This window comes from Chryseobacterium phocaeense (assembly GCF_900169075.1).
Taxonomy (GTDB): Bacteria; Bacteroidota; Bacteroidia; order Flavobacteriales; family Weeksellaceae; genus Chryseobacterium; species Chryseobacterium phocaeense.
This window is the reverse complement of sequence record NZ_LT827015.1, coordinates 2,824,797-3,055,482: the sequence shown is the minus strand read 5'-3', so window position 1 is coordinate 3,055,482 and position 230,686 is coordinate 2,824,797. Positions and strand designations below refer to the sequence as shown.

Below are 230,686 nucleotides of genomic sequence, written 5' to 3'. Positions count from 1 at the left end.
TTTAAAAAAGCTTTTGTAGAAGGGCTTCACGATCCCATCCGCCGTCCCACGGCCAATGAATGGGAAACCGCATTACTGAAAACCGCCGATCTTGTACAACCCTGTCACAATCCGGAATGTACGGAAAAATGGTATGTATTTGATAACACCAGCCACCCCAAATGCCCGTTCTGCGGCACTTCACATAAAGGAACACTTCCCGTGCTGGATTTGTATTATAAATTTGATGATGACGTATGGAAACCTGAAAACCACAGGCTGATGGTGTATAACAATCAGTATTTATTCAAATGGCATGTTTCCCGAAAGGTGATCAGAAACGAAAACCTGACCATGCAGGATAAAATGCCAGTAGGATATTTTACTTTTCACCAGGAAAAATGGGTGTTTGTGAATCAGAGCCTGACCAGCATGAAGGATGTCACCGAACAGAAAGAAATTCCGCCCGGATCAATGGTTGAGCTTACAGATGGAAAAAAGATCCTGCTTTCTGCTGAAGAAGGCGGAAGATTCATATTTGTTACGCTGGCGAATCAGTAATCCCGAAGTCTCTTGTTTTTTTATTTCCTACGGATTTCTCAGATTTTCTCAGATGATTATGTATATTTTGAAACATGTAAAATCAATGAAGAATCTAAGCTGTTCCTCAACCATAAATAAGAATAATAAAGGAAAATCTAAAAATTTTTAAGCTATACTTCTTAAAGCGAAGCTTAAACTTAATATTCTTAAAAGCTTAAACTAATCTTAATGTTTCGATTTTTTTATCTCTCGCAGATCAAACAGATCGTGCAGATTTTTAGGATGATGGATAAAAATCTTTGATTTTTTAGCTTAAGTGTAAAAAACTTTTGGGACTCTTCTGGTTAAAAAAAATAGGTGACGGGGGCTCTCGAAGCTCCTCAATATTCCATAAAAAAAGAATACTCATCCTCATCCACAGTTTTAAAACCTAAACTGGTATACAGATGTTGAGCTTTATTGGTTTTTAAGACGCTTAAGCTTACTGTTTTCTCTTCAGCAGAGGCTTCCTTCAGGATATCGGTTAAAATCATTTTTCCGAGCCCTTTTTCCTGCTGGTCGGGATCTATCTGAAGCTGAAGAACCTCTGTTTTATCATCAGTTTTGCTGATCTTTAATAATCCAGCAGGCTCATTGTTTAAAAGGATGATATGGGCTTTATCAAACTGATAGAGAACTCTTTGGAGAGTGGTTTCCCGGTCCGTCGGAAGATTGGAATCGGCATAATGCGGATTCATGGTTTTTATCCTTAAATCGAGAAGGTAATCAAGGTCGTTTTCTGTGGCTTTTCTGAATGTTACGGTGGTATTCATAGGTTGTTTGTAAGATTCAATGGAATGATCAGTAATTAATTTAACAGGAGTTCGGTGTAAGACTGTTGTTGTACTACAAATTTAAAGATATTGGTTACTATCATTGACTACTAGCAACTTCCGGCTTCTCCCTTCCAGCTTCCCGCTATTTAAATTATTTCAATCCAATTTTCAGACCCATTTCCTTTTTCATATGTAAAAGAACTTCAGCATTTCCTCTGGCATCGTCTACGGGATGATGGGTATGTTCCGTGTTCCGGAGGTGTTTCCATTGCGCGAAAGTATCTTTTTCCAGGCCGCAGTACAGGTCCGAAAGCCTTCTGGATGAATACCCGAAAGGATTTCTTTCTATAAAATGATGAAAATACCAGCAGATAAACATCCAGTCGAAACCATTATTGTCACTGATGAAAATAGGCCTTCCCGAAGAGTTCTCCTTAATCCATGTTTCAAAAGCCAGCATCACTTCTTCCGGATCATCAAAACCCATGGTTTCTTCCCTGCTGAAGCCAGATACGGCCAACGCATCAGGATTAAATTTTTCTGAGATGGGTTTCAGCTTTCCGTAAAACGTGGTATTCAGTTCTTCATTCACAAGGACTGCCCCGAAGCAGATCATCGAAAAATCTCCGGGAATAGGACCATCGGATTCAATGTCAACCATAAAATAGCTCATTGTTTAATCAAATTTTATATTTCTCGTAGTCAATACGTTTGTTAGCAAAACAAATATATTAAAAACACCTCTACTTAGAGCAGTTCAAAAAAATCCCTTCTTCCGATTCTGATCTTTGTCTGTGCCAGCAGTTCTATTTCCTGATCAGGATCCGTTATTTTCAGATGATTAATCTGAATACCTCCGCCATGGATCAGTCTGCGGACCGCCGATTTGCTGAGGTCACTTTTAAGCCGGCTGCACAGTTCCACCGCTTTCATTCTGTTTTCCTGTAATTGAAATGAGGCTAAAGAAACAGCCTCATAGACTTTCTCTTCAGAATTTTTATTCTGAAACTGGTTGCTGAAAAATTCCTCTGCCAGATCTGCGGCTTCCTGATCATGGTATTGGGCAATAATGTTTTTAGCGATCAGTTTTTTGATGTTCATCGGATTTTCACCACCTTCCAGTTTTAGTTGTAAATTTTTCTTTTCTCCGGCAGAAAAATCAGCGGCAAGCTCAATAAACTCATCAATAAGGCTATCCGGAATCGACATGGTTTTTCCAAACATCTCATTCGGTTCATCCGTAAGGCCGATAGTATTATTCAGGGATTTGCTCATTTTCTCTTTACCGTCAAGACCTTTCAGGAGCGGCATGCAGATGACAGTCTGAGCAGGCATCTGATGAACTTCCTGCAGCTGTCTTCCCATGGTACAGTTGAAAAGCTGGTCTGTTCCACCCATTTCGATATCACATTCAATCTGTACGGAATCAAAACCCTGTAGGATTGGGTATACAAGCTCGTGCATCGCAATCGGGGTATTTTCTGTAAACCTTTTATTAAAATCATTCCGGTGCATCAGCTGGGCTACCGTTACTTTGGACATCAATTGGATAATCTCCGGAAAGCTCATGGCATCCAGCCATTCCGAGTTGAAAACGATTCTTGTTTTTTCCATGTCAAGTATTTTTGAAAGCTGGTTAATATACGTCCTTGCATTAAGCTCCACGTCTTTTGCACTTAGAGGTTTCCGGGCTTTGTTTTTCCCTGTAGGATCCCCGATTCTTGCCGTAAAACTTCCTACAACAATCACAACCTGGTGTCCCAGTTCCTGAAACTGTTTTAGCTTTTTAAGCACTACAGCATGTCCCAGATGAAGATCCGGAGCGGTAGGGTCAAAACCCAGCTTGACAATTAATTTTCTGTTCTCTTTTTCAGCCTGTTTAAGTTTTTGTTCCAGACCGTTTTCCGGCAGGATAATGGCTGTGTTTTCTTGTAATGTACTGATCATATTGGTTTGATTTTAAAACGAAAAAAGCCCGGACAATACTGTCCGGGCTCTATATAAATGTTGATTATTCTTTTTAAATTACAGATATAGAAGGTCTTCCCGAACGATTCGCTGGGGAGTAATACGCATTGAAAAACGGAAGACGCAATATGCTGTTTAAATGTTTCATTAATGCAAATATAAAAGCTTTTTCATGTAGATCCAATATTTAAACCATTAAGACTTGCTGTAAAGTTCCATACCAGTTGAGTTTATAAAAAACTTACTGTTCTCAACAGATTATCTGTCTTAATGGCTTAAAATAAAGGTTTCAAAACAATTTTACTTATCGCTTCTGAAGCTAATTCCATGCCATAAATCCTTTGTATGCGAAATAAAGAATCGTTATAAATAAACTGTATTTAATGATTTTTTTTAACACCTGATAACCTATGAATAAAGCAGGACTAGAAGTTTGTTTTGCGGTAATTTTTTCCATTACTTATCAGTTTTAGAGGTTAAAAACAGGCTGTGAATATGTATTTCTGATCTGCTCTTTCCAGATCTCCAGATCTTCGGGAGTGGCTTTGTCTGCCCGGTCGAAAAAGAAGTGCTGAATAATCTCAAAACCGCTGTACAGAAAAATACCGTTATCTGAGGTGAGAGTAAGGGCTTTGTCCATTCCCATCCGTTCATATTCCTCATGTGATTTTCCGTGGGTATTGATAATCACTGCTTTTTTCCCCTTTAACAGACCTTTTTGAATGCCCTGGTCGTAACGGTAGGCGAACCCGTAGCTGAAAACCCGGTCGATATAACCTTTCATTATCGCAGGCATTCCGGTCCACCAGATAGGATAGATAAACGTGATCTGTTCTGCCCGGGAAATATAATCCTGCTCTGTTTTCACATCATCCGAAATCTTTCCGGCAAACTGCCCCTGCATATCTTCCAGGGAAAAGACCGGGTCAAATCCCATTTTATTGAGATCCCTTATCTGTATCTCATGATTTTCTTTTTCTAGACTTTCAATTACCGTTTGAAAAAGGCTGTGGTTCAGGCTGTTTTCATTAGGATGTGCATAAATGATTAGATGTCTCATTGTTTTTGTATTTAAAATTATAAGACAAATGTAGAGAAGCGCGAATCTCAAAAATTGTAAGAAAACGAAATGCAGTTAATCTGATCCGGAACGGCAGATATCGCTTTGGAATTTCAGATATTGTGACGGGGAAAGGTTAATGAAATGCTTAAAATCATGGATGAGCTGGCTCTGGTCATAATAGCCACACTCGTCAATAATATTGAACCATTCGATTTTTTTCTGATGTTCCAGCTCTTTCTCAATCAGCTTGATGGCTTTAAGAAAACGGGTATAGCGGATCATTTCCTTAGCTGAATAGCCGAGCTGTTCTTTCTGTTTCTGCTGGATGGTTCTTTCGCTCCGGCGGGTTTGTTCCGCAATGGTTTTAACGGGATTCAGAGTATCGTCATTAAAATTACTTAAAAGCCGGATTATTTCATCCTGATCCTGAAGATAGGGTCTGCAGAATTCAAGAATATGAGCCGTTTTTTCTTCCGGTGATGGAAGCGCTGATATCTGCTGCCAGAGTTCTGTAAAACAGTTGTCGTGGAGAATTTCATTGGGATGGGTTCCATGAGCAGCGATTACAGTTTTTCCGAAAAACCGGTAAAAAGCATCATCTTTAAAATTGGCCACCAGAATAGAAGTTCCTGCGGGGAGCGTATATTCAAAGGTCTGACGGACAGGTCCCAAAATAATACATTGGTGTACTTCCACAGTGTTTTTTTCGTGAGTGGTCATAAAAGCATGGTCTCCAAAACAAAACAGCATAATGGTCTGGTAGGAGGGCAGGAGTGTTTTCGTAACAGGATCTGAAGAGCCGTTTTCAGCATAATAAAAGTAGGTGAATACATCTTCGAATTCCTGGGGAACCGGGATTTTAAGCTGGCGGTATTCCGGATGTGATTCCTGCATGGGATGAGTTTTAATTCAGTTCTTTCACCATTTGATGATTGATGAGATCAGTTCCTTTTATATTCACAGTTTGCTCTTTGATTACTTTGAAACCCATTTTTTCAAAGAAAGATCTTGCTGTTTTGCTGACATGGGCCGTAAGCCTCTTCTCATTCTAATTTCTGGCTTCCTGTTCCGTAAAGGTATACAATTTTCCTGCAATTCCACGGTGCTGAAAATCTTTGTGAACGAAAAGCAAATCGATATAATTCCCCTGGTCAAGGGTACAGAATCCAACTATTTTATGATTAATTTCTGCAATATACACTTTTTGATTTTCCATCACCATAAGCCATCTTGCTTCATTTTCTGCTCCGGATTTCCAGGCATTGATCTGATCATTGTCATAGTCATTTTTACAGACAGTAGTGATCGTATCTGTAAAAAGCGTGAGCATTTCTGCTAAATCATTAAGGGTACCTTTTCTGATGATCATGATCCTGATTTTCTACCGGTAAGATGGAGCAATGGGTGTCTCTACATTTTCTAAAAGATTTCCTTTGCCGTCATACACTTTATAGTTTACTGCATTTTCTGAAACCTTTAATCTCGCCAGTTTTCCCTGATTATAAGTATATTCCTTTTTCAGCATTGAATTTTTGCAGAGTTTTGAAATCAGGATATTACTGCTGTTGTATTCTTCCTGACAATTATACTGATCTTTGGGATCTGAAGAATTATTTTCTGCAAAATGGTAGCGGATAATGGTTTTGGAGCCATCTTCTTTATAAGTGGTGTGAACATCCTTTTTTTCATCATGTTCTTTCCAAAGCTTTCCGTTGCGGTAATATTCCTGAAGGACTTTGGTTATCGTATTGTTTACCGTTGAAACCTGATCAGGAACAGATGAAGAATATGTGGTAGTAATGGTTTTACTGTTTTTATCTTTAATGGAATTGTTTGCCTTTATTATTTCGTATACGTTCCCATTTTTATGATACTGGGTGCGGGTGTAGATATTCTTTTCCCAAACTTCTTTAAATTGAGTTTTGGTTTGGTCCTTGGAAAGGCTTTTGGCACTGACCAGCATACCGTTTTTAAAAATATAGGCTGCATGGTTCTGCATATCTTTGTGCATCAGATTTTCAAAATTTCCGTTGGAATCTATTTTGAAAACAATCCGTTCCATGGGGATATCATATTGCTTTCTGGTGATATTATAAGTTCCTGAGGGTAATTGTACCGTTTCGGAAAGATATTTTTCTTTGATTTCCAGGTATTTTTTTTCAGCATCTTTTACTTTCCCTTTTATTTCAGCTGCCATCGATTCTTCCATGCATTTTTCATCACAGTAGATGACATTCCAGAGATTTTTTTCACCGTTTTCATTGGCGTCTTTCGTCCATTTTTTCAAAACCAGTTTTCCTTCTACCAGACCTGTGGCATCTATGAAATGATCCTGGCTCAAAGCGATGGTATCTTGTGAAAAGATGAGTTGAAATACTGTAATAAAACAAAGTAGAAGAAGTTTTTTCATGGTTACTGAATATAGTTTAATTCATAAATTTTCTGTTGTTCCGAAGTAAGCAAAGGATAAAACAGGTTCATCTGGATCAGTGCATAATGCTTCACCGCCTCATCTTTATTCATTTTAAAAGCAAGGCTGTTGTGGATGATCCAGTTGTCTGCAATAATGAAAATCTGGGTAGTGAGGCTTTTCAGGATGAAATCCGGAACATCGTCTCTGAAGATATTATTTTTTTGAAAACCTTTGAAAATCGCCTGAAACTCACCTTTTCTGCTGATATTGATGGATTCGTACTGAGATTCTATGGCAGGAATTTTTTTCAGGATATCAAAAAAGTTCATGAAAATAAACCGGAAGGAGTAGAAGACCTCATAGGTTGAAAACGTAAAATGATATAAGTCTTCCAGTGTTTTATTGTCTATTTTTTGCAGATCATTCAGCAGGACATCCATTTTAAGGATCAGCTCAGAGAAAAGAATCTTGATAATATCTTCAGAATGTTTGAAGTGATAGTGCAGGTTTCCTGCGCTTATGTCCAGGTCAGCTGCAATATGTCTTGTGGTGATATTGTTGTAGCCTTTTTCATTGAAGAGCTCCAGCGCTTTGGATAAAATTCTTTCCTTCGTTTTCATGGGTCAAATATAAGAGAGTTTAAATTAAACTTCAAAATTAGAACATTTGTTCTAATTTTTAATTATATTTGCACAAGTAAATCTTGAAGGATGGAAGGAAAGCAAATATTCAATTACGAAACTCCCGGAAACAAAGAATCCGGCGAAGGAAAAGATATACAGGAAACCCTGGTGAAAATCCTGCAGGTGATCATCGGGTTGGTAATGGCCATACTCCATATGTGATGAAGGTCAAAGCTTCATTTGGTTTTCTGCTGGGGCTGGTAGTCTGGTTGCTCATTACCGGTCTGAGAAAAAAAGGAATCATTATTCCGCTCATCAGCAATCACCTGACGGACTTTATTACCCTTCCAATGTATGCTTATCTTGTGGAATACATCATGAATGATCTGCTTGGTTATCACTGGCAGCCGGATCTTAAATTTATTAGCACATCCACCGTTTATCTTTCGCTCCTTTTTGAAGTGGTTTGTCCGATGCTTTCAGAAAAATTTACAGGAGATTTCTGGGATGTGCTGGCGTATTCTGCCGGTGGAATGATTTATTATCTGGCTAAAGTCTGGCTATTTAATAATCAAACAAAAACATCTGTCTGATATTAATTATTTGGCATCAAAAAAAATAATAAAAACATTCATGAAAAAATGCTTTTTTCTTTAAGTAGAAATGAAAAATTAATTAAAATTTGATACAAATATTTTCACTTATTATTATGGTTTTATTCAATGTTAGAGAGGGTTTAACATAATAAAATTTTTCTCTTTTGTATGACTTATACACTTATATTTATTGCTTAATTTAAATATTGAACACAATGAAGAATTTTAAAAAATTATCTCGAAATGATCTTAAAACATTAACAGGAGGAGAAAAACAGACTTGGATAGCAATAACTAAGTGTGGTTTTACAGCTACAACAACTCAGGATTGGACTCCACAGCAAGCAAATGCCTGGGTAGATGAAATTGAAAAAAATTACTGTAAGACGCCTACGCACATTGGTCCTAGTGATGATTTAGCATAATTAAGTAAATTTAAGCACTTATTGAAGTGGGAATTATTACACTATTAGTGCAATTTTTATAATGAAAACATACTTTATGCATTACTGTAAAAATCTGATTCAAATATTCATCTTATTTTATGGTGTCTTGTTTTGTGCTCAATCATACAAACAGGATACTTTACGGGGCGAATTTACTTACCTGCTAAAAGCTAAATTTGATACAAGAACTGATCATAGATATGAAGAACAGTTTTTATTACAGATAGGGGATAAACGTGCATTTTTTGCAAGCAGTATATCATTGAAAGGTGATTCGGTAATGGAGAATTCAAGAATAACGACAAAAAATTCTGATAGAAGCATCACTCTTAGTTATAAAGAAGGAGTTGTCATTCCAAAAACAAATCTGTCCTTCACCATAATTCAATCCAATGAAAATACGCAGTATTTTAGATCAGCCGGACTGTCTTTACTTACTTATAAAGATCCAGTAATAAGGAATTGGAAGCTTGTGAATGAAACAAAAGTAATCAATACAATTAAGTGTAAAAAAGCAGAAGTTACTTTTAAAGGACGAAACTGGATAGCATGGTATTCTCCTGAAATTCCTTTACCTTATGGTCCGTATAAATTCAGTGGACTGCCTGGGTTAATAATTAAAATAACAGATGATAAAGGAGAATTTGATTTTGAACTGATAAAATCTATATCTGAATCTAAATTAAAAGGCAAATTAATCAACATTAAGAAAAGCAGATACACTGAGGCTATAGAAACAACACAACCAAAATTGAAACAGGCAGTCAGAAATGCCAGTGCCAATGCCGCTGCCGTACTTGCAAGCTATGGCACCAGTATCATAAAAGGACAGGAAATGTTACGGCAAAGAGAAAAAGAAAGAGAAGAAAATAAAAAATATGAAAACCCGATAGAATTAGAAAAAGATTAGCATTTTTGCTAATCTTTTTCATCTACAGTTCCGTCAGTTGGTTTCTTGAAGTTGGATAAGAAAACTGCCGGCCGTATTATAGTTTTTATCCTCTTTAAAATTCGCTGCAGAAAGCTTAGTTGCCTCCGTTTGCCCTGCTGGATTCTTCAAATTTTACCTGCTTGGTTGCTCCCTTTACATTATTATTTCCAAATTTGTATGTGAAAGAAAGATAAACGTTTCGGGTAATTCCTTTGTATTGATAGTCAATATTGTAGGAAGGATAATATTCTATTCCTTTTTCACGGTTGGTGTTCAGAATATCATTCAGATACAGATTCACAAGTATTTTTTTATCCATAAGCGCGAGTTTCAATCCGGAGTAGAGTGAAGCGCTGGTATAGTAATAGGTATTTCCGTTCCGGTTGGGAAGGCTGGTCCAGAGGCCGAGCATGAAGGTGACTGTTTTCTCTTTATTCAGGAAAAAGTTGTTGTCAAAATTAAAATTGGCACTGTAGCCGGCCGGAACCGGAAGGATCAAAGGATCATAAGATTTCGATTTGGTATAATATCCGTTAACGAAAAGCGTGGATTCCAGCCATTTTAGTTTGTTGTAATTGTAGCTGATGTTGATACCTGCCTGGTCTTCGTTATAAAAATTTTTGGCTACGCTGTACCGGTAGTCACCGTCTACCATCTGAATCCGGTCCCAGTTGTCCTTGTTGTAATTATAGTATAAAGTGATATTAAGATTGCTGTTTAACACATATCCGAATTCAAAATTATCTGAAAATGACGGCAGCAGGTAAGGATTCCCGGTGGTGTATTCGTACTCGGAAGTAAAATATTTGAACGGATTCAGGTTCCCGAAGTACGGGCGTGAAATTCTGCGGGAATAATTAAGGGAGAATGAATGATTTTCATTAGGCTTATAGCTTATATAGGCAGTTGGAAATAATTTGCCATACTTTATCTTTGCGGAAGTATTATCATTCATTGAAATACCTTCCAAGGTGGTATATTCATAACGGAGACCGGCTTTTGCATCCCACTTTTCACTGATTTTAAAATTGGTGGAAAAATAGGCAGCATAGTTTTCCTCATTGTAAAAGAACGTATTGGTTCTGGATGTATTCAGAAGATATTGGCCGTTTTGAATATCAAAGAAATTAAATTCGGAATCATTTTTAATCTTGGTATACTTTAGTCCTGATTCGGTCTTGATTTTGGCGAAAGTTTTTTCAAGATCTGCCTGCCCGGAATAAATCCTGTATTTGCTGATCGGGTTTGCCATTGTGGAAATAGTCTCTGAAGTGATGGTATTGGAGAAATTTCTGGCATTGGAATTATTAAGCATCATATTTGCGGTAAGGGTCATCTTGCCACCTGCACTGTCCAGTTTGGTTTCATAAAATGCCGTGGCATTGTGAACATCCCTGCTGTTTCTGTTCCGGAAATCCGCAATAATGTTCAGTAAGCCTTTATCATTGAATCTGGCCGACTGGCTTTCTCCCTGTTCCAGAGGATTACTGTATGAGTAGTTATAATTGATCCCTAAAAGATTTTTATCATTCAGTTTATATTCCGCCTTTACATTTCCCCCTTTGTATTTGTAATTGTTGAGGTTCTGGCTCTCCCTGTTCCAGTAGTCATTGTTTGTGGTTCCATACAGATAGTTCTTGATTGTATAATACCAGTAGTTATCACCTACGGATAAATTGGTGCTTAAGGACAGCTTTTCGCCCTGATAATTAAAGGTGGCACCACTTCTTGACGCTACAGTAGGTCTTCCCCAATAATAATTTCCCGAAGTCTGGATAGAACCGTTCCAGCCCAGATTGGCATTCTTTTTCAGGATAATATTGATGAGCCCGCTTTTTCCTTCCGCATCATATTTTGCTGGCGGTGTAGTGATCACTTCAATCTTAAGAATATCATCGGAACGTATGGTTTTCAGGTAGTTGATCAGTTCCTGCCCGTTCAGGTTCAGGAGCCGGTCATTAATCATAATGCCTACGTTGCTTTTTCCTGCAATGCTTATGGCTTCGTCACTGGTTTTCACCAGCGGGGTTTTCGCTAATGCTTCTACCGCGTCAATTCCCTGGGAGGCTACGGAATTCTCAACGTTAAAGATCAGGCGGTCTACTTTTCTGTCGAATAATTTTTTCTTTGCTGTAACCGTTACGCCTTCTATTTTTTGTTCCGCAGGTGGCTCTGTGAGAAGCACATCCTTCCTGTAGGCTCCTTTAACCGTAATTTTTTCACTATTGGTCTTTACCCCGTCTTTTATGATTTCAAATAAGTAATCTCCATCTTCCTTTAAAGGGATTTTAAACATGCCTTTATCATCTGTAATCGCAGAAAATTTTAAATCATTTCTGATAATAAGTACTTCAGTTTCCGATGCCGGTTGATGATCCTTGTTGGTAATAGTTCCTTCAACACTCTGCGCCAAAATAAAAGAAGAGGAAATAAGACTCAGGAGAAAAGCAATCTTTAGCTTCATGGTTTGTTTTTTATACAAGACAATTATCGGATCCCTGATATTACAAAGGCCGTGAAGAATCTTTTTACATGCTGATTGTTAGTAAATTTGTGTTGGTATTTGATTTTATGGATGTATTTGTGCGATAAGAATGCCTTTACTTTTTGGATAATGAATTATCGCACTTTTTCGAAAGTGACAGAATTTAAAATATTTCTGAAAGTCCGATATTCAATGATCAGCCTTTCATTTTGAAAATAGTATTTTAATGAAAAAATGACATCTCCGGAAATAAAATTTATTTTATCTGGCTCAGCATTATATTCAAAGGATCTAATATGGTTGTTGGTATGAAATGAAAGTTGATTATAGCCAACATTAACGGCAGTTATCTCATCGGTTGAAATTACTGCTATTTTCCTATGCTCAGGAAGATGAATGGTGAATGTATCTTTTGGATCCTGTAGTGAAACGATGCTGAAATTAATTGCCTTCCATTGACCTAATAATTTTTTACGCTGGCTTTCTGTTTTTTCCGCAATGGCTACAGCTGTTCTCATCTCATCGGGCTGATAATTACTCCTTCTAAAGCTTCCGTAATAATCCTTTCCTTCTACAGTAATTTTGTTGGAATCAATGACTTTAATACGGAATAATGCCTTGTCCCGCTCATACAGTTGTAAATCCTTTACTTTGAGATTTTTATTGAGTAGATATTGTCTGCCCCACACAGTTGTACGTGCGGCATATCCGTTATCAAAATACAGGAACTCTCTCCAATGATCATTTTCTTTGCTCACCAGCGAATCGGAAAGCCACTCACCTTTGAAAAAGGAAGCGTCATAGGTTTTTGAACAGCAAACCATAATCAATGCTGACAATATCAGAAGAGCACCGGATTGTATTTTCTGTAGCAACATGATTAAATTTCTTAGTGATCAAGCTTTATAATAGGACCTTTGTAAAATTTCGTAAGGTCATACAGATCCCCGAAATAATGCTGAAGCTCGGAATCATTATCCTGTTCTGAGCCCTTTTCCCGGAACTGTTCTTCCGCAAAGGCATATAGAGAAGGATTATCGGTTTTTAAATAATGCGAAAGAATAGTGCAGTTCCCTTTTTCTTTCAGGGCGATATCCGTAAAAAATAAGCCGTAAATCAGGAATTGATTAAAGTTTTGGGAATTCAGCTTAAAGTCCAGATGCTGTTTGGAAAAATTTTCATAATCCGAAAGAAGTTCCTGGAAAGATTTTACATTGCTTGTTTCAGGAATTTCATAAAAAACATCAATTCCATGAATGAAAAGCTGGGTTTTGTTTTCTTCACCACCCGAAGGATAGGTATGACTGAACCAGTTGAAAATACTGGAAAGCTCTTCTTTGGAAAGCTCTTCTACGGAATCTTTGACCTTATTTTTAATGATTTCCAGGCTTACCCTCGCGTCATCCTGAAGAAATTTCATAATACTTTCCTCTTCACGGGAGAGTTTATTGTACAAATTGATTTTCGCAATATTAGGATTGGTTTTAATGAAATAAAGTTCTTCTGCCATTGCTCTTGTACCGTATAATCTTTTGTAATTACGTACCTAAAGATACGAAATATGTACTGATTAAAGCTAATAATGTTATGCAGTGAATTAATTATCTGAATAAGAGCAGGTAAAATAGAATTTTATGTAAGAGTCTTGAAATTAACAGGTTTTAAAATTTAACTAACTGTTATTTAGTGTGTTATTTTGTTTGAGATAATATTTTTGTTTGTCATAAGTAATATTAGTTAACATTTTGTAACGTTTTTTTTTATTGTTTTAGACTGTGTTTTATTTGCTTTACAACAAAATTGAATGATAAGAGTATATGTTTTAAGATCCATTTTTTGGAATTGATTTACTTAATATAAACAATCTAATTGTATACATCATGAAAAAAAGATATAGTTTTTTTATTTTTTCCTGTATTATATGCAATATTTTCCTGCATATAAGCAGTTCTGGAGTTCGTAGGGAAAACTGCGGACAGCCGGAGAACGGGCCTCAGATTCTGTATCTTTTCTTTAAAGTAGAGAAAGATCCTTTGGGAATGGAAGCATTCACTCTTGAAGAAAAAAAAATTGCAAATGGTAAGCTGAAAAATATTGAGGACTGTGATGAAAACAGTCTTAAAGAAGGAGATTATATTATCTCTTTACTAGGACCGGATGGCAAAGAAGTTGTAAAGCAGCATTTGGAAGATCCGCTGAATCCCGAAATGGAAGTGTACGAAGATAAGATCAGCAGAAAGAAATTATCCTTGCAAAAGGCAGAATTCAATGTAAGGTTTTCCTATACAAAAGAAATTGCTGGGGTAAAAATTGAGAAAATAACCCTGATGGGGAAAAGACTGTTATTTAATCAAAACCTTTAATGATGAAAAAAATTGTATTGCTGATGTTGTCTGGTGTCTTGTGCTATTCACAAACCTTTGAAACACTGCCTTTATTACAAAACGGTGCGAATGATAAGCGTATTAATATGGTTATTTTAGGAGATGGGTTTACAGATGTGCAACAAACAGAATTCATCACCTCTGCGCAGGCTTCAATGAATTATCTTTTTAATAAGAGTCCTTATCTGGAGTATAAAAATTATTTTAATGTATATGCAGTAAAGGTGATTTCTGCGGAGAGTGGAGTGAAACATCCGGGAACGGCAGCAAACAGTGCAGAGCCTATATTTCCCGTATCTAACCCGAATAACTTTCTGGGCTCTTCTTTTGACATAGGTGGAACTCATAGATGTATGTATGGTAACAACACAAAAGTAGGACAGGTTTTGTCTGCCAATGTTCCGGACTACGATGTTGCTTATATTCTGAGTAATTCTACCCAGTATGGAGGATGTGGAGGAGCTTATGCATTTGCCTCGCTTAATAATTCATCAAATGAGATTCTCGTCCACGAATTGGGACACTCATTTGGAAGGCTTGCCGATGAATACTGGATAACTACAGGTGAAAGTCATAATAAAACACAAAATTCTAATCCTGCAACTGTAAAATGGAAGAATTGGGTAGGTACCGATGGAGTTGGGATCTATCCGTTTCCGGAAGATAACACATGGTACAGGCCTCATCAAAATTGTGAAATGAGATTCCTTAACAGACAATTTTGCGCTGTGTGCAGAGAAACAATTATTGAGAAGATACATTCACTGGTTTCACCCATTGAATCTTATACACCAACCAATAGCACAGCGGTAGACGGAAATTCCAATGTTACTTTTACAGTGAACGAAATCCTGCCAATCCCCAATACGCTTGTAAATTCATGGAAGCTAAACGGAACTATGCTGGCAGCCACCGGAAATTCAATAACTATTTCACCAGGACAGTTGAACACCGGTACCAATACTCTGCTTTTCTCTGTAACCGATAACACTACTTTGGTCAAAGTAGATAATCATCACACAGTCCATTTTACCAATATAACATGGACGTTGAACAAGACAGTGTTAGGAGTAGCCGAAATTAAGGCACAGGAGAGGCATTTTGGGATTTACCCTAACCCATTTCAAAGCGAATTTGTCATTAAGGGTAAGCAGAATTTTTCCGGGAAAATTGATGTCAATATTTATGATATGTCTGGAAAATTGATTGCTGCCGGATTCGAAAGGCTGAAACCTGATGCACTTCTTGTTCATACCAACAACCTTCCGTCCGGAACTTACATGTTAAACATAACAGAAGATAAGACACTGATTATTTCACAGAAAATTATAAAAGAATAGTTAAGCCGTATAAGTGATGTTGTAGAAATCCGGAAAACATGCTTCTCCGGATTTCTTTTTTAGAGCAATATACTTTATGGGTTGTCGAGCGTCTCATGAAGGGCAATCCTGTTTCCCTCGGAATCCTCAAATTCTGCTACTGCAAAGCCGTATTTTTCATTAATTTTTTTAGGGTACAGCGTCTTGCCGCCACGATTCAGCACTTTTGATAAACTTTCATCAATATCTGTGGTTTTAAGATAAATAATGACCCCATCCTTTGTGGGTTTATAGACATCTCCTTTTGCCAAAGCTCCCGTGATCCCGCTGTTTTTTTCTTCAAACGGGAACAGGGCCATTTCATATCCGTCAATCATTTCTTTTTCAAACGAAAAGCCAAATACATGGCTATAAAACTTTTCGGCCCGTTTCATGTCGTTAACAGGAATCTCAAAATATACGGCAGGGTTGGAGGGTAACATAATTTCTTTTTTAGATGGTTGGCAGGATAAGTTGATCACTAACAAAAATAAACAAAAGAACAGGAAGAAAGTTCTAAACATAATCTTTAGATTTAAAAGATAAAGTTAAATGATTTCAGGTTGAAATAAAATAGATAGACTTATCTATTTTTTGTCTACATTTGTAAAAAATTAAGAATGAAAAAGGAAAAAGTACAGGAAAGAATCATCAGGGTTGCCTCGGACCTTTTTTACAGACAGGGCTTTAATTCCACAGGGATTAACCAGATCATTGCTGAGGCAGATATTGCCATAGGGTCTCTGTATAATCATTTTTCATCCAAGAACGACCTTCTTCTGGCTTACCTTGCCAAAGAAGAAATAGAATGGTTCAAAGGGTTTGATGAATTTTCCGCCAACATTTCAGATAGCAGGAAAAAGATTTTGTCCCTGATAGACTATCGTAAAACGCTGCAGCAGTCTTCAGAGTTTGCAGGATGCCATTTCATTAAAATTATTTCGGAAACAGGGGAAAGTAGCCCTGTCATTTCTGATTTTGTAAAACAGCATAAAGACAGACAGAAGAAAATGATCCGGGAAATGGTGGAACAATTTGCAGAAAATCATACTCATATTGATGTGAATTTAACAACGGAAAATATTTTTCTGCTGATTGAAGGTGCAGTTGTGACGTCTACCATTCAAAAGAATACCACTTCTTTTGATCAGATCCGAAAAATGATTGAGGCGCAATTGCCTTAATTTTTTTAATCAGTTAAAAATAGATATATCTATATAAAAATGAATTCCAAATATCTTAAACTGCTGGTGATATTATCGGGCCAGTTCCTTACCATCATGGATATTTTCATCATCAATGTATCCATACCATCCATTCAAAGGGATCTTCATGCTTCAAACGGAGAGATGCAGCTGATGATTGCGTCCTATCTTATAGGCTTTGCTTCATTTCTGATTACAGGCGGAAGGCTGGGGGATCTGTATGGAAGAAAAAAAATCTTTATGACAGGGCTGGTTTTCTTTATGCTGAGTTCTGCTGCATGCGGTATTTCATGCGGAGCCGTATTGCTCGTCGTTGCCCGTTTTATCCAGGGAATCTGTGCTGCGCTGATGTCTCCGCAGGTGCTTTCGATGATACAGATCCTTTTTAGCGGGCATGAGGAGAGGACAAAAGCTATGGGCTGGTATGGAATTACCATTGGAGCGGGAACTATTTCAGGACAGTTTCTGGGAGGATATTTTTCATCGGTGACCATCATGGAAGAATCCTGGAGGCTTATTTTCCTGATAAATATCCCAATTTGCCTGCTGGCGGTATTTTTCTGTAAAAGATTTGTAAGTGAATCAAAAATTCCGGACAAAAAAAAGGGATTTGATTTTTTTGGGGTTTTTGTTCTGGCAGCCGGACTTTTTCTCTTTACGTATGCGCTCACCCTTTCGGAGCATCACGGGGTCCATATGGAAAATATTTTTTGGCTGCTTGCTTCAGGTGCCGTTTTAATGTACTTTGTTAAAGACCAAAAGATAAGGTTAAAGGACGGAAAACCTTACCTGATTGATTTTACCCTGTTTGAATATAAAAATTTCAATCTTGGGATTCTGGCCGTTTCTTTTTTCTTCATCATGCTGGATTCTTACTTTTATATTCTCTCTGTATTTTTTCAGGATGGGCTGAATATCGGGCCGCTGGATTCCGGTGAGGTCATTGTTTTTCAGGGAGTAGGTTTTATTCTGGCTTCCCTGTTTTCGGCAAAATTTATTTTAAAATATGGTAAAAAATTTTTAATGGTAGGTTTAACCCTCATCATACTGGTACTTATCACACAGATTTTTTTGTTCAATACTGAAACTCCTTTTTTTGTTTTGTGCTTATTGCTGTTCTTTCATGGCGCGGGAGTTGGTTCCATTATTCCTTCGCTTGCCAATATTGCTTTGTCCGGGCTTCCGGACAGGCTTGCCGGAAATGCTTCAGGCGTTTACAATACTTTTCAACAGGTGGCAGCCATAGCCGGAATTATTGTGGTAGGAAGTATTTACTATTACTTTCTGGGCACAAAACCGTCATGGCCGCAGTATTACAATGCCTTTTCTGTAGCTTTGGGAGTTAATATGATCTGCCTTTTTGCCGTCCTGTATTGTATTGCGAAAGTTCCGGACCATGCACTTCCTGTGAAGAAATAAGTTCTTAAATATAATTATTTTAAATTTTCTTTCAACAGTTTTTCTTTATCTTCCTGCTTATTATTTTTTTCCTGACTGTAAAACAATTTTTGCAATATTTCTTGTAATCTCGGTAGGTGAGTGGCAGTCACAGTTGCTGAATCCAATCACATAAATATCTTCAGATGGAATGTACACGCCCATACTTTTGAACCCGAAAACACTTCCGCCATGCTCTCTGTCAGGCGTTCCGTTGATATCTTTCAGATGCCATCCGTAGCCGTATGTAAATTTCTCACCGTTATTTAATTTGTATTTCTGAAAAGCTTTTTTGGTTTCAGCGGCATTAAGCAGTATATTCTGATTCAGAGCCTGCTGCCATTTCAGCATATCGTCTACGGTAGACATCAGGGAACCGGATGAAAAAGGAACACTGAAACTGATCACCGTTTTATTGACAAATCCATATTCTTTCTGGTGGTAGCCGTACGCTCTTTTAGGAATCACAAGGCGGTCGGTAGCATAATAGGAATGGCTCATCCCGGCTTTTTCAAAAATATTCTTTTTAATGAAATCTTCGTAAGTCTGTCCCGAAACCAGCTCAATAATATAGCCTAAGACCACATACCCGGAATTATTATACTCGAATTTCTCTCCCGGCGCAAAATCAACCGGTTCATTTTTGAAAAAATCAACCATCATTTCAGGTTTCATCTCTTTTTGGGCAATGGTAGACAAAGCCTTCATTTTTGTAAAATCCTTGATCCCGGAAGTATGCGTCAGCAGATGATGAATGGTGATTTTATCTCCTGACGGATAATCTTTGATGTATTTTGAAACCGGGTCGTCTACATTCAGTTTTCCCTGCTGCTCCAGCATGAGAATGGCAACGGCTGTAAATTGCTTGGTCATGGAACCGATTTGAAACACATTGTCCGGGGTCATATTGACATCCAGTTCCAGATTGGCTTTTCCAAATGCTTTACGGTAAATAACTTTTCCCTTTTTTGTTGCGAGGAAGGCACCGCCCGGTTCATTGGTATTTCCAAATCCGGTTAGTATAAGGCTGTCGATCTTTTTTTCATAAGCCTGTGCTGCAGTAGTCTGAAAAGATAACAGCAAAAAAAGAAGCGATAAAAAAATAGGTTTTAATTGCATAATGGTGTTATTTGTTATGCAAAGATATAATTTAATTTCATTACTATGTTATGCAATGTAATAAATTTTACAAAATAACCTTTACTCAGGATAGAAATTCAGAATCAGGTGGATGGAAGCTGGGAGAGGGAAGAGGGAAGAGGGAAGCTGGAGGCAGGAAGTTACTGGCAGACGCTAATATTAAACATCTGCATGAAATTGATCAGGCAATTAAAAAATGAATAAAGAGCTAAAGTTCTATTATAAACTTCAATAACTTCCCGCTTCGGACTTCCAGCTTCCTGACTATATTCATACTTATTCCAGCCGGGTTGTTTTCAGGGTAATGCCTGTAGAGATAATGATCAGGCCATATTTTCCGTCAGCTTGTTTGGTAAACTGGTAGCCGTCTGCGGATTCAGGATTATCGAAGAAAGAGGTCTCAGATTCCGGATAAATTTTTGTTTTCTCACCGCTTTTATCGGCGATATACAGAACGTTATTTTCCAGGGAGATTGTAAATTCCTGGGATTTATCCACATCCAAAGCAAATTTTCCCGTGTACTGTTTTAAAATGTCATCAGAAACAGCTACCTGTTTTTTATTGATTTTTTGAGGAATGGTATACGGCTTATCTTTCAAAAGATTAATAATATCTTCTGTAACCTTCTGGATTGGAATATCATCAAAATTAGCAGTAAAAATAAATGTGGTCTTCGTTTTTAAATTCTGGTAATAATAAGCTCTGTACCCAGGTCTTCCGCCGGCCTGAACCAGCAGGCTGTCTTTCCCAAACATTTTAAGCGCCTGTTCTTTCTTTATATTTTTTCCGGAAAAGAGGTTTTTACTGAAAGAATAGAGGTCATCAATTGTAGAATAGTAATTTCCCGTTTCAAACCTGTTGATGCTGGTTTTTGAAACAGGAACCGTTTTAGCGCTATCATCCTGGGTAAATCCATACGCGAAATTAGAGACTGTTCCGGTGTTATTGAATTCTCCCGTATTTTTAAACTGATACTTTTTGATGATTTCATTTTTTATAAATTCCTGATATCCTTTATCAGAAGAACGGTCGATAATATAATGAAGAATGAAATAACCCACATTGGAGTAGAGGTTTTGTGTGCCCGGCTCAAACTGGAGGGATTCTTTTTTCGCGAGTTCTACCGTTTTTTCAAGGCTGAGATTTTCATATTTCTCATAATCCCTGATTTCCCGTGGAAGTCCGGATTGGTGATACAGCAGGTTTTCAATTGAAATTTTGTTTCCGTCGGGAAAATCAGGAATAATGGTACTGAGCTTATCCGAAAGTTTAAGCTTTCCCTGTTCCTCGAGTTTCAGAATGGCATATTTAATAAAGACCTTGGAGACGGATGCAATGATGAATGCACTGTTTTTATTGACGCGTAAAGCCGCGGGTCCGCTGGAAATCGTATAGGTCTGATCCAGAAGAATCTTTCCATTTTGGGTAACCAGTACATTCCCGTTGAATTTTTTCAGATCTGTCAATGCGGTGAAATACCGGTTCAGTTCCTTTTTATGCTTTTCAGAATTTTTCTGGGCCTGAAGATGAATCGTGAAAATAAAAATGAAAAAAAAACTTAAATATCTCATGATTAATAATTTGTAAACATAGCCGCTGTTATTCTGAGCATTGTTTTGGTTCAAATTATTAGTTCTGTTTTGTAGGGAAACGTTACGTTTCTCTAGTAAAAAAATTTCATGATGATGTTGCGGGAAGATAAACAGAAGCTTTCTTTTTAATTATCGCCGGTTTTCTTTCATGGCACGGATCAGTTTGTCATTCCCGCGGTCAGCTCTGGCATTGAAGCAGCCCAGATTGCCTCGGGTATTCAGCCTTTCCATACAATGAGTGACAGTTATATAAGCTTTGAACCACGAATCACCTCAAAATAAAAAAAGCCTTTGGATGTTTCCAATTCCAGAAACTCTGCCTGATCTAGCCTGGCTTTCATAGCACGCTTAAATTCCATTCTTTTCGTCTGGTTTTTTCCGGTTTCAATAATTGCAGCAGGCTTTTTTCTTTTCCGGTCATATTTGGGGCCAATAATTTCAGTTTTTCTGACAATTTTATAAATTCTGTTCTCAGTTTTCTTTTCCGCAAAACAATAATTTATTCCCAACATGAATGTGGTTAAATAACTTCCGCTTACGAAAAGACAAAAAATAGCAGCATTGAAGTTATTCCATGAGCTTAATTCTTTCAGTTTCTTTTTGAATAAGAAGAAAGAACAAGCCCCTAAAAAATACAAAACAGCAATAATTTCTAAGCGGATGATTGTTTTCTCAAACAGTTTCATATTGACTAAATTCAGTAAAAGCGCGGTGAAAAAAATAACATTGGAAATTGCTGTACTTCGGGTAGGCCTTAATTCTAGACGATGGCTGAAGGAAATATTGTTTAAAAGTTTTTGTTTTTTTATTCAATGGCGGAGCTTTTATATTTTTCAATCCATTCTTCCGGCTTCAGGAGCTCAAAATGATCTTCAGAATCCAATTCAGTCAAATATTGGTATATTTTTTCAGTAGTAACCAGCAGAATGGTAGGAAACCTTTCGATCATATACACGTTTTCCGGGGAGTTTATTTTTTTCAGTTCCTGATTGACAACTTCTACAAATCTGTATAACAGCAGCTCATCTTCCAGATACGGATATTCTATTGTATGCACCAGGTCGTTAATAGTGACTGTTAAGATTTTCAACTCATTTTTCCCGTCGTATTCTATTGTTTCTCCAAAAAGAATAATGAGTCCTAAGGTCCGGAGAAATTCAATAAAATCAGCTTTGTTCACGGATTCTGCACTCAGAGCAAACTCTGTCCACTTATCATCTCTTCCGTTTCCGTCAATCATTAAAGTGTCATAATCAATACTTTCTTCAATCAGAAAACTTCGCCTGTCATGACGGAAAGTAAATTTATTAATGATCTTATTTAATCCCTTCCGGTTGGAAGAGTAGAGTTGTATGGCGTTTTCAAACTCCTTTTTCTCATCCGGAGTATGATACTTAAAGTAATTGATATGGTCTAGTGGGTCTATCAACATTCAATTTGAATTTAGACTTATGGGTTAGAAATTTAGGAAAAAAATCAATACTTTCTGATCTTCACGCAAGAAACTCCATAAATCCTGGTCTTTCTTCCTACTTTTTTTAATAAACCTGTTTCAGGGTTACGCTTAAATACCACAACATCGCCACTGGATGCACTGGTTACAATAAGGAACTTACCGCTTTCATCCAAAGCAAACACTCTTGCCTGCTTGCCGAAAGTGGGCTGATACCCTATGTTTTTTAAAGTTCCGTCTTCAAGGATTGAAAAAATAGCAATATTATTTTCGGCTCCGCGGTTGGATGCATATAAAAAACGCCCGTCCGGGGAGATATGAACATCAGAACTTTCGAAATCTTCTTTATATTGATCCGTGTGGGTATTGATTCTCTGAATACTTTTCAGGCTGGAATTATCATACCGGTAAGCAGTAACAGCGCCCCCCAGCTCTTCAATGCAATAGGCGAATTTTCCGTTGGGGTGGAAGGTGAAATGCCTCGGGCCGCTTCCCGGAGTGGCGGCTACAAAGGATTGTTTTGCCGGCTGCAGAGGTTCGGTTGAATCATTTTCAAAATTGTACATTCTGATTGTATCAGCCCCAAGATCCGGAAAAAATACCTGGGTGAAGTCCGGTGAAAAAACAGCAGCATGAACATGGGATCTGTCCTGTCTGTTTTTGTTGATGCTTCCTTCTGAAAACTGAAAATTCTGTACCGCCGGATGTATCGTTCCGTTTCCGGCGATGGGATATGCAGAGACACTTCCTTCCGTGTAGTTGGCATTCACCAGCCACCGGCCGTTTTTATGAACCGATACGTAAACAGGATTCTCGCCGCCGCTTTTCTGGCTGTTGATGAAGGTGAGCTTTTTATTTTTAGGATCAAATCTAAAGCTGCTTACACTTCCTGCGCCGTGCGTTTTGCTTTCAGTGCAGGCATAAATGTATTGACCGTCCGTCGAAAGCGTGAGGAAAGATGGATTTAAAATTCCCTTTAATGAACTTACCTTAGAAAGTTTCCCCTTAATAGTGTCGAGCTGGTAGACGTAAATTCCTTCAGTGGTTTTATCCCGGTTAAATGATCCGAAAAATACAAAAGTATTCTGTGAATATAAATGGATGTAAATTAAAAAGAGGCTGATCAGGCTTAGTGTTTGCTTCAATGTTCAGGTTGGTTTTTTAACTTATTATGGTGCTATTTGCTCATCAAAGACAGAAACAATTTCTTTAAATTTCTCTAATAATATCTGCTTATTGACTTTCAACGGTGGTAATTGACCGGGATCAAATTTTTCTTTGTCTTTAAACCTGGGCCAAAAGATGGCTTCATAAAAATAGGTCCACAATTCATTGATAGATCCGTTATTTTCATACTCGAGCAGAAAATTGTTCTTTTTACTTTGTCGTGCATAATCTCCGAAAAGATTAATGAAATTTGTGAAATTTTCTATGGTTTCAACAGAATAAACATCAAGTTCAAGTTCTTTTAATAGTATGTTTAAGTCATAAAAATTATCTTCTGCAATTTCTTTTTGATCAGGAGCGAATTCTCTGTTAAGCCATGAAATCATCTTTTCCCGGTTTTCAATTGATATGGATGTATGACCCATTTCGGCAGGTAGATTTTTAAGGGACGTTGACATGAAAATTTTTCCATTGTCCAAGGTCAGAAATTGATCAATATCGTTAATATCCGGATACCAGATCAAATAAATACCTTCGATAAATTTGGGGGATTTATATTTAATAATCCACGCTGTAAATTCTTCTTCCATCATTCTTCTTTCCTTTTTGCTCTAAGAATTTTTGTACTGTTATCATTCTCAAAATAGCGGTCTCTTTTCCCTTCAAAATTAAAACTAAGTAAGAATTTTTGATGAAATGGAAGTTTATTTTTTTATTATTTCGCGATTTTATCTTTTAACTTCTGTTTTACCGTATCAAACCATTCATTTCTGATGATACTCAGCACAATGGCATCCATTCTGTTTCCTTTGGCATCTGTAGCAAAATTTCTTAAAATTCCTTCTTCAACGCATCCAATGCTTTTCATAGCAGCAATACTTCGGTTGTTGAGGCTATTGGCCCGGAATCCCACGCGTTCCATTTGAAGCTGCTCAAAAGCGAATTCTAAAAGTAAATATTTACAGTTTTTATTAATTCCCGTTCCCTGATACTGTTTCCCATACCAGGTATACCCGATTTCCAATGTTTTATTGTTGGGATAAATGGCATAAAATCTTGTACTGCCCACATATTTCTGAGTTGCTTTATCAAATACGATAAACGGATATTCATTTTCATGAGTCCTCTGGTTTATGGCATTGTCAAGATATTTCTGAAGACCCTCTTTTCCGGCCGGCCCACCGGAATTGTATGACCATATTTCTGCTTCATTTTCAGCATATTCCAGTAAAAGGTCAAAATCCGAAGGCTCTAAAGGGCGTAATAAAACAAAATCGTTTTCTAAAGTATATTTTTCTGTAAAATCTAAATTCATGATGCGTAATTTTTTTATTCAGTTTTTTTTCTCAGTTCATCAAACTTTTCCGTCATGGTAGGATTTCCCCGTGTAAGTTTTTTAATCGTCAGATCTTCGGCTTTGTTATTGGCAAGGCGGAGATTATTTTCAGAAGAAAGAAGAGCATCCTTAGTTTTTTGAAGATGGGTGATTGTTTTGTCTATTTCATCAATGGCTGTTTTAAATTTTCTGCTGGCCAGATCATAATTGTAAGCAAAACCTTTTTTAAAAGTCTCGATGTTTTCTTCAAAATTGGTAATATCCACATTCTGACTTCTCACCAAAGCGAGTTCTGCCTTAGCTTTCATGGAATTCATCGCTGCATTGCGAAGAAGGGTGATGATCGGGATGAAAAATTGCGGACGGATCACGTACATTTTTTCGTATTTATGAGAAACATCCAGAATTCCGGCATTATAAAGCTCGTTGTCTGCTTCCAGAAGGGTAACAAGCACTGCATACTCACATTTCTTTTCAGTTCTGTCTTTATCCAGCTCTCTGAAGAAATCCTCGTTCCTTTTCTTCTTTTCTGTTTCATCACCTTCATTTTTCATTTCGAACATAATGGAGATGATTTCATTTCCCAGATCATCCGTTTCTCTGTAAATATAATCTCCCTTACTGCCTGATCTGGAATCATTATCCTTTTCAAAATAGGCTTTCTGAAATGCAGTGGCACGGAGTTTATTGAATTCTATCTCGCAGTGTTGTTCCAGCGTTTCACCAATCATTTTAGTTGAAAGTTTCAGCTTCATATCCTTCCTAAGGGCTATTTCATCATCTTTCATCTTAATGATGTCATCTTTTGTCTTCAGTTCTGCGGAATACTTTTCACTCAGGGATTTTTCCAGCAGCAGCTTTTCCGCTTCTTTGAGTTTTATATTATTGGCCAGATCGTCCCTTTCTTTTTCAATCTTCTGAACAGCTTCAGTTACCGAAAGTTTCTTTTCAATTTCTGTATGTTCAAGCCTGGATCTCAATTCTATAAGCTCACTGTCTTTTTCGTTTAATCTTTCAGATAAATTCCGTTCGCTAACGGCTTTCAGCTGAATTAATTCTCTATCTTTCTCATCTCTTTCCCTTTCAATTTTCTGAACGGCTTCTGCTACGGAAAGCTTCCTGTCGATTTCAGCATTTTCAAGCCTGGCTTTCATCTCAGCGAGTAAACGATCCCATTCAGTCTGCTGCTGTATCAATCTGTTTTCGCTGGAGGCTCTCAGTTCTGTGATCTCCTTATCCTTACTGGTCAGTTCAATATGTAATGAATTTTTAAACCTTTCTTCCGCAAGCTGTACTGCATTTTGCTTTTCTCGTTCTGCAAGATGTAGCCTGTTCTGAAGTTCTTCTTCAAACTGGTGGTCTCTCACTTGTTTAAGAATATCTGCAAAACCTGCTTCGTCTACTTTAAAAATTTTGTGGCAATGAGGACATTTGATCTCGTTCATATCAATAAGGCTAATCGTATTTTAAGTGCTGGAAACTGTTGCCGGTTTTTCCGGCTGGAAAGCGAAGTTAGGAAATCGAAACTGAATTTCATAACGGAAAACCATAATAGTACGAAACCGTGATGAGGGTATTATTTACGATAATTTTCGTGATTTTTCAGTGAAAATCAGGACGTTTTATGACTTAGATTGAAACCCATCCCGTATGGCGGCCTCAAGAACCTCAATGTCAATATCTTTCAATGCTTTAAACTTAATGCAATATCCGCTGACGCTTGCCTTGCCTATTTTGTTTCCATACGTTTCAGCCAGGTAGGTTTTATCCTTAATACCAAGGATGTAAACAGAAATTCCAGTGGTATTGGCACTCAGACCAATTTGATAAAACTCTCTCGTTTTGCCATCTGCATAGTGTATGGTATAGTGCCCATAACCTATATTTGGATTGGAAACCGTTTTATTGTCGGTGTTTTTGCCATCTAAGAACCACAGTTTGCAGTCCGGCATAAGCTCCGGGATGATGTGGTGCAGTTTCAGCATATCGCTGCGTTTGGGTTCAGGCTGGCTGGTGATATAGTCCTGGATTTGTTCCTGTATGGTCATATATACCTTGGGATTAATGAATGTAATTTAAAACGGTTTTTTCCAGAATATTTGGCCCGGGGAATACATATTCAGTTTTTCCATATCAGTGACATAGGATTTTTGATAGATCTCCAGTCTGATTTCAGTAATATTTACCCATTTGGAATTCTTATTTCCCTGAAGATCATAGGAAGAGACTTCCTCCTTCTTTTCTTCATTGGAAAGACTGTAAAAGGAGCTGCTATTTTCCCAGTAAGTAGTATCTGCATCACCATGATCGACTGCTATTGGCTTGCAGTTTTTTTTCAGATATTCCAGAATTCTGCTGTAGTCTTCTTTATTTTTTGAGGTTTTTTCTACATTAAGATAAGCCAGATTTCCATTACGGTTCTCAGTCATATCTATTTTCGGGAATGATACCTTATTGAGAATAGCTAAAGTATCCTTGTCTTCGCTCCAGGCCACGGTCCTGTAGGCATAACCAAACAACTCTGTTGGCTTTTTATTTCTGGTCATCCAGTCATGGTTAGATCCCAGGTACTGTGCGGTTGGAAATCTTCCTTCTGACGGATAATATCCTAGGGTATCCTTTTCAAAAAAAGGCTGATCCAGCAGTTCTGAGGCTGTTTTCTTATCCAGCTTTTTAGGATCAGTTGAAATAGTTTTTGCCGTATTTTTCAACCGTTCCTGATAAAATCCGGAGACATCAAATCCGTCTGATAGTGTTCCCAGATCAACCGATTTATTGTCCTGGGATTGGCACGAAATAAAAATAAATAATCCTAAAATAGAAAATGTTCTAATAGGGAACGGCAGAAAAGAGGCTACAGTTTTCATAGGTGTTTGGTTTTGCTATATAGGGACCAAATGTATACATTCCATCAATCAGATAAGATACTATCTGGAGATTTATGCATGAATTTAAATCGGATGTCTGAGTTTACTTAATTGTATCACCCTTTCCAGTCGTGGCCGGTTATACCTTTGCAGAAAAATAGGATACAGGTTTAATACAATATTAAGCACCAACAGCCATAGCGACTGAAGAATACCGAACTTCCAGGCCACATAGATATTAAATCCCAGAACAATCAACATGATAATAAGATGTCCCAACTCGTCCTGTTTGGTCCGGTGATGCAGAAAGGTTAAAGCTTTTCCATTCTTTTCTACCGGTTTGGATTTTTTGTTCAGCTTTTCCCAACCAATCCCGACCAGTAGTTTCCTGAATAAGTTGATACCCAGAGATTCATAGATTTTTCCTTTCTTTTCCCAGGTTTTCTCCTTAAAGTAAGAGGAATTGAAATCACTTTTTAACGCTTCTGTAAAAACAAGCACACAGGCCATCAGCAGGAAATTTAGGGCCATGGCAAAGGCAAAGCCTTTCATTCCGATAAAGTGAACCAGAGCGTACACCAAAGCAATGGTAACAGCTACAATACAAATTAAAATTAAGCTTTTTTTCATGGTTGATGCAGGGTACGCGTATCTCTCTTACATGTACAGGCTAAATTTACACATTTTCACAAAAGGATAAGCTGAACCGGTCAATTTAAATACAGCTGAAATTAAAACAAAAAAAGAACAGCCAGTGACTGTTCTTTTTATATGATTGATTGCAATACTTTAATGATATTATCCAAATGCGCGCTTCAATAGGCTTTCCACTTTCGGCTCGCTTCCCCTGAAGCTTTTGTACAGCTCCATTGGATCTTTGGTACCGCCGGAAGAAAGAAGAACTTTATATTTGGCAGCTGTTTCCGGATTGAAAATTCCCGTTTCCTTAAAATACTGGAAAGCATCTGCATCCAGAACCTCCGCCCATTTGTAAGAATAATATCCGGCTGAATATCCTCCCTGGAAAATATGGGAGAAGCTTGGGCTCATCGCCGTTTCAGGATTCACAGGATACAGGGAAGTTGCCTTGGTATACTTATCTTCAAATGCCTTCACACTTTCACCCTCTAACTCTCCGACTTTTGTGTGGTAGTTCATATCCAGAAGTCCGAAACCAAGCTGTCTCATCGTCTGGTAACCTTCCATAAAGTTTTTGGACTGCTCTATTTTTTCAATTTTTTCGTCAGGAAGAACTTCTCCTGTTTTATAATGTTTGGCGAAAGTCTTTAAAAATTCCGGCTCATAGCAGAAATTTTCCAGAAACTGCGACGGAAGTTCCACGAAATCCCATTTCACAGAAGTTCCGGAAAGACTCGGATATTGTGTATCAGCCATCATTCCGTGGAGGGCATGCCCAAACTCATGGAACAGGGTAGTCACCTCCTGGAAGGTCAGTAAGCTTGGCGTATCTTTGGTCGGTTTGCTGAAATTGCAGACAATGGAAATGTGCGGACGGGAGTTTTCACCGTCTTTTTTATATTGGTTTTTATAGCTCGTCATCCATGCCCCGGCTCTTTTCCCTTTTCTTGGGAAATAATCCACATACAGAAGTGCTTTGAAGGCATGTTCTGTCTTTCCACCGGTAGATACTGCAATAAGTTCGCTTACTTCATATACCTTAACGTCCTCATGATATTTTGGAATATCATTTCTTTCTTCAAAGCTTAAGTCGAAAAGTTCACCGGCCAATCCGAAAACGGCATCCTGCACCTGATCAAGAGGAAAATAGGGTTTGAGTTCTTCATCATTGAAATCATACTTTTGCTTTCTTAGTTTTTCTGCATAGAAAGTATGGTCGTAGCCCTGTAATTCCTCAATTCCGTCTGCTTTGGCCAGAGATCTCAGTTCATCAATCTCCTGGTCTGCATAAGGTTTGGCTTTCGTTAAAAGTTCATTCAGAAAATCAAAAACCTTTACCGGGGATTTTGCCATTCTTTCTTCCAGAACATAGTCTGCATAATTTTTATAGCCCAATAATTCAGCTTTTTCCTGCTTGAGCTGAAGAAGCTCTTTAATGAGCTCCTGATTGTCAAATTCGCCGCCGTCAAAAGATTTTTTACCGTTGGCCAGGGCAATTTCCTTTCTTAACTCACGGTTTTCAGCATAGGTCATAAACGGAATATAGCTTGGGTACTGCAAAGTGACCACCCAGCCTTCCAATCCTCGTTCTTTAGCTTCTTCCGCATATTGATCAATAACAGCCTCCGGAATCCCTGCCAGATCCTGTTTATTCGTGATATGTTTAAAATAGGCATTCGTGGAAGCCAGAACATTCTGACCGAATTGAAGCGATTTCAAAGACAGATCCATATTGATCTTCTGTAATTTTTCCTTATCCTGTGCATTCAGGAGTGCACCGCTTCTTACAAAGCCTTTGTAGGTCTCATTCAGTAGCATTTCCTGTTCCTCATTCAGTTTATACTGAGCTTTTCCGTCGTATACTGTTTTGATTTTATTGAAAAGCGGTTCATTTTGAGAAATTTTTGAAGAGTACTCCGTCAGAAGAGGAGAAACTTCCTGAGCGATCTTTTGAATTTCATCGCTGGTTTCCGCAGAATTTAAATTGAAAAAAATATTGGATGCCACATCCAGCTGTTCGCCTGAATAGGCCAGTGCTTCAATGACATTTTCAAATGTAGGGGCTTCAGAATTACTGACAATACCATTAATCTCTTCTTCGGATTTTTTGATCAGTTCCCGGAATGCCGGAAGAAAATCCTCATTTTTAATCCCATCAAAGGGTGCTGCATGATATGGTGTCGTAAATTTTTCTGTTAGAATATTCATTTTTTGATTTTTAGGTAGGTAAATTTAATGATTCATCGTGAATCAAAGCTGAAATGCACAAAAATAATGCCCGGATATCAGGATATGACAAAAATGCATTATCTTTAATTGATTTTGTCACGGGAGCATAGTGGCATGAGGAGGAAAAGATAAGTTTGACAAAAACTATGATTAACAGTAATTATACTGATATGAAGAAAATTCTTTTTTACTGTCTTTTCCTGTCTGGCTCTGTGAATGCACAGCAAGCTATCAAGCCCTATGGAGCTGTTCCTTCCGAAAGACAATTAGCCTGGCATGATATAGAAATGTACGGGCTGATCCACTTTACACCAACAACCTTTGAAGATAAAGAATGGGGGTATGGTGATGCTGATCCTCAGATCTTCAATCCTACCGATTTTGATGCCGAACAAATTGTAAAAGCCGCCAGATCAGGAGGACTGAAAGGGATCATTTTAGTAGCAAAACATCATGATGGATTTGCCTTATGGCCCACGAAAACAACTTCCTATAATATTTCGAAAAGCCCCTTTAAAAACGGTAAAGGAGATATGGTGAAAGAGATTCAGCTTGCAGCCCAAAAATACGGACTGGCGTTCGGGGTATATTGTTCTCCCTGGGACAGAAACAATCCCGTATATGGAAAGGCAGAGTACCTCAGTATTTATCAGGATCAGCTAAAAGAACTATACAGCAATTACGGGAATCTTTTTATGAGCTGGCATGACGGGGCAAATGGAGGAGACGGCTATTACGGAGGTGCCAGGGAAACAAGAAGCATTGACAATACGGTGTATTACGATTGGAAGAATACCTGGGCTATCACCCGCAAAATGCAGCCCATGGCCAATATATTCAGTGATGTGGGCTGGGATGTAAGATGGGTAGGCAATGAAGAGGGATATGCTGCGGAAACCAGCTGGGCAACTTTTACGCCCATGCCTGCAGAAGGGAAAAGCGAGGCGGTTCCCGGGCAGGCTAATTATCCGCAAAGTCCTGCGGGCATCAGAAATGGAAAATACTGGATGCCGGCAGAATGTGATGTTCCCCTTAGAAAAGGCTGGTTTTTTCATGCACGGGAAAAGCCCAAAACCCCGGAGGTTTTATTCGAGCTTTATCTCAAAAGCGTAGGGCGCGGAGCAAGCCTGGATTTAGGCCTGGCACCGGACACTACAGGACAGATGCATGCAGATGATGTGGCAGCCCTGAAGTCCTTCGGAACTATGCTAAAGAAGACTTTTGCCCATAATCTGGCAAAGGGGGCCACCATCCAATCTACGAGTACCAGAGATAAAAACCATGAGCCGGCCGCTGTATTGGATGGGGATAAACGAAGTTTTTGGATCACACAGGATACTATTCATGAAGCAAGCCTGGAGGTAAGTCTTCCGTCACCTCAGACATTTGATATTATTAGCCTGCAGGAGTATATTCCTTTAGGCCAGAGGATTGAAGCTTATACTATTGAAGTTTTTAAAGATAATGCCTGGAAAAGGATTTATGATGGAACAAGCATTGGCGCGAAGCGGCTGATTAAGTTGGATGAACCTTTAACTGTTCGTAAACTCAGGCTTAATATTACAAAATCACCGGTTCCTGTTACGTTAAGTGAATTGGGACTTTATAAAAAAGCAAAAGTCTAATATCTTGTCATAGGAGAAGTTGAAATGAGGATGGAATAATTAATTTTGACATCATCTGTAATTCATACAAAAATTAAAACCCAAATATAAAAAACTATGAAAACATTCTTAAAAATTCTTGTAGGCATCATTATTTTAGTGGCACTTTATGCCCTTATTGCCATATTTGCTTTCGATAAAAAGAATCATTTTGAAAGATCTGTGGTCATCAATGCCCCGAAAGAAAAAGTGTGGCAGCATTTAGGTTCTTTGAAAGAATATAATGTATGGGATCCTTTCTCCAAGGCAGATAAAGATATTGTGATCACGTATTCCGGTGCGGGCGACAAAGTAGGCGACTCTTATCACTGGAAAGGAAATAATCAGGTGGGAGAGGGTGAGCATGCCATCAGTGAGCTTGTGCCCAATGAAAAAATGATCACCAAACTTCATTTTATCAAGCCGTTTGAAGGAGATGCTGTGGCTACTTTTACCTTAACTCCGGAAGGAAACGGGACCAAAGTAACCTGGGCAATGGATAATGAGCTGAATACCATGATGAAGATTATGAAACCCATGATGGACAGAAATATGACCACAATGTTTGACCAGGGACTGGCAGACCTTAAAAAGGTCTCTGAACAGTAAAGAATAAAGCCTTGTAGAAATACAGGGCTTTTTTAATGTATTTTTCGGAATGATCCACAAACCTGTAGCTTCCGGATTTTTAAAATTTTTCATCCCGGTATTTAGGCCTCAGCTTCACGAATGAAGAACGAAAATATCAATTATTGTTTTAAAAAATTATTATCTTTATGTAAAGATTAGATTTATGGAGAAGATCGTATTTGAGAAAAGTGACATACGGGATTACGTGAAAACCGTGATCTCTGAAAAAATAGAAAAACTTAAAAACTTTATTGAATTTACGCTGGAAGCAAGCCGTGATATTAAGAAGACTCCTAAATATGACAGTATGAGGGAGGAAATGCAGGAAGAGATCTACCAGATGCAGCGTCAGCTGGGCGCCTTGAATGATCTTAAGAGAAATATGTCAAAAGTTTTGAATACCACTACAGCTCGGGTACAGCTCGGGTCTCTGGTGATAACCAATAAGGCAAGGTTTTATATCTCTGTTTCATTAGGTGAATTTTTTTTCGAAGGCGACCGTTTCTACGCTATTTCTCCGGAAAGTCCCATGGCTAAAAAGATGATGGGGATGAAGCCGGGTGATGCATTCACGCTGAATAATATTCACCAGAAGATTGTGGAGGTGATTTAGATTGGAATCAAGATGCAAGATATCAGATATCAGATGTGAGACGAAAGTATAATTTCAGAGACTTTTGCAGAACGTTTTGAAAATCTAAAGAGGTTTTTTTAACTCTAAAACTCTAAAACTCTAAAACCCTACAACCCAGAACCCCATGGTATTTCAAAAACTAAGGACAAACAGACGGAATCAATGGATCATTATTCACCTGAGGTATCTGGTGGGCTCTGCGTTTTTCCCCTCAGGACTTACCAAATTACTGGGAAACAGATTTACCGTGCTTTCTACTGATACTCCGATAGGGGCTTTTTTTGAAGCGATGTACCGGACAGGGGTGTATTGGAATTTTTTAGGGCTTTGTCAGATAATAGCCGGAATTTTACTGATGACGCAGCGGTATGCCCTTTTGGGCGCCCTTATGTTTCTGGCTATACTCAGTAATATCTGGATCATCACCATCAGCCTTTCCTTTACCGGAACCTGGATCATCACCTCTCTGATGATGATTGCGGTTATCATATTGCTGATCTGGGATCATCATAAGCTGATGCCTCTTTTTAGCGATAACCATTCAATGACTATAGAATCTTATCCGGATCCGGGCCGTATCTGGATCAATGCCGGGATTATCTACACAGTTTGTCTCCTGGGTTTATCAGTGCCGGGGCCGGTGGAAAAAGGTCCGGAGCAATGGATTGTAAGAACGCTGGTAATTCTGATAATCTTTACCTTTTTAATCTCTAATTATAGAATGTATAAAAAACTTAACTTACATGTAAAGAATCAGGTGTAAATTACCACTATGCATTCACTTTCATGTTGTAAATTTGCATCATGAATAAAGCGGAAATTTTAAAAGAAATCATAGAACAAAGGAGAAGTATTTTTCCGAAAGATTATACAGAAACTGCAATACCACAGGAAATCCTGGATGAAATCTTACATTCAGCAAGTTTGGCTCCCAATCATAAGCGTACAAAACCCTGGCGGTTTAAGGTATTCAGGGGAGAAGAAAAATCTCAGCTCGCTGCAGAAATGCAGTCCATCTATAAAGCAACCCAATCTGAACAGACCTTTTTAGAAAAAAAATACCAGGATATTGGCTTTAAAATCAATAAAGCGGATACCGTGGTTTCTATCGTGGTTAATTTCAGTGGTATGGTGCCGGAATGGGAAGAAATTGCTGCCGTCTCTATGGCAGTTCAGAATATGTATCTTACCTGTACAGCCCATAATGTAGGTTGCTACTGGAGCTCCCCGGCAATCGTAAACCATTTGAAAGCGTCTCTGACCATTGAAGAAAATCAGAAGTGTCTTGGGCTTTTCTATATGGGAACTGTTAATTAAAAGTTTTTTCAAAAAAATATTATTATCACATTGTTTTTTTTCAAAATATAAATTGATACAAAATTTAAAATGTATATTTTTAATTACTGGAAATTGATTTAAATGGTTAAAAACCAGTTTATTGTATTGCTTTAGTTGGCTTTTGGATTTTTGATTTTGTGGCCGGAAGTATTTATCTTCGACCTGAATTTAAAACCAAATATTATGAAAAAAAACAATTTTCTTATGATGGCGCTCATCAGTCTGATGAGCATTGGTCCATCTAATCTGAAAGCCCAGTGCCCTGCAACATCTGCTTTTTACTCATTTAGCACGGGTGGGAAAAATTATCAGCTTGTAAAACAGCAAAGTAGTTGGTTTGATGCTTCAGGTTGTGCTTCATCGAGACAGGGATATCTGGCGGAAATTAACAGTGCGGCGGAACAAAATGGAATACTTGCTGCCCTGTTATCTGCACAGGCTGGAATTGTTATGGCTAATACCACTGCTCAGGATGGAGGCAATGCATCCTATGTATGGCTGGGAGGAGTCAATACAACTAGTGACTCCTGGCAATGGAGTAATTCTAATGTAGAATTTTGGCAAGGTGCAACTCCCGGTAGTGGAGGGCACCCAATTAATGGAGCTTATTTTCATTGGGGAGTGGCCGAACCAGATAACTTCAACAATAATCAGGATTATTTAGCGTTGGCTTTAACGTCTTGGCCTGGAGGTAATGCAGGAGAATGGAATGACTTACGTTGGTCGAATGAATTATATTATGTTATTGAATATGACGGGGTTCTTTCAACAGACGAAGCTAAGACAGATAAAAGCTCAGTAAGAATTTATCCCAACGCTGTTACTGATTTCCTGACGATTGAAAGTAAAAAGGGAATTTCCTCAGTTCATATGATCGATGCATCGGGGAAAAAAGTAAAAACCGTTTCCGGTACAGGAAAATCCTCTGAAAAGATAGACTGTACGTCTCTGCCTGATGGTGTTTATCTTGTAAACATAGAGTATCAGGATAAAACTGCTTCTCAGCACAAGGTGATCAAGAGCAGTAAGTAAAGAGTTTTCTTTCTAAAATAATCGGGACTGTTTCACTGATGAGACAGTCTTTTTATCAGGTGGTGGCCAATTGTTCCAGCGATGCTGCTATTTCCTCAACAGCCATCACTTCAGTATTAAATTCAAAATCGGTAAAGGCTGGATATTTTCAAAATTCAGGACAAACAGACGGAATCAATGGATCATTATCAACCTGAGGTATCTGGTGGGCTTTGCGTTTTTCCCCTCAGGACTTACCAAATTATTGGGAAACAGATTTACCGTGCTTTCTACTGATACTCCGATAGGGGCTTTTTTTGAAGTGATGTACCAGACAGGGTGTATTGGAATTTTTTAGGGCTTTGTCAGATAATAGCCGGAATTTTACTTATAATGCAGCGGTATGCCCTATTGGGCCGCCCTTATGTTTCTGACTATACTGAGTAATATCTGGATCATCACCATCAGCCTTTCCTTTACCGGAACCTGGATCATCACCTCTCTGATGATGATTGCGGTTATCATATTGCTGATCTGGGATCATCATAAGCTGATGTCTCTTTTTAGCGATAACTAATCAATTGGAGTTCCCCGGCAATCGTGAACCATTTGAAAGCGTCTCTGACCATTGAAGAAAACCAAAAGTGTCTTGGGCTTTTCTATATGGGAACTGTTAATTAAAAGTTTTTTCAAAAAAATATTATTATCACATTGTTTTTTTTCAAAATATAAATTGATACAAAACTTAAAATGTATATTTTTAATTACTGAAAATTGATTTAAATGGTTAAAAACCAGTTTTTTATATTGCTTTAGTTGGCTTTTGGATTTTTGATTTTGTGGCAGGAAGTATTTATCTTCGCCCTGAATTTAAAACCAAATATTATGAAAAAAAACAATTTTCTTATGATGGCGCTCATCAGTCTGATGAGCATTGGTCAATCTAATCTGAAAGCCCAGTGCCCTGCAACATCTGCTTTTTACTCATTTAGCACGGGGGGGAAAAATTATCACCTTGTAAGGGAGGGAAGGCCTTGGTCTATAGCCGCAAGTTGCGCTGCATCCAGACAGGGATATCTGGCAGAAATCAACAATGCTGCAGAACAAAATGGAATACTTGCCGCACTGCAGTCTCCACAGGCGGGAATTGTTCTGGCTAATACCACAGCTCCGGATGGAGGGGATGCTTCTTATGTGTGGATTGGGGGACGTGAAATTCAAAATCCAAATAGATGGGTGTGGGATGGAAATATGAATGGCAACAACATGGATCCTGGAACTCCTTTTTGGAGCGGTGGGTCGCCTATGAACGGGGGAATGCCGGTAGCCAGTGCTTATGCTAACTGGGGCTTTCCAATGAACCAGCCGCCTGTTGAACCGGACAATTTCAATGGAAACCAGGACTTCGTAGCGATGGCTCTTACTCAATGGCCGTTCGGAAACCTAGGACAGTGGAATGATCTGTCTGGTCAAAACATTCTGTTTTTTGTTATTGAATATGACGGGGTTCTTTCAACAGACGAAGCTAAGACAGATAAAAGCTCAGTAAGAATTTATCCCAACGCTGTTACTGATTTCCTGACCATTGAAAGTAAAAAGGGAATTTCTTCAGTTCATATGACCGATGCATCGGGGAAAAAAGTAAAAACCGTTTCCGGTACAGGAAAATCCTCTGAAAGGATAGACTGTACGTCTCTGCCGGATGGTGTTTATCTTGTAAACATAGAGTATCAGGATAAAACTGCTTCTCAGCACAAGGTGATCAAGAGCAATAAGTAAAGAGTTTTATTTCTAAAATAACCGGGACTGTTTCACTGATGAGACAGTCTTTTTTATCAGGTGGTGGCCAGTTGTTCCAGCGATGCTGCTATTTCATCAACAGCCATCATTTCAGTATTAAATTCAAAATGGGCACCTTCCTGTAATAAAGGCTGGATATTTTCAAAATTCAGGATAATCTCGTTGCGCTCATGCGGAAGTTGTCCATAGGGATTGGAAGTTCTCCTGGAAATCCTTTCAAGAATAGTTTCAAGAGAGGCGGAAAGCAACAGGATGTAATCAAAAAAAGGATAGAGAGCAACCTGGTTAGAACAACACCCGGCAATAAAAACGGGTGATGTAAGCGGTTTTGAAAGTAATTTTTTAATTTTCTCTTCTTTTAACAGCCATTCCTGGGTGTCACCTGATACGGAAAGTTCTTTCCAATCCCCATAATCGGTATCAATTGCCGTAAAACCTTTTTCGCTGAGGCTTTGAATAACGGATGACTTTCCTGTCCCTGACATTCCTGTAATATAAATGCTTCTCATTTCGATCAATTTTGAGTTAAAGATAAAGCATATTTGCCATCCGGAATCATTAAAACACGCAGTCCAAGCAATTTCAGGGCACCTGCTTTTACAGCATTTTACAATAATTGTATTTTTAGCATTGATAGATTGAATTTTTTGTTTATCTTTGCACTCTTAAATATTTAACTGGGACGAGTTCCCATAAAATTCACAACATTATGTCAGTAAAAATCAGATTACAAAGACACGGTAAAAAAGGTAAGCCTTTCTTCCACATCGTGGTTGCAGATTCAAGAGCTAGAAGAGATGGTAGATTCATCGAAAAGCTTGGAACTTACAACCCAATTACTAACCCTGCAACTATCGATTTGAACGTTGATTCTGCTGTAAAGTGGTTAAACAACGGTGCTCAGCCAACTGATACTGCAAGAGCGATCCTTTCTTACAAAGGAGCCCTTTACAAAAAACACTTACAAGGTGGTGTTGCTAAAGGAGCTTTTGATGAGGCTGAAGCTGAAAAAAGATTCAATGCTTGGGTAGAATCTAAAGAACAAAAAGTACAAGGTAAAGTAGAAGGTTTATCTAAAGCTCAGGCTGACGCTAAGAAAGCTGCTTTAGAAGCTGAAGTTAAAGTAAACGAAGCCAGAATTGCTGCTGCTGCACAAGCTGAAGCTGATGCCAAAGCTGCTGAAGAAGCTGCCAACGCACCTGCTGAAGAAGAAGTTGTTGCTGAAGCTACAGAAGGAGAAGCTCCTGCTGCTGAAACTGAAGAAAACACTGAAGCTTAAGAATACCGCTGTATGCGTAAAGAAGATTGCTATTTATTAGGAAAAATCACACGCAGACACGGCCTTGCGGGAAATGTTATCCTTAAACTGGATACCGATCAACCCGAGCTTTACAATAAATTGGAATCAATATTCGTTGAAATCAACGGATTATTGGTTCCTTTTTTTATTGCAAAATCAGCATGGAGTAAAAACGACGCGCTGAATATTGCGTTTAAAAATTCCTCCGAAGCACTGGTAGACCAGTCCTTAGGAAAAAATGTCTACCTGCCGCTTGCCAGCCTTCCGAAACTTTCAGGAAAGCAGTTCTATTATCATGAAATCATCGGTTTCGATATCCTGGATGAAAATGACAGCAATTGCGGAGTTATAAGATCTGTAAACGATCAGACTGCCCAAAACTATTTCGTGACCAACCTGGACGGAAAAGAAGTAGTGATCCCGATCATCAAAGACTGGATCCTTGAAGTAAACAGAGAAGAAAGATTCATCAAAATGCAGCTCCCGGAAGGACTGATCGATGTTTTCTTAGTACCTTCTAAAAAGGACGAATAGTTTTTTTGGCGAAAAGGCAAATGGGCCTTGCTTTACTTATATTTTACATAATTCACCTATTTTTCACAACTTATAATTCACGGCTTTTAAATGTGAAAGGTCAATTTCTGCTTCGCAGGTCAATTGTGAATTCACGGTTGTGAAATTCACGATTCACAATTCAAAATTTAATTCACAATTTACTTCAAAATCTCCCTTTTCAAATCTTATATTTTACATAATTCACCTATTTTTCACAACTTATAATTCACGGCTTTTAAATGTGAAAGGTCAATTTCTGCTTCGCAGGTCAATTGTGAATTCACGGTTGAAATTCACGATTCACAATTCACAATTCAAAATTTAATTCACAATTCACTTCAAAATTTTCCTCTTCAAATCCCCGATCTGAGTATACATTTTATTGAAAAATACCTTTCTGTCCCGGTTTCCGGAAGTGTTCAGGGATTTTGAGTTTTTGATCTGGTGTTCAAAATAATTCCGTGTTTCAGTGCAGGTTTGCGCGTCATTAACAAGTATGTAACCGAACATATTGGTAGGAATTGCAAAAAGCGACTGCTGCGGATGATGGAAAAAGATGTCATTGGAAAGATGCATCAGTTCATTTTCATACAACTGGAATTTTGGATTGTTTTCTGTTTTGAGTTCGATGTGTTCTATAATTTCACGAAGTTCTTCCAGGATAATTTCAGCTTCTTTCTTTTGTAAAAGTCCGGTTTCATAGTAAAAAAGGATCTGCTGCAGGATGCTGGAAATAGTGCGGTCATTCCACAGTTCTACTACCTGCTGCGCTTCGTATTTTTTCTTAAGCTCCTGGGTATTGGATTCTAAATAGGGCGGTGAAAACTGCAGAAAAGGGACGAAAACCTGTTTGGCATTCAGCAAATTCATCCAGACATAGATCTTAAAACGGGAAAGCAACGTATCAGATAACGTATAAAAGAAGGGAATATCCTTTGCGGAATAATAAATGGTCATTTCATCAGAAAGCGGAAGGTTTTCAAAAATGCTGAGATTATTCTGGAAAAAGAACTGCAGATCTTCCGTGGTATTTACTGCTGAGGTTTTCTTAACGACCAATTGCTGGTCTGAAGTGATAAACTGATTCAGGGAGATCTGGTAATATTTCGCCAGTTCCAGAGCTTCTTCAAAACTGAATTTGGCTTTCAGCGACGTTCTTCTGTGGGCTGCATCATAACTTATATTGAGAATATTCGCGATCTCATCATTTAAAGATTTGTCACCTATTTTTTTCCGGATTTCTTTAAGTAAAAGCTCCTGACCCATGTTTTTGTGATTTTCACAAATGTACTCAATTATTTTAATTTTTTTTCGCATTCGGATTTGTGTTTTCCACAGATAATTTTGAATCATAATTTTAAAACAATGAGTTATGAAAACAAAATTTTTATGGATAACCGGACTTTTTATCGCAAATATTATCCAGGCACAGGACAGCATACAGATTGAAAATATAAAAACAGGCATTATTACCTTCAACCCAAAAACTAAAGTAAAAAATACAGCGGGCATCAATCTGGGGGTTATGGATGATTACAATTCCCAAAAGATCAATGGTTTTAATCTGCAGGGAAATCCTTTTTCTTTATTATATCTCCTGCTTCCGCACGCTATAGAAATACCAGGTGATGAGGCGGCAACGGTTTCTGTCAACGGTCTTCATATTTCAACAGGAGGAATGGCAGATGCCAAAAAACTGAATGGTATCGGAATTTCCATGTATCATATCGCCCAGGTAACCAACGGAATCACGGTCAATGGATTTAATAACCATTCCGGTAAACTGAACGGGCTTCATGTTTCGTTTCTTAATAATTCTGCGCGTCAGGGCCACGGGCTTTTAATTTCTTTCAGCAATACGGCAGATACCTTTGGGGGCGCTCAGGTCGGAGTTTATAATAATACCCACGTGATGAAGGGAGTTCAGGCCGGTGCAGTCAATATAAGCAAGCAAAACAAAGGCGTACAGATTGGTCTGGTCAATAAAACCGATAAAAATAAAGGCCTTCAGATTGGATTTTGGAATAAGAACGGGAAAAGAACACTGCCGTTAATTAATTTTTAAAGATATGAAAGCAGTTATTCTTTGTTTGCTGTTAGTCTGTACGCAGATGATGGCACAGGTTGAAGGAACTCATCAGAGTCGTAAAAAATGGTTGATTGAGGCTGGAAGTTATCTCACTTTTTCCCCTGCAAAGACAAAACAGAGTCCCGGATTTTATATAGGCTCCTGGTATCGTTTTCCTGAAGATGAAACCGGAATTCATCTGGAGATGGGAGGGAATTTCGGTTACAGTTCAAGCGTATATAATTTTGATTATGGCAAGAGAGACAGGTTCTATCCTGTACATTCTCAGGAATATATTTTGAATCTGGGTGCCAGGATGATTCAGGGATATACTTCCGGAAAAACCAGGATAGAATGGGTAACGGAACTCAGTTTTCATAATCTGTTCTTTGACGGAAAAGGAATTCCCGATGAGCCTGAAGAGGAAGAAGATGAAAATACAGTATATGTGAATGTAGATGCAGAAAGTGTTGCCACTGTGAAGATTGGGCAGGGGATAAGGTTCTGGAGAAATAATGTAGGCTTGGGCGTACAGGCTTCGTACATGCCCTACCGCCTGTGGTATAAGAATACGGTGCCGGAAGGGTTTAATTCTTTTTCCGTAGAAGCCGGGATATATTTTAAGTTTTAGATGATTAATTGATAAATGATTTTTTTAAAAAGACAGCGTAATCATGAAGTTGCGCTGTTTTTTTGTAACTTTGCAGTCGTTAATTTTTAAACGAAAATTTATAATCAACAAATGAAAAAGCAGACCATTAAGGAAATCCTACAGGATTACAAGAAAGTATTACATCATGACATTACGGTTTACGGTTGGGTAAGAACCTTCCGTGCAAATCGCTTTATAGCGCTTAATGATGGTTCTACGATCAATAATTTGCAGATAGTAGTTGATTTTGAAAATTTCGACGAGGAGATTATCAGCAAAATCAGTACAGCTGCCTCTTTAAAAGTAATAGGTGAAGTGGTGGAAAGCCAGGGAGCCGGGCAGAGTGTGGAAATTGTCGCTAAAAAGATTGTTATTTTAGGAGATAACTTTACAGAAGACCGCGACAAAACGATCCTTCAGCCTAAGAAACACTCACTGGAAGTATTGAGAGACCAGGCGCATTTAAGATTCAGAACGAATTTATTCGGAGCTGTGTTTAGAGTACGTCACGCCGTTAGCTTCGCCGTGCATGCATTCTTTAACAAAAACCAGTTCTTCTACATCAACACGCCTGTGATCACGGGAGCTGATGCGGAAGGAGCAGGAGAAATGTTCGGGGTAACCAACTTTGATCTGAACAATATTCCAAGAACTGAGGACGGAGAAATTGATTTTGCACAGGACTTCTTTGGAAAGAAAACCAACCTAACGGTTTCAGGACAGCTTGAAGGAGAAACTGCAGCTATGGGATTGGGAAGAATTTATACATTCGGACCTACGTTCCGTGCAGAAAACTCAAACACAACAAGACACCTTGCAGAATTCTGGATGATAGAGCCGGAAGTGGCATTCAACAACCTTGAAGATAACATCGACCTCGCGGAAGATTTCTTAAAATATGTGATCCAGTATGTTCTTGACAACTGTAAGGATGATCTTGAATTCCTGGACAAGCGTTTTGAAGAAGAGCAGAAATCAAAACCAGAAAAAGAAAGAGCAAAAGAAGGGCTTATCGAAAAGCTTCAGAATGTGATTGCAAAACGTTTCAAGCGTGTAAGCTACACCGAAGCTATTGAGATCCTGCTGAACTCAAAAGAAAATAAAAAAGGAAAATTCCAGTATCCGGTAGAGAAATGGGGAGCAGATCTTCAGTCTGAACATGAAAGATACCTGGTGGAAAAGCATTTTGAAAGCCCGGTGGTTCTGTTCGACTATCCTAAAGAGATCAAAGCTTTCTATATGAAGCTGAACGAGGATAATAAGACCGTAGCCGCTATGGACGTTCTTTTCCCGGGAATCGGGGAGATCATCGGAGGATCGGAAAGAGAAGCAAGATTAGACGTATTAAAACAGAAAATGGCAGATATGCATGTAGATGAGCACGAATTATGGTGGTACCTGGATACCCGTAAATTTGGTTCTGTACCGCATGCAGGCTTTGGTTTAGGATTGGAAAGACTGGTTCTTTTCGTAACAGGGATGACGAACATCAGAGATGTGATTCCTTTCCCGAGAACACCGAAGAGTGCTGAATTCTAGAACAATAAAAAAGCCTTAATGTAAAAATTAAGGCTTTTTTTATTTTCCAATAGTTTATTATGTTAATAAGTTAATGCAAAAATCATGCTAAATGTGTTTTTTGTCGAATAAATTTATTAAATTCGTGGAATATGTTATGTTAAAACACAAAGACTAATATGCTTAAACAACACTTACAACTCAAGCTGGGACAGAAGCTGGCCCCTCAGCAGATCCAGTTGATGAAGCTGATTCAGCTTCACACATTGGAATTTGAAGAGGAGCTGGAAAGAGAGCTGGAAGAAAATCCTGCTTTGGAAATTGTAAAGGAAGATTCCAAAGAAGATGACTTCTCTTCACTGGAAGATGCTTATCAGGATGAGGGAACGGATAGCATTCAAACAGATTTTGATGTCAACGAGTATATCTACGATGACGAACCCAGCTATAAAACTGCCTCCAGTAACTATTCTCCGGATGATGAAGAATTCGATAACGAAAGTCTTCTGACGGAAGGGCAGTCGCTGTATGACTACCTTTTGGAGCAGATCCATCTGGTGAATATCAGCCAAGAAGATGAGAAGATCGCTGAATATGTCATCGGGAATTTAGATACAGACGGATACCTTAGAAGGGAGATCAAAGCTATTGTGGACGATCTGGCTTTCTCACAGGGAATTTATACCACCAGAGAAAAAGTAGAAGATATTCTGGAAAACTACATCCAGAAGCTTGATCCGCCAGGTGTGGGAGCAAGAGGCCTTCAGGAATGCCTGCTGCTTCAGATCGAAAAGAAAGTAAGCTCGGATAAAGCCGTTTCATTGGCCGCCAATATCCTGAGACATCAGTTTGATGCCCTTACCAATAAGCATTACAACAAGATTATTCAGAAATACGATATCGAGGAAGATGATCTGAAAGATGCGCTGGAAGAAATTTCCAAACTTTCACCAAAAGTAGGCGGAAACTTTGATACGCAGACCATCACCATTAACCAGGAAATTATTCCGGATTTTGTAATCCAGGTGAAGGATGGGGTGGTAATTCCGATGCTTAACAGTAAAAATGCACCTACTTTAAGAGTGTCCGAGGAATATAAAGATATCCTGACCACGTATTCCCATGATAAAAACTCTTCAGAGCATAAGCAGGCGGCTTTGTTTATCAAACAGAAACTGGATGCTGCAAAATGGTATATAGATGCCATTAACCAGCGTCAGAATACCCTGCTTCAAACCATTACCGCTATTGTAAAATTCCAGAAAGATTATTTTATCACCGGTGACGAAAAATCACTGAAACCAATGATCCTTAAAGATGTTGCAGATATCACAGGATTTGATATCTCCACGATTTCAAGGGTGGTAAAAAGCAAGTATGCCGATACCCCGAACGGAATTGTTTATCTGAAAGACCTCTTCTCCGATAGTCTGACGAATGATGATGGTGAAGAAGTTTCTACCAAAGAGATCAAAACCCATCTTCAGGAAGTAATCGGAAAGGAAAATAAAAGAAAACCGCTTACCGACGATGCACTGGTGGTGATCCTGAAAGAACAGGGATACAATATTGCAAGAAGAACCATCGCTAAATACCGTGAACAGCTTAATATTCCGGTTGCGAGACTAAGAAAAGAACTTTAATAAGTTGAAAATAATAATTTAAAAGCCCGGAATTTCCGGGCTTTTGTATTTTTAAAAAGATGAAATCTGTCAAATCTGCTTAATCTGAGTTAAAAAAATAACCACAAAAGTCACAAAAGTTTTGAACACTGAATATTAGATTGTTATTGCGATAAAGTACACTTCAGTTAAAAAAAACAGAGATTTTTATGTGTAACTGTAGATCTGCTTTATCTGCTCAATCTGCGGGATATTTTATTTGTAAAAAGTTACATAAACAGTTTCTCTTATATTTACACAAGATCGATTAAGACCTTTGTTTGATCCCCTCCAGCTGTAATTCTTTAATCGAAATTTCACGCATTTCTACCTTCCTTATTTTCCCGGAAATAGTCATCGGAAATTCATCCACAAACTTCCAGTATTTCGGAACTTTATAATGGGCAATTCTTCCCTGGCAGTATTCCAGAAGCTCAGATTCCGATACTTCAAAACCTTTCCGGACTTTCACCCAGGCCATCACTTCCTCCCCGAATTTCTCACTCGGAATTCCAATGATCTGGACATCCAGGATATTCGGATAGGTGTATAGGAAGTCCTCAATCTCTTTTGGGGAAATATTTTCTCCGCCACGGATAATAAGGTCTTTAATTCTCCCGGAAATGGTAATATAGCCATCCTCATCCATTACAGCCAAATCTCCGGTGTGCATCCAGCGGGCGTCATCCAGGACCTTTTTTGTATTATCGGGATCATTCCAGTATTTCAGCATGACGGAATAGCCCCTGGTGCAAAGTTCCCCGTGTTCCCCGCGTGGCAGTATTTTTCCGTTTTCGTCAATAATTTTAATCTCAAGATGGTCCTGTACAGTTCCTACGGTACTCACCTGCTTTTCCAGAGTGGTTCCTATTAAGGTTTGGGTAGAAACAGGAGAGGTTTCCGTCATTCCGTAGCAAATGCTCATTTCTTTAATATTCATAAGGCTTTCCACCTTTTTCATAATCTCGGGAGGGCACACTGATCCGGCCATGACTCCCGTTCTTAAATTTGAAAAATCATAGGTGTCAAAATTTTTAACGGCCAGTTCCGCGATAAACATGGTAGGAACTCCGTACAAAGAAGTGCATTTCTCCTCAGAAACGGTTTTTAAGGTAATATCGGGATCAAAGCTGTCATGGGGAATCACCATACAGGCACCATGGGCGGTACAGCAGATATTCCCGATTACCATTCCGAAACAGTGATAAAAAGGTACCGGAATACACACCCGGTCTTTTTCCGAATACTTTAAACGTATCCCGATGAAATATCCGTTATTTAAAATATTATGATGCGAAAGCGTAACACCTTTTGGAAAGCCGGTAGTCCCGGAGGTATACTGAATATTCACCGGATCATCAAACTGTACGTGTTCTTCAAAGCTGTGAAGCGTATCATCCGAGATATCCTGTCCTTTGTTTAAAAAATCCTCCCAGTTGTCATCAAAGAAAATTTCATGCTCCAGGCTTGGGCATACTTCCTTTGCATATTCTACCATTTCTTTATAATTGCTGGTTTTAAAGCTTAAGGAAGAAAAAATATTGCGGATTCCGGACTGATTGATAACGTAGGTAAGTTCGTGGGTTCTGTAGGCAGGATTAATATTGACCAGGATGGTCCCTATTCTGGCGGTTGCATATTGAAGCAGGACCCATTCATAGCGGTTTGAAGACCAGATTCCGATCCGGTCGCCGGCTTTGGCTCCTAAAAAAATCAATGCTTTGGCTACTGCCGTTGTTTGATTATAAAATTCCTGATAGGTTGCCCTGTACCCCTGATGAACGCATACTAATGCTTCCTGGTTAGGGTATTTTTCAACAGTCTTTTTTAGATTTCCTCCGATAGTTTGTCCTAATAATGGAACTGAGGAAGCTCCATAGACATAAGATAATGGCATAGTTTAAGATTTGGTTGGATAAAATTAATGAAAAATCTTGAACTGATGCCTGTTTCAGACGAATTTGAAATGAAAATGCTAAAGCGAATGGTGAATTGTCACTAGTGAATTTTATAATCAGAATTCACCAGTGACCAGCGAAGCATAAATCACCATTCACTATCCTAACTCTCCTGAGAATCAATCTCTCTGAGCTGTTGCAGGTTTTTGTCCAGCTTGCTGATGATAATTCCGTACACAAGTCTGTAGTAAAGCCAGATCAGCAGCACACACAATATGGTGCTTACAATAATTCCGATAATAACGATGATGAGATTCGAATTGGTAGGCTGTATATTCTGTGAATTCAATACATAGAAAATGAATGCTGTAAATACAAACATAAAAGCTACCAGCAACGCAATACTGATGAGAATAAAAGCATTGACAGTCTTCTTGAATTTGATAATTCTGGTGATAAGGCCTTTAAGGTTTTCCTCGATCTTTATTTTACGGTAATTCTGATAAAATTTAAGGACGAAATAGGCGGTAATCAGCAGGCTTACTATTTTTATGGCCAGGTAGGCATGGTCAAAATTGGTTTCAATCTCAGGGGTTTTCTGGGCACCCAGTTTTTCCAGTATTTTACGGAAGCTGTCGGATTCATCATCCTGAAAGAAATAAAATAATCCCAAAACGGAAAAAAACAAAAATTCCACCACACTGATCCAGAAAATATACTTCACATAATTACGTGACTTTCTGTTTAGCATCTGGAGAATTTCAGTGCTGTCGTATTTCGGTTGAACAGGCTGTTCCTGCCATGTTTTCTTAAAGCTGTCTAAATCAAAATCAGGCATATTTTTCCATCTGTTCTTTAAGGGTTTTCTTTAGTCTGTTCATTTTCACGCGGGCATTAACTTCGGTGATTCCGAGGTTTTCTGCAATATCCTTATAAGGCAGGTCGTCAAGATACATCATCACTATGGCTCTTTCTACATTGGGCAGAGTTTTGATCACCGTGTACAGAAGCGAGATCTGCTGCTGCTTTTCATCATCATCTTCCACAAAATCCCTGTGGTTGATATCCAGCTCATTCGTAGGAAGGCTTTTGCTTTTTTTTCTGAAAAGAGTAATGGCTGTATTAAGGGCTACACGGTACATCCACGTAGAAATTTTAGAATTTCCTTTAAAGGAATCGTAGCTTCTCCAAAGTTGCAATACAATCTCCTGAAACAGATCTTCTTCATCTTCAAGAGCGTTCGTATAAAGACGCGAAACTTTAATAATCAGACCCTGATTATCTTTAATAAGCTGCGCAAATTCTTTTTCTCTGGAACTCATAGTGATATAATGGCACGAAGATAATAATAATGCGGTAATTGGTGAAGAATTATAATGGAAAATAGTGAAAAAGCGGAGGAAGCAGAAGGCAAAATAGCGAAAGGGCAAAAAGGCAAAACAGCGAAAGATAAACAGCAAATGGACAAATTAGCTTATTTGCCTTCTCATCTTCCTTAGCATTCTTTGCCCTTTCGCTATTTTGCCTCTCTAAAATTTACGTATCTTTGCCACCGCGAGAAAATCGGCTTGTTGATTCCTGTTTCGGCAGGGGTAGGAAAGTCCGGACACCATAGAGCAGCAAAGCGGATAACATCCGTCACCCGTGAGGGTAGGACAAGTGCAACAGAAAGCAGGTACAGTTCGGCTGTAGTGAAACCAGGTAAACTCTTTGCGGTGCAATGATAAGTATATCGGTTCTTTTCAGTAATGAAAATAGGGGCGGCTCGTCCTGAAAGCCGAGGGGTAATCAGCTCAAGTTTTGCAGCAATGTAAGACGCAGATAAATAACAGGCACTTCTTCGGAAGCACAAAATCCGGCTTACAGATTTTCTCGTGATTTTTATGGACACATAAAGCTTTAAAATAAAGAAGCGGAGACTGATCTCCGCTTTTTTCTATGGATAAATACTGAAATACGTAATCTTTCCGGAAGCTGTGGTAATGGTAAACCACTCGGCTTCTATACCGCTGTTAGCCCCTATCTGGTAGGCATTTGCTGTAACACCTGCATTAATGGCAACAGCCGGGTCTCCTACAAGATAAGAATCAATACCATTTCCAGCACTGTCACGAAGCACAAAATGGAATGATGCCCATTCATTGATGGCAGACATGGTAGATGTTATAAAATTATGGTTGTAAGGGTAGGATGCGTTATTTGCTGTATTGGACGGGTCGGTTACATACCACTGCATCACATTCATTGGGAATGGGGCAAGGCCCGTAGTTCCAAAAGATGAATAAGAGGAAGAAATCCCCGCCGGCATGGTATAGGTCCCATAAGTTCCGTTTGGGGAAGCGTACATATACTTAACCATTCCCGGAGTAGGGCTGCAGGTCATAAATCTCCCCACTGCATCGTAAACATTGTAGTTATTAAATACAAAGGAAGACGTCTGTGCAGAAGAAAGTATTCCTGCTAAGCCCAGTAATAAAGCTGCTGTTTTTTTCATGGGTAAATTTGAAGATAAGTTGTTGTTGTTGTACCTGATGAAATGGTAAACCATTCTGCCGAACCGTTCGGGGTAGAAAAATAGTCAATACTCGTTACACATGTATTCGGAGTAGCATCTCCCAGGTTGGTGTTGAAGCCGGTCACCTGGTTACCTGTTCCTGCATAATACATGGAAAACTTAGAGGTCACCCACTTGGTATTGTTGGCAATTACCCCACCCGGCATAAGGCTGGGATTGTTCCACAGTCTTACTGTTGAAGGTGATGGCCCAAGGGTGACACGCCAGCTGGTAATCGGATAGAGGGAATTGGTGAACTGGTCTCTGTAATTATCGATCTTCAAGGCAAGACTGTTTCCCATATGTGAATTGGCTGGAACTATAATGATAGCCGGGTCATTATTGATGACCGCAGGAACACAGCCGCTAAGATTCATGGCCATAAGGTTTCCATAATAATCATGAGGGGAATAATTGTTAAGCATAAACATCCCCTGAGAATAAACGAACGAAGCTGCCGTTATTCCCAATACGGTTAGGATCTTTTTCATGATTTATTTTTCAGATTTGATATTCTTACGGATCTCATCGCTTTTCTGCATATAAATCTGGGTAGCCCAAACAATGATCTGGCTCATATCACCACCGGTTTTTCTGGTCAGTTCGGCTTCAGTCACCCCCGAAGAAAGAATAAGCTCTTTGGAAGCAGGAACCAGAAGCGCTTTCCTTCTGTCACTCAGTTCAGAACTATTTCTCTTTCTTTCCTCTTCAGTAGGCCGGTTTTGCGGATCTCCCAAACTTTTGAAAGCTTTATCAAAATTTTCCATCTGAGGGGTTTTCATACTTTCCACAGTATTGACAGCACTTCCTTCATTGTTACATGAAATCAGGGTCAGAGAGGCAAAAGCTGCCGTTAAAAAAAGATTTTTCATAAGTAATTAGATTTAATTTTCCTGATTAATAAAGCTGAATATAGGTCGTTACAGTACCTCCGCTGGTGATGCTGAACATCTCCCCGCTGTTCAGTCCGCTTGAAGTGGTGTAATAATCAGGATATGTATAACATGGGTTTCCTGCTATCGCTATATTACCGCCAAAACCAACTACGCCGGTACTGGTTCCTGCGTATACCATCCCGAATTTAGTGATCCCCCATTTGGTATTGTTTGCAAATGTGCCTCCCGGCACCAAAGCAGGATGATCCCAAGGTCTTACATTGGTTGAGTTTGGCGATGTTGCAACACTCCATGCAGCCATCGGATACAGAGAAGAAGTAAACTGGTCTCTGAAATTATCATACTGAAGTTGAGTTCCCGTTCCCGTATTGGAATTGGCGGGAACTATAATAGGAACATTGTTTACAACCCTTGGGTAGCAGGGCGCAAACATATTGTGTGCAATCACATCGCCTCTGAAATCATAGGGTGTATAATTGTTGATCACAAGAACTCCCTGTGCATAAGCAGCTATGGAGGCTGCAAAACCTAGTAGTGACAGAATCTTTTTCATACCTTACTTGTCAGATTTTATGTTCTTACGGATTTCGTCACTTTTTTGCATATAGATCTGGGTAGCCCAAACAATGATCTGACTCATATCGCCGCCTGTTTTTCTGGTCAGTTCAGCTTCAGTAACGCCTGTGGAAAGGATCAGTTCTTTGGAAGCAGGAACCAGAAGCGTTTTTCTTCTGTCGCTCAGTTCAGAAGTATTTCTTTTTCTTTCTTCTTCAGTAGGTCTGTTCTGCGGGTCTCCAAGACTTTTGAATGCCTTGTCAAAGTTTTCCATTTGAGGGGTTTTCATACTTTCCACTGTGTTCACAGCAGCACTCTCGTTGTTACAGGATACTAAAGTTAAAGCAGCAAATAATGTCGGTATAATTAGTTTTTTCATGATTAATTTAATTTAGGTTGGATTTGACTAATAAATTTGCAAATAAGAATAATCCACATTCCCTGTGGTGATATTAAACCATTCGGCATCTCCGTAGGATGTGGAAATATAGGAATTGGCACCCGTGCACGGATCAGCAGGTTCGCCAATCAGACCGCTGAAAGACGGTTCCGGTGTGGAGGTTCCCGTATAATACATCTGAAACTGAGAGGATGCCCACTTCACATTGGACGAGATCACACCGCCGGGTGCTATGCTTACATGATTCCAGGCCCGGATCTGAGAAACAGTCGGGCTCAGCTGCACGGTCCAGTTGGTTGTAGGATACAGTGATCCTGTAAACTGATCTCTGAAATTCTTATAAGCGAGCTCGTGCCCGTTCCCTGTATGTGAGTCGGCAGGCACAGTAATAGCTGTGGGTGTGCTGGAGGTTACAAAGGGAGTACAGCCGCCTGCAAAATTATGGGCGCTTATATTTCCCTTAAAATCAAACGTTGTGGAATAATTATTGACAATCATCAGGCTGCTCTGGGAGAATGCTGATGAAAATAATGCGAGTGAAATGATAGTTAGTATTTTTTTCATGTTTTTAGTATTAAAGTGATTGAAGATTAGTAAAGCTGCAGGTATATAATGCCGGAAATAGTAAACATTTCCGCACTGTTGTTTCCTGAAGGAGTAACGAAATAGTCATTGATACCGGTACCACAGGCGTTGGCGATATTCATATTGACCCGGAAATTTTCAGTGTTTGAATTTGTTGTTCCTGCGTCCATCATATCAAACTTCGTGGCATACCATTTTGTGGTGGTTGCAATGGTGCCGCCCGGTGAAAGGTTCACATTATTCCACGCCATGATTGAAGATGATGTAGGGTTTAGTGTGACTACCCAGTTCGCAGTAGGATACAGGGAAGAAGAGAATTGGCCCATATAGTCCTTGTATACAAGTTCAAGCGAGATTCTGCAGGAACCACAATTGCGCCGTCATTTCCTACACGGGGGTAGCAGCCGGAGGTAGAATTGGTTGCTATTAAAAATCCGTAATAATCAAATTTCGAATAATTATTCACAATGATGGTCCCCTGTGAATATACCAAAGACGCCCCTGCTGTTCCCAGTATCGCTAAGATTTTTTTCATAATTAAATCATATTAGTAGAGTTGGATGTACGTGAAAACAGTTCCTCCGCTGCTCAGCGTGAAAATTTCTGCGCTGTTGTTTCCGGTAGAGCTCATCATATTGTCAGAGGCAGTGTAGCAGTTGGAATTCCCTGCAAGTGTGATGGCGCCATTGAAATTATCAGGAGCAAGATTGGTCGTTCCCGGATAATACATCACAAATTTTGTAGTAGCCCATTTGGTATTGTTTGAAAAAACTCCGCCCGGCATCATAGAAGGATGATTCCACAATCTTGTTATGCCGGGAGCAGAGGATGTACTGACGTGCCACTGGGTCATCGGATACAAAGAAGAAGTATATTGATCCCTGTAATTGGTATATTTCAGCTCCAGTCCGTTGCCCTGGTGGGAATTGGCAGGGACCTTTACCATTTCCGGATTGTTGGAGCTTATATACGGATAGCATCCTCCCGCCATATTGTTGGCAATAATAAATCCTGAAAAATCATATTGGGAATAGTTATTCAGAATAAGGGTTCCTCCCTGGGAATATCCGAAGCAAAAGGCTGCAAGGCCCAGTAATGTTAATACTTTTTTCATGTTGATTATATTTTAAGATTTAATGTTTTTACGGATTTCTTCACTTTTCTGCATATAGATCTGCGTGGCCCACACGATGATCTGGCTCATATCACCACCTGTCTTTCTGGTCAGTTCAGCTTCAGTTACGCCTGTGGAAAGGATCAGCTCTTTGGAAGCAGGAACCAGAAGGGCTTTTCTCCTGTCACTCAGTTCAGAAGTATTTCTCTTTTTCTCCTCTTCGGTAGGTCTGTTCTGGGGATCACCAAGACTTTTAAAAGCTTTGTCGAAATTCTCCATCTGTGGAGTCTTCATGCTTTCCACCGTATTCACGGCAGAACCTTCATTGTTGCATGATGCTAATGTTAAAACAGCTATGGCAGCCGATAAAAAATATTTTTTCATAATGAAGCAGGATTAATAAAGTTGAATATAGGTATATACAATTCCTCCACTGGTCAGGGAGAACATTTCGGCGCTGTTACTTCCCGAAGGCGTACTAAAAAAGTCAGGAGCAGTATTACATGGATTTCCAATCACACTTAAATTGGCGTGAAAATTATCGGGAGCATTGGTCGTGGTCCCTGCAATACGCATTTCAAACTTGGTAGATCCCCATTTTGTATTATTGGCGACCACTGAACCGGGCATTATAGCAGGGTGGCTCCACAATCTTGGCTGTCCGTTGGTAGCAGAAAGCATGACCTGCCATTGCGTTACCGGATATAGTGATGAAGTAAACTGATCCCTGTAATTGTCATACCTCAGCTCAGTGCCGGTCCCCATATTGGAATTGGCAGGAACAGTAACCATACTGCCCGGAGTTGTTGGAGTAACAATGGGGTAGCATCCTCCCGCAAAATTATTGGCGATGAGTGCTCCGTAATAATCATAAGGGGTATAATTGTTCACGATAAGCGTTCCTCCCTGGGAAAACCCAAAAGAAAAAGCGGCCAGTCCCAGCAGGGATAGTATTTTTTTCATAGCAGTAATTATTTATCGGATTTAATGTTTTTACGGATCTCATCGCTTTTATGCATGTAGATCTGCGTAGCCCAGACAATGATCTGGCTCATATCTCCGCCGGTTTTTCTGGTCAGTTCAGCTTCGGTAACGCCGGTAGAAAGGATCAATTCTTTAGAAGCAGGAACCAGAAGTGCTTTTCTTCTGTCGCTCAGCTCGGAAGTGTTCCTTTTTCTTTCCTCTTCCGTAGGCCTGTTTTGCGGATCACCAAGACTTTTAAACGCTTTATCGAAATTTTCCATCTGTGGGGTTTTCATACTTTCCACCGTATTGACTGCGGCATTTTCGTTGCTGCATGAAACCAGACTTAGAATGGCAAAAGCGGTTAGTAATACATGTTTTTTCATAATTAAATCGTATAGTGTTAAATTTTAAATGGATTTGAAGATTTAGTAAATCTGGAAATAAGTCACCTGTCCTCCCGGTGTGGTGATGGTGAACCAGTCTGCAGTCACCAGAGTATTGGGACCGGTTTGGGTAGAACTTAAGAAGCCGCCGGAGAGAATCGGATCCCCAACCTCAAAAGTATCATACGTGTATCCTGTAGAATCGGTAAGTCTGAAGGCAAATCCCATCCACTCATCAATAGCGGTCACTGCCGTAATCATAGGATGATTGTAGGGATAATTTCCGTTATTGGCGCTGTTTAAAGGATCAATATAATTCCATCCCGGAATCGGAATAGGATTTGGAATTCCTGTATTGTCAAATTTATCATACTTGGTAAAGCCTCCCGCAGGAATGGTATATACGGAGTAAGGAGGATTAGGAAGAGCATACATATACGGCTGGGATGATCCCAGGCCCATTGACCCCACGGTCATAAATCTGCCCTCTGCATCATAAGCGCTGTAGTTGTTGATAACCAGTGAGGAAGATTGAGCGGAAATAGCGGTTCCGGCTATTATCCCGAGAATAACAGTTAATTTTTTCATAGCATAATGGATTTAATGTTTAGTGTTTATTTATCTGACTTAATATTTTTACGGATCTCGTCGCTTTTCTGCATATAGATCTGGGTGGCCCATACGATGATCTGGCTCATGTCTCCGCCGGTTTTTCTGGTCAGTTCAGCTTCAGTTACACCAGTGGAAAGGATCAGCTCTTTAGAAGCAGGAACCAGCAGTGCTTTTCTTCGGTCACTCAGTTCGGAAGTATTTCTTTTTCTTTCCTCTTCAGTTGGCCTGTTTTGTGGATCGCCAAGACTTTTAAATGCCTTGTCAAAGTTTTCCATCTGAGGCGTTTTCATACTTTCCACCGTATTCACGGCAGAACTTTCATTATTACATGAAATCAGGGTTAAAGCAGCAAAAGCGGCCGATAAAAAAAGTTTTTTCATAATAGGAATTGGATGTTAGTTTTAAATTTTAAAATTGAATTATATATGGTCATTACAGAACCTGCAGATAAGTATAGGAGGTTCCTCCGCTGGTGATGGTAAACCATTCTACAGTAGCTTCCGGAGCGAAATAAGTATTCGGGACAGGATTACATGTGTAAGAGGTATCTCCTACAGCTCCGGAGGACATAGGTGTTCCCGACTGATGAAACTGGAACTCAGAAACCACCCATTTTGTATTCACGGAAATTACGCCGTTCAAAGCAAGACTTGCATGACTTCCGGCTCTGGTAGTTGCATTGGTAGGGGATAACGATACTTTCCAGAAAGTCCCCGGAATATTGTAGCTATTGTAGCTTGCATTGGTATTGCCCGGAATGACGAGCTCAGGATTTTCCAGGGTTACATAAAAATAGCAGCCTGGTGTAGCAAGATTGGCTGCGGTTATTCTGGTATGAAAATCATAAGCCGTAAAATTGTTGATGACAAGAGGTCCTCCCTGCGCGAATGCAGATGAAATAAACAAAAGTCCGATAATAGTTAAAAACTTTTTCATATCTATTGGTCAGATTTAATATTTCTGCGGATTTCATCACTCTTTTGCATATAGATCTGGGTAGCCCAAACGATGATCTGGCTCATATCACCACCAGTTTTTCTGGTCAGCTCAGCTTCGGTTACGCCTGTAGAAAGGATGAGTTCTTTGGAAGCAGGAACAAGGAGCGCCTTTCTTCGGTCACTTAGTTCTGAAGTGTTTCTTTTTCTTTCCTCTTCGGTAGGTCTGTTCTGTGGATCTCCCAGACTTTTGAAAGCCTTGTCAAAATTTTCCATTTGAGGGGTTTTCATACTTTCCACGGTATGGGTGGCAGCATTCTCATTGTTGCACGATACAAGCGTTACCACGGCGATTACAGCCGATAAAATCAGTTTTTTCATGAGTAAATTATGTTGGAATTAGGTTTAAATAAAATTTTACATTCAGGCATCACAAATCCTGGAAAAGCAAAATGGTTGCTTTCCGTATTCATGAAGTACAATAAAACAGGCAGCTGCAGAACAGCTGCCGTTACTTCTTAAAAAATCTGCAGGTAAGTGGTTGGGCCGCTTGGTGTGGTGATGGTGAACCAGTCAGCACTTGAAAAAGTTCCCGTTCCTGTAGTGGTAAACCCAGAATATATCGTAGGGTCTCCCAATTGATATGTATCTGTTACCCCACTGGAAGGATCTGTCAGCCAGAAATGAAATCCACCCCATACATTGGAAGAGTTCATTACCGACGAAATGAAAGGATCATTGTAAGGATAGCCTCCGTTATTGGCTGGGTTCGTAGGGTCTGTCACATACCATATCGTGATGGGAAGCGCCGCTGTACCCGAAGTACTGAACGTATTGTATTGGGTCATAGCGCCCGCAGGAACTGTGTAAGTACCGTAGGGAGCGTTGGGAGCTGCAAACATATAAGGTCCCGGAACACCTCCCGGCGTACCCGTGCGCAGCCTTCCTACGGCATCAAAAGTATTATAGTTTTGTATAATCAAAGGGGATGTCTGGGCAAAAGAGAGTACTCCTGCCAGGACAGATACAAGTAATGAGATCTTTTTCATAGTAATATAAGTTTATTGGATAACAAGATAAGTATAGACGTCTGTACCGGAAGTGATGGTAAACCATTTGGCGCTTCCGTAAGGTGGGGAGTCTACAAAATCAGGGGCTGTATTGCATGGCAGAGCTGTTTCTCCGATATCTCCGTTGAAGTAAGTCTCCGGCACAGAAGTTCCGGCATGATACATCTGATATTTGGACATAGACCATCTGGTGTTATTGGAAATAACGCCGCCTGGGATTAAACTGGGATGGCTCCACGGTCTTGGTGAAGCGGCAGAGCCTGCTGCCAGATAAACGTTCCAGGTAGAAACCGGATAACCGGAGGTAGAGAACTGGTCTCTGTAATTTTCATACTTGGCAGCAGCGCCCGCAGGCACGATGATCTCGTCGGGAACTTTTGAAATAACCATCGGGTAACATCCACCACCTACATTATTGTTGGCATAAAGAGATCCGTGGAAATCATAGTTCGTGGTGAAATTCTGAATAATCAGCGTTCCTCCCTGGGCATACGCCGTAGAAACGGAGCATATGCCGAGAAGCAGTAAAAACTTTTTCATGATTTATTGATCAGACTTTAAGTTTTTACGGATCTCGTCGCTCTTTTGCATGTAAATCTGGGTTGCCCAGACAATGATCTGGCTCATGTCACCACCGGTTTTTCTGGTGAGTTCAGCTTCTGTAACGCCGGAAGAAAGGATCAGTTCTTTAGATGCAGGAACCAGAAGTGCCTTTCTTCGGTCACTCAGTTCAGAGGTATTTCTCTTTTTTTCTTCCTCAGTAGGTCTGTTCTGCGGATCACCCAGACTTTTGAAAGCCTTGTCGAAATTCTCCATTTGCGGAGTTTTCATACTTTGTACGGTATTTACGGCTGTTCCTTCACTGTTGCAGGAAATAGTACTTATTATAGCGAATGCTGATAATAATAAATGTTTTTTCATAGCTAAAGTTTAATGATTGGTAGTTCTCAATTAATTTTTGATAAATGTATAAAAAAAAATGATATGAACAATAAATTATTCACATTTTGGTGTCTTTTAAGTTAAATTTATTTATCTATACTTAGCTATTGTGTAATATTTTACCGTTTAAATTTATTCACTTTCAAGTGTTTTCTTAGCTTCTGCCAGCCCGGATCTCTCTTTTTCACTCAGTTGTGGGTATTTCAGATCCATCTTTTCAAGCGTATCAATAATGATCTGTATAGCGGCTACTCTTGCAAACCATTTATTGTCTGCCGGAAGTACGTACCACGGAGCGTGATCCTTTGAAGTTTCATTGATGGCAGTTTCGTACGCTTCCATATATTGTGGGAATAATGCCCGCTCAGGAAGATCTCCGGTTGAAAATTTCCAGTTTTTCTCCTGCTCGTTGATCCGGTCCAGTAATCTTTTCTTTTGCTCGTCCTTTGAGACATTGAGAAATATTTTCACAATGGTGGTTCCGTTCTGTGCCAGATGTTTTTCAAAATTCCTGATGCTTTCGTATCGATTTTCCCAGAATTCAGCATCAAAATCCTCTACAGAAGACCATGTTTTTTCGCTGAGGTTATATTCAGGGTGGACTTTGCACACCAGAACGCTTTCATAATGGGACCTGTTAAAAATCCCGATCATTCCTTTTTGGGGAAGAGCCAGATAATGCCTCCACAGGAAATCATGGGAATATTCTCTGGAGCTGGGTGTTTTAAAGCTGGTCACATTACAGCCCTGCGGATTTACCCCTCCGAAAACATGCTCTATCAGGCTGTCCTTTCCTGCAGCATCCATAGCCTGGAGAATCACAAGCAGGGATTTGCTGCCGTCTGCGTAAAGCTTTTCCTGTAGTTCACGGAGTTTTTCTTTCTCCATCACCAGCAACTGCCCGCCTTCTTCTTTGGTCAGTTTTCCTTTATATTCGGTTGATACTTTTTTGATTGAAAATTTTCCTTTGATCAGGAAATCATCTGAGAAATTGGTGTCCATGTTTTTTTATATTTAATGATTGAAGAATTTAAAATTAAAAAATTGAGAGATTCAGAAATTAAAAAATTAAGGGAAAGTCTGCATTAACTTCTAAATCTGAATCTAATATCTAACTTCTAACCTCTAATTTCTAATATCTTATTTAAATGTAATAAAAAAACCGCCTCCAAATGAAGACGGTTCTTTTATTTTTAAAGTAGAGATTACTTCGCGGCTGCTTTTTTAGCAAGTTTAGCGGCTTTCTTTTCAGCTTTAGCTGCTGCTTTCTGTTCTTCAGCAGTCAACGGCTTTGGTTCCGGAGCATTAGCATCTACATTACCTTTGATGTAAATTACGCTTCTGCTGTTAGCTGGGTCATTAGAGAAAACCTCGATCATTTTGTTGAAAGGTCCGTTAAGAGTAGTGTTGTATCCTACTTTGATCTTAGCAGATTTTCCTGGCATGATCGGGTCCTGGCTGAACTCAGGAGTTGTACATCCGCAAGAAGGTTTTACATTAGAAAGGATCAAAGGCTTGTCACCAGTATTGGTTACTGTGAAAAATCTTGTACCGTCAGCACTTGGCTTGATCGTACCGTAATCAAAAGTAGTTTTGTCAAAAGTGATGGTCTGTGCAGAAGCCAGTGCAAATGTTCCAAATAATGCAATTCCTGCAATTAATTTTTTCATATTCTTGAATGTTAATATGTTTGTTAGATAAATTTTGAGAAACAAAGTTAAAAATTATTTTAATTCATACTTAAAATTTTTTTTCTTTAGCCTATTTTTGCAAGTTGTAAGCAAAAGAAATAGAATTTATGCAGATTTCAGAAAAGTATAATCCACAGGAAACAGAACAGAAGTGGTACAGCTACTGGATGGAGAACAAATACTTCCATTCAGAACCGAATGATAAGCCTCCATATACTGTGGTAATTCCTCCGCCCAACGTAACGGGGATATTACACATGGGACATATGTTGAACAATACCATTCAGGATGTTCTGGTCCGCCGTGCAAGAATGCAGGGCTTTAATGCCTGCTGGGTTCCGGGAACAGATCACGCTTCAATTGCCACTGAAGCCAAAGTTGTTGCTAAACTGAAGTCTGAAGGAGTCAATAAATCAGATATTACCCGTGAAGAATTCTTAAAACACGCCTGGGACTGGACCCACAAATACGGAGGAACTATTCTTGAACAGCTGAAAAAGCTGGGTTGCTCATGTGACTGGGACAGAACGCGCTTTACCATGGAAGACAAGCTTTCCGAGCAGGTGATCATCAGCTTTGTAGACCTTTATAACAAAGGATTGATCTACAGAGGCTACAGAATGGTGAACTGGGATCCGGAAGCGAAAACCAATATTTCCGATGAGGAAGTAATATTCAAAGAGCAGAACGGAAAACTCTATTTCCTGAAATATAAAATTGAAGGTTCGGAAGAATTCCTTTCGGTAGCTACTACACGTCCCGAAACTATTTTCGGGGATACCGCGGTATGTATTAATCCAAATGACGAAAGATATGCCCATCTGAAAGGTAAAAATGTAATTGTACCAATCGTTAACAGGATAGTTCCTATTATTGAAGATGAATATGTGGACATTGAATTCGGAACCGGAGCCTTGAAAATTACCCCTGCTCACGATACGAATGACTATGAGATCGGGCAGAAGCATCAGTTAAAAATGATCGATGCTTTAGATGATGACGGAAACCTGAATGAGTACGGACTTCACTATGCCGGACAAAACAGATTTGAGGTAAGAAAGCAGATTGCAAAAGAATTACAGGAAAAAGATCTTTTGCTGAAAGCAGAAGATTATGTAAATAAAGTAGGAACATCCGAAAGAACAGGTGCGGTTATCGAACCTAAAGTTTCGGTTCAGTGGTTCTTAAAAATGTCTGAAATTGCAAAGCCAGCTTTGGATGTTGTAATGGATGATGAGATCAAATTCTATCCTGAAAAATTCAAAAATACCTACAAGCACTGGATGGAAAACATCCGTGACTGGAATATTTCCCGCCAGCTATGGTGGGGACAGCAGATCCCTGCCTATTATTACGGTGAGGGAGAGAATGATTTTGTAGTTGCAAAAAATATCGAGGAAGCCTTAAACCTGGCCAAAGAAAAAACAGGAAACCAGAGCCTTACCATATCGGATCTTAAACAGGATGATGATGCTCTTGACACCTGGTTCTCGTCATGGCTGTGGCCAATGTCTGTATTCGATGGACTTCTGGATTCTGAAAATAAGGATATCAATTATTACTACCCAACGGCTGATCTGGTAACAGGGCCGGATATTATTTTCTTCTGGGTAGCCAGAATGATCATGGCAGGATTGGAATATAAAAAGGAAGTTCCGTTCAAAAATGTTTATTTCACAGGGATTGTAAGAGACAGTCAGAGAAGAAAGATGTCAAAATCTTTAGGAAACTCACCGGATCCGCTTGAATTAATTTCCGAGTTTGGTGCGGATGGAGTGCGGGTTGGGATTTTGTTAAGTTCTGCTGCCGGAAACGATTTGCTTTTTGATAAAGACCTGATGTTGCAGGGAAGGAATTTTGCAACAAAAATCTGGAATGCTTTCCGATTGATTAATATGTGGAATCATGAAGACAAACCGGCGAATGCTGCAGATACACAGACTATTGAATGGTTTGAAAACAAGCTTAATAAAACTATCGGCGAGATTAATGATCAGTTTGAAAAGTTCAGAATTTCAGATGCACTGCATTTAATTTATAAATTAATCTGGGACGATTTCTGCGGCTGGTATCTGGAAGCCATCAAACCAAATTATGGAGAAGGAATTTCAAAAGAAGTTTATCAGAAGACGATATATTTCTTTGAAGAATTAATGAAATTGCTTCATCCGTTTATGCCTTTCTTAACTGAAGAATTATGGCAGACTATTTCTGAGAGAAGCATTGAAGAGGCATTAATTGTGGCTCAGCAGAAAAAAGCGGAAGCATTTAATGAAGACATCATTAAGAACTTCGAAACTGCGGAAGAGATTATTTCCGGAATCAGAAACTACCGCCAGACCAAAGGAATTTCTCCAAGAGAAGCGGTGGAAGTGTACACCGGTGCTTCAGCATTTGCCAATGAGGCCGTGATCAGAAAGCTGGCCAATGTTGCTGAAATTCATTTCGGTGAAAAGACTGATAAGCCAAGCTTTACTTTCCTGGTTGGAGCCAATGAAGTTTCTATTCCTTTAAGCGAAAACCTGGATTTAGCGGAAGAGAAAAAGAAAACGGAAGAGGAAGTAGCTTATTTAAAAGGATTCCTGATCTCTGTAGAAAAGAAACTTTCAAATGAAAAGTTTGTTGCCAATGCTAAGCCTGAGGTGGTAGATGCAGAACGCAAAAAACAGAAAGATGCGCAGGATAAAATTGCTATTTTAGAAGAGAAACTGAAAAGTTTGTAATGAACTTTAAAGATAAAGTTGGGACTTTTAGGGTCATTAGTAGTTTTACAATCAGGCGGAAAAAAGAGTTTTATCTTATTGGAGAACTGCTGGATGGAAGTATGAAAGAAAATAATTATATAAATATTGTTTTAAATTCAAGTTTGGCAATATCTGTTAAAATTACTTCCACAGAAAATATTGAAATGGCTAATGACCCTAAAATCTATCAGCTTTTGATTATTGAAAGCCCGGAAGATGAAATGAACGATATTCTATTTTGTCAAAATGTAGGGAATGAAAATGTATACATCACATTGAGTGGTGAGGACTAATTAAAATTAAGATGACACACCTGGAAAATATAAAAAAACTATTCTCAAAAAACTTCGTGGAAAGCCCATTACTGGAAAGCTTCGAAGTTGGGAAACTCTACCTTTCAAGTGGAAAGCTGGTCGCCTGTGATCCTTTGATCACCAATGATATGCTTCCGTTTTCTACAGAATTTCCGAAAGGGAATTTTTCTGTTTTGCTGCATAAGGAAAGAGAAAGCAACTGTGTAGCCTATGCAGAGGTTATTTTCAGTAACCATGCGGTTTCAGAGTGGAAAATGGCCGTTACGGAAGGTCAGGATGTGAAAGATCTTGCCGAAGAAGAAGTATTCGGATATCCGGTGGAAAGCGGAATGGGATGCCTAATGGATGTAGACACCCAAAACAGCCTGAACGAGCTGGAAAAAAGACTGTACCACAGCAAAGGTGCAGATTTCATGGGAATCTATGAAGAATTTTTCCACGACTATTTCTTTGATGAAAAAGGAGCCATAGATCAATATGCTTTTCTAAAGCCGGCTGATAATCATCCGGGCACTATCTTCGCTTTTGAGACCGGTTACGGGGAAGGTTTTTACGCCAGCTACATCGCGTATGACAAAGATCACAAGCCGGTGAAGATAATTACAGAATTTATTGAGATAAGTTAATTAAATTATTTATTTTTGGGATCAGGTTTCCTTAAATGTATTATATTAGACCAACATAAAACACCAATGAATTTCTCATCAGAACAACCCAAAATAATAGTAGTAGGCAGCTCCTCAATAGATCTTGTCTTAGAAACCGAAAAAATTCCCCAATCCAATGAAACGGTTTTGGCCGTCAATTCAGACAGCTATTTCGGAGGCAAAGGAGCCAATCAGGCGGTAGGAACCGCAAGACTGGGGGCCAGTGTTTATTTTATCGGATGTGTGGGGATGGATCCTCTTGGGCAGCAGATCATGAGAAATCTGGTAGGGGAAGGGGTGAATGTAGGCTTCGTCCACGAAACTGATGCAGAGTCTACCGGAACAGCTTATGTAACAACGAGTCATGGAAATGCCGCTATTGTGGTGGTTCCTGCCGCTAATAAAAGGCTGAGCATACAGCATGTGGAAGACGCAGACCGCTATTTTCATAGTGTGGACCTGATCCTTGTTCAGCTTGAAGTAGCGATGGAGGTTGTAGAATACTCCATCAGAAAAGCCAAAAAATATGGTAAAAAAGTGGGGCTTTATGCTTCGCCAGCCATGAGAATACATGAAGGAATTATTGATAATGTAGACTTTATCGTGACGAAAAGCAGTGAGCTTCATACGGTTTTCGGTGAAGAACAAAGGGAGGAGATCCTTAAAAAATACTTTAATAAAGTGTTTGTAAGGGATGATACCAACTCTACGATCTATTTTGACGGAACTGAAATGAAGTATTACAGAAATGATAAGGATGAAACCGTTTACAAAATGGGGATGGGAGATGCCTTTACTTCAGGATTTGCCATAGCGCTCTGCCATGGAAATTCTATCGAGGATTGTGTGAAATTCGGAAATGAAGTTTCTTCAAGGGTTTCCGGAGGAAAAGGATCACAAACAGGGCTTCCTAGAATGTCCGATTTCTTTTCCTAAAGCTATTTGCCACATATCGAAAAGCAGAAACTTAACATAAAAATATAAGTAAAATCTCCACTTTTATAGTGGATTTTTTATTTTCATCTTATGGAAAAACGGGAACTCATTACAAAAGACCATGTACCTCTTGCGGTTCATCTTTTCAGACCGGAGAACAGTAACGGAAAGCTGCTGCTGATCAATTCTGCAACCGGAGTGAAGCAGCATGTGTATTTCTCGTTTGCCCAATTCTTTTCAGAACATGGGTTTACGGTTATTTCGTATGATTATAGGGGAATCGGGCTATCGAAACCTGAAAATATGAAAGGTTTCAGGGCGTCCATGAGGATTTGGGGTTCTGAAGACTATAAAACAGTAACACAATACATCAAAAAAGAATTTCCGGAATATAAAAAGTATTGTCTTGGGCACTCCGTGGGCGCGTTAATCCTTGGAATGAACGAAGATTCTGACATCTTTGATGAATTTATTTTCGTGGGAACACAGAATGCGTTTGTAGGAAACCTCAAGTTCCGGACAAAAATTGAAGCGTATTTGGGTTTTGGAATTGTTCAGCCGCTAACTACCGGATTATTAGGGTATTTCCCGGCTCAGTGGTTCGGTTTGGGAGAAATTCTTCCAAAAAATTGCGCATATGACTGGAGAACCTTAATTTTAAACAGGAAATCTACCAACAGGCTATTGGAAAAAATAGATGACTATTCTAAAAATCTGACACAGAAAGTCTTTGTGATCCGGGCAGAAGATGATGTATGGCTGACTGAAAAAGGAGTATTAAGCCTTTTAAACAATACCTATCCTAATCTTAAACCTTCATACAGACTGGTAAAGACCTCCGAGTCTGATAAAAAAGAGATCGGTCATATCAATTTTTTTAGAAGCTATAACAAAAAACTCTGGAACATTATTTTAAACGAACTGAAAGATACATGAAAAATACGATCGAAAACACCGTAGCATTTGTAAAAGAAAAACTGGAAGGAGCTGAAGCAGGGCATGACTGGTATCATATTGAAAGGGTATGGAAACTTTCAAAAAAAATTGCGGCAACAGAAGACTGTAACCAGGAAGTCGTAGAGCTTTCCGCGCTGCTTCATGACATTGCAGATCCGAAATTCCATAATGGTGACGAAACCATCGCCCCAAAAATAGCCAGAGCATTTCTGGAAGAACAGCAGATTTCCGAAGAAGTTATAGAAAAAGTTTTATTTATTATTAAAAATATTTCGTTTAAAAACAGAGGCGAAGCTCCTGCAGAACTACCGGTTGAGCTTAAAATCGTACAGGATGCCGACCGTATAGATGCCATTGGTGCTATTGGAATAGGAAGGACATTCAATTTCGGAGGCTTTAAAAATAACCCGATGTATGATCCTGAAACCCAGCCCAGCCTGAATATGTCTAAAGATGAATACAAAAAATCCAACGGGAGTACTATTAACCATTTCTACGAAAAACTCCTGCTTTTAAAAGACCTGATGAATACAGCTAAAGGAAAGGAGCTGGCCCAGGAAAGGCATGATTATATGCTGGGATTCCTTGATCAGTTTTACAAAGAATGGAATGTTGATTAGCGAAACCTTAAGGCTGGAGACAGGAAGAGGGAAGTTAGAAGTTCTATCAGACGTTAACATTAAACAACAAGCTTAAAATTTGATGTCACAATTTGGAAAAATTGATAATACTATCGTAAAGTTCCGTCTTTGGACTTCAATAACGTCCGGCTTCCCTCTTCCAACTTCCTAATAATATTATTAAACAGAATGCTTCATCCGGACTCGGGTGAAATCAGTATCTTTGCAGTATGGTATTTATCATTTTTGTCATCTTCTGGGCTTGTGTTCTTTCTCTGGTTTGCTTCAAAGTAAAATCAGGAAGGATGGCAAAATGGGCGAAACTGTTTCGCATTGTCACCATGATCTTTTCTATCTCCTTTTTTACGTACTGGTTCATCAAAAAAAGTGCGGTAGGCTTTGTCGATAATTCAGTGGGACTGCAGGTGGTGAATAAGCTTCCGCAGACCCTTGATTTTTACCTTATCAAAGTGGATACGGGAAAAGACGGCAATCTGGAACCAAAACATATCGGTAAAATCCGTCCGGAATATTACAGGATAGAATACCTTAAAATGGATAAGTCCGAGGAATACTGGATCATAGGATATCTTGGAAAGAATATGGTGTATTTCTCCCAGCATGCAGTTCCCAACAAAAATATTGACCAGATTGTAGAAGTTAACAACTACATCAACCAGAGTGTGAAACTTTCCGGAACTGCCAAAAAGACCGTAGATGCCTATAATTACGAAAATTCAAAACTGGGAATCTGGATCTGCCTTGATTTTCTGCTTATTTTTCTTAATCTTGCCCTGCTGCTTCGAAAAGAAAGACGTAAATCAGCAGCAGGTAATGAGTAACACGAAATTACTTATTACCCATTACTCATTACTTATTTATTTAAGGATAGTCCAGGATATGCATTATCTGCTCCTTGAGTTCTTCAGGACAGCTTTTGATCAGCTTATCTTTATTTTGTTTACTGATCTCATGAGGTTTCAGCCATTCTGTGCGGTTGGCACTCAGGCTGTGATTATCATAGACCCTTTTTATTCTGTGATCTTCGTAAAATGTATATTCATCGCCCAGCCAGTTGCTTGCAATGCTTATTGTGCAAATTTCTTTTTCCATGACATCTTGTATTTTAAGCACTGTCATTCATATGATGAATAGCAGTATTCCCTAAATTACTAATAATTTTCCATAAAAGCTACTTTTTAAGAAGGTTTTTGGAAGATTTATGAGAAAATGCAGCTTTTTTTTACAAGGCTTAGAATAAGGTTCCGTTATTGTCAGTAGCCATTTGCGGGACATGGAGATCCGTTTTCCATTCCTCATTCATTTTTTTTATAAAATAAGCGGAAAGCAGTGGAGACGCTTTTTCAATGTTCTGGTGAACGAAGAAATAAATATTTTGTACTCCTTCTTTTTTCCATTTTGTCAGACGTTCCATCCAGTCGTCCAGTCTTTCATAATCACTTTCAGCATTGGCACCTACGTAGCGGACAAATGCATGGGGAGTGGTAAGCCGCATATGAAGCATATCCCTTCTTCCGGCTGTGTCTACAATAATGTTGGTGATGTTATGCGCTTCAAAAAGTTCACAGGTTGTATTGAATATTTCCTCATCTGTAAACCATTCGGTATTTCTGAGTTCAATGGCCAGGGGAACTTCTTTTGGCCAGTCTTTCACAAATTTTTCCAGCCTGTCATAATCTTTAGGTTTGAAATTATCATGAAGCTGCAAAAACGCCATCCCAAGTTTCTGGTCAAAGTTCATTACAGCAGAAGCAAAGCTCGTTACCGGTTCAGTTACATCTATCAGCCTTCTGAAATGCGAAACCGTATTGGTGATTTTTGGGAAGAATTTAAAATGGTCGGGCGTTTTTTCTTTCCATACTTCCACCTGTTCCGGGGTAGGCATTCCGTAGAAAGTAGCATTCAGCTCAATAGAATTAAATTGTTTGGCGTAATAGGTCAGTTCGTCCTTTGTTCCTTTGGGATAAAATCCTTTAAGGTCGGTTTTATTCCATTTTGCGCAGCCTATTGAAATATTTTCCAGTCCTTTTGTATTCTGATTTAAAATTTCTTTGGTTCTGGAATGATCTTTAGGAAGCGTAAAATCTATTTTTGACGGGTCTTCTACTTGTCCGAATTTCATATCTGAAAGTTTTTGGGATTAAATGAGTAGAACAAATATAAAACAAAAACCATAGATGATTCTATGGTTTTGTGTTCTAAGTTTTTGTAATTAAAGAATAACTGCAGCTATTTTTTTATCAGGATTCAATTATTATTCTTTTATAATTTTTCCCGTAACTTCTGTGGTACCGGTTTTTATGTTCACAATATAGCTTCCGGCCGGATGTGCCGAAAGATTAATTCTAACCACTTCATCATTGAATTCCTGATTGAAAACAATTCTTCCCTGGGTATCGAAAATTTTTACATTTTTTAAAGGGTCCTCAGATTTTACAGTCATAAAATCTTTTACAGGATTGGGAGCAATGGTGATTCCGGTCTTTTTAATATCGTTCTTTTTAGCTGCTAAAAAATTTCCGCAATTGGTAGTAAATGAAATATCGGGATACATCGCCTGAACATCATTCAGCTGGGCATTATCTACACAAACTGAAAGGTTACTGTTGTAATTCATAAAATCAAATCCCTCTTCAATGGAGCCGTTTCTAGCATTAACAGAAGTGAGATTGGGCATATTCCATAAGGTCATATACTGAAAAGCAGAAGCACCTGAAAAATCCAGCTGGGTAATTTGCGGGCAATTATTAAAATAAGCACTTTTTAACTGGGTATTGGCGGTTGTATTCACCTGTGAGATCAGTGGCAGAGACTGAAGACCGATATATTCCAGATTCGTATTATGGGTAACATTCACAGAAGGAAGAAAATCATTTCCATAAAGGTCTAATGAAGTTAAAGCCGTACAGTCGTTTGTGTTTAAAGCATTGATTTTAGTGAATTGAACGGTGATTTCCTTTAATCCGGTACATTGCTGGAGATTAATAGTGTGCAGTTCCGGGAAAATTCCGTCACTCATCGGTGCATAATAGCCAATGGATAATTTCTGTAAGCCCGGGCAGTTCTGAACATCCAATACTTTTAGATCACTGTTATTTCGGAAAACAAGGTTCGTCAGGGCAGTACAGTTTTTAGCAATGATATTCTGGAGGTCATTATTTCCCTGGGCTCCCGGCGATTCAAAACGGTCTGCTTTTAAAGTATGCAGATGGGGAAGGTTACTTACATTGATCGTGCTCATATAGCCGCAAGTACCTGTAATGTCAATATCCTGAAGCGCTGCTGCGGCACCGAAGTTTACCGTATTGGTGACTGGCTGGTTAAATGCTTTTAAGATTTTAAGTTTTGGAAGGCCCGCCAGATTAAGCGAGGTCAGGTTTCCGAAAAACACTCCTCCTGTGGTACTGTAGATATTCCGGTTGTAAAAAGCACAGTCAAGCTCTTCCAGATTGACCAGTCCTGCATTGGTAAAATCAATGGAGGGAACATTCAGGCCTTTTATTTTTTTTAGATTCGGGCAGCTGCTTATATTGGCTGAAGAAAAGAATCCCCCTGCGCTGTAATAATGATCTGTGTCAGCTACTATTTCCTGCAGGTTTGGGCAGTTGGCGATTGTAAGATCCACATTCATATTGTAGGTCTGGTTCCCCACTGGTCCGCTGTTGCCATCCACCAGAATTTTAGTTAATGAAGTCATGTTCTGAAAGTGGAGTTTGCTCAGCAGAAAAGATGAGTTGGTATTGACCGAGGTTATGCCGCTGCAGTTCTCCATATAAAGCTCTTTAATGGTTTTCCCGCTCAGCACAATATTTCCGGTGAGTTGAGGACAGTTGTTAAATCTTAGGGTGATTCCGGTATTAAAGTTATTGCTGATTCCTGACAGAAACTGATTAATATCCTGTATTCCGGAACAATTATTAAAAGAGAAATCAGGGGAAACGTACTGTGTGGTTCCTGTATGGTCAGTAAAAACGCCGGTTCCCGTGTAAATTACCTTTTTGATTGTAGAATTGTTAACAAACTGAATGGTTGCAGACTTGGAATCATAGATGTACAGTTCCTCTACATGAGTGAAAAGCAGTGCATCGGTAACGGTATCGGGAATATTGCTGTAGGTAGCGGTTCCGTTTACTTTTACGGTTAAGAATCTCACCTGCTGCGCTTCCGAAAGCTGTATTTCTCCATCGCCGTTGGTGTCCACTGCAATTGGGTTTCCACCGGTATTTTTAGCAATATTATTGCTGGCGCTGGAACTTAAGATTAAAGCTTTAAAATTGGAATCGCTGAAATTTAGATTCTGAGTGTAGGCCACAGAAAAACAGCCTACCGAGAGGGCAAGAATAAATTTTTTCATTGTTTGTTTTTTAGTGATTAAATTCTATTTCTAAACTTGGTGAATTGAATTTAATTCTACAAATGTAATTTTTTTTTGGATTTTATTCTAATTTTTATGAACTATTTGATATAGAATAATATCGGTGTAGGCGTTTCGGCGCAAAACCTTCTTTATGAATCAGGGAAAAAACAAAAAACCATAGAAATTTCTATGGTTTTATGCTATATTTTGTCGTGTGGAATTATTTTACACCTTGCGTTACCATTCTGTTGGAAATAACGGAATAGATACATCCGGTAGTTTTCAGATTAACCGTAATGGTTCCGGGAACAGATCTGTAAGCAGTATCACCGTACGGTTCAATAATTTTTCCGTTAGAATCCTTTACCGTTCTTCCTTTTATCGAGTAAGTCATGGTAGCAGTTCCCGTAAATCCGCTGGAAGGGGTGAAGGTAACAATCCCGTTAGATTTATTATAGGTCCATGTTCCCTGTGGCGTTACTTTCCTTCGGTACAGGGTAAGGTCTGTATCACTTGTTTTTGTAAAACTGAATGTGGAATAATCAATATTCGTATTACTGCCGGTAGGCGGTGTCGTTATGCTGATAGGGCCTTTGTAGGCAATATCATTACTGAAAACCGGAATATTGACCGGCTGAAATTTACAGGTTGAAGCCACATCATTATTGCTTACAGCCGAATACGGAAGGGTAAGCTTTACATTTCTGATAATATGCTGCTGGAAAGCGCCTCCTGTTGCTGCGGCAAAACCAAGTTTCAAAACAGAAGGTACCGTTGCATTCAGCGTATGGTTTGTTGCTGTTCCTTCCGTATCCGAAGTATTAAAATCACTCGTCTGAGGATTGGCATTTTCAGTATAAGGTATCGAGGTTTTGTAATGATAATAATTAATTACGTTAATGGGGGTGCCGTTTTGGGTTGTCTGGATATCCACTTTGATGTCAAACCCGTCCGTTGTCGTAGGGCTTGTAAAATGCGGAATCAGATCAAGATATACCTTCCTGAATTCTCCGGCATTGTTTCTCAGATCAAATGTGGACGCAAGTGTGTTTGAAGTCGCGGCATAGCTTCTGTCTGTCTGAAGAATTCTTCCCACTGTCCCCGAATTGCTTAAGGTAGTTCTGGTGGCCAGAACCGGATATCCTGTGAATCCTGCCCCTAGCCCTGTGGTATTGATGGCTGCGCCTCTGGCTCCCCTTAAAGTCACATGGCTGGCTGCCTGGCTCCAGGTTACTCCGGATATCCCGTTTATCCTGGATTCTCCCTGAAAACGCTTGGATTTAAAATTCCCGAACTCATCCAGGGCAATACCAAGATAAGCTCCTGACAGACCTTGTCTTCTTTGAGAGGCATAGGTGTCTTTCGTTCTGTTGTAGGAATATCCTATCCCGGCACCCGGGGCACCGATTGTAGGACTGGTAACGGCTCCATCATAAAGAAAGAATGATAAACCGTCTCCATACGTACCTCCCAGTGCGGTTCCGTTTTTCATGTCATATTCAAATTCAACGTGCAGCCCGTTTACCGAAGTAAAGGTTCTTCCGTTGATAAACAAACCTCCGAACTGGCCTGAACTGGCGGGAGTAAGCTGTACCCCTGTAGCGGTATGCGACGCATTTCCCTGTATCGTAAGCTCCGATGCCGATGAAGCATTCATCAGCGAACTTGAATAGGAATAAAAGCCGTAAATACTGGCCACTTCAGTGCTGTCTGTCTGTGCATACGCAAAATGGGTAAGCAGGGTGAAAACCAGGCTCATCAGAGACAGCCCTTTATAATTATTTTTCATGGCTGCTTATTTTACAACAAATACAATGTTGATGAATGACGCTGATGTAGCATTAGATAGCACATCGTAATTCAATACACCGGTGTTGCTGATGCTGTTGATTTTGAAAACAGCAGCATCATAACCCGTTACATAATAATGCAGGTCCGTTGCATTCGGAAAGAATGGAATAGAAGCCGGAGCAGATGCACTTCTTGCATTTGCCGGTACATTCGAGAACTGGTTTTTATACAGGGTGTATAAGTCTTTTGTCTGTCCTGTTGCAGTCGTTGTTGTGTCAAAAACTACACTCGGCATGTAGAAAAACTTAGCTACATACGGAGAAAGACATACCCAGTCCGGTGCTGCAGGTGTTCCCACATTCTGGCTGATACATTTCTTGTTCGTGTCAAAAATAACAAGTCCGGTAGCCGGATTGGTGACTGATGAAAGATTGCTGACTCTTGGTAAAAGAATTCCTTTTGAGGTACTTGTAATGTCTAAAATGGAACTTTGGTCAGGTGTAGTTGTGTTTATACCAACCTGAGCGGTAATGGAACAAAAAGCCATCACCAAAATTAAGGTAATAATTCTGTACATTTCGAAATAATTTTTTTTGTGTGTTTGTTCTATTAACAAAATTCCTGCCAACAGAAAATTAATTGTTAAATATGTGTCTTTTATTTATTTTATAATATAATCAGTGATTTTTAATAGCTTATTATCTTATATAATTTTTTATTGTGTTTAAATTCATCATGCAGTGATTTGTATAGGTGTGTTTTGTGGGTTTTTGGTAGTGAATATCGTGTTTTGTGTTTGTTTAAATGTATTGTGTTTTTATTAATTATTATCCATAAATAAAAATATTATTAATTTATATTTTTAATAAAAAAATAATATATGTAGTAAATTTCAAACAAATGTAATTAAAAATTTGATAAAATTATACTTAAAATGCCTGTCAAAGGCGCTTGATTCACTGTTTAGGGAGTGGATGCTTTGTATTCTACGTGATAACGTACGTTTAAGAGAAAAATAATTATTGATGCCTAAATGTTAAAATTTGTTAAATTTTTTTTACCCTTTATTTTCCTGTGCTTTTTGATCTTTTTGGATGATTAAACCTTGTGAATCAATATTTTTTCTGTAAAAAGTCCGGTAGAATTTGAAAATCAAGGCCACAATAAATAGCTGTGGCCTTGAGAATATGTTGTTTTATTGTCCGAGATATACGAACATATAAGCCGAAAGGTATTTTGGCTGCAGGTTCAATGGGGTATTTGATCCTCCGGTAGATACAGAAAATGTATGGGAGTGGTCTCCTGCAGAGGATGTGGTAGAAGTGTTCGAATCGTTATCCACAACCGTTCTGGTGCTTCCCCCTTCTGCACTGGCTGTTACACCACTTGCCCTGTCATTATAAGTGTGGTTGTGACTTCCGGCACTTACTGTGGTGGCATTATAGGTAACATTCGGAAGATTAGCCTGGGCAAGAGTTACGCTTGTGCTTCCACCGGTTGTTCCCAGGGTTTCAGATCCAGATCTGGATTTTAGATATCGGTCTGTGCTGTCAGGCAACGTTGTAGAAAACCCGAGTGCTGTAGCTCTGGCCTGTACAGCTGCAGGAAGCGTAGAAATGGCTCTTCCGTTAAGCAGATACCAGCCGTCATGATCCGGAGCAGTGCTGCTGTATTTGATGTCACCCGTGTTGGGAAGCTGTACTTCCAGTCTGCTCCAGGAAGTCCCGTCATTATAATAAAATCCCGGCGTTACTCCTGTTAATGCTGTAGTCGTTGTGTTCGTGTTGTATACGGTCATTCCCGCAATGTGGCTGGGAAGCGGGCTTGCATTGTTTGTGGCGGTAAGGGCTACCTTCGGCATCAAAAGTCCTTTGTTTTGATCTTTTGAATACAATTCCAGAACGGCCTGCGTATTGGGTACAGGAGTCGGGGAGGTACCGGCTGTAATAAGAACCTGTGCATTCAAACCATTGAAAGCAGCAAGCAGCAATATGATATAATTGATTTTTTTCATTTTGTTGTTTTTATTTTCCTAAATAGATGAAATACTGCACCACCATATGTTTAGGGTACTGGGCAATAGGCGTACTGCTTCCTCCGCTGGCTACGGAAAAAGTATGGTTGTGGTTTCCGGCGGTACCGGTTGTTCTGGTTTCTGTGTTAATGGTTCTTGTAGCAGAAAGACTTCCCGCATTAAAATTCCAGTAATTAACTCCCCTGTTGGTATAGCTGTGCGTGTGGGCTCCGTTTGTGCTGGTATTGCCGGTGAATGTAAGATTCGGAAGATTGGCCTGGGAAAGGGTGTATGAGTTGGTTCCTCCGGTTGCAGCTACTGCTTCGGATGTATTTTTCCCTTTTAAGATCCTGTCAGCTGTATTGGGCAATGCAGTTGAAAAACCTAGTGTGGATGCGTTCGTTTGTGCCAAAGCTGGCAGAGTGGATGTATTTCTTCCGTTCATCAGATACCATCCTTCGTGATCAGTACTGACCATACTTGATTTGATGTCTCCGATCTTTGGAATATTTGTGTTGATGGACATCAGGACCCATTTGGTTCCGTCATTGTAATAGAGGCCGGGAATGACATTATTAGGTGCTGTTCCGGCTGTAGCGGTGTTGTATACCCATATACCTTCCGTGTGGGCGGTAAGCGGGCTTGCAGACTGCGTGGAGGTCAATGAAATGGTATTCATTAGAAATCCTTTATTACTGCTGTTTAGTTCTAGCACTGCAGAATTGGATGGATTTGGAGTCCCTATACCAACCTGAGACCTTACAATCGAAAAAAATAAAATTCCGATCAATGTGTTTACATAATTTTTCTTCATAATCAGCTTCCTAAATAAATGAATACGTTAGTGATAATGTTGTTCGGAACAAGGTTGACAGGCTGGCTGCTTCCTCCCAGAGAAAAAGACAGGGTATGTGTATGGGCTCCTGAGTTTTCGGTATTCGTGTCGATGCTTGCTGTATTGGAAATAGGGTTATTATTTCCACTAACTACAGATGCCACCGTTGTTGGGTTATCCGTATACGTATGGGAATGGTTTCCTGTCGTATTTGTTGTTCCTGAAAATGTGAAATTCGGAAGATTGGCCTGGCTGAGTGTGAAAGAATTCACTCCTGCAGCAGTACCGGGGCTGTCCGGTCCGTTGGTGTTCTTTAAATACCGGTCTGAAGCATCTGGAAGATTGGTACTGAAGCCTAATGCAGCAGCTCTGGCCCGTGGGTTTGCTGCTAATGTGGTTACAGCTCTTCCGTTCAGAAGATACCAGCCATTATGATCAGCACTTTGGAATCCGTTTTTAATATCTCCGGTCTGCGGAGTTTTGGTGGTCATTTTAATCCATCGGGTTCCGTCGTTGTAATATAGCCCAGGGGTTACATTGTTGGGAGAAGTTCCGGCCGTAGCGATGTTGAACACAATCATTCCCGCAGTGTGGGAAGTCATCGGTGCTGCGTTGTTCGTCGCCTGCAGGGCCACTCTTGTCAGCAGAAAACCTTTATTGTTTGCTGCACTTTCAAGATGCAGAACACTTTCCATATTAACAGCGCCTGATGAATTTGAGATTTTAACCTGTGCATTTGTGCTTAGAGTAGGATATAACAGCAATATAAGCAATATATTACCGCCTAATATTTTTCTCATAAAGTGAAGTTTGAAATAATTTTTTACAAATATATTGAATTTTAATTTATAATATTGCCTGATAATCAATGATATAGGGTTTTATTTTCACTGTTTAGAGAATAAGGAATTCATATTTTCTGTATTGATGGTGTTTGGCTGAATAATGATTTTTGTAAACGGCAGATTAAAATTTTATTAAAATTTTTTTTTAACAAAAAAAACACGCTTAAAAAGCGTGTTTTGTGGTACTATACTGAGTTTATTATTAGCGGATTCTACGCCTCGCAAGCAGAGCATGTCACAAAGTTGACCATCATTTCTTTGGAAACGGAAGAACTTCTTTGGTAGTAAAGGGTTTTTACTCCTTTTTTCCATGCTTCAATATAAAGATAGTTCACATCTTTCACAGGCATCGTAGAAGGAATCTGTAAGTTCAGCGACTGAGCCTGATCAATGTATTGCTGTCTCTGAGCCGCCTGAGAGATAATTTCCATTGGAGAAATCTCTTTAAATGTTTTGAATACTGCTTTCTCCTCGTCTGTAAGCTCTTTCAGGTGCTGTACGGAACCGTGGTTCAGCATAATTGTTCTCCAGGTTTCCTCGTTATCAAGGCCTTTTTCTTCCAGTAATTTAGCCAGGTATTTGTTCTTACGCATAAAGTTTCCTTTAGCAAGACCGGCTTTATAATAGTTGGACGCAAACGGCTCAATTCCCGGAGAAGTCTGTCCTAAGATGGCAGAACTTGAAGTGGTAGGAGCAATCGCCATGGTTGTGGTATTTCTCAGTCCATACCCTTTTAGTAATTCCGGCTCTCCATAGATATTGGCAAGCTCTCTTGAAGCGGTTTCTGCCTGTTCTTTGATGTGTCTGAAAGCTCTTGCATTGAACTGGGTTGCTTCAAAGCTTTCAAATGGAATCATATTTTTCTGTAAATAAGAATGGTATCCTAAAACTCCCAGTCCAAGCGCTCTGTGACGCAAAGCGAAGTTTCTGGCTCCCTGCAGGTAGTAATTTCCTTCAGTTTTTTCTATGAATTCCGTTAAAACGGCATCCAGAAAGTAAACGGCCAGTTTTACAGCGTCAGTATCTTTCCATTCGTCATATAATTCCAGGTTCATGGAAGACAGACAGCAGATAAAAGATTCTTCTCTTGTGGAAGGAAGCATGATCTCGGAGCAAAGGTTACTCGCATTGACAGGCATTCCAAGGTCTTTGTACACCTGAGGCTTGTTTCTGTTTACATTGTCGGTAAAGAAAATATAAGGAAGACCTTTCTGCTGGCGGCTTTCAAGCACTCTGGCCCAGATCTTACGTTTGTCCATATCCCCATCAATCATATCCTGCATCCAGTAATCAGGAACGCAGATTCCGGTAAACAGGTTCTGGATCGGGCTTCCGATATCTTTAATAGATAGGAATTCTTCGATATCACCATGGTCAATATCCAAATAAGCAGCAAAAGCACCTCTTCTTACTCCCCCCTGAGAAACTACATCCATAGCCGTATCGAATAATTTCATGAACGAAACCGCTCCTGAAGATTTTCCGTTATCGGTTACGGCTGTTCCCCTGTTTCTAAGTTCTCCGAAATATCCTGATGTTCCGCCACCGATCTTCGTCTGCATAATCACTTCACCCATTTTGTGGGTAATTCCTTCAATGCTGTCCGGGATGTGTACGTTGAAACAGGAAATAGGAAGACCTCTTTGGGTTCCCATATTAGCCCATACAGGAGATGAGAAACTGATCCATCCTTTGGTGATCATTTCTTTGAAAGCGGGCTGTAATTCCGGCTTGTATAATTTTTTTGCTGCGGCGGTAGTAATCCTGTCGATGGCTCCGTCTACAGTTTCCCCTTTCAGCAGGTAGCCTCTGTTCAGCATCTGCTCAGACTCTTCATTGAGCCACCATATATTTGAATTTTGCTCTTCCATAGATGTTATATTTTCGAATTCCGGAGCTGTGTTTATACTCCGGAATTTTGTTGCTTTTATATTGATTGTAATATTTCCACTTTGTGCGTGCCGTTCAGCCCGCTTTCGTCTCTTAGCCGTTGAAATTCTTTAAAAGACGGTACATTTAAAACCTCATGCTGAACCTCTTCGTTGATGTAATTTGAATAATGTAAAAAGGTAACGCCGTCTTCCTTCAGATACACCTTATATTCAAATGTTTCCTGATCAAGGTTTTTAAAATCATCCAGAAACGTTTGGATATGGGTTTTGTTTTCTGAAACGTATTCGGGTTTTACGGTGTAGGTTACAATTACATTAATCATATTTATATTTTATGTACGATCTTTTAGATAATGAAGTAAACAGTCAAGATTAGTATTCTTGTTTTCAATTAAAAAATTTAAATAATCTTCTTCATCTAAGTCTTCTAAAAAACCATTATATTTTTTCCTATAAAGATCTTCGATGCTTAGCGTATCATGAATTGAGTCAATTTTATGGACTTCCCAGCCTTTTTTTTCAAATTCTTGTATCCTGATTTCCTTCTCTTTTTTATAATTTTTATAGATGATTTCTATTCCAATTCTTGAGAAAGGGTTTCCGAAGTTTATAAAGCTATTTCCAATTGGGTAGAAAGGAAATAACCAGACTCCAACACTTTTTATTTCTGAAAATACATCCCTTTGAGGTTTATCTAAAACGCTAATCCAATCTTCATGCTGAAATGAAAGTTTTTTCGAACCATTCATTGAAGAATTATGAAAATCCTGTTCATAACCCTTTCTGATTTTTTTAAAATTAACTTCCATGTCTGTTTCCATTAAAACAAATCGTTCGCTGTAATACTCTTGTCGTGCTTCGTATAATCTACCGGTCTTTTAGCGAAGAAATCATCCATGGAGTTCGCGAACACTTCTTCTTCGAACCATACCATCGGGCGGTATTGTTCAGGAGAAACATTGTAGCGGGTTTCCATATTGATTTTCTTTAAGCTGTCGTCTACACGGTATTTCATGAAGTTCAGAAGGTCTTCTTTTGAGAAAACGCTTAATTCTCCAAGTTCGAAGATCCAGTCAAGGATTTCACCCTCCAGTTCAATAGACTGATCTACCAAAGTATAGATGTCTTCAATATCAGAATCGCTCAGGAGGCCAGGCTGTTCTTCACGGATTTTGTTGATCAGGTAGATTCCTGCATTGGCGTGGATCTGTTCATCTACGGAAGTCCAGGCGATGATATTGGAAACATTTTTCATAAATCCTTTGAATCTGGTGAAGGAAAGGATGATGGCAAACTGTGAGAAAAGTGATACGTTTTCAATCAGGATGCTGAACAATAAAAGAGAAGAAACGTATTCCTTTGGCGTAGTGGAATTGGCGTGCTTCAGAACATTTGACAGGAAGTCAATTCTCTTTTTCACGGCAGGAATTTCTACAACGTGATTAAATTCTTCATTATATCCTAAAACCTCTAACAGTCGGGAATAAGCTTCCGAGTGGCGGAATTCACATTCTGCAAAAGTAGCTCCAAGCCCGTTAAGTTCAGGTTTTGGCAGGTGGTTGTATAGGTTTCCCCAGAATGTCTTTACGGACACCTCGATCTGTGCAATCGCTAAAAGTGCGTTTTTCACAGCATGTTTTTCGTGTGGTTCCAGCTGCGAATGAAAATCCTGAACATCTGCAGTAAAATCCACTTCCGAGTGTACCCAGAACGATTTGTTGATCGCTTCTACAAACTGAAGAACCTCAGGGTATTCAAATGGCTTGTAACTGACTCTTTTATCGAAAATTCCCATATTAAAATATCTTTAAAATTAAATAATTGGCATCACTGTGGATAACTTTGAAGCAATGCTTAACTTCTTGTATGTTTGGTATTTACATTGGAAACATATTCACATTGGTGAGTGTCGGTTTCTTGTAAAGAACTAATGACAAAGTTCGAAAAAAAGAAACGATTTTGAAAGGGGTAAATACTAATTGGCTGAGTTTTAACCTTAAAAGTTTTCCACATTTACATGAAACCAGCACGAATAATGGCTTACGAGGCGTTATTGGTAAAAAATAAATGAAAAATTACAGTTACAGTTAAACGGTTTAATGTAATGTACTTTAAATAAAGCATTAATGTGTTAAACAATAAAATATTCGAATAAATTCCCGTTCTTGTAACAAATTGAAATTATCATCTACTTATTGGGTATAAAACAAGCATCACTTCATGTTAGTAATTCAGGATTTACATAAATCATACGATACAGGAAAAAGCAAGCTGCATGTTCTGAAAGGGATTAATCTTAATATCTCTGAAGGCGAGTTTGTTTCTATTATGGGAAGTTCCGGTTCCGGAAAATCCACGCTTCTTAATATCATCGGTATTCTGGATGAAAAAGATTCGGGCACTTATGAGCTGGACAATGTTCCTATTGAACATTTGTCTGAAGTGAAAGCAGCGGAATACAGGAGTAAATTTCTGGGTTTTATTTTTCAGTCGTTCAACCTGATCAGCTACAAAACCGCTTTGGAGAATGTAGCGTTGCCGTTGTACTACCAGAATGTTCCCAGAAAAGAAAGAAACCAGAAAGCTCTGGAATACCTGGAAAAAGTGGGTCTTGGACAATGGGCAGGACACCTTCCGAACGAACTTTCCGGGGGACAGAAACAGAGGGTAGCCATCGCAAGAGCTTTGATTACTGATCCTAAAGTAGTACTGGCCGATGAGCCTACCGGAGCGCTGGATTCCAAAACCACGCATGATATTATGAAACTTCTTCAGGAAATCAATAATGAAGGAAGAACCATCATTGTCGTTACCCACGAACCGGATGTGGCTGCACAAACCAAAAGAAATGTTGTCCTGAAAGACGGAATCATTGAAAGTGATGAGTTTATCAAGCAGGTGGTTTTATGATCGAGTGAATGGTGAATGGTCAGTTTTGCTTCGCAAGTGAATTTTTAATTCATTGCGAATGTTGAAAAGCCAATTTTAAAATAAAATTATCGATAACACACACAAATGAAAATGGAAAAAAAGTATTCATGTTTTTAAATCTGAACCATTATAAACTAGATGTTTATCAATCGGCCAGGCAGTTAAGAATTGAATGTTATAAAATTTTATCTGAGATTCCTGATTGTGAGAGATTTAATCTGACTGATCAGATACGGAGAGCTTCAACATCAGTTGTGCTAAATATAACAGAAGGATGTTCCAGAAAATCAGAAACTGAGAGGAATAGATATTTTGAAATAGCAAGAGGCTCAGTGATAGAATTGGATTCTTGTTTTGATATAGTGATAGATTGTAATTACATCAAAAAAGAAGAATTAGTAAAAATTGAAAACTTAATTAAGACAACATTTATCTTGCTAAGTGGAATGTTGAAAAAGAAATAAAATGTAATTGGAATAATGATGAATAGTGAATTGTCGATAGTGAATTTTAAAAATTGAAAAATTTTTAATTAATACAAAATTGACCACGAAGTTAATTGATTTCGAAGAAAATTCACAACGCAGTTAATTGACTTTTTACAAAGTAAAAAAATAAAAACTATGTTTGACCTAGATCGTTGGCAGGAAATATTCAGTTCTATCCGCAGTAATGTATTGCGGACGGTGCTTTCAGGGTTTACGGTAGCTTTGGGACTGTTTATCTTTATTGTTCTTTTCGGAATCGGAACGGGTCTTCAGAATGCCTTTACAGAGGGATTTGCCAGAGATGCGCAGAACCTGATCACGATCTATACCGGTAAAACCACACTGGCTTATAAAGGGCTTCAGTCCGACAGAACCGTCACGATGGATAATGAAGACTATGATTTTCTGATCAATACGGATAAAGATAAAGTAGGCGACGCCAGCCCAAGATATACCACCAATTTAATGGTGAAATACGGAAAAGAAAGTGGGAGTTACCAGATCAACGGGGCAGAACCGGGAGAAAAAGTGATAGAAAACCGTAAAATGCTTGATGGACGCTACCTTTCATCCATGGACCTTGCCCAAAAAAGGAATGTAGCGGTGATTGGAAGAATGGTTCAGCGTGACCTGATCAAAAACGGAAGTCCGGTTGGAAAAGACCTGGATATTAACGGCACCATGTTCAGAGTAATCGGTGTATTTTCTGATGATGGCGGGGACTGGGATGAACGGCATATTTCCGTTCCCATTACCACCCTTCAGCAAATGAAAAAAGGCTCGGATACGGTATCTACGGCATATATTGCCTATAACGAGAAACTAACGCCTCAGGAAGCCATTAAATATGGTGACGAGCTTAAAGACAGATTAAAAGCCAGGAAAAATGTAGCGCCTGATGATGAAAACGGGGTCCGTGTATGGAACAATGCCCAGAATATGAACGAAACCTTCCAGTTTATGGCGGTGCTTACCCTGATTGTGGGTTTCATTGGATTGGGAACCCTGCTGGCCGGGATCATTGGGATCAGCAACATCATGGTGTATATTGTAAAAGAAAGAACCAAGGAGATTGGAGTCCGTAAAGCTATTGGAGCTAAACCAAGAAGTATTGTTGCATTGATTGTACAGGAAAGTGTCGTGATAACGGTGGTTTCAGGTATTATTGGAGTGGCAGTGGGAGTTCTTGCGCTGAGTCTGATCGGTGACAGTCTTGAAGAATATTTTATCAAAAGCCCGGGTGTAGGATGGGGAACCATATTTATGGCCTTCATAGCGCTGGTATGTTCCGGTCTGATTGCAGGATTTGTTCCGGCGTACAGAGCTTCCAGAATTAAACCGATAGAGGCGTTGAGAACGGAATGATGAGGAGTGAAAGAGCGAAAAGGTAAAAGGGCGAATTTGCAAATAAGCAAAAAGGCTAATTTGCTGATACAGGGTCATTAAGCGATTTTGCTGTTTCGCGATTTTGCATTTTAGCCTTTAAAGATTAATACATAATAAATACTCAAAGAAGTGAATATTATATTTAAAAAAGATACTTGGCAGGAAATTTATTATTCACTGAGGAATAATAAGCTTCGGACGTTCCTTACCATGATTGGTGTAGGCTGGGGAATGTTTTTGTATGTAAGTCTTCTTGGAGCGGCCAAAGGAATGGAAAACGGTTTTGATAAATTGTTTTCCGGATTTGCAACCAACTCTATTTTTCTTTGGGCCCAGAAAACCTCTATTCCGTATGACGGATTCCCTAAAGGACGGGAAGTTCACCTGAATTTATCAGATATGGACATGCTGAAAAGAAAAGTTAACGGCATAGATTATATCTCGCCGCAGAATGCCAGGGGAAGCTTCACCGGAACACCGGGAGAATCCATGTCAAGGAATGGTAAAAGCGGGACGTACTCGCTTACCGGAGATTACTCGGTAGGAAATAAAATTTCTGAAAAGAAACTTATTTTCGGGCGTTACATCAATGATGCCGACGTAATGGGAAATAAGAACGTGGCAGTAATAGGGGAAGAGATTTACAAGAACTTTTTCGATGCCAAGAAAAAAGAAAATCCGGTTGGAAAGCAGGTGAATATAAAAGGATTGTTTTTTAATGTGATCGGCGTTTTCAGAGTGAAGAAAGGCGGCGGTTTTGAAAATGACCGTACGGCATTTATTCCACTTTCAACCTACACAAAAATGTATAATGCGGGGGAGCAGATCGATATGTTTGCCATCGTAAGTAAACCTAATGTGAATGTGGGTGGAGTAGAAGAAACTGTAAAGCAGGTGCTTAAAAAGAAAAATAAAGTGTCTCCTGAAGATACCAATGCCTTCGGAAGTTTTAACCTGGGAAAGGAATTTAAAAAGCTCACGGGCTTTCTGACCGGAATGCAGCTTTTAACCATTATTGTAGGTACTCTGACTATTCTTGCAGGTGTTATTGCCATCTCGAATATCCTTCTGATCACCGTAAAAGAAAGAACCAAAGAAATCGGAATCCGGAGAGCTTTAGGAGCAAAACCTGCTGAAGTAAGAAATCAGATCCTTCTTGAAAGTGTTGTGATTACGCTTTCCTCGGGAATTCTCGGATTTATGTGCGGAATTTTTGTTCTGATCATATTAAATATAGTAACGCAGAACCAGGATGAATTTCCGTTCTATAACCCAACGGTGAACTATGGAAATGTATTCGGAGCCATGGCAGTGATGGTAATTCTCGGTTTGATTATCGGAATGATTCCGGCACAGCGGGCCGTGAAGATACGGCCTATTGAAGCACTTAGATCGGAGTGATGATGTACTGATGTGGCAATGCGTTAATTTGAAAATAAAATAACTTGAAAACTGAAAATGATGACAGGATTTGTAATGATTAAATTCTTAAATCTTTAAATCATTGAATTAATAGTAAAAATAAACTAGATATATGAAAAAGAAATTCACTTGGAAAAAAGCCATTTATATTGTACTGGGGCTTTTATTTGCAGTGGCGTTGTTCTCCGGGATCGGGTATCTCGTGAAATCAAATTCTAAACAGAGTGAAGCTTTCCTGACCAGAAAACCAAGCTACCAGAACATGGAAGACAAAGTAATGGCTACCGGAAAGATCATTCCAAAAGAAGAGATCGAGATCAAACCGAATATTGCAGGAATCATTGATAAAATCCTGGTAGATGAAGGAGATAAAGTGACAGCAGGACAGCTGATTGCTACTGTGAGAATTATCCCTAATATTGCTGATGTCAACAATGCTCAGCAGGAAGTAGTGAATTCCCAGCTGCAGATCAGCAATGCTAAAATGAATGTGGATAATATGCAGAAGCAGTTTGCCATGCAGGATAAACTGTACAAGCAGGGCGTAATTTCCAAGCAGGAGTATTTAAACTCGCAGCAACAGTTGTTTTCTCAGCAGCAGAACCTTAAGAATGCCAATCAGCAGCTGATTACCGCTCAAAAAAGATTACAGATTGTAAAAACCGGTGCTACTCCTGAATTACAGGGGTTGGCAACCACTCAGATCCGTTCCAAAGCAGCAGGTACCGTTCTTGAAGTTCCTGTAAAAGTGGGGAGCCAGGTAATTGAGGCTAACTCATTCAATGCAGGAACTACGATCTGTTCTATTGCAGACCTTAATTCACTGATCTTCCAGGGAGAAATTGATGAAGCCCAGGCTGGAAAACTGAAGCAGGGGATGGATATGAAAATCGTAATCGGTGCCCTTCAGAATAAAACATTTCCCGGAAAGCTAACGATGATTGCTCCCAAAGGAAAAGATAATCTGGGAACCATTAAATTCCCTGTGGAAGGGGATGTCAATAACCCGAATAATGAATACATCAGAGCAGGATTCTCTGCCAACGGGGAAATTGTCCTGAAATCTGAAAAAAATGCTTTGCTTTTAGACGAATCTCTGATCCAGTATGAAAAGAAAAACGGAAAAGACACTCCTTTTGTAGAAGTGAAACAGGCTGACGGAAAATTCAAAAAAGTCTATGTGAAACTTGGAGCCAGCGACGGGATCAACGTACAAATCCTTTCCGGATTGACCAAAGACTCTGAAGTGAAAGTTTGGAACCCTTCCGATAAAGACAAGGAAGAGCTTAAAGAAAAGAAAAAATAGTAAACGATCACTATATATTTTAACTGTGAAATCCTGGGGAATTTTTCTCGGGATTTTTTTTGGTTAAATAGCGGGCATTCAATAACCGGAATAGCTGATTTTTCTAAAACTAATTGATAAATTTGCTAATAAAGACAAAACCATGTGCAGGTATAGCGGAAAAATATATAAATCCCATTACGTTTGTTTCAGATGTAGGAAATCATTTAAACAGGCGAGTACTGATGATATCCTTTTAAGGATTAAAAAAGAAAAGATCTATCATGAATCAGATGGACAGGTGGTAGAGGTTGGGAATGTTTTTTCAAAATCTAAAAATGAAGAATTGCTTGTCTTGAGAAAGAAAATAGATTCAAGAGAGATCAAATGTCCTGAATGTGGAAATTTAATGGCAGATTTGGGAAAAGATTTTAAAGCCCCAAAGAAAACAGCTGTTAAAGAATGGGAAATTACAGAAGGTCTTTTTAGAATTGGAAAATGTTTTTATAGTTGTGGTTGTAACGGAATTGGTTACATTCCTCAAAACCCTAATGATTTTGAACACTATCTGAAAAATATCTTGAAAGACTATGAAAACTCTTTAGTAAAATGTCAAAATAAGACAAAGGAAGAGCTTCCCGAAAAGGAAGAATACCTCACTTACTGGGCAGAAAAAATTTCTAATATCAAAGCAGAAATGGTGCTTCAAAAGATTAATCTGGTTTAAAAATTCTAACCATGAAGAAAAACTACCTCATTCTTTTCTTCTTTATAGCCGCAAAATTTATTCTGCAGTATTCCCTGATCAGCCCGGAATATGAGCTACACAGGGACGAATACCTGCATCTGGACCAGGGGAATCATCTGGCGTGGGGATATCTTTCCGTCCCGCCTGTGAATTCATGGTTGGCATGGACCATTAAAATATTAGGAGGATCCGTATTTTGGGTTAAATTTTTTCCGGCGCTGTTTGGGGCTTTAACCATTGTTGCTGTATGGAAAATCGTTGAAGAGCTTGATGGGAATTTATATGCTAAAATTCTGGCTTCAACCGGAATTCTACTTTCTGTGCTTCTCCGGGTGAATATGCTTTTTCAGCCGACATCCCTGGAGATCCTGCTTTGGACACTGATTTATTACGCTCTGATCCGGTATTTTAATTCCGAAAAAATAAAATGGCTCTACATAGCCGCTATCTTCTTCGGACTTGGCTTTCTGAACAAATACAATATTGCTTTTTCCGTGTTGGGGATTATTCCGGCTATTTTGCTGACAAAGCAAAGAAAGATATTTCTTCAGCCTCATCTTTACGGTGCAGGATTCCTGGCGCTGATGATTATACTTCCCAACTTGCTGTGGCAGTACCATAATCATTTTCCGGTTGTTCATCATATGAAAGAACTTACCGAACGGCAGCTGGTACATGTTGACCGTTTTGATTTTTTTAAATCGCAGATCCTTTTTTTCATCGGTTCAGTTCTGGTGGTCATCGCCGGATTGTATGCATTCCTGTTTTATAAGACTTTTGAGAAGTTCAGGTTTTTATTCTGGGCTTATGTAATCACGATCGTTCTGTTTGTATTTTTTAAAGCTAAAGATTATTATGCCATTGGACTTTATCCTGTTTTAATAGCCGGCGGAGCAGTGTTTCTGGAACATGTTTTTGGCAAAGACCGGAGGAAATTGCTTAAACCTGTATTCATCTTAATCCCTGTATTGCTTTTTTTACCCCTGTATCAGGTGGCTTTTCCAAACAAAAGTCCTGAGTATATCACCACCCATCACGCGAAGTATAAAGAAATGGGGCTGCTTCGCTGGGAAGACGGAAAAGATCATTCATTGCCTCAGGATTTTGCCGATATGCAGGGCTGGAAAGAGCTTGCCCGCAAGGTAGATAAGGAATATTCACAATTGTCGGAATCCGGAAATACGCTCGTGCTTTGTGATAATTACGGGCAGGCCGGGGCCATCAATTACTATTCAAGAAAAGGGATACGGGCGGTGTCCTTTAATGCAGATTATATCAACTGGTTCAATCTTGAAAAAAAGTATGATCATCTTATCAGGGTCAAAGAATCGTTTTCAAGCAGGGATGAATTAAAAGAAACATCTGCTTATTTTGAAAGTTCAGAAGCAGCAGATTCTATTGTTAATCAATATGCCCGCGAAAAAGGAACTACCATCTTCAGCTTCCGGAAAGCAAAAATTGATATAAGAAAAAAGCTGCAGGATGAAATTGATGAAGAAAAAAGTAAATATTAAATACTACAGCTCAAAATCTGATCAAAAAATGTAATCTTATGACAGAATTCTTCAGTAAAAGTGGTAGTTTCAATGAGTTATTCCTGTTTATCATTAATCCTGATAGAAAATATTAATGCAACAATGTTTCTTTAATAGTTTTTTGTGTTAACTTTGTAAAGCGAAAAGGCGAAAAGGCGAAAAGGCGAAAAGGCGAATTAGCTGATTTGCTGATTTGCAAATTCGCTAGACAGGAACTATTAACTATTAGAAATGAAAAACTACGACGTTATTATTATAGGAGGGAGCTATGCCGGATTATCCGCAGGAATGGCTTTGGGTAGATCATTAAGAAATATTCTGATCATCGACAGTGGAAAACCATGCAACAGACAGACTCTGCATTCCCATAATTTCATTACACACGACGGAAAAACACCGAAAGAAATTTCAGATCTGGCCCGTGAACAGGTCGCTGCATACCCTACTGTGAACTTTCATGAAGACATCGTTACCCGACTGAAAAAAACAGAAGGTGGTTTTGAAGCTGAAACAGCAACAGGCGAAAAGTTCAGTGCCAAGAAACTTATCCTGGCTTCGGGAGTGAAAGACAAGATGCCGGATATTCCGGGGTTTGCGGACTGCTGGGGAATTTCGGTGCTGCATTGCCCGTATTGCCACGGCTATGAGGTGAGAAATGAAGTGACGGGAATTCTTTCAGATGGTGATATGGCCTACGACTTTACGAAACTGGTCTATAATTTAACGAAGGATCTGTTTTTATTTACCAATGGAAAATCAATTCTTTCAAAAGAGCAGAAAGATAAGCTGGCACAAAATAACATTAGCCTGATTGAAGATGAAGTTGAAAAAATAGAGCATGAAAACGGGAATATAAGGAAAATTATTTTTAAAACCGGAAAAGAGATTTCCTTAAAAGCACTATATGCTAAAATCCCTTTTGAACAGAATATCAATGCTGAAAAAGATCTTGGCTGTGAGCTCACGGAACAGGGTTTCATTAAAGTTGATTTTATGCAGAAGACCAATATTCCGGGAGTTTTTGCGGGTGGAGACAATGTAACGATGATGAGATCGGTTGCTACCGCAATTGCGCAGGGTAATTTCACCGGAGCTGTGGTCAATAAAGAACTGTCAGAAGAAGAATTTTAATTTCATATTTAATTTATATTGCAAATTGGTGGAGTCCCTGCAGAAATTTCTGTGGGGATTTTTATTTTCCAAACCCGTCTGCAAAAAATTACTTTATTTTGAATTACGACAGTTCGGAAATAAGTAAAACACTCTTGGTTATTCTAATATAAAGAAGTTGAACGTAATTCTTTGTATTTCCTTGTACTTTATAGATAGACGGTTTTATGAAATCTAAGCGTTAAAATCATCCTTTGTCATAAAGAAATCTTACGATAAATTCCGTACATTTGGAGTGAAAAATTTCAAAAACTAAAAGTAAAATGGACATTATTTTCGACCTGATTGAAAAAGAAAGACAAAGACAAGCCCATGGATTAGAGCTTATTGCGTCAGAAAACTTCGTTTCTGAAAACGTAATGAAAGCAATGGGAAGTGTGCTGACCAACAAATATGCTGAAGGATATCCCGGAAAGAGGTATTACGGAGGTTGTGAAGTAGTAGATGAGGTTGAAACATTAGCCATAGACAGGGCAAAAGAACTTTTCGGTGTTGATTATGTCAACGTGCAGCCGCATTCAGGTTCCCAGGCTAATGCTGCCGTTTATCTTGCGGTTTTGAAACCTGGTGACAAAATTATGGGAATGGACCTTTCTATGGGAGGGCACCTTACTCACGGATCAGGAGTGAATTTCTCCGGAATCCAGTATCAGGTGGTATCTTATGGGGTGGAAAAAGAAACTGGTCTTATCGATTACAACCAGATGAGAGAAGTGGCTTTAAGAGAAAGACCGAAAATGCTGATTGCAGGTTTTTCTGCCTATTCAAGAGACTTGGATTATGCCAAATACAGAGAGATTGCTGATGAGATCGGGGCAACACTTTGGGCGGATATAGCTCACCCGGCCGGTCTGGTAGCAAAAGGATTGCTAAACTCTCCGTTTGAACACTGCCATGTAGTAACCACTACCACTCATAAAACATTAAGAGGTCCTAGAGGAGGAATGATCATGATGGGGAAAGATTTCGAAAATACATATGGGCATAAAACTCCAAAAGGAGAAACCAAGATGATGAGCCAGGTACTGGATGGAGCTGTTTTCCCGGGAATTCAGGGAGGTCCTCTGGAGCACGTTATTGCCGGTAAAGCGGTAGCGTTTGCTGAAGCACTGGACGGTCAGTTTGAAACCTATGCCAAGCAGGTGAGAGCCAATGCCCAGGCGCTATCAAAAGCGATGATCGACAGAGGTTTCGATATTGTAAGCGGAGGAACAGACAACCATTTAATGCTGGTAGACCTCAGAAATAAAAATGTAAACGGAAAAGAAACAGAAAAGGCTTTGGTGCTGGCGGATATTACCTGCAACAAAAACATGGTTCCTTTTGATGATAAATCGCCGTTTACGACTTCCGGTATCAGATTAGGAACTGCTGCCATTACTACCAGAGGTCTTAAAGAAAATGATATGGATACGATTGCAGGACTGATCTCTGAGGTTGTTGACAATATCAAAAACGAAGAAGTGATCTCTTCTGTGAGAAAGAAAGTTAATGAACTGATGGAAGGCAGAGCGTTATTCAACTATTAATTGTATTTAAAACATCATAATAAAGAATGGGCATCCTGTCCATTCTTTTTTATATCTGATTATGGAGAAAAAATCTTTTACTTTTGATGAAATTAAGCTGAAACTGGTGAATTACTGTGTTTATCAGGACCGCTGCCATGCAGAAGTGGAGCAGAAAATGCGCGAGTTTTTACTGATTGATGAAGCAAAGGATGAAATCATCCTGTACCTGCTTAAGGAGAATTATCTGAACGAGGAAAGATTTACAAGAAGTTATATCAGGGGAAAGTTCTACATCAAGCATTGGGGAAGAAATAAAATCAGAATACATCTGAAGCAGAAACAGATTTCCGACAAACTGATCAGCAGCTGCTTTGATGAAATAGATGAAGAGGATTATGAGAAAATGATCAGAAAGATCTTTGATGATTACTATTCAAGGCAAAATGGTTTGAAAGAATATCAAAAAAAATCCAAAACAATTAAATATTTAATGAGCAGAGGTTTTGAATATGAAAAAATAAATGATACTTTTGGAGAAACATAAGCAGATAATTGAAAAAAGAAAAGATTTGGCTATCGCCCCCTCACATGGGAGGGAACGAGCTGAGATACGTACACCAGGCACTGGATACCAACTGGATTTCACAATATGGTTCTAATATAGATGAGTTTGAGAACAGCCTCGAAAATTATTTTGGAAGCAGCTCTCATGTCACCGCTCTGTCTTCCGGTACTGCAGCTATTCATCTGGCGCTACGGATGCTGAATGTGGAGAAAGGGGATTTTGTCATTTGTCAGTCTTTTACTTTTGTGGCTACAGCCAATCCAGTCCTTTATCTGAATGCCGTGCCAGTATTTGTAGACAGCGAAAGCCAAACCTGGAATATGTGTCCTGAGGCACTGGAAGATGCTGTTAAATATTGTATTCAGCAGGGGAAAAAGCCTAAAGCAATTATTGTAGTATTATCCTACGGAATGCCTTTTATGGTGGAAGAAATATTCCAGATCTCAAAAAAATATGAAATCCCGGTTATTGAAGACAGTGCTGAAGCATTGGGAAGCAGATACAAGGACCGCTTATGCGGAACTTTTGGAGATTTTTCTGTGATAAGTTTTAATGGAAACAAGATTATTACCACCGGAGGAGGAGGAGCTTTGATTTCCAGAAATGCTGAAGATAAGGTCAGGGCTCTTTTTTTGTCTACACAGGCTAAAGATGATATGGAATTTTACGGCCATTCAGAAATAGGCTATAACTACAGGATGGATAATGTAGCTGCCGGAATAGGAAGAGGACAGATGGATACACTGGAGGAAAAAATCATGCAGCGGAGACAAAATCATGATTTTTATCAGGAAGCAGTGAAAAATATTGAAGATATTGAACTGTTTTCCGAACCTGATAGTAATTTCTTTTCTAATTACTGGCTCAATACAATTATCCTGAAAAATGGTTTGTCTAAAGAAAATTTAAAGGCCAGATTTTCACAGGAGAACATAGAAACCAGATACCTATGGAAACCCATGCACCTTCAGCCACTGTTTCAGGGATATAAGTTCTTTGGTAATAATTTATCTGGTACACTTTTTGAAACAGGACTGTGCCTGCCGTCCGGAACCAATTTAACAGATGAACACAGAAGCAGGATTTCGGAGGTGCTACAAAGTAAAATTCACTAAATTTTGTTTTAAATTGAGCGTAGATAAAATTTTATTTTAATTTTGTACCCGGCTTATTATTAATATAAATGAAAATCGGGTTTGTGCCCTTTTAAATATGAACATATATACAGACAATGTACAGCTCTCTTAGAAAAAAAATATTTGGAGGTGATAATGTTGTCAATCTCTCAGACGTAAGATACCTTCCCAGATGGATAATACTTGTAATAGACATTATTATTCTGGCCATGTCTTTGTTTCTTTCTACCTATACTATTGAAAAAATTACCCAGAAAGAGTTTATTTATCACGAAGATAAAAGCATTGTTTTTGCGTTTATTATTTTGGTCAATAGCGTTTTTATGTATTTGTTCAAAACGTATGCGGGGATAATCAGACATTCAACATTTATTGACCTTTTTAAGCTGCTGATATCATGCTTCTGTACCATGGCTGTAGTGGGGATCGTTAACCTGATCTATTTCTGGATTACCGGAGGTAAGTTTATCTTAACGCCATTCCTTATTTTATACTTCATTATTTCTTTCATGGGGCTGTTTCTTTTCAGGCTTTACGTGAAAGAATTCTTCCATATTGTGCGGGAATACAGGAGAAGTACACTGAAAAAAAGGATTCTGGTACTGGGTATTGATGAGCAGTCTATTGCCATAGCACGTGCTATATTGGACAATCCAAGCCTTCCTTATCAGGTAGTAGGTTTTCTTACCCAAAGGACGGATTCCAAAAGAGCCTCTTTACTGGGAAAACCTATCTACGAGAAAAGAAGAATAGAAGAAGCTACAAAAGATGATCTTATCATTGATGGGGTTATTATTGTTAAAGAAATGATGTCTAAGGATGAAATGAATTCATGGGTGAATTTATTTTTAGAAAAAGACCTGAATATCTTCAAAGCACCTTCCGTTCAAAAATTAAGAGACAGTGATTTGGGTGGTGCTATAAGAAACCTTCAGATTGAAGACCTTCTTAACAGAAAGCCTATAAAAATTGAAAATGAAGAGGTAAAAAGCAGACATTACAATAAAAATATACTGGTAACGGGCGGAGCCGGTTCTATCGGTAGCGAAATTGTAAGACAGGTAGCGCAATTTAATCCTGCACTAATTGTTGTTTTAGACCAGGCAGAAACACCGTTGTACGATATCGAGCTTGAAGTCAAGGAGAAATTCCCACATATCAGGTTTAAATTTGTTTTAGCGGATGTCTCCAATATATATAGAATAGAGCCTCTGTTTCAAACCTATAATTTCTCAATGGTATACCATGCGGCGGCATACAAACATGTTCCACTGGTAGAAGAAAACCCGAATGAAGCCATTCGCGTCAATGTGTTAGGGTCAAAAAACATCGCAGTTTTATCAAGCCGTTATAAAGTGAACAGATTTGTCATGATTTCTACAGATAAAGCTGTAAATCCTACAAATGTTATGGGCGCTTCCAAAAGGGCTGCCGAATTATTTGTTCAGTCTTTACAGCATGTTGAAGGAAATACCACCAAATTTATTACCACAAGATTTGGAAATGTATTGGGATCAAACGGTTCCGTAATTCCACACTTTAAAAGGCAAATCGAAGCAGGAGGACCTGTGACGATTACCCATCCGGATATTGTGAGATACTTCATGACTATCCCGGAAGCCTGTGAGCTTGTTTTACAGGCAGGAACCATGGGACATGGAGGGGAGATCTTTGTATTCGATATGGGAGAACCCGTAAAAATCCTGGATCTGGCCAGAAGAATGATCAAATTATCCGGTTTTGAACCTAATATAGATATAAAAATCATCTATACCGGATTAAGACCGGGAGAGAAGCTTTACGAAGAATTATTAAGTGATAATGCCAAAACGCTTCCTACCCATAACGAAAAGATTATGATTTCCAAAGATCCAACCATGGAATTCCTGGAAATAGAAAATCTTATCAACCTAATTACAGATGCTTCTGTAATGGAAGACAAAGTAAATGTAGTGAAGCTTTTGAAAACAATTGTTCCGGAATTTAAGAGTAATAATTCGGTCTATGAACAATTAGATAAATAGATAAATTATAAATGTATATTTGTACAATTTTAAAAGATATGAAGGGTAAAATACTAGCAATATCTCTTGCTTTGATGCTGGTTTCCTGTAAGGTTAACCAAAATAAGCCAAATGATCTGAACTATATGCAGAATATAGAAAAAGTGGCTATTGATGCATCTGCCAGAAACTCTAAACTTACCATACAGGCAGGAGATCAGCTTATCATTCTGATTACAGCTAAGGATCTGGACGTTGTAAAACCGTTCAACCAGAACTATTCGTCTTCCGAATTCGTACAGACCAATGCTGCAGCGGGTGGCAATACACCTAATCAGGGAGCAACAACCCTTACAGGACCTACTTATATAGTAGATGCTGAAGGAAATATTGATTTCCCCGTTATCGGAAGGATGAATACCTCAGATAAAACTTTGGTCGACTTTAAGAATGAACTGAGGGAGAGAATGCAGAAATATATTATAAACCCTACTGTAAATATAAGACTCGCCAACTTTAAAGTAACGGTTTTAGGTGAAGTAAACAGGCAGGGAGATTATACTATTACCAACGGACAGGCTACTATTCTCAATGCATTGGGTCTTGCAGGAGATTTAACTTCTTATGGAAAAAGAGAAGATGTTTTGGTCATCAGAACCGAAAACGGTGTTGTTTCACATGGACGTATAAATCTTAGAGATGCGGATCTGATTAATTCACCTTACTATAATCTAAAGCAGGGAGATGCTATTATTGTTTCTTCCAATAATACAAAAGATATTTTAGCAAAGCAGAATCCTAATACAGGGCTTATCTTAACAGGTATTTCTATAGCAGTAACAGCTGTCGCAGTAGTAATAAGTTTATTTAATAAGAAATAAAAAATTGATGGATAACCAGCAATCTTCACAATTTTCAGAAGCAAATAATACAAGTGTTAATCTCAATGAAGTACTAAAACCATATCTTAAAAAATGGCCTTGGTTTTTTGTTAGTGCTTTTGCAGCTTTTGTAATAGGCTATATTTCATTAAAATTTATGGTACCTGTATATGATGTACAGACAACCGTTCTTATAAAAGATTCTAAAGGTTCTTCTTCTGCATTCAGTAGTGAAATGGGCTCTCTCCCGGATTTTTCCGGATTTGGGGGACTTAAAACCAATAGTGTTGCCAATGAGATAGAGATTTTGAAATCAAAAAAGCTCATGAAGGAAGTGGTTATTAACCAGAATCTTCAGACTAATATTATTGCAAAAGGCCGTTTTTCCAGCGTTGAATTATATAAAGAAACCTCTCCGATAGAAGTTCGAATTATTAATGAGAAGCCTACAAGCACCTTAAGGGGTAAACTGAACCTGAAAATTGAAGGAACAAAACTTACGTTAAGTTCAGATAAATTAAAAAAGGAAATTGTAACTACCTATGGCAAAACAATAGGTCTTCCTTTTGCCAATATTATGATTATTCGAAATAATAATTATAATCCTAACGCATTAAAGGGCCTGAATACTGAAAATCTGGAATTGAATATTGCACCACTGGATGCAAAAGTGAATAGCCTTCAGGGACCTCTTAATGTAGCATTGGTCAATAAAGAAGCAACGGTTCTTAAGCTGGCTTTAAGATATCCGCAGGTAGCAAAGGCGGAGGATATCTTAAATAGTCTAATTGTAGCATATAATACCGATGCTATTTCTGATAAAACTTCTGAATCAAAAAAGACGTTGGACTTTATTGAGGACAGAATTAAAAAGCTTACCGTAGAACTTGGACAGGTTGAAGACCAGAAAGAAAGTTTTAAGTCAAAAAATAATCTGACAGATCTTGAAACTGAAGCAAAAATAAATCTTGAAAGTTCGGCAGCGGCAAGAGCAAAACAGCTTGATCTGGACGCTCAGGTGGAGCTTACTGATGCATTAATCAGTTTTGTTTCTAAACAAGGCAAATATCAGGTACTTCCTGCTAATGTAGGACTAAGTAATCCTGAAGCTACATCGGGAATTTCTACCTATAATCAGCTGATTCTTCAGCGAAACAGATTTTTGGAGTCTGCTACTGAGGACAACCCTGCTGTAGTAGATATTACCAAACAGATCAACTTGCTGCGTACCTCTATTACTCAAAGTCTGCAGAGAAACAGAGAGGGGCTTGAATTAGCAAGAAATGAATATTTAAAAGAGCAGAACACGGTTTCAGGTAAGATTTCCAAACTCCCGTCTATTGAAAAAATGTTCAGAGGAATTGAAAGACAACAACAGATTAAAGAAAATCTATACCTTCTTCTTCTTCAAAAAAGAGAAGAAACCGCTATTGCTCAGTCTATCAATGCCCCTAAAGCTAAGATAGTTGATGCGGCCTACGCTTCTCCATTCCCGGTGGCTCCCAAGAAAAATGTTATTCTTATTATTTCATTGATGTTAGGGCTATTGATACCTTTTGTTATTATTTATCTTTCACGGTTATTTAATAATAAGGTGGTTACCAAGCATGATCTTGAAAAACTGGTACATGCTCCTGTCATAGCAGAACTACCTAGTCTTGAAAAAGGAGACTCTGATATTGTCCGTGTGAATGATATTAATCCTATGGCTGAAGCATTCAGAATTCTTATTACCAATATGAATTTTATGCTTCCAAAAGACAAAAAAAGCAAAGTGGTTTTTGTAACCTCTACTGTTAAGGGAGAAGGTAAAACATTTGCTTCCGTTAATCTGGCCCTTACATTAGCCAATCCAAAGAAAAAAGCAATTATTGTCGGGTCTGATATTAGGAATCCGCAGTTACAAAGATATAACCCAGCCAGAAAAGGATTAACAGGACTTACAGAATACCTGTATTCGGATCAGACAACATTAGATGAGATTATACACGTTTCTTCTTTTAATCCCCATTTAGATGTTATTTATTCAGGAATGATCCCACCGAATCCAACTGAATTACTATCCAACGGACGATATGAAATACTTTTAGATGAACTGAAAGAGAAATATGAATACATCATTTTGGATACGGCACCACTGCTTTTAGTTACAGATACTTTCCTTATTGCTGAACTGGCAGATGTTACTATTTATGTCGCCAGATCCAAATATACAGAAAAAGCGTTGCTGGAATTTGCAAATAGCAATATCGATACAGGAAAGATCAAAAATGTTGGATTTGTCCTGAATGATGTAAGCCACGAAAATTTAGGATATAGCAACAAATATGGTTACGGATATAACAACCATAAAGAACACACATTCTTTGAAAAAATTAAAAATAAATTTAGCTAGTGATGAAAACATATAAAATAGCTGTTATTGGCCAGGGCTATGTAGGTTTACCCTTATCTTTGGAATTTGCAAACCATTATCCTGTATTAGGATTTGATATCAATAAACAGCGTGTTGATCAGCTTAATGAAGGAGTGGATATCACTCTTGAAGCTGAAATTGAAAAGCTTAATGAAGGTTTGGCGAAATATAAAAATTCTAATGGAGAAGCCGGATATACAGCCACAAGCCAGTTATCAGATATTGCCGGAGCGAATATTTTTATCGTAACAGTTCCCACTCCTATTGATAAATATAATGCACCGGACTTAAATCCGCTGCTTTCTGCTTCAAAAATGCTGGGAGAGATCATTAAAAAAGAAGATATCATTATTTATGAATCTACAGTTTTTCCTGGCTGTACCGAAGAGGAATGTGTTCCTGTTTTGGAAAAACACTCAGGGCTTAAGTTCAACAAAGACTTTTTTGTAGGATATTCTCCCGAAAGAATTAATCCAGGAGATAAAGTAAATACCCTTACCAGTGTTAAAAAAGTGACTTCAGGATCTACAGACCAAATTGCAGAAGAAGTAGATCATTTGTATAAAAAAATTATTACTGCCGGAACACACAAAGCCTCAAGTATTAAAGTTGCTGAAGCTTCAAAAGCTATTGAAAATGCACAGCGCGATGTCAACATTTCTTTTGTCAATGAATTGGCGCTTATTTTCGACAGAATCGGAATTGATACCAATGACGTATTGGAAGCTGCCGGCACAAAATATAATTTCTTAAAGTATAAGCCGGGATTAGTAGGGGGGCATTGCATCTCTGTCGATCCTTATTATCTGGCTCACAAAGCAGAACAGCTTGGATATCATCCTGATGTTATCTTATCAGGAAGAAGAGTTAATGACTCTATTGCAAAATTTGTGGCTTCCAAGGTTGTGAAGCTGCTGATTGCCAAAGGTGAGGTGATTAAAAACTCTCAGGCTTTGATCTTAGGGGTTACCTTTAAAGAAAACTGCCCGGATGTGAGAAATACTAAAGTGGTGGATATTTATAATGAACTTACAGATTATGGTATCCATGTAGACATATATGATCCATGGGCGAGCAAAGAAGAAGTGAAACATGAGTACGGAATAGATATTCTTGATGCCCTTCAGGAAGGAAAAAAATATGATTCTATTGTCATTGCAGTCTCTCATAACGAATTCCTTCAACTAGATCTGAACCTGCTTAAAACAGAAAATGCCGTGGTTTTTGATACTAAAGCTTGTCTGGATAGAAATTTAGTAGACGCGAGATTATAGATTACAATGAATTATGACATCATAATCATAGGGGCTGGTTTAGTAGGGCTGGCAACCGCTTATCAGGCTAAACTTAAAAATCCGGATTCTAAGATTCTTATTTTAGAAAAAGAAAATAATGTCTCTTTGCATCAATCCGGTCATAACAGTGGAGTTATTCATAGCGGAATATATTATAAACCCGGAAGTTTAAAAGCAAAAAACTGTATTGAGGGTTATAATTCTGTGATCAATTTTGCGAAAGAGTATGGAATTAAGTATGATCTGTGTGGGAAAATAATTGTTGCCACCTCAAAAGAAGAACTTCCGCTTTTGGATAATATCTACAACAGAGGAGTGCAAAATGGTCTTGGAAATTTAAAATACCTTTCCAAAGAAGAGTTCCGTGAAATAGAACCTCACTGCGAAGGCGTAAAAGCCATCAAAGTACCACAAACCGGTATTATAGATTACCCGGGCGTTGCCAATAAAATAAAAGAATTATTTGAACAGCTGGGAGGTGAAGTTCAATTTGGTCAAGAAGTAAAAGATATTATTGACAGAGGATCGGAGATTATTGTTAAAACAGCCGTTTCAGAATTTAAAACTTCCAAGCTTATTTCCTGTGCGGGGCTTTATTCTGATAAAATAACTAAAATGACCAACAAAAAGAATGATGTGATCATTATTCCTTTTCGTGGTGAATATTATAAATTAAAAGAGGAGAAAAAACATCTGGTTAAACATCTGATCTATCCTGTACCAGATCCTAATTTTCCTTTTTTAGGGGTGCATTTTACAAGAATGATCGATGGGAATATTGAAGCAGGGCCGAATGCTGTTTTAGCGTTCAGGAAAGAAGGCTACAGTTTTTTTGATTTCAGTCTCAGCGAAACCATGCAGACGCTCACATGGCCTGGTTTCAGAAAAATTGTTGCAAAATATGGGAAAACAGGAATGGGGGAAATCCATCGTTCACTTTCCAAATCTGCTTTTACAAAAGCATTGCAAAAACTGATGCCGGAAATACAGGAAGGTGATCTTGTCCCTGGTGGTGCCGGCGTGAGAGCACAGGCCTGCGATAGAAACGGGGCATTGATCGATGATTTTGATATCGTTAAAAACGGGAACATTATCCACGTTAGAAATGCGCCTTCACCTGCGGCCACTTCATGTCTCTCCATAGGAAATAAAATCAGTGAGCTGATCTCAGATTAGTCTGGAAAACAGATGCACTAAAAAAAACACTAAATATGAAAATTCAAATGGTTGACTTAAAAAGTCAATATGAAAAGATAAAAGAAGAAATCAATGCAGGAATTCAGAACTGTCTTGATAATACAGCATTTATTAATGGTCCGGCTGTAAAAGAATTTCAGCAGGATTTTGAGAAATACTTAAATGTAAAGCACGTTATTCCCTGTGCAAACGGCACTGATGCATTACAAATCGCAATGATGGCCCTCGACCTGAAGCCCGGAGACGAAATTATCTGCCCTGCCTTTACTTACGTAGCCACTGCAGAAGTAATCGGACTTTTAGGATTGAAACCTGTGATGGTAGACGTGGATGAAAATACATTCGATATTGAACTTAACGATCTTGAAAAATATCTGACTCCCAATACCAAAGCCATCGTTCCTGTTCACTTGTACGGACAAAGTGCAGATATGGAAAGAATCCTTGAATTTGCAGAAAAACATCATTTATTTGTCATCGAGGATAATGCCCAGGCAATAGGCTCAGACTATACATTTTCCGACGGTACAGTTAAAAAGACAGGTACAATAGGCCACATAGGATGTACTTCTTTCTTCCCTTCAAAAAACTTAGGTTGCTATGGAGACGGAGGAGCTTTAATCACCAATGATGATGAGCTTGCCGTAAAAATAAGGATGATTGCCAATCATGGGCAGGCTAAAAAATATTATCACAAAGTACTAGGCTGTAATTCACGATTGGATACCCTTCAGGCTGCGGTTCTTAAAGTGAAATTAAAATATCTTGATGAATATTCAGCGGCAAGAAACAAAATGGCCGCTTATTATGATGAGAATCTTGCGGGTATTTCCGGGATTCAGGTTCCGGAGAGAGCAAAAAACTCTACCCACGTATTCCATCAATATACTTTGAAGGTAAAGGACGGAAAAAGAGATGAACTGCAAAAATACCTTGGGGAGAAGAATATTCCAAGTATGATTTACTATCCATTGCCGTTATACAAACAGGAAGCTTTTCAACAATATGTGGAAGAAGGCTTTGAGCTGTCCGTTACCGAAAAACTCTGTTCGGAGGTTATTTCACTACCTGTACATACGGAATTTAATCAGGATGCTGCAGATTATATTATTTTTGAAATCAAAAACTTTTTTAATCAATAAAGAATATTATGTCGGATTTTTTTGCACACGAAACAGCGGTTATTGACGAAGGTTGCCAGATTGGAGCCGGAACTAAGATTTGGCATTTTTCACATATTATGCCTAATTGTATTTTGGGTGAAAGATGTAACATTGGCCAGAATGTGGTGGTTTCTCCTCACGTGGTTTTAGGGAAAAATGTTAAGGTTCAGAATAATGTTTCTATCTACGAAGGAGTCACTTGTGAAGATGACGTCTTTTTAGGACCTTCTATGGTTTTTACTAACGTTATTAATCCCAGAAGTGCAGTCAACAGAAAAAATGAATACCTGAAAACGAATGTAGGAAAAGGAGCCTCTATTGGTGCCAATGCAACCATTGTTTGCGGTCATAATATTGGAAATTATGCATTCATCGGAGCAGGGGCAGTAGTAACGAAGGAGGTTCCGGATTATGCCCTTGTTGTAGGAAACCCTGCAAGGCAGCTAGGCTGGATGAGCGAGTACGGACATCGCCTGACATTCAATGATGAAGGAATTGCAGTATGTGAAGAAAGCGGAGAGAAATACAGAATTGAGAATAATAAAGTTTCGAAAATTTAAATAAAAATACAAATGTCTGAAAAAATAAAATTTGCAGTTGTCGGTTGCGGTCATATAGGTAAAAGACACGCCGAAATGGTGTCTAGGAACTCCGAATGCGAACTCGTTGCATTAATCGATGTAAAAGATAAATCAGTCTTAGGAATAGATAGTTATGATGTTCCTTTTTTTGCCTCTTTAGAAGACTTTCTGAAGTCGGGAATTGAAGTGGATGTAGTAAACATTGCCACTCCCAACGGATTCCACTTCGAACAGGCATATAGAGTGATAGACTCTGGAAAACATGTGGTGGTAGAAAAACCAATGGCGCTCAATAAACAGCATGCAGAAAAGCTTATTTTTCAGGCATTGCACAAACATAAGCAGATTTTTGCCGTGATGCAGAACCGTTATTCCCCGCCTTCAGCCTGGATAAAAGAAATGGTGGAAAGCGGAAAACTGGGAGAAATCTACATGGTTCAGCTGAACTGCTACTGGAACCGTGATGACCGATATTATAAACCGGAATCCTGGCATGGAAAATTAGAATTGGATGGAGGAACCCTCTTTACGCAGTTTTCCCATTTTATAGATATCATGTACTGGCTGTTTGGAGATATTACCAATATCCAGGCAAAATTTGCAGACTTTAATCATGCAAAGCTTACCGACTTCGAAGATTCAGGTTTTGTAAGTTTTGATTTTGTGAATGGAGGCATGGGATCATTAAACTATTCAACCTCAGTTTGGAATCAAAATCTTGAAAGCTCCATGACCATCATTGCAGAAAATGGTTCGGTAAAAATAGGAGGGCAGTATATGGACAAAGTAGAGATTTGTAATGTAAAAGATTATATAATGCCGGAACTGGCACCTACCAATCCAGGAAATGACTATGGTGCTTATAAAGGTTCTGCTGCCAATCACCATTACATTATTGAAAACGTAGTAGACGTAATCAAAGGTAGAAATACAATTACCACAAATGCTTTGGAAGGTCTCAAAGTGGTAGACATCATTGAAAGGATTTATGCCAATAAATAATTTTTTTTTCAAGCTTAAAGAAAAACTGAATAGTGATTTCAGAAAGAATCTTGTCTTAATGATTGGAGGTTCTTTTCTGGCACAGCTCATCCCTGTCCTTTTTTCATTTTTGCTGACAAGGATATACACGCCTGAGGATTTTGGTGTATTCTCAAACTTCTCTGCGGTGTTGTCTTTTTTACTCGTATTTATGCTTCTTAAATACGATATGGCCATTATTTTACCTAAAAAAGATTCCGTGGCAGCAAATCTTTTGGTATTATGCCTGATTATTGGAGTTATTTTCTGTACATTGACATTTTTGATCGTAGGTCTCTTTGATAACCTGATCTATCAGCTTTTTAAATTTGACCATCATAATAATTTTTTGCTGTACGTTCCTCTCGGAGCATTATTATTTTCCCTTTTTAATCTTCTCAATGAATGGTTTGTAAGAAGAAAATATTTTCAGACTTTGGTGAAAAATAAGATTGTCAATAATTCTTCTATTGTAGTTATGTCTACGTTATTGCCACAGATCAATATTATGACCTTGGGACTTGTTAAAGGGCAGATTTTAGGGCAGATAGTATCGGTGATTACAGGGTCATATATAATCTTGAAAAAAGACTGGGCTCTTTTTAAAACCATTGATAAGAGAGTAATGAAGAAGCTGCTTCTTAAATATATCAATTTCGCGAAATTTAATATTCCAGGGCAATTGATCAATACCTTGTCCGTACAGGTGGTTGTCTTTTATCTTACTTCCCAGTTTGGATTCAAAGTGGTGGGGTTATATGCACTTACAGATCGGTTTTTAGGAGTTCCGCTTCAGTTTATTGGAAATGCTGTTAAAGATGTTTTTAAGCAAAAGGCATCGGAAGACTACCGGGATAAAGGCGAGTGTCGTGATATTTACAAGAAAACCACACTTTTATTGATCGCGTGTTCATTACCGCCTTTTATTGTCTTGTTTATTTTTGCTCCGGAACTTTTTTCTTTTTTCTTCGGTGCTGAGTGGAAAGACTCAGGAATCTATGCTCAGATTCTCTGTATTATGTATATGCTTAACTTCATAGGAATGCCTACTGGATGGTTATTTGTAATTGCAGAGAAGCAGAAGCTTGATTTTTTGTGGCAGATATTATTTCTTATTTTTACGTTGTTGGCATTGGGAATTAGTTATTTCTTCTTTAAAAATAATGTGATATATACACTTATTTTATTGTCTGCGGGCAGAAGTATTACGTATCTTATCCAGCTTGGAATGACATATAGATTGGCAACCGGAAAAGTGAATTAATATGAAAAGAAAGATTTATGATCTGTTAAGAACGAGGTTAAAAGTAAGATCCTTAACACATTTTAAGAATAAATACAGAAGAAAGTTTGATAAAATTATTTATCAGAAGAAAATAAGTACACAGGACTTTGAAGATAAATTTAAAGCGTTGGGAGTACAGAAGGGAGATGTACTATTTATTCATAGTTCCTGGGATGAGTTCTATAATTATGAAGGAACTCCGGAATCTTTTATTGATCTCATGTTAGAGCTCATTGGTGAAGAAGGTACATTGCTGATGCCTTCTTATCCGCTTATCAGAAAAAAAGGTGGTACCTTCAGCATAAAGACCACCCCTACACTAGCCGGATTATTGCCAGAAGTTTTCCGGAATTACAAAAAGGTAGAAAGAAGTCTGGATTATCATTCCGTGGCAGCATATGGAAAGCTGGCAAAGTATATCACAGAATCACATATTCATTCCGAAAGTCCATGGGACGAGCATTCACCCTATTATAAACTGGCAGAAGTAAAAGCAAAGGTTTTTTCTATGGGATTAGGAAAGCATCATGTGGGGACCATTATGCATTGTGCTGATAGTATTTTAAGAAGAGATTATGAATATTTTGACCTTTTTTTTAAAAAACATGAAAAAATTACTATAAAAAAAGCTGACGGTGAAGTTATTGTAAAAAATTATCTTACAAAAGAAGATGATTTTTATTATGCTTTCACGGAACAGTCGCACTGGGCAGTAGTAAAAAAATATTTTGACAGGAGCAGATATAAGATAGATCAGTTATCCAATCTACAGATTACTATGTTTGAGGCAGAATATGTGGTACCCAGAATTACAGAATTAGGAAAAAAAGGGATTGTAGTCTACACACACCCGGACCCGAAAAAATACATATTTAGTAAATAATACAGCATTATGAAAAAAAATCTGATCGAATATTTTATTGAAACTGTAAAACAGTTTCCTGATAAAACTGCTGTTATAGAAAATGATACGGAAATTAGTTTTCAGAATTTGTATCAGCAAACAATTCTGTTGGGTAATTTGTTGCTTGACAAAGCTGATATTCTTAACAGGCCGGTAGCAGTGTACCTTCCTAAGTCAATATATTGCGTAACGGCTGACCTCGGAGTTATGTTTTCCGGAAATGCATATCTCAACCTGGATGTTAAAAGTCCGTTACAGAGAGTGGCAGCCATACTTAATCTTGTAGAACCGGAGTTCGTGATTACTAGTGGCGCTTTAAAAAAAAATATTGAGGATATTTATCCCGCATCTAAAATCATTCTTATAGATGAAATAGACTTTAGCCAGCCGATGGATTCCGCTCAATATGCCGAAACACTTTTCTCCAGACTTGAGAACAGATCTGTTGATACCGATATGTCCTGTATCATCAATACCTCCGGATCCACCGGAATTCCCAAAAGTGTGGCCCTGAATCACAGAAGCTTTATAGACTTTATAGAAATATCCAAAGATATTTTCAGATTTTCGGATGATGAGATCATTGGATCCCTTTCACCTGTCATCTTTGATATCTACAGCTATGAGCTTTGCATGCTTATGGCACATTCCAGTACAATTGTGGTTCTGCCTGAACATCTTGCAGCTTTCCCTATAAAAATCCTGGAAGTTATGGAAAAAGAAAAAGTGAGTTTCATATTCTGGGTACCAACCATTATGGTGAATATTGCCAATATGGACCTGTTGAAAACCATATATATTTCTTCATTAAAACTGGTATGGTTTGCGGGAGAGGTTTTCCCCACCAAACAATTCAATTATTGGCACAAAGCTTTGCCGAACACAAAATTTGCCAATTTATACGGTCCTATAGAAATTACTTTAGATTGTACATATTATATTATAGACCGGGAATTCAGAGACGATGAGCCACTGCCAATAGGCTTTCCATACAGGAATACAGATATTCTGATCATTACTGAAGATAATAAACAGGCGGCGCAGGGAGAAGAAGGTGAACTCTGTGTAAGAGGTTCATCTCTTGCTTTGGGATATTATAATGCTCCTGAAAAAACGGCTGCTGCATTTGTAAATAATCCGCTTAACCCACATTATCCTGAAACGATCTACCGGACAGGTGATATAGTTTCTGTGAATAATAAAGGTGAAATTCTTTTCAAAGGGCGAAAAGATACTTTGATCAAGCACCAGGGATACAGAATAGAACTTGGAGAAATAGAGCATATTGTGGTGAATACCCTGAAACTGGTAAAAAATGCTTGCTGCGTGTATGACAGGCAGAAAAAAGAAATTGTCCTGATTTATGAAAATGATCAGGAGCTTGGACCTAATGTATTTAGAAAAGAAATCCTGAATGTATTACCCAAATATATGATTCCTACCGTTTATAATTTTCTTGAAGAAATGCCCAGAAACCCCAATGGAAAAATAGACCGAGCTTATCTGAACCAGCAAATCAATTCATGATATGAAAGAAACGGGAATTTTAAGCTTTGAGATGATCAGTAAGGAATTAATTCGGTTGCGAAATAAAGATATGAGGACGAATTTTTTTCTCTCTGAAGAAAAGTGGAATTTTTTGCAGGAAGACCATGAGGCTGTCATTTATACATCAGATCATGGATTTTATTTTCTTGTCAGGTTAGATGGCTTTTACAAATATTTTTTTATTACTAATAAAAAAGATGATCTTGAGAAAAACATAGTGCTCATACAAAAGAAGTTTGAAAATGATATTGTTGTATGTGAAATTGTTGGAAATGAGGATTATCTGGCAGATATTCAAACCCAGTTTACCAAAGCAGGAGAGTTCAATGAATACACCAGGCTCGTAAGGATGAGCAGAATGAGATCGGCAAATAACATTTTTGAATTTTTCCCCCCTGTTCATCTGCTTTCTATGGACAGAATCCGTGAGCTGCAAAGTCTTTTTCTTAAATATTTTAATAAATTTGCTGAGCAGATTCCTACATGGAATGAATTGCAGAAAATGGTGCAGGCGGGAAATGTATATTACTATTCCGATAATGCAGATATTCAAGGGTTTATAATATTTGAAAGAGCGGGAATTACTTCTCATCTAAGATATTGGTTTGTACACCCGGAATACAGAGGAAAAAGAATTGGCTCGCAGCTCATGAATTTGTTTTTTACAAAATTTGAAGAGGTAAGGCGGGAAATTTTTTGGGTAATAGATACCAATGAAAATGCTATAAAGCGATATAAACATTTTGGATATCTTGAAGAAAAAATATATAATATTGTACTTATAAATAAAAAACGTGAATATGAAGAGCAAAATAATTGAAATATTAAACAGTATAAGACCTGAATTTGATTTTTCTCAGGAAAATAATTTTATAAGCAGTGGAATACTGGATTCTTTCGACATGGTTTCATTGGTAACAAGTCTGGATGAGCAGTTTTCTATTTCCATAGATGGTACGGATATATTGCCTGAAAACTTTGAAACATTAGAATCCATAGAAAATGTTTTAAAGAAAAACGGAGCCGTTTAAATATGAAAATTAATACATCAAATAAAAAAATATCAGGAATATTAAGTATTCTGCCCGCCAATACAGTAAAGTTTGAGGACGAGATGCATCATTATTCCTTTTCCGAAGCTAAATCCCTTAAGCTGAAAATGGCAATGGGATTCAATACCAAGCATATTGTGGAATCAGAAGACATTACAGGATATGATCTTATAGTAAAAGGATTGGAGTATCTGATGGATAACGGCCTTTTAAATAAAGAGGAGATAGACGCTGTGCTTTTTGTTTCACAGACTCCGGAATATATAATGCCACCCACAAGTAACCTGATTCACCAATATTTAGATCTGTCTGAACATGTTTTTTGTCTGGATATTAACCAGGGATGTGCGGGCTTTATAGTTGGGCTTCAGCAGGCTTTCATGTTGCTGGATAACCCTGAAATTAACAAAGTGTTGTTATGTAATGCAGATGTATTAAGTCCTAAAGTTTCGAAATTTGACAGGAATAGCAATCCGTTAATAGGTGATGCTGCATCCGTCACTATAGTAGAGAGAGAAGTAGGATCTCACATTTACGGAGAAATACTGATGGATGGTAAAGGGGCGATGGCTCTGAATATTCCTGCGGGGGGAGCCAGAAATCCAATTACTCCGGAGACGGGTGAATTATATGAAGACTCTTTTGGTAACAGAAGAAGTAAGAATCATCTGGTAATGCAGGGCGATAATGTTTTTAATTTCGTGCTGACCAATGTACCTGAACAGATTTCCAGAATTCTCAAAGAAGCGGGTAAAACACCGGATGATATAGATTATTATTTGTTCCATCAGCCTAATAAATTTATGCTTCAAAAGCTGGCTGATAAAATAGGAGTGCCCCGGGATAAGCTACCCAGCAATGTGGTAGAAAATTTCGGAAATTCCAGTGGGGTTACTATACCCGTGGCTACTACTTTTAACTTAGGAGAAAAGCTGGAAAATGAAACCATCCAGGTCTGTTTTTCAGGTTTTGGAGTTGGGCTCACATGGGGAACCCTGGTAATGAACCTGGGAAATATGAATTTTTGTAAACAGATAAACATTTAAAAAAAGATAAATATGGAAAATTTTTTAGAGCAGATGTCAGAAATCTTAGAGGTAGATCAGGTAAATGTTCAGGATAAGTTAACAGGTTTTGAAGCTTGGGATTCATTGGCCACTCTTTCCATTATTGCAATGGCAGATGAAGAATATGGGGTATCACTGGTTAATCAGGAGATTACGGATGCAGAGACAGTAGAAGGGCTTTATAACTTAATTTTATCCAAACAGAATGCTTAAAGAAACAGGTTTTCTGGATTTTTCTGCAAAAAACATACTGATCACGGGAGCCGGTTCCGGTATCGGCAGAACCACGGCAGTTACACTTTCCTCATTAGGGGCAAAACTGATTTTGCTTGACATTAATGAGCAGGGGCTTCAGGAAACACAGAAGCTTTGCAAAAATATTTCTTCAGTTCTGATTCATGACCTTTCTGATGTAAGTGGGCTGAAAAAGGCTGTAGAAGATAAAGTGGCAGAAACAGGAAAACTTAACGGACTGATCAATGTTGCAGGAATTCCCTGTGTACAGCCACTGAAGACCCTGAAAGCTGAAACTGCGGAAAAAGTTTTCAGAATAAATACTTTGGCAGTACTTGAGCTTTCTAAAATATTCTGCAGCATAAAAAACCATCAGGGAGATTATCCTTCCATCGTCAATATTTCGTCGGTCTATGGTTTGGTAGGCTCGGCAGCTAATGTAGCCTATTCAATGTCTAAAACGGCTCTGCATGGTATTACCAGATCATTGGCTATTGAAATGGCTGGAAAGAATATCAGGGTAAACTGTATCGCTCCGGGCTTTATAAAAACAGAAATGCTGGATGATGTAGCCGTCTCCTTCGATGATGAATATAACCAAAGGCTGCAGGCCCTGCATCCTATGGGATTGGGAGAAGCACAGGATATTGCCAATGCAGCGGTATTTTTAGCTTCGGATATGAGCAAATGGATTACCGGAACCATTCTGTCTGTGGACGGAGGATTTACAGCAATATAACAATATGAGACCAATAGTTTTATTAACAGGAGCCAGTGCTGGAATAGGCGAAGAAATTGCAGTAAAATTATCAGAGAAATATGACCTGATACTTACGGGCAGAAATACTGAAAAATTAAATGAGCTTCAGCAGAAGCTTACACCGGAATGTAAGTCATATGTTCTTTCTATGGATCTTAGTAATCTGGAGAAAATGGAAACTACACTTGTACAGTTTCTGAAAGACCAGAATATAAACATTCATAAACTTGTACACTGTGCAGGATTTATGAAAATGATACCATTGAAACTGATTAGTAATGATTTTATGCTGGAATGTTTTACAACGAACGTATTTTCGGCCAGTCTGCTGGTAAAACTGTTAACCAATAAAAAGCATAATAATTCATTGCTGGATGCTGTAGTCTTTATCTCCAGCAATATCAGCAACAGAGGGGCTAAAGCTATGAGTACCTATGGCGCCTCCAAATCTGCATTGGATGGGCTGATGAGAAATTTTGCAGTGGAACTTGCTCCAAAAGTAAGATTTAACTCTGTACTCCCGGGAGCAGTCCTGACAAAGATGACTCAGAATATATTTGATAATGATGAAGTAATGTCCAGAATGCAGGCTCAGTATCCCTTAGGAATTGGCTATGGAGGGGATATTGCAGATGCTGTGAATTTTTTGCTGTCTGATGAGGCCAGATGGATTACAGGACAGCAGATGACCGTGGACGGGGGACGCTCCATTAATATATCATCTTAGAAAATGAAGCTGTATATTAAGAGATTTGAAAATAGACCTATAGATTCAAACTGTTTTTTAATTTTTAATAAAAGTACGGCTATTATTGTTGATCCCGGTACTCAAAACCATATCGAATTATATGAGTTTATTGCAGAAGAAAACCTTAAAGTTGAATACTGCATTATTACACATGGTCATTTTGACCACGTGTATGGTATTGAAGATATAGTTTCCAGGTACAACCCGAAGTGCATTCTAAGCAGTGAATCTCTTAACTATATTGGGGACATTAAGAAAAACCTTTCCGTGTTTTATGGAAAATCGTTTTCTTATCAGCTTGAAAATTATATAATTGTCCGTGAAGACGGGCATATTATTAATTGGGAAGGTCATGAATTAGAATTGTACTATACAAAAGGGCATACAGCCTCATGCATAAGTTGTAAAATAAATAATGATGTTTTTGTGGGTGATTTAATGATAAAAGGAGAGAAGACGGTGACCAAACTACCTTCCGGAAACAGAAAAATGGCAGAAAAATCAATTGATACCATTTTGAATCTCGCCGGAATTGAAATAATCTATGGGGGTCATGGTGAATCTATGACAAAGACGGAGGCACAGAATTTTTTTAAATGAGAACTGAGAATGCTTTAAAATATACAATTGATACAATCCTGACTGTCGCGCTGGGATACAAGATTGATTGTTATGTATATAATTATTCAGAGAAAAATATTGAAATTGTCCTCGAAAATAAAAATATTAATTTCCTGATTTGTGAAAGTGGTGATTTTAAGGAGCTGCTTGAAGGTAAATTAAAACTATCTTCTGTTTCTGCTTTTGATAACTACAGCCAGATTCCTGTTATCAAAATGAACGGAGAAGAAAATCTGTATAACCGATCGGAAGAAAAAATAACCATTAATTTTGATTTGCTTTCACTGCCGTTTATTTTATTTTCAGGTCTCGATGAATATTTATCTGAAGAAAGGGATGAATATGACAGGTTTCCTTATGAAGATAGTATTTGTAAAAAGTATGATCTTGTTAAACTTCCTCTGGCAGATGAATATGCAATGATGCTGAGAAAAATTATACAGAAGGAATGTCCGGATATTGATATAAGGCCACGAAAGTTTACGATTACACCTACACATGATATAGATGATATTTATCGATTTACAGGGCCTTTTAAGGCAGTTAAATCAATTTTAGGTCAGTTGGTAAATACTGGAAATATCAGAGAAGTCTTACTGGCTTTCAGATTTCTGATCCAGTGTCTTTCGGATAAACGCAAAGACCCTTATTTTAAAGGAATTGAAAAGCTTTTAGAGGACTCCAGAGCCAATGGTCTTAAATCGGTCTTCTTTTTTATGGCGGGAAATTCATCTGCTTTTGATTCCGGGTATGATATCTATGATGAAAACCTGAAAGAAGTTTTCAGAAATATTGACGCTTCACGGATGACCTCAGGTATCCATCCGGGTTTTTACACCTTCAGGGATATTGATGTTTTAAATGAGCAGATTAGAAAAGTGGCCGGAGCTACGGAAAAAAGAATCACGCACTCAAGACAGCATTATTTGAGATTTGACAGAAGAAAAACTTTTGAAAACCTGGAGAAAGCCGGTATTCACACAGACTATACCATGGGATTTGCAGAGGAAGAAGGATTTAAGTGCGGAACTTCACATGAATTTCATCCTTATGATTTAAAAAATGACAGGCCATACAAAATCAAAGAAAAACCTTTGATTGCCATGGATGTAACACTGAGCATGTATAAAAAATATTCTGTTTCTGAAGCCAACAAGGTTTTAGAAACTTTATATCAAAGGGTAAAAAGAACCGGAGGAGATTTTATTGTATTGTGGCATAATGCCTATGTATATAGAGAATTAGAGTTTTATAATAAAGTATATTTAGAATTTTTAAAGAAAAATATATAAATGAAGGATTTTTTTAGCACTGTTTTTTCTTTTAATTTTTTTAAAGTATTTGTATATTTTATATTCGTATTTTCAGGTTCTATCAAGTGGATCCCATTTCCTATTGATTTTACCTTATTTTTTGGTGCACTTTGCGCTGCTGTTCTGTTTTTTGAAATCAAAACAATTACTATTTTTCGAAAAGAAGTTTACAACCAGGTTCTTTTGATTCTTTCCCTGATCGTTTTTTTTGCTCTTTCTAATTTTTACACCATATCATATGTGTATTCGGATAAAAAAAATGAAGCCATGCTGCTTAACTTCTTCACGGTTATCTACCCGCTGCTGGCGTTTAAAGATGTAATTTTCAAAGAACTTCAGAAACTAATGTATCTGGTAGGCATTTTTGCAGTCTGCATGTTAGCGTACGTTTATTTTACAACCACATTTATTATATTCTTTGATGAAACGAGATACATTGAGAATGTACCTACATATTTAACCATTGGGATTATGCTTTCAGCATGTTTTATTTTCTCTTTATCCAGTAAACCTACTGTTGCAGTTATTATTTACCGTTTGGTTCTTTTATTCTTTTTGATTCAGCTGGGAGGAAGAGGCCCAATTTTTAACCTTATATTATCCCTCTGTATCTATTATGTATTGAATTTAAAAAATATTAAATTCAACTATAAGGTGGTTCTAATGTTTATGGCGGGGATTTTTGTTATGATTTTCTATCTGGATACTATCATTGGTTTCATAATAGAGAATGTAAATATTGATAGATTTAATATGGTAAAAGCGTCATCAGAAGATGTGAGCGTATTATACCGTGTAATAGTTATGGAAAAAGGGCTCCAGACATTTTATGAGCATCCTTTCATGGGATTAGGAATAGGAAGTTCAGGAATATCGCTTACAGGAGTGGATCAGGTTGAGTTTCCGCATAATCTGATTATCGAAAGTCTGATGGAATTAGGGATATTGGGAGGAATACTATATCTGAGTATTTATATTTATTTTTTTGTGTATCATTTAAAATATATCAGGAAAGATAAGAGATTACTTATCATGTATATTATTGCGCTTTTATTCTTTCTTGAAGATATGAAAAGTGGCTCTTTTGATGGATGGAGAATAAGCTTGTTTTGGATATGTATATATATTGTAGAATATAATTTCAAAATAAATAATAAAGATACGCTTCCTAAGCAATATTTAACCAAAGTTTAACTGGTTTGTACTTTTTGATAATGATATTTAATTATTAAAATTCACACGATGATTCAGAAAAATATAAACAAAATCAATAATTTCGATTTAATCAGACTTCTTGCGGCATTGCAGGTGGTTTTTACCCATTCTGTCCATCACCTCGAGATGAAGGGCAGTATCGGAGAATTCGGAACTTTATTGGTATATTATTTTCCGGGGGTTCCCATATTTTTTACTATCAGTGGATTTTTGATTTATTGGTCGTTTGACAGAAACTCGAATGATCTTATCAAATATTTCAAAAACAGGTTGTTAAGACTATTTCCCGCTTTATGGTTCTGTCTTGTTTTAACTATTATACTTCTCTTATATGATGCTAAAGACCCTTTTCTGATCACTTCGGCAAAGCAATTCTGGTTTTGGATTATCGGACAGATGACGGTTTTTCAGTTTTGGACACCAGACATCCTAAGATTTTGGGGAGTTGGAACTCCCAACGGCAGCTTGTGGACTATCGCCGTGGAAATGCAGTTTTATATATTTGTGCCGGTATTATTTTTTCTGATCAGGAAATTCAGGAAAAACACATTAAGCATCATACTTGTATTTATAGCATTATCTTTGGCGTTTAATTTTTACTTTGGTAAATTTTCAGAAGATTCTATAGCATATAAACTGGCAGGTGTAAGTGTATTTCCTTATCTGTATAATTTTTTGTTTGGGGTACTGGCTTATATTTACTGGGATAGAATTAAAGCTTTCATAGAAGGGAAAATGCTTATCTGGCTAGTGACGTACCTTGTCTACATTAATGTTTTCGGAAACTGGCTGGGAAATGATCTGAATTCTTACTTTATTTACACGCCTTACCAATTCCTTACCAATATTTTCCTGGCTTTTCTTGTTCTTTCCACAGCATTCACTTTTAATGGCATCAGCAACAAGCTGCTTCATCATAATGATATCTCCTATGGAGTATACATTTTCCATATGCTTATTATTAACTTTTTTGTGCAGAGAGGAATGATAGAGAGTACTACTTATTTTATCATGGTATTTGCAGGAACAATTATTCTGGCATCTGTTTCCTGGTTCTTTATTGAAAAATATTTTTTAAAACTAAAAAAAAACAAATAGAAAAAAAATGAAAATATTAATGCTTTGTGAGCTCTATATTGAAAATCTTGAATATCAGGAAAACCTTCTGGTAAAATATTATCAAAAGCATGGGCATGAAGTAACGGTTATTACTTCCACCTATGATAATGTATTTGATTATTATAATGATATACATGATAATTCAAAACCGCAAAGAATTCTTTATGACCACGGAGCTAAAATTATAAAACTTCCATTTAAATTTAATTATTTGGGGAAGATTAAAAAATATATATCCATTACAAAGATTGTAGAAGAAGTTAAACCGGATCTCTTATACATTCACGATATTATGCCGAATATGTTCGAAATGCTGGATTATAAAAAAAGAAACCCTCACGTGAAGATGATTATGGATTATCACTGTGATTACAGCAACTCCGCGAATAGCTGGCTTTCGTTAAACGTTCTTCATAAGCTGCTGAGAAAGTATATATATATGAACCCTATCCGAAAACATATTTCAAAATTTTATCCTATAGTTCCCGGTAGTGTCAAATTTCTTAAAGAAGTGTATGGTATACCGCTTAGCGAAATGGAAGTACTTCCTCTGGGAGCAGATACTGATATGGTTGGAGAATTGAAAAATCAGGAGGTAGGAAAACAGATCAGAGAAAAACTTGGAATTGCTGAAAAAGATATTGTAATTTTTACAGGAGGAAAACTTACACCTGCAAAGAAAACAGATCTGCTTCTTAAAGCGTTTAACGAAATTAATGATGAAAGGCTACATCTGATCATGGTAGGAGATGCAGACCAGTATAACCAGGAATATAAAAAAGAATTATTAAGTTTGTCCGATAATAATCCAAATATTCATTATATTGGATGGCTGAATAATAAAGGAGTATATGAGCATCTGTCTGCATCGGATATTGCTGTATTTCCAGCCAGTCAGTCTATAATCTGGCAGCAGGCTATTGCTTCGGGACTTCCATTGATTGCAGGAGACACAGGAGAGCAGTCTGTACAGTACCTGAATGAGTTTGGGGCTATTATTGAGCTGAGCAGTGAAAATATAACCAAGGAAAATATAAAAAAGAGTATTGAGCAGATTTTGTATGTTGAAAATGAACTTAGCCTAAGGAAAGAGCTGGCTTCAAAAACTGCAGCGAAATATCTGGATTGGAATCACCTGATTAATAAAACACTTTCACATGTCAAAACTACTTCTTCCTAACAGTATTTTATGTTTTGTATTTTTTATAGGGGCTATCCTGAATATCTCCGCACAGACGAGAGCAAAGAAAGTTGTTCCCGAAGTACTGATTGCTTCCGGGAATAAAGGAACTGAGTATAAAAGATTCATATCTGATAATAATATAAAACAGGTAAGGTTTGTTAATGACAGACAGTTTTTGGATGAGAACAAAGAATTTGCTTTTAATCCGGAAAACCTCCGGGAGCAGGTTAGATTGGCTTATCCTGATCCTAAAGCGAAAGGAATAGGTTATATTGATCTTGAACATCCTTATCTCGAGTATCTGATGAATGAAGATGTTTCGAGTGATAATTTTAAAAAAAGCCTAAAGCTTTTTCTGGATGTGCTGAAATTTGTAAAGGCTGAAAGACCGGATGTGAAATGGGGGTATTACTATATTCCTTTTACTACCTATTGGGAAAGGAAAACAGACTTTTTTGAAAAGCATAAAAAAGTTCAGGAAATTATAAGAAACAGTGATGTATTGTTTCCTTCCATTTATATTTTCTATAATAATGCAGATTTTGATTCTGAAAACATTGATTATTTAAAGGATAATACCAGAGAGGTGATCAGAATAGGGAAACTCTACAATAAAAAGGTATATCCGTTTATAATGTCCCGCTACCATCCTTCAACTGCCAAAATTGGGAATGGAAGGATAAGTACTGAAAATTTTAGAACATATGTCTCCGAAATAATGAAAACGAATCATAAAGGGGAAAAAGTAGACGGAGTTGTCTTATGGAATTTTGATGACTATTTCTATAGAATTAACGAACCTAAGATCCGTGAAGAATTTAGTAAAAGTAAAATTGATTTTGATCAGTTTTACGATAGCTATATTATAAGTTTATTAAACATAATGATAAAAGAAAGATAATTTTAAAAAAAATGGGAAAAGAAGGTACTTACCAAATCTGTACAAAAACCATAATGGATACTACAGATCCAAATATCATTTTCAACGAAAAAGGAGAAAGTGACTATTATACCAACTTCAAAGAAAATATTGAACCAAACTGGCATACCGACGAACGAGGATATGATGAACTGATGAAAATTGCCGATAAAATCAAAAAAACGTCAAAAAATAAAGATTTCGATTGTATCATAGGCCTGAGTGGCGGGTTGGATAGCTCTTATGCTGCTTATGTAGCAAAAGAAATCATGGGAATACGTCCCTTGATTTTTCACGTAGATGCAGGTTGGAATACAGATAAAGCGGTAGGAAATATCGAAAAGCTGATTAATGGTCTTAATCTAGATTTGTACACTGAAGTCATCAATTGGGAGGAAATGAAAGATTTGCAGGTTGCATTTCTTAAATCACAAATTTCCGACCAGGACCTACCACAGGATTATGCTTTCTTCTCGGGATTGTATAAATTTGCCAAAAAACATAAAATAAACTATGTACTTACAGGGAGCAATTTTTCTACGGAATGTTGTAGAGAACCCGAAGAATGGGGAGGTTTTCCAGGAATTGATACCACACTTGTAAAAGATATTCATTCTAAATTTGGAAAAAAACCACTTAAAACATTTCCTTTAGTAGACATCCTGTCCTACAAAATATATTATAAATATGTCTATGGAATGGAAGTTTTTAAGCCATTAAACTTGGTGCCTTACATTAAAAAGGACGCAGAATCTCTTTTAATTGAAAAATTCGGATGGGAATCATTTCAACACAAACACCATGAGTCCAGGTTTACCCGTTTTTATGAAGATTACTGGTTACCTAGAAAATTTGGCTATGAAAAGAGAAAAGCGCATTTTTCATCACTCATACTTACAGGGCAGATGACACGTGAGGAGGCGTTAGACAGGGTGTCGAGGCCTGAGCTTTCAGAAGAATTCCTGCAGAAAGAGTTTGAATATGTAGCCAATAAATTAGATCTTACCAAAGAAGAATTGCAGCAGATTTTTGAGGGTGAAAATAAAACCTATAAAGATTATAAAAATAAAATGGGTATTATTAAATTTGGTGCGCAGGCAATGCAAAAGCTGGGCTTAGAAAAGAGATTATTCAGATGATAACAATTATAGATTACGGCGTTGGAAATATCAATGCTTTTGTAAATGTTTACAAGAGAGTGGATGTAGCGGTGAAAATAGCCAAAACCAAGGAAGATTTGGAAGGTGCTGAAAAGCTCATTCTTCCAGGGGTTGGTCATTTCGATCATGCCATGACAGAGCTTAATAATTCAGGAATGAGAGATAAGCTGGACGATCTGGTTCTTAATCATAAAATACCGGTCATAGGAATTTGTGTAGGAATGCAGATGATGGCCAATAACAGTGATGAAGGAAAGATAGAAGGACTGAAGTGGATTGATGCTACGGTAAAAAAGTTTGATGAAACAAAAATTAATCAGGTGACAAGACTTCCACATATGGGCTGGAATGATGTGAAACCGGTTAAAGATATTGAATTATTCAAAGGACTGGAAGATAATGCTATTTTTTATTTTCTTCACACCTACTATTTTCAGTGTAATAATACGGAAGACATTATGGCTGTCACGGATTATGGAGGCGAGTTTTCTTCTGCAGCCCATCACGAAAATAAATATGGAATCCAGTTTCATCCCGAAAAAAGCCACCATTATGGTGAAATATTACTTCACAACTTTGCGAAACTTTAAAAAACAAAACATAAACACAAATGTTAAGACCAAGAGTGATACCCAGTCTGTTAATACAGGATAACGGACTTGTCAAAACCGTCAATTTCAAGAATCCCAAATACGTGGGAGACCCCATCAATGCAGTGAGGATCTTTAATGAGAAAGAGGTTGATGAATTGGCCATATTTGATATTGATGCTACAGCGAAAGGATTGGAGCCTAATTACAGCTTAATAGAAAGAATTGCCAATCAATCCAGAATGCCCCTCTGCTATGGAGGTGGAGTGAAAACGGTTGAACAGGCTCAGAGAATCTTTAGTCTTGGTATTGAAAAAATTGCGCTTTCATCAGCTGTTCTTCAGAATCCGCAATTGATTACTCAAATTGCAGACAGGGTAGGGTCGCAAAGCGTTATTGTGGTTTTGGATGTAAAGAAAAAACTTTTCGGAGGCTATGAAGTATATACTCATAATGGAAAAAAATCTACAGGAATCAATCCTGTTAAATTTGTAGAAGAAGCACAGCATTTGGGAGCCGGTGAAATTATTATCAATTCCATAGATCAGGATGGTGTGATGAAGGGATATGATATGGGATTGATAGAAAAAATCAGAGAAAAGATTTCATTGCCGCTTACCGTTTTGGGAGGAGCAGGCTCTTTGAAAGATATCAAACAGGTAATAGATAAGCACGGAATTATTGGAGTAGCAGCAGGTAGTTTATTTGTATTTAAAGGGGTTTATAAGGCCGTATTAATAAACTATCCTTCTTTTGATGAGAAAGAAGGGCTAAGACAAAAATAATTTATGTGTGGAATTGCAGGAATTATATATAAAGACGGAACTTCTGTAACCCGGGAGGCTCTGAAGAAAATGACAGATAAGCTGTCCCATAGGGGGCCGGATGCTGAAGGTTTTTTTATCAGGGAAAATATCGGATTTGGCCATAGAAGATTGTCCATTATTGACACAAGCAGCGCTGCGAACCAGCCTTTTTTACTGAACTCTAAAGTACTCACATTCAACGGGGCTATCTATAATTATGTAGAATTAAGGAGTGAGTTAGAGCAACTGGGATACGCTTTTTCTACAACTTCAGATACGGAGGTATTAATCGCTTCATATGACTGCTGGGGAGAAAAATGTGTTGAAAGGTTTAATGGAATGTGGGCATTTGCTATTTTTGATCCCGAAAAAAATAAAGTGTTTTGTTCTCGTGACCGCTTTGGCGTAAAGCCTTTTTATTATTATTCCGATGAAAATAAAATTATTTTTGCCTCTGAAATAAAATCCATTCTTGAAATTGAAAAAATAACGGAGGTTAATATTCAGGTTATACTTCAGTTTATCGCAGTTAATCTAACTGAGCAGACTCACGAAACTTTTTTTAAAGGTATTGATAAACTACCGGGTTCACATAATCTAGTCTATTGCCTGAAGGAGCATACCTTCAACATATACAGATATTATGAGATACCTTTTCATAAAGAAATTTCAAAATTAAATCTGGAGAAGTCATCAGAATTATTTAAAAAAGAATTAGAAAGATCTGTAAAACTAAGATTGAGATCTGATGTGAAAATAGGATCTGCATTAAGCGGAGGGCTTGATAGTTCTTATTTGGCAGCAATAGCATCAGACGTCTTTTCAAATCAGATGGAAGATAAATTTAACGTGATTTCTGTTGGTTCAGAAAATCCCGGTAATGATGAAAGCTATTACTCCAAAATGGTTTCAGAACATTTGAATTTAAATCAGGATCTGATATATCCTGATAAAGAAGATTTTGAAAACCAGATATTAAAAGTGATCATTACTCAGGAAGAACCATTTGGGGGGCTTTCAATTTATATGCAGAACTTTCTGATGAGAGAGACCAATAAACTTGGAATAAAAGTATTATTGGATGGTCAGGGAGCCGATGAAATTCTGCTGGGATATAGCCGTTACACGGCAGCATACCTGAGGAACCATTCATTTTTTAAGAATATTAATTTTTTATCGAACATCAGAAGTCATTATGATATATCCATTCTGAGAGGAATACTTACTTACTTGTATTTTAGTGTGTTCTTTGTTAGGAAGTGGAGAATATTATTCAGAGGACGGGGGCTCAAAGGAAAGTATAGAAAATCTATCAATTTTGGTCTGATGAAAAAGCTCACAAAATCGTATTCTAATATATTTGAGATGCAGAAAATTGAGATTTTCTGGGCACAGATTCCTGAATTATTGAGATTTGAAGATAAAAACTCCATGGCATTTTCTGTGGAAACCAGACTTCCTTTTTTAGATTATAAATTCGTAGAGACATGTTTGTCTATGAACAATAATTTTAAAATACACAAAGGCTGGTCTAAATATATTCTTCGTAAAAATATGGCAGGCAAGCTGCCCGATAAAATAACCTGGCGAAAAAGAAAAATAGGTTTTGATGCCCCTACTGAAGAATGGTGGCCGTATTCTGATAAAATTTTGGAAAAAATTAATCAGTCTGAGATTATTCAGGAACTTTATTCTAAAAAAATAAAAATACTAAAGAACAGGGAAATGCAGTGGAAATTATATAATATTGCTATTTGGGAGGAAGTATTTAATATGAAAATTACAACTTAAGACACATAATATGAAAATTAAAGATAAAATACTTCTGATTACCGGAGGAACAGGTTCATTCGGAACCGCAGTCCTTAGGAAATTTATACATACAGATCATTTTAAAGAAATCCGTATTTTTTCCCGCGACGAAAAGAAGCAGGATGATATGAGGAATCAGTTTAAAAATGATAAGCTGAAATTTTATATCGGAGACGTAAGAGATTATAAAAGCATTGAGCCGGCCATGAGAAATGTAGACTACGTTTTTCATGCAGCTGCCCTCAAACAGGTGCCATCCTGTGAATTTTTTCCTATGCAGGCTGTAAAAACAAATGTTGAAGGTACACAAAATGTAATTGATGCAGCTGCGAAGAATAAAGTGAAAAAAGTAATCTGCTTAAGTACAGATAAAGCAGCTTATCCTATCAACGCGATGGGGATTTCCAAGGCGATGATGGAGAAAGTAGCTGTTGCTGCATCAAGGAACCTTGAAGATACAGTAGTCTGCCTTACCAGATATGGAAATGTAATGGCCTCAAGGGGGTCGGTAATTCCTCTATTTATCAAACAGATCAAAAACGGAGATGCCATTACCATCACAGATCCTAATATGACAAGATTTTTAATGTCATTGGAAGAAGCTGTTGATTTAGTTCTTTTTGCATTTGAACATGGAAACCCTGGTGATTTATTTGTCAATAAGGCTCCGGCAGGAACCATTGGAGACCTGGCTCAGGCCCTCAAAGAAATGTTTAAAGCTGATAATCAGGTTAAAATCATAGGAACAAGACATGGGGAAAAGCTTTATGAGACCCTGTGTACCCGTGAAGAAATGATCAAGGCGGAAGATATGGGTGATTTTTACAGAATCCCTGCGGATAACAGGGATCTGAACTATGCCCAGTATTTTTCTGAAGGCGTGGAAGATATCTCTAAAATAGAAGATTATCATTCTCATAATACACAGCAGGAAGACGTAGAAGGAATGAAAAAACTTCTGTTAAAACTTCCGTTAATCAGAAAAGAAGTATTGGGGGAAGATATAATGCAGTATCCAGATTAAATAACTATGGAAAGCCCGGAAATTTTTGCAGGAGGAAACTATTCCGACGAAAGAGGAAACGTTGTTTTTAATAATCAATTCAATGCTTCTGAAGTAAAAAGAATATACTTTATAGAAAATATTAACACCGAATTGATCAGAGGCTGGACCGGTCATAAAATTGAGCAGCGCTGGTTCTCCGTAGTTCAGGGAAGTTTTATCATCAAGCTGATCAGGATTGACAACTGGGAACATCCGTCCAAAGGATCAGATATTTTGAAATTTGAAATAAATGCTGACAATATGGATGTACTTCATGTCCCGGGAGGTTATGCATCAGCTATCCAGGCTGTAGAAAAAGGTTCAAGATTATTGGTAATGGCAAATTACTCTTTGGGAGAAATCAACGATGATTACCGTTTCCCTATAGATTACTTTGAAAATTTATAAAATGAAAAGAATAGGAATTACAGGACAAAATGGGTTTGTAGGCTCACATTTATATAATACTTTGGGATTAAAACCTGATGAATTTGAAAGAATAGGTTTTGAAAGATCATTTTTCGAAGATCCGGAAAAGCTCGATGAATTTGTAAAACAGTGTGATGTCATTGTCCACTTGGCAGCCATGAACCGCCATCCTGATCCTGAAGTGATCTATAATAACAATCTTGATCTGGTGAAGGCTTTAATTGCTTCATTGGAAAGAACAGGCTCTAAAGCACATATCCTGTTCTCCTCTTCATCCCAGGAGGAGAAAGACAACCTATACGGGAAATCTAAAAAAGAAGGAAGACAACTCTTTGCAGAATGGGCAGCAAGAGCAGGCGGAAAATTCACAGGCTTGATTATTCCGAATGTTTTCGGGCCCTTTGGAAAACCCAATTATAATTCTTTCATTGCTACGTTTTGTCATAAACTTACCCATGGTGAAACCCCTGTAATTGACCATGACGGAGATGTAAAACTTATTTACGTAGGGGAGTTGGTTCAGGAAATCATTGAAAAAATTGACACGGAAGAATCTCAGGATTTATACGAAGTTCAGCATACCTCGGAAAATAAAGTTTCAGAAGTTTTGGCGAAGCTGGAAAATTATAAAAACCTATATTTTGAAAGCGGGGAAATTCCTGAATTGACAACAAAATTTGATTTAAATCTGTTCAATACTTTCCGTTGTTATTTTGATATAAAAAATCATTATCCTGTTAAATTTACCCAGCATATAGATCCGCGTGGAGCCTTTGTTGAGGTAATCAGGCTCGGAATCGGGGGACAATGTTCTTTTTCCACAACAGTTCCCGGAATTACCAGGGGAAATCATTTTCACACAAGAAAAATAGAAAGATTCGCAGTAATAAAAGGAAAAGCATTGATACAGCTGAGAAAAATTGATACGGATGAAGTCCTGGATTTTTATCTGGACGGGAATGAACCTGCCTATGTGGATATGCCCATCTGGTATACCCACAATATCAAAAATATTGGCGAAGAAGAATTATATACCATTTTCTGGATCAATGAACCGTTTAATGCCGAGGATGCGGATACTTACTTTTTAACTGTATAATTATGAGGTTAAGTCGGTTTAATATTGAGTCTTATTTTGTTTTTTTCTTAACGTTCGGATATATTTTCGTTTATTCGCTGGCGGTACCGTTTAGTACCTTAAACACCTATTTTTCTGTTCCTTTCCGGATCATGATGTTCCTCGCTAGTTTATATATTATATACACCAACTTTGAGAATATAAAAAAGAGAAAATTAACCATTATTTTTACTGCACTTTTCTGGATCTTATATTTGATCAAAGCTAATTACAGCTATAGAAGCGGCCTGCTTTTGCCTAAGGTGATGAACAATGAATCACAGGTTTATATAAGAATAATTTGCTTGAACATGATACCTTATATTGCTGTTTTGAGTATCAGTCTGTCAAAAGACATCATGGTGAAACTTAATAAATGGGCATTTAATTTTCTGCTTATTATTATCGGAATCAGTAGTCTGTATGCAATTTTTGTAACACATAATATTGAGAGGTCAAACGGAATATTTGCAAGTTATTATATCAGTGTAGGGCATTATGGCTTATCCTTGGTGATATTGTCACTATTTTATTACTTCCAGGTTCCTCAAATAAAGAAGAAATCCATTCTGGGAATTCTCATAGGAATATTTACAATATTTATTTCTTCTGCCAGAAGCCCTATGCTAGCTGCGTTTATTCTTGTACTGATATTTCTGGCTTATTTGAATAAGATAAGATACTGGATAGCATTAGTAGGTTTTATTCTTATTTTTGTAGCAGGAATATATTTTCTAAAACATACCTCTCTTTCAGATTTTGCATTTATCAACAGAATGTATGATGCTATTTTCAAGGGAGACGGATATGGAAGATCATACAATATGCTGAAGGGTATCGATATCTTTAAGAACAATATACTTCTGGGGGGAAATATTTTATTTGAAGATGGAATGTATCCTCACAATATTTTTGTAGAAGTATTAATGAGTATGGGTTTAACCGGATTTATTTTGTTTTGTCTGTACTTTAAAGATCTATTGAAGTTTAAAATATCATATATAAAAGATAAAGTATATAACCTGCCTTATTTATTGTTTTTTGTTCAGTATTTTATATTGGTTTTAACCTCTTATACCATATATGAAAATATGGAGTTTTGGAGTTTTTCAGCAGTAGCTGTATCTATAATATTATTTTGTAATGATGAAAAAATTAAAAGTGATGACGGTCGTAGGCACGCGGCCGGAAATTATTAGATTATCAAGAGTATTATCCGCTTTGGACACTTCCGAAGCCATAGAACATATAATCGTCCATACAGGACAAAATTATGATTACGAACTGAACCAGATCTTTTTTGAAGACCTGGGCTTGCGTAAACCGGATTATTTTCTGGAAGCAGCTGGAAAAACCGCCACTGAAACCGTTGGAAATATCCTGATTAAAATTGATCCCCTTCTTGAAGAACTTCAACCTGATGCTTTTCTGGTTTTAGGAGATACCAACTCTTGCCTTTGTGCAATTCCTGCCAAGAAAAGACAGATTCCGATTTTCCATATGGAAGCCGGGAACAGATGCTTTGACCAGAGAGTTCCGGAAGAAACCAACCGTAAAATCGTAGATCATACCTCAGATATCAATCTTACCTATTCGGATATTGCCCGCGAATATTTATTAAGAGAAGGTCTTCCGGCAGACAGAATCATCAAAACTGGATCTCCGATGTTTGAGGTACTCAACCATTATTTACCGGAAATAGAGAGCTCGGATGTTCTCAATAGATTAAACCTTGAAGAAGGAAAGTATTTCGTAGTATCGTCGCACAGGGAAGAAAATATTAATTCCGAAAAGAACTTTAACGGATTAATGGAGAGTCTGAATGCCATTGCGGAAAAATTTAAATACCCTATCATAGTTTCTACCCACCCAAGAACCAGAAATATGATAGACAAAAAGCAGGTTGCCGTACGACCTGAAATCCAGTTCTTAAAGCCATTAGGTTTCCATGATTATAACGCGCTGCAGATGAGAAGCTATGCCGTGCTTTCTGATTCGGGAACCATTTCTGAAGAGTCATCGATCCTTAATTTCAGAGCACTGAATATCAGGGATGCTCACGAAAGACCGGAGGCCATGGAAGAAGCATCTGTAATGATGGTAGGACTTTCCCCTGAAAGAATTATGCAGGGCCTTACCCAGCTTCAGCAGCAGAAAACCGGTAAAGAAAGAAATTACAGAACGGTTTCCGATTATTCAATGCCGAATGTTTCCGAGAAAATGGTACGTATTATCCTGAGTTATACCGATTACGTTAACAGAGTTGTTTGGAGCAAATAAAACACAATGTCGAAAAAAGTATTAATACACAGTATTGTTTTTGCACCCGATGCAGTTTCTACAGCGTACCTTTATAATGATATTGCGTACAACCTGAAGAAAAACGGGTTTGAAGTGGAAGTGCTTTCCACTATGCCCCATTACAATAAAGTAGAATCCGATCTTGTAAAGACAAAATTTCAAAAAAAATTTCTCGGACTCTATTACACCAGTGATTATAAGGGGATAAAAGTATATCATGTACCCCAGAAAAAATACAACAGTGTTCTTTTACGTGGGTTTATTATGATTTACTGGCACGTATTGTCATTTTTCCTGGGATTGAAGATTAAGAATGTAGATGTTATCATCAGTCCTTCACCGCCTCTTACGATAGCATTGGTATCTATTGCGCTTGCAAAACTGAAAAAAGCCAGATTTATCTACAATGTACAGGAAATCTATCCGGATTTCTTTGTCAATCAGGGGAAGATGAAGTCAAAGTCCGTTTTGAAAATACTTAAGAAACTGGAAAGGTTTGTATATAAACAGTCAGACTCTTTAATTACAATAGATCAGAATTTCAGAGATACGCTTGCCCAAAGAATGGAAGATCCTGAAAAGATTGAAATTATTGCTAATTTTGTAGATACGGAATTGTATCACCCGATACTTCATCCAGTGGTCAACAGGTCTATATTTCCTGAAAATGATACCTTGAAAGTAATGTATGCAGGGAATATTGGATTTGCCCAGGATTGGGAACCATTGATAGAAGTTGCAAAAAGGACCAGAGAACTGCCTGTGACGTATTTTGTAATAGGTGATGGGGCATGCAGATCATGGCTTAAGGATGAGATTGAAAAATATCAGTTAAATAATATCAGTCTGATTGATTATCAGGCAAGAGAAAGTATTCCCCATATTATTAATTATGCGGATTTGCATTTTATTTTCATGAATAGAAAGCTCGAAAAAGATGGGCTGCCTTCTAAAGTGTATACCATTATGGCATGCAAGAAGCCATTGCTGGTCATAAGTAATAAAAATACACCGCTTTATGATCTACTGGAAAATACAGGAGCTGCTTTTTTAATTGAGAATGCATCCAATGACGTAAACAAGGAACTGTCTGCTGTGATAAAAGAATCACTGGATAAGAAAAAATTATTAAGAGAAATGGGTGAAAAGGGCTTTGATCTGGTACAGCAACACTATACTAAAGAAAAAGTTACCGAAAAATACTACAAACACATAAGAAAATTAATTAACAGCTGATTGAAGCGTGATGAAAATAATTATTATAACCCAGGAAGACTCCTTTGTTGTCCCTAAAAATATTGAAAAAATTCTACGAATGGAAAACGTAGAGCTTTTGAAGGTCATAGATATAGACTCAGATTATAGTTTGGTCAATAAAAAATCATATTTTATAAAAGGTTTTGGTTTATTACAGACCATAAAAATGGGACTGCAGGTAGTTCATGCAAAAGTATTAAACACCATAGATACGCTTACATCATATAAACTTGCTATTACGCCTAAAAGTTTAAAAGCTGTTTCCGGTAGGTATAATATTAAATTTCAAAGAATAAAGAATCCCAATGCAGCCGCTTTTTTGGAGGAGATTAAAGCCTTGCAACCAGATGTTATCGTATCTTATTCAGCACCGGTTGTATTCAAAGAGGCATTATTGAAAATACCAAAACATGGCTGTATCAATCTTCACTGTTCATTTCTTCCCAGTTATGCCGGTGTCATGCCAAGTTTCTGGACACTGTACAAAAAAGAAAAAACTACGGGAGCTACGGTGCATTATATGGATACAAAGATTGATAACGGAGCTATTTTAAATCAGAAGGAAATCGAAATTTCTGAAAATGAAACCATGTTTTCCCTGATTGTAAAAAGCAAGGAAATTGGCGGAAATCTCATGTGTGAAACCATTCGGCAAATCCAGAATTCAACAGTAAACGTTAAGGAAAACTTTGCAGAAAAAGGCAGTTATTTCACATGGCCTACAATAGAACAGTTTCAGGATTTTACAAAAAACGGAGGCAAATTGATATGAAAAAATATGCAGTTCTTAGTATGGATGTGGAAGACTGGTACCATCTGGACTATTTTAAAAAGGAAGAGTGTGATCAGAGTCAGTCCACGTTAGATGGATTAGATATTTATCTGGATATTTTAGACCGGTATGATATCAGGACCACCTTTTTTATTGTAGGAGAGCTGGTAGAAGTTTTAAAGGATAAAATTAAACTTATTCAGCAAAAAGGACACGAAATCTGTCTTCACTCTTATGCTCATCAGAGACCGCTTCAGCTGAGTCCCGAAGATTTTAGAAAAGATACCCTTAAGGGGATAAATACATTTAAAGAATATACAGATATTGAAGTAACAGGTTACAGGGCCCCTTGTTTCAGCTTAGACAGAGAACGGCTGGAAGTTTTAAGAGATCTCGGATTTAATTTCGATTCCAGTAAAATAAAGTTCGATGCTCATGACCTGTATGGAAGAATGGACCTTAACGGTTTTGAGGAATTCAACTCTGTTGTGTATAAACAGGGAAATTTCTACGAATTTGAAGCTTCCACGGTAGAAGTATTCGGAAAAAGCCTGCCGGTATCGGGAGGTGGATATTTAAGGATTTTCCCGTGGGCACTAACGAAAATGCTCCTTAAAAAGTATTTTAAAACCAATCAACATTACTTTTTCTATATTCACCCGTTTGAATTTTCAAAAAATTACAATATCCGGATCCCGGAGAATACAGATTTTAAAACAAAAATCAGATTTAATCAGGGAAGAAAAAGTGTGGAAAATAAAATGCATAAACTGATTAAATTGTTAAAAGACAACAATTACGAGTTTGTTACATTCAACCAAATTATGAAAAATGAAGGCTAAACTTCTTTTAACGGGAGCGAGCGGATTTATCGGTTCTCAGATTTACAATGCGCTCAAAAATGATTTTGAAGTCACAGCTATTGCATCATCACCGAAGCATCAGGAATATACGGCTCTTAATCTTCTAAATGAAGAGGCTTGCAGAGTTTTTTTTAAAGACAAAAAGTTTGATCTGATTATCCATGCCGCAGCTATAGCCCACGGTAAAAATAGCTTTAACAGTATGTCCGTAGCAGATGCCAATATTTTGATGACTGACAATGTTTTTAATTTTCTGGATATTAAAGATTCATCTGTAATTTATCTCAGCTCCGTTTCTGTATACAGTTTTAAAAATAACAAGGAGATAATCTCAGTGCATGACCAGCCGATTCCTGTCACAGAATATGGAATCAGCAAACTTGCCTGTGAAAAAAGAATTAAAAACAAAGCCCCGAAATCACTTCATATTCTGCGTCTGGCGCCAGTTTTTTCCCGGAATAACTTAATTGATTTGGGAAAGAGGGTCTTTTTACCGATATTTAAAGTTCCCTTTGTTACCACTCAGGAAAGAGTCTACTCACTATGCAGTATAAATCAGGTGGTGAGCGTGGTAGCAGAAACATTGAAACTGGATGGAGATTCTTTGGTAATTGTGAAAGACAATAAAGATTATACACAAAATGATCTGCTGTCATTTTTTGATTTGGAAAAACCAAAAATTGTAGTTAACAGGAATTTTATCAAACCATTATTATGGATATTGAGTCTGATCCCTGTCTCGAAAGCCCATATCATCAGAGATATGTTTAACAAACTGTTTTACTCTGTAAGATATAGTAATTAAAACCTATTTGATGAATAACTTTATTTTTTTGATTATAGTTGTATTATTGTTTTTGACAGAGCTGATCTATTTCAGAATTGCCGACAAGTACAACATTATCGATAAACCCAATCACAGAAGTGCCCATACACAGGTTACTCTGAGAGGCGGTGGAATTATTTTCCCGGTAGCATTTATTATATTTTGTTTGTTCAACCTGAATGAAGCCATACAGAATTACTGGGCTTTTGGTCTCGGTCTTTTAGCCATAACCAGTATCAGTTTTATAGATGATGTTAAAACATTATCCAATAAAATAAGGCTGTCCGTACATTTGATTTCCGTGGGACTGCTGTTGTATTTTACAGGAGCTTTTAACCTGATGCCTGTATGGGCATGGCCCATCTTATTCATTTTGATCATCGGGACTCTGAATGCCTATAACTTTATGGATGGCATCAATGGAATGACAGGGGCGTACAGCCTGATAACTCTTGGCTCATTGGCTTATATCAATAAAGAGATCATCCGGTTTACAGATGAGAATTTTATATGGTATCCAATAATGGCATGTATGGTTTTTCTATTCTTTAATTTCAGAAAAAAAGCAAAATGTTTTGCCGGTGATGTAGGAAGTATGGGAATCGGTTTTTGGGTCTTAGGGCTCATTACCCTGCTCATCATGAGGACAGGAGAGTACAAATACATCCTGCTGCTTTCAGTTTACGGAATGGAAGTAGTTCTTACCATCGTGGAAAGAATATTGTTGAAAGAAAATATCTTTGAAGCCCACAGAAGACATCTGTATCAGCTTCTGGCTAATGAGAAGAAGATTTCGCACCTGGTGATAAGCTCAGTCTATGCTGTTTGTCAACTATTGATTAATATATTTTTAATTCATTCACAACTCCCTTTTTGGGCCGTTATTTTAATTATATTTATTCCTGCAGGCGGAATGTATTTAGCATTAAAATGGAAACTGAAAAAGGAATACAATTTATAGAAATATAAACCATGAAAATAAAAGAAACTCCACTTAAGGATTGTTACATTATAGAACCTACGATATTCGAAGATGACAGAGGATATTTCTTCGAAAAGTTCAATGAAAAAAAGTTTGAAGAGCTTACGGGGATGAACGGGCATTTTGTTCAGGATAATATTTCTAAGTCTTCGCTTGGCGTGGTTAGGGGAATTCACCTGCAGAAAGGAGAGCATGCCCAGGCTAAATTGGTGTCCTGTCTCGAAGGAAAAGTATGGGATGTGGCTGTGGACCTCCGGGAAGATTCTCCCACCTTTGGGCAATGGTTCGGGATAGAACTCACTGCCGAAAATAAAATACAGATGTATGTTCCCCGTGGATTTGGACATGGATTCTCAGTATTGAGCGAAACCGCAGTTTTTGCGTATAAATGTGATAACTTTTACAATAAGGAATACGAAGGAAGTGTTAAATTCAACGATCCTGAAATTAACATAGACTGGAAGATTGACGAAAAAGACATGATCCTTTCTGAAAAAGATCAGAATGCTCCAGGCCTCAAAGACGGAAATTTCTAAATAAAACCTTGAAAACCATTTCTCTGAAGTGGTTTTTATTTTATGATTCTTTACTCTTTTATTATTTGTATCTTTGCACACTCAAAATCAAAACGATGCGCACAAAATCTGTAGGGAAGAAGAAAATTAATGTAGTTACGCTTGGATGCTCCAAGAATGTATATGATTCCGAAGTATTAATGAGCCAGCTGAAAGCCAATGGAAAAGAAGTGGTTCATGAAGACCGCGGAGATATTGTAGTGATCAATACCTGCGGATTTATTGATAATGCAAAAGAAGAATCCATTAATACCATTCTGGATTATGTGGAGGCCAAAAACAGAGGCGAGGTTGAGAAAGTTTTTGTTACAGGATGTCTTTCCGAAAGATATAAGCCGGATCTTATCAAAGAAATTCCGGATGTAGACCAGTATTTCGGGACAAGAGATCTGCCGGTTCTTTTGAAACATCTGGGAGCAGATTACAAACATGAGCTGGTAGGAGAGCGATTGACAACAACGCCTAAGCATTATGCGTATCTTAAAATTTCAGAAGGCTGCGACAGGCCTTGTTCTTTCTGCGCGATCCCTTTAATGAGAGGCGGGCACGTATCTAGCCCTATAGAAAAGCTGGTTCTGGAAGCCCGGAAACTGGCAAAAAAAGGAACCAAAGAGATTATTCTCATCGCACAGGACCTTACCTATTACGGACTTGACCTGTATAAAAAACGTGCGCTGGGAGAATTGTTAAAAGAACTGGTGAAAGTTGACGGTATTGAATGGATCCGTCTTCATTACGCCTTCCCAAGCGGCTTTCCGGAAGATGTTCTTGACATTATCCGTGAAGAACCGAAAGTCTGTAATTATATAGATATTCCTCTACAGCATATCAATTCTGATTTGTTAAAATCTATGAAACGGGGAACTACCCATGAAAAAACAAATGCTTTACTGGCAAAATTCAGGGAGAAAGTGCCGGATATGGCGGTAAGAACTACTCTGATTGTAGGGTATCCTGGAGAGACGGAAGAAAGATTTCAGGAACTGAAAAACTGGGTAAGAGAGCAGAAGTTTGACAGATTGGGATGTTTCACCTATTCTCATGAGGAAAATACAGGAGCTTATGTGCTGGAAGACGATATCCCGCAGGAAGTGAAAGAAGCAAGGGTAGAAGAGATCATGGAATTGCAGTCACAGATTTCATGGGAGAAAAACCAGGAAAAGATCGGGAAGGTTTTCCGATGTATATTTGACAGGAAGGAAGGTAATTATTTCATAGGAAGAACAGAATATGATTCACCTGATGTAGATAATACCGTTTTGGTGTCAGCGGAAGAAACCTATATTTCAATCGGTGAGTTTGCAGAAGTAAAAATAACATCCGCTGAAGAATTTGACCTATACGGTGAACTAATCTGATAATTCACTCTTTACAAAAATTATTAAGGTTTATTTTTTTAATCAATATTGAAAAATATTAATAAAATTTAACGCAGATTTTACAATGCTTTATTTTTTTATTTAACTGATTTTCAGTTAATTATTATTATACCATATAAAAGTCTTTCATTTTTTTTATATAAAATGAATAAATTCAAAAATTATGTCTTAAATTTGCGCAATAAGCAATGTTTTAAAATCAAATGCTTCAGACAGTTGCCTGTTGAATTAAGCCAAAAAGCATTAAAATATACAATAAGCACAAGTAGGAATGCATCTTCCGTTTTGGAAATATTGATGAAAAATAATGTAATTTAAATTTTAAAAACTTATGAAAAAATTTTTATTAACAGCGACTATGCTCGTTGGCCTTTCGGCAGTTTCCAAGGCTCAGCAGGGACGTGTGGGGATTAACACAACTACACCTTCCGCAACGCTAGATGTGGTAGCCAATACCACTGATAACGCTAGACCTGACGCCTTACTAGTCCCTCGTATGTCAAGAGCTCAGTTAGAAGCCAAAAATGGAGCATATGCTGATGGTTCAGCTGGTACACCTAGTGCACAGAATGGCGCCCTTGTATTTGTTAACGGTTTAGGTGGTTTAGGAACCGGCAAAACAGTAAATGTTACTGCAACCGGGTTCTATTACTATGATGGAACTGATGGTAACAATGTTTGGAAGCCGGTTGGCGGTGGCGGATCAGCTACTACTCAGAGATATGAAAATATCAGAGGTAATGTTACAACTGTTAACGCAGGTTCTTATACTGTTGCTGCAACAGACCACGTGGTAGTTACACAATTTAACGCGGGTGTTGCCATTACACTTCCTACATTGACTAATACACCGGCAGATATAGGCCGTATTATTAAAGTTATTAATAATAATACAGCTCCATCGGGTTTAACTTTTTCCGGACCACTACCTACAGGTGCCAACTTAGCAGCTAACCAGGGAAGAGGTATCGAATTTATATGGACAGGAACTCTTTGGACTATTCCACAAAAATAATTTTAAAATTTAGAACAAGATGAAAAATATATTTAGCTTATTAGCAATTGTAGGTGTATGTTCTCTGAGCAATGCTCAAGTGAGTCTTAACAACGGTATGCAGACCAGTATCAACAACTCGAATGCTGCGATTGATTTAAGTAGTACTTTTAGTACCGAAGCAGGAGCTGGCCCTAACCAGGGTAAAGGGGTTATTATCCCAAGTGTTGACCTTGTTAATTTTGAATTTGATCTAACTTTAGCAGACGGAGCAACGTTCCCTACCTTCTTTGACGGTATGTTGGTTTACAACAATGCTACAGGTACTACGCTTACAGCTGGTAACAGATCTTCAACTGCAACACCGGTTGTTCCTGGATATTATTATTTCTATAACCCAAATGGATCTACCAACTCTAATGTAACTGCAGGGGTATGGAGACCAGTAGGGGGCGGTAATCCAAAATTTGATGTAACGACTGCAGAAACTGCCACCAATACGCTTGTAGCTAGTAAGCAGGTTTATGCTGTAAAAGGTACATTTACTGCCAGCGGAACTTCTACAGCAGTTAACATTCCTGCTCCAACAGGTATGACGGCTTTGTATGGTATCACCATCTATAAAGCAGGTACAAACACTGTTTATGATAGAAGCTTGTATTCTTATACCATTGCTACCAGTGCAGGAAATGCTATTACAGGTTCACCAAGCATGTCAGTTGTATATCCTAACGGAACGTATGACTATGTAATTGAATACTTAAAATAAGAAATTCTTATTGATATAAATTAAAACCAATGACCAGTTCATTGGTTTTTTTGTTTTAATATGAAAGGGTAATAAAATAAGTACTGCAATCAATCATAACAGTTTTCAGACTGAGAATAGAGGCAAGGGCTTATTGATTGATAAAAAAACTAAATTGACAGATACGTTCAGTTTTATAACTGGTTAAAAAATTTAGGATTGTAGTGTTTTATTTTTAATGATGTCAAAGGGATGAAATTGCAATGGCATATATTTTGGATATTTAAATAAATTGTTAAAAGTTTATGATTAAATTACTATTAGATCATCCCCAGGTAGCCTGAGTGATGATTTACAATGCTAATAAACACATCATATCTTAACATTTTTAGTTTTTAAAATTATTTTAAATGAAATCTGAAAATTCTGCAAAATATATAAAATACTGATTATCAATTAATTAATATTTTTAAATTTTCCATTTTTACGACAAAAAGTTAATTATGTTAACTTTTAGTTCTTTTTTTTAACATTTTTTAACAGTACTATCTAAAACCCCTGTTAATAGGAGGTTACAGCGTTTGTTAACATATAATTTTGTTTTCGTTAACGGTTTTTAACATATGGAGTAGGGACTTTACAACATTCCTTATACTTTTGCTCCGTCAAAACCAATAAAATTCAACATGATGAAAAGATTCATTCTCGTAATCATAATGATGATTTCAACCTTGGGTGTTTACTCTTTTACAGCAAATACCTTAGATGCGAAGAAAACAAGTTATGCATCGTACTACCACGATAAATTTAATGGTAGAAAAACAGCAAGCGGAGAGATCTTTAGTAACTCAAAGTTCACCGCTGCAAACAGAACGCTTCCGTTTGGGACTAATATTAAAGTTACCAATCTGAACAATGGAAAGCAGGTGATAGTAAGAATCAATGATAGAGGACCTTTCCATGCATCAAGAGCATTAGATATTTCTAAAGCTGCGTTCGATGAAATCGGAGATATCAGTCATGGTACCATTCCGGTGGAATATGAAATTGTCGATTAAACCTTTATGATTTAAAATGTAAAAGCCAGCTGATTCAGCTGGCTTTTTGTATGGTGTAATAGTATGTTTTTATACATCCAGTTCTACTAAAGCAGGACAGTGGTCGGAATGTACGGCTTCCTTTAAAATAACCGCTCTGGAGAGCTTGTCTTTTAACGGATAGGTGGCAAAATTATAATCCAGTCTCCAGCCTTTATTGTTGGCTCTGGAATTCTGCCTGTAGCTCCACCAGGTATAATGGTCCGGTTCATTATTGAAAAAGCGGAAACTGTCTATTAATTCGCACTCCTCGATAAAGCTGGTCATCCATTCTCTTTCCATCGGTAAAAAGCCGGATACATTCTTTAAACGTACCGGATCATGAATATCAATAGCCTGATGGCAGATATTAAAATCACCGGAAATAATAAGATTGGGAATCGTCTTTCTCAGTTCCCTGATGTAAGCCAGGAAATCATGGCAGAACTGCATCTTAAATTCAAGCCTGTCAATATTGGTGGCGGAAGGAACATAGACAGAAATAACGGAGTAACCATCAAAATCCGCCCGGATGATCCTGCCTTCATTATCATAGCTTTCAATACCGCAGCCGTGCTCTACATGATTCGGTTTGATTTTTGAGGCAATTCCGACCCCGCTGTAGCCTTTTCGTACCGCAGAATGCCAGTAGCTGTGATAACCGGCTTTTTCAAGGCTTTCAATATCGATCTGGTCATTTCCGGCTTTGCTTTCCTGGATGCAGATGATATCCGGATCTGCCGTCTTCAGCCAGCCCAGAAAATCTTTGGTAAAAGCAGCTCTGATTCCGTTGACATTATAAGTAATTAACCTCATGAGTTCTGTATAAATATTTTAGAGTGTTCGTTATAAACATTTGTTTTTGCTAAGATAGGAACTCTTGAAGACTATTAAAAGGACTGCAAAAAAAAAGAAGCGGCAAAAATCGAAAGATTTTTGCCGCCCCGGACCCAAATTTATAAACTATGAAAAGACTATTTGGGTTCTAAAATACTGATCGGAATAATACATTCCTCCAATGAGATTCCACCGTGCTGGTAGGTTTCTTTATAATAATTTACAAAATGATTGTAATTCTTCGGATAGGCCAGGAAAATATTATTCTTTGCAAAAATATATTTCGAGCTTAGATTTCCTTTCGGAAGGAATAACTTCTCCGGGTTGGTGATGGCCCAAACGTCGCTGTCGTCATAGGTTAAACTTTTTCCTGTCTTGTAACGGATATTCGTGGATGTTTCACGGTCTCCAACAACCTTGCTCGGTTTTTTGACATACACCGTTCCATGGTCTGTAGTGATTACAAGTTTATAACCGTTTTCTGCCGCAGATTTAATAATCTTAAGCAGTGAAGAGTTCTCAAACCAGTTAAGGGTAAGGGACCTGAACGTTTTATCATCACGGATCAGCTGGTCTACAATGTGATTGTCTGTTTTAGCGTGCGAAAGGATATCGATGAAGTTATAAACAATCACCAGAAGGTCATTATTCTTATGCTGGTTGAAATCATCGTAGATTTTCCTTTCAAAATCCGCGTTCAGGACTTTCAGGTACTTCATGGATTTGGATCCAAGACCGATTCTTTTCATCTGGTCTTCCAGGAAGTCACGCTCAAACTCATTTTTATTTCCTTCCTCATTATCATTGAACCATTTATCCGGAAAACGTTTCTCAATCTCAGACGGCATCAGGCCTGCAAAAAAAGAATTTCTTGCATATTGGGTAGCGGTAGGAAGGATGCTGTAATAATAATCCTCCGAAATTTTGTTGTAATATTTTGTAAATAATGGCTCTATAACTTTCCACTGGTCATAGCGCAGATTGTCCACCATCAGAAGCAGAACTTTCTCTTTTTCTACCTCCGGTTTTACTTTTTCCTTAAAAAGCGTATGGCTCATCAAAGGTTTATCCGGGTCTGTAAGCCAATCTTCGTAATTTTTTTCAATGAATTTTGCAAACTGAATATTCGCTTCTTCTTTCTGAGACTGCAGAAGATCCGAGAATTCATTGTCCGCTACCTTATCGAATTTAATTTCCCAGCTGAGGATCTTCTTGTAATATTCCGCCCAGTCTTGGTATGTTCTCAGGTAAGAAAGTTCCATGGACAGGTTTCTGAATTCCTGCTGGTACTGAAGAATTGTTTTTTGCTCCACCAGGTTGTCCTGCTGAAGATTTTTCTTTAATGACAATAAAATCTGGTTTGGATTTACAGGCTTAAGGATATAATCTGCGATCTGCGAACCGATTGCTTCTTCCATGATATGCTCTTCCTCACTTTTGGTCACCATCACAATCTTTAATGAATTGTCTTTCTCTTTGATCATGGGAATGGCTTCCAGTCCGGAAATTCCCGGCATATTTTCATCAATAAGCGTTAATGCGAATTTTTCCGAATCCATCAGTTCGAGGGCTTCGTTCACGTTGTTAACAGGAGTTACCTGATAACCTTTTTTTTCTAAGAATACGATATGGGGTTTGAGTAAATCTATTTCATCATCTATCCATAATATCTTTTCCGACATAATTTATTTTTTTACATGGTTATTGCATCAAATTGTTGACCAATTCCTTTTAAATTCTCACAAATTAGAGAAGATAAAAGTTAAATATTAGTTAAATGAAATTCACCTTTTTAATGCTGAAATTCAATTTATTTAAAAACCGGTCTTTATATACTCCAAAGCTCTTTCCAGAACCTCGTCTTTTCCTTGCTGTACCCCTTTTACAGTGGGCTTTATAATAATATCGGGAACAATCCCGATTCTCTGGGTTTCTCTTCCGTCCGGATAATACGCGCCCAATCCCGTAAAACAGGTATCCAGATCGGCGATTTTAAATCTTATAACGTCACCATTGGCTCCTGAAGTATGGCTCCCGATCACTTTGGCTTTCGGATGCTGTTTGAACATCATTGTGGTGGTCTCCGCCTGACTTTGCGTACTGCCGTCTACAAGGACAATTACATTACCTTTATAATAATCAGGATTTTTCCTTCCGATACTGTTTTTTGAGCTATAGAATTTACTCAAATAATCCGTCTCCGGAAAATTAAATTGATAATAAATTGATTTCTCAGGAAGAATCATTCTGCTTAAAGGAATAATGGTCTGTTTCGGGTAATTTCTGAGATCGAAAATAATGGATGCAGCAGATCTTAAATCCCTGTACATGTCATCCAGATCGCTTCTTTCAATAATTCCCATATTCACATAGCCTGTGTTCTTACCGGCATCCAGAAAATGCCACTTTTGCTGTACTGCAGGTTTTTCCAAAATAATATCTTTCAGCAGGTAGGTTTTAACCGTCAGAGGAATATTCTCCCCGTTGCGCTCCACTTTAAGAGCAAGAGAATCCTGATTGCTGAAAAGAAACAGGCTTTTTACTTTATTGACCTTCCCCCAGGAATTGGAGGCCGGGACATATTTTCCAAAACTATTGACCATTTGAGGAATAGTCTTTCCATTAATATCATAAATAATATCTCCCACTTTTAAAGGGATTTCTTCATCAAATCTGGTGGTATTGATTGCCGTCACCACAAGTTTTCCTTCAACATAAGTATAGGCTACAGGAATCTTTCTTCTCCCGTATTGATACGAATTGATCATTGGCGAGTACAGGAAGGCGTGAGAATCATCAACCTTTGTGACCAGTTCCGCAAGTGTCAGATGATAGTTTTCATCATTGTTAATCCTGAGAAATTTAGGAATCATTTCTGTTAAAACATCATTCCAGTTCTGATCTGTGAGGTATTTGTACGGAAAAAAATATTCTACAAAATTCCAATATCTGAAAAATTCCAATAGAGCGGTTTGGTTGGTTGTAAACTTTGAACCGTACGATTTTTCGTTTTTAAAATAAACTTTTCTTCCACCAATTCCGAAATAATGGTTGCTGCCAATATTTCTGTTGTTTTGGATAAAAAGAAGCTGATCACTGACTTTTTCGCTGAAAATATTCTTGTTATTAATCCATCCTAAATCAAAGTTTCTCAAAAAATATACTTTCTCTTTATTTTCCTTTGAACATTTTTTACAGACATCAACCTTCCCGAGACTGCTGATCCATTCAAAATAAAATTTATTCAGTTGTTCTTTATCATGAATATTATTAAGTTCATCCATTTTCCTGAAAAGCTGCTGGTCCCAGTCAAGATCTCCTTTTGCAACCTCAGGATGATAGTATTTTAAAAACCCCCAAACCCTGCATAGTGATTCCAGTTTTTGAGTTTCGGTTAATGCCTGAGCGGAAAAATATAAGCTGAAAAAAAATAAGATGAAAAGAGAAGTTTTCCTCATTAAGCTGTGATGGTTATTTGCGATACCAAAGATATATTTTTAAAATAGAATATAGTGAAAAGCGTATACATAAATCATAGATTCTTCATTTAAAATTTAACTTCCAATAGCCACAATCATATGTGAAAATCTGTGTCATCTGTGTGAAAAATCAACCACAAAAACCACAAAAATTTTTAAACATCTTTGGGAAAAATTAAAGGTGAAATTCTTTAACATCAATTTAATGACCTCTAAAATCAAAAATCCCTAACTTTGTATACCAATATCAATGTTTCAATGCAGAACAAGCTAAAGATCATCAACGATCCCGTTCATGGTTTCATCAGAATTCCACACGAAATTTTATTTGACGTTATCCAGCATCCATACTTTCAGAGATTAAGGAGAATCGGGCAGACAGGACTTCTGAATCTGATTTTTCCGGGTGCCACGCATACAAGATTTCATCATGCGCTGGGAGCCATGCACCTGATGTTTACCGCATTGGAAACCCTTCGCCAGAAAGGAATCAAGATCTCGGAAGAAGAAGAAAAAGGAGCGATGCTGGCGATCCTGCTGCACGACATCGGGCACGGACCGTTTTCCCATGCGCTGGAAAATATGCTGATGGACGACTGGCATCATGAAAAGCTTTCATTACTGCTGATGCACAAATTAAATGAAGAATTTGAAGGGCAGCTTTCCGTAGCTATTGAAATGTTTCAGGGGAAATACCACAGGAAATTTTTCAACCAGCTGATTTCCTCCCAGCTTGATGTAGACAGACTTGATTATTTAAACCGGGACAGTTTTTTCACCGGTGTTTCGGAAGGAAATATTAATACGCAGAGAATTATTTCCATGATGAATGTCTGCAGTGAAGGAGAGCTGGTGATTGATGCAAAAGGGGTGTATTCCATTGAAAATTTCCTTACAGCAAGGATGTTTATGTACTGGCAGGTCTATTATCATAAGACTTCGGCGCTTGCAGAATTTCTTTTGGTTAAAATATTGCAGAGAGCGAAGTACCTCGTGTCGGAAGGAATGGATCTTCCCGCAGGTGAAAACCTCCGGTATTTCCTGAACCGTGGGAAAAGTTCAGCCACTGATGAAGATATTTTCCGTTTTACCCAGCTTGATGATAATGATATAATTCATGCCATGAAATCCTGGCAGGATTCGGATGACTTTATTCTTTCTTACTGGTGCCGGTGCGTTATTCAGAGAAACCTTCCGAAAACGATTATTTCAACCCGTCCTTTCGAGCAGGAATTCATTGAGGAAAAAATAAAAAAGACCAATGAATTTTTTGGAATTGATAATGGAATAGAGCTTGTACATGAAATTAAAAGAAAACTACTGCCTTATGACACCGAAAAACAGCCTATTTACCTGCTTACGAAAAGCGGTGAAAAAATAAGGCTTGAAGAGTCGCAGGACCAGCTGTTGTCCGGGCTTGTGGTACATAAGACAACAAGGTATATTCTTACGTTTCCAAGAGAAATATCTCAGATAATTTCTTAAATAATCTTAAAATTCACGTTCCTAAAATCAAAAAATGTTTGCGAATTACAGAATTTCTTATCTTTGCAGAATATGGAATTTACAGCTTCGCAAATTGCAAGTTTTATTGACGGACAGATAATAGGCGACGAAAGCACGGTTATTACAGGAGTTTCACCAATTGAGAATGGTGAATCAGGACATCTTTCTTTTATAGCACAGGATAGATTTTCGCATTTTTTAGATACCTCAAAATGCTCCGTTATTATTGTTTCGGAAAAACTTATAGATAAAGTTAATTATAATCCTACCTTAATTGTCGTAAAGGATGCCTACCTTTCTTTCCAGATTTTAATGAATCTGTACCAGGAAATGCAGGGCCGGAAAGAAGGAATCGAAAATGGTTCCTCTATTCATGACACCGCTGTGGTGGGAGATAGAGTATACATCGGGGCATTTACGTATGTCTCTGAGAAAGCTAAAATCGGAGAAGGTTCACAGATTTATCCGCATGTATATATCGGTAAAGGAGTAAAGATCGGTAAGAACTGTAAAATAGACAGTGGTGCCAGAATTTATGACTACTGTATTATAGGGGACAATTGTGTAATTCATTCCAATACGGTAGTAGGAGGTGACGGGTTTGGTTTTCAGCCTACAGCAGAAGGATTTAAAAAAATTCCCCAACTTGGAAACGTCATCATTGAAGACGATGTGGAGATCGGCTCAAACTGCAGTATAGACAGGGCTACCATTGGTTCTACCATCATCGGGAAAGGAACGAAGATCGACAACCTGATCCAGATTGCCCACAATGTGAAAATAGGGCAGAACAACGTGATTGCAGCACAGGCCGGAATTGCAGGATCTACCACCATCGGAGACTGGAACCAGATCGGCGGTCAGGTGGGTGTAGTGGGTCATATTAAAATTGGCAACCAGGTGAAGATTCAGGCGCAGAGCGGTGTGAATTCCAGTGTAGGTGACAGGGAGACCTTATACGGATCTCCGGCAATAAGCTACAACGACTATCTTAGAAACTATGTACATTTCAGGAATTTCACTGAAATTGTAAAGAGAATAAATAATCTTGAGAATACCTCAAAAGATAAAACTAATGAGTGATATGCAAAAAACACTCCAGGAAGAAGTAACGCTTTCTGGAATTGGCCTTCATACCGGTAAAGAAGTAAAACTTACCATTAAACCTGCTAAAGAAAATACAGGTTTTGTGTTCGTAAGAACAGACCTTGAGGGGCATCCTCAGGTAGAAGCTGATGTTAATTATGTAGTAGCCACAGAAAGAGGAACAACATTAGAAAAATTAGGCGTAAAAATTACTACCTGCGAGCACCTTCTGGCGGCTTTGGTAGGATGTGATATTGATAATGCCATTCTGGAAATGGACGCTTCCGAACCTCCGATTCTGGACGGATCTTCAAAATTCTTTGTTGAAGCTATTGAAAGCGTAGGTATTACAGAGCAGAATATTGCCAGAGAATATCTGGTGATCAAAGAAGTTCTGAGCTATGCAGATCCGGCGTCGGGATCAGAAATTACCATTATTCCTTCAGATACTTATGAAGTGACTACCATGGTAGATTTCGGAACCAAAGTTTTGGGAACCCAGAATGCTACCCTTAAAAATATTTCAGAATTTAAAGACGAGATCTCTTCTGCCAGAACATTCAGCTTCCTGCATGAACTGGAAATGCTTTTGGATCACGGATTGATCAGAGGGGGAGATATTTCGAACGCCATCGTATATGTAGATAAGGATCTTACTCCCGATACTACTGAAAAACTGAAAAAAGCATTCGGAAAAGACAATGTTTCTATCAGACCGAATGGTATTCTGGATAATCTGACATTAAACTATCCTAATGAAGCTGCAAGACATAAATTACTCGATGTAATAGGAGACCTTGCTTTAGCGGGAGTAAAAATAAAAGGAAAGGTGATTGCAAACAAGCCTGGACATTATGTGAATACACAGTTTGCAAAAAAATTAAACCGTCAGTGGAAATTGCAGAAGAAAAAAAATGTTCCGGATTTTGATTTAACCAAAGAGCCGGTATTTGATATCAACGGAATTATGAAGCTCATGCCTCACAGACCTCCGTTCCTATTGATTGATAAAGTTCTTGAACTTTCAGATTCCCATGTGGTAGGTCTGAAAAATGTGACGATGAATGAACCGTTCTTCGTAGGGCATTTCCCTAAAGAGCCTGTAATGCCGGGTGTATTACAGGTAGAAGCTTTAGCACAGACAGGAGGAATTCTTGTATTGGCAAGTGTTCCGGATCCTGAAAACTATTCCACTTATTTTATTAAAATTGATAAAGTGAAATTCAAGAGAAAAGTAGTTCCTGGCGATACTATGATTTTCAAAATTGAATTGATAGAGCCTATCAGAAGAGGAATTGTACACATGCAGGGGTACGGATATGTGGGAGATACTGTAGCAGTAGAAGCAGAACTAATGGCTCAAGTCGCAAAAAATAAAGTTGATTAAATGATTCATCAATTAGCCGCCGTAGATAAACGTGCAAAAATCAGCAAAAACGTTATTGTAGAACCGTTTACTACAATTGCAGGAGATGTGGAAATTGGAGAAGGCAGCTGGATCGGTCCCAATGTTACCATTATGGATGGAGCCAGAATAGGAAAAAACTGCAGGATTTTTCCCGGAACAGTTATTTCAGCCATTCCTCAGGATCTCAAGTTTGACGGCGAAGATACTCAGGTGATCATCGGCGACGAAACCACCATCAGAGAATGCGTTACTGTAAACAGGGGAACAAAAGCCTTAGGTTTTACAAAAATCGGTAAAAACTGCCTCATTATGGCAACTTCACATATAGCCCACGACTGTGTCATCGGTGATCATGTGATTATCGTTAATGGCTGTGGTATTGCCGGGCACGTGGAAATTGGTGATTATACGGTGATGGGCGGCCTTAGTGCTGTTCACCAGTTTGGAAAAATCGGAAAGCACGTGATGATATCAGGAGGTACCCTGGTAAGAAAAGATATTCCGCCCTACGTGAAAGTGGCGAGAGAGCCTATGTCTTATGCCGGAATCAATTCTGTAGGATTGAGAAGAAGAGGATTTACCAATGAGAAGATTTTCGAAATCCAAAAGATCTACAGAGCTATTTTCCAGATGAAGATGAACGTTTCACAGGCTATTTCACATATTGAGAAAGAAATGCTTCCTACTGCGGAAAGAGATGAGATCCTTCAGTTTATCCAAAACTCTCCTAGAGGTATTGTGAAAGGCTACGGAACCGGAAAAGACAGTAACTCTTAATCCAATAAAACCCATAAACACACAACATATGAAAAGCTTATTATTAATTCTTGCCGTTTTGTCTTCAGCAGCAGTTTGGGGACAGCAAAAAAACAGTTCAGAATCAAAGGCTGAGAAAAAGCCTTCAAGACCTCTTATTGAAAGAGTCAGGACTCAGGATAATGATAGTATTGCTAAAAAAAATGTTGGAAGTTTCATGCAGAAGAGCAAATACAGCGATTCATACATGAATCCTATACAGAATAATTCAACGGTTCAGCAAAATGTAAATCAGCTGCAGCAGAATAATATGAACTTTAATACCACAACCAACGGTTCATTTATTTCACCATCCGGTAAGGTAGTAAATCCAGGCGTGATGGGGAACCAGAGAGTTCCGGGGTCTACATCAGTAGGAGTCCCTATTTTTAAAACAAAATAAACAGTAAAATAAATTAATGGCAACAAGTAACGATATCAGAAAGGGACTTTGCATTGAGTACAGTAACGATATTTTTAAAGTAATCGAGTTTCTTCACGTAAAGCCGGGTAAAGGTCCTGCATTCGTAAGAACAAAACTAAAGTCAGTAACCAACGGGAAAGTAATCGATAATACGTTCTCGGCAGGTCACAAAATTGACGAAGTAAAAGTAATCACGAGAAAGTTCCAGTATCTTTATGATGATGAGAACGGGTTCCACTTCATGAATAATGATGATTTCTCTCAATTATATCTGAATAAAGAAATGATTGAAAACGCTCAGTTTATGAAAGCTGGGGAGGAAGTAACCATTATTTTGAAAGAAGTAGACGAAACTCCGCTTTCTGCCGAACTTCCTCAGTCCGTATATCTGGAAGTTATTGAAGCTGATCCGGGAGTAAAAGGAAATACAGCTACCAACGCTCTTAAAAACGCAATCGTTGAAACAGGAGCAAGAGTAATGGTTCCTTTATTCATTGAGCCGGGAGACAAAATTAAAGTGAGCACAGAAGACGGAAGCTACTTAGAAAGAGTAAAATAATAATTAAATGTACATAAATTCGGTTTGCATCAGCAGTCCGAATTTTGTTTTTATAAGAAAATCAAATTGTTATGAGATTTCATTCTCCGCAAAAGCTCAAAACTATTGCCGATTTAATAGGCGCGGAATTTGTTGGTCCGGAAGATTTTGAAGTACTGGGAACCAACGAGATCCACATGGTAAAACAGGGCGAAATTGTTTTCGTCAACCATCCTAAATATTATGACAAAGCACTTCATTCCGATGCTACCATCATTCTGATTGATAAAAAGGTAGATTGTCCGGAAGGAAAAGCTCTTCTGGTTTCTGATGATCCTTTCAGAGACTTCAACAAGATCAATACCCATTTTACAAGAATATACAATTTTACGGAAGAACTTCATGATGCTGAAATAGGAGAGGGAACCAGGATTCATCGCACTGCAGTGATCGGGAACAATGTGAAGATCGGCAAGAACTGCCTGATTTTTCCGAATGTGGTGATAGGCGACAGAACCGTAATCGGCGATAATGTGATCATCCAATCGGGAACTGTTCTGGGCGGCGACGCTTTCTATTACAGAAAACTGGACGGAAATTTTGACCGTCTGATCTCCGTAGGAAATGTGGTGATAGAAAATAATGTAGAAATCGGAAACAATTGTACAATTGACAGAGGTGTTACGGATTCTACCATCATTGGGGAAGGCTCCGTCCTGGATAATCAGATTCAGATCGGACACGATACGGTGATCGGTAAAAAATGTCTGATCGCATCTCAGGTGGGAATTGCAGGATGTTGTGTTATCGGTGATGAGGTGACCCTTTGGGGGCAGGTTGGCATCGCGTCCGGAAATAAAATCGAAGCAGGTTCTGTGCTTCTTGGTAAAACGGGAGTTAACAGGGATCTGAAAAAAGGAACTTATATCGGGATGTTTGCGGAAGATTTCAAAGGCTATCTGAAAAAAGAAGTAAAGCTGAGAAATCTCAAATAAACTATTCACTTGGTTTTGTCCGAAATCAAAGAAAAATAAGTAAATTTGTGAGCATTAATAAAATATTTAAATAAATTAAAACATCAATAAAATGTCAATTTTAGTAAACAAAGATTCTAAAGTAATTGTACAAGGATTTACAGGGAACGAAGGTACTTTCCACGCGGGCCAGATGATTGAATACGGAACCAACGTAGTAGGCGGGGTTACTCCGGGAAAAGGAGGATCTGAGCACTTAGGAAAACCTGTATTTAACACGGTAGCGGATGCTGTGGCAAAAGCCGGAGCAAACGTAAGTATCATTTTCGTACCACCTGCATTCGCTGCTGATGCGATCATGGAGGCTGCTGAAGCAGGAATCAAAGTGATCGTATGTATTACTGAAGGTATTCCGGTAGCAGATATGGTAAAAGTAAAATCTTATATCGCTGACAGAGACTGTAGATTAATCGGTCCTAACTGTCCTGGAATTATTACTTCTGATGAAGCTAAAATTGGTATCATGCCAGGTTTCGTTTTCAAAAAAGGAAAAGTAGGTATCGTTTCAAAATCAGGTACACTTACTTACGAAGCTGCTGACCAAGTAGTAAAAGCTGGTTTCGGTGTTTCTACAGCAATCGGTATCGGTGGTGACCCAATCATCGGAACTACAACAAGAGAAGCTCTGGAATTATTCATCAACGATCCTGAAACTGAAGCCGTAGTAATGATCGGTGAAATTGGTGGTGGATTAGAAGCTGAAGCGGCAAGATGGTACAAAGCAAGCGGATCTACTAAACCGGTTGTAGGATTTATCGCAGGACAAACTGCTCCAAAAGGAAGAACTATGGGGCACGCTGGTGCTATTGTAGGTGGTGATGAAGATACTGCTCAGGCTAAAATGCAGATCATGAGAGATAACGGAATAAACGTGGTAGATTCTCCAGCTGACATCGGTGCTACCGTTGCAAAAGTTTTAGGATAAAACATTACAATACAAACCAAAACATATGAAAAAACTTTTATTAACCGCAGCATTGACCCTTTCAACCCTGTCTTTTGCCCAGATTGATTTCAAAAGCACAAGATTTGGAGTCACGGCAGGTGGTAACTATTCCAGAGTAAGAAATGCCCATAACCCTTCCGGCCCGAGATTCGCATTTCAGGGCGGAGTTCTGGCACTGATCCCGGTGGGGAAAGCCAACCAGTTTTATATTCAGCCTGAGGTTGTTTATTATGGAGCCGGAGAAACCGGAAAAGATAAAGATTCTAAATCAAAAAGCGGTTATGATGCAGTATACGCTAACAACTACCTGAGTGTACCTGTTTATTTTAAAGGATATTTTTCTGAGGCAGAATCAGAATTCTTTGGAATGATAGGACCAAGATTTAACTTTCTGATGAGTCAGAACGTTAAAAACGCTCCGGCAGACAGACCGTATTATGATCCGGATTATGTTATTACAGGCTCTCAATATCCAGCCGGAGTGAGTGGAAAAGCAGCCAGCTTTAACTTTGCTCTTGGATTGGGAATAGGGTATAGTTATAAAAGACAGCTGGAATTAGCTCTTAAGTATGACTTAGGCCTTTCAGATACTTATCCTGATCTGGCTAAAGACAAAGGAGGTACTGATAAAAGCAAGTCTGAGCAGGTGATCAGCCTGAGCTTAAGCTACATCTTCAAATAGAATAATTAATATTCGCATAAAAAAATCCCGGAAATTTTAATTTCCGGGATTTTTTTATGCTGAAGCCTAAACCGCTAAAAAGCTGATTTGCAAATCAACCTCTTTGCTTTCTCAGCCCTTTCGCCTTTTCGCCTTTTTGCAATTTCGCCTTTTCACCCATAAATTAGCCCTTAATCCACTTCCAGATCTCCTTCAAGGTAGCTTTATTTCCATACATCAGGATCCCTACACGGTAGATCTTTCCGGCAAGGAATATCATGAAAACAGTAGTTCCCAGTAGTAAGGCAATAGACAATGCAATCTGCCATGCTGGAACCCCAAAAGGTATTCTCGCAATCATGGCAACCGGTGAGGTAAACGGAATAATAGACAGCCAGAAGCCCAAAGGACCGTCAGGATTGTTCATTAAAGAAAAACTTCCGTACATACCTAAGGTAAGCGGTAAAATAGCAAATAAAGTGAACTGCTGTGTCTCCGTTTCGTTATCTACTGCAGAGCCGATGGCTGCATATATGGAGCTGTAGAAAATATATCCCAGAAGGAAAAATACAATAAATACAAAAATAATCAGCGGAAAGTTCAGTTCCAGCAAACTGTGAGAAACCTGTGTAGCAATCTGCGTGATATCAAGTTTACTGGCAAGTTCCTCGTTGCCGCCGGGAATATTTTTTTGAAAAGATGAAAATCCGGTATTTAAAACCAGCGCTCCTACCACAGACATGGAAATCCAGATCAGGAACTGCGTTAGAGCCACCAGGGTTACCCCTAATATTTTACCCATCATCAGCTCAAAAGGCTTTACTGATGAAATAATGATTTCCACTACACGGTTGTTCTTCTCTTCAAGAACACTTCTCATTACCCTTACTCCATAAATAATGATGAACATAAATGTCACATACATTAATAGAATGCTTAACCCGCTTTTTACTCCAAAAGCAAGATCGGAATCTTCCTTATTGTTATCGGAAACATTGATGGTCTTAAGCGTGAAGCCCTGATCAAGACTGTTCAGCTGCGTTTCCTGAATGCCCAGCTGCTTGATTCTTTCCTTTCTGATAACATTGGTAATATCGGAAACAATTTTTTGCTTGGTATCAAAGCCCATCTTGGAATTCACAATAAGTCTCGTGCCGTTCTCTAGAGCGGTATAGTCATGGTCTTTCAGTTCAGGAAGAATCAGGATACCGTCCAGGGATTCGTTGTCTTTTAAATTATTGATCTTTGCTTTCTCATCAGCAGCGGAAACGATGACGTAATTCAGTTTGTCATCAGACTTCAGCTGGTCCCTGAAAAGCCCGCTTTTATCCACCACTTCAATAATGCTGTGAGACTCATTAGCTTTAAACATAAGCCCTATTACTGCTCCGAATGCGATTAATAAAACAGGAGCAAGCAATGTCAGTATAATGAAGGATTTTTTCTTAACCTGAGTCAGAAATTCCCTTTTGGTAATTAAAAAAATATTGTTCATAGAAATTAGGAATGATTGCTTACAGCATTAATAAACACTTCGTTCATGCTTGGGATTTTCTCATCGAATGACCTTACTTTTCCTACGTGTACGAGATCAAGCAGAATATCATTCTGTCCGCTCTCATTTTTCAGGTCAAAAGAAACCAGATTATTTTCATTGGAAAAATTAAAAATATCGTGGGTGTTTTTAAAATTTTCAAATTGAGCCTGATCAACCTCAGAAAGAGTTACTCCGAAAATATTCTTCTTAAACTTTTCCCTTACGTCGAACACCCTTCCATCGATGATTTTTTTAGAATTGTTGATCAGCGCTACATAATCACACATTTCCTCAACACTTTCCATTCTGTGGGTGGACAGGATAATCGTGGTTCCGTTATTTTTTAGATCGATGATCTGGTCTTTAATCAAATTGGCGTTCACAGGATCAAAACCGGAGAAGGGCTCATCCAGGATCAGAAGATGCGGACGGTGAAGAACGGTTACTACAAACTGGATCTTCTGTGCCATCCCTTTCGAAAGTTCCGAAAGCTTTTTCTTCCACCATTGGTCGATGTGAAGTTTGTCAAACCATTTTTTGGCTTCATTCAGCGCATCATTCTTGCTCATTCCTTTCAGCTCTCCAAAATAAAGGATCTGGTCTCCCACACTCATGTTTTTGTACAGACCTCTTTCTTCGGGCATGTAACCGATGTCCCTGATGTGCGCAGGGTTGAGTTTATTTCCATTGATGAATACATCTCCGGAATCCGCCTGGGTAATCTGGTTGATGATACGGATAAAAGAAGTTTTTCCGGCTCCGTTCGGACCTAAAAGACCATAAATACTGCCCTGGGGAACATGGATGCTGAAATCATCCAATGCTACTTTTGCCCCGGCACCATACGTCTTTCTGATATGTTCAGCTTTAAGCATTCAATTGTTTTTATAATGGGTATAAAAAAGTCCTGAAAGTTACGGAATTATTCAGGCAGAATTGCTGTAAAAGAAAAAATCCTGATGATTATCAGGATTTAATTTTTATTGTTTTACGATTTGCGTTACCTTTTGGGTGTTATCGCTTAAAATATAGCGAATCAGATATTTTCCGGGTTTTAATCTTTCAATATTGATCTCTCCGGAATTCATGTTGACAGAATAATTAGCTACCTGCGTTCCTAAAATTGAATAAAAGGTTACACTTTTGATCTTTAAAGAAGCATCTTTTGCTTTGATCAGAAGGAAATCTTTTGCTGGATTGGGATAAGCTACCAATACACCGTCATCAGACTTCTGTGAAGGGGAACCCGGCTCTCTCAGCTGTGCTTGCATATTGTTGGAAAACCCAACGAAAGCGCCTAAAAATATAAATAAAAGTAAAAGTTTTTTCATCAAATTATAATTTCTCGAATGTATTAAAACAAAAGTAAACAATTCTACAATTCTATACAATAGTTTTTTATATAAGTTGTAGTAAATTTGCAGAAACTTATTCAAAAAGTATTCCAAAATGATACATTCAAGAAATAGAAGACTTAGAGTTAATGAATCTATCAGAAGTTTAGTAAGAGAAAATATACTTACAACGGATGATTTTGTAATGCCTATCTTCGTAATGGAGGGCGAAAACCAGCAGGAGGCAATTCCGTCGATGCCTGGAATATTCAGGAGAAGCATAGATTTGACGGTGAAAGAATGTAAGGAATTATTTTCTTTGGGTGTAAAATCGGTCAATTTGTACATGAAAGTGTCGGAACATTTAAAAGACAATACCGGAAAAGAAGCCTGGAACAAAGACGGGCTGATGCAGCAGACGATCAAAGCGATCAAAGATGCCGTTCCGGGAATGATTGTAATGCCGGACGTAGCGCTGGATCCATATTCTATTTACGGGCACGACGGAATCATTGAAAACGGAAAAATCGTGAACGATGCTACCAATGAAGCATTAGCGCGGATGTCTGTTTCCCATGCCGAAGCCGGAGCTGACATTGTGGCTCCAAGTGATATGATGGACGGCAGAGTATTGGTTATTCGTGAAGCTTTGGAAGAAAGCGGATTTTCAGATGTGGGAATTTTAAGCTATTCCGCAAAATATGCAAGCTCTTTCTACGGGCCTTTCAGAAGTGCTCTGGACAGCGCTCCGAAAGACAGTATGGAAATTCCGAAAGATAAAAAAACATACCAGATGGATTTCCACAATTCACGCGAAGCCCTGAACGAAGTATTTAAAGATATTGACGAAGGAGCCGATATCATTATGATCAAACCGGGACTACCGTATCTGGATATTGTTTCCAAAGTACGGGAAGCCATTGACCTTCCGATTGCCGTTTATAACGTGAGCGGAGAATATGCCATGGTAAAAGCTGCAGCTCAGAACGGATGGCTGGATAATGATAAAACCATCATTGAAAGTCTTACCTGTTTCAAAAGAGCCGGCGCAGACATGATTTTCACCTACTTTGCGAAAGAAGCAGCCATGATTCTGAACAGATAAGTGTTAAATCTTATTTCGATTAACCATGCTGTTTGTCCTGATTAATTAAAAAATGAAATGTTGCAACATATAAATAGGCTGTTCACCGAACAGCCTATTTTCTTTAAAAACACTTCAAATCTGAGGTATTATATTTTTTTACCCGAAACAGGCATGATAGTAAGGACTTGAGGGTGTGATAGGATTTTCCCCGCCATTATCATTGATGCATACGTTCTTCGGACACAGATACCAGCCTCTTGGACAGTTGCCGTTGGCATCAGGAAATCTGATGTTTCCCCCACTGATGTTTTTCAATTCTTTTTTCGTTAGTTTTTTCATGAATAATATTTTTATTGGTTAAAAAAACTAAAGTAATAAAAATTTATCACATGATGTTGAAATCTTTTCCTTTTGTAAATTTAGCAGCAAAAGGAGCCTGATTTCCAGAGTATTTTAAAACAAAATGCTTCTTCGTGTCCGTATCTATTTTGGCATCCACTTCTACATTCTGAGTCTGGAAACTTACGTCCAGCCCCACTCCGGATTCCTTTTCCAGGAAAATCTCCACGCTTTCAGCATAGAAAAGAGAAGTGCTCAGATAATTGAACTTGATATTTTTCCGGTAAGTCTTGGATTTACTTTGCGTAAATAGTGAATAATTTTTCAGGATTTCAATTCCGGGAGAATCAATATTGGTAATTCTGGATTTCGTTACTCCATTAACCCGTACTGAAAAGCTTTTCGCGCTTTTGATATTTCCATTCACCCCGATATTGAATAAAGAAGGCAGCGAAAGGCCATATTCCACCATACTGTCTTTTGTAAACTCAAAATCGGGGATTAAAGCAGGATGTTTTGGTGTGTTGATCAGCTGTTCTTTCACAGTGTTAAGGATATCTCCCGAAAACAGATACCCGATGAGGTTGTTTCCCGTAGTTCTCCAGTTTCTGCCGTTCCATTCAAAGATTTCGCAGAGAAGGGTATCGGTGGAAGAATGGGGAAGTAGATCCATATCCTGCCATTTGAAAACCTCTTTGGCGTAAGGTCTCCTGTCTACAATATTAATACCCAGATCCAGGGCAAGCAGATCCGTCAGGTCTTGATTATTTTCCATAGTGAATTAATTCTTGATTTGGTGGTATAAAAGTAGGGAATAAAATTGATGTGAGGCGAAAAGGTAAAAGGGCAAAAATGCAAATTAGCGAATTTGCTTTCTCAGCCCTCTCAGCTCTCTTTGCTTTTACGCCCTTTTGCCATTTAGCTATTTCGCTTTTTAACCTCTCCTACAGCCATCCCTTCCTTCCATAAACATACGTGTCATCAAACTGCTTATCACTCATAAACAGGTAGAGAATTCCTTCGATAAAAGGAATAATAGAAGCCGCTCCAAAGGTGATGATATTAAGAACAAGCTGAATCACTCCTTCTTTGGTGTAGCCCAGATAGAACTTATTTAAAGCCAGCCAGCCTACAAGAATTCCCAGTATAGCCGCCGGAATTTTCTTCTCCGAACGATAAGATAATGAGTTTTGTTGGTTTTGATTTTGTGTGCCTTCCGTTTTGGTATATCCGTAATTTTCCATTGTTAATATATTTTGTGAGGTTAAATTAGTTCTCAATAGGTCGGATAAAATTTCAGGGAGTTACAGAATAGTTGTTTAATTTTTAATGCAGGCTAGAATTTCTCATAAAAACAGCCATATTCAATAGAAACAGGCTTTAGCTCATTAAAAAAATAATTATAATCTATATGGCTTTAGCCAAAACATAAATTCAATATCTTCATTCTGGGGTAACAAAAAATAAACCTGCGATTCAAAAAAAACCGGTTACCCTTTATAATCTAAAATTTGAATTCAAAAAAACTTTATCTTTGCTGCTATGATTTTACGTGGAGAAAATTTAATCAAAGAATACGGTCCTAAAAAGGTAGTAAAAGGGGTTTCTGTACAGGTTGAACAGGGAGAAATTGTCGGCTTGCTGGGCCCCAATGGAGCAGGAAAGACCACTTCGTTTTATATGATCGTAGGCTTGGTTAAGCCCACTTCCGGGAAGATTTTTCTGGATAAACAGGAAATCACCAGCGATGCCATGTACCGCAGAGCTCAGAAGGGAATCGGGTATCTGGCCCAGGAAGCTTCCATCTTCAGAAAACTTTCTGTAGAAGAAAATATTATGGGGGTTTTACAGCTTACCAAACTGTCTAAACGCGAGCAGCAGATTAAATGTGATGAGCTGATCGAAGAATTTTCTCTGCAGCATGTTCGTAAAAACAGAGGAGATCTTCTTTCCGGAGGGGAAAGACGTAGAACCGAAATTGCACGCTGTCTGGCTACCAGCCCCAACTTTATCCTTCTTGATGAGCCTTTCGCAGGGGTAGACCCTATTGCCGTGGAAGATATTCAGAAAATCGTGAGAAGCCTTGTAGATAAAAATATCGGGATCCTGATCACCGATCACAACGTACAGCAGACGCTGGCAATCACCAACAAAACCTACATTATGTTTGAAGGAAACATCCTGAAAGAAGGGCTTCCGGAAGACCTTGCGAATGATCCGCAGGTAAGAGAGGCCTATCTTGGTGAAAACTTTGTGTATCAGAGTATTTTAGACAAACCGAAAAGGAAAAAATATATTTACAATATCTGGGCCGGTAATTTTGATTCAAAACAGCAGTTCCAGGGATTTACGGATGAACATTTCAGTCAGTTTGACGATCTCAGATTAATGCATGGTATTGAAGATATCAGTTTCGCGTCACTGGCCAATTCAGAAATTGAATATATTTTCAATGAAGTGGTAGATAAGAATGCCAATAATTCGTTTGTTTTCCAAAGAAAAGAACTGAATTCCCATTATACGCTGGAGCAGGCAGAAGCAGAATCCAAAGCGGCCAGCCAACCTGAGCTGCATTATCTTACCACATATTTCTACGAAGGATAAGCAGACCTGCTGTAAAAAGTATTTGCTGAAAAATAGAATAAAACGTACCTTTTCTCTCGGAAACGGTACGTTTTTTAGTTAAATAATTTCTATGGCAAAACCTTTTAACAGAACCGTCACATTATTCGGGATCTATAAACAGCTTGTTCCGTTTATCAGGCCTTACCGTTTAATGATCTACGGGACCTTATTTCTTACTTTTTTAGGCGCTTTGGCTGCGCAGGTCAACCCTATTGTTTTAAAATATACCGTGGACGAGGTTACAAAACTGACCCATCTTCCGCATCCGATGTCTGAAGGAATTCATATTCTCGTCGTGATTTCTATTATTTTACTGGGGAAAGAGCTGCTTAATATTTTTATCAATTTCGGACAGAAATTTTATGGAGAAAAAATACGGATCAATGTCAGTTCTGTCCTGGCACAATCAGCCATTGACAAGATCCTGATGTACCGTGTAGCCTATTTCAACGATGAAAATCATGAATCAGGGAAGCTGCAGATCAGAATAGACCGCGGAATCGAAAGCCTGACCAGGCTGGTTCAGAACTTTTTTATCGATATACTGCCGCTGTTTTCCAATGCTATCATCGCTCTCATCATTATGTATATGCAGAATGTGTATGTGGGAATGGTGTCTACCATTATTGTCCCGATTTATTTTTATATCAGCTCACTGCAGGCAAAAAAACTGGGCGGAGTCCGCCGGCAGCTGAGAAATCAAAGGGAAAGAAAAACTTCAGGACTGCTGAATCTGATCAACTCCATTATGGTGATCAAAAGCTTTGTCCGTGAAAAATTTGAAGGAAAAAAACAGTACGATTTACAGATGGAACTGATGGAAAGCCAGATGTTCACCAGAAAGACCAACTTTATTTATGATGGTTTAAAAACTTTTATAGAGCAATTCGGGGTAGTGCTGATCATCCTTTTAACGGTCTATCTGGTGCTCGACCAGCAAATGACCATTGGCGCAATCATGCTTCATATCATGCTGTTCAATAATATTTCAGCTCCTATCCGACAGCTGCACAGGATTTATGACGATATGAATGATGCCATGATTTATGCCGAAGGCTATTTTGACATCCTGAATGCTGATGATGAAAAGGAACCTAACGGAACTTTTGTAGAAAAAGAGATCAAAGGAAATTTCGAATTAAAAAATGTAGACTTCAGCTACCCGAACGGAACACAGGCACTCCATAATGTTTCCATGAAAATAGAGAACGGGAAAACCACAGCGCTGGTGGGATTGAGTGGTGCCGGAAAATCTACCGTCATCAATCTTTTATGTAAATTTTACCTTCCGGATTCCGGAGAAATTGTATTGGACGGTGTTAATTTAAATGATTTTGACAATACATTCCTGAGAGACGATCTGGGACTGGTATTGCAGAAAAACCATATTTTCCAGGGAAGCATTGAAGACAACATCCGCTACGGGAATATGAATGCAAGTTTTGAAGAGATTCAGGAAGCCTCGAAAAAAGCGTATCTGCATGATCAGATCCTGGATCTTCCGGACGGTTACCAGCATGATGCCACCCAGCTTTCGGGAGGCCAGCAGCAGAGGATTGCTATTGCAAGGTTATTCCTGAAAAATCCTCCGATTATATTTCTGGATGAGCCTACGGCCAGTCTGGATGCTATTGCTACGGAACAGATTAAAAATTCACTGGATGCCATTAAGGAAGGAAGAACGGTGGTTATTATTTCCCATTCATTGTCACAGATTCTGGATTCCGATACCATCTATGTGATGAAAAAAGGAAGGGTTGTGGAAAGCGGAACCCATGATGAATTGGTGCAGCTCAACGGAACTTATCGGGAGATCTTTGATGCATCCGCAAGAAGTTTAAATCTGGACAAGCTGGTGAATTCTTTTAAGGAAAATTAATTTTCTGTTATTCACGCAGATTGAGCAGATTGAGCAGATTTTATTTTTTGTAAATCTTTGAAAAGTACGACTTAAAAAATCTTTAGATTTTTCTTAATTATTCTTATCTCCTTCATAAATCTTAATGTTTCAAAATCTATCCGCAACTATCTGTGAAAATCTGCTCAATTTGCTCAATCTGCGTGAAAATATAAATTACTTCACGGTACTTTTTTCAGCAACCTCATAAGTTCCCACATCAGCACCGAAAGCAATATTGATCCTGTTGTAGCTGTTGATGGCAATTACTGCCATAGTAAGATCTACCAGTTCAGTTTCGGAAAAATGTTTGATGGCTTCAGCATAAATTTCGTCAGAAACTTCCTTTCCGTTTAAAGAGGTGAGTGTCTCGGCCCAAAGCAATCCGGCCTTTTCTCTGTCGGTGTAAAAAGAACATTCTCTCCACGCACTGACCAGAAATATTCTCTGTTCAGTTTCACCATTTGCTCTTAATTCTTTAGAGTGCATATCCAGGCAGAAGGCACATCCGTTGATCTGCGAAACCCGGAAATACAGAAGCTCCAGAAATGAACGGTCAAGTGATGAATGCTGTACCTGAGATCCCATGTGGTGAAGGGCGTTTACAGCTTTGTTTCCCACTGCAAATGCATTGATTCTTTGTGACATAATAATTTGTTTTTGATTAATTATATGACAAATGTAGATCGCAATTTTCCGGAATTTTTTTACATATGATAAAAAACTATTTCTGGGCGCGGATTCTGCTTAAAGAAACCTGGGTGATCCCGATATAATCTGCCAGATCCCCGAGACTGATGCGCTGAATAAGATCCGGCCTTTGCTTCAGGAAATTATGGTAACGTTTTTTGCCCTCATCTTCAAGCATTTCACTGATTCTTCCCATCATATTGACAGGAGCCTTTTGATAAAGCTTACTGAAAAGCGTTTCTGCACTGTGATACTTTTTACACAAATTTCCGATCACGTCTTTATGAATCCTAAAGACTTCGCAGGGCTCCAGGGCAACGATCATGTATTTTGAAGGATTACCGGTTAAAAAGCCATTCAACTCTGTGAAAAAAGAATTTTCAGAAAAGAAAGTCATGATGAAATCCTTGTCACCATTGTCGAAAAAGAGCTTTACCAAGCCTGTTTCAAGGAAATAAAAATACCTGCAGGTTTCATCTCCTTTTAAAAGAAAATCTCCTTTCCGGTAAGTTTTTGATTCTAAATTTGATGCCAAAGCATCCATAACAGCTGGTTCAGGCTTACTTATGTTTTCAATGGTCTGAATAAAATGGATAGGATTCATATTCAAAAATAAGGGAATGAGTAAAGATTTAAATATATGCTGAGTTTAGAATAAGACATTTCCGTTTTTAATATGTTGTCAGGAAGCTTGAAGGCCGAAGAAGGAAGTTATTGAAATCTAAAATACAACTTTAAAGCAATTTTTATTAATTCTTTAAAACTGCCTGATCAAATTCCAGGGTGTTATTTAATATTAGCCGCCGGTATTAACCTCCAGCGTCCCTCTTCCAGCTTCCAGCCTTCTTTTCCGAACTCAGGTTAAATATAAATAAAAAGCAGGTCAGTTTATGTGATCCACCCAAAAAAGATTGATAGATTTGCTGTATCAATTATGAATGATCATTATCTTAAAAAACTGGACAGGGTAACAGCTATTCTCACACAGCTGCAGTCAAAACCTATGGTTAGGGCACAGGACCTTGCTGCAAAATTTGATGTCAGCATCCGGACGATCTACCGTGATGTGAAAACCCTTGAGAATGCAGGAATCCCGATTATAGGAGAAGCGGGAAACGGATATTCCCTTATGGATGGCTATAAACTCCCGCCTGTAATGTTTACCAAGCAGGAAGTCCTGAGCTTTATCACCGCGGAAAAACTGATGCAGAAATTTTCCCACGAAAGTCTCGGGAGCCATTATCAGACAGCCATGGAAAAAGTGCGTTCCGTACTCCGGCATTCAGATAAAAACCTGATCCGTGATATTGAAAAACAGATTGATGTTTATAACCACCATCCACGTTCAGAAGATACTGTTAAAAATGTAATTCCTACCATCCTTGAAAGCATTGCAGATAAAACACAACTGATCATTGAATATAAAACCGTAGATTCAAGGGTAACCAACAGAACCATAGAAGCTGTGGGAGTTTTTTTTGAGTTCAATTTCTGGTACATTATGGCTTTCTGCACATTGAGAAAAGACTTCAGGCAGTTCCGGGTAGACAGGATCCTTCAGATTTTGAAAACCCAGAACCCTTTTTCACAGGAATACGGGCAGATTAATGATTACAGGAGATATTCAAACGGTGAAAAAACAAGAGTGCGGCTTTTGGTGGAGAAAAAAATAATGGGACATATTGTTAATTCCAAAAGATATTACGGGATTATTGAAGAAAAGGAAACAGAGCATGGAATTGAAATGACCTTTGAGACGGAATGGATAGAAGAAGGCTTTCCGCGCTGGCTCATCACTTTTGCGGACTATGCTACTGTTTTGGAACCTGAATCTTTAAAAACAAAAGTGAGAAATATAGCCCGGGATATTTCCAAAAAATTGGAATAAAGGAAAATAATGCAATTTGATGGGTAACAACCGGAGTTCAGCATTTAATTGCTGACATTGGTAGCAAAATTGGCTGAATAAAATATTTTCTCCTGATTTTTGTTTAAATAGTAAAATATACAACGATCATGAAATCATTATTCTTACGCGGTTTTCTTTTGGCTGCATTCGTGTATTCCGGTATGCTTTCTGCCTGCTCGGTATTTTTATTAAAAGGAAAGGATCATTGCGTCGTAGGATTCAATGAGAACTGGAAAACCATGCCGGGCATGATCGTGGTAAACAAGCGTGACATTCAGAAAAGGAATATCAGCTGGGAAAACCTGACCACCGATAACCCGAAATCTACCAAAGAATGGATTTCAAAGTACGGATCGGTAACTTTCAATCTGCTCGGATATGATTTTCCCTGCTACGGAGTTAATGAAAAAGGGCTTTTCCTGGTTGAACTGTCTCTTGATGAAACCACGAAAGTATTCAATCCCAAACAGGCAAATATGTTCTGGGCCCAGTGGATTCAATACCAGCTGGATAATTATAAATCGGTACAGGAAGTGGTAGATCATCTGAATGAAGGACCTAATATAGACTGGTGGCCGGGGGCAGCCGGCAGTCACTTTTTCCTGAGTGATGCCAAAGGAAATACAGCGACCATTGCTTTACTTGACGGAAAATATAAAGTACTGACCGATAAAGATATGCCCATCCCTCTTTTGTGCAATAACCAATATAAAAAAGATTTTGAGAATGCTAAAAAATTTGATTTCTTAGGCGGCAGTGAAAAATTTGAATTGACAAAGGACGGAAAATGGGAAGACCGCTACAACCGTGCTTATTATATGCTGGGAAACTATAAGTATGACAAAAAGCCTGTAGATTACGCATGGAACATCCTGAATTCAATCTATGCAGGAGAATGGCAGACTGTAATTGATGTGAAAAATATGAATCTCTATTTCCGTTCGGATCTGAAAAAAGAAATTAAAACTGTTGATCTCCATAAGCTGGATTTCTCTGCTAATGGTTCCGTTAAATTTTTAGATATTCATACGGAAAGCCTGGGGACTGTAAATGATAAGTTTCAGGTTCTTACTTTGAAGAAGAATAATGAATATGTAGAAAAAGGATTTCCCATCGGATATGATAACAAGGAATTTGGGACTTCAAAAACCTTCGTTAAATTGAAAGAAAATATCATCAAATTCTTTACAAATATTTTACCTGAATAAAAAACAAGCTCCGGCTTCACATTCGTGAAGCCGGAGCTTTGGAAATTTATATAATTTGAATAAAAGAAACTTTTATTTTCAGGTAAAAGACAAAAATCAGAAACAACAAAATCCGGGGTGTCTGTATTTAATAAATGGATAATCTGAATGGAGCTTGCGATTCTGCCGTTTCATCTTTTTGTCTGTTTTGTATCATGATTTTAAGCCTGAACAAAGGCATCAGTGATCCTAAAATCTCTCCCAAAAAAAAGGGGGCTCAATTCCTAAAGTTCTCAAATATGCATATCCCTGACCTCTGTGGTGGATTTCATTGTCTACGAAATAAAGAATATTCTGGTAAACAGGAAACTCATACTGCCCGAATAGATTGAAGGTTTCCTGGAAACGTTCCTCTGAGATCTGATTGAAATAATGATTGATCACTTCAGTTTCTTCGTCCCATTTTTTCAGGATCTCTTCTTTGGTTTTTGGGTTAAAACCTTCTTCATTGTAGGCTTCCATATTTTCGTTGATGATTCCCTTTAATGCAGGTCCTGCAATGCTGATAAGTTCTACGGCCAGTTTTGCGAAAGGTCTCATACCGCCTACTGAAAACTCGAATAATTCTTTTTCAGGGAAAGCTTCAATCACTCTTCTTGTCAGGTTTCTGTGTCCTTGCCAGTGCTCTAATAATTGATCAGTGCTCATGAATTGTTTGGTGGCTGTTGCTGTAGTTGTCATAATAGTATTGTTTTGTTTGTTATTGTTGATACAAAGATATGACGGCGTTATGACAACAGTTTGTCAGTAGGATTTTGAAGGTTAAAAAATATTTTTTCTTTATTAAAATATATGGGAAGGTTTCCCGTTTAAATGTAAATTGCATTAATAAAACATCAGTAATTAAACTCAAGAAATGAAGAAGTATATTTTGCCCGTTATTCCTGTTTTTTTATTAATATCATGTAATAAGATCGAAGAGAAGATAGACCAGACGGTTCAGAAAACTACAGAAACTGTGCAGCAGAAAGCCCAGCAGGCCGTTGAAGAAACAGTTAAAAAAACGGTTAGTGAATCCATTAATTCTCTGGCCAACTCCCAGGACGTAAAATTTAATGAAGTATTTCCCGATGGCGGAAAACCAATAGTGACCGAAGATACCGGAAAGAAATTCAAATTTCCCAATGGTTCTGAAGGATATATCTTTAAATATAAATCAGATATCGCTGTCCTGCTTCCCTTTCTGGAAAAACAGCCTGCTTCCGATGAAAATAAATCAGACAAAACAGCCCGTAAAATAGACGGCCAGAGCATTATTGATAAAATAAGCTTTATCTCCAAATTTCTCCCCGAAAATACTTTTGATACCAGCTTCCTGGATGATATCAAAAACGATAAAAATATAGAATATTACCGACTGAAAAGGTTTCCCAACAACAGTACTATAATCTATAACCCTAAAACCCAGACCATCATACAATATGTAGAGGTAAATAAATAATTTGTGAGTGGCCGGATTTATCCGGTCATTTTTTTACATAGTCATTGACAAACATTCGCGATGCAGTCTCAATCTGTTGAAAATACTTTTTAGACCAGATGAAAATCATTTTATCCTATTGTCTGCTATTTATTTTATCAGACAGAATAGGAAGTTATTATTATTTTTTTTCAGATTATTAATAGGTCACTTCATATTTTGTAAATCAAGTCTTATTTTTTATAGAATAATAATAATATTCATTGCATAGTTTGATGAATGTATTTTCAACATATTTTCATTTTTGATATTTAATATTGATATTTTTGCTAGATTTATTGAATTATTGACAACGTATGAAAGGAAAATCATTTAATAAAAAAATCTGTGTATTAGTGTTAAGCGGAGCGGGTACTATGGCATATGCTCAGGAAGGTGTAAAAGAAAATAATATAGATGAGGTCGTGGTTACTACAGGTAGAACTAAGCCCAGAACTATCATTACATCAGCAATTCCTATCGATAATATTTCGGCAGTACAGCTAAAATCCACAGGACAAATTACTTTTGATAAAGCTTTAACATACTCGGTACCCTCTTTTAATTCGTCACAGCAAACCGTTTCTGATGCAACGGCTCATTTTGATCCGGCAGACTTAAGGGGATTAGGGCCTTCCAGAACATTAGTTTTGGTTAATGGTAAAAGAAAAAATCAAAGCGCTTTAATTTACGTAAATGATACGCCGGGAAAAGGTGAGGTAGGTACGGATCTGAAGAGTATTCCATCCGCTGCCTTACAGAATGTAGAGGTTTTAAGAGATGGTGCCTCTGCACAGTATGGTTCTGACGCTATTGCAGGAGTGATCAATATTATTCTTAAGAACAGCGTTGGAAAAAGTACAGTCAATCTTTTTTCAGGTATTACTTCAAAAGGAGACGGCTTTAATATCGGAGCAGATTTTAATACAGGAATCAGAGTTGCAAAAAATGGAAGTTTGAATCTTACATTGGGATATTCTTCCCAAAATAGAACTAACCGTGCGGGGTCTGTTACAAAAGATGGACTTTTTGATGTGGATAATGCCTGGACGCAGGCTAATCCTGGTTTGGGAATGATTATAGGGCAGCCGGACACAAAAGTTGCCAATATGTTTGTGAATTTTGAATTGCCAACAGGTGAAACAGGTAAGTTTTATGCTTTTGGTGGTACCACTTACAGGAATGGAACCAGTTATGGTTTGTATAGAACACCCTATTGGGTAAGTTCAGATTTTGGTTTATTAACTCCAAATGGACAACCTTACAATGGATTTCAACCGGAATTTAAAACAGATGTTTATGATTATAATTTAACCTCCGGGTGGAAGGGCATGTTTGGAAAATGGAGTTTTGATGGTAGTGCTACCTTCGGCTCCAATGCGGTAGATTATGTTGTAGGAAACACGATTAATACGTCTTTGGGTGGAAATTCACCAACCCGTTTTAAAGCGGGTGGTCATCAGTTTAGTAATATTATAGGAAACATAGATATCAACCGGAATTTTGGTACGTTTGTTTTAGGAGCCGGCGTTGAAGTACGTAATGAGAACTATCAGGCAAATGCAGGAGAGGAGGCATCTTATATAGGAAGTGGTGCAGAATCATTTCCAGGACTGCAGCCTCAGAATGAAATCAATAAAAATCGTCAGAATATCGGAGCTTATGTGAATTCTGAATGGGATGTTACGAAAAACTTCTTACTTGGAGGAACTGTGAGGTATGAAAACTTTAGCGATTTTGGAAATAATGTTTCCTGGAAAGGAAATGCAAGATATAAATTGCTGGATGATAAATTAGTTTTCCGCGGGTCTGTTTCTACGGGATTTAGGGCACCTTCATTACACCAGATTTATTATTCTAATGTTCAAACCAAAATTACAGGGAATACGGTAGCTAATCAGGGTACTTTTAACAATGACTCTCAAATTGTAAGATCAGATCTTGGGGTACAAAAATTAAATGCTGAAAAAGCATTTAACATTACCGGGGGGCTTGCTGTAAAACCTTTTAAGAACCTGACGATTACAGCAGATTATTATAGAATAAAAATTAAAGACCGGGTACTTTTCTCAGGAGATATTGGTTACAAGACCGGTGCTCCGGGTAGTCCGGATATAACAAACCCTGTGGAAGTAATATTAGACAATAATAAAATTACCTCGCTGAAGTTTTTCACGAATGCTGTAAATACAGTTACTGAAGGGGTAGATTTCGTAGCTAATTATTATACTTCCGCTATTGGGAAAGGAAGATTGGGTGTTATTGCTGCTTTCAATTATAACGAAACTAAAATAGTAGATAATATTGCCGTTCCGTCTATTTTGGCTGAAAATGGTTATTCAGAAAACTTTTTTGACAGAAAAGAACAATCCAGAATTATCTCTGCAAGGCCAAAAACAAAAACTATTCTTAGTCTTTCGTATGACATTTCAAAGCTTAACTTTAACCTTAATAATACATATTTTGGTTCTGTTACATGGCAACATGCAACTGATCCTGCCAAAGACCAGACATTTTCCGGTAAGGTGATTACAGACATCGTTTTAACATATAAAATCACCAAAGATCTTAAAGTTTCCGGAGTCGTCAATAATTTATTTAATATTTATCCCGATGTAATAGACAGTAAAGGAGATGTAGTAACAGATCTTGGAGGAAGGTTCAAATATCCCTGGGAGGTCAACCAGTTCGGATTTAACGGAACAACTTTCCAGCTAAATGTTAATTATACTTTTTAATCTGTAAATAAAAAAATTAGCATTGCTGTATCATACTTACCAAAGGGAAAGTAATCCAAAAAATATAAAACCCGCCTACGTAAATATTAACTGACATTAATTTCTAATGTCAGTTTTATTTTTTCAGACCGAATAGGAAGCTATTCCTACATTTTACTTTTTACATTGTTCAAAATAAAGTAATTTAGTAGTATGAAAATTTACACGAAAACAGGAGATAAAGGACAGACCGCTTTATATGGCGGTACAAGGGTTTCCAAAGCCAGTGCCAGAGTAGACAGCTATGGAAATATAGATGAGCTCAACTCATTCATCGGGATTTCAAAAAGCCATATTGAAGACGAAGAAGTCTTGAAGCAGCTGAAGAAAATTCAGTTTGATCTGTTTACAGTAGGCTCGGAAGCAGCTACACCAGCTGATAAATTAATGCTGGCCAACGGAAAATCACGTCTGCCGTTGATTATTTCCGAAACCGAAATCGAAGAACTGGAACAGTGGATGGATGCTTTTGAAGAAAAACTGGAGCCCCTTCAGTATTTTATTCTTCCCGGAGGTGGAAAACCGGCTACTTTTTTACATGCGGCAAGAACCATCTGCAGAAGGGCAGAACGCTCCCTTGTCTTCTTAAATGAAGCGGAAGAAGTGCGCCCGGAACTGATCAAATACCTGAACAGGCTTTCGGATTATCTTTTCGTCCTGGCCAGATATATTTCAAAACTAAATAACGAACCGGAAGAATACTGGAACCCGAATGAAAGGTAAAGTATTGCTTTTTATCAATGGAGAGGCTCCGGAAATACTTCCTAATGCATCTGACTATAAGCTCATTGCCTGTACGGACGGGGCTTTTCATTACCTGAAAAGATTAGGTTTTCCGCTGGATAAGCTGGATTTTATTTCCGGTGATTTTGATTCCCATTCAGGATCAGATGAAAATATCTATCATGAAAAGTTTATTCATACGCCTGATCAGGACAAAACAGATTTTCATAAAGCACTGGACCTTATTGCAGAAAAAGGATTTGATACAGTGGATGTTTTTGGCGGAAGTGGTGGTGAGCAGGATCATTTTTTAGGAAATCTTACCGTTGCTTATGCTTTTAAAGGTTATTTGGATATAAAATTTTACGATGAGTTTTCAGAATATTATTTTATACCAAAGAAATTTGAGCTGAAAAAGGTTAAAAATAAAATGATTTCCCTGTATCCTTTTCCTGCGGTTGAAAATATAACAACAAAAGGTCTCAACTGGCCTTTAACCAACGGAAGCTTAAGCATCACTTCAAGAATAGGAACCCGGAATTTCGCCGTTGAAGATGAGGTTTCCATTGAATATGAAAAAGGAGATCTGTTGATTTTTATCGGAAAAAAATATTTATAAGTAAACATCAATACAATCAATAGGGATGGGCTTTAGCCCATTCAAAAAAATATAAATCCTGATTGGCTTTAGCCAAAATATAAAAAATTACACGAACATCTGTGAAAATCCGTGCAATCCGTGGTTAATAAATGAAAAATCTCATCAAAATATCATTTCTGATCCTCTCATTATTCTGCGTGTTCTCATGCAAAACACAAGATTTTTCCACTCCTGAATACGGAAAAAAAGAAAGCGGAAAGCCTATTCAGATTAAAAAAGTTTACAATTTCCGGACGGTAGGGAATATTAAAAATTCCGAAGGAAGGATTTTAAAAGAAGGTAAATTCTATAGAAGCGGCCATCTTCATAAACTGAAGAAAAAATCATTCAGGGAACTGGAAAATTTAGGAATAAAAGAGGTTATTGATCTCAGGAATTATAAAGAAATTGCTGATAAACCGGATCAGCTTCCGGGTGATATGATGTATAAAAAATATTCAGCTTTTGAAGATGAAGGAGATCAGCTCACCCAGTCACGAAAACTGGTTCTGAAAGGAAAAGTAAACGGTTCCGATGCAGACAAAAGAATGACAGATTTCTACCGTGAATATGTAACGGAAAATCCCGAAGTCATCAGAAAAATCATTACTGAAATCCTGGAATCGGATCAGCCGGTTCTGTACCATTGTACCGCAGGAAAAGACAGGACAGGAATCACTACGGCTTTGATCTTAAGTATTTTAAAATTTGATAAAGAAACCATTTACAACGACTATCTTTTATCCAATAATTACAGAAAAAAACTGGTGGATAAAAGACTCAGGCTCGCGAATAATTTACATTTTCTCTATCCGAAAATGGATGTAAAAGTCCTTGAAAAACTCAGTTGGGTAGAAACCGCGTATCTGGATGCTGCTTTTGATGAAATCAATAAGAAATACGGCTCATTGGATGCTTATATTCAAAAGGTTTTGGGAATTTCAGAAGATAAGAGAGAAGAATATATCAGGAAGTTTACAAATTGATAATCTGCTGAGGTTTTCGATGGCTCCTCTTTTGAAATTTATAATAAATTTAACGTTCAAAAATCAAACTTTTTTAGCAATTTTGCATTTCGTAATTCACTTGTCAAGAAATGAAAATAAAGTACTCGGAACTTATTGATCAGACATTGTATTTTCCTACAGAGGAATTTAATGTTTCTGAGAACAATTTGTTATTTCACGATGTTCCTTTAATGGAAGTCGTTGAAAAATTTGGCACCCCGCTAAAAATTAGCTACCTGCCGAGAATTTCTCAAAATATCCAGAAGGCGAAAAGCTGGTTCAGGGAAGCTTTTGAGAAGACCGAATATAAAAAGAATTATACCTATTGCTACTGTACAAAATCCAGTCATTTTAATTTTGTGCTTGAAGAAGCTCTTAAGAATGATATTTCTATAGAAACTTCTTCTGCATACGATATGGATATTGTAAAATCTCTTTACGAAAAAGGGAAAGTAGATAAAAATATTGAAGTGATCTGTAACGGATTCAAAACAGATGATTATCTGGTGAAGATTTCCGAGATGATCAACAGCGGTTTTGAAAATATTACCCCGATTCTGGATAATTACCGTGAGCTGGACAAACTTACTGAAAGCATTGATACCACTTTTGATATCGGGATCAGAATTGCTTCGGAAGAAGAGCCGAAATTCGAATTTTATACCTCAAGACTGGGGATCGGGTATAGAGATATTATTCCTTACTACAGCCAGAAGATTGCGGAGCATCCGAATGCAAGACTGAAAATGCTTCACTTCTTTATTAATACCGGAATCAAAGATACCGCCTATTACTGGAACGAATTATACAAATGTCTTCGTGTGTATGCGCGTCTGAAGAAAATCGCTCCTGAAGTGGATTCTCTGAACATCGGTGGAGGTTTCCCGATTAAAACATCTTTAAATTTCGAATACGATTACCAGTACATGGTGGAAGAAATCGTTTCGCAGATCAAAAAATTCTGTGAAGAGGAAGGAGTGGAAGAACCTAATATTTATACGGAATTCGGAAGCTTTACCGTAGGGGAAAGTGGCGCCAACCTGTATAAAATTATCTCTCAGAAACGTCAGAACGACAGGGAAAAATGGAATATGATTGATTCCTCATTCATGACCACGCTTCCTGATACATGGGCTATTTCAAGACACTTTATCATGCTTCCGCTGAACAGATGGGAAGATACCTATGAAAGAGTATTCCTGGGCGGGTTAACCTGTGATTCGGATGATTATTATAATTCCGAGCAGCATACCAATGCGATCTATCTGCCGGTTTTCAGTGATACAAAGCCTCTGTACATCGGATTTTTCCATACGGGAGCCTATCAGGAAACAATCGGGGGCTATGGTGGAGTACATCACTGCCTGATGCCACAGCCGAGACACGTCCTGATCCAGAAAGATGAAAACGGTGATCTGCAATATGAAATTTTCCGTGAAAAACAGGAACCGGAAGATATTCTGAAAATCCTGGGTTACTAATAATGACAACGTCATTGCGAGGAACGAAGTGACGAAGCAATCTCACTTAATAATCTTAACCACTTAATAGATTCTTAATGGTTAAATATTAAAGAATTAAGATTTTTATGAAGTTTTAGAATAATTAAGATCTCTAATAAAGCAAAGCTCTCAAAATTTGAGAGCTTTTTCATTTAAAAATATTTTGAAAGCTTATCAAGTTCCAGGTCTTCAAAATCTGAAACCACGATATCTGCTAAAGTATAATCCTGATTTTTTGAATGAGGGCTTCTGTAGGCTGCACAGAAGATTCCGGCCCTGTGTGCCGCAAGAATTCCATTCGTGGAATCTTCAATCACCATGCAGTTTTGTACAGGTTCTCCAGCAGTTTCTGCCGCTAAAAGAAATACTTCTGGATGAGGTTTGGATTCTTTAAGATCTGCACCGCTGATTTTTCCACAAAAATACTGTTCAAGGTCAAATTTCTCAAACACCATATTGATCGTCGTCATCGTCGCCGAAGAAGCAAGGATGAGCTTGATTCCGTTTTCATGATAATGTTTGATCAGATCCTTTACACCGGGGATCAGATCAAAATCCTCATCGTTATCAAAATAATTCTTGAAATGGGCTCTTTTGATAGCAGAAGCGGTCTCATGAGTTTGTGTTAAACTGTATTTTGAGATCAGTGTTTCAAATACCCTTTTGGTGGAAGCCCCGGTGAAAGAGCTGTACAGCTCTTCGGAAACAGCAATTTCCAGTTCGTCAAATGTGGTGAAATAAGCTTTTCTGTGCAGTGGTTCCGTATCTACAATAACCCCGTCCATATCGAAAAGAACAGCTTTTAAGGACATATCTTCTTTTTTACAAAAATAGGGTTTAATATTTAAAGGCAAAAGTTGTGAGTTATGAGTTATGAATTATAAATTTTGAGTTTTGAATTTTATTCAGACTTAGAACTCCTCACTTCCAACTTATCATTTATAATTCATAACTTATAACTCAAACAGTATTTCGTATCTTTGCGATAAATATTTCAATCTTTAAATTATTTAATTTTTTAATTAATAAATTATACATGAGAACATACGCAGGAATTCCTGAAGAAAATGCGACGTTGGAAAACGCTAAAGTAATGCTGGTAACCGTTCCTTACGATGGAACGTCAACATGGGGAAAAGGTGCTGATAAAGGCCCTGAATTATTCTTAAATGCTTCCGAAAACATGGAGCTTTACGATATTGAAACAGGAACTGAGCCTTACCTTGATGGAGTGTTTCTTGCCGGTGAAATTTCCGAAAACTCAACTCCCGAAGCAATGACGGAAGCCGTTTACCAGAAAACCAAAGAGCTTCTGAACAACGAAGGGAAAGTATTTACGCTTTTCGGAGGTGAACACTCTGTTTCTATCGGTTCTATCCGTGCAGTAGGAGAGAAGTTTGAAAACCTTACCGTTCTTCAGCTGGATGCACACACAGATTTACGTCCTGAATTCCACGGATCTACTTCCAATCATGCCTGTGCGGTTTTTGAAGCCAATCAGAAACATAATCTGGTTCAGGTGGGAATCCGTTCCATGGATGGTGAGGAAGCGCAATATCTGCCGGAAGGAAGAGTTTTCTTTGCCCATGAAATTGCCAATAATGATAACTGGATCAATGATGTGCTGGAAAAAGTTTCCGGAAATGTGTATATCACCATCGATCTTGATGCTTTTGATCCTTCCATCGCGCCTTCTACAGGAACTCCGGAGCCGGGCGGACTTCAGTGGTATCCAACATTGGAACTGTTGAGAAAAGTATTTGAAAAATGCAATGTAGTAGCTTTTGATATTGTAGAATTAATGGATTCTCCAATGGCTAAGCCAACCGCTTTCCTTGCGGCAAAACTGTATTATAAAATGCTGGCCTACAACCATATTTATAACAACAACTAAATTCCGCAAGAATCAGATTTTTTCTGCCGTATATTCTTTGGAAATTTGTGAGGTAAAAAAGAAATACTATGTCCACACAAAATCAGATAGATTATAACAGGATTGCTAAAGCGATAGAATATATCCAGAGCAATTTCAGGCTTCAGCCAGGTTTGGAGGAAGTGGCGGAAAATATTCACCTGAGCCCGGCTCATTTCCAGAAGATATTCACGGAATGGGCGGGAACAAGTCCTAAAAAGTTTTTACAGTTCATCAGTCTTGAGCATGCTAAAAACTTATTGAAGGAAGAAAAAGCGAGTTTATTTGACACCGCATACGAGACCGGATTTTCCAGCACTAGCAGGCTTCATGACCTCTTTGTGAAAATAGAAGGAATGTCTCCGGCGGAATATAAAAACGGCGGAAAAAGCCTGAACATCAATTACAGTTTTTCCAAAAGTCCTTTTGGATATGTAATGGCAGCATCCACAGAAAAGGGAATCTGCTATATGGCTTTTGAAGACGATAAAGAAACCGCATTGGGAAATTTATATGCTAAGTTTCCCAATGCTTCTTTTTTTGAAAAGCAGGATGCACTTCAGAAAAACGCACTGTCCATTTTCAGTCAGGACTGGACGAAACTCAACACGATTAAATTACACCTCAAAGGAACTGATTTTCAGCTTAAAGTCTGGGAAAGTCTTCTTTCTATCCCAATGGGAAAACTATCCACCTACGGAAATCTGGCCGAAAAGATCGGAAACCCGAACGCTTCCAGAGCTGTAGGAACTGCCATTGGCAGTAATCCTGTTGCATTCCTTATCCCATGTCACCGTGTGATACAGTCTACAGGGAATATCGGAGGCTACCGCTGGGGAAGCAGCAGAAAACAGCTGATGGTGGGCTGGGAAAGTTCACACGTTTATACAGGATAGCTTATTTTTAAACCACAAAAGACGCAAAAGTCTTTTTAATACTTAAGTTATTGTAAACTTTTAACTATCAGAATAACATGAACACTTAAGTTCTATGAAAATCTCTGATTTTCTTCTGACATAAACTCAAATTATTCTTCGGTATTTTTAAACTTCACTCTAAAATGTTTAAAAAAATTTTGTGTGTTTTGTGTCAAAATAAAATCATTAAGACATTTTACATTGTACATTAGTACGTAATACATTATACATTCTACATTTTACAAAAAAACTCCATGAACAGCCTCTTTGAAGACATATCAGAATATCCGTTGAATATCCTTCCCAATGACGGAACCGTCCATTATTATGGAAAGGTGTTTAATAAAGAAAAATCTGATCATTTTTATGACTACCTGCTTCATCAGATCCCGTGGGAAAACGATGAAGCGATCATCTTTGGAAAATTAATTTTAACGAAAAGAAAAGTAGCCTGGTTTGGGGAAAAAGCTTTTGAATACACCTATTCAAAACGGACCAAATATGCAAAATTCTGGACTCCCGAACTGTTAGAATTAAAGAGGACATGTGAAGAGATTTCCGGAGAAACCTACAATTCCTGTCTTCTTAATCTCTACCACGATGGAAGTGAGGGAATGGCGTACCACAGCGACAGTGAAAAGGATCTCAAAAAACACGGAGCCATAGCATCCCTGACTTTCGGGGCAGAAAGAAAATTCCTGTTTAAGCATAAAACTACCAAAGAAAAAATTGAAATTTTCCTGGAAGACGGAAGCCTCCTGATCATGAAAGGAACCACCCAGGATCACTGGCTGCACAGGTTACCGCCAACTACCAAAATAAAAACCCCGCGAGTCAATCTTACGTTCAGAACGATTGAGGAGTAAAAAAGTAAGGTGGCTTCGAGTACCTCAGCCACCTTACTTTTTTGTTTATAAAATCATCGCGTCTATCATATTGAATTTTTGAAGATAAATATTCCCGAAAGGTAGTGGGTGGCTGAGGTACTCGAAGCCACCTTCCCCATAAAAAAATCCGGTCGCTGAAGTTCTCAAAGCGACCGGATTTTTATTTAAGAAAATAATTTTAATATAGTATTGATGGCTGAGGTAATCGAAGCCACCATTATTATTTCTATTTCAACACCTCTGCCTCAATAGAACTGTCATTATACACCTTAATAAAAGCCTTCGTATAATCTTGTTTCGTAGCGAAATTAGGATTCTCCATGAATTTTTGCGGATTGATGGCAAAAAGCGGCCACCATGTGCTGCTGATCTGGATCTGGATTTTATGCCCTTTCTTAAATGTATGCACTACATCCTGCAGTCTGAAATTAACGGCAGTTTTCTGGCCAGGTACCAGGGCTTCTCCTTTTTCCCTTGAGTTTCTGAAACGGGCAGGCATGATTTCACTTCTTACCATCTGATGATAGTTAGGATAAATCACACCGTCTTTCTTTTCCTTAGGTTTAAAATCTTCAGGATACACATCGATCAGTTTTACGGCAAAATCCGCATCCGTAGAAGAGGAAGCGATATTTAATTTAGCCATGATTTCTCCTGCAAAGCTAATGTCATCCGTTAAAACATCGGTAGTAAATGTAAGAACATCCGGTCTTCCTACAGCAAATCTCTGGTCTTCGGACATATAATTTTTAGGCGTAAAACCATTGAAATCTTTCAGGTTATCTGAGTTCAAAACCGGATTATTCGGGTCGCTGTAATATTCTGAAAAGCCTTGTCCTGCTGAGTTTTTCAGAGTTCCGTCCGTTAAGTAGAAATTAACTTTCTGAGCATTTTTAGGAGGATAGGAAGCAAACTCTTTCCATTCTTTAGCTCCGGTATCATACATTAAAGCTTCCGGAAGGCCGGCGTCTTCTTTGGTATTTCCTTTTAAGTAATGAGTGAAAAATTTGGTTTCAATATTCTTCTGATAGTAGGTTGCAATGCTGTCCCCGAAATAGATCTGGTTATGGAAATGTTTTCCCTGTTCATGCGCCCATGCTCCGTGGGAGAAAGGTCCCATTACAATTGTATTTTTAGCTTTCGGACTTGTTTTTTCTATGGTTTTGTAGATATTCAGAGGTCCTGAAAGATCTTCCGCGTCAAACCAGCCTCCAACGGTCATCACCGCGTGGTTTACATTTTTTAAATGGGGAAGAAGGTTTCTTTTCTGCCAGAATTCATCATAGTTGGGATGATTCATAATCTCGGTCATGAAGAAATTGTTTTTGTAGTATTTTTCATAGCCGTCTTTTAGCGTTCCCATATCCCTGTAGAACTTAAGACCGTCCTCAGACGTCTGTTTCACGAAAGTATCCATATACCACGCCTTGTTTTCAGGCTTTGTTTTCTGAATCCCAAAAACAGGGAACGTTCTGAAATAACCCAGCATAAATCTGCCGTTATGAAGAAAATCATCATTCCAGAAATCAGAGATAGGAGCCTGTGGAGATGAAGCTACCAGAGCGGGATGCTGCGCCAGGATTCCTACCGCGGTATAAAATCCCGGGTATGAAGTTCCGTATTGGCCGGCCTTTCCGTTGTTGTCTTTGATGTTTTTCAAAAGCCATTCTATCGTGTCATACGTATCGGTGCTTTCATCGATGTCTTTTTTTGTTTTGCGGTCCACCTGAGGCGTCATATTGGTGAAAACACCTTCACTCATATACCGTCCGCGTACATCCTGAAATACAAAAATATATTTGTCCTTCATCAGGTATTGATTGGGCCCCAGTTTGGCTTTATATTCGTTTTCACCGTAAGGCGCTATGCTGTAGCAGGTTCTCTGCATCAGGAAAGGATATTTGTTTTTGTTTGAAATATCTTTCGGGATGTACACCGAAGTGAACAGTTTCACTCCGTCACGCATCGGGATGTAGAATTCCTTTTTGGTGAAATTATCTTTTACAAAAGTATCTTTCTGGTCCGGAGCCTGTGCGCTTCCCAGGATGAAAAAGAAAATAAACAAAATTGAAATATGGATCTTCATAAATAAAATTTACCGCTAATTTAAAAATAAAATAGCTCCGGTGCGCACATACACTCAATCTTTCAAAAGAAATGAGAACAATAAGGGAGCTAAAGAAATCCTTTTAATTTTTTTATCTGCTTCATCTGCAAAATCTGCGTGAGTTTATTTCTCGCAGATTTTGCAGATTAAGCCGATTTTTATGTTTGATTTAGAGATCAGGAGTTTTTACATCTTCTTTCCTGCAAATTTATTAAGCTTCATGCTGATGGAAAACATAATATATCGCTTCAGGATCAGATCTTCACGGTCTTCAAAATACGCATTGGAAATGGTTCTTCTTACGCTCTGGTTCTGGTTCAGAACGTCATAGATTTTCATTTTTGCCGTAAACTGTTTATTGAAGAAGGAATACCCCAGACTCGTATTCCAGAAATAGAAATCCCTCTTGAAGCCGGGAGCAATATTGGAATTGGTATTGTATTCAAAATCGTTTCCGAAAACCAGCCTGCTTTTGAACAGGTAATTGGTAAGTTCCAACTTCAGGGCCTGGCTGGCTGTATTTACATCATCAATGCTGTAATTGGTATATTTTGAGAAATTATAGCCCAGTCTGTAAGAAGGTTTTATGGTGAATTTATCCTTTAGCTCATAGGTAAGATTGATCCCCGGATTCAAGCTGTAGGAGTCGCTGGTATAGAGCTGCCCATTAATATACCCTTTGTTGTAATTGTACTGCATATTGAATCTTGGGCTGATGGTCACCTTATTGTCTTTCCATTTAAAGCTTTTGCTGAAACCTCCTCCTGCATTGAAGTTCTTATTGCCGCTGATATTGTCATAGGTAACAAGTTGTTTTCCCGAACTGTCATACTTTGAATAATTCACAACATCATTATCCCTGTAAGTAAATCCGATGTTAAAATAATAACTCATGTTTTTCACCATATTGTAATTATTGAAATAAAGATAAGTATTGTTGGTCCATGTATTTTTCAGGTCAGGATTTCCGGTATAGGTAATTAGGGGATTAGAAGTATCTTCGTAAGGAGTAAGTTGCTCTGCTCCCGGAATATTAAAATCAGCATAATTAAAAAGGCTCAGTCTTTTATTTTCAGAAAGTTCGTACTGTATATTCAGGTTATATCCGGGAAGGACAAAGCTTTTCTGAAGGCCATAGTTCTGGCCGTTAAAAACAGAATTCACCTTCATATCCGAGATATCAAGATCCAGGGATGCCCACATATTCAGTTTCTTCTTATTCAGTTGAAAAGAAAGTTCGGGAGTAATTTTATTGATTTTCTGTCTCATGCTGTTGGACAAAGCGGTATTGTATTCCGAATACTGCCCGGTCGCCGCATCAAAATCATTCACATCCCGCAGATCACTTGAAGTATTGGAGCTGTAGTTCATTTCAAAACTAACGGAAGCAGAATCAGAAACGGGTTCCGTATAGCCGGCTGTGAAATTGTACGTATTGTTCTGGCTTTTATTTTTAGCGAGCTGGTTCCTGTTATCACTCGGATCACTGCTTTGGTAAAATACAGTTTCAGAGCGGTTAAGGTTATCCCTTTTGCCTTCAGAAATGGTTCCGCTCATCTGGGCATTGACGGAACGTCCCTTTTTTCTGAATTTCTTTGAAAAATAGATAGACGGATTGAATGAATTATTCTCAGAATCCGTACTGGTATAAGAATCACTTTCGTTCAGGAGTGCATTGTCTCTGAAGGTGGTCGATTTTGAATTATTAAAGCTGAAACTTTTAGAACGGGTAAATCTTGGTGAAATATACACACTCGTGAGAGAATCCAGCCGGATCTTTGCCGAAGTATCAAAACTGTACTGTTTGTTTTCGCTTTCTCCATTGGTTTCGGAATTGGTTTTCAGGGTAAATTCCGGCAGCAGGGTAGTTCTGGAAACTTTGGATCTTGTTTCCATGTCAGAATCGGAATGCATTAAGCTGAACGTATCCAGATCTGCATCTTTTCCAAACTTATCGCTGTAATTGAACCCAATGGTTGTTGATCTCTGGATTCCTTTGCCACCGCCACCGCCCTGGGTGTAATAAGTAGTATTTCCTACCGTAGAAACCGAACCGCCCTGCATCATCCACGAATTACGGCCATTCCCCATACTGTCGAAAACCTCATCGCTGGAAAATCCCTGGGAATTGATGTTATTGGAAGAGGCGAGAAGGCTTATTTTGGTATCCTTTTTAAAATAACTTACCAGCCCGCTGCCCTCATAACGCTGATCAGAACCGTATCCCAACGTGAGCCTGGAGATGAGTCCTTTATTTTTCTTTTCATCAATATTGAAATTGATGGTGGTATTATTGGATTTTGCTGTCTTTCCGCTCAGTTCTTCCTCTTTCGTTTTTGTTGTCGTAAACTGGATGTTTTTAATGATATCAGCCGGAAGGTTTTGCAGGGCGATTTTGCCGTCTTTATCGAAGAATGGCTTCCCGTTGATCATGATCTGGTCCACTTCCTTTCCATTAACGGTGATTTTCCCGTCATTGCTGATTTCCACACCGGGAATCTGCTTCAGAAGTTCCTCAATTTTACTGTCGGGACGTACTTTTATGGAAGAAGCATTAAATTCGATGGTATCTTTCTTGATCTTTACCGGCGAAACGCTGATTTTCACCTCGTCAATATTGGTCACATTGCCTTTTTCCAGGTCAATATCTCCCAAAGAAAGGGACTGGCTTATTTTGTCGAATTTTTTAGAATAAGATTGTAGTTTTTCGGCGTCTATTTTTAGCAGGGATGGCTCGTTCTGACTGTCCGTTTTCAGGGAAAATTTCCCTTCTTTGTTGGTCGCCGTATAATTGATGATGGATGAATCTTTTTCTTTGAGAAGATAAACGGTAGCATTTTCTATTGGTTTTTTATCCGGGTCCGATACCTTTCCGTCGATATGCAGATTTTGGGCATGCAGTAGAAAAACCGTACATGCCAGCATCAGCATCGATAATACTTTCTTCATTAAATATTTGTTTTTTTATAAAGGCGTAAAAGTATAAAAAAAACATCCCTGTTTAGGGATGTTTCGTAAATATTTTGCTGAATATGTAATTATTCGATAATTAAGCTCTTAAGTATCTTGAATAAGCATAACCTTCCTGACCGTCATCGGTTTTTACTTTCCACCAGTCATCAGAAGTCTGCTCAATAAGGGTTACGGATGAACCTTTTGCAGCTTTTCCTACTACAGCAGCCTCGGTAGAAGGCTCCTGTCTGATGTTCAGGTTAGAATCTTCTGTAGCTACTGTTAAAGCAGCACCGGAAGCTAATCCTGCAACCTGTACATCGATGTTGATATCTGAAGCTGAATATGTAGAATCAATGGTTCCCAAAGCATTCCATACCGCATCTTTTGCAGCTGTATTGGAAGCACTTCCTGAAACATAAAGAATACCATCCTGCTCCTGAACCTGAAGGTTAGAAATTCCTGCAGACTGTGCCGCTGAAACTACGCTTGAATATTTATCTTGTAATGTGCTCATCTTAAAATTATTTTACCACAAGGTTATTGTTATACTTTCCGATTTTCAAAGCATCTACAGATTCTTTGATTTTTCTTGCCTGAAGACCTGAAACATTTCCTGTAAGCGTAAGCTCTCCATTTACAACTTCTACTTTTACAGAAGGGAAATCTTTAACAGCGTCCTGAACTTTTTGCTGAACGGCAGGATCCACGGCAGATGCTGTTTCCACGGGTGCAGTTGCAACAGGAGCAGCGATAGTAGACATATCCATTACTTCTTTTACTCCGTTGATTGCTTTTAGTTTTGCGATCATGGCATCTTTAGACTGCTGGTCAGCGAAGGTTCCGCTTAAGTGGGCTACTCCTTCTTTAACTTCTACAGAAGCATTGGGATTAGAAGTTACCACTGTTGTAGCCTGAGTTTGAAGATCGGCATCAGAAACTTTCTTTTTGCATGAAACCGCTCCAAAAGACACAGCTACAGCTAATGCAGCCATTGCGATAGTTTTTTTCATAGTTGTATATTTATAATGTTGTTAATACAATCAAATGTAATAATAAAATTTGTACCAAAAGAATAAAAACTCAATAAATGTTTTTTTAATTTTTTGCAATATTTTCAAAATCAGGGATTTAATTTTAATGTATTACAAACTTAATCCTGGCTTAATGTAGTAAGGACAAAATAGTATACCAACTGAAAAACTATTATATTTGTGCGAATTGAACTATATATATGAAAGGACAGAATAAACTTTTTATTGCCATCATCGTTGCGCTTCTTCTGGGAGTAGCCATTGGAGGGGTGGTACACACCCAGTACCCTGAAAGTGCAGAACCATTTTCCAAAAATATCAAACTGTTGGGTACCGTTTTTATCAGGCTCGTACAGATGATTATTGCGCCGCTTGTTTTTACTACACTGGTAGTGGGAATAGCCAAAATGAGCGATATAAAAATGATTGGAAGGGTAGGAACAAAAGCAATGCTGTGGTTTATTTCAGCTTCCCTGGTTTCTCTTTTCATAGGGCTGATGCTGGTCAACTGGCTGGAGCCGGGACATGTAACCAAACTGCCGATTCAGGATGCCGCAGCAGCGGATGACCTTCTGAAAAGCAGTAAAAGTTTCTCTATGGAGGACTTTGTGAAACATATGATCCCTAAAAGTTTATTTGAAGCCTTTGCTACGAATGAAGTACTTCAGATTGTGGTTTTCTCTATTATGTTTGGAGTGGCGCTGGCCAATCTGGGGGAAGAATATTCACAACCGGTGGTTAAGCTTTTTGATATTATCGCACATGCCATCCTTAAAATGGTCGGCTATATCATGTGGTTTGCCCCGCTTGGGGTTTTAGGTGCTATTGCAGCAGTAGTGGCAGTTAACGGATTTAAAATATTTACAGTCTACGCTATTTATCTCAGAGATTTCTTCTTTGCTTTAGCGGTTCTTTGGCTGGTTCTTCTTCTGGTAGGCTACCTGATCCTTGGGAACCGTCTTTTCGAGTTGCTTAGAAGAATCAAAGCTCCTTTGCTGATTGCTTTCTCTACCACAAGTTCAGAAGCGGTTTTTCCAAAACTGGTGGAAGAGCTTGAAAGATTCGGATGTAACAATAGAGTCGTGTCTTTTATCCTTCCTTTAGGATACTCATTCAACCTGGACGGAAGTATGATGTATATGACGTTTGCCTCTATCTTTATTGCCCAGATTTATGGAATAGAAATGGAGCTGGGTAAGCAGATCACCATGCTTCTTGTTTTAATGCTTACTTCAAAAGGGATTGCTGGGGTGCCAAGAGCTTCTCTTGTAATCATCGTGGCCACCTGTACCATGTTCGGAATTCCGCCGGAAGGGATTGCTTTGATCCTGCCGATTGACCATTTCTGCGATATGGGAAGAAGTATGACAAATGTATTGGGGAATGCGCTGGCAACTTCAGCCGTTTCCAAGTGGGAAGGACAGCTTGAAAATACACCTCAGGAAGTTTAATCATTCATGACAGAACAATATCTGGACAGCCATAAAGAGGAGATTCTCCGGAAAGGCTTCACGGTAATCAATACGGTTTTTTCTGATGATGAAATTGAAAAAATCACAGAAACCATTCAAAAGGCAGATACTTCAGCAGAAAATTTCAGAAAATCTGAAGACCTTTTTGCGGTAAGACAGTTTCTGAAAGAAGTTCCGGGGGTTAAAGATCTTGTAATGAATGATGCTGTTAAATCCATGATCAGAACACTTTTTGGAGAAAGGTATTTCGTGGTAAAAAGTATTTATTTTGATAAACCGGAAACCTCAAACTGGTATGTTGCCTATCACCAGGATCTCACCATTTCAGTTGATAAAAAGCTTGAAATACAGGGCTTCGGGCCATGGACGACAAAGAAAAATCAGTTTGCCGTCCAGCCGCCTTTACCGGTTCTTGAAAATATCTGCACCATCAGGATCCATCTCGATGATACCGATGAAAATAACGGGGCGCTGAAAGTGGTTCCCGGTTCACATGCCAAAGGAATCTACAGACCCGAAACTATTAACTGGGATGTGGAAACCGAAGAAATATGCAACGTAGAAAGGGGTGGTATTATGATTATGAAACCCTTAACGCTGCATGGCTCCAACAGAACCACAGACGGCAGAAGAAGAAGGGTGATCCATATAGAATTTTCCGATATGGAGTTGCCGGATGAATTGCAATGGTCTGAGAGAATGAATTGATAAGACGATATATCGCAATGAATAAAAAATGTTTTAACCCGATCAGCATAACAATATTCAATATGATGTTAAAAAAATACTAGTATCAGAAATGTCATGCTGAGCGTATTCTATAAAATACATATAAATGGTTTAAAATCAATCAGTTTTGAAAATTATCATTTTGAAAGTGTCTATATTTGTGTCAATTGAAACAAAAACCGCTAAAACTATTATAAAACTTTTTGCGGACATTTAAAACTTTCTTAAATTAATTTTACTCCAAAAATATACATTTAAAATAAAATTCAAAAATAAAATCTTTCTACTGGAAAACAAATAGAGCGATCAAATTATCACTCTATTCTATAAAATTACTGCTTATTTGTATCAATTTCAGAGTAATTTAATCTAACCTTGGACTTGCTATCTTTGAGTAGACACCAAAATTAATTTCCTAAGCTCTACATTTAAAGTAAAGAAATAAAATAATGTACAATAAAGAATTTAGAACTAAACAATAGAGTTGTTGGAGGAACGTAATTGTAGTATAGATTCTCTTGCGGGGGAACTTAATATCCACCCTAATAGTATAAGGCGTTGGAAAAAAGATTATTTATCAGGAAGCCTCACCACATTAGGCTTATCATAGCTTACCATTCTTTAAAAAAATAATATTTTTGCATAATAACTTAACTTACAAGATGATTACATATATTAAAGAGGGTGATATTTTTAATTTGCATGGAGTTTATAATTTTGCTCATGGTTGTAATTGTGCTGGTGCTATGGGAAAGGGGATAGCATTACAATTCAAAAAAAAATTTCCACTCATGTACCAAGAATATAAAATTTTATGTAAACAGAAGTTGTTCTTTTTAGGGGATGTATTTATTTATAATTATTCAAATGGGATAATTTTTAATCTTGCAACCCAATCAAATTGGAGAACAAAAGCAGACATTAATGCTATTGAAAATGCTTTAATTAAGATGTTTTCATATGCATCAGAAAATAATATTTTTGAAATATCCATGCCGAAAATTGGAGCAGGATTAGGCGGATTAGATTGGAACGAAGTTGCTTTCGTGATTGAAAAAGTAATTGGAAATTACCCCAATATTCATTTATTTGTAGTTGAAAATTATTGCGGAAACTAAAATAATAAAGCCCCAATTACATGGGGCTTTATATTACTTGTTATTCCAAATTTCATCAAATTCGTCCTTAGTAATAAAATCAGAATCATTTAAATCCAGGTCTTTAAAAGATTGATCGTATAACATAGATTCGCCTTGTTGAGGATATTCTAATGTTAAAAACACTTTTCCTTTAGGATTAATTTCAATTTGTCTGATAGCTTCTTCATTTTGGAAATGCATATAAAACCATATATTCTCTTCTTCCCAAAATTTTTTCACAAATAATTCCTGCATATTTTTAAGTTTAATATTTAAGGTTTAAAAGTTGAAGTCCCGTGATTTACAATAATCCCGGTTAATGGAAGACTATTTGTATTTGGAATCAAAAAATTATTAGGAGCATTTTTTACAACATTCAATCCTCGAACATCTATTTCAATAAAATGAGTAATACTTTTTGTATTCCAGGGAACACCAAATAGCCTTCTTGAAACCTGTCCTTTTGTTAATTCATTTGAGGCCAAATCTGTAAAATATTGACCTGCTCCATGTCTTGCATTTTTCACACCAATAGATGGTAATAGTTCTCCCGATTCCATAATAGCTTTATATCCTTCTTCGGATGTATAATGTATTAATGTATTAGTTTCAGCTTTAGCAGCTATTGCTTCCGCCTTTGCAATTGATGCTTCCGCCTTTAATACTTCATCCGCTGCATGTCCCCTGGAAATAATAATAGCTAAAGCACCAACCGCCATTGCTGCATATTTATTTTCAGGTTTTACATTATTTGCTAAATAAATGGCTGCTACATCCCAAAGAAGTCCATCCATCATCTGAGCAGAACCGTTATGCAAGACAGGCTTAAAATTAGCAGGTAATGGAGGTGCGTAGTTACCCGAAAGACTAATACCTGATGAAGTTCCGATTCCACTATAGCAAAGCGTACAATTATTAGGCAGAATTGATCCAAGATTATTAGCTATTGCCCTAATTGGAGCATTCACTACCACTTCACCTACGTCAATTGGATTGGTCACTGTTCCTATTGGTTTTGGCTCATCTGGTTCCCCACTTGCAAGCTCACCTTGTAATCCTGTAGGATCTGCAAACATTACGGGATTATTGTAAGCATATCCATAAGGATCAAGCGTTGATGCACTTAAAGGATCATGCTGCCCGAATATTCCTACATCCGGCATATAAAACCTTGCGTTCAGATCAACCCAGCCCGTTTCCTGCTGCAATTCCTGCCCTAAAAACTTATACTGATACCCGGGAGTGCTATTACTTGTTGTGGAGTGGGCTCCAAACTCTAATCCAAAAGGATAATAATTGGTTTCCCTGTCTACCGCTGCATTTCCAAAACTATCTTTATAATAAGACAGGCGGATATTTCCCAGGTGATCTGTATAGTTGTAAATATACTGATTATTTTCAAAGCTGAAATACCCTTCCGAAGTTGGCACAAACTTTAATACATCATTCACATACTGGAAACCATCCAGATAATCTGTAGTGGTAACCGACTCCATATTTGTTCTGCCGGAGCCAAAGGTGTACACTTTTTTAAGCTTGATTCCATCTGCACTGTAAAGATATTTAGTATTCACATTGTACTTTACATCCGGGTTGTCACGGGATCTGTATTCCTTATTGAACCTTATCTGGCCAGGGAGGCTGAGGTAGTTGTAACCGATCTCCAGAATCCCTTTATCAATAAGATTGGTCATATTCCCATTATCATCGTACGAAATAGGAGCTCCCGAAACATCAGGATAGCCAAAGTAATTCCCGGAAACATCTGTGATGGTATTTGTCCTGCTTCCCGAATAGGTATAATTTAAATTATCAATAAGTTCTGCACCAATACCGGATGCATTTCTGTTTCTTTTAAGATTCTGGATCTTACCGTTCAGGTCATAAGCAATAGTCTCATTGTAAAAATTATTCACGGGAACAGAAGCGCCCGGCTCTGAATAAATACCGCTCTTCAGTCTGTTCAGAGGGTCATACTGGTAGGAATACCTTTTAAGCCCGGTGTTGCCCGCTGCCGCCCAATCTACCTCTGTTATATTCCCGTTAAACTTCCCCGCAGATAATGAGGTATTAACCGGGTTATTGTATTTCAGCTCATATCCAAAAAGCTTTCCGCTCAGGTTGGAAGGGTCATTCATTTTTGTTACCCATCCTCTGATATTGTATTTATAATCAATATTTTGGAGGTTTCCGCCTACTTTTTTACCTGTCAGCTGGGAGAGTTCGTTATAGGTATTTTCAGACAATAGCTGCTCCTGCTGGCTATTCACCTGATGCCACTGCTTTGAAAGTCTGTTTTGATTGTCATATTCAAAGCGCTGCTTCACTACTGTTACAGCCTCACCTTCTTTTCTTTTATGGGAAGTCACAGATCGTAGAGGTACTCCTGTAAAATCCAGCTCTGTTTCCACCTGGGTATACCCCCCAAGATGATTGATAGAATAGGATCCTATCTCTCTCCCTTTAGTATCATACCAGGTGTAATTTTTTGTCCAGCTGTCATTTTCAATATTTTTAACCAGATTCATCACAGGAAGCCCTTTGGTGCTTCTTCCCTCAACAGAAACCGCAGTCAAGACAGATTTGCCAGTTGGGAAAGAAGGATTGAAGCTATAACCGGGAATGCTGTCATAATAATTTATGGATAATAAAGTAACCCATTTGGTGGAATTCGGATAGGTATTGTCAGGGTTTCCATAATATACAGGCATACCCTGTCTTTCAAAAAGAGCAGTATCAAGCCTGTTTACATTGTTTGATCCCAATCCGTCAACTATTTTCTGTTCTGTAGTTCTCAGTCCGCCTGTTCCTATTCCTGTAATGGCAGTTCTGCCCAGTTGGTCATATTTGATATACAGCCATTGTCCTTTCTTTTTTAATTCGGCATCCTGAGTAGCCACCAGCCTGTCCTGCCTGTCATAGACCATATATTCCCAGCCCTTACCGGGAAACTTTTTTCCTACGAGCCTGTCCTGATTATCATAATGGTATTGGTAGCAGAAATCATCCAAAACAGCAGGACTGATTACATTTCCTGCAGTTTCCATAGCTTTTACTCCTAATGGCAGGATAACAAATACCTGCTGACCGTATTCATTGTAAACATAGTAAGTATCTGCATTCTGTGATCCGTCATTTTTCCTCGCTAAAATAATCTGTCCTTTGCCATTAGTGTATCTGGTAACTTTATTGCCGTCTTCATCGGTAATGGTATTTTTATACAGGGTCCCGGCTTTATAAAATCCCCCGGAAGCGTAGGCCGTATTTTCATCAGAAACACTGGGAACGGGATTGCTTACGGCAACGCCTGAAACAGTGGTCCATGAAGTATTCACCATAATTTTTTTAACCTCAGAAGCATTATTGGTTCCATAGGTATATTTTATCGTCTTTCCACTTCCCATTTTCCAGGGTTCCCCCGGAGCAGCCTGCTCTTCTAATCTGTTTAGTGGGGAATTTTCAATTTTCTTTTCCCTGTAATAATTGGAAGCATTGCCATATACGGTTATTGCTCCTGTGATGTCAGGTGAGGGGAAGATTCCTCCACTGTTCGTATTTTGTTGGGGTAATGGCAGCATATCTTTTACCTGCCTCCCAAAAGCATCATATTCCACAGGAATCACCAGGTCTTTTCCGGAAGGGGTTGCCTTTACAGCAATGTTCTGCTTTGCCCTCCCGAGACCATCGAGATATTGTACTTCCTGTATTTGTTTTGCAGTACCGCTGGAGGTAGTCACAGGTTCCAGATAAGTCCTGCTGTAGGTATAATTTTCTGTCTGTGTCAGATTCTGTGCCGTTAAGGACAGTACAGTACACAAACAGGTTATAATGGATAACCAATATTTTTTCATAATGTGTGTTTTATTGTTTGTAGTTATACTGAAGTTCTTTCAGAATGTTATTGTTGACATCTACCACAGACTGAAGCCTGCCGGCAGCGTCATACTTGTAAAATTCTCTTACTCCTGTAGAGGGCGTTACACTGGTTACCCCAATCAGCGGATCATAGGTATAAGTAGTAATGCTGAATCTTTTAAAAGCATCCTGATTCCTGAAGGAGTCCATGGCATTGATTAACAGGCTTTCTTTGACCGCATCTGTATCATCATTGGACTTTGCAATAATGTCTGCGGCAAAGCTCTGTATTTGCTGGTAAGTAGCTCCTTCTACTCTGGCAATAGGTAGTGTATTATTATATCCCCAGATAATGGCTGTAGGAAAGCTTTCTTTAGTAGTATACTGTAATACATTTCCCTTGGTGTCATATCGGTTATATGTTATGCTGTTCTTTGCTGATGAGGTATTATCCTTGTCGAATTTCTGAACAGATACCGGAAGGATCAGGTTATTGGTTAATGTATTCTTAGCATATACTGTTTTTGTTTTAGAAATTGTTTTACCATTTTCTTTTTCTTCTGTCTGAAGGGGAACACCGATCATATTAGCAGTAATCATTTCTGAATTGTTTTGCTCTATGGCATACTGATAAGAGATTTCCGTAATGCTTCCGTCCGACATTGTTGCTTTTTTAGAGGTTACCTGATGATGACTCATACTACCTTTTTCAGTATCAATATATGCCACCTGAGTTGGTAACCCATTAATGTATTCTGTTTTTATTTTTTGATAATTATGTATCACACCTCCATAAAAAAATGCTGTTCTGAAAACGTTTGAAGATTGGTTAGACGGGTCCGATGGTCCATTCAAATATTTACCAAATTTATACATAGGTACACTCTTGGTATAATGAGACAATATGTAATTTGAAGGAGCTTGTGCAGGTGGTGCTGGGGTTAACTCCGTAAATGGTGCATTTGTACCCATACTGCCATCATAGCTTTTATAAAACCTGTAAGGAGACATTTCTTCTCCCGAAAAATGATATTTATTGTCCAAAGTCTCTACAATTTTCCCGGTAGAATCGTAACTTGTAGTTTTTAGATTCAGGCCTCTGGCCCAATCCATGTCATCTGGTAAATGGTAAGGAAATCTATAATACTCTCCACCATCCGAATAATTACTGAAATTGTATTTCTTTGACCATAATATAGAATCATCTGCTGACAGAAAAGATTCGGTCACTTGAGAATAACCTACCTGGCCTGCATTATTAAAACTCGACATAGGCTGTATTCTATTTGATAACTGCCCTGCCACCAATGATATATTTCCATACTTTTTAATGACACACATGTAATCGGGAATTCCCAATAATTTTCCAGATGTTATTCCATTATCCAGTGTATACGTAAATTTTCTCTTTGTAATTCTTCCGTTTTCTTCCGTCTCAATTCTGGAAATCCTCCTTCCTCCTCCTATAAAACTGTTGAGAGGTTCATTTGATTTATATTCTTTCCAACGTAAAGTAACTGAAAACGGGTTAGTCTCATAATTTTCAGAATCAGCCAGGGTAAAACCAGGGTTAGAAACTTCTAATCGGTAATTCCCACTTTCCAGCGGCGGATTGATCACCTCTGTATTATTCCCCTGAGTAATATTGTAAGTCATTAAAACAGAGCCTGTGTTTCTGTCAAAACGATGAAGCCGTACCTTTGTTTTACAATCTGATGTTTCTATGGCTGTACAGCCTGGGCCTAATGTTGCCGTGTAAAAAAATTTATTTCCATAGACTGTCGGGATTTCAAATTCTTTAACGTATTTACCTAAAACCTGGCTTCCGTTATTTAAAACAAAATTATTGGCTGCTTTTGCAAGTGCGGTTGATTTCTCATCATATAAAACTGTTGAAGGATTTGCTAAAATGAAACTTGAAAAATAATTAGGAATCAATACAGCATTATCTTCATAATAGAAGTTCTCGCTTCCTCCTGTAGGGTAAATTACTTTTGTCAGTATTCCAGCTTGTGAATAATTACCGGATACATCTCTGTTTCCAGTCTGAGCATTCATAAAGATATTCATGCTGTTAGATCTTCCATTATAGTACCCCCAATGGTCAATAGAATTGGAATGCCGGTTAGGCAACTGCATTGGATTATATTCAAATTTATAAGACGAAATAATGCTTGTTTCTCTCCCTATTTCATTAATTTGATTTAAAAATAACCGCTTATCTGATTTTTGATCTTTGCTAAGTATGACGGAATGAATATTATTATGATCTCCATTACCTAACCGATACGTCTGAATAAAAGCAGTCTTTTTGATCTGAGTCCCTTTACCGTCTTTGAGGATTATGCTGTTTAATACTCTTCCTCCTTCTAAGTCTTCACGTTCTGCAGTACTATATATAAAATCTAATGCCCCCTCAAAAAAACTAATATTTTGAAGCATCTGCTGGGTCGTTTTTGTTGTGCTAAGCAATATAGAACCAACATTATCTCCTTTATTTAAATCTGATTTTGAATAAGTAGTAACCTGCTCAGAGGCATAATTAAACAGGCAGCTTCTTTTTTGTGTTTTTATTTCCTTCAGATGCCATGCTGTTTTATAACCATTTTCTTCTGATTTAGGCGCATCTGCTATTATTCCTGAGCTTACAGAAGTAACAACATCATAAGCTGGGTTAGCATCTGATGAATCTTTTCCAAAATAATACTTAACACCAAATTCATCTGTAATAACAATTCTATTAATCCTATAATTTGCTGAATTAATACCTTCGTAATCAATATCCACTTTCCAATCATCAAAACTTTGTAAAACAGCTTTTTTTGTAACATTGTCAATAACAAACTTTGCTGATTTACCGAGAAAATTGATATAAAATAAATCAGGATCTTCATCTACAGGGGTGTCAGAACTTGCTGAGCCAGCATTATCACTGCTTAATTGCTGACGTAAACCAGGATTATTTTCAAAATCTGCATTGTAAGAGTATGTAAGATAACCTTTGTTGTATTCATCGGGCCGCTGTCTTACCTGACGGGTAATTAATCCGCCTGCACTTAAGCTCCACCCCGCTCCAACAGATGAGGCGATCTCCCCTACACGAATTCCTTTAGTATCATATTGTATTGAAATAGTTAACGGAATATCTCCAGAGGTCAATGAAAATAACGGAATTCCTACTCTGGCTGAGCCTCTGTAATAGGAAACCGGACTTTCTACAAACTTGGCAATAGATGTAGCATTGGGAGAAGGAGGGAGAATTTTAGGAATATATTGAGCATTAATATTTGAAACCAATATCAAAATTGCTCCCAGAGATATAATTTTTCTTTTCATTGTGTTTACTTTTTAATCAGTTTAGCATTCGCTGTTTTATTGGAGTCCGTTTTTATCGTCACCAGATAAGCCCCCTGAACTAAATTCTGGGTATTAATCTTCGTCACCTTATTCTTAGTCTTCAAGCTCTGAAGCTGTCTACCACCCATATCATACAATAAAATATCAGCTTCCTTGAAACCCTGCCCTGAGCCTGTCGAAGGGTCAAAGCCTATTTCCACATAAGCATAATCCGAAACTGGGTTCGGATAAATTTTGATGTCCTGCTTTTCAATCAGCTTATTAATCTGGCTGTCTCCCAGCTTTACAATCTTCCAGTTTTCTTTTCCTAACTCCTCTGCACTGGTTCCGGCAAGAATAATTGAGCCATCTCTGTTCAGCTTTATATCAGACAATCTTTCTTCACGTTTTCTGGATTCACCTTTCACATGTTTTCTCCACTGTTCATTCCCATCCTGATCCAGATACAGCATCCAGAAGGTTTCATCATCTGCTTCAGCCCGGCCTTCAGCCTGTGTGTAGCCACCCAAAAGAATTCCTTTGGAAGACTTATCATCCGCGGAGTGCAGTACGCTTGCTCCCATAAGGATGTCCCGGTTCCCAAAATTGTAGGATTTCTGCCAGATTTCTTCGCCTTTTTCATTAAGGGAAACAAGCCATAAATCTGTTCCTTCTTCGATTCCTGCGGTTTTATTTCCGGACCGCTCCGACCGACTTTCACCTGCAAGAAGGTATCCCCTTGATGTTAAGGCCAAGGTTCTTAGATGATCATCTCCGTTTCCGCCAAAGTTCTTTTCCCATTCTAGCTTATTATCTTTCGTAATTTTTACAATCCAAAAGTCTCCTTCCCCATAGTTATCTGTTTTCTTTGAACCGCTTAAATCACTTCTTGAATAGATCCCTACCAATACACCTCCATCTTTAGTAGGGATTATTTTCTCAACTTCATCTAATCCCTTTCCACCTAAAATAAGCTGGGAGAGTTCTTTCCCATTCTTATCCAGTTTAATAATCAGGGCGTCTTTAGATCCATAACCTTTGGCCGAATTCTGAATATTGCCAGCCACAAAGAATCCCATATCTGTAGTCTGTACCACGCTGCGGGCCTCTTCATCTGAAGAGCTTCCCAGTGTTTTCTGCCATATTTCATCGCCAAATTCGTTAAGCCTTATTAGCCATAAATCCGAGCTGCCTTTGGAATCTTCTTTTTTATCCAGACTTTTCGATGAAAAGGAGGTCCCTAAAATAGCAAATCCTCCGTCTTGAGTGGATACAGAAGAGGAAAGATAGTCATGGTTATTTCCAGAGAAATATTTTTCCCAAACCTCTTCTCCCTGCTGGTTAAGTTTAACTAAATGGAAATCATAGCCGCTATTCTGCTTCGTTGCCCCTGAGCTTGTCGAACGGGCGGTCCCCGAGGTTGTAGGTGAATTGTTTCCTGATTGAATGGAGCTGCCTGTGATGAGGTACTGTCCGTCAATAGTCGTTGTAACCTGGCTTAGAAAATCCTGCGTACCAGATTTGATGTCCTTTTGCCAGAGAACCTGTGTTTGCTGGGCGCTAATTATACCCAGTGTGGCGCATAAGAATAATGCACTTAAATAGTTTTTTTTCATTTGTTTGAATTTTGGCGTGAATATAAAAAATATTTATAATTCCACTCATGGGGAAAACCCCATATTTTAATGTGGCTTTTTCGATGGGTTCTGTTAACCCGATAAATACAGTTCTTTCATAATCTGTGGTTTTAAATTGTTATTTATTCTATTTTGTTTCTCTAAGGCAAAGCTAACACAGCACAGCGTCAAAGCATGTCGTATTATATGGCATGATGTGGCAAATTTTTATTTTTTCAGATTAGAATGAGGACAATAGAAAAAGCGTAGGACTATAATCTATTGTAAGAGAGGCACTGTCATACCCAAGCAACAAATAGAAAATAGCCTACGCAGAGCGAAGGCATTACTATTCTTGTTGCTTTTGAAAATTGACAGTTTTCTCCTACAAGAAAAAGCAGATGCTTTTATATTTTTTCGTTAAAATCTTAAGTGCGAAGATAGAAAATATTTGTTGAATAATTATATTTTAAAATCACCACTGAAAGAAATATTCTTTTACTCTGTTTTATTCGTTTCCCATATTGCAGTTAAACAGGTCACTGAAATATGAGATAAAATTGGTTTTCTTTATTTACACGTAACAGATAGGGATATTAATGGATGATGTGTTTATTTCAGGCTGTTTCTTCAATCTGCCTGCAAACCTAAAATATTAAGGAGCCGGGATAAAAAAATTACCGCAGATAAAAGTCTACGGTAATACTGAATAATAAAGTTAGTTGGAAATAGATGCTTTTCAAAGGTAGGTACTTTTTACGGGTAAGAAAACTCCGTAAATTAATTAGAGCTTTGATTCTGTACTTTGTGGAATCTATTAATTAAAATCAAATGTAGATCATTATTCATGCTGTCTGGCTTTTCATCAGATAGGAAAGATAAAAATGAATAAATAATGATGAATAAATGATGATCTGTGAGGCTATTTCATGTAAAATGATTAGTAAATATGCCAGGTCTAAGATTTTAAAAATAGGTACTTAAAAAGTACTTTCTAATTTTTAGGCATTAATTTCGGCATTTTTCCTTTCATTATTTCATTTTAAAAGGGGTTAAATATCGGTTTTCGCTGAAATTGTAACGGTTTATCAGAGGTAAACCGGGTGTAATCGGGTGATTAGTTCCTGTTTTCAATATGAGAATAAAATTAATAGTTAATTATTTTAGATACGCAATTAGGTAAATCTTTAATAACTTCATGTCCCCAAAACCTAAACACATTATATCCCAAATCTTGGAGTCTTTGAGTGTTTTCAATATCCCGGCTTATATTTTTCTCAATTTTGTTTATCCAATAATCACGATTGGATCTGATTTTTTGCTTTTTTTCATCCCATTTATATCCGTGCCAAAATTCACCATCTATAAAAATTATAGTTTTCTTTTTCTCAATAACAATATCCGGCTTCCCAGGTAATTTAGTTACATTTATGCGATAGCGGATACCTAATGCCCATAATGCTTTTCTAAACAAAATCTCAGGTTTAGTATCTTTACTCCTTATTTTACTCATATTTTTTGACCTTTTGGGAGTGGTTTCAAAAATGTACTTTGCCATTTTAGTTAATTTAATATTGGTTCCATAAAACAATCTAAAAATTCTTCTGTAACACCTTTAAGTTTTCTTCTTTGGCAAAGGGCGTAAAGTTCTTCTACAGCTGAATATGCAAAAAATTTTGTGTCAAGATCTTGGAATTGAGGTTTATTCGCCTCTTTTATTACTTTACCACGGTCTTCGTCAGGCGCAACAATTACATACCTTGTTGGGAATGGGGGAAATTTATCTTTAAAATTTTTCATTCTACTTAGTCCGCTTGTTACGCCAGTGGAATGTTCTACTTCCATAACAGCTGGCATTAATTTACCGTTCTTAAACCAGATACAATCAATTAATAATGCAGCCTGAACTGCTTCATCATACGCAGTCATTAACTTTTCGTCCTTTAAGGAAGATATAACACCTTCAAACTCACCAATGCGTTTGTTTTGATATAAAATTCCTTTATCATTTTGTGCGATCCAAGTTCTAAAATTTAATTGTTTGCCAATAAAGTATAAGGCAATTTGAATTTGTGCATGTCTCCTTTGAATATCAATATCTATTTGTTGATGTTGAAAGTCATCAGGCAACACTAACGATTCATAAAAAGCATCTAAGGCTGGAATTTCAGAAATTACAATATCAGTTTCAATTTTAGTTAAAATGCCAGGTTTATGAGGTGAATTGGGTTTCCATACTAAATGCTTGTGTCCATGTTTTATTGATGAATGGCCTCCCTTATTTTCAATTCTTCCAGGATAACAAAAATAAAACTCAGGAGTAAGGGCCAAAAGTGTTTCAAATACACTCCTAGTATTATAACTGGCTCCTAAAATACGGTCAACATTAATTGGCTGATCAGGATTAAAAGCATTTGCAATTCTCCAAATCATTTCGCTTGAAATACTCTCAACTTTTTGTTGAGCCTCTATTTCTCCTATTGATGGATTCCATCTTTTAACTCTAATTGGCCCCTCCGGCAAATCTACACCCTCAATTCTTATAACACCTTTTGTTTTAGGATTTATATAATTGTAGGTTTGTCTTTTGTCTAGTTGATTAATGAATGCTACAAGATTACTTGCTGATAATTTCTGCATGATCTGATTTTTGGTGTTTAGTCTTTTCCACAAATATACTTATAGTTTCTGCAAGGCCTTTAGCAGCTAAGTAAGGTACCCCGTTGCCTATTGTTTTAAACATATTAGACAACGAGATTTGTTCCGGAATAATAAAACCCTTTGGTAAGGATTGTATTGCTAGTGCTTCAGCAGCAGAAATTCTTCTTGCTTTATATGGGTGTAAGTGAACTTCATTATTGCCATAAGCAGCAGTTGGAGAATACCGCCATCGATGAAGTCTTTTATATGATTTTTTTAAATCATCTCCTTCTGGAATTGATTGAAATTTAGTTAGGCCTGCTCTTGGTTGAAAATAATGGCTAGAGTTTGGATGGTTTTCAATTTCATTTTTATCAAACCAATATTGGACTGTAAGTTTTTTTTCAATTCCTTTAGGAGCATTTCTAACTCCATTTTCAAAATAAAGTTCTTGTTTAGGCCAGTTTTTAGATAAAACATCTTGGGCATTATAGATTGTTTTGGCATTCCAATCAAAAGTTTTTAGTAATGACGATCCCTCCAATTCAGCTCCTAAATCTATTAATGCTTTTCTTTTAAATCCTATTAAAATTATCCTTTCTCTATCTTGTGGGACACCATATTCAATGGCATTGATTAGTTTTTCAGTTAGATAATAACCACTTGATAAAAGCTTAATTTTCATTTCATCAAAAAATTCCCTATGTTTTTTTGTTCTGTACAGCCCTTTTACATTTTCAAATAAAAAAAAGTCTGGTTGGTTTTTAATAATTAATTCAATATAAGTTCTGGAAAGTTTCCCATTTTCCCCTTCAATACCTTTATTTTTACCTCCTACTGAAAAATCAGGGCAAGGTGGTCCACCAATGAAACCAATTAAATCAAATTTTTCCTTTGATTCCTCTATATTATTTTTGAGTGCTTGAGTTTTATCATTATTAAGGAATGAACAAATATCATCAGTACTATGGCCATAAATCGGCTTTTTAATTTTTAGCTTTTCCCGTGAAGCTTTATAAACTTCCATAAATGGTTTATGGAATTCATTAACAAAAAGTATTTCAAATCCCTTGGTTGTTTCAAATCCTAAGTCAAGGAAACCTGCTCCGGCAAAAAAGGAAAAAATCCCAATTTTAGTTTCTATTTCTCTATCTGGCATATTACAAAATTACAATTAATAACATAATCTCTTCTTTTAAATTTTATTTTTTTATTAAGTAACAGTATTATCATTGCATTGCTGTTTTTAACGAGGCGCCGTCGTTTTCTATGTCAATAGTTTTTAAGATTCCTTCAATAGCATCAAGTTGTTCGGGTTTAAGGTTTTTAACGGTCTCCTGACTTAATACTTTGCCGTTAATCTGTATGTAGTTATTCTGGTTCTGGATCAGGGTATTGTTAACCGGAGAAGAATTTTTCAAAGCCCCAATACATTCCAGATATAATTTAGCAGCTTTCATATCACCACTCATACCATACTGAAAGACTGTGGTCATTAATTTAAACTGCATAATATGAAACTGTTCCAGATATTCTGCATGATAGGGGCTGTTTTTAAATTCTTTCAGGTGTTTGTGTACAGTCTGTCTGCTAAGATCTGTTTTACTGGCTATTTCAGCCTTTGTAGGCATTCTGTTATTCTCTTTAATAAGGGTTGATATAGCCCACATAATATTAACATGGTTATGCTCCCACATCTGGTTTTTGCTCGCATCTACCATAATAGCCTCAATCTTTTCATAAAACTTGTCTCTTTCTTCACCGCGCAGCGGATTAAACTGTTCTTGGATCATCTCAGAAAGTAATTGCCTTTCCCCAGTGGTAAGTTCTTTTATATCTTCATGGGTAATTTTTTTGAGTTCCAGAACCTGGTTTATTTTTATTTCAGATTCTGTCAACTTCTGTAAACTTTTGGAATTTCTAATAATTGGTTTTTTATCTATTTTCATTGTAGAGTAATTTTAAAATTTAATAGGTAATCTGGAATAAATCAGATCGAATTTTTGGGGTCATTTTTTTTATTGTTTTTAGAGTGATTTTTTCTCATGATGGCTTTTTTCCATTTTCTCTATAAATTATATTTTTTCGCAACGGCTTTAATTTAATACTTAAAAATCGCCTTTTTCTGTTGGATAGTGTAAATTATTATTCAATGTGCAAAACGATCCAAAACCACTTTAATTTTAACTGAAACGGATTTGTTTCTGCGCAATTTTATTTTCTGTTCCAATTGATCAGCAAAACATTTTTTCATTTTTTTCCTTAATTCCGGTTTTGGCTCTTGTATCTCTTATTTCTGTTTCTGCCAGAAAGAGCAAAATTTAAAAACAAAACTTCCATGACTGAATTAAAAAAAGGGTAGTTTGTTTTTTCTCAAAAAAACGAACACGATCTTTTATTATCTTTTTTATTTATCTTTATTAAATACCTTTATTATATATTTTTTTTAAGGTGCTGAAGTTTTGAAAAAATGTTTTGAGGGTTTGCAAACAGTTTGCTGAAATACCTAATTTCTCTTTTTAAGGTGCTGATTTTCTTTTTAAGCTGTTGTGGTGCTGCTGATTTTTAATCCTCTCCAAAACGGTATTGACGGTTGCCTTTTTCTCTTCTTTCAGTAATGCTTTTTTCATGCTGTCTTTTCTTTTCTCCGCTTCATAGATAAGTGATTCTAAGTCAATGTCAAATCCTGCATAAAATCCTTTGGTATATCTTGAATAGTATTGCAGCCCCCAGTTAAGCTGTAATTCTGTTTTTATTTTATCCAGATGATACCTTGTGAAATTGAATCCCTTTAAGGCTTGATATTCTTTTACTGTTTCCTTTCCTGCCATACGGGTAAAAAGAAGCTCGTTATTGGTTTTCACGTACCGTTTTTTTCCAATAATGGATTTAAAGGCTAAAAAAGCAAAGAGGCACTCCCAATGATAATCTGTTTTCTCATTCTTATAAAAATCCCAGAAAATATCCGTATTGAACCCTGTAAATACTTTAGCATTTCTATATTTATCATACAGCCTTATTCCTTCATCCAAAGCATATTTTGGGTTTCCCAATTGAACATTAAGCCATCCTGCAGACCGTTTAAGTCTTTCCTGGTCTGTTTCTTCATATTCGTTCAAATCCTCGATAAGAACAGCATGTCTGTAAATGGAATAACGTAGCAAGTCATTGAGAAAATCTTTTTTGGTTTTCTGGTTGGCCTTTAAAACATTCTGCATGAGATGAACAGGGAAATTGAAATATTTTACATCATATTTTTTGGAAGTCTCCATAGGTTCTAATTTTTAGAAGGTAAAATTAAATCAGTACTACGACAAAATGTGTCGCATTTTCCTATACTTAATAATACCTTTTATAATGGGTTTATTCTGATGACTTATTTCAGCCTGTTTCGAGTCAACAAATCTTCAATCTCGTTTCTCTTAAAATAGATTCGGTTTCCCAGCCCGTAAGCAATCAGGATTCCATCTTTTCTCCATCGGTGTAAGGTACTTAAATCAACCCGAAACATTTCGCATACTTCCTGCCGGGTTAGATATTCCGCAGGTTCTTTGGGTTGAAATTCTTTGGATAATTCTTCTTTAAGTTTAGGGATTAGAGATTCCTTAAGCTCTTCAATAAGTTCTTTAGGAGATGTTCCAATAAATTGTATCTGTGTCATAATTTTATTTTTTATCTTATTTTTAATGACACAAAGTTATCAGTATTGAGAATTGGGGGAGTGCATAATGATTCCCATTTTACTCCCGTTTAATATTGCAGTAGATTTTAATCTGTCTCAGAAATGAGCCTTTTCATTTCTTCTGTATACTGATACGCAGTATACTTATGGGTTTGGTAATCCGGGGATTTCGATTTTAAATTCAACCTGTTTTTATAAACAAACTCTTTTGGATCTGCATCCAGTAAAATTCCAGTGATTTCGTTGATCCTGGTTTCAGTCAAAGTATTGAATATTGGTAGTTCAAAAAAGCCCAATTCCTGCAACAAAGCTAATTTTTGAGGATTTTTATATTTTATTTTATGAGTGTTTACTTTATGGTTTGTATTCTGTAAATCATCGAACCTTTTAAATAAATATTTGGCAATTTTATGATATTCTATATATTCATTCTGCATAAATCCATAATAATCAAATTTAATTTTGTTTTTGTTAATGTATGTGTAATTATGGAGGTAAATACGTGGTAGCTTTGTTAAAAGAAGTTCATTATTAATATCCCCCATATATTTTAGAAATATTTTTAATGCTTCATCAGTTATCTTAGTGTAATCTATTTCTTTTATTTTTCCTTTATCTACTACAATTTCATCCCAGTTTATTAGTTGGGTAGAAGACAAAAACATTTTTTTATGATAACATTTTAAAATGTATTTTTTTATAGCATTTCGTAATATATTTTCTAAAATTGTGGGGGTAAACTGTACTTCAATAAAAGTATCGTATTTTCTTTCCGATAAAGTAAACTTAAAATCTATGGGAGCAGTTTTATAATTATTTATTTGATATTTATTATATAAAATTTCTGCGACAAAGGATTCCTCAGATTCATTAGGATTGTGTTTTAAGTAATCATTTAAATTTCTAGGATAATCATTTTTAAAATTTTCAAAATTATTATACAAAGGAATCTGATATTTATTTGAATTGTCTATTCCTAATAAATTATCCAGTCTTGTCTGTGTATATTTTTTTATAAATGTCTTTTTCATGATCTATGCTATTAATTGGAATTTCAGACTAAAATAAAAATAAAACGCGACAAAGGTTGTCGTATTATAAATTACGTATAATATTGCATAGCAATTTTTTCATGAATGACTGTAGCTCAAAAAATGAAACTAAATTTTTTATTCATTATACGGATAAAAAAGATTTAATTTACTCTGTGAAATTTTAAGATGTTTTCTGCTGTGAAATCTCACGGAATGTTTTTGCAGTTTGCAATGCATGGTCGGATGAGGTTTTTCCAATGTATGATAAAAATGTAGTCTCTGTGCTATGTCCAGTAATAGCCATAATCTGAGGTGTTGTAAATCTTTTGTCTCCATAGAAATTAGTAGCAAAGCTTCTGCGGCAGATATGGCTGCTTATCAGATTGTATTTTTCTGTCTCCTTAAGTTCATTACGTTTTAGTTCATCATTAAAGACTTTACCTTTCATTATCGCGTTAAGCCCCGCAAGCTCGCACACTTTTTTAAGGTGTAGGTTAAATTTAGCTGCGTTGCTATCGTGGGTTGTGCCCCGGAACAAAGGCGGGAAATCACCATTATATTTCTGTAGTATTTCTTCAACCTCATCATGCAGTGGTATAGTGACATGCTTTCCTGTCTTAATCTGGGTTAGCTCTATAAACCGGAAGCTTTCACCCTCCGAATTCGTTTTAGTAAATATCCGGGTCTTATTCATACCCAGAAGATCACTCACACGCTGCCCGGTATAGCAGCCTATGATAAGCCAGTCCCTTGCGTGCTGTAAATCTTCACCTAAAATAGGTGCGCTTTTAATCTGCTCAATTTCCTGAAAATTTAAAAACACCTTTAAAGCGGGTTTGTTTTCAATCACAAAACCGTTGATCTGGTGATGGATGGTCTTTCCGTTATCCCTGGCATCGAGCAGTACAGTTTTAAGGTTTTTAAGGTTTCCTCTTGCTGTGGATTCCATCAGGCCGCCTTCAGCCATAAGCCAGCTGTTAAACTCCAACATTGTTTTTTTATCAATATCAGACAAAAGGTAGGTTCTTTTCTTAAACTTTTGAAAACGGGAAAACTTATCCAGCAAATTGTAGTACTGGTTATCGGTCTTCTCTGTGGTTTTTGTGTCCAGCTTCCTAAGCTCTCTGTATGCCTTTAAATAGTTAACCAAAATATTATCATTGGTGCTTTCATGATCGGTTCTTTCAAAAAAATGATTGATTTTTCCTTTAAGCCAGTATTTATCAAACAAAGCACCTCTTGAAAGGTCATTATTGTACTCATTCAAAACATAGACTCTTAATCCGTTTAGCTGAGAGGTAAGGTTTTTTGTGTGCGGGCTGTTTTGTTTGGGAAGGGAGGTTTTATCACTCCAATCAGTATAATTAATAATGAGCCCTGTTGAATTACGCATTTTCAGTGTTTTTGACACACTTAATTGCATCTGTATAATACTTTCCTTAGTTTTACTGCGCAGATAATATTTGACCGTTGCCATAAGCTTTATTTTAAAGCAAATGTATTTAATAAAAATAAAGTGTCAAAATTTGTGTCAAATATTCTGCACACAAATAGAATTTAATAAAATGTAATGCAATAATTAGAAAGGGTGAAACAAGCTTTGAAGTATTTCAAATAGGTAATTGTAATGCTATTCATGAAGTTTAAGATAAATAGCCATATTGCAAAATTCGAATACTGAGCGAAGTCGAAGCATCTTACTACTCTTAGCAGCAATCAGCTTAATCTGCCGGATATCTTTTCAATACAAAATAAATAACGTATTATTTTATCTCTCGCAGATTTTTAAACTCAAACATCTGCACCATCTGCGTGATCTGCGTGAAATAAAGCATTATTCACTATCGTAATTTATATGAAAAATGCTTTGTAAACAGAAGTTCACGACACATTAAAATAAAAATCTCCTTTGAAGTTTTCAAAGGAGATTTTTTATAGTATTTTAGGAAAATTATTTCACTGAAATCTCATCAATAAAAATATAAGCTTCACCGCCGGCACCCTGATGCCATTCCGGAAGCTTCCCGTAGTAATAAGCTTTTACTTTGATATAGCGGGCTTCTGTCTGAAGGATTTCCGCTCCGAAATCTTTGATCTGTACTTTTTCATCCTTAGCATCAAGAGTGTTGTCAATACTTTTCAGAAGGATAAAGTCTTTTCCGTTCATGGAAGCATAATATTCCACCTTTTTAGGCATCAGGATCCACGCTTTACTGTCCTGAAGATAGGTAGAAGATAATCGGGTAATCTGCTGAGGTGATTTCAGATCAATCACGGCTTCAAAGTTCTGTCCCTGGTAGCCCTGCCATTCTCCTTTTCTCCAGTTGATGTCACCATTGATTCCGTCAATAAGGGCCAGCTTTCCGTTGGCGGTGTACTGTGGATTCACTTTTGAATGTACCGTAATATCCCAGTAATTAGGTCTTCTGCTGAAATTGGCCATGGTTACTGAGCTTTTTTCACCATTTCTTTCCGAGTAAGCATGAACCTGCGTTGTTCTGCTGATGGTGAAGGGGCCTTTATAAGCGGTAAAAGTCTTTCTTACATTGGCATCGGTTTCGTCCATGGTCATATAGTACACTTTTTCACCCAGATTCAGAGAAGTGATCTGTACCTTGGCTGAGAAATCAAAAATCCTGTCGGATGCAATTACGGGTGCTGCAGTCAGTTGTGTATATTTGAAATCTTTTGCCGGTTTGATGTTTTCAAAACCTAATTTCTGGAGCTCGGCCCGGCCGGTATTTTTCGTAATTACTTTTGTTGTTCCGTCCTCAAGATGAATCTTCACCTCATCAAAATAAGGTGTTGTCGTCTGCCATTCCGGAAGCCCGGGAGTTACAGAGTAGATTCCCATTGAACTCAGGATGTACCATGCGCTCATCTGGCCGCAGTCTTCGTTGCCTATAAGCCCGTCCGGTGAATTTTTATAGAAATTATCGAGAATGTATTTAATCTTGGCGTCTGTTTTCTCAGGTTTTCCTACATAATTATAGAGATAGGCGATGTGGTGACTGGGTTCATTTCCCTGTGCATATTGTCCCATTAGTCCTGTTATATCAGCCTGTTCTCTTCCCGTTGTTTGATCCGGTGCAGTAAAGATTGCGTCAATAAACTGTTCAAATTTCTCCTTTCCTCCATGTGCGGCAATCAATCCCGGAATATCCTGCTGTACGGAATAGGAATAATGCCATGAATTGCCTTCTGTGTAATTGTTATTAACTTCTCTCGGATCAAAAGGCTCATACCAGTTCCCGTTTTTTCTGGGCTGCATAAAGCCGTTAATCGGGTTATACAAATTTTTCCAGCTCTGGGAACGCTTCATAAAATACTGATAGTCTTCTTTTTTGCCTAAAATTTTAGCCATTTGCGCGATACACCAGTCGTCATAGGCATATTCTACTGTTTTGGAAACACTTTCAGATTCATCATCCATGCTGATGTAGGTGTTGTGCTTGTATGCATTCAGTCCGAAAATATCCTGCATGGCAGAATTTTTAGATGCTTCAAATGCTTTTTCGTAGTCAAACCCTTTGATTCCTTTGGCCATGGCATCTGCAATCACAGAAACGGAGTGGTAGCCGATCATACATTCCGTTTCATTGGAAGCCAGTTCCCATACCGGAAGTTTTCCGCCCTGCTCATACTGTTTGATAAAAGTATTGATAAAATCCGCCGTCCTTTTCCTGTCGATCAGCGTCATCAGCGGATGGGCAGCCCTGAAGGTATCCCAAAGCGAGAATACGGAATAATAATCAAAACCCTGTGCGGAATAGAGCTTATTGTCCCTGCCTCTGTATCTTCCATCAACATCCATATTGATATTCGGCTGAGTGAATACATGATACAAAGCGGTGTAAAAGACAGAGAGTTTATCCTTATCATCGGATTTAACTTCAATTTTTGAGAGTTCTTTGTTCCATTCAGTTTCTGCTTGTTTCTTTATTGATTCAAAATCGCCGGATTTGCCTTCTGCCAGCATATTTTTTTCTGTTCCTTCATAGCCGGTAGGGGAAATTGCTACTTTTACAATGATCTTGTCTCCTTTTTTAACATCGGATGAAAAAGCCAGCGCCAGTTTGGTCCCGGTGAAAAGGCGGTCTTCCTGTTTTCCGTTAACGTCCTTTTTTGAGATTTTCATAGGTTTTGAAAACTCAATTCTGGCATAGATATACTGATTGGTTGCCCAGGCTTCACTTCTTCTGAATACTTCTACGGTTTTATCATCAATGATTTTCACTTCCCCTTCCAGAAGCTTATCCCTGTGATTAAGGTCCAGGATGATATTTGCTTTTCCGGAATTGTTAAAAGTATATTCATGATAACCGACCCTTTTGGTTGTAGTCAGACGGACATCAATATTGTTTTTATCTAATTTAACGGAGTAGAACCCTGCCGATGCCTTTTCATTTTTATGCGAAAATTTAGAAGAATAATCTTTGGGGCTTAAGCTTGCATTTCCCATGGTGGGCATCAACATAATGTCTCCATAATCTGAAACTCCCGTTCCGTTCAGGTGGGTGTGGGAAAAACCATAAATCACAGAATCTGAGTAATGATACCCGCTGCATCCGTCCCAGCTTCCGTCTATCCGGGTATCCGGTGAAAGCTGAACCATCCCGAAAGGAACAATAGCTCCGGGAAAGGTATGGCCGTGGCCGCCAGTTCCTATAAAAGGGTTTACATACTGGGAATAATTCTGGGAATAGATGATCTGGGCAATAAAAAGGGAGAAAACTGCCAGTCTGTTTTTCATATTATAATTTTATACAACGAATATATTGAAAAAATGGGTTTCCTGAGTTTGAATTTTTATTCACTATAATTTTAAGAAGGATTTTGTTCCCCACGGATTACAGGGCTTGCAGAGATGATTATGTTTGAATAATATTGGATAAATGTTTTGACTGAAGCCTTTTGAATTGTTTATTTTTTTAAGCGGGCTTTAGTCCGCTCCCCTGAATATTATATCGGTCGTTTAATCTTTAAATCATTCAATTTTTTAATCTTTAAATATCTTAATATCTCAATCCCTTACTTTTATCACACTTCCCCCTCAAAAAGATCATCCAAATACTGTTGCTGATGAGTAGCAACCCGGTCTGTTCCCAGAAATTTTTTCCAGGCTTGGGACTCATGGTAGACGATTCCCATTTCCCAGACACAGTAGGTAGGGAGGTGTATTTTATTTCTGTCCCAGACTTCAAATGTTCCGGAGCCGTCATAATACACGCTTTCCCATAATTCGTTTTCACTTCTCCAGGTGCAGACCAGCAGCAGATAATTTTCTCCACATCGGTGCATAATGACAAACCCGAGATCATTCTTATCCTGAAAATTTTCATCAGCATTTTCAATGCAGGCTTTGGCATTAATGATATCCCGTGGAGAAATGATGGCTGGGTCGGCAGCGAGATCATACCATTTGAACCGGGTTTTTCCAACAGTGAAAATACCCTTTGGAGATGCATATTTGGAAGGATAAGTATTTGAATTCATAATTGTCTTTATAAAAGTGGAATGATATGATAAGGAGTAAGATAAGAAATAGGGAGCTGTTTTTCTGTCATGTTATTTATCACATCGGATCATAGATTTTATTGATTCTAAATTATCGAAAAAATCCGTAAATTTGTGAACAATTTATATTTATATGTTGACGAAAGAAAAGGTACAGGATTTCCTTAAAGAGATAGAAGTAGATGATTTGGTGAGTAATTTTCAGATTATGGGTAACGATGTGTATATTGACATGACTGCCCACTCACCGGCCATGCACGAAAAGAAGAAACTGGAAGCAGCCATGAAGCAGGCTTTTGCCAGTGAGTTTGGAGAAGATATCCAGCTGAAACTTAAAATTGTTTCTCCGGAGCCGAGCGAGATTCAGCAAAGCCAGATCAAAGGCAAGCAGATTCCGGGAATTCAGAATATTATTGCCATTGCTTCCGGAAAAGGAGGGGTGGGAAAATCTACCGTAGCAGCGAATATGGCCGTTACTTTAGCCAAAATGGGATTCAAAGTGGGATTGCTGGATGCCGATATCTACGGACCGTCTGTGCCTACCATGTTCGATACGGAAGGTGAAAAACCGATTTCTGTGGAAGTTGGAGGAAAAAGTATGATGAAGCCTATAGAAAATTATGGGGTAAAAATGCTTTCTATCGGATATTTTTCCGGAGCTAACCAGGCAGTAGTATGGAGAGGTCCTATGGCTTCCAAAGCACTGAACCAGATGATCAGGGATGCAGCGTGGGGCGAACTTGACTTTTTATTGATAGACCTTCCTCCGGGAACTGGAGATATCCACTTATCCATCATTCAGGAAGTACCTGTAACGGGTGCTGTAATTGTAAGTACACCTCAGCACGTAGCTTTGGCAGACGTAAGAAAAGGGATCGCGATGTTCCAGATGGAAAGTATTAACATTCCTGTGCTTGGATTAATCGAAAATATGGCGTATTTTACGCCGGCAGAACTTCCTGAGAACAAGTATTACATCTTTGGACAACAAGGAGCTCAGTATCTTGCTGAAGATCTGGGTATTCCGGTGCTGGGAGAGATTCCTCTGATCCAGAGCATAAGAGAAGCCGGAGACGTGGGAAGACCCGCAGCGCTTCAGGAAGGCTCTAAAATTGCAGAAATCTACACCGAAACCGCAAGAAATATGGTGGAAAGTCTTGTAGAAAGAAACAAAAACCTTCCGCCTACAGAAGCTGTAAAGATTTCGACTATGGCAGGATGCTCGCCGAAAGCTAAAAAATAATTATTTTCAATTAAGTTTGAAAAAAGCCGAATTGAACTGAAAAAATATGGAAACAAATATAACACACGAAGATACAGTAACGAGAGTAATGGAAGCTCTGGAAAGCATCAGACCATTTCTGAACAAGGATGGTGGCGATATCGAGCTTATTGACGTGAAGGATAACCAGGTTTTTGTAAAACTTCTGGGTAACTGTTCCGGATGTTCGCTGAATTTTTCAACCCTGAAACTAGGGGTAGAAAATACCATTAAGCAACATGCTCCGGAAATTGAAAAAGTAATCAATGTAGAGTAAAAAATTACACGAAATATTTTTTAAAGACAGGTTTTTCAGCCTGTCTTTTTTTGTTTATACCGGGTTGGAATTCCCTCTATCTGAATCTTTGTATTTGGTGCGTTAGCGGTCTGTTTTGTAGTTATTTTTATTGGCTTTATTGGTTTTTTTTAATTATATTTGTGAAAAACGCATCTTATGTTTGAATTTCTACAAAATATGGAACCGCTTCAGCAGGGGTTCTGGTATACGGCCATAGCAGCCAGCTTTATTTTCTTAATTCAAACGGTTCTTACTTTTGTCGGGGGAAGCCATGGAGATATTGATCACGCTGATTTCAGTGGAGACAGCCATGCCGACAGCCCTTTTCAGTTGTTTTCTTTCAGGAATCTTATTAATTTTCTTTTAGGGTTTGGATGGAGTGGTGTTGCGTTTTATAATTCAATAGGCAGCAAAACTCTTCTGATCTTTATTTCGGCAGCTGTAGGAATAGGATTTATATTCCTGTTCTTTATCCTCATTCTTCAGATCATGAAACTTACGGAAGACAATACCTTCAAGCTTGAAAACCTGATCGGCAGAAGTGGCGAGGTTTATCTTACTATTCCTTCCGATATGAGCGGTAAAGGAAAAATCACGATTTCAGTGAATGGTACCAGCCATGAGCTGCAGGCGATGACGGAGGAGAAGGAAAATATTCCTTCCGGACATTCCGTGAGGGTTCTGTACATTTACGACAAGATTCTTGTGGTTACAAAAATTTAATTCAATATCAATCATTTTATAAAACTATCATGGCAATACCAGGAACTCTTATTCTTACATTAGTTATAGTACTTGTACTGTTCGTCACATTTTTAGCTCTTATTTCGAGGTACAAAAGATGTCCTTCCGACAAAATTTTGGTTATTTACGGTAAAACGGGTGGCAGCTCTGCAAAATGTATCCACGGTGGTGGTGCTTTTGTGTGGCCGGTGATCCAGGATTATGCCTATCTTGACCTTAAACCGATCTCTATTGAAGCTAATCTTACCAATGCTCTTTCCAGGCAGAATATCCGTGTAGATGTACCGTGTAGATTTACCATTGCGATTTCTACAGAACCGGATTCTATGGGAAATGCAGCTGAAAGACTATTAGGATTGTCACAGGAGCAGATCCAGGAGCTTTCGAAAGATATTCTTTTCGGACAGCTGCGTTTGGTAATTGCGACGATGACCATTGAAGAGATTAACTCAGACCGGGATAAATTCTTAGATAATATTTCTAAAAACGTAGACACGGAATTAAAGAAGATCGGTTTAAAGCTAATCAACGTTAACGTAACGGATATCAGAGACGAATCCGGATATATTGAGGCGCTAGGTAAAGAAGCAGCTGCGAAAGCAATTAACGAAGCCATCATCAGTGTAGCAGAGCAGACCAAGATCGGGGAAACCGGGAAAGCGATTGCAGACCGTGAAAAAGATACCCAGATTGCAGAAACGCAGCGAGACAGGGATGTAAAAATTGCCATCACGCAAAAAGATAAAGAGATCAGTATTGCAGCAGCCATAAAAGATGAATCTATCGGTAAGGCAGAAGCGGAAAAAGAATCCAGAATTGCCACTTCATTAGCAAACTCTATCGCTGTAAAAGGGGAGAACGAAGCTAAGATTACCATTGCGAACTCAGATGCCGAAAGAAGAGAAAAAGAAGCGGAAGCATTAAGAATTGCAACGGCCGCAGAGAAAGTTCAGGCTGCAAAATCCTTGGAAGAATCTTACCTAGCAGAACAAAAAGCAGAAGCTGCAAGAGCGGAAAGAGAACGTTCCACCCAACAGGCGAATATTGTAGTACACGCAGAGATTGCAAAACAGAAAGCCATTATCGATGCTCAGGCGGAAGCTGAAAAAATCAGATTACAGGCCAAAGGGGAAGCTGACGCTATTTTCGCAAAAATGGAAGCCGAAGCAAAAGGTCTTTATGAAATCTTGACCAAGCAGGCTGAAGGTTACGATAAGATAGTTCAGGCTGCCGGAGGGGATACCAACAGTGCCTTCCAGCTACTGTTAATTGAGAAACTTCCTGAATTGGTTAAAACCCAGGTAGAAGCGGTTAAAAACATTAAGATTGATAAGGTAACAGTTTGGGACAGTGGAAACGGACAGGACGGAAATACCTCCACCGCCAATTTTGTTTCCGGAATGATGAAAACGGTTCCGCCTTTAAATGATCTGTTTAATATGGCCGGACTGGATTTGCCCACGTACCTGAAAGGGAAATCTGAAGAAGTAAAAAAAGAAATTATCACCATTCCCGAGAAAAAGGAAAAGAAAAATTTTGATGATATGACCGGAGAAGCAACTCCGAAAGCATAGATAAAAAGACAGGTTTTAGGCCTGTCTTTTTTAGTTTCGGATTCAGGGAGCGGCAAGCTTCGCTTGCCGCTCCCTGAATCCGAAACTTTATTTTGAAAACTTTGAAAGAATTTTAATGCTGCTTCTTCAATTTTGTGTTTTCAGATTCAAGTTTCTGAACTTTAGCAGTAAGTTCATCCACTTTAGCATTAAGTTCCTGAATGGCCTTTGTTAATACGGGAACTAATGAATCATAATTTACCGACAGTAGTTTATCCGCATCATTGGCTTCCTTTACCACATCAGGAATAACTTTGCGGATCTCCTGTGCAATAAACCCTATTTCTTTTGTGTTGTATTCTGTAGACTCAAGATTGGTTTTTTTCTCATAGCTTACCGGACGGAGTTTCAGAATAACGTCAAGGCCACTTTCTACAGGCTTGATATTTCTTTTTAAGCGAATGTCAGACGTAGGATTGAATTCTGCTGCAGACCATTGACCGTTTATATTTAAGTATGAAAGGGAATTGCTCAAAGTAGGTGTTCCGGAAGTAAGGCTGTAAAACCGGTGCCCTCCGTTCCCCGTTCCTCTGTAATTGACATACTCATTAAAGCCAACACCTGATTCAATAATATTCCAGCCAATTGCAGCCAGGTTCGTGGTGTTGGGAAATGTCCCTCCTACCAGGCCAACCGGTCCGAACACTTCCAGTTTAGTTCTTGGGGTGGCTCCAATGCCTACAGCTCCTGTTGAAGTAACAAGGACGTCATTGGCTAATTGCGCCGGTGCGGGTGCTCCTGTGACAGGATTATCTTTTAGAGCGTCTATATGAAATACGCCTTGCGGATTTGATGTTTGAACACCCATTTGTGCCACCAACGGTGAGCAGATCCCTATTGCTAAAAGGAAGAGGGGAGTAAAGAATTGTTTCATGTAAAATTTAGTATAATTATTAAAAAGTTGTATTACCGACTGTATACAATAGCTTAAATAGATAAAATTTTAATGCAGTGTATTTTATATCGGAAATTTATGCAATAAAAAATCAATTTTAATTATTTTATTTTAATGTTTTTATAATTATGTGTTAATAGTTTTTATTATAAATTATTATGAATATAGATAGTGAAAAGCTTCGGGCGGCAAGCGAAGCTTGCCGCCCGAAATTTAATATGGATTCCAAATTTATAAATCAAAAAAAGCCCCGGAAAAACCCGGGACTTTTGTCAGTCCAACTATATTAATATCAATAAATACTAAAGACTATTTTACAATAACCCTCTTCAGATGCCCTTCAGAAGTTTTTACAATATAAACACCCGTAGAAAGTCTGGACGTATCTATTGTTAAAGCATTTTTCTCCTTTCCAAGCATTTTACCGGACATATCATAAAGCTCATAATCCTGGGCCCTGTTGAAATAAAGCGTATTTCCTTTTGCTACAGGATTAGGGAATACGTTGAATGTTGCTTTCTCTGTTTTTACTTCACCGGTTCCTAATGTAGGTGAAGAATTAACTTCATACATTGATAAGGTTCCGCTGATCTCATTCGCAATAACTACATAGCCTTTTCCTGTGGTGGTATTTTCCGGAGCGATATAGGTAATCCCTTCAGGACCATTATCGCCGCCGTAAGCGGATGTAGAACGTGAGTGCTTATAATCTGTAAACGTAGGGTTATTAGGGTCCGTAATATTGTAAACCATCACGCCCCCTGTTCTTTCCAAGGTAATGAATGCGTAAGTCTGGCCGGCGATAGTCGCCAGAGCAACCCCTTCCGGTTCAGGACCTTTTGCACGGCTTCTGTTCTTAGCACCGTTAGCCTCATTATCAGCATTGAATATCAGAGGATGGTAAGCTGCAATATACCTTTCAAAACGGTCGCCGCTGTCATATACCAACTGTTTTGTATCTGCATTGAAAATAGAGAATGAACGTGCTCCTAAAGCTGCAATTTCTTCAAAATCTGTATCCGCATCCGTATTTCCTGTTGCACTTGAAACCCTGAATCTTCCTAAATTATAAGAGGCTTTTAAAACATTTGCCTGAGGGAATAAAACAGGGTCAAGAGTATAGGTATTAGCGCCTACCGTTGTTCTTTCGCTATATCCGGAAAGATCTTTTTCATCTCCTTCATTGGCCGTTACAATGTAGTTGGTGGCACCTACCTTGTAATTCTGAACTGCATCAGGAATATAATAGGCTTTTACAGGCCAGTTTGCGATCAATACTTCACCATTATTATCCGAAGCATCAAAACCGTTGCCCGGAATGCTCATATCTTTTTTACCCAGTCCCCATATTCCGCTGATGGTTTTGGTGGCTAAATTAATTTCAGCAACTGCATTGTTTTCCTGAAGGGTTACCCACGCTTTCTGGCTGTCTGCACTTATTGTGATATATTCAGGTTCCAGATCCTGGGAAAGGGTGTTGTTTGTTCTTACCTTTCTCAATCCTGTTGCAGTTAAAGCAGCTACCTGGGAATCAAAATTATTAAAATTAAGGGTAGTGACATGAGCTTGTGTCAGGTTTCCGATACCTCCTGAAATATCAATGATACTGATGGTTCCTTCAGGATCTACGGTGTATGCATCATTTGGTTCACCTTCATTGGCTGTGATTACTTTGGTTCCGTCAGGACTGAAAGCTACCATATCCGGAAGCGCACCTACAGTGACCTGCTTCAGGAAATTCCCGTTGATGTCGAAAAAGACTACAGAACCATTCTGCTGAGGATTTGCATTGGGTGAAGCCGTAGCAATGATACCGTTTTTAACGGCAATACTGGTGATTCCTCCATATGGAGCCATATTTACGGTTCTAACCACAGACAGGGCAGCCGGATTCGTGAAATCAATAATATCAAAAACGTCTGTAAGTGAGCTGATGGTAAATAATTTCTGGCTGGCCGGGTCATGAACTACAATTTCTGTAGAACTGTTATTATTTCCGGAAGGATCAAAGCTTGCGAGATAATTCAGCTGAATCTGTCCCGAAGGAACCGGAGCCGGTTTGTCATTATCTACAATATAAACGGTTGCCGTATTATCGCCGGAAATCGTTGCTCCGGTTGGATTTTCAAGGCTTAGCGCAAAATATTCTGCCTGCTGTTCCTCGAGAGTATCATCAGTGATGGGAATATTTACCGTATAACTTGTTTCGGATGGGGTAATATTGATGGTCTGGTTGGCCAGAGTGAAATCGCTGCTGTCTGCTGTACTGAACGGTGCAGATTTTACCACAAGCTGTACACTGGCAGCCGACGGATTGGTAACATTGATTTTGAAGGCCAGTGTTCCTGCATTTTCATTGACCTTGATGAAGTTTTTATCCAGAGAAATAGTTGTTCCGGCTGTTGTAAAGGTGCTGGATGTAATGGCAGTAACCGCATTATCACTAAAATCTTCAACCATATCAGGTTTAAGAGCGAGATAATAGGTTTGCCCCGGAATAAGGGCTGTTGCAGGAATTGCAGTGATTTTGTTATTGCTGAATGTAGTAGTGAAGGGAACCTGAGTACCTGAAGCATTTCCAAGACGGAATTCTACCAGGTTTTGTGCATTAGAATCGTTGATCGCGGAATTATCTTTAAGCCTTACATTTTCATTGAAAGAAATAGAAGGATGTACAGAAGTTGAAGCATTATTTGTGTTGGGAGCGGGAAGATAAGTGGTAGTTGGAGGGGTAGTATCTGTTCCTCCTGTGGCGGTGGCATCTACAGTGAAATTATCAAAACGGTTGTTTCCACCTGTTCCACCTCCTGTAGCAGAAAACTCTACTTTCAGTTTGAAATTGGGATTATTGGAAACTCCCGGAACTGCTGAAAAATCAAAAGTAACCAGCTGAGGATTGGCATCCTGCGGATTAACGGTCTGATACGGTATAAAAGTACTTCCATCCGTTGAATAAGACCAGCTCTGCGTCCCGGCACCCTGTCCGGATCTTCTGGTGGTGAATTTTACAACCGCATTATTATAACCTGTCGTGGGAATATTAAACTGTAATGCACCCCCAATTGGATTATTGAATCTTAAATGAGTCCCCGAAGCATCTCCGTTACGGGCATTTAAATTTTCTATATTAAAATTCTGCCCGGTACCGCCGGCAAAATCTATTTCGCTGGTTCCTCCCGCTACGGCAGCAAGTGATCCGCTGACTAAAGTGGAAGAAGGGGCAGTAACAGCTGCTGCAGAGGTATTATTGTTAAAATTCCAGTAATGGATCAGTGTCTGTCCGAAAAGCCCGCCCTGAAGAAAGAATGCGGCTATGACAGATCCTTTTAATAGATAGTTGTTGGTCATTATTTTACTTGCATTAGATTTATGCAAAAATGAACTTTATACACTGCAAGTATTTTAATGGAATTTTAAGAAATGATTAATAAAAAGGTAACAGAGAGGGTTTTATGGCGAAAAAAGGCTAAATGGCGAAAAGGTAAAAAGGTGAAAAGGCAAAGAAAGCTAAAAGAGCAAAGAAAGAAATAGGTAGCTGGAATATTGAATAGCAGAAAGCAAATTGATAAAATGAGAGAAGCTAATAGGATAAAGTTGATAAAGTGGTATGGTATAGGAATAGGTAAAGAAGAATAACGTAAAATAGAAAAAGTAATGGAAAAATGAATTCGCAAATAAGCAAATTCATCCTTTTGCCCTTTAGCTTTTTCGTTATTTTACCCCTTTAACCTGCTTCCCTGAGAAATTCAATGTTTTTTCCACTGCTGTTTTCCCTTCCATCGGATGCTTCTGCATATAGAAAAAGCCCGAAACAGCCATCAGGACCAGAAGTACGAAAACAACAAGAACGATTCTTTTTAACATGTCTCTCATATCGCTAAATTTTTAATGTCCCTAATTTCTAAAGTAGACGTAGGATAGCCTCTGTGTACCGCGTTGATCATTGCTCTGCCAACTTCGTGTAAAGTTAGTGATTTTGAAGGTAATACAACGGGAAATAACCAAATAATTGGTTTGAAGAACCATTTTACATGAATCTGACCTTCAACGGGTTTCATAAATCCAGGTCTGAAATTGAACGCATTTCTGAAGCCCAGCTTTCTCAAAGCATTTTCAGTCCGGCCTTTTACTCTTGCCCACATCTGTTTTCCGCTTTCTGTACTGTCGGTAGATGCCCCTGACACATAGTTAAAAACCATGTCCGGATTTTGCTTTAAAACCGCCTGTGCAAAACAAAGGGTAGTATCGTAGGTGATCTTCGTATATTCTTCTTCATTCATTCCTACGCTGCTGATGCCTGCACAGAAAAAACAGGCATCATATCCTTTCAGGTTTTCATCATCAGGGCTGATGGACAGAAAATCCGGAACCAGGTATTCTTTAAGCTTGGCATGCGTTTTTCCCGAAGGTTTTCTGCTGACACTTAATACCTCTGAAACATTAGGGTTTTCAAGGCATTCCATTAAAACACCTTCACCTACCATACCGGTTGCTCCTGTAAGAATTATTTTGATTGGATTCATTTTTTTCTGTTGATATTATGTGAGACGTACTATTTTCCGTTTTACTTTAAATTTACTGTAAAAATCTGAGATTTTAACATTTTTATTTTGAGCCGCAGGTTTATCGTCAAACAATTACATCATAATTTTAATCCCTAATCCCTAATCCCTAATCCCTTAATTGATATTGCTTCGCTTTGCTCGCAATGACGTTTTGTAAAATAAAACCCGGCTCATAGGGCCGGGTTTTATAAAATATTGTGTCGGAGAATTATTTCCTTTCGTGCAGCTGGCTGTAGATATTATGGATCAGTCCGTCTGCTACCGAGATTTTCGGAACAAAAATCCTGCTGATATCAGACCATGACATTACATTATTAAAGATCCGCAGGGCGTGCACAAGAACGTCGGCCCTGTCTTCTCTGAGTGTATATTTGGTCATTCTTTCCTCTACAGAAAGTTCATTGAATTCTTTGTAGACCTTTTTTAGATGGGAAAGTGTCATCGGTTTTCCGTCCTTGGTTTTGCTCATGGAAAAAACTTTGTTGATATTTCCTCCGGAACCAATAGCAACAATAGGTTTTTTGCTGACAATATTCTTTTTTATTTCATCTTTCATTTCCTGCCAGTTTTGGGCTGACACGAGATTATTCAGAAGTCTGATGGTTCCAATATTGAAAGACTTTTCATAAACCATTTTTCCGTTTTCGTAAAAAGTAAGTTCTGTAGAACCTCCTCCCACATCAATGTACAGGTAGGCAAATTCTTTGTCCAGGCCTTCTGCAACGTGATTTTCATAGACCAGTGTTGCTTCTTCATCCCCGGAGATGATTTCTATATTGATTCCTGAAGTTTCCCGAACCGAGCGGATGATGTCATCCCCATTCGAGGCATCACGCATCGCGCTGGTGGCACATGCCCTGTAATGATCCACTTTATAGATTTTCATAAGGTCACTGAAGATCTTCATCGAATCGATGACCATTTTTTCTCTTTCCTCCCCAATCATACCCATCGTGAACACGTCCATACCGAGCCTCAGTGGGATTCTTAAAAGATTAAGTTTTATAAATTCAGGTTTTTTGTTGCTGATCTTTACTTCATTGATCAGAAGTCTGGCGGCGTTGCTTCCTATGTCTATCGCTGCGATCTTCATTTCTTGCTTGTTTTAGCTTTTAAATATGTATAGGTTTCTAATTGAGAACGGCATTCCTTTTTATCATTCCTGACATACTCGTTGCTCAATTTTTTGTCTAAAATACGAGCTTTTACGTTATCTCTCAACTGAATGTCCAGAATATCTTTCAATTCTTTTTTGAGTTGCTTGTCTGTGATCTTCGCTGCCGCCTCAATTCTGTAGTCAAGATTCCGCGTCATCCAGTCTGCAGACGAGATGTACATGTCTTCCGCGCCTTTATTGTAAAAGTACATGACACGGGCATGTTCAAGGTATTCGTCTACAATACTTATTGCTTTTATTTTTTCCTTAAATTCCTTCTGATTTACGGCACAGTAGATTCCTCTTACAATTGCTTTTGTTACAACCCCTGCATGAGCGGCTTCGTACAGCTTTTCAATAAGTGACCTGTCGCTCATTGAGTTCACTTTCACGATGATTTCAGCCTTTCTTCCTGCTTTGGCTTCTTCTATTTCCTTATCGATATGGTGTACGATCTTTTCACGCATAAACTGTGGACAGACCATTAAATTTTTGCAGGTTTTCAGAACTGTAAGATAATCCTCTTTCGGCTTTTTGAGAACATTGAATACTTTATTGATATCTGCCATAATCCCGCGGTCCGAAGTCATCAGCAAATGGTCACCGTAAATTCTCGCTGTTTTTTCGTTGAAATTCCCGGTACTTACGAATCCGTACTGAATGGTTTTATTGTGCGACCTTTTCTTAATGATGCAAAGTTTGGCGTGTACTTTTTTATTCGGAAGACCTACCAGAACATTGATTCCTTCAGGCTCGAACATTTCTTTCCACTGCAGATTGGATTCCTCATCAAACCTTGCCTGAAGTTCCAGCATTACCGTAACTTCCTTACCGTTTCTGGCCGCATAAATCAAAGCATTGCTGATTTTTGAACTGCTGGCGAGGCGATAGGCCGTGATCTGTATGGATTTCACATCGGGATCCATAGCTGCTTCACGCAGAAGATCAATAACAGGATTGTATTTATGATAAGGGAAGGTGAGAAGAACATCATCTTTTAAAATAACATCCGTCACTCTTTCACCATGCTCGAAAGCCTGATGAGTAAAAGAAGTTCTTTCCACTGGCCTTTCATATTTTTCAAAAACATCAGGGAAATCCATGAAGTGTTTGAAATTGTGAATTTTCCCGCCGGGAATAATACTGTCTTTTTTCGTTAAATTTAATTTCCGGATCAGAAGCTCCAGTAAGGCTTTGTCCATATCCTTATCGAAAACAAACCGGGTAGGCTTTCCTTTTCTTCTGTTTTTAAGCCCCTTTTCTATTTTTTCTGCAAAATTGGTCCGGATATCATTGTCCAGCTCAAGCTCCGCATCTTTGGTTACTTTAAAAGCATTGGCTGCGAATTCGTCATAGCCGAAATAAGAGAAAATATGCGGAAGGTTAAAGGTGATGACATCCTCAAGCAGCATGACGTTTTTTTCTTCCGGATCTTCCGTTGGCAGCAGGACAAATCTTCCTACAAAACGCGACGGGATTTCAATAATGGCATAATTGCTGGAATACTGCCAGTCTTTCTTTCTCATGGCGACACCCAGATAAAGGCTTTTATCCCTTAAATAAGGCATGGGAGTATTTTCATGGAGCAGGATAGGAATTACATTGGATTCCACTACATCATCAAAATATTGTCTTACGAATTCCTTCTGTTTGGCGGTCAGGTTTTTAGAATTTTTGATAGAAACCTTGTGCCCGGCCATTTCAGACTGGATATGCTTCCAGGTCTTATCGAAATTCTGCTGCTGTTTGATCACGATTTCATTAATCCGCTGAAGGATCTTTGAAGGCGGCTGGTAAAAAGATTCAGCGATCACTTTTTCTTTAAAATCCATGGCACGCTTTAATCCGGCTACACGCACCCTGAAAAATTCATCTAAATTATTGGAAAAGATTCCCAGGAAACGTATTCTTAAATGTAAAGGGACATTTTCGTCCATGGCTTCCTGTAAAACTCTTTCATTAAAAGCAAGCCATGTAATATCTCGCGGATTAAAGTGTACTGACATTCTAAAGTGTATATTTTATCAAAAATAAGGATTCGCGATGTTCCAAGCTCTATTTTCAAAGTTAAACTTTGATTAAATTTAACGATTTTCGATGTTCAAACTGTCTTGAATAGTACAATTTAACATAATCTGTGAAGTATTCCAGCTTTAGATTATTTTGTATTCTGTCATTTTGTCACAAAAAAGGATATGGTACAGATATTGAGAAATTGAGAGTGTAAATTAAACATATAAAAATTAGAAAAAATATAAATATTATGAGTAAAATAATTGGAATTGACTTAGGAACAACCAACTCTTGTGTTGCTGTAATGGAGGGTAAAGACCCTGTTGTTATCCCTAATGCAGAAGGTAAAAGAACAACGCCTTCTATCGTAGCATTTACAGAAGATGGTGAGAGAAAAGTAGGGGATCCTGCAAAAAGACAGGCTGTAACGAATCCAAAGAAAACGGTATACTCTATCAAAAGATTCATAGGGACTCACTTTAAAGAAGATGCTAAAGAAATTTCAAGAGTACCTTACGAAGTAGTAGCAGGACCAAACGATACCGTAAAAGTAAAAATCGACGACAGAGAATATACGCCACAGGAAATTTCTGCAATGACCCTTCAGAAAATGAAGAAAACGGCTGAAGATTACCTTGGACAGGAAGTAACAAGAGCGGTAATCACGGTTCCGGCTTACTTTAATGATGCCCAGAGACAGGCTACCAAAGAAGCTGGAGAAATTGCAGGTCTTAAAGTGGAAAGAATCATCAACGAGCCTACAGCTGCAGCATTAGCATACGGTCTTGATAAGAACCACAAAGATCAAAAGATTGCTGTATATGACCTTGGAGGTGGTACTTTCGATATCTCTATCCTTGATTTAGGTGACGGTGTATTTGAAGTATTGTCTACCAACGGAGATACGCACTTAGGAGGTGATGACTTTGATGATGTGATCATCAACTGGATGGCTGATGAGTTCAAAGCTGAAGAGGGTGTAGATTTAAAATCTGATGCTATTGCATTACAAAGATTAAAAGAAGCTGCTGAGAAAGCAAAAATTGAATTATCTTCTTCTCCTCAGACTGAAATTAACTTACCTTATATCACGGCTACAGCTACAGGTCCTAAGCACTTGGTAAAAAGCTTAACCAAAGCTAAGTTTGAGCAGTTGGCTGCTGATCTTGTAAGAAGATCTATGGAGCCGGTAGCAAAAGCATTAAAAGATGCAGGTTTATCAACTTCTGAAATCGATGAGGTAATTTTGGTAGGAGGTTCTACAAGAATCCCGATCATTCAGGAAGAAGTGGAAAAATTCTTCGGTAAAAAACCTTCAAAAGGAGTTAACCCGGATGAGGTGGTAGCGATCGGAGCTGCAATCCAGGGAGGAGTATTGACAGGAGATGTAAAAGATGTATTGCTTCTTGACGTTACACCACTTTCTTTAGGTATCGAAACGATGGGTTCTGTATTCACTAAATTAATTGAAGCGAACACTACGATCCCAACTAAAAAATCTGAAGTATTCTCTACGGCTTCTGATAACCAGCCAGCGGTAAGCATCAGAGTAGGACAGGGAGAAAGACCAATGTTCAACGATAATAAAGAGATCGGAAGATTTGATCTTGCAGATATTCCACCGGCACCAAGAGGAGTTCCTCAAATTGAAGTAACTTTCGATATTGATGCGAACGGTATCCTTAGCGTTTCTGCTAAAGATAAAGGAACCGGAAAAGAGCAGACGATCAAAATCCAGGCTTCTTCAGGTCTTTCTGACGAAGAAATCGAAAGAATGAAAAAAGAAGCTCAGGAAAATTCTGCAGCAGATGCGAAGAGAAAAGAAGAAGTTGAGATTTTCAACAAAGCTGATGGATTGATCTTCCAGACTGAAAAGCAACTGAAAGAATTCGGAGAAAAGCTTTCTGCTGATAAAAAAGCAGCTATTGAAGCAGCTCACGGAGAATTGAAAACAGCTTTCGAAGCTAAAAATTCAGACGATGTAAAAGCTAAAACAGAAGCTTTGGATGCAGCATGGATGGCCGCTTCAGAAGAATTGTATGCAGCAGGACAGCAGGCAGAGGCTGGAGCAGGTGCTCAAAATCCTGGAGGTAATGCAGGAGGAGCTGATGATGTACAGGATGCAGACTTCGAAGAAGTCAAATAAGTAGCAATTATCATCGATTAACATCGATTGAAATAAATTAGCAAATCGCTGTAAATGTAATATTTACAGCGATTTTTTTGTTTTTGTGATTTTTGGTAATAGTTGATTTTAATTATTTTTTATTATATTTTTGTCTCTTATTTGTACCGCTCGTTATTTGGATAGTATGTGCGTCTTATGCGCCTTATTTTATTTTAGAAGCCAAAAAACAGAAAATGTGCAGGATGTTATTTCAGAATGGGATTTAGTAAACTAAAAATACCGAGAGTTTGTGAGCATTGCTCAAAACCTTTTGAAGCAAAGACAGTTACAAGTCGTTTTTGTTCTACTTCTTGTAATAATAAAGCATTAAAAGCAAAGAAGAAACTTGAAAAAGAAAAAGTAGAAAAAGAAATTCTTTTACAAAAATATAAAAACAAGATTGCTGAAGTACAAACGAGGGAATTTATTTCGGTTGCTGAAGCTACCGTTATGTTTGGAATATCAAAAGATACCATTCACAGATATATAAAAAGAGGAATAATTACTGGGACTAACCTTGGAACAAGACTGACTCGCGTGAAGCGATCAGATTTGGAAGCTTTGTTTTCAGCCGTTGAAATACCAGAGAAAAAAGAAATAGTAATTGAGAAACCCAATTTTGAAGTTGGTAATTGCTACACAATTTCCGAAATTAGTTCAAAATTCCACGCTGATCCAGGAACCGTAACAAACCTAATTAAAAGAAATAAAATTCCGACAAAGAAAGTTGGAAGTTTCGTATATGTGCCTAAAAATTTAATCGATAAAATTTTTGACGGAAAATGAGAGAATTATTGAAAACTAAAGTTACAGTAAGATTGCGAAAAGCCGAATTCCGAAAAGAATGGTTCATTTACTTGGAAAGTTATCCTGTTATTGTGGCTGGTAAGGAGAAAGCACAACGAGTTCGGGAATATTTAAACCGAAGTGTCACAACTGTAGATTTCGACAAAAAAAGGACTGCAAGAACTACGCAAGATTCAGTTTCATTTAAACCTAAAAGAGATGATAACGGAATTATCGTATGTAAAAGTGAAAATGACCGAGAAACAATGATCTACGCAGATTCTCTTCGTAAATTACGTCAAAGAGAATATGATAATATGGAACTCTACAGTGAGCTTGATGCAATAAAGGCTGAAGAAAAAGAAAAATCTCAGCAGGATTTTGTTAAATATTTTGATTTGTTAGTCACTAAGAGGCATAAAAACAGTTCTGAATCTATACAAATAAATTGGTATCGCTCCATTAAATTTCTAAAAGATTTTGGAGGTGAAAAAATTACCTTTTCACAGATAAATACAAAATTCTGTGAAAAATTTAAATCATATCTTTTGACTGCAAAAAATGGAAATAATAAGGAGAATACTATTTCTCAGAATACTGCTTCAACATATTTTTCTGTTTTTAAAGCTGCGTTAAAAGAAGCTTTTATTGATGGTTACTTTACATCTGATATTTCTGCTAAAGTAAAATCGATTCCACATGAGGAATCAAGACGAGAATATTTAACTCTGGAAGAACTTAATACATTGGTTGAAACGCCTTGCGAACTTGATGTTCTTAAACGTGCAGCGCTATTTTCAGCTTTAACCGGTCTACGCCATTCTGATATCCAAAAACTAACATGGAACGAATTAACTATCGAAAATGAGCAAGCAAAAATCAATTTCACGCAGAAAAAAACAAAAGGTGTAGAATACATGCCGATTTCTAAACAAGCATTACAGCTTTGTGGTGAAGTAGGTCTTCAGACTGATTTGATTTTTAAAAATCTGACTAATCCAGCTTGGATTTCTCGTCCACTTAAAAAGTGGATTGAAAGTGCAGGAATTACCAAAAAAATAACTTTTCATAATTTTAGACATACTTTTGCTACTCTGCAGCTTTCGAGTGGAACAGATATTTACACCGTGAGTAAAATGCTTGGTCATACAAACGTAAAAACTACTCAAGTTTACGCAAAAGTGGTAGATGAAAAGAAAAATAAAGCTTCACAAGCCATTCATCTAAAGAATTTACAAAAATGAATTTGAAATATTTCGAATATATAGTTATTTATCTTTCGGTTCTGCTCGTATGTGTAGTTGCAGGAACATTGGCAAGACTTTCTTTTCTTCATAAAGGAGGAGATGAATATACTGCGAATATTGTTTTTTGGTCAATTACCGCTTTCAGTGTTTTGATTTATGGTATTATAATTTTATTTCTGGATGTAATTCTAGTAGGTATTAAAAAATTTATACAGAAACGTAAGAATTCAATAAACACTGAGATACAATCAGTTCCAGCTAATAATTTAGATGAAAAAATTGAGGAGCAAGAAACAGTAATCAATGATAATTCATCAATTCTTTTCGACGAAGATCCACAGGAAATTACTGTAGGGCAAACTTCTGTATTGGTAAATTTGGAGTGTATAAGAAAAGTTCAACTTCAAGAAAAGCAACAGATTTAAAATCAGAAATTACAAATAGCTATTAATTATACCCGTAATCAATTTGCTTTATATGTAACTGACGAAAGTCTTGATGAAATTTGCAAATCAATAAGTCTTTATTCAAAACAAGAAGAAATCCCACCTCACACTTCAGTCGTGACCAAAGAACTTTCAAATCTTGATCTCTATCATTTTGGCTGGAATATTTGGAATCATTTTAAGCCTATAAAACAAGAACAGGTTTCGAAATTATTAAAAACTGTGTTCGTTTCGCTTGATGATATTGATGTTGATACCATCAAATCACATTTAAAGGACGAGCCTAAAAAAGGCACAATCAAAATTCAAGAAAATTTGACATACTAATAAAACTTATAAAAAATTACAAAACATAGTGTTTGTAAAGTGATTCCTCTGTGATTGCGTGTTTACAGCTATCACGGAGGAATCACTTTTTTTCTTTGCACCATAACAATTAAAAACAATTAGTTATGGATAGTAACGAAATTTCATTTGAAAACCTGCCACGAGCAGTCGCACATTTAGTTAGCGAAATCGCAGAGATTAAGTTTCTTGTAGAAAGAAAAGAAGTTCCTGTGATTTCTCAAAAGAGAGTTCCGATTGACATTGAAGCAGCTTGTCAATTAATTGGCAAAGCAAAACCGACTGTTTACACATTGGTCAGAACCCGAAAAATTCCCTGTTATAAAAATGGGAAGAAACTCTACTTTTTTGAAGATGAACTTTTAGACTGGATTTCGAAAGGTAAAAAGAAAACTCTACAGGAAATTCAATCAGAAGCGGAAGCCAACTTTAGGAAAAATTCACGACAGTCAAATATAGGTTCTAATCAAAATTTGTCAAGATGAGCAAGAAATCCCCTTATTTGAGAGTTGGAACCACTTACTATAAAAACATAGAAAAGCCCTTAATCTCTGGTGATACAACTTCGGTTTTAGTTCGTTGGAATCGGGAAACAATTATCAATGACCACGGAAAAAGTTTTGTTGGTGATATTCCGAAATATGATGGGTTTTGCTGTATTCCTGAACATTTAGATTATCAACAAATCGTTAAAGGTTTTTATAATATTTATAATGAAATTCCTTTTGCTCCTTCTTGTGAAAAGGAAAATTTAAAAAACTCAATTCCTTTTTCGTTAAAATTTGTCGAACATATTTTCGGCGAGCAGCTGGAAATGGGTTTGGATTACTTGAAAATTCTTTTACAATTTCCAACGCAAATTCTACCAATTTTATGTTTGGTTTCTAAAGAAAGATCAACCGGAAAATCTACATTCATCAAATGGTTGAAAGAGATTTTCGGGTTGAACATGACCTACATTAAAGGTGATTCTTTTGGAAGTCAATTCAATTCCGATTGGGCAGCAATGTTAGTAGTGGCGATAGATGAAGTTTTCTTTGATAAAAAAGAAATTACCGAACGATTAAAGTATTTGTCGACAACCAATAAAGATAAATTAGAGGCAAAAGGAAAAGATAGAGAAGAAATCGATTTTTTCGCCAAGTTTATTTTGTGTTCTAATAATGAGGAAAATTTCATTCAAATTGATGAAAATGAAATCCGATTCTGGATACTGAAAATCAATCCCATTAAAACTGAAAATACCGAGTTTCTAAGCAAACTCATTTCGGAGATTCCTTATTTTCTTAGGTTTTTAATTGATCGACCATTTTCAACTGAGAAGAAAACCAGAATGTGGTTTTCTGCCGATGAAATAAGAACTAAAGCACTTCAAAAATTAGTTTTCAAGAATAATAATAAACTGGAATCTAGGATTATTGAGTTGCTATTTGAGTTTTTTGAAAGCAATAATGATGAACAGATCAATGTTGTTCCACAAGATTTGCTGAATATGATGAATCGAATGTTCAGACCAACGTATTGGACAAGAAATGATATTCGAAATCTACTCAAAGAAACTTGGAAATTAGTTCCACAAACTAATGGTTTGACTTATATCAGATACGATATTGATTTTGCTGGAATCTTTTACCAGAATAATTCAGTTGGACGGTTTTTCACAATAAAAAAGGATTTTATCCTTAGTAAATATGTTGAACTGTTGAATTAACTGATAATGAAAATAAAATCAAATACTTAACAGTCAACAAAATCCTCAACAAACTTTAAAATCCAACTTTTTGTTGAATGTCTGTTGAGTGCTGAAACTCTAGTTTGTTGAATCGTTGAGACTTTGTTGAATATCCAAATTGTATTTAATCAATAGGTTACAATGTTTACTCAACAATTCAACAAAAAATATCTCATTCACAATACGAAAATTTAATTCTATGAACTGCAAACAATTTAACAGCATATCGTTGGAAGAAGTCCTCCTTTCTCTCGGACACCTTCCCACGAAACAAAATGAAAAAGAAGCTTGGTATCTCAACCCCTTTGCCAGCGAATCCCAAGCCTCATTTAAATTAAATAAAAGACTTAATGCTTGGTATCTTCATTCAGAAGGAATAGGAGGTAATAACACCGATTTTATGAAGAAATATTTAAAGACCTCGGTAAATGAAGTTTTGGACTGGGCGAAAAAACAAAATTTTTCTTCTTTTCATCAGCAAGCACAGGTGAAAAAGTCAGAACCAAATTACAGAATTGATGAAATACTGGGTCTCCAAAATCCAAACCTAAAACAATATTTGCAGGGACGTGGATTAAGTCCTAAAATCTATGATTATATAAAAGAAGTACGATTTACAATCGGAGAAAAGAAACTCTACGCAATTGGCTTCGAGAATTTATCCGGAGGCTTTGAGCTTCGCAATTCTTTTTATAAAGGTTCATTGTTGAAAAAGGATATTTCAATATTTAATCTCAATAGTAATGTACAGAATATATTAAATTTTCAAGATAAAAATGTAAAAGGTGTAGCAGTTTTTGAAGGCTTTATGGATGCCTTATCTTTTATAGAAATGCAGAAATCTTTCTCAGGAGAAATTCTCGTAATGAATTCCATTGCTCTTTTAAACAAATCCATAGAACATTTGAAAAATTATTCTGATATCAATCTTTTTTTAGATAATGATAATGCAGGGATGAAATGTAAGTCTTTAATCATAAAATCTTTTCCAGAAGCAAAAGATCATTCGAGTGCCTATTCAAACCATAAAGATCTGAACGAATTTTTGATGCATCGGATAAACAATGATGTCTCGATTAACTTAGGTAAGAATTCTATAAAATTTCCTGAAGCTGATAAAACAGAAGAGAGAAAGCCGGAACCAGAAATTAGAAACTCAAATGGTTTTAAAATGAAACGTTGATAAATCGTGCTGTATGTTTTCACCAACTACCCGCAGAAGTTAGGAGCGCATTCGCAACTTTGAAGGTCGTTCCTCCCAACAAAGTTTCAAATACGCTCTGCGAGGCTTCTAACCTGAGTAAAATAGACTAAGATTGACTGGTAAAAACCTGTGTTAAAAGCACACAGGTCTTTATCAAAGGTGCGCAAAATATGCACAGGTAAATTGGAATTCTGCATAATATTTTACAGCAATTTTAATCAAAGAAATCTTTGATAAACTTTTAAAGATGAAAAATAATGAAGACTTCAATTAATTTTAAAGCTGTCAAATCGGATTCTGAAACTCATAATTTCAGAAAGAAGACTTTTGACTATATACGTAAAGATCTGACATCAAAGAATGAATATTGGATGGAGCAGAAAATAGCAAACCGAATCCAACAAATCGAGGCATACTGTAAAGAAAAGTCCGGAAGGAAATTGCAGAAGAATGCAATGCCAGTTCGGGAAGCTGTAGTTGTTATCAAAGAAAATACAACCATGCTGGAACTTCAAAACTTGGCGAAGAGACTAGAAGAAGAATTGAATATTCGTGTTTTTCAAATTGCTATTCATAAAGATGAAGGTCATACAGATAAAGACACGAAAGATTGGAAACCCAATTACCACGCTCATTTGGTGGCTGACTGGCAAGATTTGGAAACTGGTAAAACACTTAAACATCAATCTTACCACTATTCAAAAATGCAGGATCTGACCGCTGAATGCCTGAATATGGAAAGAGGAATTTCTGGATCGAAAGGAAGATTAGAGGCTATTCAATTTAAAATTCAGCAAAAAGAAGAAGATCTTAAAGTTTTGGAAGAAAGATTCAATACGATGAAATCTGAGATGAGTTCCAAAAAATCGGAAGAGCTGATAGTAAAGGAAAATGATTTTTTAGGTTTTAAAAAAATTAAGACTGACAAAACAATTGCGAATTATCAAAAAGCACTTCGAACTTATAAAAGCACAATTCTTAAAAATAAAACTGAGTTAGAGTCTAAGTCAAAACAAATTACTGAGCTCAATACAAGGGTTGATGATTTAAAAAAACAAGTATATCTATTCAAAAACACAAACGCCGTTCTATTGTCCAACCCGACCGTTTTTGCTTCTGAAAAGAAAAAATTTTTAGATTCTATTACTAATATTCTTGAAAGAGAAATCAAATTTTCAAGATATAGAAGTCCAAACTTAGATAGAACAAATAATCAAAATTTGATATCGGAAATGGAAAAAATAGCACAGAAAATTTCGCAAGAAAATACGGTTCCATTTGCTGCCTTCAATGAGATTTTTAAAGATACTGAGATTACAAATCAGCTTTTCTCTTTGTTGCAATTCGGTAATAATAGTACAAATTATGAGATCGAGGATATTCCAATTCAAAATAAAAGAAAGATAAAAAGACTCTGATAACCGCAACTTATTGCAGAGTAATTTCTTTTGATTGATAGCAATCAAGGAAGCAAGAAGCCAGGAAAGCAAGAATGCAGGGAAGCAACCAATCAAGTAAACAATCTCGCTGGATTGATTGATGACACCTCTTGTGTTGTAGGATTCTCCTATTGCAATACTTTGCTTTTTGATAATGCTTTCTTCATTTTGAAAAAAAAGAAACCCACGCCGTTGTATACACCAGAAAAAGTATTTAGTTTCCAGTATTTAGTGAGTGTTCAAAACCTCCCTATGGGTTTACAAGCACCCTCATTTTTTTAGCTATCCGATGATCAATTCGATACCGGCTTTTTCTGCTTTGTATTTTATTTTGGTCTGCAATTCATAATAGCTCCAGTTGCGAAGCACAAACTCCTGTTCTTTTGCAATCCCTATTTTGTCTTCCTGATCTTTAAGAATCAAGGTGCCTGCCTGTTGCCGGATGCAGAAATCAATCAGCATCCTGCTGTAAAGATGAAGTCGATGACTGACAAAACGGTTTTCCAGATTCTCTGTTTTGTGCAGTGCCTTCTGTTTCCGTTTGGTTCCATGTCCTGAATGGGAGTAAGCGACTCCGGCTCGAATCCTTTTATTACTGGCTTGGATCGCCAGCCTGCGGTAGAGGAATTCTTCTTTCGAGCCTATATTCATTCGTACATTATTGGCTTTTACCACGAGTGGATGTTCTAATGATAGAGTCGCTTCTGCAATGATTTCGGGTTTTAATCCGTGATTTTCCTTTTCAAATTCAAAGACCGCAAGCCAAAAGATCTTACCGTCTTTCAGCTGAACTTGTGAGTTGCACAGCTTGATTTCTTCTCTTAAAAGCCGTTCTAGGACTAAATGTTTATCCGAGAAATCTCTCCCTAAGTAAGTTTTGACAGGAATCGCAAACAAATTAAAGCTAAACGCTTTCTTTTGAGTATCGTACTTTAGTTTACTGATGCATTTAACAGGAAGTGGAATGGGAATATCCTTTTTAAAGTTCCTCAGCGATTTTGATCCCTGCCAATAGTCGGCTTTGTTTTTAGAAAAGGTGGATTGGATCGTATTGTTCAGGCATCCCAGAATGTCTGTGGGAATTTCTCCTTTAAAACGATCAAAGACCATTCTTGCAGTAGTTCCTGTCTTTGAGCGGTTAAAGATGCCCATCTCATCCTTCTTTTCATCAGCTAACTTATATTGGATTTCTTCGGTGAGGTAAAAAAAATCCTTGATCATTTCCTGCACATAAAGATGGGAAACAATCAGATTAGCTGCACGGAAGCAGCGGTTCTGATAACGGTAAAGCTTTTCCCACATCTCGCTTTTATTATCAGATGGAACATCAATGACCAGCTGAATTTTTCGGGTCAGGGTTATAGTAGACTTTTCCATATTAAAGCGGTATTTTAGAACGGTTTTGATTTTGCAGGTGCTGATAGGCGTTCAGAAATTCCCGTTGGACTTCTTTTTCCGGCAGTTTGAGTTCTTTTGCAATCACTGCAAAAGAGGATTTCTGTTCAAACCGTTTTTTGATAATCTCGAGTTGCTGACTGCTGAGTTTTTCTGACTGCTCTTCTTCATTGAAAGTTTTTTCTTGTGGTGGCTCAAATGAAGCAACTTTAAGAATTTTACGAAGATCATTTATGGCTCTGCTCACCTCCGTGCTTATGCTTGTCACACTGCTTCCCATAGCTTCTGCGATAGGTTTGAACTGAAAACCATATTCTAGACAAAGTTCTATCAGGTGTTTTCTTTTAGGATTCAAAACGGGTAAGACCTTTATGATTTCATCGAATTTTTTTTGGTCGGATTCCTGGCTATATAAATATTCTTTATTCTTCAGAGGATCATAACCTGCAAGATAATCCTGATAATTCTCAAAACTGTCAAGAGAAGCCATTAAGCGCGTGAATTTATTTCTGGGAGCACTGAGATACGCTATACAATCCCTTTTCATCACAAAGCGTAAAAAGCCTGTAATATGATCAGGTGTTTCAATGCTGTCGCGGTGTAGCCACAATTTAAGGAACGTATCTTGAACAATAGTGTCCACTACAAAATCATCCTTAAGCACCTGAAATCCAACCCAGAAAAGAAGTCTCTTGTGGCGCAGATGGATGTGTTCGAGAGCGGTGGGATTGCCTTTTTTCAGCAGTTCATATAACTGATGATCAGTCAACATTCGGGGCAGAAAGTGTTTTTTCTTCATAAGCGGTATATTTTCAGCTTAATTATTGCTAAAAGGAACTGCTTAGATTTCAGGACGAATTATCTGTACCATTTATACACTATCTCACTGCATCATGTCCGCAAATAAATGGCGTGAAACTCAACATATCCGAACTGGGGCACTGGTATACCTTATATGCAGATAAGTGAGCTCACGCCTAGGTCGTGAGCTACCTTACTTATCCTCTCGCATATTAAAAAGTACCAGTTTTCAGTTCGAGATTCTAAGCAATAGCTTCTATATTTCTTTGAAGTATCGCAAAGTTACATTTCAATAACTTATTTTACAAATATAAAGACATTTTCTAAAATATGTACTATAGTACATAATATTTTTTGATGTTTTTTATTCACTTTGATTTATGAATGAATCATTAGACGAAATAGAAAGATATGTTATAAAACGTGTTAAAGAAATACGAGAATCAAAGAGCATTACCCAAGAGGAACTCTCTCTTTCTATTGGGAAGAATATTGGATTTATTTCACAGATAGAAGCTCCTTCTAAAAAAGCTAAGTATAATCTAATACATTTAAATTTAATTGCAATAGCTTTAGGATGCTCCATTAAGGATTTTCTTCCTGATGAACCGATCCGAGATAATAAATACGATATTAAAGCAATTAAAAGTAAAAAATCCTGACGATAGTTAGGATTTTCTTTTTTTAAAGATAAATCTTTGAAAATTCAGTGAAAATACTGAATTCTCATTTTGAAGTTATTTTTAAATTTGTGCATTTACGGATTTCATGCCAAGGCCGCCAAATCTTATCGTGTTAATTTATTTTTTGAATGAGATCAGATATTTCAAAGAATGAATTTTGGAGATAAAATGCCTGATAGTGTGAAAGAAGAAATTTTTAAAGCACTAGCTAACGATGAAAAGGTTTCTTTTGGTGATAAATTCTCTACCAAACATAGGGCAGAGAATATTTTTAAAGTACTACAGCAATTTCTTAAAAAGTAGTGACTGAAAGATAGTAATTAATGATTTAATTTAAATCAGAAAAAAACAAAATAAAGTGATATAGATTTTAAGAAGAATAAATTCATAAAAAATATAATTTACCTTATTACGTCTTTCTTTAATGGGAAGCAGTGAAAAAGAAGAAATAACAAAATATCTATTGGATGTTCTTACTCGAATTAGATTCTTTTTCAGAATGTAAAATATTATATAACAACTTTAAATAAAAAAACTATTCTATGAAAACTAACGAAAAAATTGATCTCGCCGGAAATCTCTTAAATTTTATTAGTGATAATAATACATACTCTGATTTAGAAGATGTAAGGAGTATAACAATTGATAGTATTGCTCAATCAGTACAAAGTTTTCTTATTTCTATAATCTTATCGAAAGAACTTGAAAACATAGATTATGTCCAAGCTAAGATATATGATAAATATACAAGTGCCGATCTTGAAACCTTAGGTCATAATTTCGATGGTTTTATAAAAGATGCCGTATTTACAAAGCTCTTTATTTCTACAGAAATTAATTTCAGAACAATTGCCCGGCATCTGGAGGCTAATCCTGACAGTATCAACAAGACTTCAATAAAAGCGACTTTTGAGAAATTACTTGATACAAACGTTACAAATTTGTTTTCTACCATTGATGCTTACGAGAAAGATATCATTATTTATTTTTTCTACTTAAGAAATACTATACATAATGTAGGCATACATACAAACCCAAATCATTCAATTGAAATAGAGGATAAGACGTCAGTTATTAATACTGCTAAAGTGAAATTGGAACTTATAGAAAACCAAACTAATAACATTAATTATAAAGATTCCTTATTGCTATTTGAACAAGTAATCAAAGTTTTAATAAAATTTAATTCTTTACTTCCTGTAGGACAACAGATAAAACATCCATTGGCGGACTTCGGATATAATTAATTTAATAAAATTAACGTTTATTAACATTTGTCATTCTTTTCGAATACACCTTTTGGTCAAAACGAGCCGAACAACGACATTAAAAGTAGTAAGCATTATTTAACAAATTAAGCATTATGAGTAACGCAAACAAAGACAGGCCAAGTAAAACTGGGAATCCCTCTGGAGCAAGCATAGGAAATAATCCTCCAAGAACTTCCAGTAGCGGGATTGATAAAGAAGATTTAGAAACAACAACGTAATTTATTTCATTACGGTCGAATCCTCTTCAAATAAATAATTTTGAGACAGTTAATTTCATGGTTTATGAAAAAGCATTGGAGTTTAAAACTTGGTTGCTTCAAACGATTAAAGACTTAAATGAAAGAGATACAATTGAAATATCTGGTTATAATATTTCCTTTAAAAATATCTCCACAAGAGAAATTAAATTGCGCTCTAGTGATATTAAAATTGATATTTTTAAGTATTAGACGCTTAATTTTAAGCAAATAAAGTATAGAAAATATTTAGCAAAAATAGGATGAATGCTATCATTAAGAGAAAATAAAATAGCTGAAAGAGAGAGGTAATGAAGTAATTATTGATCTTTATAAACATAACGATGAAAATTCTTTATAGTATATTTAAGTTTGAAATATTACTTTATAATTATGGAAAGATATATCCAGATGGATTTTGGTTATGCTTATAATTTAGCAGGTCACCTAAAGAAAAAAATATTGGAAAATAATCAAGATGATTATATTCTTGATTTTATTGATTTAGACTTGGAAAAAGCAGTTAAGCCAAATACAAATACAATACTACATACATATATAAAAAACGAGTTGTTTTTTGAAATTG

At 37.8% G+C, this 230,686-nt stretch carries 227 protein-coding genes, 1 other RNA gene and 2 pseudogenes (2 of these 230 only partly in view); 129 read left to right on the top strand and 101 right to left on the bottom strand.

From position 1 onward, the window contains the following. On the top strand, positions 1-540 hold the final stretch of the coding sequence (locus B7E04_RS20665) for a helix-hairpin-helix domain-containing protein (protein ID WP_080780417.1). It extends 972 nt beyond the left edge of the window; the window shows 540 of its 1,512 coding nt (coding positions 973-1,512); its start codon lies off the left edge, out of view; the stop codon is at positions 538-540. A 362-nt stretch (positions 541-902) separates the two neighbouring features. On the opposite strand, the gene B7E04_RS20660 is transcribed toward B7E04_RS20665, so the two are convergent. The 8 genes and pseudogenes from B7E04_RS20660 to B7E04_RS20625 form a co-directional block, all read right to left on the bottom strand. Beyond that, positions 903-1,334 (bottom strand): GNAT family N-acetyltransferase, encoded by a 432-nt coding sequence (locus tag B7E04_RS20660; RefSeq protein WP_080780416.1) that lies wholly within the window; start codon positions 1,332-1,334, stop codon positions 903-905. 154 nt (positions 1,335-1,488) lie between these two features. After that, the gene (locus B7E04_RS20655; protein WP_080780415.1) at positions 1,489-2,010 is read right to left on the bottom strand and encodes a 3'-5' exonuclease; all 522 of its coding nucleotides are present in this window, start codon (positions 2,008-2,010) and stop codon (positions 1,489-1,491) included. A 74-nt stretch (positions 2,011-2,084) separates the two neighbouring features. After that, positions 2,085-3,284: a tyrosine--tRNA ligase gene (tyrS, locus tag B7E04_RS20650; protein ID WP_080780414.1), complete on the bottom strand. Its 1,200-nt coding sequence runs from the start codon at positions 3,282-3,284 to the stop codon at positions 2,085-2,087. A 490-nt stretch (positions 3,285-3,774) separates the two neighbouring features. Further along, positions 3,775-4,365 (bottom strand): NAD(P)H-dependent oxidoreductase, encoded by a 591-nt coding sequence (locus B7E04_RS20645; RefSeq protein ID WP_080780413.1) that lies wholly within the window; start codon positions 4,363-4,365, stop codon positions 3,775-3,777. A gap of 75 nt (positions 4,366-4,440) precedes the next feature. Further along, a complete protein-coding gene (locus B7E04_RS20640; protein WP_080780412.1) occupies positions 4,441-5,262 on the bottom strand; it encodes a helix-turn-helix domain-containing protein in 822 nt (273 codons plus the stop codon). Positions 5,263-5,272: 10 nt separating this feature from the next. Further along, positions 5,273-5,698 (bottom strand): annotated as a pseudogene (locus B7E04_RS20635) (GNAT family N-acetyltransferase). A 51-nt stretch (positions 5,699-5,749) separates the two neighbouring features. Continuing rightward, the gene (locus B7E04_RS20630) at positions 5,750-6,778 is read right to left on the bottom strand and encodes a hypothetical protein (protein WP_080780411.1); all 1,029 of its coding nucleotides are present in this window, start codon (positions 6,776-6,778) and stop codon (positions 5,750-5,752) included. Positions 6,779-6,780: 2 nt separating this feature from the next. Continuing rightward, a complete protein-coding gene (locus B7E04_RS20625; protein ID WP_080780410.1) occupies positions 6,781-7,401 on the bottom strand; it encodes a TetR/AcrR family transcriptional regulator in 621 nt (206 codons plus the stop codon). A 90-nt stretch (positions 7,402-7,491) separates the two neighbouring features. On the opposite strand from B7E04_RS20625, the gene B7E04_RS22575 reads away from it, so the two are divergent. From B7E04_RS22575 to B7E04_RS20610, 4 genes are all read left to right on the top strand, one after another. Continuing rightward, complete coding sequence (locus B7E04_RS22575; protein WP_262484667.1) at positions 7,492-7,626, top strand: hypothetical protein; 135 nt, start codon at positions 7,492-7,494, stop codon at positions 7,624-7,626. Continuing rightward, positions 7,626-7,997, top strand: coding sequence for a hypothetical protein (locus B7E04_RS20620; protein WP_080780409.1), 372 nt, complete (start codon positions 7,626-7,628; stop codon positions 7,995-7,997). The genes B7E04_RS22575 and B7E04_RS20620 overlap by 1 nt, the downstream gene beginning before the upstream one ends. Positions 7,998-8,215: 218 nt before the next feature. After that, entirely contained in the window at positions 8,216-8,425 is a 210-nt protein-coding gene (locus B7E04_RS20615; RefSeq protein ID WP_080780408.1) for a bacteriocin-like protein, read from the top strand. A 76-nt stretch (positions 8,426-8,501) separates the two neighbouring features. Continuing rightward, positions 8,502-9,356: a GLPGLI family protein gene (locus B7E04_RS20610; protein ID WP_080780407.1), complete on the top strand. Its 855-nt coding sequence runs from the start codon at positions 8,502-8,504 to the stop codon at positions 9,354-9,356. A 115-nt stretch (positions 9,357-9,471) separates the two neighbouring features. On the opposite strand, the gene B7E04_RS20605 is transcribed toward B7E04_RS20610, so the two are convergent. The 3 genes from B7E04_RS20605 to B7E04_RS20595 all read right to left on the bottom strand — a co-directional run bounded on the left by B7E04_RS20605 (position 9,472) and on the right by B7E04_RS20595 (position 13,372). After that, the gene (locus B7E04_RS20605) at positions 9,472-11,841 is read right to left on the bottom strand and encodes a TonB-dependent receptor (RefSeq protein WP_080780406.1); all 2,370 of its coding nucleotides are present in this window, start codon (positions 11,839-11,841) and stop codon (positions 9,472-9,474) included. A gap of 155 nt (positions 11,842-11,996) precedes the next feature. Beyond that, positions 11,997-12,701, bottom strand: coding sequence for a hypothetical protein (locus B7E04_RS20600; RefSeq protein WP_139785464.1), 705 nt, complete (start codon positions 12,699-12,701; stop codon positions 11,997-11,999). 50 nt (positions 12,702-12,751) lie between these two features. Beyond that, positions 12,752-13,372, bottom strand: a complete 621-nt coding sequence (locus B7E04_RS20595) for a hypothetical protein (RefSeq protein ID WP_080780404.1) — start codon at positions 13,370-13,372, stop codon at positions 12,752-12,754. 370 nt (positions 13,373-13,742) lie between these two features. On the opposite strand from B7E04_RS20595, the gene B7E04_RS20590 reads away from it, so the two are divergent. Continuing rightward, positions 13,743-14,225 (top strand): hypothetical protein, encoded by a 483-nt coding sequence (locus B7E04_RS20590; protein ID WP_080780403.1) that lies wholly within the window; start codon positions 13,743-13,745, stop codon positions 14,223-14,225. Then, complete coding sequence (locus tag B7E04_RS20585; RefSeq protein WP_228440003.1) at positions 14,225-15,586, top strand: M64 family metallopeptidase; 1,362 nt, start codon at positions 14,225-14,227, stop codon at positions 15,584-15,586. Before B7E04_RS20590 ends, B7E04_RS20585 begins: the two co-directional genes overlap by 1 nt. A gap of 74 nt (positions 15,587-15,660) precedes the next feature. On the opposite strand, the gene B7E04_RS20580 is transcribed toward B7E04_RS20585, so the two are convergent. After that, positions 15,661-16,047, bottom strand: a complete 387-nt coding sequence (locus B7E04_RS20580; protein ID WP_080780402.1) for a VOC family protein — start codon at positions 16,045-16,047, stop codon at positions 15,661-15,663. 177 nt (positions 16,048-16,224) lie between these two features. Between B7E04_RS20580 and B7E04_RS20575 the strand changes: the two genes are divergently transcribed. Then, complete coding sequence (locus tag B7E04_RS20575) at positions 16,225-16,788, top strand: TetR/AcrR family transcriptional regulator (RefSeq protein WP_080780401.1); 564 nt, start codon at positions 16,225-16,227, stop codon at positions 16,786-16,788. A gap of 39 nt (positions 16,789-16,827) precedes the next feature. Continuing rightward, positions 16,828-18,228: an MFS transporter gene (locus B7E04_RS20570; protein ID WP_080780400.1), complete on the top strand. Its 1,401-nt coding sequence runs from the start codon at positions 16,828-16,830 to the stop codon at positions 18,226-18,228. Between the two features lie 60 nt (positions 18,229-18,288). On the opposite strand, the gene B7E04_RS20565 is transcribed toward B7E04_RS20570, so the two are convergent. The 12 genes from B7E04_RS20565 to B7E04_RS20510 form a co-directional block, all read right to left on the bottom strand. Further along, the gene (locus B7E04_RS20565) at positions 18,289-19,365 is read right to left on the bottom strand and encodes a serine hydrolase domain-containing protein (RefSeq protein ID WP_080780399.1); all 1,077 of its coding nucleotides are present in this window, start codon (positions 19,363-19,365) and stop codon (positions 18,289-18,291) included. A gap of 297 nt (positions 19,366-19,662) precedes the next feature. Next, positions 19,663-20,958, bottom strand: coding sequence for a serine hydrolase domain-containing protein (locus B7E04_RS20560; protein ID WP_080780398.1), 1,296 nt, complete (start codon positions 20,956-20,958; stop codon positions 19,663-19,665). A gap of 266 nt (positions 20,959-21,224) precedes the next feature. Then, positions 21,225-21,665, bottom strand: coding sequence for a hypothetical protein (locus B7E04_RS20555; protein ID WP_080780397.1), 441 nt, complete (start codon positions 21,663-21,665; stop codon positions 21,225-21,227). A 119-nt stretch (positions 21,666-21,784) separates the two neighbouring features. After that, on the bottom strand, positions 21,785-22,411 hold the full coding sequence (locus B7E04_RS20550) for a hypothetical protein (protein WP_080780396.1): 627 nt from the start codon (positions 22,409-22,411) through the stop codon (positions 21,785-21,787). 44 nt (positions 22,412-22,455) lie between these two features. Continuing rightward, the gene (locus B7E04_RS20545; RefSeq protein WP_080780395.1) at positions 22,456-23,577 is read right to left on the bottom strand and encodes a lactonase family protein; all 1,122 of its coding nucleotides are present in this window, start codon (positions 23,575-23,577) and stop codon (positions 22,456-22,458) included. A 24-nt stretch (positions 23,578-23,601) separates the two neighbouring features. Then, positions 23,602-24,192, bottom strand: a complete 591-nt coding sequence (locus tag B7E04_RS20540; RefSeq protein WP_080780394.1) for a hypothetical protein — start codon at positions 24,190-24,192, stop codon at positions 23,602-23,604. 122 nt (positions 24,193-24,314) lie between these two features. Then, complete coding sequence (locus B7E04_RS20535; protein ID WP_080780393.1) at positions 24,315-24,914, bottom strand: GNAT family N-acetyltransferase; 600 nt, start codon at positions 24,912-24,914, stop codon at positions 24,315-24,317. A gap of 14 nt (positions 24,915-24,928) precedes the next feature. After that, complete coding sequence (locus B7E04_RS20530) at positions 24,929-26,380, bottom strand: DUF2130 domain-containing protein (RefSeq protein ID WP_080780392.1); 1,452 nt, start codon at positions 26,378-26,380, stop codon at positions 24,929-24,931. Positions 26,381-26,557: 177 nt separating this feature from the next. Next, positions 26,558-26,983 carry a DUF1801 domain-containing protein gene (locus B7E04_RS20525; RefSeq protein ID WP_080780391.1) on the bottom strand — a complete coding sequence of 142 codons (426 nt, stop codon included), beginning with the start codon at positions 26,981-26,983 and terminating at the stop codon, positions 26,558-26,560. A 27-nt stretch (positions 26,984-27,010) separates the two neighbouring features. Beyond that, entirely contained in the window at positions 27,011-27,802 is a 792-nt protein-coding gene (locus B7E04_RS20520) for a hypothetical protein (protein ID WP_080780390.1), read from the bottom strand. Positions 27,803-27,886: 84 nt separating this feature from the next. Next, the gene (locus tag B7E04_RS20515; RefSeq protein ID WP_080780389.1) at positions 27,887-28,432 is read right to left on the bottom strand and encodes a glycosyl-4,4'-diaponeurosporenoate acyltransferase CrtO family protein; all 546 of its coding nucleotides are present in this window, start codon (positions 28,430-28,432) and stop codon (positions 27,887-27,889) included. Positions 28,433-28,600: 168 nt separating this feature from the next. Beyond that, a complete protein-coding gene (locus tag B7E04_RS20510) occupies positions 28,601-30,649 on the bottom strand; it encodes a M3 family metallopeptidase (RefSeq protein ID WP_080780388.1) in 2,049 nt (682 codons plus the stop codon). A 191-nt stretch (positions 30,650-30,840) separates the two neighbouring features. Here B7E04_RS20510 and B7E04_RS20505 point away from each other — a divergent pair, with 191 nt between their 5' ends. The 9 genes from B7E04_RS20505 to B7E04_RS20470 all read left to right on the top strand — a co-directional run bounded on the left by B7E04_RS20505 (position 30,841) and on the right by B7E04_RS20470 (position 37,705). Beyond that, on the top strand, positions 30,841-32,295 hold the full coding sequence (locus B7E04_RS20505) for an alpha-L-fucosidase (RefSeq protein ID WP_080780759.1): 1,455 nt from the start codon (positions 30,841-30,843) through the stop codon (positions 32,293-32,295). Positions 32,296-32,391: 96 nt separating this feature from the next. After that, complete coding sequence (locus B7E04_RS20500; protein ID WP_080780387.1) at positions 32,392-32,922, top strand: SRPBCC family protein; 531 nt, start codon at positions 32,392-32,394, stop codon at positions 32,920-32,922. 184 nt (positions 32,923-33,106) lie between these two features. Continuing rightward, positions 33,107-33,556: a hypothetical protein gene (locus B7E04_RS20495; protein ID WP_080780386.1), complete on the top strand. Its 450-nt coding sequence runs from the start codon at positions 33,107-33,109 to the stop codon at positions 33,554-33,556. A 145-nt stretch (positions 33,557-33,701) separates the two neighbouring features. Continuing rightward, positions 33,702-34,340, top strand: coding sequence for a DoxX family membrane protein (locus B7E04_RS20490; protein WP_080780385.1), 639 nt, complete (start codon positions 33,702-33,704; stop codon positions 34,338-34,340). 41 nt (positions 34,341-34,381) lie between these two features. Beyond that, positions 34,382-34,894: a nitroreductase family protein gene (locus B7E04_RS20485; protein ID WP_080780384.1), complete on the top strand. Its 513-nt coding sequence runs from the start codon at positions 34,382-34,384 to the stop codon at positions 34,892-34,894. A gap of 204 nt (positions 34,895-35,098) precedes the next feature. Continuing rightward, a complete protein-coding gene (locus tag B7E04_RS20480; protein WP_139785463.1) occupies positions 35,099-35,947 on the top strand; it encodes a T9SS type A sorting domain-containing protein in 849 nt (282 codons plus the stop codon). A gap of 38 nt (positions 35,948-35,985) precedes the next feature. Continuing rightward, positions 35,986-36,144 (top strand): hypothetical protein, encoded by a 159-nt coding sequence (locus B7E04_RS22285; RefSeq protein WP_165439482.1) that lies wholly within the window; start codon positions 35,986-35,988, stop codon positions 36,142-36,144. Between the two features lie 185 nt (positions 36,145-36,329). Continuing rightward, positions 36,330-36,503: a hypothetical protein gene (locus B7E04_RS22280; protein WP_165439481.1), complete on the top strand. Its 174-nt coding sequence runs from the start codon at positions 36,330-36,332 to the stop codon at positions 36,501-36,503. A gap of 308 nt (positions 36,504-36,811) precedes the next feature. Beyond that, positions 36,812-37,705, top strand: a complete 894-nt coding sequence (locus B7E04_RS20470) for a T9SS type A sorting domain-containing protein (protein ID WP_139785462.1) — start codon at positions 36,812-36,814, stop codon at positions 37,703-37,705. A gap of 56 nt (positions 37,706-37,761) precedes the next feature. Here B7E04_RS20470 and B7E04_RS20465 read toward each other — a convergent pair whose 3' ends face one another. Next, complete coding sequence (locus B7E04_RS20465) at positions 37,762-38,235, bottom strand: AAA family ATPase (RefSeq protein ID WP_080780380.1); 474 nt, start codon at positions 38,233-38,235, stop codon at positions 37,762-37,764. A 200-nt stretch (positions 38,236-38,435) separates the two neighbouring features. On the opposite strand from B7E04_RS20465, the gene B7E04_RS20460 reads away from it, so the two are divergent. Together B7E04_RS20460 and rimM are read left to right on the top strand one after the other, a co-directional pair. Next, entirely contained in the window at positions 38,436-39,005 is a 570-nt protein-coding gene (locus B7E04_RS20460) for a 30S ribosomal protein S16 (RefSeq protein WP_080780379.1), read from the top strand. A 12-nt stretch (positions 39,006-39,017) separates the two neighbouring features. Further along, positions 39,018-39,560 carry a ribosome maturation factor RimM gene (rimM, locus tag B7E04_RS20455; RefSeq protein ID WP_080780378.1) on the top strand — a complete coding sequence of 181 codons (543 nt, stop codon included), beginning with the start codon at positions 39,018-39,020 and terminating at the stop codon, positions 39,558-39,560. Between the two features lie 354 nt (positions 39,561-39,914). Here the strand turns inward: rimM and B7E04_RS20450 are convergent, their stop codons facing one another. After that, complete coding sequence (locus B7E04_RS20450) at positions 39,915-40,898, bottom strand: XRE family transcriptional regulator (protein WP_228440001.1); 984 nt, start codon at positions 40,896-40,898, stop codon at positions 39,915-39,917. Positions 40,899-40,953: 55 nt separating this feature from the next. Between B7E04_RS20450 and B7E04_RS20445 the strand changes: the two genes are divergently transcribed. The 4 genes from B7E04_RS20445 (at position 40,954) to rpoN (ending at position 45,462) form a co-directional block, all read left to right on the top strand. Then, positions 40,954-41,646, top strand: coding sequence for an LA_2272 family surface repeat-containing protein (locus B7E04_RS20445; protein WP_080780376.1), 693 nt, complete (start codon positions 40,954-40,956; stop codon positions 41,644-41,646). A 4-nt stretch (positions 41,647-41,650) separates the two neighbouring features. Next, a complete protein-coding gene (locus B7E04_RS20440; RefSeq protein ID WP_139785461.1) occupies positions 41,651-42,280 on the top strand; it encodes a hypothetical protein in 630 nt (209 codons plus the stop codon). A 111-nt stretch (positions 42,281-42,391) separates the two neighbouring features. Continuing rightward, a complete protein-coding gene (gene asnS / locus B7E04_RS20435) occupies positions 42,392-43,840 on the top strand; it encodes an asparagine--tRNA ligase (RefSeq protein ID WP_080780374.1) in 1,449 nt (482 codons plus the stop codon). Positions 43,841-43,998: 158 nt separating this feature from the next. Continuing rightward, positions 43,999-45,462 (top strand): RNA polymerase factor sigma-54, encoded by a 1,464-nt coding sequence (gene rpoN / locus B7E04_RS20430; protein ID WP_080780373.1) that lies wholly within the window; start codon positions 43,999-44,001, stop codon positions 45,460-45,462. A 286-nt stretch (positions 45,463-45,748) separates the two neighbouring features. Here rpoN and B7E04_RS20425 read toward each other — a convergent pair whose 3' ends face one another. From B7E04_RS20425 to B7E04_RS20415, 3 genes are all read right to left on the bottom strand, one after another. After that, the gene (locus B7E04_RS20425; RefSeq protein WP_080780372.1) at positions 45,749-47,377 is read right to left on the bottom strand and encodes an AMP-binding protein; all 1,629 of its coding nucleotides are present in this window, start codon (positions 47,375-47,377) and stop codon (positions 45,749-45,751) included. 164 nt (positions 47,378-47,541) lie between these two features. Then, a complete protein-coding gene (locus B7E04_RS20420) occupies positions 47,542-48,216 on the bottom strand; it encodes a beta-carotene 15,15'-monooxygenase (RefSeq protein WP_080780371.1) in 675 nt (224 codons plus the stop codon). Continuing rightward, on the bottom strand, positions 48,209-48,700 hold the full coding sequence (locus tag B7E04_RS20415) for an RNA polymerase sigma factor (RefSeq protein WP_080780370.1): 492 nt from the start codon (positions 48,698-48,700) through the stop codon (positions 48,209-48,211). The genes B7E04_RS20420 and B7E04_RS20415 overlap by 8 nt, the downstream gene beginning before the upstream one ends. Positions 48,701-48,754: 54 nt before the next feature. Between B7E04_RS20415 and B7E04_RS22570 the strand changes: the two genes are divergently transcribed. Both B7E04_RS22570 and rnpB read left to right on the top strand, forming a co-directional pair. Further along, positions 48,755-48,877 carry a hypothetical protein gene (locus tag B7E04_RS22570; RefSeq protein ID WP_262484666.1) on the top strand — a complete coding sequence of 41 codons (123 nt, stop codon included), beginning with the start codon at positions 48,755-48,757 and terminating at the stop codon, positions 48,875-48,877. A 56-nt stretch (positions 48,878-48,933) separates the two neighbouring features. Continuing rightward, positions 48,934-49,257, top strand: an RNA gene (rnpB, locus tag B7E04_RS20410) — RNase P RNA component class A. A gap of 57 nt (positions 49,258-49,314) precedes the next feature. On the opposite strand, the gene B7E04_RS20405 is transcribed toward rnpB, so the two are convergent. From B7E04_RS20405 to B7E04_RS20305, 21 genes are all read right to left on the bottom strand, one after another. Next, positions 49,315-49,872, bottom strand: a complete 558-nt coding sequence (locus tag B7E04_RS20405) for a hypothetical protein (RefSeq protein WP_062649463.1) — start codon at positions 49,870-49,872, stop codon at positions 49,315-49,317. Further along, the gene (locus tag B7E04_RS20400) at positions 49,869-50,423 is read right to left on the bottom strand and encodes a hypothetical protein (protein ID WP_080780369.1); all 555 of its coding nucleotides are present in this window, start codon (positions 50,421-50,423) and stop codon (positions 49,869-49,871) included. Before B7E04_RS20400 ends, B7E04_RS20405 begins: the two co-directional genes overlap by 4 nt. Before the next feature lie 3 nt (positions 50,424-50,426). Next, positions 50,427-50,804 (bottom strand): hypothetical protein, encoded by a 378-nt coding sequence (locus tag B7E04_RS20395; RefSeq protein ID WP_080780368.1) that lies wholly within the window; start codon positions 50,802-50,804, stop codon positions 50,427-50,429. A 25-nt stretch (positions 50,805-50,829) separates the two neighbouring features. Next, a complete protein-coding gene (locus B7E04_RS20390; protein WP_080780367.1) occupies positions 50,830-51,381 on the bottom strand; it encodes a hypothetical protein in 552 nt (183 codons plus the stop codon). Positions 51,382-51,384: 3 nt separating this feature from the next. Next, positions 51,385-51,762 carry a hypothetical protein gene (locus tag B7E04_RS20385; RefSeq protein WP_080780366.1) on the bottom strand — a complete coding sequence of 126 codons (378 nt, stop codon included), beginning with the start codon at positions 51,760-51,762 and terminating at the stop codon, positions 51,385-51,387. Between the two features lie 27 nt (positions 51,763-51,789). Then, entirely contained in the window at positions 51,790-52,347 is a 558-nt protein-coding gene (locus B7E04_RS20380; RefSeq protein WP_080780365.1) for a hypothetical protein, read from the bottom strand. Between the two features lie 26 nt (positions 52,348-52,373). After that, on the bottom strand, positions 52,374-52,694 hold the full coding sequence (locus B7E04_RS20375) for a hypothetical protein (RefSeq protein WP_139785460.1): 321 nt from the start codon (positions 52,692-52,694) through the stop codon (positions 52,374-52,376). Next, positions 52,649-52,903: a hypothetical protein gene (locus B7E04_RS20370; RefSeq protein WP_080780363.1), complete on the bottom strand. Its 255-nt coding sequence runs from the start codon at positions 52,901-52,903 to the stop codon at positions 52,649-52,651. The genes B7E04_RS20375 and B7E04_RS20370 overlap by 46 nt, the downstream gene beginning before the upstream one ends. Before the next feature lie 12 nt (positions 52,904-52,915). Beyond that, a complete protein-coding gene (locus tag B7E04_RS20365; RefSeq protein ID WP_080780362.1) occupies positions 52,916-53,482 on the bottom strand; it encodes a hypothetical protein in 567 nt (188 codons plus the stop codon). A 12-nt stretch (positions 53,483-53,494) separates the two neighbouring features. Then, positions 53,495-53,866, bottom strand: a complete 372-nt coding sequence (locus B7E04_RS20360; protein WP_080780361.1) for a hypothetical protein — start codon at positions 53,864-53,866, stop codon at positions 53,495-53,497. A 12-nt stretch (positions 53,867-53,878) separates the two neighbouring features. Beyond that, positions 53,879-54,445, bottom strand: a complete 567-nt coding sequence (locus B7E04_RS20355; RefSeq protein ID WP_080780360.1) for a hypothetical protein — start codon at positions 54,443-54,445, stop codon at positions 53,879-53,881. 8 nt (positions 54,446-54,453) lie between these two features. Further along, positions 54,454-54,831, bottom strand: a complete 378-nt coding sequence (locus tag B7E04_RS20350; protein ID WP_080780359.1) for a hypothetical protein — start codon at positions 54,829-54,831, stop codon at positions 54,454-54,456. Positions 54,832-54,873: 42 nt separating this feature from the next. After that, entirely contained in the window at positions 54,874-55,419 is a 546-nt protein-coding gene (locus tag B7E04_RS20345) for a hypothetical protein (protein WP_080780358.1), read from the bottom strand. A gap of 26 nt (positions 55,420-55,445) precedes the next feature. After that, the gene (locus B7E04_RS20340; protein ID WP_080780357.1) at positions 55,446-55,823 is read right to left on the bottom strand and encodes a hypothetical protein; all 378 of its coding nucleotides are present in this window, start codon (positions 55,821-55,823) and stop codon (positions 55,446-55,448) included. A 52-nt stretch (positions 55,824-55,875) separates the two neighbouring features. Next, positions 55,876-56,379 carry a hypothetical protein gene (locus B7E04_RS20335; RefSeq protein WP_080780356.1) on the bottom strand — a complete coding sequence of 168 codons (504 nt, stop codon included), beginning with the start codon at positions 56,377-56,379 and terminating at the stop codon, positions 55,876-55,878. A gap of 2 nt (positions 56,380-56,381) precedes the next feature. Further along, positions 56,382-56,759: a hypothetical protein gene (locus B7E04_RS20330; RefSeq protein ID WP_080780355.1), complete on the bottom strand. Its 378-nt coding sequence runs from the start codon at positions 56,757-56,759 to the stop codon at positions 56,382-56,384. A gap of 137 nt (positions 56,760-56,896) precedes the next feature. Next, on the bottom strand, positions 56,897-57,427 hold the full coding sequence (locus tag B7E04_RS20325; RefSeq protein ID WP_080780354.1) for a hypothetical protein: 531 nt from the start codon (positions 57,425-57,427) through the stop codon (positions 56,897-56,899). A 12-nt stretch (positions 57,428-57,439) separates the two neighbouring features. Continuing rightward, a complete protein-coding gene (locus B7E04_RS20320; protein WP_080780353.1) occupies positions 57,440-57,988 on the bottom strand; it encodes a hypothetical protein in 549 nt (182 codons plus the stop codon). Positions 57,989-57,991: 3 nt separating this feature from the next. After that, a complete protein-coding gene (locus B7E04_RS20315) occupies positions 57,992-58,369 on the bottom strand; it encodes a hypothetical protein (RefSeq protein ID WP_080780352.1) in 378 nt (125 codons plus the stop codon). 153 nt (positions 58,370-58,522) lie between these two features. Beyond that, on the bottom strand, positions 58,523-59,392 hold the full coding sequence (locus B7E04_RS20310; RefSeq protein WP_080780351.1) for a polyphosphate kinase 2 family protein: 870 nt from the start codon (positions 59,390-59,392) through the stop codon (positions 58,523-58,525). A gap of 203 nt (positions 59,393-59,595) precedes the next feature. Then, entirely contained in the window at positions 59,596-60,060 is a 465-nt protein-coding gene (locus B7E04_RS20305) for a DUF1573 domain-containing protein (protein WP_080780350.1), read from the bottom strand. 128 nt (positions 60,061-60,188) lie between these two features. On the opposite strand from B7E04_RS20305, the gene B7E04_RS20300 reads away from it, so the two are divergent. The 7 genes from B7E04_RS20300 to B7E04_RS20270 all read left to right on the top strand — a co-directional run bounded on the left by B7E04_RS20300 (position 60,189) and on the right by B7E04_RS20270 (position 67,141). After that, positions 60,189-62,804, top strand: a complete 2,616-nt coding sequence (locus B7E04_RS20300; protein WP_080780349.1) for a valine--tRNA ligase — start codon at positions 60,189-60,191, stop codon at positions 62,802-62,804. Continuing rightward, entirely contained in the window at positions 62,804-63,118 is a 315-nt protein-coding gene (locus B7E04_RS20295; protein ID WP_080780348.1) for a hypothetical protein, read from the top strand. The genes B7E04_RS20300 and B7E04_RS20295 overlap by 1 nt, the downstream gene beginning before the upstream one ends. An 11-nt stretch (positions 63,119-63,129) precedes the next feature. Further along, entirely contained in the window at positions 63,130-63,765 is a 636-nt protein-coding gene (locus B7E04_RS20290) for a DUF4241 domain-containing protein (protein ID WP_080780347.1), read from the top strand. A 66-nt stretch (positions 63,766-63,831) separates the two neighbouring features. After that, positions 63,832-64,722: a ribokinase gene (locus B7E04_RS20285; protein WP_080780346.1), complete on the top strand. Its 891-nt coding sequence runs from the start codon at positions 63,832-63,834 to the stop codon at positions 64,720-64,722. Between the two features lie 90 nt (positions 64,723-64,812). Next, a complete protein-coding gene (locus B7E04_RS20280; protein WP_080780345.1) occupies positions 64,813-65,658 on the top strand; it encodes an alpha/beta hydrolase family protein in 846 nt (281 codons plus the stop codon). Continuing rightward, positions 65,655-66,299 carry an HD domain-containing protein gene (locus B7E04_RS20275; protein ID WP_080780344.1) on the top strand — a complete coding sequence of 215 codons (645 nt, stop codon included), beginning with the start codon at positions 65,655-65,657 and terminating at the stop codon, positions 66,297-66,299. Before B7E04_RS20280 ends, B7E04_RS20275 begins: the two co-directional genes overlap by 4 nt. A 305-nt stretch (positions 66,300-66,604) precedes the next feature. Continuing rightward, complete coding sequence (locus B7E04_RS20270; protein ID WP_165439501.1) at positions 66,605-67,141, top strand: hypothetical protein; 537 nt, start codon at positions 66,605-66,607, stop codon at positions 67,139-67,141. Positions 67,142-67,181: 40 nt separating this feature from the next. Here the strand turns inward: B7E04_RS20270 and B7E04_RS20265 are convergent, their stop codons facing one another. The 12 genes from B7E04_RS20265 to B7E04_RS20210 all read right to left on the bottom strand — a co-directional run bounded on the left by B7E04_RS20265 (position 67,182) and on the right by B7E04_RS20210 (position 79,849). Then, complete coding sequence (locus tag B7E04_RS20265) at positions 67,182-67,412, bottom strand: hypothetical protein (protein ID WP_080780758.1); 231 nt, start codon at positions 67,410-67,412, stop codon at positions 67,182-67,184. Positions 67,413-67,551: 139 nt separating this feature from the next. Further along, positions 67,552-68,442 (bottom strand): DUF72 domain-containing protein, encoded by an 891-nt coding sequence (locus B7E04_RS20260; protein ID WP_080780342.1) that lies wholly within the window; start codon positions 68,440-68,442, stop codon positions 67,552-67,554. A 132-nt stretch (positions 68,443-68,574) separates the two neighbouring features. Continuing rightward, complete coding sequence (locus B7E04_RS20255; protein WP_080780341.1) at positions 68,575-70,674, bottom strand: T9SS type A sorting domain-containing protein; 2,100 nt, start codon at positions 70,672-70,674, stop codon at positions 68,575-68,577. Between the two features lie 223 nt (positions 70,675-70,897). Further along, on the bottom strand, positions 70,898-72,466 hold the full coding sequence (locus B7E04_RS20250; protein WP_080780340.1) for a hypothetical protein: 1,569 nt from the start codon (positions 72,464-72,466) through the stop codon (positions 70,898-70,900). A gap of 6 nt (positions 72,467-72,472) precedes the next feature. Further along, positions 72,473-73,045 carry a hypothetical protein gene (locus B7E04_RS20245; RefSeq protein WP_080780757.1) on the bottom strand — a complete coding sequence of 191 codons (573 nt, stop codon included), beginning with the start codon at positions 73,043-73,045 and terminating at the stop codon, positions 72,473-72,475. A gap of 618 nt (positions 73,046-73,663) precedes the next feature. Beyond that, on the bottom strand, positions 73,664-74,482 hold the full coding sequence (locus B7E04_RS20240; RefSeq protein WP_080780339.1) for a hypothetical protein: 819 nt from the start codon (positions 74,480-74,482) through the stop codon (positions 73,664-73,666). Positions 74,483-74,492: 10 nt separating this feature from the next. Beyond that, positions 74,493-75,296, bottom strand: coding sequence for a hypothetical protein (locus tag B7E04_RS20235; RefSeq protein WP_080780338.1), 804 nt, complete (start codon positions 75,294-75,296; stop codon positions 74,493-74,495). 2 nt (positions 75,297-75,298) lie between these two features. Beyond that, positions 75,299-76,117 (bottom strand): hypothetical protein, encoded by an 819-nt coding sequence (locus B7E04_RS20230; protein WP_080780337.1) that lies wholly within the window; start codon positions 76,115-76,117, stop codon positions 75,299-75,301. Between the two features lie 257 nt (positions 76,118-76,374). Beyond that, positions 76,375-78,042, bottom strand: a complete 1,668-nt coding sequence (locus B7E04_RS20225) for a ribonucleoside-diphosphate reductase subunit alpha (protein ID WP_262484673.1) — start codon at positions 78,040-78,042, stop codon at positions 76,375-76,377. Positions 78,043-78,089: 47 nt separating this feature from the next. Then, a complete protein-coding gene (locus tag B7E04_RS20220) occupies positions 78,090-78,377 on the bottom strand; it encodes a hypothetical protein (protein ID WP_080780335.1) in 288 nt (95 codons plus the stop codon). Positions 78,378-78,386: 9 nt separating this feature from the next. After that, positions 78,387-78,875 carry a hypothetical protein gene (locus B7E04_RS20215; protein ID WP_080780334.1) on the bottom strand — a complete coding sequence of 163 codons (489 nt, stop codon included), beginning with the start codon at positions 78,873-78,875 and terminating at the stop codon, positions 78,387-78,389. Beyond that, positions 78,875-79,849 (bottom strand): ribonucleotide-diphosphate reductase subunit beta, encoded by a 975-nt coding sequence (locus B7E04_RS20210; RefSeq protein WP_080780333.1) that lies wholly within the window; start codon positions 79,847-79,849, stop codon positions 78,875-78,877. The genes B7E04_RS20215 and B7E04_RS20210 overlap by 1 nt, the downstream gene beginning before the upstream one ends. 425 nt (positions 79,850-80,274) lie before the next feature. On the opposite strand from B7E04_RS20210, the gene B7E04_RS20205 reads away from it, so the two are divergent. The 53 genes from B7E04_RS20205 to B7E04_RS19945 all read left to right on the top strand — a co-directional run bounded on the left by B7E04_RS20205 (position 80,275) and on the right by B7E04_RS19945 (position 135,469). Then, positions 80,275-80,964 (top strand): ABC transporter ATP-binding protein, encoded by a 690-nt coding sequence (locus B7E04_RS20205; protein ID WP_080780332.1) that lies wholly within the window; start codon positions 80,275-80,277, stop codon positions 80,962-80,964. 128 nt (positions 80,965-81,092) lie between these two features. Next, positions 81,093-81,449 carry a four helix bundle protein gene (locus B7E04_RS20200; RefSeq protein ID WP_080780331.1) on the top strand — a complete coding sequence of 119 codons (357 nt, stop codon included), beginning with the start codon at positions 81,093-81,095 and terminating at the stop codon, positions 81,447-81,449. A 159-nt stretch (positions 81,450-81,608) separates the two neighbouring features. Further along, complete coding sequence (locus B7E04_RS20195; protein ID WP_080780330.1) at positions 81,609-82,838, top strand: ABC transporter permease; 1,230 nt, start codon at positions 81,609-81,611, stop codon at positions 82,836-82,838. A gap of 150 nt (positions 82,839-82,988) precedes the next feature. Continuing rightward, positions 82,989-84,260, top strand: a complete 1,272-nt coding sequence (locus tag B7E04_RS20190) for an ABC transporter permease (protein ID WP_080780329.1) — start codon at positions 82,989-82,991, stop codon at positions 84,258-84,260. Positions 84,261-84,393: 133 nt separating this feature from the next. After that, positions 84,394-85,587 carry an efflux RND transporter periplasmic adaptor subunit gene (locus tag B7E04_RS20185; RefSeq protein WP_080780328.1) on the top strand — a complete coding sequence of 398 codons (1,194 nt, stop codon included), beginning with the start codon at positions 84,394-84,396 and terminating at the stop codon, positions 85,585-85,587. Positions 85,588-85,921: 334 nt separating this feature from the next. Then, complete coding sequence (locus tag B7E04_RS20180) at positions 85,922-86,293, top strand: hypothetical protein (RefSeq protein ID WP_139785458.1); 372 nt, start codon at positions 85,922-85,924, stop codon at positions 86,291-86,293. An 11-nt stretch (positions 86,294-86,304) separates the two neighbouring features. Further along, entirely contained in the window at positions 86,305-87,828 is a 1,524-nt protein-coding gene (locus B7E04_RS20175) for a glycosyltransferase family 39 protein (RefSeq protein ID WP_080780326.1), read from the top strand. A gap of 252 nt (positions 87,829-88,080) precedes the next feature. After that, positions 88,081-88,980, top strand: coding sequence for an NAD(P)/FAD-dependent oxidoreductase (locus B7E04_RS20170; protein ID WP_080780325.1), 900 nt, complete (start codon positions 88,081-88,083; stop codon positions 88,978-88,980). 302 nt (positions 88,981-89,282) lie between these two features. Next, entirely contained in the window at positions 89,283-90,548 is a 1,266-nt protein-coding gene (gene glyA / locus B7E04_RS20165; RefSeq protein ID WP_062649377.1) for a serine hydroxymethyltransferase, read from the top strand. A 61-nt stretch (positions 90,549-90,609) separates the two neighbouring features. Continuing rightward, a complete protein-coding gene (locus tag B7E04_RS20160; protein WP_080780324.1) occupies positions 90,610-91,074 on the top strand; it encodes a regulatory protein RecX in 465 nt (154 codons plus the stop codon). Between the two features lie 8 nt (positions 91,075-91,082). Continuing rightward, the gene (locus B7E04_RS20155; protein ID WP_228439999.1) at positions 91,083-92,210 is read left to right on the top strand and encodes a DegT/DnrJ/EryC1/StrS family aminotransferase; all 1,128 of its coding nucleotides are present in this window, start codon (positions 91,083-91,085) and stop codon (positions 92,208-92,210) included. 116 nt (positions 92,211-92,326) lie between these two features. Continuing rightward, positions 92,327-94,255 carry a polysaccharide biosynthesis protein gene (locus B7E04_RS20150; protein WP_080780322.1) on the top strand — a complete coding sequence of 643 codons (1,929 nt, stop codon included), beginning with the start codon at positions 92,327-92,329 and terminating at the stop codon, positions 94,253-94,255. 38 nt (positions 94,256-94,293) lie between these two features. Then, positions 94,294-95,115: a polysaccharide biosynthesis/export family protein gene (locus B7E04_RS20145; protein WP_080780321.1), complete on the top strand. Its 822-nt coding sequence runs from the start codon at positions 94,294-94,296 to the stop codon at positions 95,113-95,115. 7 nt (positions 95,116-95,122) lie between these two features. After that, on the top strand, positions 95,123-97,510 hold the full coding sequence (locus B7E04_RS20140) for a GumC family protein (protein ID WP_080780320.1): 2,388 nt from the start codon (positions 95,123-95,125) through the stop codon (positions 97,508-97,510). Positions 97,511-97,512: 2 nt separating this feature from the next. Further along, positions 97,513-98,805: a nucleotide sugar dehydrogenase gene (locus tag B7E04_RS20135; RefSeq protein WP_080780319.1), complete on the top strand. Its 1,293-nt coding sequence runs from the start codon at positions 97,513-97,515 to the stop codon at positions 98,803-98,805. Positions 98,806-98,811: 6 nt separating this feature from the next. Then, a complete protein-coding gene (lhgO, locus tag B7E04_RS20130; RefSeq protein ID WP_080780318.1) occupies positions 98,812-100,002 on the top strand; it encodes an L-2-hydroxyglutarate oxidase in 1,191 nt (396 codons plus the stop codon). A 35-nt stretch (positions 100,003-100,037) separates the two neighbouring features. Then, entirely contained in the window at positions 100,038-101,165 is a 1,128-nt protein-coding gene (locus tag B7E04_RS20125) for a DegT/DnrJ/EryC1/StrS family aminotransferase (RefSeq protein ID WP_080780317.1), read from the top strand. An 8-nt stretch (positions 101,166-101,173) separates the two neighbouring features. After that, entirely contained in the window at positions 101,174-101,746 is a 573-nt protein-coding gene (locus tag B7E04_RS20120) for an acyltransferase (protein ID WP_080780316.1), read from the top strand. Between the two features lie 12 nt (positions 101,747-101,758). Beyond that, the gene (locus B7E04_RS20115; protein WP_080780315.1) at positions 101,759-102,769 is read left to right on the top strand and encodes a Gfo/Idh/MocA family protein; all 1,011 of its coding nucleotides are present in this window, start codon (positions 101,759-101,761) and stop codon (positions 102,767-102,769) included. Beyond that, a complete protein-coding gene (locus tag B7E04_RS20110) occupies positions 102,756-104,051 on the top strand; it encodes a lipopolysaccharide biosynthesis protein (RefSeq protein WP_139785457.1) in 1,296 nt (431 codons plus the stop codon). The genes B7E04_RS20115 and B7E04_RS20110 overlap by 14 nt, the downstream gene beginning before the upstream one ends. A gap of 1 nt (position 104,052) precedes the next feature. Next, on the top strand, positions 104,053-104,955 hold the full coding sequence (locus B7E04_RS20105; RefSeq protein ID WP_080780313.1) for an AAC(3) family N-acetyltransferase: 903 nt from the start codon (positions 104,053-104,055) through the stop codon (positions 104,953-104,955). A 9-nt stretch (positions 104,956-104,964) separates the two neighbouring features. Beyond that, positions 104,965-106,503: an AMP-binding protein gene (locus B7E04_RS20100; RefSeq protein ID WP_080780312.1), complete on the top strand. Its 1,539-nt coding sequence runs from the start codon at positions 104,965-104,967 to the stop codon at positions 106,501-106,503. Position 106,504: 1 nt separating this feature from the next. Continuing rightward, positions 106,505-107,344 (top strand): GNAT family N-acetyltransferase, encoded by an 840-nt coding sequence (locus B7E04_RS20095; protein ID WP_080780311.1) that lies wholly within the window; start codon positions 106,505-106,507, stop codon positions 107,342-107,344. Continuing rightward, positions 107,325-107,555, top strand: a complete 231-nt coding sequence (locus tag B7E04_RS20090) for a phosphopantetheine-binding protein (RefSeq protein WP_062649350.1) — start codon at positions 107,325-107,327, stop codon at positions 107,553-107,555. The genes B7E04_RS20095 and B7E04_RS20090 overlap by 20 nt, the downstream gene beginning before the upstream one ends. A 2-nt stretch (positions 107,556-107,557) precedes the next feature. Continuing rightward, positions 107,558-108,622: a 3-oxoacyl-ACP synthase III family protein gene (locus B7E04_RS20085; RefSeq protein WP_080780310.1), complete on the top strand. Its 1,065-nt coding sequence runs from the start codon at positions 107,558-107,560 to the stop codon at positions 108,620-108,622. A gap of 33 nt (positions 108,623-108,655) precedes the next feature. After that, positions 108,656-108,856, top strand: a complete 201-nt coding sequence (locus tag B7E04_RS20080) for an acyl carrier protein (RefSeq protein WP_228439997.1) — start codon at positions 108,656-108,658, stop codon at positions 108,854-108,856. Further along, positions 108,849-109,616 carry an SDR family NAD(P)-dependent oxidoreductase gene (locus B7E04_RS20075; protein WP_080780309.1) on the top strand — a complete coding sequence of 256 codons (768 nt, stop codon included), beginning with the start codon at positions 108,849-108,851 and terminating at the stop codon, positions 109,614-109,616. The genes B7E04_RS20080 and B7E04_RS20075 overlap by 8 nt, the downstream gene beginning before the upstream one ends. Positions 109,617-109,620: 4 nt before the next feature. Continuing rightward, the gene (locus tag B7E04_RS20070) at positions 109,621-110,364 is read left to right on the top strand and encodes an SDR family NAD(P)-dependent oxidoreductase (RefSeq protein WP_080780308.1); all 744 of its coding nucleotides are present in this window, start codon (positions 109,621-109,623) and stop codon (positions 110,362-110,364) included. A 3-nt stretch (positions 110,365-110,367) separates the two neighbouring features. Further along, positions 110,368-110,985, top strand: coding sequence for an MBL fold metallo-hydrolase (locus B7E04_RS20065; RefSeq protein ID WP_080780307.1), 618 nt, complete (start codon positions 110,368-110,370; stop codon positions 110,983-110,985). Beyond that, complete coding sequence (locus B7E04_RS20060; RefSeq protein WP_080780306.1) at positions 110,982-112,298, top strand: polysaccharide deacetylase family protein; 1,317 nt, start codon at positions 110,982-110,984, stop codon at positions 112,296-112,298. Before B7E04_RS20065 ends, B7E04_RS20060 begins: the two co-directional genes overlap by 4 nt. After that, positions 112,299-113,513, top strand: coding sequence for an O-antigen ligase family protein (locus B7E04_RS20055; RefSeq protein WP_080780305.1), 1,215 nt, complete (start codon positions 112,299-112,301; stop codon positions 113,511-113,513). A gap of 48 nt (positions 113,514-113,561) precedes the next feature. Beyond that, complete coding sequence (locus B7E04_RS20050; RefSeq protein WP_080780304.1) at positions 113,562-114,632, top strand: acyltransferase family protein; 1,071 nt, start codon at positions 113,562-113,564, stop codon at positions 114,630-114,632. 7 nt (positions 114,633-114,639) lie between these two features. Then, positions 114,640-115,833, top strand: coding sequence for a glycosyltransferase family 4 protein (locus B7E04_RS20045; protein WP_080780303.1), 1,194 nt, complete (start codon positions 114,640-114,642; stop codon positions 115,831-115,833). Next, positions 115,811-116,737, top strand: a complete 927-nt coding sequence (locus tag B7E04_RS20040) for a hypothetical protein (RefSeq protein WP_080780302.1) — start codon at positions 115,811-115,813, stop codon at positions 116,735-116,737. The genes B7E04_RS20045 and B7E04_RS20040 overlap by 23 nt, the downstream gene beginning before the upstream one ends. Positions 116,738-116,748: 11 nt before the next feature. Beyond that, the gene (locus B7E04_RS20035; protein ID WP_080780301.1) at positions 116,749-117,894 is read left to right on the top strand and encodes an N-acetyl sugar amidotransferase; all 1,146 of its coding nucleotides are present in this window, start codon (positions 116,749-116,751) and stop codon (positions 117,892-117,894) included. Continuing rightward, complete coding sequence (gene hisH / locus B7E04_RS20030) at positions 117,891-118,505, top strand: imidazole glycerol phosphate synthase subunit HisH (RefSeq protein ID WP_080780300.1); 615 nt, start codon at positions 117,891-117,893, stop codon at positions 118,503-118,505. Before B7E04_RS20035 ends, hisH begins: the two co-directional genes overlap by 4 nt. Before the next feature lie 20 nt (positions 118,506-118,525). Further along, positions 118,526-119,290, top strand: a complete 765-nt coding sequence (locus tag B7E04_RS20025) for an AglZ/HisF2 family acetamidino modification protein (protein WP_080780299.1) — start codon at positions 118,526-118,528, stop codon at positions 119,288-119,290. A gap of 3 nt (positions 119,291-119,293) precedes the next feature. After that, complete coding sequence (gene asnB, locus B7E04_RS20020) at positions 119,294-121,102, top strand: asparagine synthase (glutamine-hydrolyzing) (protein ID WP_080780298.1); 1,809 nt, start codon at positions 119,294-119,296, stop codon at positions 121,100-121,102. A 10-nt stretch (positions 121,103-121,112) separates the two neighbouring features. Then, positions 121,113-122,147, top strand: coding sequence for a polysaccharide biosynthesis protein (locus tag B7E04_RS20015; protein WP_080780297.1), 1,035 nt, complete (start codon positions 121,113-121,115; stop codon positions 122,145-122,147). Positions 122,148-122,153: 6 nt separating this feature from the next. Beyond that, positions 122,154-122,576 (top strand): WxcM-like domain-containing protein, encoded by a 423-nt coding sequence (locus tag B7E04_RS20010; protein WP_080780296.1) that lies wholly within the window; start codon positions 122,154-122,156, stop codon positions 122,574-122,576. A 1-nt stretch (position 122,577) separates the two neighbouring features. Beyond that, positions 122,578-123,696 (top strand): polysaccharide biosynthesis C-terminal domain-containing protein, encoded by a 1,119-nt coding sequence (locus B7E04_RS20005; RefSeq protein ID WP_080780295.1) that lies wholly within the window; start codon positions 122,578-122,580, stop codon positions 123,694-123,696. A 329-nt stretch (positions 123,697-124,025) separates the two neighbouring features. Next, the gene (locus B7E04_RS20000) at positions 124,026-124,913 is read left to right on the top strand and encodes an O-antigen ligase family protein (RefSeq protein WP_165439480.1); all 888 of its coding nucleotides are present in this window, start codon (positions 124,026-124,028) and stop codon (positions 124,911-124,913) included. Continuing rightward, a complete protein-coding gene (gene wecB / locus B7E04_RS19995; RefSeq protein ID WP_080780293.1) occupies positions 124,861-125,994 on the top strand; it encodes a non-hydrolyzing UDP-N-acetylglucosamine 2-epimerase in 1,134 nt (377 codons plus the stop codon). The genes B7E04_RS20000 and wecB overlap by 53 nt, the downstream gene beginning before the upstream one ends. A gap of 6 nt (positions 125,995-126,000) precedes the next feature. Beyond that, complete coding sequence (locus B7E04_RS19990) at positions 126,001-127,251, top strand: glycosyltransferase family 4 protein (RefSeq protein WP_080780292.1); 1,251 nt, start codon at positions 126,001-126,003, stop codon at positions 127,249-127,251. 79 nt (positions 127,252-127,330) lie between these two features. Then, complete coding sequence (locus B7E04_RS19985; RefSeq protein ID WP_228439995.1) at positions 127,331-128,044, top strand: methionyl-tRNA formyltransferase; 714 nt, start codon at positions 127,331-127,333, stop codon at positions 128,042-128,044. Next, positions 128,041-128,886, top strand: a complete 846-nt coding sequence (locus B7E04_RS19980) for a polysaccharide deacetylase family protein (RefSeq protein WP_080780290.1) — start codon at positions 128,041-128,043, stop codon at positions 128,884-128,886. Before B7E04_RS19985 ends, B7E04_RS19980 begins: the two co-directional genes overlap by 4 nt. Then, complete coding sequence (locus B7E04_RS19975) at positions 128,876-129,712, top strand: NAD-dependent epimerase/dehydratase family protein (RefSeq protein ID WP_080780289.1); 837 nt, start codon at positions 128,876-128,878, stop codon at positions 129,710-129,712. The genes B7E04_RS19980 and B7E04_RS19975 overlap by 11 nt, the downstream gene beginning before the upstream one ends. Positions 129,713-129,722: 10 nt before the next feature. Further along, positions 129,723-130,694: an MraY family glycosyltransferase gene (locus B7E04_RS19970; protein ID WP_080780288.1), complete on the top strand. Its 972-nt coding sequence runs from the start codon at positions 129,723-129,725 to the stop codon at positions 130,692-130,694. Between the two features lie 11 nt (positions 130,695-130,705). Continuing rightward, positions 130,706-131,251, top strand: a complete 546-nt coding sequence (gene rfbC / locus B7E04_RS19965) for a dTDP-4-dehydrorhamnose 3,5-epimerase (protein ID WP_080780287.1) — start codon at positions 130,706-130,708, stop codon at positions 131,249-131,251. 95 nt (positions 131,252-131,346) lie between these two features. After that, positions 131,347-132,648 (top strand): 30S ribosomal protein S12 methylthiotransferase RimO, encoded by a 1,302-nt coding sequence (rimO, locus tag B7E04_RS19960; protein ID WP_080780286.1) that lies wholly within the window; start codon positions 131,347-131,349, stop codon positions 132,646-132,648. A 379-nt stretch (positions 132,649-133,027) separates the two neighbouring features. Continuing rightward, positions 133,028-133,684: a hypothetical protein gene (locus B7E04_RS19955; RefSeq protein ID WP_139785456.1), complete on the top strand. Its 657-nt coding sequence runs from the start codon at positions 133,028-133,030 to the stop codon at positions 133,682-133,684. A 19-nt stretch (positions 133,685-133,703) separates the two neighbouring features. Further along, a complete protein-coding gene (locus tag B7E04_RS19950; protein WP_080780284.1) occupies positions 133,704-134,432 on the top strand; it encodes a hypothetical protein in 729 nt (242 codons plus the stop codon). A gap of 665 nt (positions 134,433-135,097) precedes the next feature. After that, positions 135,098-135,469 (top strand): septal ring lytic transglycosylase RlpA family protein, encoded by a 372-nt coding sequence (locus tag B7E04_RS19945; RefSeq protein ID WP_062649291.1) that lies wholly within the window; start codon positions 135,098-135,100, stop codon positions 135,467-135,469. Between the two features lie 69 nt (positions 135,470-135,538). Here B7E04_RS19945 and B7E04_RS19940 read toward each other — a convergent pair whose 3' ends face one another. The 3 genes from B7E04_RS19940 to B7E04_RS22315 all read right to left on the bottom strand — a co-directional run bounded on the left by B7E04_RS19940 (position 135,539) and on the right by B7E04_RS22315 (position 139,782). Then, positions 135,539-136,303: an exodeoxyribonuclease III gene (locus B7E04_RS19940; protein ID WP_080780283.1), complete on the bottom strand. Its 765-nt coding sequence runs from the start codon at positions 136,301-136,303 to the stop codon at positions 135,539-135,541. 158 nt (positions 136,304-136,461) lie between these two features. Beyond that, entirely contained in the window at positions 136,462-138,006 is a 1,545-nt protein-coding gene (gene porX / locus B7E04_RS19935) for a T9SS response regulator signal transducer PorX (RefSeq protein ID WP_062649287.1), read from the bottom strand. A gap of 132 nt (positions 138,007-138,138) precedes the next feature. Further along, a complete protein-coding gene (locus B7E04_RS22315) occupies positions 138,139-139,782 on the bottom strand; it encodes a S41 family peptidase (RefSeq protein WP_080780282.1) in 1,644 nt (547 codons plus the stop codon). A gap of 279 nt (positions 139,783-140,061) precedes the next feature. Between B7E04_RS22315 and B7E04_RS19925 the strand changes: the two genes are divergently transcribed. From B7E04_RS19925 to B7E04_RS19885, 9 genes are all read left to right on the top strand, one after another. Continuing rightward, positions 140,062-141,288 (top strand): HD domain-containing protein, encoded by a 1,227-nt coding sequence (locus tag B7E04_RS19925; protein WP_080780281.1) that lies wholly within the window; start codon positions 140,062-140,064, stop codon positions 141,286-141,288. 72 nt (positions 141,289-141,360) lie between these two features. Continuing rightward, positions 141,361-142,392, top strand: coding sequence for a UDP-3-O-(3-hydroxymyristoyl)glucosamine N-acyltransferase (gene lpxD / locus B7E04_RS19920; RefSeq protein WP_080780280.1), 1,032 nt, complete (start codon positions 141,361-141,363; stop codon positions 142,390-142,392). Continuing rightward, positions 142,385-143,782: a bifunctional UDP-3-O-[3-hydroxymyristoyl] N-acetylglucosamine deacetylase/3-hydroxyacyl-ACP dehydratase gene (locus B7E04_RS19915; RefSeq protein WP_080780279.1), complete on the top strand. Its 1,398-nt coding sequence runs from the start codon at positions 142,385-142,387 to the stop codon at positions 143,780-143,782. The genes lpxD and B7E04_RS19915 overlap by 8 nt, the downstream gene beginning before the upstream one ends. Further along, positions 143,783-144,580 carry an acyl-ACP--UDP-N-acetylglucosamine O-acyltransferase gene (gene lpxA / locus B7E04_RS19910; protein ID WP_062649277.1) on the top strand — a complete coding sequence of 266 codons (798 nt, stop codon included), beginning with the start codon at positions 143,783-143,785 and terminating at the stop codon, positions 144,578-144,580. It abuts the gene before it with no gap. 28 nt (positions 144,581-144,608) lie between these two features. After that, entirely contained in the window at positions 144,609-145,001 is a 393-nt protein-coding gene (locus B7E04_RS19905) for a hypothetical protein (RefSeq protein WP_080780278.1), read from the top strand. Between the two features lie 16 nt (positions 145,002-145,017). Then, on the top strand, positions 145,018-145,581 hold the full coding sequence (gene efp / locus B7E04_RS19900; protein WP_062649273.1) for an elongation factor P: 564 nt from the start codon (positions 145,018-145,020) through the stop codon (positions 145,579-145,581). Between the two features lie 71 nt (positions 145,582-145,652). Further along, on the top strand, positions 145,653-146,555 hold the full coding sequence (locus tag B7E04_RS19895; RefSeq protein WP_080780277.1) for a UDP-3-O-(3-hydroxymyristoyl)glucosamine N-acyltransferase: 903 nt from the start codon (positions 145,653-145,655) through the stop codon (positions 146,553-146,555). A 91-nt stretch (positions 146,556-146,646) separates the two neighbouring features. Continuing rightward, the gene (gene sucD / locus B7E04_RS19890) at positions 146,647-147,519 is read left to right on the top strand and encodes a succinate--CoA ligase subunit alpha (RefSeq protein ID WP_062649270.1); all 873 of its coding nucleotides are present in this window, start codon (positions 146,647-146,649) and stop codon (positions 147,517-147,519) included. 25 nt (positions 147,520-147,544) lie between these two features. After that, positions 147,545-148,222 (top strand): porin family protein, encoded by a 678-nt coding sequence (locus B7E04_RS19885; protein WP_080780276.1) that lies wholly within the window; start codon positions 147,545-147,547, stop codon positions 148,220-148,222. Positions 148,223-148,385: 163 nt separating this feature from the next. Here the strand turns inward: B7E04_RS19885 and B7E04_RS19880 are convergent, their stop codons facing one another. From B7E04_RS19880 to B7E04_RS19870, 3 genes are all read right to left on the bottom strand, one after another. Then, positions 148,386-149,696 (bottom strand): ABC transporter permease, encoded by a 1,311-nt coding sequence (locus B7E04_RS19880; RefSeq protein ID WP_080780275.1) that lies wholly within the window; start codon positions 149,694-149,696, stop codon positions 148,386-148,388. Positions 149,697-149,701: 5 nt separating this feature from the next. After that, on the bottom strand, positions 149,702-150,613 hold the full coding sequence (locus tag B7E04_RS19875; protein WP_080780274.1) for an ABC transporter ATP-binding protein: 912 nt from the start codon (positions 150,611-150,613) through the stop codon (positions 149,702-149,704). 105 nt (positions 150,614-150,718) lie between these two features. Next, positions 150,719-151,069 (bottom strand): T9SS type A sorting domain-containing protein, encoded by a 351-nt coding sequence (locus B7E04_RS19870; RefSeq protein WP_080780273.1) that lies wholly within the window; start codon positions 151,067-151,069, stop codon positions 150,719-150,721. A gap of 118 nt (positions 151,070-151,187) precedes the next feature. On the opposite strand from B7E04_RS19870, the gene hemB reads away from it, so the two are divergent. After that, positions 151,188-152,177: a porphobilinogen synthase gene (gene hemB, locus B7E04_RS19865; RefSeq protein ID WP_080780272.1), complete on the top strand. Its 990-nt coding sequence runs from the start codon at positions 151,188-151,190 to the stop codon at positions 152,175-152,177. A gap of 138 nt (positions 152,178-152,315) precedes the next feature. Here hemB and B7E04_RS19860 read toward each other — a convergent pair whose 3' ends face one another. The 3 genes from B7E04_RS19860 to B7E04_RS19850 form a co-directional block, all read right to left on the bottom strand. Beyond that, entirely contained in the window at positions 152,316-152,498 is a 183-nt protein-coding gene (locus B7E04_RS19860) for a bacteriocin (RefSeq protein ID WP_062649257.1), read from the bottom strand. Between the two features lie 46 nt (positions 152,499-152,544). Next, a complete protein-coding gene (locus B7E04_RS19855) occupies positions 152,545-153,273 on the bottom strand; it encodes a hypothetical protein (RefSeq protein ID WP_080780271.1) in 729 nt (242 codons plus the stop codon). Between the two features lie 169 nt (positions 153,274-153,442). Further along, positions 153,443-153,742 (bottom strand): TM2 domain-containing protein, encoded by a 300-nt coding sequence (locus tag B7E04_RS19850; RefSeq protein ID WP_080780270.1) that lies wholly within the window; start codon positions 153,740-153,742, stop codon positions 153,443-153,445. Between the two features lie 298 nt (positions 153,743-154,040). Here B7E04_RS19850 and lptB point away from each other — a divergent pair. Then, positions 154,041-154,766 (top strand): annotated as a pseudogene (gene lptB, locus B7E04_RS19845) (LPS export ABC transporter ATP-binding protein); the annotation flags it as partial. A 508-nt stretch (positions 154,767-155,274) separates the two neighbouring features. Then, positions 155,275-157,002: an ABC transporter ATP-binding protein gene (locus B7E04_RS19840; protein ID WP_080780756.1), complete on the top strand. Its 1,728-nt coding sequence runs from the start codon at positions 155,275-155,277 to the stop codon at positions 157,000-157,002. Positions 157,003-157,197: 195 nt separating this feature from the next. Here B7E04_RS19840 and B7E04_RS19835 read toward each other — a convergent pair whose 3' ends face one another. Both B7E04_RS19835 and B7E04_RS19830 read right to left on the bottom strand, forming a co-directional pair. After that, positions 157,198-157,668, bottom strand: coding sequence for a carboxymuconolactone decarboxylase family protein (locus B7E04_RS19835; RefSeq protein WP_080780268.1), 471 nt, complete (start codon positions 157,666-157,668; stop codon positions 157,198-157,200). A gap of 76 nt (positions 157,669-157,744) precedes the next feature. After that, positions 157,745-158,314: a Crp/Fnr family transcriptional regulator gene (locus B7E04_RS19830; protein WP_080780267.1), complete on the bottom strand. Its 570-nt coding sequence runs from the start codon at positions 158,312-158,314 to the stop codon at positions 157,745-157,747. A gap of 330 nt (positions 158,315-158,644) precedes the next feature. On the opposite strand from B7E04_RS19830, the gene B7E04_RS19825 reads away from it, so the two are divergent. Then, on the top strand, positions 158,645-159,598 hold the full coding sequence (locus B7E04_RS19825; RefSeq protein ID WP_080780266.1) for a helix-turn-helix transcriptional regulator: 954 nt from the start codon (positions 158,645-158,647) through the stop codon (positions 159,596-159,598). Between the two features lie 128 nt (positions 159,599-159,726). After that, on the top strand, positions 159,727-160,827 hold the full coding sequence (locus B7E04_RS19820) for a linear amide C-N hydrolase (protein WP_080780265.1): 1,101 nt from the start codon (positions 159,727-159,729) through the stop codon (positions 160,825-160,827). 228 nt (positions 160,828-161,055) lie between these two features. Here the strand turns inward: B7E04_RS19820 and B7E04_RS19815 are convergent, their stop codons facing one another. Further along, a complete protein-coding gene (locus B7E04_RS19815) occupies positions 161,056-161,547 on the bottom strand; it encodes a DinB family protein (RefSeq protein ID WP_080780264.1) in 492 nt (163 codons plus the stop codon). Positions 161,548-161,722: 175 nt separating this feature from the next. On the opposite strand from B7E04_RS19815, the gene B7E04_RS19810 reads away from it, so the two are divergent. From B7E04_RS19810 to B7E04_RS19785, 6 genes are all read left to right on the top strand, one after another. Further along, positions 161,723-162,307 (top strand): hypothetical protein, encoded by a 585-nt coding sequence (locus tag B7E04_RS19810; protein ID WP_080780263.1) that lies wholly within the window; start codon positions 161,723-161,725, stop codon positions 162,305-162,307. 335 nt (positions 162,308-162,642) lie between these two features. Beyond that, on the top strand, positions 162,643-165,063 hold the full coding sequence (locus tag B7E04_RS19805; RefSeq protein ID WP_080780262.1) for a TonB-dependent receptor plug domain-containing protein: 2,421 nt from the start codon (positions 162,643-162,645) through the stop codon (positions 165,061-165,063). Between the two features lie 192 nt (positions 165,064-165,255). Then, positions 165,256-165,825, top strand: coding sequence for a cob(I)yrinic acid a,c-diamide adenosyltransferase (locus B7E04_RS19800; protein WP_080780261.1), 570 nt, complete (start codon positions 165,256-165,258; stop codon positions 165,823-165,825). Then, positions 165,815-166,444, top strand: coding sequence for a thiamine diphosphokinase (locus tag B7E04_RS19795; RefSeq protein ID WP_080780260.1), 630 nt, complete (start codon positions 165,815-165,817; stop codon positions 166,442-166,444). The genes B7E04_RS19800 and B7E04_RS19795 overlap by 11 nt, the downstream gene beginning before the upstream one ends. A 131-nt stretch (positions 166,445-166,575) precedes the next feature. Continuing rightward, a complete protein-coding gene (locus B7E04_RS19790; RefSeq protein ID WP_080780259.1) occupies positions 166,576-167,451 on the top strand; it encodes a tyrosine-protein phosphatase in 876 nt (291 codons plus the stop codon). A gap of 110 nt (positions 167,452-167,561) precedes the next feature. Beyond that, positions 167,562-168,953: a type III PLP-dependent enzyme domain-containing protein gene (locus B7E04_RS19785; RefSeq protein ID WP_062649231.1), complete on the top strand. Its 1,392-nt coding sequence runs from the start codon at positions 167,562-167,564 to the stop codon at positions 168,951-168,953. Positions 168,954-169,126: 173 nt separating this feature from the next. On the opposite strand, the gene B7E04_RS19780 is transcribed toward B7E04_RS19785, so the two are convergent. After that, positions 169,127-169,786, bottom strand: coding sequence for an HAD family hydrolase (locus tag B7E04_RS19780; RefSeq protein WP_080780258.1), 660 nt, complete (start codon positions 169,784-169,786; stop codon positions 169,127-169,129). A gap of 224 nt (positions 169,787-170,010) precedes the next feature. Here B7E04_RS19780 and speB point away from each other — a divergent pair, with 224 nt between their 5' ends. The 3 genes from speB (at position 170,011) to B7E04_RS19765 (ending at position 172,669) form a co-directional block, all read left to right on the top strand. After that, positions 170,011-170,868: an agmatinase gene (gene speB, locus B7E04_RS19775; protein WP_080780257.1), complete on the top strand. Its 858-nt coding sequence runs from the start codon at positions 170,011-170,013 to the stop codon at positions 170,866-170,868. Positions 170,869-170,936: 68 nt separating this feature from the next. Then, positions 170,937-171,782 (top strand): bifunctional helix-turn-helix domain-containing protein/methylated-DNA--[protein]-cysteine S-methyltransferase, encoded by an 846-nt coding sequence (locus tag B7E04_RS19770; protein WP_080780256.1) that lies wholly within the window; start codon positions 170,937-170,939, stop codon positions 171,780-171,782. Between the two features lie 275 nt (positions 171,783-172,057). Next, positions 172,058-172,669 (top strand): alpha-ketoglutarate-dependent dioxygenase AlkB family protein, encoded by a 612-nt coding sequence (locus B7E04_RS19765; protein ID WP_080780255.1) that lies wholly within the window; start codon positions 172,058-172,060, stop codon positions 172,667-172,669. A gap of 247 nt (positions 172,670-172,916) precedes the next feature. On the opposite strand, the gene B7E04_RS19760 is transcribed toward B7E04_RS19765, so the two are convergent. The 4 genes from B7E04_RS19760 to B7E04_RS19745 form a co-directional block, all read right to left on the bottom strand. Continuing rightward, positions 172,917-174,776 (bottom strand): CocE/NonD family hydrolase, encoded by a 1,860-nt coding sequence (locus B7E04_RS19760; protein WP_080780254.1) that lies wholly within the window; start codon positions 174,774-174,776, stop codon positions 172,917-172,919. Between the two features lie 207 nt (positions 174,777-174,983). After that, a complete protein-coding gene (locus B7E04_RS19755) occupies positions 174,984-177,746 on the bottom strand; it encodes a TonB-dependent receptor (protein WP_080780253.1) in 2,763 nt (920 codons plus the stop codon). A gap of 100 nt (positions 177,747-177,846) precedes the next feature. Next, positions 177,847-178,266, bottom strand: a complete 420-nt coding sequence (locus B7E04_RS19750) for an SH3 domain-containing protein (RefSeq protein WP_062649215.1) — start codon at positions 178,264-178,266, stop codon at positions 177,847-177,849. Positions 178,267-178,273: 7 nt separating this feature from the next. Beyond that, positions 178,274-178,762 carry a BON domain-containing protein gene (locus B7E04_RS19745; RefSeq protein ID WP_080780252.1) on the bottom strand — a complete coding sequence of 163 codons (489 nt, stop codon included), beginning with the start codon at positions 178,760-178,762 and terminating at the stop codon, positions 178,274-178,276. Positions 178,763-178,983: 221 nt separating this feature from the next. Here B7E04_RS19745 and B7E04_RS19740 point away from each other — a divergent pair, with 221 nt between their 5' ends. The 4 genes from B7E04_RS19740 to B7E04_RS19730 all read left to right on the top strand — a co-directional run bounded on the left by B7E04_RS19740 (position 178,984) and on the right by B7E04_RS19730 (position 182,102). Next, a complete protein-coding gene (locus tag B7E04_RS19740) occupies positions 178,984-180,234 on the top strand; it encodes a dicarboxylate/amino acid:cation symporter (RefSeq protein ID WP_062649211.1) in 1,251 nt (416 codons plus the stop codon). 6 nt (positions 180,235-180,240) lie between these two features. Next, positions 180,241-180,963 (top strand): phytanoyl-CoA dioxygenase family protein, encoded by a 723-nt coding sequence (locus tag B7E04_RS19735; RefSeq protein WP_080780251.1) that lies wholly within the window; start codon positions 180,241-180,243, stop codon positions 180,961-180,963. Between the two features lie 505 nt (positions 180,964-181,468). Further along, a complete protein-coding gene (locus tag B7E04_RS22710) occupies positions 181,469-181,594 on the top strand; it encodes a transposase (protein ID WP_394334772.1) in 126 nt (41 codons plus the stop codon). A gap of 52 nt (positions 181,595-181,646) precedes the next feature. After that, a complete protein-coding gene (locus B7E04_RS19730) occupies positions 181,647-182,102 on the top strand; it encodes a macro domain-containing protein (protein WP_080780250.1) in 456 nt (151 codons plus the stop codon). Positions 182,103-182,135: 33 nt separating this feature from the next. Here the strand turns inward: B7E04_RS19730 and B7E04_RS19725 are convergent, their stop codons facing one another. The 14 genes from B7E04_RS19725 to B7E04_RS19660 form a co-directional block, all read right to left on the bottom strand. Beyond that, a complete protein-coding gene (locus B7E04_RS19725; RefSeq protein ID WP_080780249.1) occupies positions 182,136-182,378 on the bottom strand; it encodes a hypothetical protein in 243 nt (80 codons plus the stop codon). A gap of 17 nt (positions 182,379-182,395) precedes the next feature. After that, entirely contained in the window at positions 182,396-185,974 is a 3,579-nt protein-coding gene (locus B7E04_RS19720; protein ID WP_080780248.1) for a DUF6443 domain-containing protein, read from the bottom strand. A 10-nt stretch (positions 185,975-185,984) separates the two neighbouring features. After that, positions 185,985-189,314 (bottom strand): hypothetical protein, encoded by a 3,330-nt coding sequence (locus B7E04_RS19715; protein ID WP_080780247.1) that lies wholly within the window; start codon positions 189,312-189,314, stop codon positions 185,985-185,987. Positions 189,315-189,319: 5 nt separating this feature from the next. Next, the gene (locus tag B7E04_RS19710) at positions 189,320-190,930 is read right to left on the bottom strand and encodes a T9SS type A sorting domain-containing protein (RefSeq protein WP_080780246.1); all 1,611 of its coding nucleotides are present in this window, start codon (positions 190,928-190,930) and stop codon (positions 189,320-189,322) included. Between the two features lie 1,147 nt (positions 190,931-192,077). Next, positions 192,078-192,488 (bottom strand): very short patch repair endonuclease, encoded by a 411-nt coding sequence (locus tag B7E04_RS19705; RefSeq protein WP_080780755.1) that lies wholly within the window; start codon positions 192,486-192,488, stop codon positions 192,078-192,080. A 5-nt stretch (positions 192,489-192,493) separates the two neighbouring features. Continuing rightward, a complete protein-coding gene (locus tag B7E04_RS19700; RefSeq protein ID WP_080780245.1) occupies positions 192,494-193,570 on the bottom strand; it encodes a restriction endonuclease in 1,077 nt (358 codons plus the stop codon). Next, positions 193,548-194,729 (bottom strand): DNA cytosine methyltransferase, encoded by a 1,182-nt coding sequence (locus B7E04_RS19695; RefSeq protein WP_080780244.1) that lies wholly within the window; start codon positions 194,727-194,729, stop codon positions 193,548-193,550. The genes B7E04_RS19700 and B7E04_RS19695 overlap by 23 nt, the downstream gene beginning before the upstream one ends. A gap of 70 nt (positions 194,730-194,799) precedes the next feature. Next, entirely contained in the window at positions 194,800-195,519 is a 720-nt protein-coding gene (locus B7E04_RS19690; RefSeq protein WP_080780243.1) for a winged helix-turn-helix transcriptional regulator, read from the bottom strand. A gap of 570 nt (positions 195,520-196,089) precedes the next feature. Continuing rightward, positions 196,090-196,842: a hypothetical protein gene (locus B7E04_RS19685; RefSeq protein WP_080780242.1), complete on the bottom strand. Its 753-nt coding sequence runs from the start codon at positions 196,840-196,842 to the stop codon at positions 196,090-196,092. A 104-nt stretch (positions 196,843-196,946) separates the two neighbouring features. Further along, the gene (locus B7E04_RS19680; protein ID WP_080780241.1) at positions 196,947-197,231 is read right to left on the bottom strand and encodes a helix-turn-helix domain-containing protein; all 285 of its coding nucleotides are present in this window, start codon (positions 197,229-197,231) and stop codon (positions 196,947-196,949) included. A 107-nt stretch (positions 197,232-197,338) separates the two neighbouring features. Then, positions 197,339-198,283 carry a hypothetical protein gene (locus B7E04_RS19675; RefSeq protein WP_080780240.1) on the bottom strand — a complete coding sequence of 315 codons (945 nt, stop codon included), beginning with the start codon at positions 198,281-198,283 and terminating at the stop codon, positions 197,339-197,341. Positions 198,284-198,467: 184 nt separating this feature from the next. Then, the gene (locus B7E04_RS19670; RefSeq protein WP_165439479.1) at positions 198,468-199,679 is read right to left on the bottom strand and encodes a tyrosine-type recombinase/integrase; all 1,212 of its coding nucleotides are present in this window, start codon (positions 199,677-199,679) and stop codon (positions 198,468-198,470) included. 558 nt (positions 199,680-200,237) lie between these two features. Beyond that, complete coding sequence (locus tag B7E04_RS19665; protein WP_080780238.1) at positions 200,238-203,039, bottom strand: GH92 family glycosyl hydrolase; 2,802 nt, start codon at positions 203,037-203,039, stop codon at positions 200,238-200,240. A 287-nt stretch (positions 203,040-203,326) separates the two neighbouring features. Continuing rightward, on the bottom strand, positions 203,327-203,782 hold the full coding sequence (locus B7E04_RS19660; protein WP_080780237.1) for a hypothetical protein: 456 nt from the start codon (positions 203,780-203,782) through the stop codon (positions 203,327-203,329). A 154-nt stretch (positions 203,783-203,936) separates the two neighbouring features. On the opposite strand from B7E04_RS19660, the gene B7E04_RS19655 reads away from it, so the two are divergent. From B7E04_RS19655 to B7E04_RS19640, 4 genes are all read left to right on the top strand, one after another. Next, complete coding sequence (locus B7E04_RS19655) at positions 203,937-205,046, top strand: Mrp/NBP35 family ATP-binding protein (protein ID WP_062649202.1); 1,110 nt, start codon at positions 203,937-203,939, stop codon at positions 205,044-205,046. A 46-nt stretch (positions 205,047-205,092) separates the two neighbouring features. Further along, the gene (locus tag B7E04_RS19650; protein ID WP_002977212.1) at positions 205,093-205,341 is read left to right on the top strand and encodes a NifU family protein; all 249 of its coding nucleotides are present in this window, start codon (positions 205,093-205,095) and stop codon (positions 205,339-205,341) included. 177 nt (positions 205,342-205,518) lie between these two features. Continuing rightward, a complete protein-coding gene (locus tag B7E04_RS19645; protein WP_080780236.1) occupies positions 205,519-206,085 on the top strand; it encodes an NfeD family protein in 567 nt (188 codons plus the stop codon). Between the two features lie 29 nt (positions 206,086-206,114). Further along, positions 206,115-207,680 carry a flotillin family protein gene (locus tag B7E04_RS19640; RefSeq protein ID WP_080780235.1) on the top strand — a complete coding sequence of 522 codons (1,566 nt, stop codon included), beginning with the start codon at positions 206,115-206,117 and terminating at the stop codon, positions 207,678-207,680. A 112-nt stretch (positions 207,681-207,792) separates the two neighbouring features. On the opposite strand, the gene B7E04_RS19635 is transcribed toward B7E04_RS19640, so the two are convergent. From B7E04_RS19635 to ppk1, 6 genes are all read right to left on the bottom strand, one after another. Further along, positions 207,793-208,593: a tail fiber domain-containing protein gene (locus B7E04_RS19635; protein ID WP_080780234.1), complete on the bottom strand. Its 801-nt coding sequence runs from the start codon at positions 208,591-208,593 to the stop codon at positions 207,793-207,795. Between the two features lie 330 nt (positions 208,594-208,923). After that, the gene (locus B7E04_RS19630; protein WP_080780233.1) at positions 208,924-211,962 is read right to left on the bottom strand and encodes a choice-of-anchor I family protein; all 3,039 of its coding nucleotides are present in this window, start codon (positions 211,960-211,962) and stop codon (positions 208,924-208,926) included. 363 nt (positions 211,963-212,325) lie between these two features. After that, positions 212,326-212,487 carry a hypothetical protein gene (locus B7E04_RS22275; protein WP_165439478.1) on the bottom strand — a complete coding sequence of 54 codons (162 nt, stop codon included), beginning with the start codon at positions 212,485-212,487 and terminating at the stop codon, positions 212,326-212,328. After that, positions 212,484-213,137, bottom strand: coding sequence for an NAD-dependent epimerase/dehydratase family protein (locus B7E04_RS19625; RefSeq protein WP_080780232.1), 654 nt, complete (start codon positions 213,135-213,137; stop codon positions 212,484-212,486). Before B7E04_RS19625 ends, B7E04_RS22275 begins: the two co-directional genes overlap by 4 nt. A 250-nt stretch (positions 213,138-213,387) precedes the next feature. Further along, a complete protein-coding gene (locus B7E04_RS19620) occupies positions 213,388-214,272 on the bottom strand; it encodes a Ppx/GppA phosphatase family protein (protein ID WP_080780231.1) in 885 nt (294 codons plus the stop codon). After that, complete coding sequence (gene ppk1, locus B7E04_RS19615; RefSeq protein ID WP_080780230.1) at positions 214,269-216,341, bottom strand: polyphosphate kinase 1; 2,073 nt, start codon at positions 216,339-216,341, stop codon at positions 214,269-214,271. The genes B7E04_RS19620 and ppk1 overlap by 4 nt, the downstream gene beginning before the upstream one ends. Before the next feature lie 257 nt (positions 216,342-216,598). Between ppk1 and dnaK the strand changes: the two genes are divergently transcribed. From dnaK to B7E04_RS19570, 8 genes are all read left to right on the top strand, one after another. Next, positions 216,599-218,494: a molecular chaperone DnaK gene (gene dnaK, locus B7E04_RS19610; RefSeq protein WP_080780229.1), complete on the top strand. Its 1,896-nt coding sequence runs from the start codon at positions 216,599-216,601 to the stop codon at positions 218,492-218,494. A 237-nt stretch (positions 218,495-218,731) separates the two neighbouring features. Further along, a complete protein-coding gene (locus tag B7E04_RS19605; protein ID WP_080780228.1) occupies positions 218,732-219,301 on the top strand; it encodes a helix-turn-helix domain-containing protein in 570 nt (189 codons plus the stop codon). After that, positions 219,298-220,545: a site-specific integrase gene (locus B7E04_RS19600; RefSeq protein ID WP_080780227.1), complete on the top strand. Its 1,248-nt coding sequence runs from the start codon at positions 219,298-219,300 to the stop codon at positions 220,543-220,545. Before B7E04_RS19605 ends, B7E04_RS19600 begins: the two co-directional genes overlap by 4 nt. After that, entirely contained in the window at positions 220,542-220,973 is a 432-nt protein-coding gene (locus B7E04_RS19595; protein WP_080780226.1) for a hypothetical protein, read from the top strand. Before B7E04_RS19600 ends, B7E04_RS19595 begins: the two co-directional genes overlap by 4 nt. A 473-nt stretch (positions 220,974-221,446) precedes the next feature. Beyond that, positions 221,447-221,824: a helix-turn-helix domain-containing protein gene (locus B7E04_RS19585; RefSeq protein WP_080780224.1), complete on the top strand. Its 378-nt coding sequence runs from the start codon at positions 221,447-221,449 to the stop codon at positions 221,822-221,824. After that, positions 221,821-223,050, top strand: coding sequence for a primase-helicase family protein (locus B7E04_RS19580; RefSeq protein ID WP_080780223.1), 1,230 nt, complete (start codon positions 221,821-221,823; stop codon positions 223,048-223,050). Before B7E04_RS19585 ends, B7E04_RS19580 begins: the two co-directional genes overlap by 4 nt. 220 nt (positions 223,051-223,270) lie before the next feature. After that, the gene (locus B7E04_RS19575; RefSeq protein ID WP_080780222.1) at positions 223,271-224,254 is read left to right on the top strand and encodes a toprim domain-containing protein; all 984 of its coding nucleotides are present in this window, start codon (positions 223,271-223,273) and stop codon (positions 224,252-224,254) included. 278 nt (positions 224,255-224,532) lie between these two features. Then, on the top strand, positions 224,533-225,693 hold the full coding sequence (locus B7E04_RS19570; RefSeq protein WP_080780221.1) for a plasmid recombination protein: 1,161 nt from the start codon (positions 224,533-224,535) through the stop codon (positions 225,691-225,693). A 303-nt stretch (positions 225,694-225,996) separates the two neighbouring features. On the opposite strand, the gene B7E04_RS19560 is transcribed toward B7E04_RS19570, so the two are convergent. Together B7E04_RS19560 and B7E04_RS19555 are read right to left on the bottom strand one after the other, a co-directional pair. Then, positions 225,997-227,091: a hypothetical protein gene (locus B7E04_RS19560; RefSeq protein ID WP_080780219.1), complete on the bottom strand. Its 1,095-nt coding sequence runs from the start codon at positions 227,089-227,091 to the stop codon at positions 225,997-225,999. A gap of 1 nt (position 227,092) precedes the next feature. After that, entirely contained in the window at positions 227,093-227,908 is an 816-nt protein-coding gene (locus tag B7E04_RS19555; RefSeq protein ID WP_080780218.1) for an RNA polymerase sigma factor, read from the bottom strand. Between the two features lie 382 nt (positions 227,909-228,290). Between B7E04_RS19555 and B7E04_RS19550 the strand changes: the two genes are divergently transcribed. The 4 genes from B7E04_RS19550 to B7E04_RS19540 all read left to right on the top strand — a co-directional run. Continuing rightward, the gene (locus B7E04_RS19550; RefSeq protein WP_080780217.1) at positions 228,291-228,572 is read left to right on the top strand and encodes a helix-turn-helix domain-containing protein; all 282 of its coding nucleotides are present in this window, start codon (positions 228,291-228,293) and stop codon (positions 228,570-228,572) included. A 171-nt stretch (positions 228,573-228,743) separates the two neighbouring features. Then, positions 228,744-228,896, top strand: a complete 153-nt coding sequence (locus tag B7E04_RS22270; protein ID WP_165439477.1) for a hypothetical protein — start codon at positions 228,744-228,746, stop codon at positions 228,894-228,896. A gap of 239 nt (positions 228,897-229,135) precedes the next feature. Beyond that, complete coding sequence (locus B7E04_RS19545; protein ID WP_080780216.1) at positions 229,136-229,840, top strand: hypothetical protein; 705 nt, start codon at positions 229,136-229,138, stop codon at positions 229,838-229,840. Positions 229,841-230,493: 653 nt separating this feature from the next. After that, positions 230,494-230,686, top strand: partial view of an HNH endonuclease gene (locus B7E04_RS19540; RefSeq protein WP_080780215.1) — the beginning only. The gene runs 557 nt beyond the window's last position; only the first 193 of its 750 coding nucleotides appear in the window; its start codon is at positions 230,494-230,496; its stop codon lies off the right edge, out of view.

Coding starts and splice junctions, on each gene's coding strand:
- speB (WP_080780257.1), top strand. CDS start 170,011: ATGAGAACATACGCAGGAATTCCTGAAGAAAATGCGACGTTGGAAAAC.
- B7E04_RS20640 (WP_080780412.1), bottom strand. CDS start 5,262: ATGCAGGAATCACATCCGGAATACCGCCAGCTTAAAATCCCGGTTCCC.
- B7E04_RS19790 (WP_080780259.1), top strand. CDS start 166,576: ATGAAAAATCTCATCAAAATATCATTTCTGATCCTCTCATTATTCTGC.
- B7E04_RS20090 (WP_062649350.1), top strand. CDS start 107,325: ATGAAGAGCAAAATAATTGAAATATTAAACAGTATAAGACCTGAATTT.
- B7E04_RS20625 (WP_080780410.1), bottom strand. CDS start 7,401: ATGAAAACGAAGGAAAGAATTTTATCCAAAGCGCTGGAGCTCTTCAAT.
- B7E04_RS19650 (WP_002977212.1), top strand. CDS start 205,093: ATGGAAACAAATATAACACACGAAGATACAGTAACGAGAGTAATGGAA.
- B7E04_RS20070 (WP_080780308.1), top strand. CDS start 109,621: ATGAGACCAATAGTTTTATTAACAGGAGCCAGTGCTGGAATAGGCGAA.
- B7E04_RS20565 (WP_080780399.1), bottom strand. CDS start 19,365: ATGCAATTAAAACCTATTTTTTTATCGCTTCTTTTTTTGCTGTTATCT.
- B7E04_RS22285 (WP_165439482.1), top strand. CDS start 35,986: ATGAGACAGTCTTTTTATCAGGTGGTGGCCAATTGTTCCAGCGATGCT.
- B7E04_RS20480 (WP_139785463.1), top strand. CDS start 35,099: ATGAAAAAAAACAATTTTCTTATGATGGCGCTCATCAGTCTGATGAGC.
- B7E04_RS20575 (WP_080780401.1), top strand. CDS start 16,225: ATGAAAAAGGAAAAAGTACAGGAAAGAATCATCAGGGTTGCCTCGGAC.
- B7E04_RS19655 (WP_062649202.1), top strand. CDS start 203,937: ATGTTGACGAAAGAAAAGGTACAGGATTTCCTTAAAGAGATAGAAGTA.
- B7E04_RS20050 (WP_080780304.1), top strand. CDS start 113,562: ATGATTCAGAAAAATATAAACAAAATCAATAATTTCGATTTAATCAGA.
- B7E04_RS20250 (WP_080780340.1), bottom strand. CDS start 72,466: ATGAAAAATAATTATAAAGGGCTGTCTCTGATGAGCCTGGTTTTCACC.
- B7E04_RS20585 (WP_228440003.1), top strand. CDS start 14,225: ATGATGAAAAAAATTGTATTGCTGATGTTGTCTGGTGTCTTGTGCTAT.
- wecB (WP_080780293.1), top strand. CDS start 124,861: ATGAAAAAATTAAAAGTGATGACGGTCGTAGGCACGCGGCCGGAAATT.
- B7E04_RS19875 (WP_080780274.1), bottom strand. CDS start 150,613: ATGCTTAAAGCTGAACATATCAGAAAGACGTATGGTGCCGGGGCAAAA.
- B7E04_RS20580 (WP_080780402.1), bottom strand. CDS start 16,047: ATGTTACCCTCCAACCCTGCCGTATATTTTGAGATTCCTGTTAACGAC.
- B7E04_RS20265 (WP_080780758.1), bottom strand. CDS start 67,412: ATGGAAAAAGAAATTTGCACAATAAGCATTGCAAGCAACTGGCTGGGC.
- B7E04_RS19950 (WP_080780284.1), top strand. CDS start 133,704: ATGAAAAATATATTTAGCTTATTAGCAATTGTAGGTGTATGTTCTCTG.
- B7E04_RS20335 (WP_080780356.1), bottom strand. CDS start 56,379: ATGAAAAAGTTTTTAACTATTATCGGACTTTTGTTTATTTCATCTGCA.
- ppk1 (WP_080780230.1), bottom strand. CDS start 216,341: ATGTCAGTACACTTTAATCCGCGAGATATTACATGGCTTGCTTTTAAT.
- B7E04_RS19945 (WP_062649291.1), top strand. CDS start 135,098: ATGATGAAAAGATTCATTCTCGTAATCATAATGATGATTTCAACCTTG.
- B7E04_RS20620 (WP_080780409.1), top strand. CDS start 7,626: ATGAAGGTCAAAGCTTCATTTGGTTTTCTGCTGGGGCTGGTAGTCTGG.
- B7E04_RS20110 (WP_139785457.1), top strand. CDS start 102,756: ATGCCAATAAATAATTTTTTTTTCAAGCTTAAAGAAAAACTGAATAGT.
- B7E04_RS20095 (WP_080780311.1), top strand. CDS start 106,505: ATGAAAGAAACGGGAATTTTAAGCTTTGAGATGATCAGTAAGGAATTA.
- B7E04_RS20220 (WP_080780335.1), bottom strand. CDS start 78,377: ATGATTAATGTAATTGTAACCTACACCGTAAAACCCGAATACGTTTCA.
- B7E04_RS20280 (WP_080780345.1), top strand. CDS start 64,813: ATGGAAAAACGGGAACTCATTACAAAAGACCATGTACCTCTTGCGGTT.
- B7E04_RS20215 (WP_080780334.1), bottom strand. CDS start 78,875: ATGGAAACAGACATGGAAGTTAATTTTAAAAAAATCAGAAAGGGTTAT.
- B7E04_RS20350 (WP_080780359.1), bottom strand. CDS start 54,831: ATGAAAAAACATGTATTACTAACCGCTTTTGCCATTCTAAGTCTGGTT.
- B7E04_RS19895 (WP_080780277.1), top strand. CDS start 145,653: ATGAGATTTCATTCTCCGCAAAAGCTCAAAACTATTGCCGATTTAATA.
- B7E04_RS19915 (WP_080780279.1), top strand. CDS start 142,385: ATGAGTGATATGCAAAAAACACTCCAGGAAGAAGTAACGCTTTCTGGA.
- B7E04_RS20000 (WP_165439480.1), top strand. CDS start 124,026: ATGATACCTTATATTGCTGTTTTGAGTATCAGTCTGTCAAAAGACATC.
- B7E04_RS20645 (WP_080780413.1), bottom strand. CDS start 4,365: ATGAGACATCTAATCATTTATGCACATCCTAATGAAAACAGCCTGAAC.
- B7E04_RS20150 (WP_080780322.1), top strand. CDS start 92,327: ATGTACAGCTCTCTTAGAAAAAAAATATTTGGAGGTGATAATGTTGTC.
- B7E04_RS20515 (WP_080780389.1), bottom strand. CDS start 28,432: ATGAAAAAAAGCTTAATTTTAATTTGTATTGTAGCTGTTACCATTGCT.
- B7E04_RS19835 (WP_080780268.1), bottom strand. CDS start 157,668: ATGTCACAAAGAATCAATGCATTTGCAGTGGGAAACAAAGCTGTAAAC.
- B7E04_RS19970 (WP_080780288.1), top strand. CDS start 129,723: ATGAATAACTTTATTTTTTTGATTATAGTTGTATTATTGTTTTTGACA.
- B7E04_RS20595 (WP_080780404.1), bottom strand. CDS start 13,372: ATGGCAGAAGAACTTTATTTCATTAAAACCAATCCTAATATTGCGAAA.
- B7E04_RS20260 (WP_080780342.1), bottom strand. CDS start 68,442: ATGAAATTCGGACAAGTAGAAGACCCGTCAAAAATAGATTTTACGCTT.
- B7E04_RS20540 (WP_080780394.1), bottom strand. CDS start 24,192: ATGATGGAAGAAGAATTTACAGCGTGGATTATTAAATATAAATCCCCC.
- B7E04_RS19735 (WP_080780251.1), top strand. CDS start 180,241: ATGACAGAACAATATCTGGACAGCCATAAAGAGGAGATTCTCCGGAAA.
- B7E04_RS20360 (WP_080780361.1), bottom strand. CDS start 53,866: ATGAAAAAATATTTTTTATCGGCTGCCATAGCTGTTTTAACATTAGCA.
- B7E04_RS22575 (WP_262484667.1), top strand. CDS start 7,492: ATGGAAGGAAAGCAAATATTCAATTACGAAACTCCCGGAAACAAAGAA.
- B7E04_RS19850 (WP_080780270.1), bottom strand. CDS start 153,742: ATGGAAAATTACGGATATACCAAAACGGAAGGCACACAAAATCAAAAC.
- B7E04_RS19580 (WP_080780223.1), top strand. CDS start 221,821: ATGAGCAAGAAATCCCCTTATTTGAGAGTTGGAACCACTTACTATAAA.
- B7E04_RS19785 (WP_062649231.1), top strand. CDS start 167,562: ATGAAAATAAAGTACTCGGAACTTATTGATCAGACATTGTATTTTCCT.
- B7E04_RS19810 (WP_080780263.1), top strand. CDS start 161,723: ATGAAGAAGTATATTTTGCCCGTTATTCCTGTTTTTTTATTAATATCA.
- B7E04_RS19585 (WP_080780224.1), top strand. CDS start 221,447: ATGGATAGTAACGAAATTTCATTTGAAAACCTGCCACGAGCAGTCGCA.
- B7E04_RS20060 (WP_080780306.1), top strand. CDS start 110,982: ATGAGAACTGAGAATGCTTTAAAATATACAATTGATACAATCCTGACT.
- B7E04_RS19645 (WP_080780236.1), top strand. CDS start 205,519: ATGTTTGAATTTCTACAAAATATGGAACCGCTTCAGCAGGGGTTCTGG.
- B7E04_RS19620 (WP_080780231.1), bottom strand. CDS start 214,272: ATGAAGATCGCAGCGATAGACATAGGAAGCAACGCCGCCAGACTTCTG.
- B7E04_RS19840 (WP_080780756.1), top strand. CDS start 155,275: ATGATCTACGGGACCTTATTTCTTACTTTTTTAGGCGCTTTGGCTGCG.
- B7E04_RS22275 (WP_165439478.1), bottom strand. CDS start 212,487: ATGAGAGACATGTTAAAAAGAATCGTTCTTGTTGTTTTCGTACTTCTG.
- B7E04_RS20145 (WP_080780321.1), top strand. CDS start 94,294: ATGAAGGGTAAAATACTAGCAATATCTCTTGCTTTGATGCTGGTTTCC.
- B7E04_RS19925 (WP_080780281.1), top strand. CDS start 140,062: ATGCAGAACAAGCTAAAGATCATCAACGATCCCGTTCATGGTTTCATC.
- B7E04_RS20530 (WP_080780392.1), bottom strand. CDS start 26,380: ATGAACGAGATCAAATGTCCTCATTGCCACAAAATTTTTAAAGTAGAC.
- B7E04_RS19720 (WP_080780248.1), bottom strand. CDS start 185,974: ATGAAAAAATATTGGTTATCCATTATAACCTGTTTGTGTACTGTACTG.
- tyrS (WP_080780414.1), bottom strand. CDS start 3,284: ATGATCAGTACATTACAAGAAAACACAGCCATTATCCTGCCGGAAAAC.
- B7E04_RS19800 (WP_080780261.1), top strand. CDS start 165,256: ATGAAAATTTACACGAAAACAGGAGATAAAGGACAGACCGCTTTATAT.
- B7E04_RS20510 (WP_080780388.1), bottom strand. CDS start 30,649: ATGAATATTCTAACAGAAAAATTTACGACACCATATCATGCAGCACCC.
- B7E04_RS20525 (WP_080780391.1), bottom strand. CDS start 26,983: ATGACCATACAGGAACAAATCCAGGACTATATCACCAGCCAGCCTGAA.
- B7E04_RS20520 (WP_080780390.1), bottom strand. CDS start 27,802: ATGAAAACTGTAGCCTCTTTTCTGCCGTTCCCTATTAGAACATTTTCT.
- B7E04_RS19595 (WP_080780226.1), top strand. CDS start 220,542: ATGAATTTGAAATATTTCGAATATATAGTTATTTATCTTTCGGTTCTG.
- B7E04_RS19770 (WP_080780256.1), top strand. CDS start 170,937: ATGTCCACACAAAATCAGATAGATTATAACAGGATTGCTAAAGCGATA.
- B7E04_RS20245 (WP_080780757.1), bottom strand. CDS start 73,045: ATGTACAGAATTATTACCTTAATTTTGGTGATGGCTTTTTGTTCCATT.
- B7E04_RS20390 (WP_080780367.1), bottom strand. CDS start 51,381: ATGAAAAAGATTCTGTCACTACTAGGTTTTGCAGCCTCCATAGCTGCT.
- B7E04_RS19725 (WP_080780249.1), bottom strand. CDS start 182,378: ATGCAGGAATTATTTGTGAAAAAATTTTGGGAAGAAGAGAATATATGG.
- B7E04_RS19670 (WP_165439479.1), bottom strand. CDS start 199,679: ATGCGTAATTCAACAGGGCTCATTATTAATTATACTGATTGGAGTGAT.
- B7E04_RS19940 (WP_080780283.1), bottom strand. CDS start 136,303: ATGAGGTTAATTACTTATAATGTCAACGGAATCAGAGCTGCTTTTACC.
- B7E04_RS20035 (WP_080780301.1), top strand. CDS start 116,749: ATGGGAAAAGAAGGTACTTACCAAATCTGTACAAAAACCATAATGGAT.
- B7E04_RS19710 (WP_080780246.1), bottom strand. CDS start 190,930: ATGAAAAAAAACTATTTAAGTGCATTATTCTTATGCGCCACACTGGGT.
- B7E04_RS20125 (WP_080780317.1), top strand. CDS start 100,038: ATGAAAATTCAAATGGTTGACTTAAAAAGTCAATATGAAAAGATAAAA.
- B7E04_RS20080 (WP_228439997.1), top strand. CDS start 108,656: ATGTCAGAAATCTTAGAGGTAGATCAGGTAAATGTTCAGGATAAGTTA.
- B7E04_RS20345 (WP_080780358.1), bottom strand. CDS start 55,419: ATGAAAAAATTAACTGTTATTCTCGGGATAATAGCCGGAACCGCTATT.
- B7E04_RS19705 (WP_080780755.1), bottom strand. CDS start 192,488: ATGGCAAAGTACATTTTTGAAACCACTCCCAAAAGGTCAAAAAATATG.
- B7E04_RS20355 (WP_080780360.1), bottom strand. CDS start 54,445: ATGAAAAAAATACTATCCCTGCTGGGACTGGCCGCTTTTTCTTTTGGG.
- B7E04_RS20395 (WP_080780368.1), bottom strand. CDS start 50,804: ATGAAAAATCTTTTTTTAACGGCAGCTTTTGCCTCTCTGACCCTGATT.
- B7E04_RS20385 (WP_080780366.1), bottom strand. CDS start 51,762: ATGAAAAAACTAATTATACCGACATTATTTGCTGCTTTAACTTTAGTA.
- B7E04_RS20405 (WP_062649463.1), bottom strand. CDS start 49,872: ATGAAAAAAACAGCAGCTTTATTACTGGGCTTAGCAGGAATACTTTCT.
- B7E04_RS20470 (WP_139785462.1), top strand. CDS start 36,812: ATGAAAAAAAACAATTTTCTTATGATGGCGCTCATCAGTCTGATGAGC.
- B7E04_RS22570 (WP_262484666.1), top strand. CDS start 48,755: ATGGAAAATAGTGAAAAAGCGGAGGAAGCAGAAGGCAAAATAGCGAAA.
- B7E04_RS20555 (WP_080780397.1), bottom strand. CDS start 21,665: ATGAAACTGTTTGAGAAAACAATCATCCGCTTAGAAATTATTGCTGTT.
- B7E04_RS19545 (WP_080780216.1), top strand. CDS start 229,136: ATGAAAACTAACGAAAAAATTGATCTCGCCGGAAATCTCTTAAATTTT.
- glyA (WP_062649377.1), top strand. CDS start 89,283: ATGGACATTATTTTCGACCTGATTGAAAAAGAAAGACAAAGACAAGCC.
- B7E04_RS19740 (WP_062649211.1), top strand. CDS start 178,984: ATGAAAGGACAGAATAAACTTTTTATTGCCATCATCGTTGCGCTTCTT.
- B7E04_RS20325 (WP_080780354.1), bottom strand. CDS start 57,427: ATGAAAAAGATCTCATTACTTGTATCTGTCCTGGCAGGAGTACTCTCT.
- B7E04_RS19555 (WP_080780218.1), bottom strand. CDS start 227,908: ATGAAGAAAAAACACTTTCTGCCCCGAATGTTGACTGATCATCAGTTA.
- B7E04_RS19750 (WP_062649215.1), bottom strand. CDS start 178,266: ATGAGCACATTACAAGATAAATATTCAAGCGTAGTTTCAGCGGCACAG.
- B7E04_RS20560 (WP_080780398.1), bottom strand. CDS start 20,958: ATGAGATATTTAAGTTTTTTTTTCATTTTTATTTTCACGATTCATCTT.
- B7E04_RS20285 (WP_080780346.1), top strand. CDS start 63,832: ATGAATTTCTCATCAGAACAACCCAAAATAATAGTAGTAGGCAGCTCC.
- B7E04_RS20010 (WP_080780296.1), top strand. CDS start 122,154: ATGGAAAGCCCGGAAATTTTTGCAGGAGGAAACTATTCCGACGAAAGA.
- B7E04_RS19570 (WP_080780221.1), top strand. CDS start 224,533: ATGAAGACTTCAATTAATTTTAAAGCTGTCAAATCGGATTCTGAAACT.
- B7E04_RS20485 (WP_080780384.1), top strand. CDS start 34,382: ATGAATAAAGCGGAAATTTTAAAAGAAATCATAGAACAAAGGAGAAGT.
- B7E04_RS19745 (WP_080780252.1), bottom strand. CDS start 178,762: ATGAAAAAAACTATCGCAATGGCTGCATTAGCTGTAGCTGTGTCTTTT.
- B7E04_RS20085 (WP_080780310.1), top strand. CDS start 107,558: ATGAAAATTAATACATCAAATAAAAAAATATCAGGAATATTAAGTATT.
- B7E04_RS20610 (WP_080780407.1), top strand. CDS start 8,502: ATGCATTACTGTAAAAATCTGATTCAAATATTCATCTTATTTTATGGT.
- B7E04_RS20195 (WP_080780330.1), top strand. CDS start 81,609: ATGTTTGACCTAGATCGTTGGCAGGAAATATTCAGTTCTATCCGCAGT.
- rimO (WP_080780286.1), top strand. CDS start 131,347: ATGCGCACAAAATCTGTAGGGAAGAAGAAAATTAATGTAGTTACGCTT.
- B7E04_RS20310 (WP_080780351.1), bottom strand. CDS start 59,392: ATGGACACCAATTTCTCAGATGATTTCCTGATCAAAGGAAAATTTTCA.
- B7E04_RS20295 (WP_080780348.1), top strand. CDS start 62,804: ATGAACTTTAAAGATAAAGTTGGGACTTTTAGGGTCATTAGTAGTTTT.
- B7E04_RS20065 (WP_080780307.1), top strand. CDS start 110,368: ATGAAGCTGTATATTAAGAGATTTGAAAATAGACCTATAGATTCAAAC.
- B7E04_RS20320 (WP_080780353.1), bottom strand. CDS start 57,988: ATGAAAAAGTTTTTACTGCTTCTCGGCATATGCTCCGTTTCTACGGCG.
- hemB (WP_080780272.1), top strand. CDS start 151,188: ATGATACATTCAAGAAATAGAAGACTTAGAGTTAATGAATCTATCAGA.
- B7E04_RS20235 (WP_080780338.1), bottom strand. CDS start 75,296: ATGAAGAAAAATTATGTAAACACATTGATCGGAATTTTATTTTTTTCG.
- B7E04_RS20605 (WP_080780406.1), bottom strand. CDS start 11,841: ATGAAGCTAAAGATTGCTTTTCTCCTGAGTCTTATTTCCTCTTCTTTT.
- B7E04_RS20100 (WP_080780312.1), top strand. CDS start 104,965: ATGAAAAAAAATCTGATCGAATATTTTATTGAAACTGTAAAACAGTTT.
- B7E04_RS20170 (WP_080780325.1), top strand. CDS start 88,081: ATGAAAAACTACGACGTTATTATTATAGGAGGGAGCTATGCCGGATTA.
- B7E04_RS20105 (WP_080780313.1), top strand. CDS start 104,053: ATGAAAAGAAAGATTTATGATCTGTTAAGAACGAGGTTAAAAGTAAGA.
- B7E04_RS20005 (WP_080780295.1), top strand. CDS start 122,578: ATGAAAAGAATAGGAATTACAGGACAAAATGGGTTTGTAGGCTCACAT.
- B7E04_RS19990 (WP_080780292.1), top strand. CDS start 126,001: ATGTCGAAAAAAGTATTAATACACAGTATTGTTTTTGCACCCGATGCA.
- B7E04_RS20590 (WP_080780403.1), top strand. CDS start 13,743: ATGAAAAAAAGATATAGTTTTTTTATTTTTTCCTGTATTATATGCAAT.
- B7E04_RS19955 (WP_139785456.1), top strand. CDS start 133,028: ATGCTCGTTGGCCTTTCGGCAGTTTCCAAGGCTCAGCAGGGACGTGTG.
- B7E04_RS19560 (WP_080780219.1), bottom strand. CDS start 227,091: ATGGAAAAGTCTACTATAACCCTGACCCGAAAAATTCAGCTGGTCATT.
- B7E04_RS19660 (WP_080780237.1), bottom strand. CDS start 203,782: ATGAATTCAAATACTTATCCTTCCAAATATGCATCTCCAAAGGGTATT.
- B7E04_RS19820 (WP_080780265.1), top strand. CDS start 159,727: ATGAAATCATTATTCTTACGCGGTTTTCTTTTGGCTGCATTCGTGTAT.
- B7E04_RS20115 (WP_080780315.1), top strand. CDS start 101,759: ATGTCTGAAAAAATAAAATTTGCAGTTGTCGGTTGCGGTCATATAGGT.
- B7E04_RS20505 (WP_080780759.1), top strand. CDS start 30,841: ATGAAGAAAATTCTTTTTTACTGTCTTTTCCTGTCTGGCTCTGTGAAT.
- rpoN (WP_080780373.1), top strand. CDS start 43,999: ATGCTTAAACAACACTTACAACTCAAGCTGGGACAGAAGCTGGCCCCT.
- B7E04_RS20655 (WP_080780415.1), bottom strand. CDS start 2,010: ATGAGCTATTTTATGGTTGACATTGAATCCGATGGTCCTATTCCCGGA.
- B7E04_RS19680 (WP_080780241.1), bottom strand. CDS start 197,231: ATGACACAGATACAATTTATTGGAACATCTCCTAAAGAACTTATTGAA.
- B7E04_RS20055 (WP_080780305.1), top strand. CDS start 112,299: ATGAAGGATTTTTTTAGCACTGTTTTTTCTTTTAATTTTTTTAAAGTA.
- B7E04_RS20445 (WP_080780376.1), top strand. CDS start 40,954: ATGAAAACAAAATTTTTATGGATAACCGGACTTTTTATCGCAAATATT.
- B7E04_RS20135 (WP_080780319.1), top strand. CDS start 97,513: ATGAAAACATATAAAATAGCTGTTATTGGCCAGGGCTATGTAGGTTTA.
- lpxD (WP_080780280.1), top strand. CDS start 141,361: ATGGAATTTACAGCTTCGCAAATTGCAAGTTTTATTGACGGACAGATA.
- hisH (WP_080780300.1), top strand. CDS start 117,891: ATGATAACAATTATAGATTACGGCGTTGGAAATATCAATGCTTTTGTA.
- B7E04_RS20290 (WP_080780347.1), top strand. CDS start 63,130: ATGACACACCTGGAAAATATAAAAAAACTATTCTCAAAAAACTTCGTG.
- B7E04_RS20240 (WP_080780339.1), bottom strand. CDS start 74,482: ATGAAAAAAATCAATTATATCATATTGCTGCTTGCTGCTTTCAATGGT.
- B7E04_RS20025 (WP_080780299.1), top strand. CDS start 118,526: ATGTTAAGACCAAGAGTGATACCCAGTCTGTTAATACAGGATAACGGA.
- B7E04_RS20450 (WP_228440001.1), bottom strand. CDS start 40,898: ATGCGAAAAAAAATTAAAATAATTGAGTACATTTGTGAAAATCACAAA.
- lhgO (WP_080780318.1), top strand. CDS start 98,812: ATGAATTATGACATCATAATCATAGGGGCTGGTTTAGTAGGGCTGGCA.
- B7E04_RS19755 (WP_080780253.1), bottom strand. CDS start 177,746: ATGAAGAAAGTATTATCGATGCTGATGCTGGCATGTACGGTTTTTCTA.
- B7E04_RS20550 (WP_080780396.1), bottom strand. CDS start 22,411: ATGTTGATAGACCCACTAGACCATATCAATTACTTTAAGTATCATACT.
- B7E04_RS22315 (WP_080780282.1), bottom strand. CDS start 139,782: ATGAGGAAAACTTCTCTTTTCATCTTATTTTTTTTCAGCTTATATTTT.
- B7E04_RS19665 (WP_080780238.1), bottom strand. CDS start 203,039: ATGAAAAACAGACTGGCAGTTTTCTCCCTTTTTATTGCCCAGATCATC.
- B7E04_RS19715 (WP_080780247.1), bottom strand. CDS start 189,314: ATGAAAAGAAAAATTATATCTCTGGGAGCAATTTTGATATTGGTTTCA.
- B7E04_RS20370 (WP_080780363.1), bottom strand. CDS start 52,903: ATGAAAAAAATCTTAGCGATACTGGGAACAGCAGGGGCGTCTTTGGTA.
- B7E04_RS20425 (WP_080780372.1), bottom strand. CDS start 47,377: ATGCCATTATCTTATGTCTATGGAGCTTCCTCAGTTCCATTATTAGGA.
- B7E04_RS20400 (WP_080780369.1), bottom strand. CDS start 50,423: ATGAAAAAGATCCTAACCGTATTGGGAATAACGGCAGCTTCGTTCGTT.
- B7E04_RS20015 (WP_080780297.1), top strand. CDS start 121,113: ATGAAAATTAAAGATAAAATACTTCTGATTACCGGAGGAACAGGTTCA.
- B7E04_RS20465 (WP_080780380.1), bottom strand. CDS start 38,235: ATGAGAAGCATTTATATTACAGGAATGTCAGGGACAGGAAAGTCATCC.
- B7E04_RS20205 (WP_080780332.1), top strand. CDS start 80,275: ATGTTAGTAATTCAGGATTTACATAAATCATACGATACAGGAAAAAGC.
- B7E04_RS20615 (WP_080780408.1), top strand. CDS start 8,216: ATGAAGAATTTTAAAAAATTATCTCGAAATGATCTTAAAACATTAACA.
- B7E04_RS20340 (WP_080780357.1), bottom strand. CDS start 55,823: ATGAAAAAACTTTTTTTATCGGCCGCTTTTGCTGCTTTAACCCTGATT.
- asnS (WP_080780374.1), top strand. CDS start 42,392: ATGAAAAAGCAGACCATTAAGGAAATCCTACAGGATTACAAGAAAGTA.
- B7E04_RS19760 (WP_080780254.1), bottom strand. CDS start 174,776: ATGAAGATCCATATTTCAATTTTGTTTATTTTCTTTTTCATCCTGGGA.
- B7E04_RS19575 (WP_080780222.1), top strand. CDS start 223,271: ATGAACTGCAAACAATTTAACAGCATATCGTTGGAAGAAGTCCTCCTT.
- B7E04_RS20460 (WP_080780379.1), top strand. CDS start 38,436: ATGTCAGTAAAAATCAGATTACAAAGACACGGTAAAAAAGGTAAGCCT.
- rimM (WP_080780378.1), top strand. CDS start 39,018: ATGCGTAAAGAAGATTGCTATTTATTAGGAAAAATCACACGCAGACAC.
- B7E04_RS19905 (WP_080780278.1), top strand. CDS start 144,609: ATGAAAAGCTTATTATTAATTCTTGCCGTTTTGTCTTCAGCAGCAGTT.
- B7E04_RS20140 (WP_080780320.1), top strand. CDS start 95,123: ATGGATAACCAGCAATCTTCACAATTTTCAGAAGCAAATAATACAAGT.
- B7E04_RS22280 (WP_165439481.1), top strand. CDS start 36,330: ATGCCCTATTGGGCCGCCCTTATGTTTCTGACTATACTGAGTAATATC.
- B7E04_RS19605 (WP_080780228.1), top strand. CDS start 218,732: ATGGGATTTAGTAAACTAAAAATACCGAGAGTTTGTGAGCATTGCTCA.
- B7E04_RS19630 (WP_080780233.1), bottom strand. CDS start 211,962: ATGACCAACAACTATCTATTAAAAGGATCTGTCATAGCCGCATTCTTT.
- B7E04_RS19795 (WP_080780260.1), top strand. CDS start 165,815: ATGAAAGGTAAAGTATTGCTTTTTATCAATGGAGAGGCTCCGGAAATA.
- B7E04_RS19880 (WP_080780275.1), bottom strand. CDS start 149,696: ATGAACAATATTTTTTTAATTACCAAAAGGGAATTTCTGACTCAGGTT.
- B7E04_RS19805 (WP_080780262.1), top strand. CDS start 162,643: ATGAAAGGAAAATCATTTAATAAAAAAATCTGTGTATTAGTGTTAAGC.
- B7E04_RS20495 (WP_080780386.1), top strand. CDS start 33,107: ATGGAGAAGATCGTATTTGAGAAAAGTGACATACGGGATTACGTGAAA.
- B7E04_RS20660 (WP_080780416.1), bottom strand. CDS start 1,334: ATGAATACCACCGTAACATTCAGAAAAGCCACAGAAAACGACCTTGAT.
- B7E04_RS19985 (WP_228439995.1), top strand. CDS start 127,331: ATGGAAAACGTAGAGCTTTTGAAGGTCATAGATATAGACTCAGATTAT.
- efp (WP_062649273.1), top strand. CDS start 145,018: ATGGCAACAAGTAACGATATCAGAAAGGGACTTTGCATTGAGTACAGT.
- B7E04_RS20120 (WP_080780316.1), top strand. CDS start 101,174: ATGTCGGATTTTTTTGCACACGAAACAGCGGTTATTGACGAAGGTTGC.
- B7E04_RS19550 (WP_080780217.1), top strand. CDS start 228,291: ATGAATGAATCATTAGACGAAATAGAAAGATATGTTATAAAACGTGTT.
- sucD (WP_062649270.1), top strand. CDS start 146,647: ATGTCAATTTTAGTAAACAAAGATTCTAAAGTAATTGTACAAGGATTT.
- B7E04_RS20300 (WP_080780349.1), top strand. CDS start 60,189: ATGCAGATTTCAGAAAAGTATAATCCACAGGAAACAGAACAGAAGTGG.
- porX (WP_062649287.1), bottom strand. CDS start 138,006: ATGTCGGAAAAGATATTATGGATAGATGATGAAATAGATTTACTCAAA.
- B7E04_RS19625 (WP_080780232.1), bottom strand. CDS start 213,137: ATGAATCCAATCAAAATAATTCTTACAGGAGCAACCGGTATGGTAGGT.
- B7E04_RS19825 (WP_080780266.1), top strand. CDS start 158,645: ATGAATGATCATTATCTTAAAAAACTGGACAGGGTAACAGCTATTCTC.
- B7E04_RS19980 (WP_080780290.1), top strand. CDS start 128,041: ATGAAAAAATATGCAGTTCTTAGTATGGATGTGGAAGACTGGTACCAT.
- B7E04_RS19975 (WP_080780289.1), top strand. CDS start 128,876: ATGAAGGCTAAACTTCTTTTAACGGGAGCGAGCGGATTTATCGGTTCT.
- B7E04_RS20535 (WP_080780393.1), bottom strand. CDS start 24,914: ATGAATTTAGATTTTACAGAAAAATATACTTTAGAAAACGATTTTGTT.
- B7E04_RS20365 (WP_080780362.1), bottom strand. CDS start 53,482: ATGAAAAAAGTATTAACATTACTGGGCCTTGCAGCCTTTTGCTTCGGA.
- B7E04_RS20570 (WP_080780400.1), top strand. CDS start 16,828: ATGAATTCCAAATATCTTAAACTGCTGGTGATATTATCGGGCCAGTTC.
- B7E04_RS19855 (WP_080780271.1), bottom strand. CDS start 153,273: ATGGAAAATAATCAAGACCTGACGGATCTGCTTGCCCTGGATCTGGGT.
- B7E04_RS19885 (WP_080780276.1), top strand. CDS start 147,545: ATGAAAAAACTTTTATTAACCGCAGCATTGACCCTTTCAACCCTGTCT.
- B7E04_RS20255 (WP_080780341.1), bottom strand. CDS start 70,674: ATGAAAAAATTTATTCTTGCCCTCTCGGTAGGCTGTTTTTCTGTGGCC.
- lpxA (WP_062649277.1), top strand. CDS start 143,783: ATGATTCATCAATTAGCCGCCGTAGATAAACGTGCAAAAATCAGCAAA.
- B7E04_RS20160 (WP_080780324.1), top strand. CDS start 90,610: ATGGAGAAAAAATCTTTTACTTTTGATGAAATTAAGCTGAAACTGGTG.
- B7E04_RS19685 (WP_080780242.1), bottom strand. CDS start 196,842: ATGGAGACTTCCAAAAAATATGATGTAAAATATTTCAATTTCCCTGTT.
- B7E04_RS20210 (WP_080780333.1), bottom strand. CDS start 79,849: ATGGGAATTTTCGATAAAAGAGTCAGTTACAAGCCATTTGAATACCCT.
- B7E04_RS19860 (WP_062649257.1), bottom strand. CDS start 152,498: ATGAAAAAACTAACGAAAAAAGAATTGAAAAACATCAGTGGGGGAAAC.
- B7E04_RS20270 (WP_165439501.1), top strand. CDS start 66,605: ATGGCAAAATGGGCGAAACTGTTTCGCATTGTCACCATGATCTTTTCT.
- B7E04_RS19690 (WP_080780243.1), bottom strand. CDS start 195,519: ATGAAAATAGATAAAAAACCAATTATTAGAAATTCCAAAAGTTTACAG.
- B7E04_RS19700 (WP_080780245.1), bottom strand. CDS start 193,570: ATGCAGAAATTATCAGCAAGTAATCTTGTAGCATTCATTAATCAACTA.
- B7E04_RS20490 (WP_080780385.1), top strand. CDS start 33,702: ATGGTATTTCAAAAACTAAGGACAAACAGACGGAATCAATGGATCATT.
- B7E04_RS20415 (WP_080780370.1), bottom strand. CDS start 48,700: ATGAGTTCCAGAGAAAAAGAATTTGCGCAGCTTATTAAAGATAATCAG.
- B7E04_RS19780 (WP_080780258.1), bottom strand. CDS start 169,786: ATGTCCTTAAAAGCTGTTCTTTTCGATATGGACGGGGTTATTGTAGAT.
- B7E04_RS20200 (WP_080780331.1), top strand. CDS start 81,093: ATGTTTTTAAATCTGAACCATTATAAACTAGATGTTTATCAATCGGCC.
- B7E04_RS20380 (WP_080780365.1), bottom strand. CDS start 52,347: ATGAAAAAAATACTAACTATCATTTCACTCGCATTATTTTCATCAGCA.
- dnaK (WP_080780229.1), top strand. CDS start 216,599: ATGAGTAAAATAATTGGAATTGACTTAGGAACAACCAACTCTTGTGTT.
- B7E04_RS19815 (WP_080780264.1), bottom strand. CDS start 161,547: ATGACAACTACAGCAACAGCCACCAAACAATTCATGAGCACTGATCAA.
- B7E04_RS20275 (WP_080780344.1), top strand. CDS start 65,655: ATGAAAAATACGATCGAAAACACCGTAGCATTTGTAAAAGAAAAACTG.
- B7E04_RS20230 (WP_080780337.1), bottom strand. CDS start 76,117: ATGAGAAAAATATTAGGCGGTAATATATTGCTTATATTGCTGTTATAT.
- B7E04_RS20375 (WP_139785460.1), bottom strand. CDS start 52,694: ATGGGCCAATTCTCTTCTTCCCTGTATCCTACTGCGAACTGGGTAGTC.
- B7E04_RS19765 (WP_080780255.1), top strand. CDS start 172,058: ATGAACAGCCTCTTTGAAGACATATCAGAATATCCGTTGAATATCCTT.
- B7E04_RS20075 (WP_080780309.1), top strand. CDS start 108,849: ATGCTTAAAGAAACAGGTTTTCTGGATTTTTCTGCAAAAAACATACTG.
- B7E04_RS20420 (WP_080780371.1), bottom strand. CDS start 48,216: ATGCCTGATTTTGATTTAGACAGCTTTAAGAAAACATGGCAGGAACAG.
- B7E04_RS20185 (WP_080780328.1), top strand. CDS start 84,394: ATGAAAAAGAAATTCACTTGGAAAAAAGCCATTTATATTGTACTGGGG.
- B7E04_RS19870 (WP_080780273.1), bottom strand. CDS start 151,069: ATGAAAAAACTTTTACTTTTATTTATATTTTTAGGCGCTTTCGTTGGG.
- B7E04_RS20305 (WP_080780350.1), bottom strand. CDS start 60,060: ATGAAAAAATTAATTGCAGGAATTGCATTATTTGGAACATTTGCACTG.
- B7E04_RS19675 (WP_080780240.1), bottom strand. CDS start 198,283: ATGAAAAAGACATTTATAAAAAAATATACACAGACAAGACTGGATAAT.
- B7E04_RS20440 (WP_139785461.1), top strand. CDS start 41,651: ATGAAAGCAGTTATTCTTTGTTTGCTGTTAGTCTGTACGCAGATGATG.
- B7E04_RS19640 (WP_080780235.1), top strand. CDS start 206,115: ATGGCAATACCAGGAACTCTTATTCTTACATTAGTTATAGTACTTGTA.
- B7E04_RS20330 (WP_080780355.1), bottom strand. CDS start 56,759: ATGAAAAAACTGATTTTATCGGCTGTAATCGCCGTGGTAACGCTTGTA.
- B7E04_RS20040 (WP_080780302.1), top strand. CDS start 115,811: ATGTCAAAACTACTTCTTCCTAACAGTATTTTATGTTTTGTATTTTTT.
- B7E04_RS19635 (WP_080780234.1), bottom strand. CDS start 208,593: ATGAAACAATTCTTTACTCCCCTCTTCCTTTTAGCAATAGGGATCTGC.
- B7E04_RS22270 (WP_165439477.1), top strand. CDS start 228,744: ATGAATTTTGGAGATAAAATGCCTGATAGTGTGAAAGAAGAAATTTTT.
- B7E04_RS19600 (WP_080780227.1), top strand. CDS start 219,298: ATGAGAGAATTATTGAAAACTAAAGTTACAGTAAGATTGCGAAAAGCC.
- B7E04_RS20630 (WP_080780411.1), bottom strand. CDS start 6,778: ATGAAAAAACTTCTTCTACTTTGTTTTATTACAGTATTTCAACTCATC.
- B7E04_RS19830 (WP_080780267.1), bottom strand. CDS start 158,314: ATGAATCCTATCCATTTTATTCAGACCATTGAAAACATAAGTAAGCCT.
- rfbC (WP_080780287.1), top strand. CDS start 130,706: ATGAAAATAAAAGAAACTCCACTTAAGGATTGTTACATTATAGAACCT.
- B7E04_RS20045 (WP_080780303.1), top strand. CDS start 114,640: ATGAAAATATTAATGCTTTGTGAGCTCTATATTGAAAATCTTGAATAT.
- B7E04_RS19695 (WP_080780244.1), bottom strand. CDS start 194,729: ATGCCAGATAGAGAAATAGAAACTAAAATTGGGATTTTTTCCTTTTTT.
- asnB (WP_080780298.1), top strand. CDS start 119,294: ATGTGTGGAATTGCAGGAATTATATATAAAGACGGAACTTCTGTAACC.
- B7E04_RS20500 (WP_080780387.1), top strand. CDS start 32,392: ATGAAAACATTCTTAAAAATTCTTGTAGGCATCATTATTTTAGTGGCA.
- B7E04_RS20175 (WP_080780326.1), top strand. CDS start 86,305: ATGAAGAAAAACTACCTCATTCTTTTCTTCTTTATAGCCGCAAAATTT.
- B7E04_RS20315 (WP_080780352.1), bottom strand. CDS start 58,369: ATGAAAAAACATTTATTATTATCAGCATTCGCTATAATAAGTACTATT.
- B7E04_RS19730 (WP_080780250.1), top strand. CDS start 181,647: ATGATTACATATATTAAAGAGGGTGATATTTTTAATTTGCATGGAGTT.